A 225,858-nucleotide genomic window follows, 5' to 3' on the forward strand; every position below is an offset into this window, starting at 1 on the left:
GCGCCGAACATGCCGGCCTGGTAAGCAGCCCGCCGCTGCAGCAGCGGCGTGTTGCGCAGCAAGGGCCACAGGGAAGCTAGCAAGCGCGCATAGCGGACCGCCGGCGAGGCATCCGCCTGGCCGCCCTGTGTGCTCAGCGCCGCCCGCCGTGCCGGCAGGTACTTCAGCAGCACCAGCGCCAGCCCGCCCATCAGCACCGCCGACAGCCAGAACACCGTCTGCCAGTGGCCGGTGGTGGACAGCAGGCTGGCCAGCGGACGGGCGAGCAGGATGCCGAACAGCAGCCCGCTCATCACCTGCCCCACCGCCTTGCCGCGCTGTGCCGGCGCCGCCAGTTGGGCGGCGAAAGGCACCAGCACCTGGGCGGCGACGCTGCCGAGGCCGATGGCGAAGGCAGAGGCGAGAAACACGGTGGCGTTCTCCGCCAACGCGGCATTCACCAGCGCCAAGGTCGCCAGCCCCATCAGCGCAGCAACCAGTTTGCGCGCTTCTACCAGGTCGCCCAGCGGCACCAGCAGCAACAGGCCAAGGCCGTAGCCGATCTGGCTCAGGGTGACCAGCACGCCGGCGGCGGACAACGGCATTTGCGTATCCGCCGCGATCAGCTTGATCAGCGGCTGGCTGTAGTAGAGGTTGGCGACGATGGCGCCGCAGGCGAAAGCCAGCAGCACGGTGACCCACGCCGGCGTAGACGGCGTGGCGGGGGAGTCGGAAGGAGAAGTCATGGGGGATCCGCTTGTTGTTGTTTGGAGAGGCCGACAGCCAGGGGGCGCTGGCGTCTCATTTACGCCTTCGAGCCGGCGCGTCGGGGCGTGGGAAGCACTGCGCCAGACCACGCCGGCCGGCGGCCGGGGGTAGCATTGTAGGCAAATCGCGGCCTGGCCCCGGTCTGCTCCACCACCGGGGACACCCGCAGGCACATCGGCGGAAGCCAGAGCCCACCGCCAAACCCAACCACGCCAACCATCTTCCCATCCACCCCAGCGCCCTCCCCCACGCCATGAACAATCCATTGGACTTCCACTTCTACCGCCCCGCCGATGGCCACGGCCTCGCCCACGATCCCTTCAATGCCATCGTCGGCCCGCGCCCCATAGGCTGGATCTCCTCGCAGGACGAAGAAGGCCGCCTCAACCTCGCGCCCTACAGCTTCTTCAACGCCTTCAACTACATCCCGCCCATCGTCGGTTTCGCCAGCCTCGGCCGCAAGGACAGCCTGCGCAACATCGAACGCACCGGCCAGTTCGGCTGGAACCTGGTGACACGGCCGCTGGCGCCGGCGATGAACGAAACCTGCGCCGCGGTGGCGCCGGAGGTGGACGAATTCGCCCTCGCCGGCCTCACGCCCGCGCCCTCGCGGGAAATCGCGGTGCCGCGGGTGGCGGAAAGCCCGGTGTCCTTCGAATGCCGGCTGACGCAGATCGTTCGCCTGCAGGACACCGCCGGCGCGGAACTGGAGAGCTGGCTGGTGCTGGGCCAGGTGGTCGGCGTGCATATCGACCGCAGCCTGCTGGAAGACGGCGTCTATCGCACCGCCAAGGCCCGGCCGGTGCTGCGCGGCGGCGGTCCGGCGGACTATTTCGAGATCAGCGAGGACACGCTGTTCCATCTCTACCGGCCGCGCTGAGCGCCGCAGGGCGCCCCCCGCCACAACACACGGCGGGCGGAGATCGATGCAGCAGCACTCCAGCGCCACGCGCAACGCCGCGGCGATACCCGGCCCCGGCCATTCACCCTGAGACTGCCGAACGCCACTCGCCGCGACTCGCCCCCGGCACACCATCAGCCCCTCCACCTCAGCCGCCCAACCGCTGCAGAGCATCGCCGTACAGCGCTTCGCGCCCTACCTCCTCCTCCATCGGTCGCCCCCCCATTCCCCCTCCATCGTTTTTGCACCGCAATACATATCTAAAAAAACCGATATATACTTCGCCCCAATCCGATATGATCTGCGCCCGTGAATGAGCCAGAGCCGCTGCGGCCCGGCCTCCTACGCGCAAACCCACATCAGCAAGCATGGACATCGACGAAATCATCAAGGCGCTCGCCCACCCGGTGCGGCGCGAACTGTTGCAGTGGCTGAAGGAGCCGGAGAAGCACTTCGCCGAGCAGGAGCACCCGCTGGAAGTGGGCGTGTGCGCCGGTATGTTCGAACGCTGCGGCCTCTCCCAATCCACCGTTTCCGCCCACCTGGCGACGCTGCAGCGGGCGGAACTGGTCACCACCCGCCGCATCGGCCAGTGGGTGTTCTACAAGCGCAACGAAGACACCATCGCCGAGTTCCTGCGCCGCATCGGCCAGGAGCTCTGAGGGGTAGAGACACAAAGCCGCCCCTCGCCGCCCCCCTCCCGCCGCGGGCCACAAGCCGGCAGCGGATTCCTCCCCCGACGACAAGATCGCTCCCCATGCCCTTCCCCCTGCTCGTACTCGCCCTCTCCGCCTTCGCCATCGGCACCACCGAATTCGTCATCATGGGCCTGCTGCCCGAGGTGGCGGCCGACCTCGGCGTGAGCATTCCAGGCGCCGGCTGGCTGGTCACCGGCTACGCCCTGGGCGTCGCCATCGGCGCGCCCTTCATGGCGCTGGCCACCGCCCGGCTACCGCGCCGGCGCGCCCTCATCCTGCTGATGGGCATCTTCATCGTCGGCAACCTGATGTGCGCGCTCGCCCCCGGCTACGACCTGCTGATGGTCGCCCGGGTGGTCACCGCGCTGTGCCACGGCGCCTTCTTCGGCATCGGCTCGGTGGTGGCCGCCAGCCTGGTGCCGCCGGCGCGGCGCGCGTCCGCGGTGGCGATGATGTTCACCGGCCTGACGCTCGCCAATGTGCTCGGCGTGCCGCTGGGCACCGCCCTCGGCCAGGCCGCCGGCTGGCGCGCCACCTTCTGGGGCGTGACGCTGATCGGCGTGTTCGCCCTCATCGGCCTGGTCCGCGCCCTGCCGCGCGACCACGGCCAGGAAGCCGTCTCCATGCGGCGCGAGTTCGCCGCGCTGCGCGGCGCCGGGCTGTGGCTGGCGCTGTCCACCACGGTGACGTTCGCCGCCGCCATGTTCGCGCTGTTCACCTACATCGCCCCGCTGCTGGGCGAAGTGACCGGCGTGTCGCCCCAGGGCGTGACCTGGACGCTGCTGCTGATCGGCCTCGGCCTCACCGTCGGCAACGTCGTCGGCGGCAAGCTGGCGGACTGGAAGCTGCCCGCCACGCTGGCCGGCGCCTTCGTCGCCATGGCGCTCACCTCGCTGGCCTTCGGCTGGACCAGCCGCGCACTGATTCCGGCGGAGATCACCCTGTTCCTGTGGGCGGTGGCCTCCTTCGCCCTGGTGCCGGCGCTGCAGGTGAACGTGGTGACCTTCGGCCAGGGTGCGCCCAACCTGGTGTCCACGCTGAACATCGGCGCCTTCAACGTCGGCAACGCGCTGGGCGCCTGGGTGGGCGGCAGCGTGCTCACCCACGGCTACGGCCTCACCGAGGTGCCGCTGGCCGCCGCCGCGCTGGCGCTGGTCGGCCTTATCACCACCGGGCTCACCTTCAGCGTCGGCAGCAAGCCCGCCGTCGCGGGTTGCAACTGAAGCAAGCGAACAAGCACGTTTTCTCCCAACCAAGAAACAGGAGACCGCAGACATGGCCAATCTCTACGAAGCCGTCACCGTGGGCGACATCCGGCTCGCCAACCGCATCGTCATGGCGCCGCTGACGCGCAACCGCTCGCCCAACGCCGTGCCCAAGCCCATCACCGCCACCTACTACGCCCAGCGCGCCAGCGCCGGCCTGCTCATCACCGAAGCCACCGCCATCAGCCAGCAGGGCCAGGGCTATGCCGACGTGCCCGGCCTGTACGCGCCCGAGCAGCTGGAAGGCTGGCGCAGGGTGACCGACGCGGTACATGCCGCCGGCGGCAAGATCGTGGTGCAGATGTGGCACGTCGGCCGCATCTCCCATACCAGCCTGCAGCCCGCTGGCGGCGCGCCGGTGGCGCCCTCGGCCATCCGTGCGAAATCCAAGACCTATCTGGTGAAGGAAGACGGCAGCGGCGAGTTCGTGCCCACCTCCGAACCGCGCGCGCTGGCGCTGGAGGAGCTGCCCGGCATCGTCGCCGACTACCGCCGCGCCGCCCGCGCCGCCATCGAGGCCGGCTTCGACGGCGTCGAGATCCACGCCGCCAACGGCTACCTCATCGACCAGTTTCTGCGCGCCGGCTCCAACCAGCGCACCGACGCCTACGGCGGCAGCATCGAGAACCGCGCCCGCCTGCTGGTGGAGGTGATGGAGGCGGTGACCGCCGAGATCGGCGCCGGCCGCGTCGGCATCCGCATCTCGCCGGTGACGCCGGCCAACGATGCCTCCGATCCGGAACCGCAACCGCTGTTCGGCTATGTCGCCAAGCAGCTGGCACGCTGGCCGCTGGCCTATGTGCACGTGATCGAAGGCGCCACCGGCGGTGCCCGTGACCACCAGCAGGGCGACACGCCCTTCGACTACGCCGCGCTGCGCGCCACCTACCAGCAGGCCGGCGGCAAGGGCGCCTGGATGGTGAACAACGGCTACGACCGCGAACTGGCCGAAGCCGCCGTGGCGGAAGGCCGCGCCGACCTGGTTGCCTTCGGCAAGGCCTTCATCTCCAACCCGGACCTGGTGCGCCGCCTGCGCGAGAAAGCGCCGCTGAACCCCTTCGACACCGCCACCTTCTACGGCGGCGGCGAGAAGGGCTACACCGACTATCCGGCGCTGGCGTAAGCGGCGCAGCCGCTGCGACGGGTTGAAGCTGAACCCGTCAGGAAGAAGCCCGCTCGTGGCACGAGGTGCTTACTCGTGACCGCCGGCGGGCTTCCTTGTTTCCAACGTCGGCAATGCCCCGCAAGGACATCAAGCGCTCAACGCCGCGCCCCTATCGCCAGCCGGTTGAAGGCGTTCATCAGCGCGATGGCATAGCCCAGGTCGGAAATCTCCCCCTCGCTGAAATGCGCCTTCAGCGGCTCGTAGGCCTCGTCCGGCGCATGGGTGGCGGCGACATCGGTCAGCGCCTCCGCCCAGGCCAGCGCGGCGCGTTCCCGCTGGTCGAAACGGGCGCTTACGCGCCAGCCGGCCATCGCGTCCAGCTTGGCCGCCGGCACGCCGGCCGCCCGCAGCGCGGCAGCATGCATCTCCAGGCAGAAGGCGCAGCCGTTGATCTGCGACACCCGCAGATAGACCAGTTCCACCAGGGTCTTGCCCAGCGGGCTCTTGTTCAGTGCCTCATGCACCGCGAGCAGGCCGCGGTAGGCTTCAGGGGACAGCGTGTCGTATTCCAGGCGCTGGGCGTCCATGGTTCATCTCCTCGTTCTGGGCTTGTGCTTGCTATGGCGTTCAGGCCGCCGCCCGCAGCGCGGCGGTCCATTCCTCCGCCACCGCCGCCAATTCCTGCTGCGCCCGCTCCAGCCCGGCGGCGCGTGCTTCCGGGTCGGAGAACTGCATGGGCTGGGCATCGACGAAGCGCGGCTCGGCCACGCCGATGAAGCCGAAGGCATGGCGCAGCGCCGGCGTCAGCGCGTCCAGGTGGGCGAACGGCGTGCCGGGCCGCAGATCGGCGCCGCGGCTGGTGATGAACAGCGTCTTCTTCCCCGCCAGCTGGCCGACGTAGTTGCCCTGGGCATCGATCACGTAGGTCACGCCAGCACGCACGATGGCGTCGATGAAGGCCTTGAAGCTGGAAGGCATGCACCAGTTGTACATCGGCATGGCGAACACCAGCAGGTCCGCCGCCAGCAGGCGCTGGCACAAGCCGTCCGACTCCGCCAGCACCGCCTTCATCGCCTCGCTGCGCTCGGCCGCCGGCGTGTAGGTGGCGATGGCGAACTCGCGGCTCACATGCGCCGGCGGCCTCAGGCTCAGGTCCAGGTAATCCACCTCCAGGCCGGGCAGGCGGGTCCGCAGCAGCGCGACGAAATCGCGCGACAGCGCGCGCGAGTTGGACCACTCCAGCTTAGGGCTGGCATCCACATGCATCAGCTTCATCTTCGAATCTCCGGTTCAGGACAAATCGGGGGCTCAAGGCCGATGAGCGCATGATGGCCAAGCCATGCCATAGTCGACAGAGCCAAGAACCGAAAAAAGAACTAGGACATGGACGCCCGCGACTTCCACCTGGAGCCCGACCGCCAGCAGAGCACCCCGGTCTACCTCCAGCTCTACCGCCGCTTCCGCGACGCCATCGCCCAGGGCCGGCTGCGCCCCGGCGACCGCGTGCCGGCGGTGCGCGCGCTGGCGAGCGAACTCAACCTTGCCCGTGGCACGGTGGAGTCCGCCTACCAGATGCTGATCGGCGAGGGCTACCTGCAGGCCCGCGGGCCGGCCGGCACGGTGGTGTCGCCGCAGCTTGCCACCCACGCCTATTCAGCGGTCGCCAGCGGGCCGCCCTCGCCAGCACCGGCGGCCGCTCCCTCGCCGCTGCTCACCGCCGCCGAGCCGCTGCCTTTCCAGCTCGGCCTGCCGGCGCTGGATGTCTTCCCGCGCAAGCTATGGACGCGGCTCGCCGCCCAGCGCCTGCGAGGTCTCAATCCCACCGGCATGAACTATCCGGACAACCAGGGCCACCTGCCGCTGCGCCAGGCGCTGGCCGCTTACCTGGGCATCTCCCGCGGCATCGCCTGCTCGCCGGAGCAGATCTTCATCACCGCCGGCTACCGCAGCGCGCTCAACCTCATCGCCCGCAGCCTGATGCAGCCCGGCGACCGCTGCTGGTTCGAGGACCCCGGCTACTTCCACGCCCGCGACGCCCTGCGCGCCGCCGGCGCCGAGTTGGTGCCGGTGGCGGTGGACGAGGAAGGGCTGCGGGTGGAGGACGGCCTGCGGCAGGCGGCGGACGCCCGCTTCGCGGTGGTCACCCCCTCGCACCAGAGCCCGCTGGGCGTCTCGCTGTCGCTGGCGCGGCGGCTTGCCCTGCTCGACTGGGCCAAGGCCAGCGGCGCCTGGATCATCGAGGACGATTACGACAGCGAATACCGCTACCACGGCCGCCCGCTGCCGGCACTCAAGGGGCTGGACCGCCACGGCCGCGTGCTCTACACCGGCACCTTCAGCAAGGTGCTTTTCCCTGGCCTGCGCCTGGCCTACCTGGTGGTACCGGCCAGCGAAATCGCACGCTTCCGCCGCACCGCCGACGCCTTCGCCCAGGGCAGCCCGGAGCTGCTGCAGGCCACCGTCAGCGACTTCCTCGCCCAGGGCCACTTCGCCCGCCACCTGAAGAAGATGCGCAAGCTCTACGCCGAACGCCGCGGCGCGCTGCAGCAAGCGCTGCAGGGCCGTCTCGGCCCCCGCCTGCATATCGACCTGCAGGCCGGCGGCATCCACATCCTCGCCCGCCTGAGGAACGGATCCGGCATGGATGAGGACGACGTCGCCCTCGCCGCCCGCGCCAACGCCCAGGGCCTGGCGGTATTGCCGCTGAGCCCCTGGTACCTGGGCGCGGGCCCGACCGGCCGTGGCCTGCTGATGGGCTTCACCAACATTGCCGGTGCCGCGCAGGCGCAGATGCTGGCCGAGCGCCTGCATGCCGCCATCGCCTGATGGCTGCCCGGCTGTTCCGCCGGCGGGCAAGCCCCACGCGGGCGCGCCGCTTGCAAGCCGCAAAAAGGAAACGAGGCCGCCACCGCAGGCGCATTGCTTTGATCTCCACAGGAGCCCCACATGGAAACCCAGGCCACCTCCCCCGAACCGACCCGTGAAGAACTCGATGCCCAGGCCGGCACCACGCTGCTCGAGTTCGGCGCCGCCTGGTGCGGCTTCTGCCGGGCCGCCCAGCCCCTGATCGCCAGCGCCCTCGCCCATCATCCCGAGGTCCGCCACATCAAGGTCGAAGACGGCCCTGGCCGCCGCCTGGGCCGCAGCTACCGGGTCAAGCTGTGGCCCACGCTGGTCTTGCTGGTGGACGGACAGGAGGCGGGGCGGGTGCTGCGGCCTGCCAGTCCGGCCGAGTTGGAAGCGCTACTCGCCGTGCAGCGGTGAACGGCCTGAAACCCAGCAAATACAGGCCATTCCAGCCTCCGGGCCCTTTACTTCCGGCGCAACCCAAGAGATATTCCGTATCAGAATGTTTTCTCGGATATCTGCAGGGATCACCTCGTGCCCGCCTTCCACTTCATCTCCGGCCTGCCCCGCTCCGGTTCCACCCTGCTCTCGGCGCTGCTGCGCCAGAATCCCCGCTTCCACGCCAGCATGAGCGGCCCGGTGGCCGACCTCATCTCCTGCCTGCTGCAGGAGATGAGCGCGCGTAACGAATACTCCATGTTCATCGACGACACCCAGCGCCAACGCGTACTGCGTGGCGTGTTCGAGCAGTTCTACGGGCCGGACCATCCGGCGGAGGTGATCTTCGACACCAACCGCAGCTGGTGCGCCCGCCTGTCGCTGCTGCAGACCCTGCTGCCGCGGGCCAAGGTCATTGCCTGCGTGCGCGACATGCCCTGGGTCATCGACAGCGTGGAACGCCTGATCCAGCGCAACGCGCTATCGCCTTCCTCGATTTTCAACTACCAGGCCGGCAGCACGGTGTACTCCCGGGCCGATGCCATCGCCAACGGCGACGGCCTGGTCGGCTATGCCTACAACGCGTTGAAAGAAGCCTTCTTCGGCCCGCACGCCGCGCAGCTCATGCTGCTGCAGTACGAAACCCTGGTCAGCGACCCCCAGCGCGCGCTGGCTGCTGTATACGACTTCATCGCCGAGCCCGCCTACGCCCACGACTTCGACAATGTCGAGTTCGAGGCGGACGAATTCGACCGCCGCGCCGGTACTCCCGGCCTGCACGCGGTACGCCGCAAGGTCACCCACCAGCCCCGCGACACCGTGCTGCCGCCAGACGTGTTCCAGCGCTTCACCCAGGACGCATTCTGGCGCAATCCGGAGATCAACAAGCACCGGGTGCGGGTGATATGAGCGAGGCAGCAGACCAAGCCCTTATCCAGACAGAAGCAGCCCCTCCACCCCAAGACCTGCAGCCTCCCTTCGACACCCTGCCCCGCATCGGTGAGTTCCGTGGCCACACCCTGGTGTGGCTCCTGGACCAGCACAAGTCGCCCGCCGTGCGCGAGGCCCTCATGGCCTTCTGGTCCAGCCACGGAGCCATCGCCGATGCGGCCAGCGCGTGGCGGCGGACCTTCGAAGTCGGCGTTGTCGCCCTCGACCCCCGCGGCCAGATCGTGGGCGTCACCTCGGTGTACATCGATCACCTGGCCTTCGATGGCCAGCCGTACTGGTTCTTCCGCACCTTCGTACGCCCCCGCAGCCGTGTCATCGGCATGATGCCCGCCATGTTCCAGGGCACCTTCGCCCGGCTCGCCCTGGACTACGCCGGCGAACCAGGCGCGCCCGTAGGCATCGCAGCCGTGACGGAAAACCCCAAGCTCGACACCCCCGCCGGCAACCGGATCTACCACCGCATCGGCCTGCGCCTGCTCGGAACCAACCCCCGAGGTCTCCGGGTGTGGCGCCGACTCTTCGCAGACGCTTCGCCATGAGATCAATCCACCCGCTTACGCGCACACAAACAGCAGCTCCGCAATAACAGTCAAAACCACCGGGATGCCCTTATGAACAAACTCGCCTTCGCCCTCATCCGCAACCGCCACGGCCAGCTCCAGGCCGTGCCCGAAACCGCCCGCCTGCGCGGTATGCCGGGCGCTGCTTCGCCCACGCCAAGCGCCCTTCCGGCCCGCCTGCGCACCGCCCTCAAACCCCTGGCGACGGCCTTGTCCGCCGGCCTGCTCGCCCTCGGCGCCCACAGCGCCCTGGCCGGTACCTACGTCGTCACCAGCAACAACGACAGCGGCGCCGGCACCCTGCGTGAGGCCATCGACAACGCCAATGCGGACGACGGCAGCACGATTGCGTTCATCGCGCCGACCGACCTGGACCTGCTCTCCGGCCTGCCCACCTTCACTGCGACGACCACCCTGGGTGTGGGTGCCGCCGTCAGCATTTCCGGCGGCAGTCTGGACCTGGGCAGCAGCAGCCTCACCACCACCGGCGCCGGCAGTCTCAGCATCGGCAACGGCACCGCCGGCAACAACGGCGCCGACAACTCGAATGGCCATGCCGGGCACGGTACTTCGGGCGGCAACGCCAGCTCCGGCGTGAGCGGAACAGGTTTTTCCCTCACCAACGGCATCACGCTAAGCGGTGGCAGCGGTGGCAACGGCGGCAACGGCGGTATTGCTTCCGGATGGGGCTTGGGTGGGCGCGGTGGTGCCGGCGGCGCGGGTGGCACGGGGGTTAGCGGCACAGGCTTCGTGCTGAGCAATGGCGGCTCCTTGAGCGGCGGCGCTGGCGGCAACGGCGGCAACAGCGGCTCCTCCTACAGCAACGGTTACACGGGTGGCGTAGGGGGCTCGGGTGGCGCGGGCGTCAACGGCACAGGGTTTACGCTGACCAATAGCGGCTCCGTGACGGGCGGCAGCGGTGGCAACGGTGGCAGCGGTGGCGACTCTTCCTCTACTTCCGGCAAGTACTCCGCAGGGAATGGTGGCGCGGGTGGCGCTGGCGGTGCAGGCGTTACCGGATCGAGCTTCATCCTGAACAATACCGGCACCATCACCGGAGGAACTGGCGGTTCCGGAGGCGCCGGCGGCACCAACCAGTACTACCCGGGCTCGCCCGGCGCCAGCGGCGTCGGCGCCGCCGGCGTCGTCTCCACCGGATCCAGCACCATCACCAACGCCGGCACCATCTCCGGCGGGCTCGACGGCAGCGGCACGATCCGCGCCAATGCGGTTTCCCTGTCCGGCGGCGCAAACGAGCTGATCATCCATGACGGCGCCGTCTTCATCGGCAATGTGGTCAGCACCAGCGGCAATACCAATGGCGGCGACACCCTGACCCTGGGCGGCAGCACCGATGGCAGCTTCGCCCTCTCCAACATCGGCAGCGGCGCCCAGTTCCAGGGCTTTGCCAACTACAGCAAGGCCGGCGACAGCACCTGGACGCTCACCGGCACCACCACCGAAGTCACCAACTGGACCATCAAGCAGGGCACGCTGAGCATTGCCTCGGATGCCGCCCTGGGCTCCGCCAGCAGCGTGCTGACGCTCAATGGCGGCACGCTGCTGAGCACCAGCAGCTTCACCAACGCCCATGCCATTGCACTGGGCAGCAGCGGCGGCACGCTGAGCAGCGATGCCGCCACCAGCACGTTCTCCGGGGTCATCAGCGGCAGTGGCAACCTGACGGTCAGCGGCAGTGCCGCCACCGTGTTTACCGCCGCCAACACCTACACCGGCACCACCACCATCGCCAGCGGCAGCAGCCTGCAGATCGGCAACGGCGGCACCACCGGCCGCCTGGGCACCGGCGCAGTCACCAATAACGGCAGCCTGAGCTTCAACCGCTCCGATAACCAGACCGTCGCCAACCAGATCTCCGGCAGCGGCAGTCTCACGATCAGCGGCAGCGGTGCCACCATCCTCACCGCTGACAACAGCTACACCGGCACCACCACCATCGCCAGCGGCAGCAGCCTGCAGGTCGGCGATGGCGGCACCAGCGGCAGCCTGGGCAGCGGTGCCGTCATCAACAGTGGCGACTTGCTCTTCTACCGCTCAGACAACCATACCGTTGCCAACCAGATATCCGGCCTGGGCGCTGTTGTGCTGAGCAGCGGCACCACGCTATTCACCGCCGACAACAGCTACCAGGGCGGCACCCACATCCAGTCCGGCAGCACCCTGCAGATCGGCGATGGCGGCACCACCGGCAGCCTGGGGACGGGCAACGTAAGCAACAGCGGCAGCCTGGTGTTCAACCGCAGCAATGCCTACACCGTCGCCAACCAGATCTCCGGCAACGGCAGCCTGACGGTGGCCGCCGGCACGCTGACCCTCACCGCCGCCAACCTCTACACCGGTGCCACCACCGTCGATAGCGGCGCCGCGCTGAAGCTGACCGATGGCGCCAGCCTGGCCAGCACCACGGTCACCGTGTCCAACGGCGCCACCTTCAGCGCCCAGAACAGCAGCGTGGCGGGCAACCTCACCAATAGCGGCAGCGTTGCCGTGGCCGCCGGCAAGACGCTGGCCGTGGGCGGCAACTTCAGCTCGACCGGCAACCTCACGCTGGAAGTCGCCAGCATGAGCAGCTACGCCCAGATCGACGTGACCGGCTCCGCCAGCCTGAGCGGAACGCTCCACATCGACGCCGCTTCCGCCGTCGGCCTCACCAGCGGCTCGCTCGCCTCGGTGATCCATGCCGACGCGGGCATCAACCCCGGCAGCTTCACCAGCGTCACCGACAACAGCCTGCTGTTCGACTTTGCCGCCACCTATGGCGCAAACGATGTCGGCCTGACGATCAGTGCAGCCTCCACGCCCCCCTCCAACAACAGTTCGACCGTGTTGGGCAGCGCGCAGGCCTTCGACAACCGCGCTGGCTATGGCGCCGCTAGGGTGCTCGACCAGCTTTTCACCGCCTCGCCCACCAGCGAGCTGGCGCTGCTCTTCGTACCGCTGACCAACCAGCAGGAAGTCTCCAACGCGCTCAGCCAGGCTCTGCCGCTGCTCACCGGTGGCAACACCGCGGCGAGCCGCAATACCCTGGACAGCATCAACCGCCAGGTGCAAATCCGCATGGATGAGATGCGCGGCCAGGCGTCCGGCGATGCCGTGCTGGGCGACAAGCATTTCTGGGTGAAACCCTTCGGCACCTGGACCGACCAGGATTCCCGCCAGGGCGTGAGCGGCTACGACGCCGAAACCTACGGCCTGGCCCTGGGCGTGGATGGCGAACTGAACGGCGCGCTGCGCCTGGGCCTGGCCTTCGCCTACGCGAAGACCGACATCGACGCCAAGGGCGGCGCCAGCCAGCGCGCCGACATCGACCTCTACCAATTGAGCGCCTACGGCAGCTACAGCCTGAGCGAGGCGACCGCCATCGACTTCCACGCCGGCATCGGCCGTAACCGCAATGAGGGCCGCCGCCACATCGCCTTCGCTTCCAGCGTGGCCAAGGCGGACTTCGACAGCGATACCGCCTATGTGGGCATCGGCATCGGCCACCGCTTCGACCTCGGAGCGAAGACCCATTTCACTCCCTCGATCCGGGCCGACTACAGCTGGATACGCGATGAGTCCTACACCGAGAAGGGCGCTGGCGCGCTCAACCTGGATGTGGATAGCCGCAGCAGCGAGGCGCTGGTGATCGGGCTGGATGGCAAGCTGGTGCATCAGTTCAATGCGCAATCCTCGCTGCTCGCCAACGTGGGCGTGGGTTACGACACGCTGAACGAGCGCTCGTCCGTCACCGCCGCCTTCGCCGGCGCGCCGGGGGCAGCCTTCCGCACCGAAGGCCTCAAGCAGGAACCCTGGCTGGTGCGCGGCGGTATCGGGGCGGTGTTCAAGACCGCCGGCGGCCTGGAGATCACCGGCCGCTACGACGCCGAGTACCGCGAGGACTTCCTCAGCCAGACGGCCTCGGTGAAGCTGGACTGGGCGTTCTGAGCGCCTGCGGCAAGCTCCGCCTGCCCGGCCTGCGCCGGGCGGGCGAGGCCGGGCCGCCTCCATGCCTGGCTACTCGAAGTCCCGGCAGCACGCCGGGCGCCGGGCAGCCCCCTTTCAGCGCTTGGCCTGCTCCTTCGGCGGCTCCACCGCGGCGGCATCGCAGGCGCGCTTGGCTTCGGGGTAGACCAGGCCGCACTTGATCAGCAGCGGCCCGACCTCGTCCGTTTTCTTCATCAGCCGGTTGAGGCGGATGCGCGCCACCAGCCATTCCGGGTTGTCCTCGAAGCGCTGCTCCGCCTTGTCCACCCAGCCCAGCGCATCCTTGTACCGACGCCCTTCCTCGTTGAAAGCGATCATCTCGCTGTACAGCACCGGTACCGGGTCGGGTGACTTGAGGGCCGTCTCCAGGTAGCGCTGGGTGGCCTTGCGGTCGTTCAGCGCCGCGGCGGCCTTCGCCGCCACCCAGTTGGGGTAGGCGTGGGACGCCGCCTCGCCCTTCAGCGCCTTCTGCGCCAGGGCCAGCGCCTCCTTGTTCCTGCCCTGGCGGTGCAGCGCGGCGGCATTGAAGGCGTCGGTGTAGCTCTTCAGCATTGCGGCCACCTTGGGCTGCTTGCGGAAGCGCTCCCATTCCTGGACCCGCGGCTGGCCGATCTCGACTTCGTCGTAGTGGCGGCGCTGGTACTCGCCCAGGGCGTCGATGCGCTTGCCGGTCTCCGGGTGCTGGGCGGAAACGTCGCCGGCCACCCGTTCGAACAGCTGCCCCAGGGCCTTGGAGAGGTCGGTCTTCGCCATCTCGCCCAGGCGTTGCTGGAAATCCGTTTCCGACTCGTGGTTGTGCTTCTCCCAGGCCTCCAGCTTGGCCAGCATGTCCTGCATGGACAGCGGCACGTAGCCGGCGCTGATGAGCAGATCGAAGCCGAGCAGGTCGGCCTCGGTTTCCTGGCGGCGGTTCCAGGCCGGCATCACCACCTTCTGCGTCAGCTCGGTGAGCAGCATGAAGCTCGCCAGCTCCTTGGTATCGCCGGTGCTGGCCTGCTTCTTCTCCAGCGCGTTGCGCACCGCCACCGCCGTCAGCTGCAGGGTTTCCGCCCGCTTCTGGGTGAGGCCGACGATGTCGGAGTTGTGGTGGTGCAGCAGCACATGGGCGGTTTCATGGGCGATCAGCGCCGCCAGTTCGTCCTCGTTCTCCAGCGCGTTCAGCCAGTACATGGAGAGATAAACGTTGCCGTCCGGGCTGGAATAGGCCACCGGCCGGTCGGTCGCGATCAGGACCACCCGGCCCGGCACCTCGCTCACCCCGCTGGCGGCGAGGATGCGCTGATGCACCGCGGCGAGCTGGCGTTCGATGTCGGCCTGGCGGATGTAGCCCAGGCTCTGCCCCTTCATCCGCGACAGGTCCTTGTCGGCGCCGACGGCCAGGCCGGACTGCTCATATGCCCCGGCTGCCAGCTTCGTCTTCAGGGGAGCGCTTTCCCCCGGGCTTTCCACCCAGCCGGCCACGGTATCGGTGCCGCTCTTCACCGTGGCGCAGCCGGTGAGCAAGGCAAGGGCGATGGGCAGGACGCAGGGCAGGACTCTCATGGCTTCTTCACCCTGTCCGCATCGCCGATGGCGCGGGTGCCGCCTACCGCCACGCCCTTGTCCTCGGCGATGCCCCCTGCGGTCACCGCCTGGGAAGCCGTGCCGCCCAGGCGCACCTCGTTCTTCTTGACCCAGCCGTCGCCCACCGGCGTGCTGACGTTGAAGAAAGCGCTATCGACGAACTTCGGCTGCAGCAGCTTCCACGACAGCGTGGTGGGATAGGCGGATTTCTGCAGTTCGGCGATGACCTTGCCCCGCGGCACGTCATAAAGCCTGACGACGCTGGTGGACAGCCGCTCTACCACCTCCTGGCCGTCCGCCGCGGCGGCATGCGGCAGCTGCAGGGCCAGGGACGCCAGCAGCGCTATATGGATGAACTTTCCCGGGACAGACATGGCGATCTCCTCCTAGACGTCAATCTACAAAGCACGGCGTGGGTCACGCCGACAACCAGCCGCTCCAGCACCGGCGCCACCGCCGGCAGCCCGCGGCGCAGGCGGTGCGCCTCGCGGTGCCAGCCGTCCAGCGCGGCCTGCAGCATCACCACCACCTCGAACATCGCAATCCAGGTCAGTACATAGATGGGGCCCAGATCCAGCCAGAAATAGGCGGCCACGGAAAGCAGCCCGCCCAGCAGCAGGAAGCCCAGGTAGGCCGGGCAGAAGGTCGCGCGGATCAACAGGTAGAGGGCGGCAGCGGCCAGCACGCCGGCATAGGCGGAGGGCCAGGCCATGAGCGCGATGGCGAGCAGCGGCAGGCCGGCCGGCAGCAGGCACCAGCGCAGTCTGGCCAGCCGCGCCAGCCGCCAGACCCCGCTCCTGCGGGTGGCCGCCCGCAGCCGGCGGGCCAGCGGGGGCAGCAAGACCACCGCGATGGCGCTGAGCACCAGCATGGCATCGTAGAAGCCCACGCCCCAGGAGGCCGGCAGGGACTGGACCCAGGCGATCATCGCCCCTTGGTGCTTGACGCCGGACGGCCCGTAGGTCATCAGGTTGTCGTAGGCCATCGCATGCACGAACACGCCGGGCAGTTGGCCATGCAGGGCCACCGGCCACTGGTCGCCGCTCAACTCCAGCCTGCCGCCGTAGAAGATCGCCCGGCCCTCGACCAGCGCCCGGCGCGGCGCGTCCTCCATGTCGAGCAGCTGCGTCACCGTGAGCACGTCGATCAGGGGACAGCGCAGGCGTGCCGCCTCCAGCCCATCGGTGAACAGGCTGCCCAGGCCGCGCACGCAGTGCTTCTGTTCGGCCGCGGCGGAAGGCTCCGCTACCCAGACGATCTCCATGGTGCCCGGCGCGGCCGCGCGCTGCGCCTCGTCCAGCAGCGCGTAGGCGGGCGAGAAAGGCGCCTTCGTGCATTCGGGCCGCTCGCAGTCTGCGCCGTGGTCGCGATAGAGCACGACGCCGTCCTCGCCGGGCCAGTCGAGGCTGATATTGACCGGCAGCAGCCGCCCGCCCTCCTCCGCAGCGCGCGCGAGCCGGCATCCGCCCCCGGGCGGCTCCAGCAAGCGCTTCGCCAGCCCGGGCACGACGCCCCAGCAATCGCTGCCTTCCGACGGCGCGCCGAAAACGCCCAGCAACAACGGCAGGGGCGGCTGGCGGACGGCCAGCGCATCGATCTGCTCCTCCAGCACCGCCATGGACTCGCGGTCGCCGCGGTCGTCCTTGAAGGAGAAGTCGATGAAGATGGACTGGGCGCCATCCTCCGCCAGGCGGCGCAGCAGATCAGCATGCAGATCGTAAGGCGGCGGATAGGCGTAGCCGAGGGCGGCCAGGTCGCCTTCGCTCAGCAGGACCACCAGCGGCTTGCCCACCTGCTGGCCGGCAGGCCAGCGGGCCTCGCGGCGATGCATGTAGTCCGGCGTCACCAGATGGGCGGCGACGATCTGCGAGGCGTTGCCCAGCAGCTTGTCCAGATTGGCGACTTCCCGCACCAGGCAGGCCAGCAGGAACAGCACGCCGATGCGCAGCAGCGACCGGCCCGCAGCGCGGAGCGCGTTCGAAGCCCGGCGTGGCCCTGGGCTGGCGGCATGCATTGGCGTCGGACTCCCGCAGCCGCCCCGGCCCCGGGGATCAAGGCTCAAAGAGGCGCACTGGAAGCCAGAACGCTAATCGACGGGGCATAGCGTTGCAAGATGTATCAAGGCCTTTTGCATACCCGAAGCGGGAAATCTTCACCGGACTGAAAGACGGGGAGGCAGGCCACGGTTGCGGCCCGCCCGCCCATGCCAGGCCGGAGATGCCCGGCTCAGGCGGATGCCGTCGCCGGCATCGCCTCCTCGAAGGCCGCCACTGCGTTCGCCGCATACATCAGGGAGGGGCCCCCTCCCATGTATACCGCAATGCCCAGGGTCTCCTGCACCTCCTCCGGTGTGGCGCCCAGGCGGGCCAGGGCCTGGGTATGGAAGCCGATGCAACCGTCGCAGCGAGCGGCGACGCCGATGGCCAGCGCAATCAACTCCTTGGTCTTGGCGTCCAGCGCACCGGCGGCGAGCGCAGCCTTGCCCAAAGCGCCAAAAGCCTGCATCAGCGCGGGCTGGCCGCTTCTCATCGGAGCCAGGTTTGCGCTGATTTCACGGGTAAGTTCCTTGTAGGACTGGGCGGACATGCGAAAGACTCCTTGCGATGGGGAAAGAGAAACAAGCGGGGAAACAAGCGAGATACGAGGGAAAACGATGAAGGCACCTGAAGGGGAAACGGTGCAGGGGCAGCGCCCCGGGCACCGTCCGTCCTTCTTTCATTAGAATAATCTAAATTAGAAAATGCTAAAATATCCTCACTGCAGATTCCCTCTCCTTCCCTCTTCAACTTCCCCAACCCGCCCGCACGCATGCCGAGTGCGGCTTCAGAGCGACCGCCACCATGAGTCTGAAAACCCTTTCCCCCGCCGCCGCCCAGCGCCTGATCGCCGACGGCGCCCTGCTGATCGATATCCGCAACCCCGACGAACATGCACGCGAGCACATCCCCGGCGGCCGCCTCATTCCGCTGGGCCAGATGTCCGCGCAGCCGCCCGCCGTGCCGCCCGGCGCCACCGTCGTCTTCCACTGTCGCTCCGGCCAGCGCACGCAGATGAACGCCGCGGCGCTGGCGGCCTGCGTCAACTGCGAGGCTTATCTGCTGGAGGGCGGCCTGGATGGCTGGAAGCGCGCCGGCCTGCCGGTGGCAGCCGACCGCAGCCAGCCGCTGGAGCTGAACCGCCAGGTCCAGATCGCCGCCGGCAGCCTCGCCCTGGCCGGCGCGGTGCTGGGCGCCACCGTGTCGCCCTGGTTCCATCTGCTGTCCGGCTTTGTCGGCGCCGGCCTGGTCTTCGCTGGTCTGTCGGGCTTCTGCGGCATGGCCCACCTGCTCGCGCGCATGCCGTGGAACCGCCGGGCTCTCACGGGCCAGCGTTGAATATTGTCTCCCGGGTCCCAGGGGCCCCCACCCTCCTGCACCTTCGGTTCAAGGCCAGGTACCTACAGGAGCGGCTTCGAGTGCTCCGGGAAGAGGGAAAAACCGCAGACGGCGTCGTGCTCAGCAGGCCCGATCGACAAGCCTCAGCCAATCCTGCCTCTGCGCCGGGCTGCGCGCTGCTGCTGGGCATGGGTGCTATTTCCATGGGCCTCGCCTCACTGCGGAAGAAGGGCGATGGCGCCTGACGCCGCGTCGCTTCGCCTCAAGGCCCGGCCGGAGAAATCCGCCGGGCCTTTTCTTTGGAAAAGAACGACTTCCTGGCTACTTCTGCGAGCGCTACCCCTCGCCCTGGACGCCGCCGGCCTGCGGTTATCCCCGTAGCCGCAATTCTTATCGGATAAATTCAGTTCCCGGATATCTCTCAAAACCTATCATGCACAAATCGCATTAAATCTCCGGCTGCGCGCCGGGCTTTCCTTTCTTCGCCTGGAGTCAGCCCCATGACGCTACACCTGGATTCCGCTTCACCTGCCGACGATGAAGGCTTTCTCCCCACGCGCCGACGCCTGTTGCGCGCCGCCGGTGCGCTGACCGCCGGCGCGGCTGCTGCACCCTTCGGCGCCGGAGTGTGGGCCGCCCCCGAGCGGCGCAAGCTGACTTTCGCCTGGAATGCCAACGCCTTCTGCCTGTCGCCCATCGTGGTGGCGCAGGAGCGCGGTTACTTCGAGAAGCATGGGCTGGACGTGGAGCTGATCAACTACACCGGCTCCACCGACCAGTTGCTGGAATCCCTGGCCACCGGCAAGGCGGACGCGGCCATCGGCATGATCCACCGCTGGTTGAAGCCGCTGGAGTCCGGGCTGGACGTGAAGCTGATCGGCAGTTCCCACGGCGGCTGCGTGCGCCTGGTGGGGGTGAAGGCCGCCGGCGTGACCTCGCTGGACGCCCTGCGCGGCAAGACCATAGGCGTGAGCGACCTCGCCAGCCCAGGCAAGAACTTCTTCTCCATCCTGCTCAACAAGCACGGCATCGACGCGGACAAGGAGGTCACCTGGCGGCAGTACCCGGCGGACCTGCTGGGCATCGCGGTGGACAAGGGCGAGGTGCAGGCGATTGCCGATGGCGATCCCAACCTCTATCTGCTGGAGAAGCGCAAGCCCAACGATTACGTGCAGCTCGCCACCAACCTTTCCGGCGAGTACGCCAACAAGGTGTGCTGCGTGGTCGGCGCCGGCGGCAAGCTAGTGCGCAACGAGCGGCCGGTGGCGGCGGCGGTGGCGCGCGCCATCGTCGAGGCCTCGGATTTCGTCGCCCACAACCCGAACGAATCCGCCGCGCTGTTCGCCAGGTATTCGCCGAAGGTGGAGGTGGAAGACCTGCGCAAGCTGCTCGGCACGCTGACCCACAACCACCACCCGGTGGGCACCGACCTGCGCGACGAGATCGCCTTCTACGCCAGGGATTTCCGCTCGGTCGGCGTGCTGAAGCCTGGCACCGACCCGGAGCGGCTGGCCAACCACGTCTACGTGAACGTGCTCGGCTGAGCGCGGCGCGGAGGAAACCATCATGGCATCCGCCCCCTACGCCAGCGCGCCCTACGGCCCCCCTTACACCGGCCTGCGCCAGACTGGCGCCAGCTATTCCGACGCCGGCGTCTGCCGAGCCCCCAAGGAACCGGCACCAGCAGACACGCCCGCGCCGGCCTCCGCCCGGCCGGCCATTCCGCCATCCGCCTCTGCCCGCCAGCCGCTGTGGTGGAGCGGCGCCGCGGCCGGCCTCGCCTGGCTGGCGGTGGGCGTGCTGACCTGGCTGCTGCCGAACGCGCCGGCCGGCTTCACCGAGTGGAACTACACCGTCGAATCCGGCATCGCCACCACCGCCGGCGCCGGCCTGCTGCTGGCGCTGGCGCTGGCCGCGCCCTGGCTGGGCAGCGCGCTGGACCGGCTGCGGCCCGCCGGCCTGTGGCTGATCGCGCTGGCGCTGTTCACCGGCGCCTGGCAGCTGCTCACCGCCAAGTACGGCGTGCTGCCCACGCCCTTCTTCGCCCCACCGCAGAGCCTGGCCGAGGTCTACATCGACGACTGGGCCCGCCTCTCCGACAGCGCCTGGCATTCGCTGCGGCTGCTGGGCCACGGCTTCCTGGTCGGCGCCGGCGTGGGCTTCCTCACCGGGGTGGCCATAGGCTGGTCGCGGGCGGTGGGCTACTGGGTGCATCCGCTGATCCGCTTCATCGGCCCGATTCCGGCCTCGGCGCTGCTGCCGCTGGCCTTCTTCGTCTTCCCCTCCAGCTATGCGGCGGCGGTGTTCCTGATCGCCCTGGCGACCGGCTTCCCGGTGGCGGTGCTGACCTGGTCCGGCGTGGCCGGCGTCAATCGCAACTACTACGACGTCGCCCGCACGCTGGGTGCCTCGCAGTGGTTCGTGGTGCTGCGGGTGGCCATTCCGGCGGCGCTGCCGCAGGTCTTCGTCGGCCTGTTCATGGGCCTGGGCGGCGCCTTCTCCATCCTGGTCACCGCCGAGATGATGGGCGTGAAGGCCGGCCTGGGCTGGTACCTCACCTGGGCGCAGGGCTGGGCCGCCTACACCAATATGTACGCCGCGCTGATCGTGATGGCGCTGGTGTGCTCCGGCCTCATCACCCTGCTGTTCGCGGTGCGCGACCGGGTGCTGTCGTGGCAGAAGGGGACGGTGAAATGGTAGCCCTCGCCCAGGTCCGCCCGCCGCAGCCGGTGGCATCTGCCAGCACTGGCGCCCACATCCAGATCCACCGCGTCAGCCACCACTTCGACCTCAAGGACGGCCCGCTGCCGGTGCTGGACGAGGTGGAGCTGGACGTGGCGCCCGGCGAATTCGTCGCCCTGCTCGGCCCCAGCGGCTGCGGCAAATCCACCCTGCTGCGGCTGGTTGCCGGGCTGGAGCCGGCGGCCGCAGGCGAATTGCTGCAGGACGGCCGCCCCATCCTCAGCCCCGACCCTTCGCGCATCGTCGTCTTCCAGGATCCCACCCTCTATCCCTGGCGCACGGTGCGCGACAACGTCGCCCTCGGCCTGCAGGCGCGCGGCGTACTGCGGCGCGAAGCCCACCGGGTGGAGCAGGCGCTGGCGCTGGTCGGCCTCGGCGAATTCGCCGGGGTCCATCCCCACCAGCTCTCCGGCGGCATGGCGCAGCGGGTGGCGCTGGCGCGGGCGCTGGTGAACGATCCGGCGCTGCTGGTGCTGGACGAGCCGCTGGGCAAGCTGGATTCGCTGACCCGGCTGGCGATGCAGAGCGAGCTGGTGTCGCTGTGGCAGCGCAGCGGCTTCAGCGTGCTGCTGGTCACCCACGACGTCGAGGAGGCGCTGTTCATGGCGCAACGCGTCATCGTCTTCAGCGAACGGCCGGCGCGCATCAAGGCCGAGCTCACGGTGGACCTGGCCTATCCGCGCCACCGCGGCAGCCCCCGCCTGGCCGAGCTGCGCCACCAGGCCCTGGGCCTGCTCGGGCTGGACGCCACCTGGTAAGTCCGGTGGCAAGCGCGCCGGCCTGGCTGGAAACCCTGCTGTGGCTGGTACAGGCACTGCAGGCCGGGCTGCTCGCGCTGGCGGATGCGCTCGGCCTGCTGCCGCGCCTGGACGGCCAGCCCCTGTGGCCCTGGCGGTGGCGGCTGGCCACCGAAATGCTGCGGGTGGATCAAGGCCTCGCCCGCCAGCTCGCGCTGGCCCTGGCGGCCATCGCCTTGTGCGCGCCGGCGGTGGTGCTTGCCTGCTGGCGACGGACGCGCCGCGCCGGGCTGGCGCTCGCCGCGGCGGCGCTGCTGATCGGCCTGCTGCCCATGTCCGCGCTGCTGCAGCCCGCCGGCCGCGCCGCCTTGCTGGCGGCCGCCACGCCCACCGAGTTCCACCATTCGGCTGCGGGTTTCGACAGCGCCGCCATCGCCGCCGGCGCGCCGCTGTATGCCGCCCACTGCGCCGGCTGCCACGGCGAGAGCGGCCGCGGCGACGGCCCGCTGGCCGCCAGCCTGCCGATGTGGCCGCCCGACCTCGCCCGCGGCCTGCTGTGGCAGCGCAGCGAGGGCGCGCAGTTCTGGGCGGTGCGGCAGGGGCTGCAGGCGGCCTCGGGCAGCGGGCGAACCCGGCTGCGGCATGAACCCACCAGCGGAGCCGACGCCATCCCCACCATGCCCGCCTTCGCCGCCACGCTGTCCGACCGGGAGATCTGGGCGGTGCTCGCCTACCTGCAGGCGCTCGCCGCCGGCCAGGGGCTGCAACGCGAAGGCCGCTGGATCAGCCCGGTGCCGGTGCCTGCGCTGGAGGCCGACTGCGGCGCCGGGCCGGGCCGCTTCACCCTCACGCCGGGACAGCGCCAGCGCATCGTCGCTGGCACTGCTGCGCCACTGCCCGACCCGCGCCTGCGCACCCTGCTGCTGCTGCCGCCGGATGCGGGCGAAAGCGCCATCGAGGCCGAGAGCGCCGACTGCATCAGCCGCTCCGCCGAGGCCTGGCAAGCCTTTGCCCTCATCGCCGGCCTGAGCCCGCAAGCGCTCGCCGGCAGCCAGTTCCTCGCCGACCGCGACGGCTGGCTGCGCGCCCTGGGCAGCGCGCGGCAGGATTGGTCGGACGGCGACATGGTCTGCCGCAGCGCCGCCAGCCCGTCTGAACCCGCCATCGAAACCCCGGCCGGCGACGGCCTCGGCCGCCTCATCGCCCGCATGGATGCAGAGCCCCTGCGCCCGCTGCGCGGCGCCTATTTCCACTGATCCGGTCCGCCACCCGACGTTTCTTTTCCCTTCATCCACGAGGAAACTGCCATGCCCACAGCCCAACCCCGCCAGCTCAAACTCAACGCCTACCTGAGCGGCTCCGGCGTCCAGGGCGACAGCTGGCGCCACCCCGGCGTGGACGTGGACGCCTGGCACAACTTCGAGCGCTACCGTGACATCGCCCTCACGCTGGAGCGCGGCAAGTTCCACTCCCTGTTCTTCTACGACAACGTCTACGCCGACATCGACGCCCTCGCCTACCACACCATCTCGCCGCGCTGGGACCCGCTGGTGCTGCTGCCGGCGCTGGCTGCCATCACCCGCCACATCGGCCTCATCGGCACCGCCAGCACCACCTACAACGAGCCCTACAACATCGCCCGCCGCTTCGCCTCCCTGGACCACCTCTCCGGCGGCCGCGCCGGCTGGAACGTGGTCACCTCCACCGGCGGCGGCGAGAACTTCAACCTCGACGCCCATGCCGACCACGCCCAGCGCTACCGCCGCGCCCACGAGTTCTACCAGGTGGTCACCGGCCTGTGGGACAGCTGGGCGGACGACGCGGTGGTGGCGGACAAGGCCAGCGGCCTGTGGGTGGACCCGGCGAAGGTGAGGCCACTGGCGCACCAGGGCGAGTTCTTCCGCGTGCGCGGCCCGCTCAACGCCGCGCGGCCGCCGCAGGGCTACCCGGTGATCGCCCAGGCCGGCGCCTCCGCCGCCGGCCAGCAGCTCGCCGCCCGCATCGGCGAACTGCTGTTCACCGCCGAAACCGAGCTGGAGCACGCCCGCGGCTACTACGCCGAGGTCAAGGGCCAGGCCGCCGCGCTGGGGCGCAACCCGGACCACATCGCCATCCTGCCCGGCGTCTCCCCCATCGTCGGCCGCAGCCAGGCGGAGGCGGAAGACAAGTACGCCGAACTGCTGCGCCACCGCGACCGCGATGCCACCCTGAAGGCCCTCGCCGCCTACGCCAGCCTGGGCGTGCACCTCGCCGGCCTGCCGCCGGACGCGCCGGTGCCGCTGCCGCAGCACATCGCCGAAACCAACAGCCACAAGAGCCGCCAGCGCCTCATCCTCGACTACATCCGTCAGCACCGCCCCACCGTCGCCCAGCTCTACGCCCGCTTCACCATAGGCGGCCACCGCATCCTCGTTGGCACGCCGCAGACCATCGCCGACGATTTCGAACACTGGTTCCGCAGCGCCGCCGCCGACGGCTTCACCATCATGTTTCCCTCTGCCCCCGCCGGCGTCGGCGACTTCGTCGACCTGGTGGTGCCGGAACTGCAGCGCCGCGGCCTGTTCCGCAGCGACTACAGCGGCCGCACGCTGCGCGAGAACCTGGGGCTGCCGCGGGTGCCGAACCGCCATTTCGAATGAAGCTCGCCATCGCAGCCTTCAGCACCACTCGCCCCGCGCCGCAAACCGCTCCGCCAGGAACTCCACGAAACTCCTCACCTTGGCCGACAGATGGCGGCGGCTGGGATACATCGCATAGATGCCCACCGGCTCCATCGGGTAGTCGCTGAGTATCTCCACCAGCCGGCCGTTGCGGATCTCGTCGCCGACGAGGAAGCGCGGCTGGCACATCACGCCGTGGCCGCTGGCGACGATCTGGTTGAGCAGGTCGCCGTTGTTGGCGCGTACCCGGCCGCTTACGCGCACGGTATGCGGGCCGTCCGGGCCGGACAGATGCCATTCGTTGCCCTGGGCGGAATAGCTGTAGATGGCGCAATGGTGGGCGGCAAGATCGCGCGGGTGCTGCGGCGTGCCGTGGGCGGCGAGGTAGGCCGGCGAGGCGCAGATCACCACCCGGTCCGAGGCCAGGCGGCGGGCGATCAGGCTGGATTCGGGCGATGGGCCGACCCGCAGCGCGAGGTCGAAGCCTTCTTCGATGAGATGCACCCGGCGGTCGCTGACGTAGGCATCCACGGTCACCTCCGGGTAGCGCGCCATGTACTCGGCGATCAGCGGCCCCATGTGGCGCACGCTGAAGGACACCGGCAGCGTCACCCGCAGCACGCCGCGCGGCGCCACCGTGCCGCGCGCCGCGCCGGCTTCCGCCTCCTCGATCTCGCCCAGGATCTGCACGCAGCGCTCATGGTAAGCGGTGCCGGATTCGGTGAGCGCCAGCTTGCGGGTGGTCCGGTGCAGCAGCCGGGTGCCGAGGTGGTCTTCCAGGTGCTGCACATGCTTGGAGGCCATTGCCCGCGAAACGCCCAGGCGCTCGGCAGCGGCGGTGAAGCCGCCCAGTTCCACCACCGCGGCGAACACCCGCATGCTGCTGAGCGTATCCATGTTCCATTCCCGTTTTTATCAACAACCAGGAAACAATCTATCCGCGGCGGCCGTGTTTATCAACGTCGGGTCGGGCGCTATCGTGGAATCGCCACTCCGGTAATACCGTTGAAGAAGGAAGCGGAGAGGCAGCATCGCCCCCCCACGACATCCAAGGAGCAGAAAAATGTCTGCCAACAAGCACCGCTTCGACCTTGCCGATCCCCTGGTCGTGCTCCGCCTCGCGCTGGGGCTGCTCTACGTGCCCCACGTCTATTACAAGCTGGCCGGCTTCGAGGGGTCGCTGGGCTTTTTCACCCGCGCCGGCTTCCATCCCGCGCTGTTCTTCCTGGTGTTGTCCCTGGTACTGGAGACGGTCTGCGCCGTGGGCCTCACCTTCGGCGTCCTGGTGAAGTGGGTCGGCCTACTCTCCGGCGGCCTGATGGCGGTGGCGGCCTACGCCACCATCGTGGTCAAGGGGCCGGGCTGGCTGTGGAACCTCGGTGGCGTGGAGTACCTCGTACTGTGGGGCCTGCTCTCGGTCACTCTCGCGCTGCATGCCTGGCGCGAGGAGCGGCGCGAGTACGGCCGCTACACCCTCTTCTTCCCCCATGCGGCCTGACGTGCCCGGAGACCCGCCGATGCGGCCATTCCCCGCCCTGACCCTGCTTCCGCTGCTGGCGGTCGGCGCCCTGATGACTCCGGCCGCCCACGCGGAAACCGCCCCGGCCCAGCAGCCCGGCCACCTGCGCCTGGTCGATCCGCTGGACCGGCCGAACGACGGCTACTGCCTGGACGTGGTCGGTTCCGGCCGCTACATCCGCTTCGACCTGCCGTTGACGGCGCACAACTGCAAGCCCGGGCTGTATGCCGACGAAGCGGTGGTAATGGAAGCCAACGGCTACATCCGCTTTCCCGCCTACCACGCCTGTGCCACTGTCGCAGGCCTGGACGGCCGGGCACTGCCCGGGGCGGCGCTGGTGCCGCGGGAATGCGGCGAGCGCACGCCCTTCATGGAGGCGGACAAGCTGCAGCGCTTCACCCACAGGCCGGACGGCCGAATCGAACTGACAGGCAGCGGCCTGTGCCTGACGGTGGGCAAGGAATCCGCCACCACCTTCGAGCCGACCCACCGCTGGCGACCATTGTTCGTGGAGCGTTGCGAGGCCACCGATGCCCAGCGTTCGCGCTGGGTGTTTTCGGTGCCGGCCGGGGCTTAGCGGCGGCCGTCGTCACCCGGGCAGGAAGCAGCGCTCGCCTCCAGCCGCCGTCGGCAGCTCTCGGCGGGTCCGGGGCGGAGAGGTCGAAAAGCCTTCAGATCACCTTGAAGCCGTGCGTGCCGTCCCGGCCCAGCTGGGCGACCAGGCCGAACTCCCAGTCCAGGTAGCCCTGCATCGCTTCGCGGGGGTTGTCGGTGCCCTCGTAGGGGCGGCGGTAGCGGTCTATCACCGGCGAGGCCAGGTGCGTTTCGCCGCTCTCCTCCTCCAGCCCGGCGGCGAACCAGGCGGTGTTGCCACCGTCCAGCAGCAGCACTTCGGCATCGGTCAGCGCCTGCACTTCCGGCACCACGTACCGGGCAAGCTGGCTGCTGCCGCAGGTGAGGACGTAGCGCGCAGCCTTGGGCACGCCGGCGAAATCCTCGGCCAGGCGGGAGCGCAGCAGGAACCAGGCGCCAGGGATGTGGCGCTTGCGGTAGTTGGCGCCGGTGGTGAAGTCCAGCACCACCACGTCCTCGCCGGCGGTCCGGCAGCGCGCCAGCGTCTCCGGCAGGATGCGGCGCACCGAAGGCGGCGGGAACACCGCCGGCTGCCACGGCCCGCGCTCGCGGAATTCCGCCGCGTCCAGGCCGTCCAGCACATGCACTTCCCAGTTCATCTGCGCCAGCCAGGAGGCGGTCATGTTGGCGCGCACGCCGTCGTCGTCCGCCAGCACGATGCGGCCGCCGCGCACCGGCGCCACCATCTCGGTCTCCTGTACCAGCTGGCCGCCGGCCACCGGGCGGAAGCCGGGCAGATGGCCGGCCTCGTATTCCTCCGGCGTGCGCACGTCGAAGAAATAGCTGCTGCGGCCCTGCTGGCTGCGCCAGCGGTCCACCTCCGCCAGGGTGGCGCGCTGCACCCCGGCGCGGTCGGCCACCGCGCGGGCGGCCTGCGCCGCCTGCTCGCGCGTCTGCGCCGACACCGGGGGAAAGCCGCGGTCGGCGCCGCGCTCCAGCGCCTGCCCGGCCAGCGTCCAGCCTATGGTGCCGTTGCGCAGCGCCGCCACCGGGTTGGGAATGCCGGCATTCACCAGCGACTGGGTGCCGATGATGCTGCGGGTGCGGCCTGCGCAATTCACCACCACCCGGGTGGCCGGGTCCGGCGCGAGCTCGCGGATGCGCAGCACCAGTTCGGCGCCGGGCACGCTGGTGGAACCGGGGATGTTCATGGTCTGGTACTCGTCGAAGCGGCGGGCATCGACGACGACGACGTCGGCCTTGGCATCCAGCAGCGCCTGCACCTCCTCCGCCGCCAGCGAAGGGGTGTGGCGCTCGGCCTCAACCAGTTCGCCGAAGGCCTTGCTCGGCACGTTCACATCGCGGAACAGCTCGCCACCGGCCGCTTCCCAGCCTTGCACGCCGCCGTCGAACACCGCCACGTCGGTGTAGCCCAGCCGGATGAAGCGCCGCGCCGCCTGCTCCGCCAGCCCTTCCCCATCGTCCAGGGTGACGATGGCGACATCCCGCCGCGGCAGCTTGGCGTAGGCATCCAGTTCGATGCGCGCCAGCGGGAAGTTGGCGGCGAACAGCGGATGCGCCTGGGCGTGGGGATCTTCCTCGCGCACGTCCAACAGGGCGATCTCGCGGCCTTCCAGCAGGGCGGTGCGAACCTCGGGATAAGTGCGGCGGGGCAAGGCGGGTTCTTCAGACAGGATGGCGGTGTTTGAGCTCATGGCAGGAGGAACAAAACATGTTGATTTCGCATGATATATTCCCCTTATCATTCCTCTAATCGCCTTTTCTGCTAAGCATCCGGCCGATGAAGAATATAAAGATCGACGACGTCCAATCCTTCGTCGCCGCCGTGCGCCACCAGTCCCTCTCCCGTGCCGCGCAGGCGCTGGGGCTGACCCAGCCGGCCGTCACCCGCCGCATCCAGAGCCTGGAGGAAAGCCTGGGCGCCGATCTGCTGGACCGCAACACCAAGCCGCCGCGGCCGAACGCTATGGGCCTGCGAGTGTTGGAACAGTGCGAGAAGGTGCTGCGCGAGGTGGATGCGCTGCAGGCCCTGCTCGCCGCCAGCGAACGGCCGCAGGGCAGGCTGCGGCTTGGAGTGACGCAGTCGGTGGCGGAAAGCGGTATCTCCCGCCTGCTGGAGGAATACCGCGCCGACTACCCGGAACTGGAGGTGGATCTGCAGACACGCTGGAGCGGCGAGCTGCTGCGAGGGGTGGAGAACGGCGAGCTGGACGCGGCCGGCGTGGCCTTCCCCGCCGGCAAGGTGTTCCCCGCCGCTGTTGCAGCACAGCCGCTGGGGCGGGTGGAGATGGGCGTGGTGGTCGCCCGCCAGGCCTGGCCGGAACGGCCGCGGCCCTACCGCCTGAGCGACCTGCGCCAGTGTCGCTGGATCGTGAATCCGGATGGCTGCGGTTTCCGCGCCCGCCTGCAGCATGCGCTCCGCGAACTGGGGCTGCCCTTCCGCCTGGCGATGGATGCCTTCGGCACCACGCTGCAGCTGAAGATGGTGGCGGACGGCCTGGGCCTGGGCCTCGCCAGCCGCGCGCAGCTGGAGCGCAGCGAATACAGCGCCGAACTGCGCCTGCTGAGGCTGGAGGATTTCGATCCATCCACGGAAATGTGGCTGGTGCAGCGCCCGCACCCTGGCGCTTTCGCCGAACCGCTGGGCCGCTTCAGCCGCGCGTTGGCGGACAGCCTGGTGCCCGAATGAGGGCCGCTGTGGGCAGCCACAAAATTCCGTTACCGCATATATCAATATAATTTTTATTCTCTTACTGAATCATCAGGCGGCGATTAGCATTCCCCCACTACGCCACGGGGAATATCGATGTCCTGCATCCGCCTCCGCCTGCTTCATGCCGAAAACACCGGTTTCGACCGCCAGCGCCGCCACCTGCTCGGCCTGGGCGCGGCCAGCCTCCTGGGCGGCCTCGCCCCCGGCGCACTGATCTCGCCAGTTGCCGCCGCCCCCATCCCCGCCGGCACCCGTCTGCGCATCGCCCAGTACAAGGGCGGCGACCGCCTGCTGCTGGCCGCCGCCGGCCTGGCCGACACGCCCTACGCTATAGACTGGGCGGAATTCGCCTCCGGCAACCTGATGGTGGAGGCCATGAACGGCGGCTCGCTGGACCTGGCCTACGGCAGCGAGATTCCGCCGCTGTTCGGCCACCTGGCCGGCGCCAACATCCGCGTGGTCGCCGTCATCAAGGGCGATGTGAACGAGCAGACGGTGCTGGTGCCCAAGGACTCGGCCATCCGCGCCATCGCCGATCTCAAGGGCAAGCGCGTCGGCTATGTGCGCGCCACCACCACCCACTACTACCTCACCAAGATGCTGGCGGAAGTGGGGCTGGGCTTCGCCGACATCCAGGCCATCAACCTCAGCGTGCCCGACGGCGCCTCCGCCTTCCGCACCGGCCAGCTGGATGCCTGGGCCATCTACGGCTACTCGGTGCCGCTGGCGCAGACCTCGGTGGGCGCGCGGGTGCTGAAGCGCGCCAACGGCTATCTCTCCGGCAACTACCTCTACTTCTCGCCGCCGCAGGCCATCGCCGATCCGGCGCGCAATGCCGCGCTGGCCGACGTCTTTCTCCGCCTACAGAAGGCCTTCGCCTGGCGCCAGGCCAACCCGGAGCGCTATGCGGAAGCGATTGCGCCGGAGATCGGCGTGCCGGTGGACGCGGTGCTCACGCTGCTCAGGAACGAGAGCCAGCCGCGCCGGCTGGTGGCGGTGGACGAGGCGGCCATCCGCAGCCAGCAGGACGTGGCCGACACCTTCCTCAAGTCCGGCGTCATCAACCGCCAGGTGGATCTGCACCCGCTGTGGGACCGCAGCTTCGAGCCGGTGCTGAACGGACGGGCCGGCTGATGGGCGCACCGGAAAGCCTGCACGCCACCCGCCGCCAGCGCGCCACGCCCAGCGAGCGCGCCGCCGCGCTGGTACCGGAATTCGCCCGCCGTGCCGTCATCAACGACCGCGACAACCGCCTGCCGCTGGAGAACATCGCCGACCTGCACGCCGCCGGCCTGCTCGGCCTCACCGTGCCGGCCAGCGCCGGTGGCTTCGGCGGCGGGCTGGCCGATGCGGTGGCGGTGGTGAGCGCCGTCAGCCGTGGCGATGCTTCCACCGCGCTGCTGCTGTCGCTGCACTACCAGTGGCAGGCGGCCATCGCCCGCTCGCCGCGCTGGCCGGCCCACCTGCGCCACGCCATCGGCCACGAGGCCGCCACCGAGCCGGCGCTGATCAACGCCCTGAGGGTGGAGCCGGAGCTGGGCACGCCGGTGCGCGGCGGCCTGCCCGCCACCCGCGCCCGGCGGGTGGAAGGCGGCTGGCGCATCAGCGGCCGCAAGGTCTACTCCAGCGGCGCCGCGCTGCTGCGCCATGCGGTGGTGTGGGCGGCCGCCGAGGTGGACGGCGCCCTGCTCACCGGCTACTTCCTGCTGCCGATGAGCGCCGCCGGCATCACCCTGGTGCCCACCTGGGACCACCTGGGCATGCGCGCCACCGTCAGCGACGACGTGATCCTGGACGAGGTCTTCGTGCCCGCCGACCACGCGGTGGACCTGCGGCCGCCAGAAGCCTGGGCCGCGCCGGACGCCCTCATCGCCAGCTGGAACCCGGTGCTGATCGCCGCCGCCTACGCCGGCATCCCCGAAGCCGCGCGCGACTGGCTGGTCGGCTGGCTGAACGGCCGCACGCCCAGCAACCTCGGCGCCCCGCTCTCCAGCCTCTACCGCTTCCAGACCGTGGTGGGCGAGATCGAAGGCCTGATCGCGGTGAATCGCCGCCTGCTCGCCCACTTCGCGCTGGAATTCGACGCCGCGGACCAAGACGGCCTGGATGAGCCGGCCGAAGCGGACGGCGGCAGGCCGGATCCAGGCCTGGGCCGGAGCGGCAAGCTGCTGCCGCCCACCGACGCCGGCCTCGTCAAGCACGCCGTCACCGGCAACGCCATCCGCGCGCTGGAACTGGCGGTGGAAGCCGCCGGCAACCCGGCGCTGATGCGCGCCAATCCGCTGGAGCGGTTGCACCGCGACGTACTGTGCAGCCGCATCCACTCGCCGCAGAACGACATGATCCTGACCCAGGCCGGCCGCCTCGCCCTGGGGCTTTGCTGATTTCCTCCTGACTCGCCCAGTGCCTCGCCCCGTTTCCCCTCCGCCCTCCATCCTCCACCTCCGGGAGCCCACGATGAGCGTCGATTTCTTCGGCATGATCTACACCCAGAAGCAGTCCGAGATCCACCCCGCGGAAGGCGGCCCGATAGATCGCGACTACGTGCGCGACTTCGCCCTCGCCCACGAGAACGCCGGCTTCGACCGCATCCTCTACCCGCTGCACTCCACCACGCCGGACGGCTTCCTCACCCTGGCCTACGCCGCCTCCTTCACCAAGCGCATCCACTTCCTGCTGGCCCACCGCCCCGGCTTCATCGCCCCGACGCTGGCTGCGCGCAAGCTCGCCACGCTGGACCACTTCACCGGCGGCCGGGTGGCGGTGCACATCATCTCCGGCGGCGACGACGTCGATCAGCGCCGCGACGGCGACTTCCTCGACCATGACGAGCGCTACGCCCGCACCGACGAATACCTGGAGATCGTGCGCCGCATCTGGACCAGCGACGCGCCCTTCGACCACCAGGGCCGCTACTACCAGTTCGAAGGCGGCTACTCCGAAGTGAAGCCGGTGCAGAAACCCTACCTGCCCATCTTCTTCGGCGGTTCGTCGGCAGCCGCCATCCAGGTCGCCGGCAAGCATGCGGACGCCTTCGCCCTGTGGGGCGAGAACCTGGCACAGACGCGCGACACCATCGCCCGGGTGCGCGCCGAGGCGGCGAAGCACGGCCGCGACATCCGCTTCAGCGTCTCCTTCCGCCCCATCCTCGCCGACACCGAGGCCGCCGCCTGGGAGCGCGCCGGACACATCCTCAACGAAACCCGCCGCCTGCGCGCCGCTCAGGGCCTGGGCCAGGGCGCGCCGCTGCAGAGCGAAGGCGCCCGCCGCCTGCTCGCCGCCGCCACCGACGGCGACCGCGCCGACAAGCGCCTGTGGACCGCCATCGCCAGGGAAACCGGCGGCCGCTCCAACTCCACCGCCCTGGTCGGCACGCCGGAGCAGGTCGCAGAAGCCCTGCTGGACTACTACGAGCTCGGCGTCACCACCTTCCTCATCCGCGGCTTCGACCCGCTGGAAGACGCCATCGACTACGGCCGCAAGCTCATCCCGCTGACCCGCGAACTCGTTGCCGAGCGCGACGCCCGCGGCCTGCGCAAGGCCGGCTGAGCGGGTGTGGGGCGAGCGGCGGCGGTCACCGCAAGCCGCCGCGCCGCTCGCGTTCAGCGCGCCCCACCCAGCGGTCTTATTGATCTGGCAACCGAATGCCCGGCAGCCATCCAGGCCGCGCCCTTAGCCAGCCATGTAGGCCCCAGGGCAAGCGGCCTCTCTCGCTTGCCTGCCGGGTTCATGAACGCTGCCGCCTCGGCGCAAGGCCGTCCCACACCAGCGGCAGCCTGCACGCAGGCCGACACATTTCCCGAGCTGGAGCACAGCTCACGCTCCGTGTCTCGCCCCCTGGGTCTTGCCCCCCGTTACCCCGTACCTACCCGCCCACGAGGTTCCCATGAACGCTCCCGACCGCCGCTTCCTGCTCGAAGAGCCCGCTCCGCGCGCCTCCATCGAGGAAGAGCGCCTGTACCGCAAGCAACGCCTGGCCGCCACCTTCCGCCTGTTCGCCCGCCACGGCTACGACCACGGCCTCGCCGGCCACGTCACCGCGCGCGATCCCGAGCATCCGGACCGCTTCTGGGTCAATCCCTTCGGCAAGCACTTCAGCCGCATCCGCGTCTCCGATCTGCTGCTGGTGGATCACGAGGGCAACATCCTGGTTGGCGACCGGCCGGTGAACCGGGCCGCCTTCGCCATCCATTCCGCGCTGCACGCCGCCCGGCCGGACGTCATCGCCGCCGCCCATACCCACTCCACCTACGGCAAGGCCTGGTCCAGCCTCGGCCGCCTGCTCGACCCGCTGACCCAGGACGCCTGCGCCTTCTACGGTGACCACGTACTGTTCGACGACTACACCGGCGTGGTGTGGGACAAGTCCGAAGGCGAACGCATCGCCGCCGCGCTGGGCGGCAAGAAGGCCGCCATCCTGCGCAACCACGGCCTGCTTACCACCGGCCCCTCGGTGGAAGCCGCCGCCTGGTGGTTCATCTCCATGGACAACGCCGCCCACGCCCAGCTGCTGGCCGAAGCCGCCGGCCTGCCCAGGCCGCTCACGCACGAAGTCGCCAGCCACACCGCCGGCCAGGTCGGCGGCCACCGCAGCGCGGCGCTGGGCTTTCACAGCCTGTGGGAGATCCTCATCGAAGAAGAAGCGGATTTTCTCGAGTAGCCCATCCGCCACCTGGAAAAATCAGGCGGACGGCGGCAATTCCAGCACCCGGTTGGCCCATCCCCGCCCCAGCGCCTGAAGCCGCTCGCGGAAGGGCTGCGGGCCCGCCGCGGTACGTTCCGCGTCGAGGTAGAGCACGGTATCGCGGCCTGGCTCGAAACACGGCCACGTCGGCAGGCCTGCGCCATTGGGATCGCCGCCGCGAGCAAAATTGAGCCAGTAGCGCGACATCATTTCCGTCATCAATACCCGCCGCTCACTCATCGGCCAGGCCGCAGTCTCCGGGTTGCGCAAGGCGTAGCCGATCTCGGCGCCGTGGAAGGCGCCGAACTCGCCGCTGTCTCGGCCTTGGTGAGGGATGCCAGCCGGAAGCGTGTCGCGGAAGACGAAATGATAGAAATACACCGCTTGCCGGCGATTCAAGGCCATCGCCGTCGTCAGCGCCGATGAGTTCCAGTTGAATACGATGTCAGCCAACAGGCGCCGGCCCCGCGCCACCGCTTCAGCATCCGTCGTGGCGAGGAAATGGTGGAGGTCATCGGCTGGCAGCGCGCCGCAGTAGCGCTGCACCGCCTGCTCCAGCCCCGCTACCGTCCCGCCGCCCAGCGGCGGAAACAGGGCGCCCTCATCGGCATTGAAACCGGCCAGCAGCGCTACGTCGGCCACACGACCTGCGGCAATGGCGTCAAAGGGATGTTCGGGGATGACCACGCCATCCAGTGCTGGATGGAAGATCCAGCGCCCTGCGTCCGCCTGCACCAACTGGAACGGATCCATGCGGCGCAATTCGGCAATGCTCCGCGCGCCAAGCCGCCGGGCAAACTCGACACCGGCCTCCTCCATGCCGCGATAGCGACTGATCATGCTCATGGTATTGAGCGGCCCCAGCGGTGCTCCGCTCTGTGCCACTGCGCGCTGAAATAGCCCGCGCGAGCGCGGCATCACGAGATGGAAGGCCACGCTGAACGCGCCGGAAGACTGCCCCATCAAGGTGATCCGTTCGGGATCGCCGCCGAAAGCGGCAATGTTCTCGCGCACCCAGCGCAGCGCGGCAATCTGATCCAGCAGCGCATAGTTGCCGGAAACACCATCGGGCGACTCCGCCGCCAACTCCGGATGGGTCAGGAAACCGAGGATGCCCACGCGGTGGTTGAAAGACACGAACACCACATCCTGCGCTGCCAGGTGGGCACCGTCATAGCGCGCGTCGTCGGACGTTCCGGCGACATAGGCGCCACCGTAGATCCACACCACCACGGGGCGGGAGCGCCCGGCTCTGTCGGCCGGAGCCCATACGTTCACGCTCAGGCAGTCCTCGCTCATGACAACCGGCCGCTGCGGGAAGAGCGCCTGTGCCTGCCGCGGCATCGCCCATGGACTGGCGGAAAACCGCTCGGCCCGCCGGGTCCCCGACCACGGCGGCACCGGCTGCGGCGGCCGCCAGCGCAATGCTCCCACCGGAGCCGCCGCATACGGAATGCCCAGCCAGGCATCCACCCCCGGCACAGCCGTCGCCACGCCTTCCAGCTCGCCACCGGTGACGGAAACGACCCGTCCCTCCCCGGCCCTTCCCAGCCGCGGCAAGCACAGCATGCCGGCACCAGCGGCAAGAAAACCACGTCGATCCATTCGCACCGTCTGATCACCTCCAGGTCGCACCTCGTGCCAGGGCCAGCCCCGTCCGGCGTAAGGCCCCCAACTGTGCCCTCACCCCCCAAAGGAATTGCATAATCGGACAGGAGCAGCGAGTCCTGGCGGCAAGGCAAGAGGGTCAATCTATCCCCGGTGCAACAGCAGACGCGGTGCTTTTTCCGTATCGCGCGACAGCAGCCCCGGGTACGCCCGGAGCGCCGGGAACCCAGCTATGGCGCTCGGCAGCCAATTGCATCACGATAGCCGTGCGCCACGGCAAGCCAACGATGCGGGACATCACTGCACACGGCAGCCCCAGATTGGGGAAGCAGCGACCATTCCTGCCCTTCAGCTTCCCGCGGCGCGCCCGATAGCTGACGGATCAAGCATGCTGAGGTGGCTGGCCATGACGCGCACCCTGAGTTCCCGCTTTCTCGTCCCGCTCTTCGCGCTGCTGGCGCTGGCGACCGCGGTGGAAGCCACACTGGGCTACCTGCGCGCCAGCCGCGACGTCGCCCGCGAAGTCGACGCCCTGGTGGAACAGAAGCTCACCGGCGTGCTGGATGTGTTGCAGGTCACCAACCAGCTGATGGGCGAGCGGGTCAAATCCGCGATGCACCTGCTGGTCGAGCGCGGCGAGGGCCTGGGCGCGGCGGCGCAGGGGCCGGCGGTGGAAGTCGCCGGCCGCAGCACGCCGGACCTGCTGCTCGGTTCCCATCCGCAGGCCAACGACTTCTCCCTGGTGGACGACGTGGTGGCGGTCATGGACGGCACCGCCACCTTGTTCTCCCGCGACGGCGACGACTTCGTCCGGGTCTCCACCAACGTCAAGAAAGCCGACGGCAGCCGCGCCATCGGCACGGTGCTCGACCCCAAGGGCAAGGCCATCGCCCGCATCCGCGACGGCCAGCCCTACTTCGGCCAGGTGGACATCCTCGGCAATCCCTTCATCACCGGCTACCAGCCCATCCTCGCCGCCGGCGGCGGCGTCATCGGCATCTGGTACGTCGGCTACAAGGCCGATCTCGCCACCCTCGCCGCCACCATCGAGAAAAGCCGGGTACTGGCCCAGGGCTTCGCCGCCCTGGTGGACGACAAGGGCCGGGTGCGCTTCCATTCCAGCACCGCCAACGCGGAGCAGGTCGGCGAAGTCCTCGCCGGCAAGGCCGAGGGCTGGAGCCTGCGGCGGGAGGGCTTCGCCCCCTGGGGCTACGAGGTCGTCGTCGCGGTGGCGGACGCGGACCGCCACGCGCTGCTGCGCGAGGTCGTCACCGGCCGGCTGGTGGCGGCGCTGCTGCTGGCCGTGGTGCTGGGCGCGGTGGTGTGGTGGCTGCTGCGCAGGCTGGTGCTGCGACCGCTGGGCGGCGAGCCGGGAATCGCCATCGACGTGGCCCGTGCGGTGGCGCGCGGCGACCTCAGCCAGCCCATCCCGGCAGCACCCGAGGGCAGCCTGCTGCACGCCATTGCCGACATGCAGCGCGGCCTGCGCGCCATCGTCGGCCGCATCGACCAGCTCGCCACTGCGCTGGACCGCCGCGCCGACGGTCTGGTCGCCACTTCCAGCGAGGTCGCCGAGCGCCTCGCCCAGCAATCTTCTGCAGCTGGCCGCATTGCCGCCACCCTGGGCGAGATCGGTGCCAGCGCCAGCGAGGTGGCCGACAACGCCCGTACCGCCGACGGCAAGGCGCGGGAAGCCGGCCGCCAGACCGGCGACAGCGCGGGCGTGGTCGAACGCACGGTGGACGGCATGCAGCGCAGCGCGGAATCCGTCACCCGCTCCGCCGCCTCGCTCAACGAGCTCGCCGCCAGTTCGGAGGCCATCTCCCGCATCACCGGCGTGATCCGCGAAATCGCCGACCAGACCAATATGCTGGCCCTCAACGCCGCCATCGAAGCCGCCCGCGCCGGCGAGCAGGGCCGCGGCTTCGCCGTGGTGGCCGACGAAGTGCGCAAGCTCGCCGAGCGCACCTCCGCTTCCACTGCCGAGATCAGCGGGATGATAGAGAGCATCCAGGAACGCACCCGGCGCGCCATCGCCGAGATGGAAGAAGGCAGCCGGCAGGTGGGCGAAAGCGCGGCGCTGGCGCAAGAAGCGGGCGCCTCCATGAGCCGGGTGCGCAATGCGGCGGAAGACGTGGTGCACACCATCGGCAGCATCTCCGGCGCGCTCGCCGAGCAGCAGCGCGCCACCGGCGAGATCGCCCGCAGCGTGGACGAGATGGCCGGCATGAACGGCCATAACAGCAGCGCCATGCAGGGCTTGGCCAGCGCCGCGGGCGAACTGCGCCATCTCTCCTCGCAACTGCACGAGGCCATCGCCACCTTCCGCACCTGAGCATGCGCAAGAGCGGCTCTCGCCGGCTGCGCGGGCGGGATGCGCCCGGCCGCGCCGTCATTCACCCAGCATTCCTCCGCGCAGACGCCACGGCCCCACCCGGAAACCTAACGGTTCAGGCTGCCGCGGCGTCCGGCCCTCAGCTCCAGAGATTGGGCACCACGTCGCTGGCGTAGCCAGAGATGAAGGTCCTGGCCTCGCCGCTGGCGGCATCGAAGACGTGGCGGGAGACGCGGCCGATGTTGCCGCCGTAGACATGGATGCTGATGGACACCTGGTCGTCCAGCGCATTCTCGACGATGTGCACGTCGCCGATGCTGGGCGACACCGCGGTGACGCCGCCGGCGCCGAGCACGCCGGCCTCCACCTCGCGGTAGCTGCCGTCGGCCTGGTGGTCGAAGCGGCGTTCGCGCTCCCGGCCGCGCAGCACGCCGACCACGCCCCACACCGTGTGGTCGTGCAGCGGCGTCTTCTGGCCGGGGCCCCAGACGAAAGAGACCACCGAGAACCGCTCCTGCGGGTCGGCGTACAGCAGGTACTGCTGGTAGTACTGCGGATGCGGCTGGGCGAAGGCTTCGGGCAGCCAGTCGTCCTTGGCGACGAGCTGGCCGACCAGCTCGCGCCCCTGCTCCAGGATGCGGGGCTCTGTGGCGCCGCTTTCGACCAGCCGGGTCAGGGATACGACGAATTCGCGCAAGGGGTTCAGCGACATGATGGTTCTCCGGTGAGTTCGGAAGGAATGAAGTAGGGAGGACGCCCTGAGAGGTAACGAGGATGTCCGGGTCGCGCGGACCCGACCCCGTTCGCGCGCTCCGGCCGTGGCCGGGCTGTCGCTGGCATGGGTGCCGGCATGGGCGGCGGCGCCGGAACGATCCCTGTTGTCATGGATATCCGCCGCTTTGCCATCTGGCTTCAGCGCCCGCCGGCGAAGCGCAGCCCGGCGAGCAGGGTGCGCAGCACCGGCACCGCGATGCCGTGGGCATCGGCGATGGCGATGGGCGCCGCCAGCAGCGCGTCCGTCTCCAGCCGGCGGCCGGCGAGGCGGTCCTGCAGCATGGAGGTGCGCACCGCGCCCACCAGCTCGGCGCGCGCCACCCGCTGCTGCGGCGTGGTCGGCGAGGGGCAGCCCTCGGCGGCGGCGATGCGGGCGATCTCCGCCATGCCGGCGAGCAGCACTTCGCGCGTCTCCCGGGTGCCGGCGAGTTCGCCGACGGTGGCGCCGGTGATGGCGGAGAGCGGGTTCAGCGTGGCGTTGCCCATCAGCTTTCCCCACACCTCGGCGCGGATGTCGGCGCGCTGTTCGGCGGGGATGCCGGCGGCCTGCCAGCCGGCGACCAGCGCCGCCAGCGCCGGGTCCGCCGCGGCATCGCCGACCTGGGCGGCCTGGGCGACCTGCCCAGCAGCCGCCGGACGGCCGCACAGGTAGCGGTCGCTGCCGGTGCGGCGCACCCGGATACGGCCGGGCGCAGTGCGCTCCACCGCGTGGTGCACCACCACCGCCACCGTGCGCGCCAGCGGCGGCGCGCCGCCGTCGGCCTCCTTGTGTGTCCACCACCAGGGCACGCCGTTCTGCAGGAACACGAACTGGCTGCGTCCGTCGCCGAGCGCGGCCAGCGCCGGCAGCAGCGGCGGCAGGTCGTGGGATTTCACCGTCACCACCACCTGGGCGTAGGGGCCGCGCAGTTCGTCCACCGCCAGGAAGCGCGCCGGCACCTGCCAGGCTTCGTCGCCCTCGGCTGCCACCGCCTGCGGCAGGCCCTCGCGGCCCCGGCCGGCGATGTGCACCTCGTTGCCGGCCCGCGCCAGCCGGCCGCCGACGAACAGCCCCAGGCTGCCGCCGCCGACGATGGCGATGCGCCGCGCCTCAGTCGGCATAGCCGGGCAGCTCCCTGTCCAGCCGGCGGCGCAGCGCCGCCCACTCGCGCTTGCCCGAGGGGAAGAAGCTGGCCTTGGAACCGTAGATGGCCTGCGCCTGTTCATGGCTGCGGGCGATGACCTCGTCCGGTAGCTGGCGCAGCGGCACGCCGGCCGACTGGGCGGCGAGCTGGAAGCGGCAGGCGCGCTCCAGCCGCCAGATGCGGGCGAAGGCTTCGCCCATGTCTCGGCCCAGCGTCATCGTGCCGTGGTTGCGCAGGATGACGGTGTGCCTGTCGCCGATGTTGGCCAGCAGGTCGGCGCGCTCGCGCTCGTCCAGCACCACGCCCTGGAAGTCGTGGTAGGCGATCTGGCCATGCACCATCAGCGCCATCTGGGTGAGCGGCAGCAGGCCTTCTTCCTGCGTCGCCACCGCCACGCCGTCGCGACTGTGCAGGTGGATCACGGCGGCGGCGTCCGGCACCGAGGCATGGATGGCGCCGTGGATGACGATGCCGGCGGGATTGACGTCGCCCTCGCCGGCGGTGACGCGGCCGTCCAGGTCCACCTCCAGGATGCTGGAGGCGGTCACCTCCTCGTACAGCAGGCCCAGCGGGTTGATGAGGTAGCGGTCATGGCGGCCGGGCACCCGGTAGGTGACATGGGTGGCGAGCAGGTCGGTCCAGCCGAACAGATGGATGAGACGGCAGGCGGCGGCGAGATCCACGCGGGCGGCGTGAATGGCTGCGGCCGGGTCCAGCGGTGCGTTCATGGTGTGCTCCCTGCGGGCGTGGCGGCCCGCGGCTGAGTGGATGAGAGACAGGGAATAGGCGGATGCGGGCGGGCTGCCGAGGGTTGCGGCATGAAGGGCGGGCGATGGCGGGCCGGACGGCGGAGCCGCCCTCCCCCGCTCACCGGCCATCCGGCTTGCGCAGCGGACGAGGGCCGCAAGGCCGGGGCAGCGCCGGACGGCGCGCTCACCGCGGCGCGGGGCCGGCACGCGCCGCCCCTGCCGTTGCAGCCGGACGCTGGCAGCGCCAGCAGCACCGCCACGCCCACTCCGTCCCCCTCGTCACCCCGCGCTACCGTCCGCATCGCCCGCGCCTTCGCGGCTTACTCGATCTTGGCGCCGGAGTCGGCCACCACCTTGCCCCAGCGCGCGCTGTCTTCCTGGATCAGCCTGGCGAAGGCTTCCGGCGTGGTGCTTTCCACCTCCAGGCCGGAGGTGGCCAGGCGCGTCTTGGTCTCCGGCTCGGCGGCGATGCGTACCAGCTCCTTGTTCAGCTTCTCCACGATGGCCTTGGGCGTGGCCGCCGGCACTACGATGCCGAACCAGGACGACACCTCGTAGCCCTTCAGCCCGGCTTCGGCGGCGGTGGGCACCTCCGGCAGCACCGGAGAGCGCTTGGCACTGGTGATGGCCAGGCCCTTCACCTTGCCGGCCTTCACCTGCGGCGCCAGCACCGTCAGCGTGTCGAAGGCGGTGTTCACATCGTTGCCCAGCAAGGCGGTGACCGCCGGCGCGCTGCCCTTGTAGGGCACGTGCAGCAGCTGGGTGCCGGTGAGGCTGGCGAACAGCTCGCCGGAGAGGTGGCACAGCGTGCCGTTGCCGCAGGAGGAATAGGTGATCTTGCCCGGCTCGGCCTTGGCCAGCGCCACCAGCTCCTGCAGGGTGTTGGCCGGCGTCGCCGCGCTGGCGGCCACCACGTAGGGCACCGAGGCCACCACCGACACCGGCGCGAAATCCTTTACCGGGTCATAGCGCAGATCCTTGGCCAGGTGCGGCAGCAGCGTGAGCTGGCCGGCCGGCGCCAGCGACAGGGTGTAGCCATCCGCCGCCGACTTGGCGACGAACTCCGCCGCGATGGCGGTGCCGGCGCCCGGCTTGTTCTCCACCACCACCGGCTGGCCGAAGCTGCCGGCGAGCTTCTCGGCATAGAAGCGGGCGACGGTATCCGCCGCCCCGCCCGGCGGGAAGGGCACGACCAGCTTCAGCGGCTTGGTCGGGTAAACGGCTTCAGCCCGCGCCGCGAACGGCGTCAAGGCGACGCTGCCCAGCACGAGGCCGCACAGCGCGGCGTGGTGCAGGCGGAAGGAAGAGAAGAGGCCTTTCGACATGGATGACTCCGGAAAAACACGAGGTAGGAAAACAAGATCGTCAAAACGCGGCGAATGCCTCGGCCGGCAGGGGTTCCGCCAGCCGCGCGCGCACCCGCGGCAGCAGTTCGCGGCCGTAGGCCACCGCGTCGGCCAGCGGCTCGAAGCCGCGCACCAGGAAATGGCTGACGCCCAGGCGGTGGTAGGCCAGCAGCGCGTCGGCCACCTGCTCCGGCGTGCCCACCAGGGCGGTGGAGTTGCCGCCTATGCCGGTGCTGGCGGCCGCGCCGGAGGCGGCGCCGGTGAGCGCGGTGATACCGGTCCACAGGCAGCTGTCCAGCACCTCGCCGCGCTCGGCGTAGGCCAGCAGGCGGCGCGAGCCTTCGTTCTGCGGGCCGGCGCTCTTGGCGGCGGCCGGCTTGGCAGCCAACTTTGCCGCCGCCAGCCGCCCGCGCACGCCATCCAGGATGCGTTCGGCGCGCGCCCAGGCTTCGTCCTCGGTGGCGCCGAGGATGGGCCGCAGCGACAGCGAGAAGCGCAGCGCCTCGGCGCGGCCGTGGCGGGCGGCGGTGGCGCGCACCGCGGCGATCTGCTCGGCGATGCCGGCCAGCGGCTCGCCCCACATCATGAACACGTCGGCATGCTTGCCGGCCACCTCCAGCGCGGCGGCGGAAGAGCCGCCGAAGAAGATGGGGATGTGCGGCTGCTGCAGCGGCCGCGCCTGGGTCACATGGCCCTTGACGCGGTAGTGGCGGCCGTCGAAGTCGAAGGGCTCACTGCGCGTCCACGCCAGCTTCAGCACCTCCAGGTATTCGTCGGTGCGGGCGTAACGCTCGTCATGGCCGAGGAAATCGCCGTCGCGCTGCTGCTCGGCGTCGTTGCCGCCGCTGACGATGTTGATGGCCGCGCGGCCATCGCTGAAGTGGTCCAGCGAGGCGAACTGGCGCGCCGCCACCGTGGGCGCCACCACGCCCGGCCGGTGCGCCACCAGCAGGCCGAGGCGGCGGGTTTCGTGGGCGGCGTGGGCGGCGATCTGCAGGCCGTCCGGCGCGGCGCTGTGGTAGGCGATCAGCGCGCGGTCGAAGCCGGCGTGCTCCTGCGCCCGCGCGCAGGCGCCCAGGTAGGCCTTGTCCACCAGCGGGCCGCTGGCGGGCTGGATCTCGCTCGCTTCCTGGTGGGAGAGGAAGCCGATGAATTCGACGGCATGCGGCCTGGACATGGCGGGTTCCTGGGCTGGCGGGGGAAGGAAAGCGGAAGCGCTGCGGGGCGCCGGCCGCCGGCGTGGAGACGGCAGCCGGCGGGCGATCGCGCTCAGTCGAACTGGGTGCCGGACTCGCGCACGACCTTGCCGTACTTGTCGTAGTCGGTACGCACCTGGGCGGCGAAGGCGGCCGGGGTGCTGGGCCAGGCGTCCAGGCCCTGCGCCGCCAGCTTCTCCTTCACCGTCGGCGAGGCGGCGGCCTTGGCGATCTCGGCGTTCAGGCGCTCGACGATGGCCGGCGGCGTGGCGGCGGCCACGTTGAGGCCGAACCAGGAGGTGACTTCGAAACCCGGGTAGCCGGCCTCGGCCACGGTGGGCACGTCCGGCAGCAGCGGCGAGCGCTCGCGGGAGGCGATGGCCAGGCCCTTCAGCTTGCCGCCCTTGATCTGCGGCGCCAGGATGGTGAGCGTATCCACCGCCAGGTTCACATTGCCGCCGATGACCGCGGTGACCGCCGGCGCGCTGCCCTTGAAGGGCACGTGCAGGATGTCGGTGCCGCTGGTGAGGCGGAAGTACTCGCCAGCCAGATGGATGATGGTGCCGCTGCCGGAGGAGGAGTAGCTGAACTTACCCGGCGCCGCTTTGGCCTGCGCCACCAGCCCCTTGAGGTCGGTCACCGGCACGTCGTTGTTGGCGGCGATGACCACGCCGGTATAGGCCAGCAGCGACACCGGGGCGAAGCTCTTGAAGGGGTCGAACTTGAGGTTCTTGGCGATGTGCGGCAGCACGGTGAGCTGGCCGGTGGGCACCAGGTTCAGGGTGTAGCCGTCGGCCGGGCCATTGGCGACGAATTCGGCGGCGATGGCAGTGCCGGCGCCCGGCTTGTTCTCCACCACCACCGGCTGCTTCAGCGATTCGCTGAGGGCGTCGGCATAGATGCGGCCCACGGTGTCGGCGGCGCCGCCCGGCGGGTAAGGCACGATGAGCTTGAGCGGCTTGCTCGGCCAGTTGTCGGCGGCGGCGGCGAAGGGCAGCGCGAGGGCGACGGCGGCCAGCAGCGGCGTGGCCAGGCGGCGCAGCGAGGGGAAGGCGGTGTTCATGCGGGACGTCTCCGGGTGGGGATGCATGGGTTTGTTTCCGGCGCGGATCAGTGGCTCGGTGGATCAGCGGCTAGCGGCCGGCGAAGCGCGGCGTGCGCTTCTCGGCGAAGGCGGCGATGCCCTCGCGGAAGTCTTCGGAGGCGTTGATTTCCTCGATGCCGGCGCGGGCGTGGGCCGCCAGTTCGGTCGGCCCCTTGGGCAGCACCTGGCCGACGAAGCGCTTCAGCAGCGTGGTGACGAGCGGCGCGTTGGCGGCGATCTGGGCGGCGAGTTCGCGCGCCACCTCCAGCTGCTGGCCCACCGGCACCACCCGGTTCACCAGCCCGGCCTCGTAGGCGCGCCGGGCGTCGATGGAGCCGCCCAGCAGCAAGAGCTCCATCGCCAACTTGTGCGGGATGCGCGCCGCCAGCGAGCTGATGAGCCCGCCGGAGAAGCCGACCTTGGCTTCCGGGTAGGAGAACACCGTGTTGTCGGCGGCAACGGCGAGGTCGGCGAACTGCACCAGCACCAGCCCGCCGCCCACCACCAGCCCGGCGGTGACGGCGATGATGGGTTTCTCCACCTGCACGCCGACGCCGGGAATGGCCTTCCACAGGTCGTGCGGGATGTCGCGCAGGTCGGCGCCGGCGGTGAAGGCGCGGTCGCCGGCGGCGGCTAGGATGGCGACGCGGTCGTCGCTGGCGTCGAAGCGCCGCCAGGCGGCGTTCAGCTCGCGCACCACGTCGTGGGTGATCACGTTGTACTTGTCGGCGCGGTCGATGAGGATTTCGGCGACGCCCTTGTTCGAGGTGTAGCGGACGGTGCTCATGCTCTGTTCTCTTGTGTGCGGCCCCGCCGCCTGGGCGGCGGAGCGTTCATCGGGGGCGGATTGAGGCCGCCTGGCGGCCGGTCGGCATCGGCTCAGCGCACGCTCTCCACGTCGCGGCCCAGGGTGGCCACCCGCAGTTCGCGGGCGGTGACGCGGGCGGCCTCGGCTTCGGCGCGGCGGCGCTCCAGTTCTTCGGCGCTGAGGCGGGCGGGGTTGGAGTAGTCCAGCTTCCAGCTCGCGTCCGCTGCCCAGCGCAGCGGCGACTGCACGGTGGTGCGCGCCGCCGGGGCGCGCTCCAGCACCTTCAGCGCGAGCTCCAGCGTGGCCTCCTGCGAGGCGGCATCGCCCGGCCGGCCGGCGGCGTTGCCCAGCGGAAAGTCGGAAAACAGCAGCCGCGGCACGCCGACGTACTCGACGATGTCCCGCGCCGCGCCCAGCACCACGGTGCTGATGCCGGCGGCTTCGAGCTCGCGCGCCACCAGGCTCAGCGTCTGGTGGCAGATCGGGCAGTTGGGCACCAGCAGCGCGGCATCCACGCCATCGGCGCGGCAGGCGGCGACGATCTCCGGCGCGTCCACCTCCAGCGTGTGGCGCTGGCTGCGGTTGGTCGGCGCGCCGAAGAAGCGCGGCGCGAGTTCGCCGATGCGACCGACCGCCGCCGCACGGCGCAGCGCCGGCAGCGGGAACCAGCAGCCGCTGTCGCCCAGGTCGGCGTGCTTGCGGTCTATGCCGACGTGGGCGATGCGCAGGTCGTGGTCGATGGCGGTGTCGCCGTCATAGACGCGGTAGAACTTGGCGGCGGCGTTGTAGGGCGCGCCCGGCCCCTGCTCGCCCTTGTCCGGCTGGTAGGGCGCGGCAGTGGTGAGCAGGGCGACGCGGCTCTGCGCCAGCGGCTTCTTCAGCGGCGCGAAGGGCACGTCCAGGTAGTGCGCCCAGACGTAAGGCGTGTCGTAGCCCAGCGCCAGGTACCAGGCGCGGGTGCGCTGGATGTAGGCCACCGGCCGGTCGAACTCGGGGGCGAAGCCGAGGCTGTTGTCGTCGGCCGCGCTCATGCCGACCTCTGCCCCCTCTCCGCCGGCCCCTCGGAGGGAAGCAAGCGGCCCTGCGCCGTCGGGCGTGCTCGGTCTCATCTCAGCCCTTCCCCGCGATCTCGATCAGCTTGGCCTTGGCGCCGGTGCGCGGCAGGCTGCCGAAGGGCAGCACCTCGACCTGCGGCCGGAAGGTGAGCAGCTCGCGGATGCGCTGTTCGATGGCGGCGCCGATGGCGGCCCATTCGGATGCCGGCGTGCCCTCGCCCGCCTCCACCGCCAGCCGCAGCGGCGGTTCGACGCGCGGCGGCGGCGCGTCCAGGCGGATGCGCAGCTCGCCGGAGACCTTGGGGCGGAACTGGGCGACGACGCTCTGGATGGCGGCCGGATACACCTTCACGCCCTTGATCGCCAGCATGTCGTCCACCCGGCCGACGATTTCCATGCGGGTGCCGAAGTGGCCGCAGCCGGGGCATTCGCCGACATGGATCCTGAGGATGTCGCCGGTGGCGTTGCGGAAGGACGGCGCCGCCTCGTATTCCAGCGCGGTGTGGATGGCCTCGCCCACCGCGCCGTCCTTCAGTTCCAGCGGCGCCTTGCTGTCGGGGTCCACCAGGTCGTAGCGGAAGCAGTAGTCCTCGGCGAGGTAGTGCATGCCGTGGGAGTGCTCGCTGTCGCAGGTGATGGTGCCGTTGTGCCAGGCGCCGGCGGTGGCGTCGAACACCTTGGCGCCGTAATGCTCCTTGACGCGCTGGCGGAACAGCGGCTGGCTGGCGCCCGGCTCGCCGGAGCAGTAGATGACCTCGATGCCCAGCGCGCCGACCGGCTTGCCGATCTCCTTGGGCGCGCGCTCGATCAGCTGGTTCACCATCGACGGCGTGGCGAACAGCACCCGCGGCCGGGTCAGCTCGATGTAGCGCAGGATCTTGGGCACGCCGCCCTCGGCGCCCACCGCCACCGGCCGCGCGCCATAGGCTTCCAGCGCCTGCACATAGGTGATGCCGGCCAGCCACAGCGACAGGCCAAAGGCGTGGAAGGTGGTGTCGCCCGGGCGGATGCCAGCGACGCGGAACATGCGGCCGAGCACTTCGTAGGTGATGTCCAGGTCCTTGCGGCTGAACACATAGAACGTGGGCGTGCCGGTGGTGCCCGAGGTGGCAGCGAGGTGGATCGCGTTTTCCGGCGCGGTGGTCAGGTGCAGGCCCAGCGGATGGCCGTAGCGTTCCAGCGAAGCGTCCTGCGACTCGCGGTGGCGGGTCTTGTCCATGAAGGCCGGCAGGCGGCGGAAGTCGTCAAACGTGCGGATGTCGTCCGGCGACTGGATGCCGGCCTCGATGAAGCGCTGGCGGAAGTAGTCCTCGTTGCGCCACACGTAGCGGATCTGGCGCTGCAGCTTGTCCCAGCGGCGGGCGTTGAGAATGGCGAGGTATTCGCCGGGGTCGCGGGTGGGAACGTCGAAATCATGGAGTGCGTGGATGGCGTGCGTGCTCATGGTCGTCCTGCGTTTTTTATCGATGTGGCTGGCATTGCCGCGCCAGCGGCGGGCGCGGCAATGCGGGAGAAGGAGACGGCGGGAAGGCGGGATCGGAGGTGGCGCGCGGGGCCGGCGGCCCCGCCGTGTCAGTCCTCGGCGAAGGCCACCTCCCGGGTCGCGCGCAGCCGCGGCAGCGTCATCACCACGATCAGCGCGAGCGCGATCAGCAGCAGCGTCAGGCTCAGCGGCCGGGTGAAGAACACGCTGGCATCGCCGCGGGACAGCAGCATGGCGCGGCGCAGGTTCTCCTCCATCATCGGCCCGAGCACGAAGCCCAGCAGCAGCGGCGCCGGCTCGCAGCGCAGCTTGATGAAGAGGTAGCCGAGCAGGCCGAAGGCCACGGTGAGCAGCAGGTCGAACAGGCTGTTGTTCACGCTGAAGGCGCCGATGCAGCAGAACAGCAGGATGGCCGGATAGAGGATGCGGTACGGCACCGACAGCAGCTTCACCCACATGCCCACCAGCGGCAGGTTGAGCAACAGCAGCAGCAGGTTGCCCACCCACATGCTGGCGATGACGCCCCAGAACAGCTCCGGCCGCTCGGTCATCACCTGCGGGCCGGGCACGATGCCGTGGATCATCATCGCGCCTATCATCAGCGCCATCACCGCGTTGGACGGCAGGCCCATCACCAGCAGCGGGATGAAGGAGGTCTGCGCGCCGGCGTTGTTGGCCGACTCCGGCGCCGCCACGCCCTCGATGGCGCCCTTGCCGAAGCGCGAGGAGTCCTTCGCCAGCCGCTTCTCGATCATGTAGGCGGCGAAGGAGCTCAGCATCGCCCCGCCGCCGGGCAGCACGCCCAGCACCGCGCCCAGGCCGGAGCCGCGCAGCACCGGCTTCCACGCCTGGCGGTAGTCGTCGCGGGTGGGCAGCACGCTGCCGACCTTGGCCACCGTCACGTCGCGCTTCTGGTCGTGCTCCAGGTTGGCGATGATCTCGCCGATGCCGAAGATGCCCATGGAGATGACGACGAAGTCGATGCCGTCGGCCAGCTGCGGCAGGCCGAAGGTGAAGCGCTCCTCGCCGGAATTCACGTCGGTGCCCACCATGCCCAGCAGCAGGCCGAGCAGCGTCATGGCGATGGCCTTGACGATGTCGCCCTGGGCCAGCACCACCGCCGCCACCAGGCCCAGCACCATCAGCGAGAAGTATTCCGCCGGGCCGAACTTGAGCGCGAACGCTGCCAGCGGCGTGGCCGCGGCGGCCACCACCAGCGTCGCCACCGTGCCGGCGAAGAAGGAGCCGATGGCGGCGATGCCCAGCGCGGCGCCGGCGCGGCCCTTCTTCGCCATTGCATGGCCGTCTATGCAGGTCACCACCGAGGACGATTCGCCCGGCAGGTTCACCAGGATGGCGGTGGTGGAGCCGCCGTACTGCGCGCCGTAGTAGATGCCGGCGAGCATGATCAGCGCTGCCGCTGGCGTCAGGCCGTAGGTCACCGGCAGCAGCATGGCGATGGTCGCCACCGGGCCGAGGCCGGGCAGCACGCCCACCAGCGTGCCCAGGGTGACGCCGACGAAACAGTAGAAAACGTTGTTCCAGCTCAGCGCCGCATCGAAACCCAGCGCCAGGTGAGACAGCAGTTCCATGTCGTTCCGCCGCTCAAGCCGGCAGCACGGGCAGCGGCAGGCCCAGGCCGTAGGCGAATACCGCCGAGCCGAAGAAGGCCAGCGCAGCGCTCAGGCCCAGCAGTTCGCGGATGCGCACTTCCTGGTGGGCATAGCCGCTCAGCAGCGTCAGCGCCACCGTCGCCAGCACCAGGCCTTGGTGCGGCGCCAGCAGGGCGAAGGCGAGCACGCCAGCGCCGACGAACAGCGCCGGCCGCAGCCCCGCCAGCCGGCGCAGGCCGGCCGCGCCGCGGCCCAGCGCCTCGGCCACCTCGTGCGCTTCATTCGCCGCCACCTGCAGGCGCAGGCTGCGCAGCCCGACCACCAGCCCCAGCAGCACCAGGATGCCGCCCAGCACCAGCGGGAAATAACCCGCGCCCATGCGCATGGTGGTGCCTATGGGATAGGAGGAAGCGATATGGGCTCCAGCCAGGCCAAAAAGAACGAAAAGGCCACCGGCCAGCGCGTCCTGCCGATTGAGTATTCTGATTTTCATGTGGGAAAATACGGCTTTTTTATTTTGAAGCGGAATTGAGCGACGAATAGAAAAAAGCAGAGCTTTTGGAAAATCGGAGCTTTTCGAATCCGTCCACCGGCAATTGCGAAATACGGCGAATTGCACAAGCGTGCAAACCACCGCCTGCCGCGCATCGCCACAACCGGCGCGATGAGATGCGGCAAGTCGGGTGACGCAAAGTTATCACCGCGCGGATAGCGCCCAAATACGGATTTTGGCGTTGTAATCCACAAATTCAGAATTCATCCGCGCCGCCCCTTTCTTTTCAATCACCCATATTTCTGACCTTATCGTTATTGGTGAATAAGGGCCGGCTCTTGCTTTTCCGGAATTAAATCCGGCGCGGGCAGTGCCATGCCATTCATCGATTGGAGAAGGTTTATTTGGCGGCGGGTATTCATCGATCCATATATCGATCCCTATTTTTCTTATATCGATAAGGCAGGCGGCACCATTACTCTGGCCGGCTCCCACTTAGCCGTCGCCGCCATGCCCGCGCACCACGCGCGGCAGAAGAAGAAAGAAATGCCCGCCCAAACCCGCTACACCGCCAGCCACTGGGGCCTGTACGCCGCCAGCGCCGACGGCCGCACGCTGCAGCCGCACGCCGGCGACCCCTACCCCTCGCTGCTCGGCCAGGACATGCTCGCCGCCTACCGCTCGCCGCTGCGCATCCAGCGCCCGGCCGCCCGCGCCGGCTGGCTGGCGCGCATGCGCGGCGAGGGTGGCAGCGCCGGGGACGACCGCGAGCGCCGCGGCAGCGAGGCCTTCGTCGAACTGGAGTGGGAAGAAGCGCTGGACCTCGCCGCGCACGAGCTGCAGCGGGTGCGCAAGCACCACGGCAACGCCGCCATCTTCGGCGGCTCCTACGGCTGGGCCAGCGCCGGCCGCTTCCACCATGCGCAGAGCCAGGTGCATCGCTTCCTCAACAGCATCGGCGGCTATGTGCGCCATGTGGACAGCTACAGCCTGGGCGCCGGCCGCGCCCTGCTGCCGCACCTGGTGATGCCGATGGACGAGTTGATGGCGCAGCATCACGACTGGAACGTGCTCGCCGCCCACACCCGGCTCTTCGTCGCCTTCGGCGGCGTGCCGGCCAAGAACGCCCAGGTCGGCGCCAGCGGCGCCTTCGAGCACCGCTGCCGGCCGGGCCTGGCGGCGCTGGCGGCCAAGGGCTGCCGTTTCGTGAACTTCAGCCCGGTGGCGGACAACCTGGACGCGCCGGCGGAGGCGGTGGAATGGATCCCCATCCGCCCCAACAGCGACACCGCGGTGATGCTGGCGCTGGCTCACGGCCTGATCGCCGCCGGCCGCCACGACGCCGCCTTCCTCGCCAGCCACTGCGTCGGCTTCGAGCGCTGGCGCGACTACCTCTTCGGCGCCGACGACGGCATCGTCAAAGACGCCGACTGGGCAGCCGACCTCTCCGGCGTGCCGGCCGAACGCCTGCGCCGGCTGGCGCAGGAGATGGCGGCGCAGCGCACGCTGATCAACTGCGCCTGGGCGTTGCAGCGCGCCGAGCACGGCGAGCAGCCTTTCTGGGCGAGCATCGCGCTGGCCGCGGTGCTGGGCCAGATCGGCCTCCCCGGCGGCGGCTTCGCCCTCGCCTACGGCCCGCTGAACCTGATGGGCAGCCCGCACGCCCGCGTGCCCGGCCCCACCCTGGCGCAGGGCCGCAATGGCGTGGGCGCCTACATCCCGGTCGCCCGCCTCACCGACATGCTGGAACAGCCGGGGGAAGCCTTCGACTACAACGGCCAGCGCCTCGTCTACCCCGACATCCGCCTCGTCTACTGGGCCGGCGGCAACCCCTTCCACCATCACCAGGACCTCAACCGCCTGGTGCGCGCCTGGAAACGGCCGCAAACCATCATCGTCCACGAGCAGTTCTGGAACGCCCATGCCCGCATGGCCGACCTGGTGCTGCCGGCCACCGCCGCGCTGGAGCGCGACGACATCGGCTTCTCCACCCGGGAGCGCCATGTGGTGGCGATGAGCCGGCTGGCCGAGCCGCCCGGCGAGGCACGCGACGACTATGCCATCTTCGCCGCCCTCGCCCGCCGCCTGGGCACCGATGCCGTCTTCACCGAAGGCCGCGACGCCGCCGAATGGCTGCGCCACCTCTACACCGAGGCCGCCGCCAAGGCCGAATTGCGCGGCAGCCGCTGGCCGGACTACGACGCCTTCCGCGCCGCCGGCCTGCTGGACCTCGCCGCGCTGGAGCCGCAGGCGCCGGTGGTGATGCTGGCCGCCTTCCGCGCCGATCCGGCAGCGCACCCGCTGCCCACGCCCAGCGGCCGCATCGAGATCCACTCCGCCACCATCGCCGGCTTCGGCTATGCCGACTGCCCCGGCCACCCGGTGTGGCGCGAGCCGCGGGAATGGCTGGGCGCGCCCGCCGCCGCCGAATTCCCGCTGCATTTGATCTCCGACCAGCCCGTAGCCCGCCTGCACAGCCAGCTGGACCACGGCCCCGCCAGCCAGGCGCGCAAGCTGCACGGCCGCGAGCCGGCCCACCTCAACCCGGCGGATGCCGCCGCCCGCGGCATCGGCGATGGTGATTTGCTGCGCATCCACAACCGCCGCGGCGCCTGCCTCGCCAGCGCCCGCCTGGACCCGGCGGTGATGCCCGGCGTGCTGCGCCTGTCCACCGGCGCCTGGTACGACCCGCTGCGCCTGGGCGAGGGCGACGCCGCCAACCTGGAGAAGCACGGCAACCCCAACGTGCTGACGCGCGACATCGGCAGTTCCCGCCTCGGCCAGGGCTGCGCCGCCCACAGCTGCCTGGTGGAAGTGGAGCGCTACCTCGGCGAAGCACCGCCGCTGAGCGCCCACACGCTGCCGCGCCTGATTCCTGCGGCGGGCACAGGCTGAAGCGCGGCGGTAATCCAGTGCCCGGACGGCGAGATGAAGCGAAGGCAACAGCCGGACAGCCCATGCCGAGGCCCGCAGCCCCCTCTTCCCAGGTCCACAGCACACCAGCACAAACAGCAACGCCACCGGAGACCCTGCCGATGAACACCAACCCGCCCCCGCCGCGCGGCGGCATCGTGGATGCCAACTACCGCTTCGTCGCCGCCTACCAGGAGGTGAATGCCCGCATCGCCCAGCGCCAGCAGGCGCTGGCGCTCTATGTGTCGCTGACCCTGGGCCTGCTGGCGGTGCTGGTGGCGATGCGGCCGCCGCGCGACGGCGCCGGCCTGCCGGTGGAATGGCTGCTGCCGGGCTTCCCGGTCACCTCCGCCTGCCTGGTGTTCCTGCACTACAAGGCGGAGCGCGCGCTGACCAACCTGCGCCGCTTCCTCGCCCGGCTGGAACGCCTGGGCGACGCCCACCTCGCCCTGCCCAGCTACAACACCGACCCGCGCTGGACCACCGGCGCCAACCGTGCCCGCCGCTATCACGACTATGCCTCCGCCACCCTGGTCGCCGCCGGCAACCTGCTCGCCCTCGCCGCCGCCCGGGGCGTGCATCCGGAGCGCATCGCCCTCAACCAGCCCATCTTCTGGATCGTCGCCGTCATCGGCCTGGGCTGCACCCTGGCCCTGCTGTGGATGCCGCGGCTGAGCTATCGGCCGGAGGGCGGGGCCGAGGCTTGAGAACGCCTCTTCATTTAAAGAAGCGTTCCAGCAGTACAAGCTGCTGCTCGCTCAAGTGCTCATCCACGGTCTCGTCACAGATCCAGCGGATCAGATCGGCCTCCTTCGCCTTCAGACGGGTCGCCGCCTGCTTCACCTTGGCCCTTACGCCGAACCCAAGGGAATCCCGCGGGCGCCCGAGCCACAAGGCGGTGGTCTCCGTTCCGCTTGCCGGCACGACCCGCAGGCGTTTGCAGGCATCGCCAAAGAAGAAGACGATCTCCAGGCCGGTCTCGACAGCTGCCCACATAGAAACCCCGGCCGCGCGCGCCTACCGTGTTCAACGCGGATCAATGCCCCCGACCATCATCGATCGCGCCGACTTGATGCCGCAGCCGTGAAAACCGATGAAGTCGTAGCCCTTGCTGGCGTACGACAAAGTCATCATCTTCAGATACCCGGTACTGCCTGCCAGCGAGCGCTCCAGCATGCGGACGTCCCACCGGTCGGTCCGCGGAACGCCGGGATGGGGTAGCTGGGTCAGCGAGAAGTCCAGTCCCATCTCCATCACACCGTCGGCGCCACACGTCTGGCACGTGGGCACCCGCAGGGGCTCGCCGGGATCGAGATCGAAGACATGGCTCGCATTGCAGCTCGGACAATTCACTCGCCTACTCGGCATGGCCACCCCCTATTCCATTCGGCTGAAAGAGAGCCATATAGCCGAAATGCATTCGAAACAGAATCAAGCCCAAGCCGTGCTCATGGATGCCTTTCGAGTATTCCAACCTCATCGAGCAACATGCCTCCGGCCCATCCGGAAGCGCCGCACCTCCCCGCCGAAACCACCTCACGATGGCAAAGCCGGACGGCGGCGGACATACTGACCCCCGCCTTGTTTCCAGCGAGTCCGCCATGCCCCGTTTCGCCGCCAACCTCAGCCTGTTGTTCACCGAAGTGGATTTTCTCCAGCGCTATGCCGCCGCGGCCAAAGCCGGCTTCGACGCGGTGGAGTGCCAGTTTCCCTATGCCTGGCCAGTCGAGCAGCATGTGGAGGAATTGCAGCGCCACCGCCTGTCCCTGGTGCTCCACAACCTGCCGGCGGGAGACTGGAGCAGCGGCGAGCGCGGCATCGCCTGCCTGCCGGGGCGGGAGGAAGAGTTCCAGGAGGGCGTGGGCCAGGCCATCGAATACGCTCGCGCGCTGGGCTGCCGGCAACTGAACTGCCTCGCCGGGCTGGCGCCGGCGGATGCCGACCCGGACGAGTTGTTCGAGACCTTCACCGACAACCTGCGCTTCGCCGCCGCCGCGCTGGAGGCGGAGGGCATGAACCTGTTGATCGAACCGATCAACCAGTACGACATCCCCGGCTTCTATCTGCACACCACCCCCCAGGCGCTGGAGGTGATGGACGAAGTGGGCGCCGACAACCTCTATCTGCAATACGACGTCTATCACGCCCAGCGCAGCGAGGGCGAGCTGGCGGCAACCTTCGCCCGCCTGCAGCCCTGCATCGCCCATGTGCAGATCGCCGACAACCCGGGCCGCCACGAACCCGGCAGCGGCGAGATCAACTACCCCTTCCTGTTCCGCGAACTGGACCGGCTGGGCTACGACGGCTGGATAGGCTGCGAGTACATTCCGGCGGCAGGCACCGTTGCCGGGCTGGGCTGGCTGACGCAGGCGCGGGCAGCGGGATGAACGGGTGCGTGCTGAGCGTGAGCTGATGCGGAACGGAGCGGCTTCTGGCCGCTGAGCCGGGCGTCCGCTTGTGGCCCCCGGCGTCTTCCCTGAGCGGATATTCCGTCCAGCCACACGGTCAAGTCGCGGAACCACGGGGGTTTGCTCCCCTCTCCCCTCGCGGGAGAAGGAACGGAATTGGGGGCCATGGCGCTCGAATAACCGCAGGCGCCCTTGTGGGCGCTCCCTCTCCCCGGCCCCTCCAGGGGGAGGGAGCAAACCCCGGCGTCGAGCGCGGCTCGCGACAACAAGAGACGCCACACGGCCCCGCCCCTGAAACTGGAACCGACACCTGGGCTTTCTTCACCGCTGAGCTCGAAACCCCACTGCAGCCCGGCATCCCGCGGAACAGGCCGACGCTGCGCCCATCTCCCTGCTAAACCCGGAACCGCTCCACCTTGGTCTTCAGGCTCCCCGCCAGCCCCTGCAACTCGCTGGCAGTGCCAGCGGTGTTGCGTACCGACTGGCTGTTTTCCTCCGCCATCTGGGCAATGCGCTCGACGTTGCGGGCGATCTCGGCGCTGGCGCTGCTCTGCTCCTTCAGCGCCAGGGAAATGTCTCCGACCGCCTGCAGCACCTCGCGGGCGCGCTCGCCGATCTGGTTCATGGATGTGCCGGCACGTTCGGTGAGCGCCATGCCGTCCTGCACCTGGGCAACGCCGGCCTCCATCCGCGCCACCGCCTGCTCGGTGCCCTGCTGGATGGAGCCGGCCACCACGGTGATCTCCTGGGTCGCATGGGCGGTGCGCTCCGCCAGCTTGCGCACTTCATCCGCCACCACCGCGAAGCCGCGACCGCTCTCGCCGGCGCGGGCGGCCTCGATGGCAGCATTGAGTGCCAGCAGATTGGTCTGGTCGGCGATCTCCTTGATGGCATTCACCATGTCGCCAATGCTGCGGGCGCGCTCGCCCAGTTCGCGGATGGCCTCGGCGGAAGCGTTGGCCGCGTCGGCGATGCCGTGCATCTCGGCGGTGGAACGCGCCATCACCTCGCCGCCCTCCTCCGACAGCTTGCCGGAGAGTTCGGCCAGTTCATGCGCGGTGGCGGCGTGGCGGCTGATCTCGTCTATGCCCACCGTCATCTCCTGCACCGCGGCGGCCATGCCGGAGGCCGCCTCGCTCTGGGCGTCGGAGCCGCTGGCCACCTGCTGCGCCGACTCGGACAGGCGGGTGGAGGCCTCGCCCACCTGGCGGGCGCTGCCCTGGATCTCGCCGATCAGCGCCGCCACGTCGCGGGCCATGGCGTCGAACTGGTCGGCGACCTCATGCAGCTCGTCGCGGGCGGAGAACTCCACCCGCGAGCGGTAGTCGCCGGCGGCGAAGCGCCGGGCGCCGGCGCTCAGTTCCCGTACTGAGCGCAGGATGGAGAAGTAGATGCCGGCGAGCAGGTAGGCTGCCACCAGCAGCGCCACCGCCGACACCGCGATGCCGATGAGCAGTTGCCCCCGCAGGTGCCCCAGGCGCTCGTCCAGCAGCTCGCCCACCGCCGGCAGCATATGCTGGCGATAGCCCTTGACCACACTGTCGATGGCGGCGGTGCCCAGGGCGAAGAACTCCGCCGGCTTCATGCCGAAGCCGCCATTCACCAGCTCGCGCCGGGTGGCCTCGGCGAGGGCGCCAACGCCGCTATTCACCTCGGCCATCACGCCGGACAGGCTGGCGGCCAGGGCCGGCGAGATGCTGCCGGCGCCCGCCAGGCGGACGCGCAGCTGCGTCTGGCTCTGTTCCAGCTGGGCTAGCTGGGCGACCAGCGCATGCTCATCCTCCCGGCTGGCCTGGCCGCGGGCCATCACACCCGTGCCGCGCCCGCGCAGCCGCCCGAGGCGCTCGGTGACTTCCGGCACGGAATGCAGCATGGCGTCGATGAGATTGACGCCTTGCGGCTCGGAATGCAGCGTCAGCCCGGTGACGTCGCCCAGTTCGCCCAGCCACATCAGCACGCCTTCCACCGCCTGGGTATGGAGGCGGAAGTTCTCGGCTGCCAGCAGGTTCAGGCCGTCGGTGGCGAGGCGATCCAGCTGGCCGCGCAATGTTTGCCAGCCGGGCAGCAGCGGCTGCCAGCGCCCGTCGGCGGCAAGGCTGCGTTCGACATCGCCCAGGGCACTGCGCAAGGCCGCCGCCTTCTCCGCCTGCTGCGGCTTCAGTTCGGCGCTGCCGCCCAGCACCCCGGCGGACAGGCCGCGGTGCTGCTGGGCCAGCAGCAAGGCGGACATGGTCTGATCGAGCAGATCCAGCCCGGCCCTTTCCCGTTCGGCAACGAGGATGCTGCCGTTGAACTGGTGGTAAACCTGGTACAGCAAGGTAGCGGCGGCAAGCCCGAATGCCAGCGCGACCAGCAGGAACTTGACCGGATAGCGCAGCTTGTCGAGCAGCAGCACGGCGGGCATGAAGAAGGTGGACATGGCGTCTCCCGGAGTACCGGCCTGTCGCGCCGGCACTCGCCATCGATGAATGCTCAACCCAAGGGGATACCCGGAGCAGCCCGGCCAGTCCGTTAACGGCACTGGCCGGTTCCAGTTTAGACGCCGGCCTGAGCCGGCGCTGCCCATACGGCATTAAACCGCGAGCGCGGCGGAACGCTGAATGTCCGGGATCAATTACAGCGGGGACGGCGGATGATCAACCGTCTAACCGTGCACCAGCACGCCGTCGTCCAGCCGCAGGGTGCGCTGGGCGCGGCGGGCGAGGTTGTCGTCGTGGGTGACGATGATGAAGCTGGTGGCATGGCGCTCGTTGAGCGACAGCATGAGGTCGAACACCGATTCGGCGGTGCGGCGGTCCAGGTTGCCGGTGGGCTCGTCGGCCAGCACGCAGGCCGGCTCGGTGACCAGCGCGCGGGCGATGGCGGCACGCTGGCGCTCGCCGCCGGAAAGCTCGCCAGGAGCATGGTCCAGCCGGTGGCCGAGTCCGACCTCGCGCAGCATGGCGGCGGCGCGCTCGTTGGCTTCGGCCTTGGGCAGGCGGCGGATGTACAGCGGCATGGCCACGTTCTCCAGCGCGCTGAACTCGGCCAGCAGGTGATGGAACTGGTAGACGAAGCCCAGCTTGCGGTTGCGCACCTCGCCGCGGGCGGCGTCGGACATGCGGGAGAAGTCCTGCCCCTCCAGCGCCACCGTGCCGCCGCTGGGCACGTCCAGCCCGCCCAGCAGGTGCAGCAGCGTGCTCTTGCCGGAGCCGGAGCTGCCGACGATGGACAGGCGCTCGCCGCGCGCCACCTGCAGGCTCACGCCGCGCAGCACCTTCACCGCATCCGCGCCTTCGCGGAAGCTCTTCTCCAGGCCTTCGCAGGCCAGCACCGGGATGTCGTTCTCACTCATAGCGCAGGGCCTCCGCCGGGTTCACCCGCGATGCACGCCAGCTCGGATAGAGCGTGGCCACCAGCGTCAGCACGAAGGACACCGAGACGATGCTGATGACGTCCGCCGGCAACACCTTGGAGGGCAGTTCGTTGATGTAGTAGATCTCCTTGTTCCACAGCGTGGCGCCAGTGATGGCCTCCAGCGCCGGGATCACCACGTCCAGGTTGTGGGCGATGAGCAGGCCGCCGACCACGCCGGCGCCCAGGCCGACGAAGCCGATGATGGCGCCCTGCAGCACGAAGATGGCCATGATGGAGCCAGGGCTGGCGCCCAGGGTGCGCAGGATGGCGATGTCGGCGTACTTCTCCTGCACCGCCATCACCAGCGTGGACACGATGTTGAAGGCGGCGACGGCGACGATGAGGAAGAGGATGAGCGTCATCATGGTCTTCTCCAGCGCCACCGCGCGGAAGAAGTTGGCGTGGCTGCGCGTCCAATCCACCACCATGGCGTTGGGCGCATCCAGCGTGGCGGCCAGCTCGCGCGCCACCCGCGGCGCGGCGAAGAGGTCGTCCAGCTTCAACCGTACGCCGCTCACGCCGTCGCCCATGCGGTACAGCGCCTGGGCGTCGGCCAGGTGCATCAGGGCGAGGCCGGAATCGTACTCGTACATGCCGGCCTCGAAGATGCCGACCACCTCGAACTGCTTCACCCGCGGCAGCACGGCCGCCGGCGTCACCAGGCCCTGGGGCGCGATCAGCGTCACCTTGTCGCCCAGGCGCACCCGCAGCGCCAGGGCGAGGTCGCGGCCGAGCACGATGCCGAAGCGGCCGGGCTGTAGCGCATCCAGGCTGCCGGCCTTCATGTGGCGGCCGAAGTCAGCGACCTTGTCCTCCTCCGCCGGCAGGATGCCGCGCACCATGCTGCCGCGCACCACGTCTTCGAAGGACAGCAGGCCCTGCTCCTGCACATAGGGCGCGGCGGCCTGTACCGCCGGGTGCTGGCTGGCCTGATCGGCCACCCGCTGCCAGGCGGCGAGTTCGCCATCTAGGCTCTGCACCTGGATGTGGGAAGCGACGCCGAGGATGCGGGTGCGCAGCTCTTCCTGGAAGCCGTTCATCACCGACAGCACGACGATGAGGGCGGCGACGCCGAGCGCGATGCCCAGCATGGAGACCAGGGAGATGAAGGAAATGAAGCGGTTGCGGCCCTGCGCCCGCTTGCGCGAGCGGGTGTATCGCAGGCCGACGAGGAGTTCGTAGCGCATGGGCGTGGCGGGTTTGGTTGTACGGGCCCGCCGCGGGGGCAGAGCGGGCAAGCCCGGCATTGTGCCCGGTTCAGGCTTTTCGTGGCGGCTGGCGTGGCGGCGATGCCGCCTTCATTGCGGTGGTGGGGAGGGGCCGGCGGCGCCGGGCTCTCAGCCGGCCAGCGTTTCGCGCCAGCTCGCCCAGCTCATGCGCGGCATGTCCAGCTGGCGGTTGTAGGGCTGGTCGAACAGCACCTGGCGCCAGTCCGGCCGGCGGCTGCCACGGATGTCCGGGTTGTCGTCCACCAGGATGTCGCCATGCACCACCGTCTTGTCCTTGGTGAGGATGATGCGGTCGACAAAGTCCGCGCCCAGGTGACGCTCCACCCACTCGAACTTCTCGGTGACGCAGTTGCGGTACTGGTTGAGCGGCGCGGTGCAGATGCGCACGTCGTGGCCGGCCTCCAGCAGCCCGCGCACACCTTCGAGCGCGCCGGCGATGGGCGGCAGCTCGCGGTAGAAGCCGGGGGCGGTGTAGATGGCTTCCACCGCGCCGTACAACGCCTCCGGATAGTCGTCGCGCACATGCAGGCTGGTGCGGCACTCCAGGGCGACGGCGGGAAAATCATGGCCGGCCTGCTGCCAGGCGGCATGGAAGGCGCGCTCGAAGTCGGCGAGCACGCCGTCCTGGTCTATCAGTATCAGCATCTGAGGCGGGAGTCAGTTGGAAAGGAAATGGGGGGCGGATGCGGGCGGCCTTCAGCGGCCGCCGGCACGGTTGCGGCTGTCGCGCCGGCCGGCGTGAGCGGGTTTGCCCTGCCCGGGCCGCGGCGGCCGTCCGCCGCCAGGCTTGCCGCGCGCCGGAGCCGCATTGGGGCGCGCAGCGCCGCCTGCACGCGGGGGCGCTGCACGCTCGCCCTGGCGCGGACCGCTGCCGCGGCTGCGGTCCGCACCCGCCGGGTTCGCCGCCGCCGGCTGGCCACGCGGCACCAGGCAGTTGGGGCCATTGCCGATGAGGTCGGCGCGGCCCATGCGCAGCAGGCCCTCGCGCAGGATGGGCCAGTTCTCCGGGTCGTGCCAGCGCAGGAAGGCCTTGTGCAGCTTGCGGAGCTTGCCGGTGCGCACCGTCTCCACCGCCTCGGAATCCGCGCTCACCTTCTTCAGCGGGTTCTTGCGGCTGTGGTACATCGTGGTGGCCAGCGCCATCGGCGTCGGCAGGAAGGTCTGCACCTGGTCGAGGCGGAAATCGCGCTCCTTCAGCCACAGCGCCAGGTTGAGCATGTCTTCGTCGGTGGTGCCGGGGTGGGCGGCGATGAAGTAAGGCACCAGGTGCTGTTTCTTGCCGGCTTCCTTCGAATACTTTTCGAACAGCTTGCGGAAGGCTTCGTAGCTGCCCATGCCCGGCTTCATCATCTTCGACAGCGGGCCGTCCTCGCTATGCTCCGGGGCGATCTTGAGCAGACCGCTGACGTGGTGGGTCACCAGTTCCTTGACGTACTCCGGCGAGCGCACCGCCAAGTCGTAGCGCAGGCCGGAGCCTATGGTGATGCGCTTGATGCCGGGCAGCGCGCGGGCCTTGCGGTAGATCTGGATGAGCGGGCCGTGGTCGGTGCCCAGGTTCTCGCAGATGCCGGGATAGACGCAGGACAGGCGGCGACAGGAGCGCTCTATCTTCGGGTCCTTGCACGCCATGCGGTACATATTGGCGGTGGGGCCGCCGAGATCGGAGATGTGGCCCTTGAAGTCCGGCTGCTTGTCGCGGATCTCCTCGATCTCGCGCAGGATGGAGGCTTCCGAGCGGCTCTGGATGATGCGGCCCTCGTGCTCGGTGATGGAACAGAAGGTACAGCCGCCGAAGCAGCCGCGCATGATGTTCACCGAGAACTTGATCATGTCCCAGGCCGGGATGCGCGCACCGCCGTAGGAGGGGTGCGGCGCCCGTGCATAGGGCAGGCCATAGACGAAATCCATCTCCGGCGTGCTCAGCGGAATCGGCGGCGGGTTCAGCCACACCTCGCGCGCCCCCGGCCCGTCACCGTGGCGCTGCACCAGCGCGCGGGCGTTGCCGGGGTTGGACTCCAGGTGGAAGACGCGGGAAGCGTGGGCGTACAGCACCGGGTCGTCCTTCACCGCCTCGTAGGCCGGCAGGCGCACCACCGTGCGGCCGCGCTCGGCGCGGCGGGCGGCGACGCGCTCGGCCGCCGGCACGATGCGCACCGGCTGGGCGCCGTCGGCCGCGGGCGCGGCGGCCGGCACCGGCTCCATGGCGTAGGGGTCGGCATGCGGCTCGACGCGGCCGGGGCGGTCCAGGCTGAGGGAATCCACTTCGCTCCAGCCTTCCGGCAGCCAGCCCGGCCGCGCCATGAAGGCGGTGCCGCGCAGGTCGCGGATGGACTCGATGGGCTCGCCGCCGGCCAGCCGCAGCGTGAGGTCGATCAGCGCGCGCTCGGCATTGCCGAACAGCAGGATATCGGCCTTGGAGTCCGGCAGCACCGAGCGCCGCACCTTGTCCGACCAGTAGTCGTAATGGGCGATGCGGCGCAGCGAGGCTTCGATGCTGCCGATGACGATGTTGGCGTCCGGAAAGGCCTCGCGGGCACGCTGGGCGTAGACGGTGAGAGCGCGGTCCGGCCGCTTGTTGGCTTCGGCGTTCGGGGTGTAGGCGTCGTCGGAGCGGATCTTGCGGTCGGAGGTGTAGCGGTTGACCATGGAATCCATGTTGCCGGCGGTGATGCCGAAGTACAGCCGCGGCTTGCCCAGGGCGCGGAAGGGTTCGGCCGAGGTCCAGTCCGGCTGGCTGATGATGCCCACCCGCAGGCCGAGCGACTCCAGCAGGCGGCCGACCAGTGCCATGCCGAAGCTGGGGTGGTCGATGTAGGCGTCGCCGGTCACCAGCACCACGTCGCATTCCTTCCAGCCGAGCGCCTGCATTTCGGCGCGGGACATGGGCAGGAAGGGAGCGGGCTTGCGCGGCGGTGCGACGCGGGAAAACAGTTCTGCGGGCTGACTCATGATGGCCGCCATTGTATCGGCCGCCGCCTTGCTCAGGCGGCAGACTGCGGCTTTTTGCGTAACATGGCACGACCGCGGGCAGCCTCGCCCCTCAGGAAAATAACCATGCGAATCATGCGCCTATACTCCCGTTCCGTTTCCTTCCCCAACGGTCCCCAGCCGCGCTGGAACGGCTCCCGCAGCGCTTTCGCCTTGGCGCAGCCGAACCGTTCCGGCAGCAATCCGGCAGCCCTCTGGACCGCCCTGCTCTGCTTGCTGCTGCCGCGCAATCTCGTCCCGGCGCTGCTGGCCGTCCTCGCCCTGGCCGGCAACGGCGCCGCGCTGGCGCAGGTCAGCGAGGCGCCGATCAAGGTCGTCTATCACATCAGCGATGGCAGCGCCCAGGCGGCACGGGGGCTGGTAAACATCCAGAACCATCTGAACGCCGCGCCGGAAACCCGCATCACCGTGGTCACCCACGGGCCGGGCATCGATTTCCTGCTCGAAGGCGCCACCGACCCGCAGGGCCACGCCTTCACCGGCGCCATCGGCGCGCTGGCCGCCCGCGGCGTGGACTTCGTGGTGTGCAACAACACCCTGGTCGGCCGCGGCATTCCGGCGGACAAGGTGGTGCTGGAAGCGAAGGTGGTGCCCAGCGGCGTCGCCGAGGTGGCACGGCTGCAGGCGCGCGAAGGCTATGTCTACATCCGCCCCTGAAACCGCGCCCGCCGCCACCGCGCCGCGGCCGGGAGGCAAGGCCCCGCGTGCTAGACTCGCGCCCGCCCAAACCAGCCCCGGGCGACATCCCTAGATGCAGATCCACCTCGTTCTCCCCGGCCTGCTGTGGCCGGGCGCTCCCGCGATTTCCCCCACCGCCGGCCTCGCGCTGCCGGCGCTGTCGCGCCTGCTCGGCCGCGGCGAGCAGCAGATCGCCGATTTCGCGCCGCTGGACCGCCAGCTCGCCGCTCTGTTCGGCCTAGGCGAGGGCGAGCTGCCGCTGGCCGCGCTGCGCCGCCTGGGCGAAGCCGACGCGCCGGTGGACGTCACGACCGGCGAGCCGCCCGCCCAGTGGCTGTGCGCCGACCCGGTGCACCTGCACTTCGCCCGCGACCGCATGCTGCTCAGCGACTTCCCCGCCGAGGGCGACCCGCCGGATGCAGCGGAAACCGCCGCGCTGCTCGCCAGCCTCAACGACACCTTCGCCGACCTCGGCCGCTTCGAGGCGCCGACGCCGACGCCGGCGCGCTGGTACCTGCGCCTGGCCGCGCCCACCGAGGCCACGCTGTATCCGCTCAATGACGTCATCGGCCGGCCGATTGCGCCCTTCCTGCCCGAGGGCCGCGACGGCTTGATCTGGCAGCGGACCATGAACGAGCTGCAGATCGTGCTGCACAACCACCCGGTGAACCAGGCCCGCGAAGCCGCCGGCAGGCGCACGGTGAACAGCCTGTGGCTGTGGGGCGCAGGCGCCCTGCCCGGCACATTGAAGGCGCCGCAGCCCAGGGTGCAGGCCAGCGATCCGCTGCTGCGCGGCCTCGCCCGCGCCGCCGGCCTGACGCCCGCCGAACCCGATCCCGGCGCCGCCCTCGCCGCGCCCGCCACCGACACGCTGGTGGTGCTGGACAGCCTGCGCCGCCCGGCGCTGCAGCTGGACCTCGACGCCTGGCGCGCCGCGCTGGCCGACGTGGAGACGCGCTGGTTCGCCCCGCTCGCCGCCGCGCTGGACCAGGGCCGCCTCGCCGCCCTCACCCTCAGCGCCCCCGGCGACCGCCACACGCTGTCGCTACGGCTGGGCCGGCAGGCGCGCTGGAAGTTCTGGCGCCGGCCGCAGCCGCTGGACGCCCTCCTGAAAACCCTGGCTCCGCCGCCCGCGGCCCTGCCCACCGAGCCGCCGCCCGAGAACCCATGATCCAGATCCAGCCCCGCGCCATTTCCCAGCGCACCGTCGCCGCCCTGATGGATGCCGGCGTCCATCCCCTGCTCGCCCGCCTCTACGCCGCCCGCGGCATTCGCGCCCGCAACGAGCTGGACTACGGCCTGCGCGCCCTGCTGCCGCCGGACGCCCTCACCGGCACCCGCGAAGCGGCGGTGCTGCTGGCCGACGCCATCGAGGCCGGCGCGCGCATGGTCATCGTCGCCGACTACGACTGCGACGGCGCCACCGCCTGTGCGGTCGGCATCCGCGCGCTGCGCGCCTTCGGCGCCGATGTGCACTACCTGGTGCCGGACCGCGTCACCCTGGGCTACGGCCTCACCCCGGCCATGGTGGAGATCGCCGCCCGGCTGGAGCCGGATCTGCTCATCACGGTGGACAACGGCATCGCCAGCGTGGAAGGCATCGCCGCCGCCCGCGCCCACGGCATGGCCACGCTGATCACCGACCACCACCTGCCGGGCGACGAGCTGCCGGAGGCGGACGTCATCGTCAATCCCAACCAGCCCGGCTGCGATTTCCCCAGCAAGTGCCTGGCCGGCGTCGGCGCGATGTTCTACACCATGCTCGCGCTGCGCGCCGAGCTGCGGGAGCGCGGCGCTTTCGAGAACGGCCGCGAGCCCAACCTGGGCGACCTGCTGGACCTGGTGGCGCTGGGCACGGTGGCCGACGTGGTGAAGCTGGACCACAACAACCGCATCCTCGTCTCCCAGGGCCTGCAGCGCATGCGCGCCGGCCGCATGCAGCCCGGCATCCGCGCCCTGTTCGCCGCCGCCGGCCGCGACCCGGCGCGCGCCAGCGGCTTCGACCTCGGCTTCGCCCTCGGCCCCCGCCTGAACGCCGCCGGCCGCCTGTCGGACATGAGCCTGGGCATCGAATGCCTGATCACCGACGACCCCGGCCGCGCCCTCAACATCGCCCAGGAGCTGGACAAGCTGAACCGCGAGCGGCGCAGCATCGAGGCCGAGATGCAGGAAGAGGCCGCCGCCCGGCTGGAAGGCTTCGACGCCGAGGGCAACGCCTCCATCGCCCTGTTCGAGCCGGACTGGCACCAGGGCGTCATCGGCATCGTCGCCGGCCGCATCAAGGAAAGGCTGCACCGGCCGACGGTGGCCTTCGCGCGCGGCAACGAGGGCGAGCTGAAGGGCTCCGGCCGCTCCATTCCCGGCCTGCACCTGCGCGACGCGCTGGACTTGGTGACCAAGCGCCATCCCGACCTCATCGTGCGCTTCGGCGGCCACGCCATGGCCGCCGGCCTGACCATACGCGAGGCCGATTACCCACGCTTCCGCGAGGCCTTCGAAGAGGTCGTCTCCGGCCTGCTGGAGCCGGCCGACCTGCAGCGCCGCATCGAAACCGACGGCGCGCTGGAAACCGGCTACCTCAGCCTGGACTCCGCCCGCCTGCTGGACCAGGAAATCTGGGGCCAGGGCTTCCCTGCGCCGGTGTTCAACGACGTGTTCCGCGTCGAACGCCAGCGCCTGCTGAAGGAGCGCCACCTGAAGCTGGAGCTGGGCAAGCAGGGCAGCCGCTACGAGGCCATCCGCTTCAACCACGCCGACGGCGCGCCGGACACCATCCACGCCGCCTTCCGCCTGGCGGTGAACGAATACAACGGCGTCTCCAGCGTGCAACTGATGCTGGAACACTTCGAAGCGGCCTGAGCCGGGCCGCCGGCCAACAGCCTGCGGTTCAGGCCTCCGGCCCCACCCCAACTCCGCGCCGCTGCATGTCCTCCACCACCACCCACAAGGCATTGGTGGAGATCAACACCTCCAGCAGCGACAGCACCAGCGACACCGCCAGCGCGACGATGCTGACGCCGAACAGTACCTTGCCGGCCGTCTCGCCATGCATGAACAGCGCCAGCATGGCCAGCGCGCACAGCAGGAAGCTGAGCACGCCGAAGGACTGCATGTACTGGATCAGGTGGATGCGCCGCTTGAGGCCGGGAATCTGCCGCATCACCACCGCGCTGTCCTGCGCCGGCGCGGCATGCAGCTGGCGGATGACCTGCGCCAGCGTAAGGAAGCGGTTGGTGTAGGCGAGCAGCAGCAGCGAGATGGCGGGAAAGAGCAGCGCCGGGGTGGTGATGTCCATATGTCCTGGGCAGAAAAAAGCAGTATGAATGCTGGCCGGCCTTTCTTCCCGGCCGCTCAGCCGCTGATTGCTTGCGCCGTACCGAGAGGGCCGCCTGCGGGCCTTGCCGGTCGACGGCGGATTATCGTGTCGCCCGCCGCTGCGGGGCAATGCGCGGTTTTGCGGGGTTCCCCGGCGGCCGGCGGGCGCGGCCGGATACCGCTGCCCGGCGCATCCGCAAACAGCGTCAGGGCCGGGGAGCGCCCCCGGACGGCCGCCCACGGCGGAAAACATGGCAGCGGCGAGGGCGAGCGCGCCGCGCGCCGGTATAATGCCCGGTTTTCCGAAATCCCCCGGAGCCGCTCCATGGAAGCCGAACGCAAGAACGCCATCGCCCAGAAACTCGCCGACCTCGCGGAGCGGGGCCGGGAACTGCGGAGGTATCTTTGACTACGACGAGAAATCGTCGAAGCTCGAAGAAGTCAATCGCGCCCTGGAAGATCCGGCCGTCTGGAACGACGCCGCCCGCGCCCAGGAACTCGGCAAGGAAAAGCGCCAGCTCGAGGACGTGGTCCTCACGCTGCGGAACATCGAACAGCAATCCACCGATCTGAAGGATCTGTACGAGCTGGCCGACGCGGAAGACGACGAGGACACCTTCGTCGCCGTGGAGGCGGATCTCGGCGAGCTGGGCGCGCAGGTGGAAAAGCTGGAATTCCGCCGCATGTTCGCCAACCCGATGGACCCGAACGCCTGCTTCATCGAAATCCAGGCCGGCGCTGGCGGCACCGAGGCGCAGGACTGGGCCGGCATGCTGGAGCGGATGTACCTGCGCTACGGCGAAAAGAAGGGCTTCACCGTCGAGCTGATGGAAGAGACCGAAGGCGAAGTGGCCGGCATCAAGAACTGCACCATCAAGTTCAGCGGCGACTACGCCTACGGCTACCTGCGCACCGAAACCGGCATCCACCGCCTGGTGCGCAAGAGCCCCTTCGACTCCAACGCCCGCCGCCACACCAGCTTCACCTCGGTGTTCGTGTATCCGGAAGTGGATGACTCCATCGAGGTGGAAATCAACCCGGCGGACCTGCGCATCGACACCTACCGCGCTTCCGGCGCCGGCGGCCAGCACATCAACAAGACCGACTCCGCGGTGCGCATCACCCACGCGCCGACCGGCATCGTCGTGCAGTGCCAGAACGACCGCTCCCAGCACCGCAACAAGGACGAAGCCATGTCCATGCTGAAGGCGCGGCTGTACGAGCTGGAGCTGCGCAAGCGCCAGGCCGAGCAGCAGAAGCTGGAGGATGCCAAGAGCGACATCGGCTGGGGCCACCAGATCCGCAGCTATGTGCTGGACCAGTCGCGCATCAAGGATCTGCGCACCGGCTACGAAGTGGGCAATACCCAGGCGGTGCTGGACGGCGACCTGGACGATTTCATCGCCGCCAGCCTGAAGCAGGGCGTGTGAGCCCGGGCGCGGGGGCCGGCATGCAGCGCTCGCCGCGCTCGCGCCTCCGCCCGCCGTTCCGCGGCTGCGTCGCCGCTCATCCGGCACGCGGCACAAACCGAAGCACGAATACCCGCAACGCCGAACAACGGCCCCTGCCTCCGCCCCCGGCCCAGCCGCGGGCGGGTTTCTTCAATCCAGCCAGGCCCGGCCCTTGAACGACAACCCCACCCTGCTCTCCGACTTCCTCGCCCCCGGCGTGGACGCCGACGAAGTGCCCGAACTGGCCGCGCTGTCCGCCGCGCGGCCGATGCTGGACGCCTTCATCACCCTGTTCCGCGGCACCGAGGCGGAGGTGCTGATGCGCCTGCTGGTGCTGCGCGAAATCGGCCAGGAGGCCGAGGTGCCGCGCTGGTCGCCGGAAGCGCTGCGCGCCCGCTTCGCCTACCTCGACCCGGTGAAGCTGGAAACGGTGCTCAAGCGCCTGCGCGACAACGCCCTGCTTTCCATCGGCGAGGACGGCAACTACTTCCTCTCCGACATCGGCCGCAACGCGGTGGCGGCGCTGGTGATGCTGCTGCGCTTCGGCGAGGAAGAGGACGCGGAACTGGGCTTCCTCACCGCCCAGCTCGCCGGCCTGCAGGCGGTGGGCAGCGTGACGCCGGAAGCGCTCGGCCACCTGCTGTCCAAGCTCAACGACCTGTCCTGGCATTTCGAGGAAGCCATCGCCTCCGGCTCGGAATTCCGCATCGTCGACGCCCGCCGCCGGCTCTCTGCCAACGGCCGCTGGCTGGAGCGCGGTACCGACATCCTCAACCAGCTGCTGGCCGACCCGGAGGTGTCCTTCGACATCGCTCGCATCGCCCAGCGCATCGGCCTTGCCCAGTCGCGCCTGGCGCGGGTGGATGCCGCCTTCCAGCGCGCGCTGAACAAGATCGAATCGCAGCGGGTCACGCTGGGTGGCTCCGGCATCTCGTCGTCGGACGTCGCCGCCTGGCTGCGCAAGCAGGATGTCGCCAGCCTCGCCGGCCTGCTGGCCGACGCGGTTTCCGCCATTCCCGACCCGGCGCTGCTGGCCGGCGGCCATGAATTGCTGGACCGCGCCGAAGCAGTGCTGGACGGCCAGGCCAACGCCATCGACGCCGCCACCCCCCTGCCGCCGGCCGACCTCGCGCCGGTGGCCAGCGCGCCGCCCACCGAGGATCTCGCCCTGCTGGAACACTTCACCGGCCGGCTGGAAGGCCTGCCGGCGCCGCAGCCGCTGCATGCGGTGATCGCGGGCGGCGGCTTCGGCCCGGCCAGCTACCGCCTGTCGCTGCTCGCCCTGCTGGCCGACGGCGAGGACGCCAGCCCGGAAGAAGGCCCCGTCGGCGATTTCATGCGCCTGCCGCTGGACGTGGTTTTCAACGACACGCTGACGCCGGTGGGCGAGGACGAGATCGCCGCGATGACCCTGGGCGAAGTGCGCCCGCGCGGCGCGGCAAGCCCTGTGCCCGCCACCGACGCCGTCGATGCCGACGGCGCCCCGCTGATTTCCCCCTGAGCCGCACATGGAACACGAACTCAAGACCCTGATCGCCCGCCTGCTGGCCCTGCGCTGGCTGCCGCGCGGCGACCGCCTGGTGCGCCGCGCGCTGGTGGATGAAACCTTCCGCTTCGAGCTGGACCGCCGCCTCGGCGACATCGGCATGCAGCTGCTGGACAACCCCTACGCCGCCCACGTCGGCGTCGCCCTGCAGCCGGAACTGGCCGAGCCGGTGTTCGGCGCCGGCCGCGAGTACGCCGCCAGCAACCTCGGCCTGGAACGCAACGAAATCGCGCTGCTGGTGGTGGTGTGGGCGCTCATCGTGCTGCCCAAGCGCGAACGCCAGGTCACCCGCCGCGACCTCGCCGGTGACGGCCAGACCGACCTGTTTGGCGGCGACAAGCCGGTGGCGCACGGCGACAGCGTCTCCGCCGGCCTTACCGAGGCCTCGCTGATCGCCGACTTCGGCCCCCGCCTCGGTGGCAAGACCAAGATGAACATCGCCTTCGGCAAGCTCGCCCGCCTCGGCTTCCTCGAACGCCGCAACGGCGTCGTCAGCGAAGGCCCGCTGCTGGACGTGGCGCTGGACTACCGCACCATGGCCGACCGCATCATCCACGGCACCCTGGGCGAGATCCTGGCCGCCGCCGGCCACGAAGTACCCGAAGCCAACGCCTTCGAAATGGCCGACGTGCTGCCGGACGAAGACGCCGGCGACGAGGACGACAACGGAGAACAACGCTGATGTTCCACATCAAGACCCTGGAACTGGTGCACTGGGATTTCTGGCGCCGCTTCTCGCTGCCGCTGGACGCCCAGATCATCACCATCGTCGGCCCCAACGGCTCCGGCAAGACCACCCTGCTCGACGCCCTGCGCACCCTGTTCGCGCTGCGCTGCTCCGGCAAGCGCGACTTCCGCCGCTACGTGCGCCGCGCCGACCGCAGCTACGCCTGGATACGCGCCATCGTCGCCAACCTGCCGGGCAGCACCGGCAAGCGCCCCTTCTTCCCCTGCCTGTCGGACGAAGTCACGCTGGCCTGCCGCATCCGCAAGGCCGGCGGCGACTGGATACGCGACTACACCATCGTGGACGGCAACCAGCCCATCGAAGCGCTGGAAGAGACCAGCGACTGGATAGGCCTGCGCGACTACCAGCACCGCCTCGCCTGGGGCGGGCTGACGCCGGCCATCACCAAGGTACTGGCGCTGGAACAGGGCGACACCGACAAGCTCTGCGAATACTCGCCCAAGGCCCTGCTGGAACTGGTGTTCGACGTCTTCGGCGACAAGGAAGTGCTGGACAACTACCAGGCCGCCCGCGAGGAACAGAAGAGCGCCGAACGCGAGCTGGACGAGCTCGGGCTGGACCTGGAACGCCTCAAGACCCAGGCCGAGGAGAAGAAGGCCGAGGCCAACCGCTTCCTCGAATGGAAGCAGCTGGCAGACGAAGTGCAGGCGCTGGAGGCGGAGATCGTGCCGCGGCTGGAAACCGCCGAACTGGCGCGCGAGGTAGTGGCCGAACGCGAAGACCTGCAGCGCGTGAGCCGCGAGCGCGCCGAGAAACTGGCCGAGCAGCGCGACGCCCGCGCCCGCCTGGAAGCGGTGCAGGCCGAACAGCAGGCCGGCGCTGCCGAGCGCAAGCGCCTGAAAGAGCAGGACGGCGACGCCGAGCAGCGCCACCTCGCCGCCCACGACCGCGTGCGCGACCTGGAGAAGCTACTGGCCGAGCGCGACGCCCTGCGCGCCCAGCTCGCCGCCGAGCATGGCGCCGACGCACTGTCGCTGGAGAAGGAGCACGAAGCGGCGGACGCCGCCGTCGTCGCCCTCAAGCGCAAGGAGCGCGAGCTGGTCGCCGCCTTCGAGGACAAGACCGACACCCTGCGCGGCGAGCGCAACCGCAACGGCCCCCCCACCGACGGCGAAGTCGCCCGCTTCCGCGCCCGCCTCGCCGCCGAGGGCGTCGCCCACCAGGGGTTGGCGGAGGTGGTGGAAGTCACCGACCCCGCCTGGCAGGCGGCGCTGGAAGCCATCCTGCGCCCCTATCGCCACATGGTGCTGCTGGAGCGGGAATCCGACCGCCACCTCGCCTGGTCGCTGGGCGAGCGCGAACGCTTCCGCCACTTCATCGTGCCGGAACGCGAAGCCGCCCCGCCGCCGCGGCCGATGAGCCTGGCGGAGGTGGTGAACTTCAGCGCGCCGGTGCCGCGCTGGCTCAGCGATCTGCTGAACCGCATCCGCCGGGTGAAGGACGCCGACGACGCCCGCGACCTGCCGCGCGAGCAGGAATGGATCACCCAGGACGGCTACCACCGCGAGCGCCGCGGCGCCCGCCACCTCGGCCGGCCAAGCGAATTCCACTTCGGCGAACTCGCCCGCCAGTCGCGCCTCGCCGGCCTGCAGGACGAAATCGCCCAGCTCGACAAGCAGCTGCAAGCCCTGCGCCCCAAGCTGGACGAAGCCGAGAAGCGCCTCAGCGGCGTGCGCCAGCGCCTGCTCGGCCTGCAATCCGCCCAGCTGCTGGCCGCCAACACCGAGCGCTACAACGACGCCGAAACCGAACTGCCGCAGGCGCGCAAGGCGCTCACCGCCGCCATCGCCGAACGCGCCGAAAGCCGCGGCGCGCTGGACGAGCTGGTGGAGCGGCTGCGCGGCGTCGAGATCGAAGCCGACCGCCGCGGCCGCGAGCTCAAGGCCATCGAACTGCGGCTGGCCGACATCGCCCGCGAACACGGCCCGCGCCGCCACGCCCAGGCCCAGCGCCTGGTGAAACTGCGCCGCCGCCGCCGCGGCATGCCGGCGCACTGGCTGGAGCAGAACGAACTCGCCCTGCTGGCGGAGAAGTACGGCGACGCCCGCGGCGCCCGCCTGCAGGCCGAGCGCCTGCGCCGCCACCTGGACGAAGGCGAGTGGATCACCGACCCGGCGGTGCTGGTGGTGCGCGACCGCCTGGGCGCCGACGTCGCCCTGCGCGAACGCGACTACCTGGACCGCCAGGGCTACTGCGTCACCGCCCGCAACCACACCGACAACGCCCGCGCCGCCTACATCGCCAAGCTGCGCGCCACCGTGCGCGAATACAGCAAGAACCTGAAGGCGCTGGGCGACCTCGCCAACGTCAGCGTCGATTGCGCGATGCCCCACCTGGAGAACGACGACCTCTCCCTCGCCCAGGCCGGCCTGGAAGTGCGCTTCGACTTCGACCGCAAGGGCGCGGTCGGCCTCAACGACGGCGAAGCTTCCGGCGGCCAGCAGGTGATGAAGTCGCTGATCCTGCTGATCGCGCTGCTGATGGACGAAGCCCGCCCCGGCGGCTTCGTCTTCATCGACGAGCCCTTCGCCCACCTCGACGTCGCCAACATCGACCGGGTCGGCACCTTCCTGCGCGCCACCCGCGCGCAATACCTCATCACCACGCCGGTGACGCACAACGCCAACGTGTTCGCGCCAGCGCAGCTGACGCTGGTGACGCGGAAGAAGCCGCCCGCCGAGAACTGGGCGCCGCCGATCGGGGTGCTGCAGCGCGCGGTTTAGGGCCGGCGCGGTTCGGATGAACCGGCCCGGCCCAGGAAACGCCGCCCTACGCCCTGTTCCCTCGCGGGGGGTGGGCGGAAAAAAGAAGCGCTGCTTCGCCCACCGGAACGCCCTGTGGCTGGCGGGCCGCAGCGCGGGGAAGCCCACAAGACGCCGCCACGTTCATGTCCGCGGCGGCCTTCTCCCGCTCCACGCTTGGGCCCCCTCGGCGGCAGGCCGGAGGGGGCTGCAGGCCTGGACAAGCCGGCTGCGGCTTCCCACACAGGCTTCACTTCCGGTTGAAATTGCTCGTCCCACCGACGCCGCTCAGCCGTCCGACGAACCATCCCTCGCCAGAAAAGACTTACAGCACATGGGCACCGGCCTGCCTGCACCGCTCCTTGCGCGCGGGCGGGCCCCGGATTCACCTACGGCTGCGGAGGGAGGCCATGTCAGGAACACCGTCATCGAACGTCGGGCTGGGCGTGGTCGCTGGCGCCGCCATCGGCCTGGCGCTGGACGACATCGGCCTGGGCATAGGCATCGGGCTGGCGCTCGGCATCGCCCTGTCGCTGGCGAACAAGGGCAAATAGTCCAATATCATCGCGGCCTGCCTCTCACTCCCGATCCACTTCCGACCGGGCACTTCAACTCAAGCCCCCGCCAAGGCGAGCGCCCGAAGGCCAGCGATGAACGATGCCCTCCCCTATGGACTGCTCGCCGACCTGGTGCTGAGCGCCCATTTCACCCTGGTGCTCTTCGTCGTCGGCGGCCTGCCGCTGATCGTCGCCGGCAACCTGGCAGGCTGGCGCTGGGTGAATCGCTTCGGGTTCCGCCTCGCCCATCTCGCCACCATCGCAATCGTTGCCGCTGAAGCCTGGCTGGGCGTCACCTGTCCGCTGACCACGCTGGAAGGCTGGCTGCGGGAGCAGGCCGGCCAGAGCGGCCCAGGGCCGGGTTTCATCGAATACTGGCTGCAGCGGCTGCTATTCTTCGAAGCGCCGCCCTGGGTCTTCATCTGCGCCTACACCCTGTTTGGCCTGCTGGTCGCCGCCACCTGGTGGCGTTTCCCTCCCCAACGCACGCCCCACCCCCCACGCAGCGAGCAAAGCCGATGATCTCCGCCGATTTCCTCCTCACCGCCCTGGTCGTCGTGCTGATTCCCGGTACCGGCGTGCTGTTCACCATTTCCACCGGCCTCTTCGCCGGCCGGCTGGCAGCCTGCTATGCGGCGCTCGGTTGCACCGCCGGCATCCTGCCCCATCTGCTGGCCACCGCGGCCGGGCTCGCCGCCCTGCTCCACGCCAGCGCGCTGGCCTTCCAGGCGCTGAAATTCGCCGGCGTCGCCTACCTGCTCTTCCTCGCCTACGCCACCTGGCGCGACACCACCGCCTTCGAGCCGACACGCAATGCGGCGGCCACGCCCGGCGCAATCATGCTGCGCGCCTTCCTGCTCAACATCCTGAATCCCAAGCTGACGCTGTTTTTCCTCGCCTTCCTGCCCCAGTTCGTCGCCGCCGACTCGGCGACGCCACTGGCCGACCTCGCCCTGCTCAGCGCCGTGTTCATGGCCATGACCTTCGTCGTCTTCGTCATCTACGGCCTGCTCGCCCACGGCTTCCGCCGCCTGGTGATCAATTCCCGCCGGGTGCAGCACGCCCTGAGGCGCGGCTTTGCCGGTGCCTTCGCGGTGCTGGGGGCGAGGCTGGCCTTCTCGGAGCGCTGAGGCATCGCCGGCGCCGGCGCAGAGAAAGAGCAAACGCTCAATCCGCGCCAGTCCCCAATACCCCGGCTTCCCGCAAGCACGCCTTGTAAGCTTTCATCACCGGTCGGGAGATCGCCGTTTCCGCCAGCACCCGGTGTTCGTAGATCTCCGCCACCAGCGCGTCGCGCTCGCCGGCGCGGGCCCGCGCAATCAGCCTGTGCATGTCCTCGCCCAGCAGGCGGCCGGGGCGCCCACGCAAAGCGTCATACAACAGCGGGATCACGTCCTTGTCCCGCGGCCCCATCTTGCACTTGCCGTCGAGTATCTTGAGCATCACCGTGGTGGTGCAATCCACATCCAGCGGATCGGTAAGGTGGGCACGCGCCCAGTCGGCGATCTGTTCGGGGCTCATCCGGCACTCCAGGGTTTGGATGACGGAAAGCGATGCAAGGACCGAGCCGGAGCATGCCCGGAGCCGGTTTTCCCGCGTGGTTGCGCCCGCTTCCATGCAAGCTCGATTTGCCGCGGCGTGGCGCGCCTGCGACAATTGCGCTCTTGACCACAGTGCCGACGAATCATGTCCGACCAGAACGCCCCGCTTACCCCCCAGGACGAAAACCACATCATCGCCGAGCGCCGCGAGAAGCTGGCGCAATGGCGCCAGACCGGCCGCGCCTTCCCGAACGACTTCGCCCGCGAGAACACCGCCGGCAAACTCGACGAGCTCTACGGCGAGAAAGAAGCCGAAGTGCTGGAAGCCACCCCGGTCGAGGTGAAGGTTGCGGGGCGCGTCATGCTCAAGCGGGTGATGGGCAAGGCCAGCTTCATCACCATCCAGGACCTGTCCGGCCGCATCCAGCTTTATGTGAAGCGCGACGCGGTGGGCGAGGACGTTTATGCCGACTTCAAGCACTGGGACATCGGCGACATCGTCGGCTGCGTCGGCACCCTGTTCAAGACCAAGACCGGCGAACTCACCGTGCAGGCCTCCGAGATCCGCCTGCTGACCAAGAGCCTGCGCCCGCTGCCAGACAAGTTCCACGGCCTCACCGACGTCGAACAGAAATACCGCCAGCGCTACCTGGACCTGATCGTCAGCGAGCAGACGCGCTTCACCTTCGTCGCCCGCAGCCGCATGGTGCAGTCCATCCGCAACTACATGACCGGCCACGGCTTCCTCGAAGTCGAAACGCCGATGATGCACCCCATCCCCGGCGGCGCCGCGGCCAAGCCCTTCGTCACCCACCACAATGCGCTGGACATGGAACTCTTCCTGCGCATCGCGCCGGAGCTCTACCTGAAGCGCCTGGTGGTCGGCGGTTTCGAGAAGGTGTTCGAGGTCAACCGCAACTTCCGCAACGAAGGCCTGAGCCCGCGCCACAATCCCGAGTTCACCATGATGGAGTTCTACGAGGCCTACGCGGACTACCGCAGCCTGATGAACTTCACCGAAGGCCTGATCCGCAACGCCGCACGCGAGGCGCTGGGCACCGAGAGCTTCGTCTACCAGGGCCGCGAGCTGGACCTGTCCAAGCCCTTCGCCCGCCTCACCATCACTGAGGCCATTCACAAATACCACCCGGGATACAGCCTGGAACAGCTGAACGATGCTGACTGGATCCGCGCCAAGCTGGAAGCCCTGAAGGCGCCGGCGCGCGCCGGCATGGGCCTGGGCAGCCTGCAACTCGCCCTGTTCGAAGAGACCACCGAAGCCGAGCTGTGGGAGCCGACCTTCATCATCGACTACCCGGCCGAAGTGTCCCCGCTGGCGCGCCGCAACGATGCCAACCCGGACATTACCGAGCGCTTCGAGCTCTTCATCGTCGGCCGCGAGATCGCCAACGGCTTCTCCGAGCTGAACGATCCGGAGGACCAGGCCACCCGCTTCATGGAGCAGGTGAAGGCCAAGGAAGCCGGCGACGAGGAGGCGATGTACTTCGATGCCGATTACATCCGTGCGCTGGAATTCGGCCTGCCGCCCACCGGCGGCTGCGGCATCGGCATAGACCGCCTGGTGATGCTGCTGACCGACAGCCCCTCCATCCGCGACGTCATCCTGTTTCCGCAGATGCGACCCGAATAAGGCTGCCGCCCGCCGTCGCACCCGAAACCCGCTGCTGCTTGCGCACAGCGGGTTTTGTCCTTTTACAACCCGCCGCAGCCCAAGCTGCCGGAACCCCGAGAACACCGATCAGCCTCAAGCGATCCACCATGCCGATACAGCCAGCCCGCCTCGAATACGCCCCGGACGGCACGCCCTACTCCAGCGCCTACGGCGACGTCTATCACTCCAGCGACGGTGGCCTTGGGCAGGCTCATCACGTCTTCCTTGCCGGCAACCAACTGCCGCAACGCTGGCAGGGGCGGCGGCACTTCACCGTACTGGAGACCGGCTTCGGCCTGGGGCTCAACTTCCTCGCCACCTGGCAGGCCTGGCGGGCGGACCCTGCGCGTTGCGAGCGGCTGCATTTCGTCTCCTGCGAGTTGCATCCCTTCGAACGGCATGACCTCGTCCAGCTACACCAACGCTGGCCGGAATTCGCTGCCCTCGCCGAGGAACTGCAGCGTGCATGGCCAACCCTGGTGCCGGGACTGCATCGCCTGCATCTGGACCAGGGCCGCGTTACCCTCACGCTAGGCCTGGGCGACGCCACCCAGTTGCTCGGCCAGTTCGACCTCCAGGCCGACGCCTTCTATCTGGATGGCTTCTCCCCGGCGAAGAACCCCGAGTTGTGGTCGCCGCGCCTGTTCCATCAACTCGCCCGCCTGGCCTCGCCGCAGGCGACGCTGGCGACCTGGTCGGTAGCCGGCGAAGTCCGCGAAGGCCTGCGGCACGCGGGCTTCGAAGTTGCAAAAGCGCCCGGCTTCGGCGGCAAGCGTCAAATGCTGCTGGGCAGCTACGGCGGACGCGATTACCGCAACCCGCAAGCCGGGGGGAATGCCACGGCTCACGCCCGGCATGCGCTGATCCTGGGTGCCGGTGTGGCCGGCACCTCCCTCGCCGAACGCCTCGCCGCCCGCGGCTGGACGGTAGACATCGTGGACGCCGCCAGCGGCCCCGGCCAAGCCGCCTCCGGCAACCACGCCGGCGTGCTCCGTCCCTTGCCCAGTCTTGACGACAACCGCATGAGCCGCCTGACGCGGGCCGGTACCCTCTATGGACTGCGGCACATCGCCGCACTCGGCCAGCGCGGCCTGTCACCCCGCTGGGACGCCAGCGGCGTGCTTCACCTGGGGCGTGACGAGAAGCAAGAGCAGAAAATGGCAGCGGTCGTGGAACGCCATGCGCCACCGCCCTCCTTCCTGCGCTTCGTCAATGCGCAGGAGGCTTCCGGCATCGCCGGCTGGCCAGTGTCCAATGGTGGCTGGTGGTTCCCCTCCAGCGGCTGGGTGCAGCCGCCCTCGCTGTGCCGCGCCAATCTGGCGGCGCATCCGGAGAAGATACGTGCTCACTTCGGCGTAAAGGCAACCCGGCTGGAGCGCGGCCCGGAGGCCGAAGGCTGGCGCTTGTTGTCGGCGGATGGCGGGCTCATCGCCAGCGCGCCGGTCGCCATCCTCGCCAGCGGCGTCGGTATCACCGCTTTCCCGGAGGCGGCAGCGCTGCCTGTGGTCTCCGCCCGCGGCCAGGTGAGCCTGCTGCCAGCCTCGGCGGGGTCCCCGCCCAAGGTGGTGGTTTGCCGTGGCGGCTATGTCAGCCCGGAGGTAGACGGCCTGCGCTGCGCCGGCGCTACCTTCAGCGTGGATGACGAGGAAACCGGCCTGCGGGACGCAGACCATCTCGAAAACCTGGAAAAGCTGGAGGCGATGCTGCCCAGCTACACCAGCGCCTTCAAGGACAGTCCGCCGGCCGGACGGGTCGGCTTCCGCCCCGCCTCACCGGACCGGCTACCCATGGTCGGGGCCCTGCCCCTGCCCGGCGGCGTCTACGCGCCCGGCACAGCACTGGCGCAAATCCCGCGCTATGCGGGGCTCTACGCGGTATCGGGCTTCGGCGCCCGCGGTCTGGTGTGGGCTTCATTGATGGCGGAAGCCCTGGCAGCGCGGCTGGAGAACGAGCCCATGCCGCTGGAGAAGGACCTGTGGGAAGCGGTGGATCCCGCCCGCTACCTGCTGCGTCCCCGGCGGCATGCCTTGCGGGAGGAATGAACCTCCCGCGAGCCCGCGCGGAGTTCAGCCCAGGTAGCGCGCAAGGCGCTTCAGCACGCGTTCGCGGTCCAGCACTTCCAGCACGGCATCAATGGAGGGCGTCTGCGGCACGCCCAGCACCGCCACGCGCAGTGGAATCGCCACCTGCGGCATCTTCAGCCCATGCTCCGCCATCGTGTCCTTGATTGCCTGGTTGAGCGCGGTCTTCTCCCACTCGGCCGCAGCAAAGCGGTCATGCAGGCCTTTCAGCGCAGCAATGGCAACCGGCGTCAGGTGCTGGGCCAGCACCTCCGGCGCGGGATGCAACTCGACGCAGAACAGCTCCGCCGCATCAGCAAGCTCGTTCAGATTGGTGGCGCGATCCTTGTACAAGGCAACTACCCGCTCCAGCGCCGGCCCAGCCTCGGGATCGACCCCGCGCCGGGCCAGGCGGCTGGCAACCTGCGCCGCCAGATAGCCGTCATCCGCCTTCTTGATGTACTGGGCGTTCAGCCACTTGAGCTTCTCGGTGTTGAACTGCGCGGCCGACGGGGTGATGTGGTCGAGATCGAACCATTCGACGAACTGCTCGCGGCTGAAAATCTCGTCATCGCCGTGGCTCCAGCCCAGTCGGGCGAGATAGTTGATGACGGCATCCGGCAGATAGCCCTCCTCGTCGTACTGCATGACGCTGACCGCGCCATGACGCTTGGAGAGCTTGGTACCATCGTCGCCCAGGATCATGGACAGATGCGCATACTGCGGCACCGCAGCACCCAGCGCCTGCAGCACGTTGATCTGGCGCGGGGTGTTGTTGACATGATCATCGCCACGGATCACCTGGGTGATCCCCATGTCCCAGTCATCCACCACCACGCAGAAGTTGTAGGTCGGCGTGCCATCACCGCGGGCGATGATGAAGTCGTCCAGCTCGGCGTTGGCGATCTCGATCCGGCCCTTGACCAGGTCCTCCCAGGCGACGCTGCCCCCGACCGGATTGCGGAAGCGCACGACCGGCGTCACGCCTGCCGGCGGCTCCGGCAAGGTCTTGCCCGCCTCCGGCCGCCAGCGGCCGTCGTAGCGCGGCTTCTCTCCCCTTGCGCGCTGCTCCTCGCGGATCTGCTCCAGTTCCTCGGCCGAGGTGTAGCAGTAATACGCAGTCCCCGCAGCCAGCATCTGCTGGATCACTTCCTTGTAGCGATCCATGCGCTGCATCTGGTAGAACGGGCCCTCATCGTGCTCCAACCCGAGCCACTTCATCCCATCCAGAATGGCCTGAACCGCCTCCGGCGTTGAGCGCGCCACGTCGGTGTCCTCGATGCGCAGCACGAACTGCCCACCATGGCGACGGGCATAGGCCCAGGAGAACAATGCAGTTCTTGCTCCGCCGATGTGCAGGAAACCGGTCGGGCTAGGAGCGAAGCGGGTACGGACAGGGGAGCTGGAAGACATTTAAAAGGCGTGGCAAACGTAAAGGCGCAATTCTAGACGATGGGCCCGCGTTCAACCGCTGAAAAGCGAAAGCCCCGGAACGAAGGATTCGTTCCGGGGCTTTCATGTTCTTGGTGGGCGGTACTGGGATCGAACCAGTGACCCCTGCCGTGTGAAGGCAGTGCTCTACCGCTGAGCTAACCGCCCGATCAGCCCGCTTGAAACACGCAGCTTTTCAGGTCTTTCGTCGAGGCCCAACCTGGTGGGCGGTACTGGGATCGAACCAGTGACCCCTGCCGTGTGAAGGCAGTGCTCTACCGCTGAGCTAACCGCCCCTCGCGAAAGAGGCCGGATTGTAGGAGTTGCACGCGTACTGCGTCAAGCAGCATCTACAAGCCATCAATGAAAAAGCCGATCAGAAGGATCGGCTTTTTGAATTCTTGGTGGGTGCTGACGGGATCGAACCGCCGACATCCAGCTTGTAAGGCTAGCGCTCTACCAACTGAGCTAAGCACCCGCGCCGGAGACGATCACCCTTCCACTGGCAACCGCTTCAAGCAAGCCTCTTAGTTTACTGCATCTTTAAGGCCTTTGCCAGCGCGGAACTTTGGAACCTTGGCTGCCTTGATCTTGATGCTCTTTCCGGTCCGAGGATTACGCCCGGTCCGCGCAGCCCTATCCCCTACGTAAAAAGTGCCAAATCCGACCAGGGTCACACTATCCTTCTTCTTCAATGCCTGCTTGACTGCCGCTACGGTTGCGTCCAACGCCTTACCCGCAGAAGCCTTTGAGATTTCGGCCTGCTTGGCGATGACTTCGATCAGTTCGGATTTGTTCACGTAAACCCCCTTCTCGATGGAATTGCGACGGGACTATCTCTGCCAAACCCAGGAACGGCGCGGGATTCCGGACCATTCCAAATGCGTTGCAAGCTGCAAGGGCTTTATAGCGTGCGAAAATCGAGCATGTCAAGAAAACGCCGCACCCTTGTAATACAAGGGTGCGGCATCGTCACAGCAACAATCGAGGGGAGAATTAAGTTCAGTGCGCGCGAATATTTTGCGCGGAAGCTGCATCCTCTGAAGAAGTCACCGCGCCTTCCACCTCGGCTTCCTTCTCCGGCAAGGGCTCAGGCTTGCGCTCCAACGCCAACTCAAGCACACGGTCGATCCACTTGACCGGAACGATCTCCAATGCATTCTTGATATTGTCCGGAATATCGGCCAGATCCTTGACGTTCTCTTCAGGAATCAAGGCCGTACGTATACCGCCACGCACCGCTGCCAGCAACTTCTCCTTCAACCCGCCAATGGGAAGAACTTCGCCGCGCAAGGTGATTTCCCCCGTCATCGCAACATCGCAGCGCACAGGAATACCTGTAAGCACGGACACGAGTGCAGTCGAAATCGCAATGCCGGCAGAGGGACCGTCCTTGGGAATCGCGCCTTCCGGCAGGTGAATATGGATGTCGCTCTTCTGGTAGAAGTCCTCGTCGATGCCGAGCGAGCGCGAGCGCTTGCGCACGACGGAGAGGGCGGCCTGGATGGACTCCTGCATCACCTCCCCGAGCTTGCCAGTGGTCATCACCTTGCCCTTGCCCGGCAGCGCAACTGCCTCCACGGTAAGGAGCTCACCGCCAACCTCGGTCCAGGCCAGACCCGTCACTTGGCCGACCTGATTTTCCTTCTCAGCAATACCGAAACTGTACTTGCGGACCCCAAGATACTTATCCAGGTTCTTCGCATTGATGACGATCTTGCTGGAGCGCTTCTTCAGCACCAACGACTTCACCACCTTGCGGCACATCTTCGAGATTTCACGCTCCAGGCTGCGCACCCCTGCTTCGCGGGTGTAATAGCGGCAGACGTCCCGTAGCGCTTCCTCGGTCACGGACAGTTCGTCCCGCTTCAACCCGTTGTTTTTCATCTGCTTCGGCAACAGGTAGCGCTGGGAGATATTGACCTTCTCGTCCTCGGTGTAGCCCGAGAGACGGATGACCTCCATACGGTCCAGCAAGGCAGGCGGAATATTCAGCGTGTTCGCCGTCGCCACGAACATCACATCGGAGAGGTCGAAATCGACCTCGACATAATGATCCTGGAAGGTGTGATTCTGCTCCGGGTCAAGCACCTCGAGCAGCGCGGAAGAAGGATCGCCACGGAAATCCATTCCCAGCTTGTCCACTTCATCCAGCAGGAACAGCGGGTTCTTCACGGCAACCTTGCTCATGTTCTGCAGGATTTTGCCCGGCATGGAACCGATGTAAGTGCGGCGGTGACCGCGGATCTCGGCCTCGTCGCGTACTCCCCCCAGCGCCATGCGGACGAACTTCCGGTTGGTCGCCTTGGCGATCGACTGTCCGAGCGAAGTCTTGCCCACGCCCGGAGGGCCAACGAGGCAGAGAATGGGGGCCTTGACCTTGTCCACCCGCTGCTGCACGGCCAAGTATTCGAGGATGCGCTCCTTGACCCGCTCCAGCCCGTAGTGATCCTTGTCCAGCACCTTTTCGGCTTCCGCCAGATCCTTGCTGACGCGGGACTTCTTCTTCCACGGCAGGCCAATCAAGGTCTCGATGTAATTACGAACCACCGTCGCCTCGGCAGACATCGGCGACATCAAGCGCAGTTTCTTGAACTCCGCCTGGGCCTTGGCCATCGCGTCCTTGGGCATGCCCGAGGACTTGATCTTCTTGTCCATCTCCTCGAGGTCGGCACCTTCTTCACCTTCCCCAAGTTCCTTCTGGATCGCCTTGACCTGCTCGTTGAGGTAATACTCGCGCTGGCTCTTCTCCATCTGCCGCTTCACACGGCCACGAATGCGCTTTTCGACCTGGAGGATGTCCAGTTCGGTTTCCAGCTGCGAGAGCAGCTTCTCCAGCCGCTCACCGGTGTCGAACATTTCCAGCACTTCCTGCTTCTGCTCCAGCTTGAGCGGCAGGTGAGCTGCAATGGTGTCGGCCAGGCGCCCCGGCTCCTCGATACCCGCGAGGGAGGTCAGGATCTCGGGCGGGATCTTCTTGTTCAGCTTAACGTATTGATCGAACTGGGCAATGATGGCGCGGCGCATCGCCTCGACTTCATTGTTGTCGATCTCAGGCACGGGAACAGGCGTCACCTTGGCAACGAAGAGGTTGCGCAGGTCCTCGACCGAGTCGATGCGCGCACGCTGAACGCCCTCGACAAGCACCTTGATGGTGCCGTCCGGCAGCTTCAGCATTTGCAGAATATTGGCAACGCAGCCGATGGAATAAAGGTCCTCGACCGAGGGCTCATCCTTGGCCGCCGACTTCTGGGCGACGAGCAGGATGCTCTTGCCCGCTTCCATCGCGTTTTCCAGCGCTTTGATGGACTTGGGGCGGCCCACGAAAAGCGGAATGACCATGTGAGGAAACACCACCACATCGCGCAGCGGCAGCAGCGGCAGTTCCATCTGGTCGTTGGGGAGTTCAGGATGGCCCGACATTTTCATTTTCCTTGCGAGAAAGGTCACACCCATATGCGGGCGTGACCTGGAAATTCAAGCGGCGGGTTGAAGACAGCTCAGTTGGAGCCGGAAACCTTCTGCTGTTCAGCGTAGATGAGCAGCGGCTTGGCGGCGTCCTCGATCGTGCCCTCGTCCACCACGACTTTCTCCACCGACTCCAGCGTGGGCAGGTCATACATCACATCAAGCAACGCAGCTTCAAGGATGGAGCGCAGGCCACGCGCACCCGTCTTGCGGCGAATCGCCTTGCGCGCAACAGCATGCAACGCGCCGGGCCGGATCTCGAGTTCCACGCCCTCCATCGAGAACAGCTTCTGGTACTGCTTCACCAGCGCGTTCTTGGGCTCGATGAGGATCTTGATCAGCGCATCTTCATCGAGTTCCTGCAAGGTGGCCACCACCGGCAGACGGCCGACGAACTCGGGGATGAGACCGAACTTGATAAGGTCTTCCGGCTCGACGTTGCGGAAGGTCTCGGAGAGGTTCTTGGCCTCCCGGCTCTTCACTTCGGCGCCGAAACCGATGCCCGCCTTCTCGGTCCGATTGCGAATGACCTTGTCAAGACCGTCGAAGGCACCACCGCAGATGAACAGCACATTGGTGGTATCAACCTGGATGAAATCCTGGTTGGGATGCTTGCGCCCACCCTGAGGCGGAATGGAGGCCACTGTGCCTTCGATCAACTTCAGAAGGGCCTGCTGAACACCCTCGCCCGAGACGTCGCGGGTGATGGAGGGGTTGTCCGACTTGCGGGAAATCTTGTCGATCTCATCGATGTAGACGATGCCCTGCTGCGCCTTATCGACATCGTAATCGCACTTCTGCAGCAGCTTCTGGATGATGTTCTCGACGTCCTCGCCCACATAACCTGCTTCGGTAAGCGTAGTGGCATCAGCCATCACGAAGGGAACGTTGAGCAGGCGAGCCAAGGTCTGCGCGAGCAGCGTCTTGCCGGAACCGGTAGGGCCGATCAGCAGGATGTTGCTCTTGGACAGTTCGACTTCATCCTGCCGGCCCGTCAGGTGGCGCAGACGCTTGTAGTGGTTGTACACCGCCACGGCCAGGCTGCGCTTGGCTTGCGGCTGTCCGATCACGTACTGGTCGAGGATCTCGCAGATCTCATGCGGCGTGGGTAGCTTGCCCTTGACGCCTTCCGTCTCGACGTCGCCAGCAATCTCATCACGGATGATGTCGTTGCAGAGCTCGATGCATTCGTCGCAGATGAAGACGGACGGACCCGCGATGAGCTTGCGCACTTCATGCTGGCTCTTGCCGCAAAACGAGCAGTAAAGCAGCTTTTCGCCACCCGTCTTCTTTTCCGTCATGGTCTGATTCTCCTCAGGTATCTGCCCGGCTGGTCAGCACTTTGTCGACGAGGCCATACTCGACGGCAGCTGCGGCAGACATGAAATTATCACGGTCGGTATCTCTCTCGATCCGCTCGATGGGCTGGCCGGTGTGGGATGCCAGCATCTCGTTAAGACGGGCACGCAGGTGCAGGATTTCGCGAGCGTGGATCTCGATATCCGAGGCCTGACCCTGAAAGCCACCCAGAGGCTGATGGATCATCACCCGCGAGTTCGGCAGGCAGAAACGCTTGCCCTTCTCACCGGCCGCCAGAAGAAAAGCCCCCATGCTGGCCGCCTGGCCGATGCACAGCGTGCTGACGTTGGGCTTGATGAACTGCATGGTGTCGTAGATCGCCATGCCAGCCGTCACCGACCCGCCCGGAGAATTGATGTAGAAGTGGATGTCCTTATCGGGATTCTCCGACTCCAGAAACAGCAATTGGGCAACAATAAGGTTGGCGGTGACGTCGTTCACCGGGCCGACGAGGAACACCACTCGCTCCTTGAGAAGGCGGGAGTAGATGTCGTACGACCGTTCGCCGCGACCGCTCTGTTCTACCACCATCGGAATCAGGCCAAGGCCGACCGGATCCCAGGTGCTGTGCTGTGGTGTTCCGTTGTTCATCGTCAGTTCTTCCGCGGCTTACGCCGCATTGCCCATCAGTTCATCGAAAGCGACCGGTTTGTCGGTGGCCTTGGCCTGGTCAACCACCCAGCCCACGACATTGTCCTCGATCACCACTGCTTCAGCCTGCGCCAGCCTTTCGGGCTGAGCGTAATACCAGCGTACCAGCTCCGAGGGGTCCTCGTAGCTCTGCGCCATCTCTTCCACCAGGGCCCGGATCTGCTCCGGCTTGGCGTGCAATTCCTGTCCCTTCACCAGTTCAGCCATGATCAGGCCGAGTTTCACCCGACGTACAGCCTGCTCAGCAAACCAGGCCGGCTCAACCGGGATGTCCTGGGACTTCATGCCGCGCATTTCGAGGTCACGCCGGGCATTGTCGGCCAGTTGCCGCGACTCCGCCTCTACCAGCGCCTTCGGTACCTCGATCGGAGTGACCGCCAGCAGCGCGTCCATCACCTGCTCCTTCACCTTGGCCTGGATGCGGCGCTTCACCTCGCGCTCCAGGTTGCCCTTCACTTCCTCGCGCAGCTTGGCGACGTCACCGTCCGCCACGCCCAGCGCCTTGGCGAAATCCGCGTCGACTTCGGGCAGCACCGGCGCTTCCACCGCCTTCACCGTCACTTCGAACTGCACCGTCTGTCCCGCCAGATGCTTGGCGTGGTAATCCTCCGGGAAGGTCATGTCGAAAGTCTTGCTCTCGCCCGCCTTCAAACCCGTTACCGCCGCCTCGAAATCCTTCAGCATTGAGCCGGCACCAATCACGAAGGGGAAGTCATTCGCCTGACCACCGTCAAAGAGCTCGCCATCCTTGCGACCAGCGAAGTCGATCACGACGCGGTCCCCTTCCGCCGCAGCCCGCTCAGCAACCTGGAACGTGGTGCGCTGCTTGCGCAGCACGTCGATGGTCTTGTCCACCTCGGCGTCACCGACGTTCAGCACCGGCCGCTCGATCTGCTGCTCCGACAGATCGCCCGGCACGACTTCCGGGTAGACCTCGAACACCGCACTGAATTCCAGCGCCTCGCTGCCAGCCACTTCCTTCGGTTCGATACGCGGGTAACCAGCGACACGCAAATTCTGTTCCCGGACTGTCTCGCCGAACACCTTCTCCACTGCAGCGCCAATCGCTTCGGAACGGGCCTGAGCACCATATGTCTGGGCGACGATCTTCATCGGCACCTTACCAGGCCGGAAACCCGGCATCTTCACGGTGCGAGCCATCCGCTTCAGGCGGGATTCCACTTCCTTGTCGATTTCCGCCATGGGAACGGACATGTCGATGCGGCGCTCCAGTGCGCTCGGGGTTTCCTGGTTGGTCTGCATTAAATCGATCCTGAGTGGTCAAAAATACCGCCCGGACGCACGTCAAACCCGGTTACTTCCATTAAATCCGGGGCTTGCGAACGGCTCGAGCTTGTTTCAAGAAAACGGCGATTCTAGCACAGGGGGCGGGTCTTCCTTCCAGCGGCCATCCGGCCGGAAAATGCACGCGGGCCGGTGAAAAAATGCGCACTTGGGCGTGGAACTCGCTCTATCGCGTGGCCCTCAGAAGGGTGAGAATGCAAGGCACGGCGTCCCTTGCAGGCCAGCAGGCCAGCAGCGCCGACGCTTCGACGAACCTGCGCCGGGCACCTGGAGCCCGCTAGTTTAGGAGACGTCCCCATGAGCATCTTCAATGCCTACCAAGCCCGCTTCGAAGCCGCCCGTGAAGAGGAGATGTCGATCCAGGAATACCTGGAGCTGTGCAAGGCCGACCGCTCCGCGTACGCCACGGCAGCCGAACGGATGCTCATGGCGATCGGCGAACCGGAACTTGTCGATACCCGCCTGGACCCCCGCCTCTCCCGCATTTTTTCCAACAAGGTCCTCAAGCTCTACCCTGCCTTCCGCGATTTCTACGGCATGGAAGAAGTCATAGAGCACATCGTGTCGTACTTCCGACACGCTGCTCAGGGGCTGGAGGAAAAGAAACAGATCCTGTATTTGCTGGGCCCGGTGGGCGGCGGCAAGTCCTCGCTGGCCGAGAAGCTGAAGACCCTGATCGAGAAGGTGCCCTTCTACGCGATCAAGGGCTCGCCGGTACATGAATCGCCACTGGGCCTGTTCGACGTGACCGAGGACGGCCACATCCTGGAGGACGACTACGGCATCCACCGCCGTTACCTCAACACCATCATGAGCCCGTGGGCGGTCAAGCGTCTGCATGAATTCGGGGGCGACATCACCAGGTTCAGGGTGGTGAAGCTCACTCCCTCGGTGCTGCGGCAGGTGGCGGTGGCCAAGACCGAGCCAGGCGACGAGAACAACCAGGACATCTCCTCGCTGGTCGGCAAGATCGATATCCGCAAGCTGGAGGAATACTCCCAGGACGACCCGGACGCCTACAGCTATTCCGGCGGCCTCTGCCTGGCCAACCGCGGCCTGCTCGAGTTCGTCGAAATGTTCAAGGCGCCGATCAAGGTGCTGCACCCCTTGCTGACCGCCACCCAGGAGGGCAACTACAAGGGCACCGAAGGCTTCGGGGCGATTCCCTTCGACGGCATCATCATGGCCCACTCGAACGAGTCGGAATGGGTGTCGTTCAAGAACAACAAGAACAACGAGGCTTTCCTCGACCGTATCTACACGGTGAAGGTGCCTTACTGCCTGCGGCTGTCGGACGAGATACGCATCTATGAGAAGCTGCTCACCCACAGCTCCCTGTCCGAGGCACCCTGCGCGCCGGACACACTGAAGATGATGTCCCAGTTCGCGGTATTGTCCCGACTCAAGGAGCCGGAGAACTCCAGTATCTATTCCAAGATGCGGGTGTATGACGGCGAGAACCTGAAGGACACCGATCCCAAGGCCAAGAGCTTCCAGGAATACCGGGACTATGCCGGCGTCGACGAAGGCATGACCGGCCTCTCCACCCGCTTCGCCTTCAAGGTGCTGTCCAAGGTCTTCAACTTCGACCACCGCGAGGTCGCGGCCAACCCGGTGCACCTGATGTACGTGCTGGAGCAGCAGATCGAGCAGGAGCAGTTCCCGCCCGAGGTCGAGGCACGCTATCTCGGCTTCATCAAGGAGTATCTGGCGCCGCGCTACGCCGAGTTCATCGGCAAGGAGATCCAGACGGCCTACCTGGAGAGCTACTCCGAGTACGGTCAGAACATCTTCGACCGCTATGTGATCTACGCTGACTTCTGGATCCAGGATCAGGAGTTCCGCGACCCGAACACTGGCGAGATTCTCGACCGCTCTGCGCTCAACGACGAGTTGGAGAAGATCGAGAAGCCGGCGGGCATCAGCAATCCGAAGGACTTCCGCAACGAGGTGGTGAACTTCGTATTGCGGGCCCGGGCGAAGAACGAAGGGCGCAACCCCAGTTGGACTTCCTACGAGAAGCTGCGGGCGGTGATTGAAAAGAAGATGTTCTCCAACACCGAGGACCTGTTGCCGGTCATCAGCTTCAACGCCAAGGCCAGCGCCGACGAGCAGAAGAAGCATCAGGACTTCGTTAACCGCATGATCGAGAAGGGCTATACCGAGAAGCAGGTGCGGCTGCTGTGCGAGTGGTACCTGCGGGTGCGCAAGTCTTCTTGACGCAGTTCGGCATTGCGCGCTCCCCCGGAGAGCGGAGTGCCGCCGCCTCACGGCGTTGCCGTGGCGCCTGCGACGGCGCTGCCGTGTCTGGACCTGGCCGCGTGCAAGGAACCGCGCCGCCGTCCGGTCTACGCAGGCAACATCTTCCCCACGCATCGTGGGCCGCCACTGGAGGAAGACAAGGTGCGCATCATCGATCGGCGCTTCGACAGCAAGAACAAGAGCGCGGTTAATCGCCAGCGCTTCATGCGGCGCTTCAAGCAGCAGATCCGTCGCGCGGTTTCGGATGCAATCCAGGGACGCTCCATCCGCGACCTCGATAACGGCGAGAAGATTTCCATTCCCACACGCGACCTCTCGGAACCCCATTTCCAGCACGGGCGAGGCGGCGAGTGGGAGCAGGTCTTCCCTGGCAACGACCAGTTCTCCGGCGGCGACCTGATCAACCGCCCCATGGGTGGCGGCGCCGGAGGCTCCGGCAGCGGCAAGGCCAGTAATGAGGGCGAAGGAGAGGACGATTTCGTCTTTCAGCTCTCGCGCGAGGAATTCCTCGACGTCTTCTTCGACGATCTTGCCCTGCCCAATCTCGTCCGCACCCAACTCGCACGTATTACCGATTACAAGACGCAGCGCGCGGGTTTCACCTCGGACGGCGTGCCGGCCAATATCAACGTCGTTCGCTCCATGCGCGGAGCCCTCGGCCGGCGGCTGGCGGTCGGCTCGCCCTACAACTCGCGGCTGCGCGAGCTGCACAAGGAACTCGAAGCCCTGCTGAAGGAGCAGGACGAGGACAGCGACGAGGTGCGCGCCCTGCGGGAAGAGATGGGCAAACTGCGCGCCAAGATCGAACGCATCCCCTTCATCGACAGCTTCGACCTGCGCTACAACAACCGGATAAAGGTACCGCGCCCCACCACCCAGGCGGTCATGTTCTGCGTGATGGACGTTTCCGGCTCCATGGACGAGGAGAAAAAGGCCACCGCCAAGCGCTTCTTCATGCTGCTCTACCTCTTCCTCAACCGCAGCTACGAGCACATCGAGGTCGTCTTCATCCGCCATCACACGGTGGCTAAAGAGGTGGACGAGGACGAGTTCTTCCACTCGCGGGAATCCGGCGGCACGGTGGTGTCCAGCGCGCTCAACCTGATGCGCGATGTCATTCACCAGCGCTACGCCGGCGGCGAGTGGAACATCTATGGTGCCCAAGCCTCGGACGGCGACAACTGGGACAACGATTCGCCCATCTGCCGCGAGGTGCTGGGCGAAGGCATCCTGCCCTGGTGCCAGTACTTCGCCTACATCGAGATCACGCCCGGAGAGCCGCAGAACCTCTGGCGCGAGTACGAGAAGCTGCAGGGCGCCCACGCCAACTTTGCCCTCCAGCGGATCGAGGAACCGGCCGACATCTATCCGGTGTTCAGAGAACTCTTCAAGAAGAATCTGGCATGAAGCGGACAGAAAAGAAAAAGCCCCTGCCCGGCGGCTCGGAATGGTCCTTCGAGAGCATAGAGCGCTACCACACCGAGATCGCCCGTGTGGCCGCGCAGTACGGCCTGGACACCTATCCCGTGCAGATCGAGGTCATCACCGCCGAACAGATGATGGACGCCTACGCCTCGGTGGGCATGCCGGTGAATTATCACCACTGGTCCTTCGGCAAGCAGTTCCTCGCCACCGAGAAGGGCTACCGGCGCGGCCAGATGGGACTGGCCTACGAGATCGTCATCAACTCCAACCCCTGTATCGCCTACCTGATGGAGGAGAACACCCTGCCGATGCAGGGCCTGGTGATTGCCCACGCGGCCTACGGCCACAACAGCTTCTTCAAGGGCAATTACATGTTCCGCACCTGGACCAACGCGGACGCGATCATCGACTACCTCATCTTCGCCCGTAACTACATCGCCCATTGCGAAGAGCGCTACGGCGAAGAAGAGGTGGAGTTGCTGCTCGACTCCTGCCATGCGCTGATGAATCTGGGGGTGGACCGCTACAAGCGCCCGCCCAAGCTATCGCTGGCCAAGGAGAAGCTGCGCCAGCAGGAGCGGGAGGAATACCTGCAGACGCAGGTGAACGATCTGTGGCGCACCCTCCCCATCCACGACACCCATAGCAACGCCGCAGTGGAGCGCCGCTTCCCCGACGAGCCCGAAGAGAACCTGCTCTACTTCATCGAGAAGAACGCGCCGCTGCTGGAGCCCTGGCAGCGCGAGATCGTCCGCATCGTGCGCAAGATCGCCCAATACTTCTTCCCCCAGCGGCAGACGCAGGTCATGAACGAGGGCTGGGCCACCTACTGGCACTACACCCTGCTCAACACCCTGTACGACGAAGGCCTGCTGGCGGACAGCTTCATGCTGGAGTTCCTGCAGTCGCACACCAACGTCGTCTATCAGCCGCCCTACAACACCCGCTGGTACAACGGCATCAACCCGTATGCGCTGGGTTTTGCCATGTGGCAGGACATCCGCCGCATCTGCGAATCGCCCACCGACGAAGACCGCCGCTGGTTCCCGGAGATTGCCGGCAGCGACTGGCGCGAAACCTTCGACTTCGCGATGAAGAACTTCAAGGACGAGAGCTTCGTCGCCCAGTACCTGTCGCCGAAAGTGATGCGGGACTTCCGCATGTTCGCGGTGCTGGACGACGATCGCGAGGACAAGCTCAAGGTCTCCGCCATCCATGACGACTCCGGCTTCCGCCGGGTGCGGGAGGTGCTGTCGGAGCACTACAACCTCGGCAGCCGCGAACCCAACATCCAGGTGTGGAACGTGGATCTGCGCGGCGACCGCTCGCTCACCCTGCGCTTGCAGGAGTACCGCCGCCGGCCGCTGGGCGACAGCACCGAGGAAGTAATGAAGCACATCGCCCGCCTATGGGGCTTCACCGTGCGGCTGGAGGCGGTGGACGAAGACGGTGATGTCGATCTCATCCACGAGACCCGGCTGGAGAAGCGTCGCAACGGCGAACGCTGAGAGAAGGATGCGGAGCGGCGCCCCATCCGCCCGGCCGGAGTGACAATCTGCGCCAGCGTGGCCGCAGCAGCGAAAACCAGCGTGACATGGCGGCCCACGGCGCGGGTCCAGCGCTTAGAATCCGGGCTCTGCCCTGTCCGATAGGCCGCAAGACGCCGCCATGTTCTCGCCTGTTCTCCCCATCTATTCCGTCGCCGGCATCCGCGAGATCGAGAAGACCCTCGTACCCACCGCCCGCCCCTCCCTGATGGAACGCGCCGGGCGCGCTGCGGCGGAGGACGCGGTGCGGCTCATCATGGACCGGCCCGGCCCCATCCTCATCGCCTGTGGCCCCGGCAACAACGGCGGCGACGGCTTCGTCATGGCGCGGCAGCTGCGCCAGGCCGGCCGCGACGTCACCGTTGCCTTCGCCGGTACGCCGGAAGGTCTGCCGACTGAGGCCGCCAAGGCGCATCACGACTACCTCGCTGCCGGCGGCAGCACTGTCTGCGACCTCCCGGCCGCGCCAGCGCAGGGCTGGGCGCTGGTGGTGGATGCCCTGTTCGGCATCGGTCTCACCCGCCCCATCGAAGGCCGCCTCGCCGCCTGGATCCATACCCTCAACGCCCAGCAGGCGCCGCGCATGGCGCTGGACGTGCCCAGCGGCCTGGATGCCGACACCGGCCGCCTGCTGGGCGCCACCTTCCACGCCACCCACACTACCACCTTCATTGCCCTCAAACCCGGCCTGCTGACACTGGACGGCCCCGACCACTGCGGCGAGATCTCGGTGCAGCGGCTGGAAGTCGATGGCCCTGCCTGGGTGCCGGCGCTCGGCCGCGCCATCCGCCCCAGCCTGTTCCGCGAACACCTGGTGCCGCGCCCGCGCAACACCCACAAAGGCCTGCATGGCGACGTCGGCATCCTCGGCGGCGACACCGGCATGGTGGGCGCCGCCCTGCTGGCCGGCCGCGCCGCGCTGTGGCTGGGCACCGGCCGGGTGCTGATCGGCCTGCTGGACGCCCAGGCGCCTGCCGTCGATCCGCTGCATCCGGAACTCATGCTGCGCAGGGCGGACGCGCTTCCCCAGCGGCTCACCGCCCTGGCCGTCGGCCCCGGCCTCGGCACCCGGCCGGAAGCCGCGCCCCTGCTGGCAGCCGCCTTGGCGCGCGACATTCCGCTGGTGCTGGATGCGGATGCCCTCAACCTGCTGGGCCAGGACGCCAGCCTGCGCGACGCCCTGCTCCAGCGCAGCGCGCCCACCGTGCTCACGCCCCACCCGGCCGAGGCTGGCCGCATGCTGGGCAGCGACACCGCCAGCGTGCAGCGCGACCGCCTCGCCGCCACGCTGGAACTGGCCCGCCGCTTCCGCTCGCTGGTGGTGCTCAAGGGTTGCGGCAGCCTCATCGCCACACCCGAGGGCAAGTGGTATGTGAATGGCACCGGCCACCCGGGCATGGCCACCGCCGGCATGGGCGACGTGCTCACCGGCCTGGTCGTCAGCCTGCTGGCCCAGGGCTGGCCGGCCGAATCGGCGCTGATCGCCGCTGTCCATCTGCACGGCGCCGCCGCCGACCGCCTGGCGCGGGAAGGCATAGGTCCCATCGGCCTCACCGCCGGCGAGGTCATCGATGCCGCCCGCGGCGTCTACAACGGCTGGCTGATCGAGGCCACACGCAGCCGTTGATCAGGCACCGCGCCGCTCGCCCGGCGTCATGCCGAAGCGGCGGCGGAAGGCCCGGTTGAAGTAGGAAAGGTCGGAGAAGCCGACCGCGTAGGCGATCTCGCTCACCCGCGTCCGACCGTTGCAGGCCAGTTGCCGCTCCGCCGCCAGCAGGCGCTGCTCCGGCAGATGGCCGGTAAAGGTCCGGCCCTGCTCCTTGAACAGCGCCTGCAGCATGCGCGGCGCCAGGTTCAGGTAGCCTGCGACCGCCGCAAGGTCCACCGACGGCTCACTCAGGCAGGCACGGATATAAGCGCAGCCCCATCCGTATCGACAAAAAACCCTGAAGATGAACGCCCCGCACGATCCGCAGCTGCGGGCCTACACTCCCTAGGTCGGCTCCGCGCCTGGGAGTCCCCCGATCAGCCGGTCACCCCGGTGATCAATCCCTACACCCGCGAGCCCATCGCCCTGGTGCGGCAGGCCACCGCCGCCGACATCGCCGCTGCGCAGGAAGCCTGGGGCAAGACGCTGGCCTCCCAGCGCGAGGCCATCCTCTGCCGTGCCGCCGACCTCGTCGAAAAGCGCCGTATGGAGATCGCCAAGGTGCTGATCGAGGAAGGCGGCAATGTCTTTGGCAAGGCGATGCTCGAGTGCGACTATATGATCACCTTCCGCATCGCCGCTGGGCGCGGCCGCCGGCATCGCCCCCTTCCTGCTCACCGGCAAGAAGCTCGCGCCAGCGCTGGCGGCCGGCAGTGCCTTCGTGCTCAAGCCCTCGCCCTACGCCCCGCCGGCGGCGCTGAAGTTCGCCGAGATCCTGGAGGAAGCCGGCCTGCCGCCGGACGCATTCAACGTCATCCCGACCACCAATGAAGCGCTGGGCGACGAATTGTTCGCCGACCGGCAGGTGAAGCTGGTGACCTTCACCGGCTCGGCCAGGACCGGCCGCATCCTCGCCGAGCTCGCCGGCCGCTACATGAAGTGCATCGTGCTGGAACTGGGCGACAAGAGCCCCGTCGTCGTGCCAAGCTCAAGGCCCGCCTGCCCTGCCGGGCAAGCGGCGGCCTCGCAACGCTTGCCGGCGCGCCGACGCGGATTACAATCGCTGCAACCCCAAGCAGCCAGAGTTCATGCAGAAACTCAGCATCGACCGCCTCCAGCCCGGCATCTTCATTTCCCTCGCCTCCGTGGGCTGGCTGCGCCATCCCTTCCTGATCAACGAATTCCGTCTCTCAAGCGAGAAGCAGATCCAGGCGCTGCGCGAGATGGGCCTGACCGAGATCGCCTGGGACCCGGCGCGCAGCAGCGCCCAGCCCCTGCCTGAGCGTGCCGTCGGCGCCGCCCAGGGCGGGCCCGCCGACGAGGAAGATTTCAGCGGCGCCGCCCTGGCCGGCATGCTCGACGAGAAGCGCGGCCGCGCCGCCCAATTGCGCCAGCAGCGCGAGGGCCTCGCCCGGCGCGAACGCCAGTACGAGCAGGAAGCCATCGCCGCCGGCGAGATCCTCAAAGGCTTCGCCGCCAAGCCGGTGGAATCCCACGCCAGGGCCAGAAACCTGGTGGGTGGCGTGGTCAGCGGGCTGGTCGGCAGCGAGAGCATGGTCATCCACCTGGTGAACCAGAAAAGCCGCGAGGCCGGCATTGCCTTCCACTCGCTCAACGTGATGGTGTTGTCGCTGCTGCTGGGCCGTGCCGCCAATCTAAGCGAGGAAGAGCTGAAGCTGCTGGGCATGGGCGCGCTGATCCACGACATCGGCAAGGCGGAGATCCCCGCCCGCGTGCTGCGCAGCCCGGCCCGCACCCCGCCCGAGGAAGCTTTCTACCGCTCCCACATCGGCTACGGCGTCAAGGCGGTGGCAGCGGTGCGCGACCTGCCGGTACCGGTGCGCAACATCATCGCCTGCCACCATGAGCACTGGGATGGCAGCGGTTTCCCCAACGCCCTGGCCGGCGAGAAGATTCCACGGCTGGCGCGCTTCGCCGCCATCGGCAACCGCTACGACAATCTGTGCAACCCCTTCGACCTGCGCGAAGCCAAGACGCCGGCCGAAGCGCTGCGGCAGATGTTCCGCAGCGAGGCGGCCCACTTCGACCCCACGCTGCTGCAGCTCTTCGTCCGTACCATGGGCGTGTATCCGCCGGGCAGCTTCGTCTCCCTCTCCAACGGCGCCGTCGGCCTGGTGGTGGAGACCCACTCGGACGACCTGCTGCGGCCGCTGGTGATGCTCCACGACGCCGATGTGCCGCGCAACGAAGCCATGCTGCTGGACCTGAAGGAGGTGGACCTCAAGGTCGCCAGCGCCCTCAGCCCGGCCAAGCTGCCGGTGGAAGTGGTGGAGTACCTCGCCCCGCGCGGCCGGGTGGACTACTACGTCGAGGGCAGCAGCTGAGCACTCGCCGGCGCCGCTTTCTCCATCGCTGCACCGGCCAGGCCCGCTCCCGCCGACAACAAGAACAAGGACCATGCCCGACTCCCCCACCCACCTGCTGCGCGCCGTCCTGCTGCTGCTCGGCGCGCTCGTGCTCTTCGTGCTGCTGGACGCAACCTCCAAATACCTTGGCCGCAGCTACCCGGTGCCCATGCTGGTATGGACACGCTACGTGGTGCATTTCCTGTTGATGGTGGTGTTCCTCGCGCCGTCGATGCGGCTGAGGCTGGTGAGCACCCAGCGCCCCGCCCGCCAGGTGGTGCGCTCGCTCTGCCTGCTGGGCACCACCTTCTGTGCCATGGCGGCGCTGTCGCGCATGCCGCTGGCGGAAACCACCGCCATCGTCTTCGCCGCGCCACTCATCGTCACCCTGCTCGCCCGGCCAGTGCTGGGCGAACGCATCGGCGCGCTGCGCTGGGCGGCGGTCACCGTCGGCTTCGCCGGCGTGCTGCTCATCGCCCGCCCCGGCAGCGGCCTGGTGGCGGATGGCATCGCCTTCGCCCTCGGCGGTGCGGTCAGCTACGCCATCTACCAGATCCTCACCCGCCAGCTGTCGCCCACCGAGAACCCGGTGACCATGCTGTTCTACACCGCGCTCATCGGCAGCGCCGGCATGTCGCTGGCGCTGCCCTGGGTCTGGGGCGGGCCGGTGCCGGGGCTGGTGGACGGGCTGCTGTTCCTGTCCATGGGCGTGTATGGCGGCCTCGGCCACTTCCTGCTCATCCGCGCCTTCCGCGACGCGCCGGCTTCGGTGCTGTCGCCCATCCTCTATGTGCAGCTGGTGTGGGCCACGCTGTTCGGCTGGCTGGTGTTCGACCATGTGCCGGACGGCGCCGCGCTTGGCGGCATCCTGACCATCGCCCTGGCCGGCGCCATCATCGCGCTGGACAGCCGCCGCCCGCGGCCCGCGGTGGAGCCGGGCTGAGGCAGGCCCGGTCCGTTGCGGCCGGGGGCCGGTGCTAAAATCGCCCGGTCCACCTAGAAGCGACTCCACTCATGACTCTTTCCGAGCAGCTCCGCGTCGAGATCCAGCGCAACGTCGCCACCTCCCTGGCCGAAGACATCGGCACCGGCGATCTCACCGCCCGCCTCATTCCCGCCGGCACCGATGCCCGCGGCCGCGTCATCACCCGCGAAAACGCAGTGGTCTGCGGTACCGCCTGGTTCGACGCCACCTTCGCCGCCCTGGACCCGGCGTCCACCGTGCTCTGGCACGTGCGCGACGGCGACCGCGTCGAGGCCGGCCAGACCCTGTGCGACGTGGTCGCCAACGCCCGCACCCTGCTCACCGCCGAACGCACCGCGCTGAACTTCCTGCAGCTGCTCTCCGGCACCGCCACCGTCACCCGCCGCTTCGTGGACGCGGTGGCCGGCACCCGCGCCAGGATCATCGACACCCGCAAGACCCTGCCCGGCCTACGCCTGGCGCAGAAGTACGCGGTGGCGGTGGGCGGCGGCACCAACCACCGCATCGGCCTCTACGACGGCATCCTGATCAAGGAGAACCACATCATCGCCGCCGGCGGCATCCGCCAGGTGGTAGAGCAGGCGCGCGCCATCGCACCCTCCAACGTTTTCATCGAGGTCGAAGTGGAGAACCTGGAGGAACTGCGCGAGGCGCTGGACGCAGGCGTCACCATGGTGCTGCTGGACAACATGAGCATGGAGGAAATGGCCGAGGCGGTGCGCATCACCAATGGCCGCGCCGAGCTAGAAGCCTCCGGCGGCGTCAGCTTCGACAAGGTGCGCGCCATCGCCGAAACCGGGGTGGACCGCATCTCCATCGGCAGCCTGACCAAGGACGTCACCGCGCTGGACCTGTCGCTGCGTCACGTCGAGGAATGAGGCGGCTGTGGCCTGAACCAGCGCGTCGAAAGCAGAACGGCCCGCCAATGCGGGCCGTTCGGTTTTTCAGCGCCGGACGTACCGGCTACCGGCGCCATCGTTCAATGCCCGGCATCCATCGCCGGAGCGCCACCACCGCCCGCCGGCTGACGCTGCGGCTTGGCCAGCCAGATCAGCGCCCCCAACCCCAGCAACAGCAGGCCGGACAGCCAGAAGTACTCGTTGGCCGACAGCATGTAGGCCTGGGCGTTGAGCTGGCGCTCGATCTGCGCCAGCGCCGCGTCCTGGCTCATGCCCAGCGACATCAGGCTGTCCAGGTAGCTGCGCGCCGCCGGCTCGTAGGCATTCACATGCTCCGCCAGCTGGGCGTGGTGCATGGAAGCGCGGTTCTCCCAGGTGGTGGTGGACACCGAGGTGCCCACCGCCGCCGCCACCATGCGCAGGAAGTTGGACAGGCCGGAGGCCGCCGGAATGCGGTCCGGCGACAGGCCGGACAGGGTCAGCGAAGTCAGCGGAATGAAGAAGGCCGCCACCGCCGCGCCCTGGATCAGCTGCGGCAGCACCAGCTGCCACGGCCCCACGCCCAGGGTGAATTCAGAACGCATGAAATTCACCACCGCGAACAGGATGAAGGCGGCGCTGGCGTAGAGCCGCGGATCGGTCTTGTGCAGCGTCTTGCCCACCACTGGCGACAGGATCATGGCGAAGATGCCGATGGGCGCGGTCACCAACCCCGCCCAGGTAGCGGTGTAGCCCAGGTATTGCTGCAGCCACAGCGGCATCAGCACCACGCTGCCGAAAAACATGCCGTAGCCCAGCGCGATCGCCACCACGCCGGTGGAAAAGTTGCGCCGCTTGAACAGCGAGAGATCAACGATGGGGTGCTTCTCGCCCAGCTCCCAGATCAGGAAGAAGCAGAAGCCCACCACAGCGGTCACACCCAGGGCGACGATCTGGGCGGAGGCGAACCAGTCCAGCTCCTTGCCCTTCTCCAGCATTACCTGCAGCGCGCCCACCCACAGCACCAGCAAGCCCAGGCCGACCACGTCTATCGGCAGCTTGCGGGTGGGCGACTCGCGATGACGGAAGATGCGCCAGGTAACCAGGCCGGCGAGCAGGCCGGCGGGCACGTTGATGTAGAAGATCCACGGCCAGGACATGTTGTCCGAGATCCAGCCGCCGAGGATGGGCCCCAGCACCGGCGCGATCAGCGTGGTCATCGACCAGGCCGCCAGCGCCACGCCCGCCTTGGCGCGCGGAAAGCTCTGCAGCAGCAGCGCCTGTGACAGCGGAATCATCGGCCCGGCCACCAGGCCCTGCAGCACGCGGAAGGCGATGAGCATCTCCAGGCTGCCAGAGAGGCCGCACAGCAGCGAGGCCAGCACGAACAGCAGCACCGAGCCGACGAACAGCCGCACCTGGCCGAAACGCTGGGTGAGCCAGCCGGTGAGCGGCATGGAGATGGCGTTCGCCACCGCGAAGGAGGTGATCACCCAGGTGCCCTGGCTGGGGCTGACGCCGACGTCGCCGGAGATGGCCGGGATGGACACGTTGGCAATCGTCGTGTCCAGCACGTTCATGAAGGTGGCGAGCGACAGCGACACCGTGGCGATGGCCAGGGTGCGGCCGCTCAGCGGCGGTGGCGGCGCAGAGGTAGGCGCGGCGGCCTGCATGGCAGCGTCTCCGCTCAGCGCAGCACGGCCAGCGGCGCATGGCCGGCGGGAGTGCCGGCCACCGGGGTGCCGGCCACCGGGGTGCCGGCCACCGGACTGCCGGCCACCGGCGCGCCGCGCGACACCGCGGCGCCGAGGTTGGCGGCGACGATGGCCTCCACCCGCTGGCGCGCGCCATCGGCCAGCGAGGGCATGGCCTCGCTGCTGCGGCGCGCCGTCACCCCGGCGCTGGCCAGCGGCTGGCCGTCACCCGGATCACGCCTGTCCACATCCACCACCATGGAGAGGCCGATGCGCAGCGGATGCGCCTTCAGTTCCTCCGGGTCCAGCGCGATGCGTACCGGCACCCGCTGCACAACCTTGATCCAGTTGCCGGTGGCGTTCTGCGCCGGCAGCAGGGCGAAGGCGGAACCAGTGCCGGCGGCCAGGCCGACGACGCGGCCGTGGTACTCCACCTTGCTGCCGTAGAGGTCGGCGGTGAGCACCGCGCGCTGGCCAGGATGCATGCCGCCCAGCTGGGATTCCTTGAAATTGGCCTCCACCCACAGGCTGTCCAGCGGCACCACCGCCATCAGCGGCTGCCCCGGCGACACCCGGGTGCCCACCTGCACGCTGCGCTTCACCACCTGGCCGGCGATGGGCGCGGGCAGCCTGGCGCGCTGCAGCGCCAGCCAGGCCTCTTCCACCTTGGCGGCGGCCTGGGCCACGCTGGGGTGCTGCTCCACCGTGGTGTTGTCGATCAGTGCATGATTGGAGGCGCGCTGCTCGCGGGCATTCGCCAGCGCCGCCTCGGCCGCGTTCACCGTGCTGCGGGCGTGCTGCAGTTCTTCGCCGGACACCGCGCCAGTGCCGGTGAGCGCCTCGCGCCGGCGCAGGTCGTCGCGGGCGCGGGCAAGGTCGGACTGGCGCTGCGCCACGGTGGCGTCCAGCGAGGCGCCGGTGGCGAACAAGGTGCGCACCTCGCGCACGGTGCGCGCCAGCGCGGCCTCCGCCTGGTCCAGCGCCACCTGGGCGTCGGCCGGGTCCAGTTCCACCAGCACGGTGCCGGGTCGCACCTGGTCGGTATCGTCGGCATGGATGGCCAGCACGGTGCCGGCGATCTGCGGGGTGATCTGCACCACGTCGCCGGCCACGTAGGCATCGTCGGTATCCACATGGTGGCGCGCTTCTATCGCCCACCAGGCGCCCCAGGCGATGCCTATGGTGCCGAACACCAGCGCGGTCAGCAGCAGCATGGCGGGGCGCCGGCGCGGCGCGGAACTGGCGGGGGATCGGTTTTCGCTGTCAGACATGATGTCTCCGGGAATCAGGATCGGGCTGCGGCCGGCGTGGCCGAGAAGCCGCCGCCCAGGGCGCGGCTGAGTTCGATGGCGTTATCGCGGCTGCGGGCGGCCAGCTCCACTGCCTGGCGGCGCTGCTCCAGCACCTGGGTTTCCACGCTCAGCACGGTGAGGTAGTTGGAAAGCCCTTCGCGGTAGCGCAGCAGGGCGAGGCGATAAGCCTCCTCCGCCGCCGCCTGCGCCTGCTGCTGCTCGGCGCGCTGGCGGTCCAGCGCCTGCCAGGACACCAGCCGGTCGGCCACGTCCTGCAGCGCGCCCAGCACCGCGCCGTTGTATTGCTCCACCGCTTCGTCCTGTTCCGAGTAAGCCTGGGCGAGGCCGGCGCGCAGGCGGCCGCCGTCCAGGATAGGCAGGCTGAGTGCCGGGGTGATGCCGACAATGCGGCTGTCGCTGCGCAGGAAGTGGTCGAAGCCCACCGCCTGCAGGCCGACAAAGGCGGACAGATTCACGTTCGGGTAGAAGGCGGCCTTGGCGACATCCACTGTCGCGCCGGCAGCGCGGGCGCGGGCAAGGCGGGCCTGCAGGTCCGGCCGGCGGCCGACGAGGTCTGCCGGCACTTCCGGCGGCAGCGTGGCCACCGGCGCCAGCGCCGGGCGACTCAGCTGGCGGCCGCGCTCGGGCCCGGCGCCCACCAGCGCCGCCAGCTGGTTGCGCAGCAGGGCGATCTGCTCGTCCTCCGCCGCCAGCATGGTCCGGGCGGCGAACACCGCGGACTCGGACTGGCGCAGCTCCACCCGCGTCTCCAGCCCAGCCCCCTGGCGCGCCGCGGTCAATTCGCCGATGCGGCTGCGCTGGGCCACCGTGTCGGCCGCCAGATCGCGCAGCGCGTAATGATGATCCAGCTCGCCGTAGGTGCGCACCACCGCGGCAGCCAGCACCAGTTCGGCCTGGCTGCGCTCCAGCTGCGCCGCCTCGACGCCGCTCATTGCCGCCTGCAGGCGGGCACGGTTGCGGCCCCAGAAATCCAGCTCGAAGCTGAAGTCCAGCGTCGCTTCCGGCGTGTTGGCGTAGTTGCCGGCATAGGGCGCCGGCACCATGCCGTAGGCGCTGTAGCGCTGGCGGGTGGCCGAGGCAGTGGCGGAAACCGAGGGCTGCAGCGCCGCACCGGCCTGCGCCGCCTGGGCACGCGCCTGGGCGATGCGGGTTTCCGCCACCCGCAGGTCGGGGCTGCCCTGCAGCGCTTCCTGCACCAGGGCATCCAGCTGCGGATCGCCGTAGGCCCGCCACCAGCCCGCTTCCACCGCTGCGCCGTGGGCGCCGGTGGCAAGCTGGGCGCCGATGCCGGCGGTATCGCGCAGGCTGGCATTCGGGCCGAGGCCGCCAGGTGAAGCACACGCGGCCAGGGCGAGCGCCACTGAAACGGCCAACAGCTGCCGGCCTCTCCGGTTGCGGATGCGGGCAGAAACGGCCTCAGCCAGCCCGTTGGCCGCGGCTTGAGAGCCGCTCAGGCCAGACGGCTCTGAGCGCTCCTCTACCGACTTGATTGTAGTTTTGCTGTTTAGCACGTTACTGCCTATGCAGGTATTTGCTTAAAAAAATTCAGCTTCCAGAAAAGCTGATTTCATTATTCGCCAAGATGCGTTTGAGGAAACCGATCAGCATGTCCAGCTCTTCCTGGCTGAAGCCCTGAAGATGGACGTTGAGCAGATCGACCACCGGCGGGATCACCTGGGGATACAGCGCCTTGCCGGCCTCGGTCATCTCCAGGTGCACCACCCGGCGGTCTTCCTGGCTGCGCACCCGGCGGATGAAGCCTTTCTCCTCCAGGCGGTCGACCATCCGCGTCATCGAACCGGTGTCGGTGTTGATGCAGCGGCATAGCTCGGCGGCGGTACAGCCGGGGCGGGCCTGAACCCGCACCAGCACCAGCCATTGCGCGCTGGTCAGGCCCAGGGGCGCCAGCTTCACGTCCAGGGCGTTGATCAGGCGCGAGCGCACCGAGCCGATGTAGAAGCCCAGGCTTTCTTCGGCCCGGTAGCCTTCCACGGAGTACAAGGGCCTCGAATCGGAGGATGGGGCTTGGGAGTCCGGCACAGCGTTTGAACGGAAAACAAAGAGACGAGGCCGGACAATACCTGCCTATGCAGTGAATGGCAAGCCAGCCATTAGCTGGCTATGTGAGCCTCCTCACACATGCGCGACGATGAAGGCCTTCACCGCCTCCACGTCCGGCGCCATCACCTCCACCCGCTGCGGCAGGGTTTCGATGCCGGCGAGGTCGGCCGGGCGCTCCGGTTCCTGGTCCAGCGCTTCGCGGATGGTCTCGGCGAACTTCACCGGCAGCGCGGTTTCCAGCACCAGCAGCGGTACGTCGGCCGGCAGCGACGGCAGTTGCTCGAAGGCAACCTTGAGACCGTCGGCGGTGTGGGTATCCACCATGGTGGCGTAATCGGCGTAGACCTTGCGAATGGTGGCCAGGCGGTCGGCATGGGTGCTGCGGCCGGAGGCGAAGGCGAAGTCGCCCAGGCGGCCGAAGTGCGGCGTGCTGGTGAGATCGAAGGCGCCGCCGGCATCCACCTGCTTCCACAGCGAGGCGACGATTTCAGGATTGCGGCCGACCAGGTCGTAGACGAAGCGCTCGAAGTTGGAGGCCTTAGAGATATCCATCGACGGGCTGGAGGTGACGTAGGTTTCGGCGGTCTTGCGCGGGCGGTAGATGCCGCTGCGGAAGAACTCGTCCAGCACGTCGTTCTCGTTGGTGGCGAGGATGAGCTTTGCCACCGGCAGGCCCATCTGGCGAGCGATGTGGCCGGCGCAGATATTGCCGAAGTTGCCCGAGGGCACGCAGAAGGCGACCTGCTGGTCGTTGTTCCCGGTGGCGGCGAAGTAGCCCTTGAAGTAATAGACGATCTGCGCCGCGACCCGCGCCCAGTTGATGGAGTTGACCGCGCCGATCTTGTACTTCGCCTTGAAGGCGTGGTCGTTGGACACCGCCTTCACGATGTCCTGGGCGTCGTCGAACATGCCGGTGACGGCGATGTTGTGGATGTTGTCGTCCTGCAACGAGTACATCTGCGCACGCTGGAAGGCGCTCATCTTGCCGTGGGGTGAGAGCATGAACACCCGCACGCCGTGCTTGCCGCGCATGGCGTACTCGGCGGCGGAGCCGGTGTCGCCGGAGGTGGCGCCGAGGATGTTGATGGTCTCGCCACGCTTGTCGAGCACGTACTCGAACAGGTTGCCGAGCAGCTGCATCGCCATGTCCTTGAAGGCCAGCGTGGGGCCGTTGGACAGCTCCAGCAGGCCGAGGCGGCCCTGCTCCAGCCAGCGCACCGGGGTGATGTCGGCCGGGTCGTCGCCGGCACGGGCGTGGCGATAGGTGTCGGCGGTGTAGGTCTTGTCGCAGATGGCCTTGAGATCGGCCGCCGGGATGTCGGTGATGAACTTGGACAGGATGGCGAAGGCCAGCTCGGCGTAGGACAGCGAGCGCCAGGCGTCCAGTTCAGCCCGCGTCACCTGCGGATAGGTTTCCGGCAGGTAGAGGCCGCCGTCCGGCGCCAGGCCGCCAAGCAGGATGTCGCAGAACTGGGGGTTGGCGGGCTGGCCGGCGTGGCCGCGGGTGGAGATGTACTTCACGGAACGATCCTCGGAGTCGGAAGGAAGGGAACGCGGCCTGCGCCGGCGTCCGGGGCACCGTCGCGGTGCAAAGGCGGAATTCTAGCGGGTAGCGCCGGCGGGTAGTTGTTTGCCGTTTCGCCCGCCAGCAAGCCGCGGGTGCCGCTCCCGCGGCCAGCCAGCGTTTACACTGCGCCCTGCCCGCTTCCCGCCCATGCCATGACCCGTTACGAAAGCCTCGCCCTGGAAACCGAGCAGCGCATCCGCGACGGCCTGCTGCGCGCCGGCGAGCGCCTGCCCTCGGTGCGCAAGGCCTGCCACAGCCTGCGGCTGAGCCCGTCCACCGTGCTCAAGGCTTACTACCTGCTGGAGAGCCGCGGGCTGATCGAGGTGCGGCCGCAGTCCGGCTACTACGTGAAGGCGCGGCTCTCGCGGCCGCTGCCGGAGCCGGAGATGACGCGGCCGCCGGCCACCTCCACCGCGTTGGAGGTGAGCGACTTCATCTTCGAGATCCTGGAGTCGGTGAAGGACCCGGCGGTGGTGCCGCTGGGCTCCAGCTTCCCCAGCCCCTTCCTCTTTCCGCTGGCCCGGCTCGGCCGCTTCCTCGCTGCCGCCGCCCGGCACATGGACCCGCTGGCCACCGTCACCGACCTGCCGCCGGGCAACGAAGAGCTGCGGCGGCAGATCGCCCTGCGCTACCTCGCCCACGGCGGCGCGCTGTCGCCGGACGAGATCGTCATCACCTCCGGCGCCATGGAAGCGCTCAACCTCTGTCTGCAGGCGCTGACCCGGCCGGGCGACCTGGTGGTGGTGGAATCGCCCAGCTTCTACGCCGGCCTGCAGGCGATAGAGCGGCTGGGGCTGCGGGTGGTGGAGATCCCCACCCATCCGCGCGACGGCATCAGCCTGCCGGCGCTGGCCGAGGCTCTGCAGCGCCATCCGGTGAAGGCCTGCCTGCTGATGGCGAATTTCCAGAACCCGCTCGGCAGCCTGATGCCGGAGGCGCACCGGCGCGAACTCGTCGCCCTGCTCGCCCGCCACCAGGTGCCGCTGGTGGAAGACGACACCTATGCCGAGCTCTACTTCGGCAAGGAGGCGCCGCTGGCGCTGAAGTCGCTGGACCGCCAGGGGCTGGTGCTGCATGTCTCCAGCTTCTCCAAGAGCCTGGCGCCCGGCTACCGCATCGGCTGGGTGGCGGCCGGCCGCTACGCCCGCGCCATCCAGCGCCTCAAGCTCGCCACCAGCCTCGCAACCACGGTGCCGGTGCAGATCGCCCTGGCCGATTTCATGCGCCAGGGTGCTTTCGACACCCACCTGCGCCGGCTGCGCGGCGCGCTGGAGCTGCAGGAGGCCGACATGGCCGCCGCGGTGGAGCGCCACTTCCCGCCCGGCACCCGGATGACGCGGCCGCGCGGCGGCTACTTCAGCTGGGTGGAGCTGCCGGCTGGCAGCGACGCGTTGGCGTTGCACCGCGCCGCCCTCGCCCACGGCATCAGCATCGCCCCCGGGCCCATCTTCTCCGCCAAGCGGGAATACGGCCACTGCATCCGCCTCAACTTCGGTCACCCCTGGTCCGCCCCGCTGGAGCAGGCGATGGCCACCCTGGGCCAGCTCGCCGCGGAAGCCCCCTCCGCGCCGGCCTGACGCCTCGACGACGCCGGCCCGGCGCTTGATATTCCGCGCCGCCGCAGCCATTTAAAGGGAGACGGGAATTCCCCGGTTTGCCGCAGGGAGTCTGAACATGCAGTTCCAGGACTACTACCAGGCGCTGGGAGTGAGTCGGGAAGCCAGCGCGGAGGACATCAAGAAGGCTTTCCGCAAGCTCGCGCGCAAATACCATCCGGACGTCTCCAAGGAGCCGGATGCCGAGCAACGCATGAAAGAGGTCAACGAGGCCTATGCGGTGCTGTCCGACCCGCAGCGCCGCGCGGCCTACGACCAGCTGTCGCAGGGCCGCCGGCCGGGCGAGGATTTCCGCCCGCCGCCGGATTGGGACGCCGGCTTCGAGTTCTCCGGCGGCTCGCCCTTCGGCAACGCCGACTTCAGCGACTTCTTCGCCGAGCTGTTCGGCCGCATGAATGCCGGCGCCGCCGGCAGCCCCGGCGGGCGCCACCGCGGCGAGGACCACCACGCCCGGGTGGTGCTGGACCTGGAGGACAGCTTTACCGGCGCCACCCGGCAGATCTCGCTGCGCGTGCCGGAGCTGACCGCCGACGGCCACGTCGCCCTGCGCACCCGCACGCTGGAGGTGCGCATACCCCGCGGTGTGCGCGAAGGGCAGATCATCCGCCTCGCTGGCCAGGGCGCGCCCGCCTTTGGCAACGCGCCGGCCGGCGACCTGCTGCTGGAGGTGAGCTTCCGTCCGCATCCGCGCTTCCGTGCCGAGGGCCGCGACCTGCACCTCGGCCTGCCGGTGGCGCCCTGGGAAGCGGCGCTGGGCGCGGTAGTGGAAGTGGCGCTGCCGGAGAGCGCGCTGAAGGTGCGCATTCCCGCCGGCGCCCAGCACGGCCGCCAGCTCAGGGTGCGCGGCAAAGGCCTGCCCGGCGATCCACCCGGCGACCTGCTGCTGGATCTGCGCATCGTGCTGCCGCCGGCGGACACCCCGCAGGCGAAGGCGCTGTATGAAACCATGGCGCGGGACATGGCTTTCGACCCGCGCGCCGAAGCGAGGAGCTGACCATGCACAACGACAAGGACATCCCCACCGGCAGCCCGCTGGAGGACTGCTGGCTGCCGCTGGAACAGGTGGCGGCGGCCTGCGCGGTAGAGCCGGAATGGCTGCTGCGCCACATCGAGGACGGCCTCTTCGTCGGCATGGCCAGCGTCGGCGGCACCTGGCGCTTCTCCACCGTCGGCCTCGCCCGCGCCCGGCGCATGCGCGAACTGGAACGCAACTTCGACGCGGTGCCGGAACTCGCCGCGCTGGTGGCCGATATGCTGGAGGAGATGGACCGGTTGCGCGCCCGTTTGCGCCGCGCCGGGCTGACCTGAGCCGCGCGAGGGCGCAGGCGCCGCCGGACAGGGCAGTACGGGCGAGCACTTGGAAGATGGCCCCGTAGCCCCAATCTGCAGGCTACCGGCGTCAGCGAGCCATGACATCACCCGCCGGCCAGGAGCCCCGATGAACGACAAACTGCACCTCGCTTGCCCCCATTGCGCCGCCATCAACCGCCTACCGGCGCATCGGCTCAGCCAGCAGCCGGCCTGCGGCAGCTGCCACCAGCCGCTGTTCACCGGCCAGCCGCTGGCGCTGGAGGAGAATGACTTCGACCGCCACCTGCAACGGGAAGAGATACCGCTGCTGGTGGATTTCTGGGCCCCCTGGTGTGGCCCCTGCCGCAGCATGGCGCCGGCCTTCGCCGCCGCTGCGGCCACGCTGGAGCCCGCCTTCCGCCTCGCCAAGGTGGATACCGAGGCCGTGCCGCAGTTGGCCGCCCGCTTCGGCATCCGCAGCATTCCCACGCTGATCCTGTTCCGCCACGGCCGCGAAGTGGCACGCCAGGCCGGCGCCATGGGAACGGCGGATATCGTGCGCTGGGCGCGCAGCCAGGGCTGAAGCCGTTCGCAGAATGGTCCACTTCTCGCTGCCGCCCCGGGAGTGCAGATGAACCGTCCCCCCAGCCCCGCCGCCCGCGTCCTGCAACTGCTGGCACTGGTCGGCGTGCTCCTGCTGCTGTGGCAGGGCTATGCCCTGCTGAGCACGCCGACGGCCGAACCCCGTGCCATCACTGCTCGGGGCGACCTCGCCGCCGACGAGCAGGCCAGCATCGCCTTGTTCGAGAACAGCCGGAATTCGGTGGTCTACATCACCACCCGCAGCCAGGTGCGGGACCCGTGGACGCGCAACGTCTTCTCGGTGCCGCGCGGCACAGGCTCCGGCTTCATCTGGGACGAGGACGGCCATGTGGTGACCAATGTCCACGTCATCCAGGGCGCCAGCGAAGCCATGGTGAAACTGGCCGATGGCCGCGACTACCGGGCGGTGCTGGTCGGCGCCAGCCCGGCGCATGACATCGCGGTGCTGCGCATCGCCACCGGCTTCCAGCGCCCGCGGCCGGTGCCCATAGGCAGCAGCCATGACCTGAAGGTGGGGCAAAAGGTGTTCGCCATCGGCAACCCCTTCGGCCTGGACTGGACGCTCACCACCGGCATCGTCTCCGCGCTGGACCGCTCGCTGGACGGCGGCGACGGCAACACCATCTCCCATCTGATCCAGACCGACGCCGCCATCAACCCCGGCAACTCCGGCGGCCCGCTGCTGGATTCCGCCGGCCGGCTGATCGGCATCAACACCGCCATCTACAGCCCCAGCGGCGCCAGCGCCGGCATCGGCTTCGCGGTACCGGTGGACACGGTGAACCGGGTGGTGCCGGAGCTGATCGCCCGCGGCCGCTACAGCCGGCCAGCAGTGGGCGTGGAGATAGACGACACCCTCAACCGCCGGCTGGCCGCGGCTTTTGGCCGCGAGGGCGTGTTCGTGCTGCGGGTGGTGCCCGGCTCCGCCGCCGCCCAGGCCGGCCTCGCCGGCGTGCAGCTGACACCGGAAGGCGCGGTGCTGCCGGGCGACATCGTGGTCGCCATCGACGGCAAGAAGGTGGATTCGGTGGGCCGCTTCAGCGCCCGGCTGGACGACTACCGGGTCGGCGACACGGTGACGCTGACGCTGGAGCGCGATGGCAAGACGCGGGAAGTGCAGGTGGTGCTGCAGCCGGGCGGCGGTTGAGCGGCCTGGCAGCCGGCCGGGCTGCCTGGTCCGCCTGGATCGGGAATGCTCAGGCGCTTTGCGGAAATTCAGCGATTCACATCCACCACCAAGCGGCCGCGCACCCGCCCGGCCAGCAGTTCGCCGGCAAGCGGGATGGCCTCGCTGAGGCCAACCTCCCGCGTCATCACCTCCAGCAGCGCCGGATCCAGGTCGCGGGCCAGGCGTTCCCAGGCCTGCAGGCGGTCCGGCCGCGGACACATCACGCTGTCCACCCCGGCCAGGGTCACGCCGCGCAGGATGAAGGGCGCCACCGAGGCCGGCAGGTCCATGCCCTGCGCCAGGCCGCAGGCCGCCACCACGCCGCGGTAGCGCAGGCTGGCGCAGACGTTGGCCAGGGTGTGGCTGCCTACGGTGTCCACCGCCGCCGCCCAACGCTCCTTGCCCAGCGGCTTGCCCGGCGCGGATAGTTCGGCACGGTCGATGATGGCGGAAGCGCCCAGCTTCTTCAGGTAGTCCGCCTCCGCCGGCCGGCCGGTGGAGGCGACCACGGTGTAGCCCAGGCGGGCGAGCACCGCCACCGCCACGCTGCCGACGCCGCCGGCCGCGCCGGTCACCAGCACTTCGCCCCAGCCGGGCGTCACGCCGTGGCGCTCCAGCACCAGCACGCACAGCATCGCGGTATAGCCGGCGGTGCCTATGGCCATCGCCTGGCGCGGCGAGAAGGCTGCCGGCAACGGCACCAGCCAGTCGCCCTTCAAGCGCGCCTTCTGTGCCAGCCCGCCCCAATGCACCTCGCCCACGCCCCAGCCGTTGAGCACCACCTGGTCGCCCCGTTGGTACTCCGGGTGGCCGCTGTGCGTCACCGTGCCGGCAAGGTCGATGCCGGGCACCATCGGAAAACGCCGCACCACCGGGTTGGTGCCGGTGATGGCCAGGCCGTCCTTGTAATTGAGGGTGGAATAGGCGACGTCCACCATCACGTCGCCCTCGGGCAGCGCGCCCTCGTCCAGTTCCGTCAGCGCGGCGCGGTAGCCCGCTTCATCCTTGTCGATCCGGATTGCCTTGAACATCCTGCCTTCCTCCATGATGTCGCCCGGCGCCACCGGGCATCAGGCCGGCCGCTTCAGCGGCGCGGCAATGTGGCGATGAAGCCCTCGGCAAACAGGCGCAGCGCCCGCTCGCCGCCCTCCAGCTTGGCCCTCAGCACCGCGCCTTCCCAGCCAGTCCAGAAATAGGCGGCAAGACGGGCGCAGTCGGCACTCGCCGCCAGTTCGCCGGCCTCTTTCGCCGCCTCCAGGCAGCCGGCCAGCCGGCCTTCCCAGTCGGCCAGCACCGCGCGCAGGCTCTCCCGGTAGGCCTCCGGCAGCGCGGCGATCTCCTGCCCCAGGTTGCCGACCAGGCAGCCGCGGCGGAAGGCGTGGCGCGCCATGCCGGTGCAGGCGTCGTCCACGAAAGCTTGCAGCCGCGCCAGCGGCGACAGCGCCTCGTCGAGGAAATGGCGATCCAGCTTGCGGGCGAAGTAGGCGGCGTAGCGCTCTATCAGCGCCGCGCCGAAGGCTTCCTTGCTGTCGAAGTAGTAATAGAAGGAACCTTTGGGCACGCCGACGCGGCGCAGCAGTTCGTCCAGCCCGCTGGCGACGAAGCCCTTCTCGGTGAGCACCCCCAGCCCGGCGCGCAGCAGGGCTTCCCGCGTATCACGGGTGGCATCCACGCGCGGCGGGCGGCCAGGTTTGCGGCGCATCGGAGGGCTGGCGGCCGGGCCGGTCGCGCTACCCACGGGCATGTCGGTCGGGGCTGATGAGCTCATGCCCGGAATATTAGACCGATCGTCTACAAAATCAAGCCGAGGAGGCTTTTCCCTGCTGGCAAACTGTTACGCTCAGAAATCGAACAGGCTGACACTGTTACGAATCAGTGCCCGATGGTGTACTGCCGCTGCCGTTCCTCCGGCGCTCGACTCCGGCGTCCGGGCAGGCGGCGCGACGAGGAAAACACCACCATGTCAGCATCCACCAGCCGGGCCCACGACGCCCGCATCCTGTTCTACACCAAGACCGGCAAGGTCCATCCCCGCGAAGTGCGCGGCTACTACGACAGCCTGCGCTGGGCCATGGTCTGGCTCACCCAGATCGTGTTCTACGGTGCCTGCTGGCTCAGCTGGGACGGCCGCCAGGCGCTGCTGTTCGACATCGCCGAGCGCAAGTTCTACTTCTTCGGTCTGGTGCTGTGGCCGCAGGACGCGCTGCTGCTGGCCATCCTGCTCATCATCTCCGCCACCGCGCTGTTTCTGGCGACGGCGGTGGCTGGCAGGCTGTTCTGCGGCTTCGCCTGTCCGCAGACGGTCTATACCGCCATCTTCCGCTGGGTGGAGGCGCGCATCGAAGGCGACCACCTCGCCCGCATGCGCCTGGACCAGGCGCCAGCCGGCCCCCGCAAGCTGGCGCTGAAGACGGCCAAGCATGCGTCCTGGCTGGTGATTTCGCTGTGGACCGGCATTACCTTCGTCGGCTACTTCACCCCGCTGCAGGGGCTGCTGGCGGAGATAGCGCAGCTCTCGCTGGGCGGCTGGGCAGCTTTCTGGGTGGGCTTCTACGCTCTCTTCACCTATCTGCAGGCCGGTTTCGCGCGGGAGATGGTGTGCCAGCACATGTGCCCCTATTCCCGCTTCCAGGGGGTAATGATCGACGCCGACACTTCGACCGTGTCCTACGACGCCCGCCGCGGCGAACCGCGCAAGGCCAAGCGCACCGGCGGCGCGCATGGCGACTGTGTGGACTGCAGCCTGTGCGTGCAGGTGTGCCCCACCGGCATCGACATCCGCGAGGGCCTGCAGTACCAGTGCATCAACTGCGGCCTGTGCGTGGATGCCTGCGACAAGGTGATGGACAAGGTTGGCAGCCCCACCGGCCTGATCCGCTTCGCTTCCGAGCGGCAGTTGGCCGGCGGCCAGGCGAAGGCGGTGTGGCTGCGGCCGCGGGTGCAGATCTACGCCAGCCTGCTGGTGGTGTTCACCGCGCTTGGCGCATGGACGCTGTCGCAGCGCATCCCGCTGCTGGCCGACGTGCTGCGCGACCGCGCGGTGCTGTTGCAGGAGGCGGCGGACGGCAGCATAGAGAACAGCTACACGCTGAAGCTGATGAACCTGGTGGAAGCGCCGCGCCGCTTCGCGGTGACGGTGGATGGCCCGGCCGGCGCCCGCCTCGTCGGTAACAGCAGCTTCGACGTGCCGGCGGGCAGCGTGCTGCCGGTGTCGGTCACCGTGGCCGCCGCGCCGGATGCCTCACGCTCCGGCGCCCAGCCGGTGCGCTTCCATATCAGCGCGGTGGATGATCCGGCGGTGCGCATCGTCGAGCAGAGCTCCTTCCTGCTGCCGTGAGCGCCTGCCCCGCCTTCAGTGCCGCGCATCCAGCATCTCGCGCAGCGGCACTGGCAGGCGGGCACGCAGGCGGGCGACGATGGCTTCCTCGTTGCGCGTCCACAGGATGCCCAGCCAGATCACCAGCAGGCCGAGCGCGGTGAGCATGAAGGGGAAGAGCACGCTGTCCTTGAACACGTCGTAGGCGAGGTGGCCGAGGTAGAAAGAGGCGCCCAGGCCGCCGAAGACGACGAAGACCCGCCGCGCCAACGCCGCACCGATGCCTATCATCGCCAGGTTGATGCAGAAGTAGAGGAACTTGCCGAGCTCGTCATGGGAATCCATGGCGCTCAGCCCGCCCCAGAAGGCGACGACGCCGAAGAGATAGAGCCAGAAGGCGAAGTCGCGCTGCTGCCGGGTACGCACATCCACCCAGAAGGCGAACAGCGCCATCGCCAGCCCGAACCACAGCGAAACCAGCTTGCGCAGCTGCCAGTCGTAGTCGCCATCCAGGCTGAGGTAGGGCACCAGGTCCATGCTGATGTACCACAGCGTCACCGCCACCGGCATGACCATGAAAGGCAGGCGGTAGCGCCACAGCAGGATGGCGGCGGCGGCCAGCGTCGCCAGCTCCATCATCAGCCAGCGCCAGTCGATATGGGTATGGTAGGCGCGGAAAGGCCGGCCATCCGCCCACCAGCCCAGGCCCACCTGCAGCCCATATACCGCCAGCGGCACCAGCACCACGACGAAGGCGCCGGCGATGCCGGCCGGAATCGCCAGCCGCCTGTGCAGCAGGAATTCGACGAAGGCCAGGCCGGCAGCGCCATAGCCGAGCGCAATCGCCATCAGCCCCCAGCCGCCGAAGCGCTCCCAGCCCAGGTTCATGAACAGCGACATCGCGCCTATCGCCAGCATGCCGCCGAGGTAATAGAGGATGTGCGCCGCCTTGAAGCGCGGCACGTCCTGGTTGCGCGTTTCCAGGAAGCGCCACAGCGCCTCGGCCTGGCTCTCGCTCAGCACGCCAGCGGCACTCGCGTCCTGGAGCGCCTTGCGGTTCAGTTCCATCTCGTTGTTCCTCGATCTTGGAGCGGACGCGCAAGGGTAAGGCAGGAAAGCGCGGCCGCGGTGCAGGGGCCTGGGACGGCAGTTGGGATGGCCCGCTTTGGGCAATTGCCGCCGCAGGTGCGCCGCGCCCAGCCCCGCGGGCCAAGCGGTGGCGGCCGGCCCCGATGTTCAGACGCTCTTGTTCTTGCGCCCCAGCCAGCCCTTCACCGCGGCGCCGACGCCCAGCGCGGCCAGCGCGATCACCTTGGCGAACTTGGCCAGGAAGGCGCCCATCACCGCCAGCAGGCCCAGCTTCTTCGCCGCAGCGCCGCCCACCAGCGCGGCCAGGCCGTATTCGGCCACCTTGTCCACGCTGCTGTCGAAATCGCCGTAGCGCTTGCCCTCGTTGAAGCTGAGGCCGGCGAGCAACTGGCGGGCGATCGGCTTTTCCGCCTCGACGCTGGCGAGATCGGTCACCAGGTTCATCGAGTAGTAGCCTTCGCGGCCGAGCTGGTAGGTGTTGTAGTTCACCCCGGCGCCGCTGTCCTCGGCGGGGTGCTTGTCCCTCACCTCCGCCGACCACACCAGCCTGTGGGTGCTGGCGTCGTAGGCGGGCTTTTCCACCCAGCCGGCGACGACGAATTCGGCGATGCCGCGGGCAGCGCGCTGCTCGTTGGCCTGCTCGGTGCCGTCCTTGAGGTTCTGCAGCAGCTCGTCGGCATCCCAGTCCTTGGCGTCGTCGTCCTTCACATAGCCGGCGCGCTCGAAGCGCACGCTGACGAAGCCGTTCATCTGCTCGCCGATGACCAGGCCGAGGAAATCGCCGTCGGTGAGATTGCCCATGGCATGCATCAGCCGGGCTGCTTCCACCTTGGGGATGAAGGAGAAGCCGGCCGGCAGGTCGAGTGCGCCCTGGTCGCCCAGGGAAATCAGCGCCGGACCATGTTGCTGCGCCGCCGAAGCGGCCTCGGAAGCAGCTTCCAGCTCGCTGGCCTGGGAGGTCGCAGCCGCACCGGCGGGCGGGGTTTCGGCGAAAGCGGGAGATGCAAGCAGGAGGGCAAGGGAAGAAAGGCAGGCGGCCAGGCCGTTGCCGAACAGACGCAGGGACATGATGTGGAATCCGCGGGAAAAAGAAAGAGCGCCAAGAGAACAACAAAGGGGAACAGCAAGGGCGAGACAATACGCCGCCGCAATCACCGCGTCATCATGACTTTCGAGTGAAGGCCGGCTCCGCCCCTGCGCGGCGGGTTCACCCCGAGCGCATCCCTCGCCCAAAGCCCTTAGAATCGCCCGCCTCGACTTATCCTTTCCCTGGCGACCCCACCATGATCTCCAGCTTCACCCCGCCGCAACGCATCCTGATGGGCCCCGGCCCCTCCGACGTGCCGCAACGCATCCTGGACGCGATGGCGCGCCCCACCATAGGCCATCTGGACCCGGCCTTCGCCGAGCTGATGGAGCAGACCAAGACCCTGCTGCGCTACGCCTTCCAGACCGAGAACGCGCTGACCTTCCCGGTTTCCGCGCCCGGCTCTGCCGGCATGGAGATGTGCTTCGTGAACCTGGTCGAGCCGGGCGATACCGTCATCGTCTGCCGCAACGGCGTATTCGGCGGCCGCATGCTGGAGAACGTGAAGCGCTGCGGCGGCGTGCCGGTGGTGGTGGATGACGCCTGGGGCGCGGCGGTGGATCCCGCCAAGGTGCGCGCCGCCTTCGAAGCCAACCCGCAGGCGCGGATGCTGGCCTTCGTGCATGCCGAGACCTCCACCGGCGCCCAGTCCGACGCCGCGGCGCTGGCCGCCATCGCCCGCGAGTTCGGCGCCCTGACCATCATGGACTGCGTCACCTCGCTGGGCGGCACGCCGGTGCGGGTCGATGAATGGGGCATAGACGCCGCCTACTCCGGCAGCCAGAAATGCCTCTCCTGCACGCCGGGCCTGTCGCCGGTGACCTTCTCCGAGCGCGCGGTGGAACGGGTGCGCGCCCGCCGCATGCCGGTGCAGAGTTGGTTCCTGGATCTCAGCCTGGTGCTGGGCTACTGGCAGTCCGGCGGCCACCGCACCTACCACCACACCGCACCGGTGAATCCGATGTACGCGCTGCACGAAGCGCTGGTGATGCTGCGCGAGGAAGGCCTGGAGAACGCCTGGGCCCGCCACCGTGCGATGCACCTGCGACTGAAGGCGGAGCTGGAAGCGCTGGGGCTGAGCTTCGTCGTCGCCGAGCAGGATCGCCTGCCGCAGTTGAATGCGGTGCATGTGCCGGCCGGCGTGGACGAGGCCGCCATCCGCGCCCGTCTGCTGACGGAGTTCGACCTGGAGATCGGCGCCGGCCTGGGCGATATGGCCGGCAAGATCTGGCGCATCGGCCTGATGGGCCACTCCGCCCGCGAGGAAAACGTGCTGCACTGTGCGGATGCGCTGCGCCAGTGCCTGGGCGGCGAGCGCATGGCGGCCTGAGCTCAGCCTGTGCCCGCCGCCCTGCCCGGCTGAGGCCGGGCTGGCCCCGGGGCCAGCACGCAGAAACGACAACGCCGGCTTTACGCCGGCGTTGTTCCATCCACCTGCTGACGAAAGCCTCAGCCCGAACGGCTGCCGGCCTTCGCCCGCGCTGGCATCAGAGGTTTTCCAGCCGCAGCCGGGTCACCTTGCCCTGCACCACCGGCAGCGCCTCGATCTTGGCGATGGCGGCGTTGGCGTTCTTCTCCACCGTCTGGTGGGTCAGCATGATGATGTCGGTCTGGGCTTCGCCCTCGGCCGGCTCCTTCTGGATCATCGCATCGATGGAAATCTGGCTGTCGGCCAGGATGCGGGTGATGTCGGCGAGCACGCCCGGCTTGTCCTCCACCCGCAGGCGCAGGTAGTAGGAGGTCACGACCTCGTCGATCGGCAGCACGGCCACGTCCTGCATCTGGTCCGGCTGGAAGGCCAGGTGCGGCACGCGGTGCTCCGGGTCGGCGGTGTGCAGGCGGGTGACGTCCACCAGGTCGGCGATGACGGCGGAGGCGGTCGGCTCGGCCCCGGCGCCCTTGCCGTAGTACAGCGTGGCGCCGACGGCGTCTCCCTGCACCAGCACCGCGTTCATCGCGCCTTCGACGTTGGCGATCAGGCGCTTTTCCGGGATCAGCGTCGGATGCACCCGCAGTTCCACGCCTTCGTCGCGGCGGCGGGCGATGCCCAGCAGCTTGATGCGGTAGCCCAGCTGTTCGGCGTAGGCGATGTCCACCGCCTGCAGCTTGGTGATGCCTTCCACATAGGCCTTATCGAACTGCATCGGGATGCCGAAGGCGATGGCGCTCATGATGGTCGCCTTGTGCGCGGCGTCCACGCCCTCGATGTCGAAGGTGGGATCGGCTTCGGCATAGCCCAGCGCCTGGGCTTCCTTCAGCACTTCGGCAAAGGGCAGGCCCTTGTCGCGCATCTCCGACAGGATGAAGTTGGTGGTGCCGTTGATGATGCCGGCCAGCCACTGGATGCGGTTGGCCGACAGACCTTCGCGCAGCGCCTTGATGATGGGAATGCCGCCAGCGACCGCCGCCTCAAAGGCAACCATCACCCCCTTCTTCTGCGCCGCGGCGAAGATCTCGTTGCCATGCACCGCGAGCAGCGCCTTGTTGGCGGTGACGACATGCTTGCCGTTCTCGATCGCCTTCAGCACCAACTCGCGGGCAATGCCGTAGCCACCGATCAACTCGACGACGATGTCCACTTCCGGGTCGGCGACCACGGCGAAGGCATCATCGCTCAGCTTCACCTCGTCACCGGCCGCGACGCTGCGGGCCAGCTCGAGGTTCTTGTCGGCCACCGTGGTAATTCGGATCGGGCGCCCGGCGCGGCGGGTGATTTCCTCCGCATTGCGTTTGAGGACGGTGTAGGTGCCACCACCTACGGTTCCGATGCCCAGCAGGCCAACGTTGATCGGTTTCATTCAGTGCTTCCGTGTGTGTCGTTGAGAGTGATTCAGGTGCCGTGGCGCTTGCGGTAGCCGTCGAGGAAACGGGCAATGCGGCCGATGGCATCCCGCAGGTCATCCTCGTGCGGCAGGAAGACCAGGCGGAAGTGGTCGGGCTTGATCCAGTTGAAGCCGGTGCCCTGCACCAGCAGTACCCGCTCGGCCTCCAGCAACTCGGCGATGAAGGCCTGGTCGTCGGCGATCGGGTACATCTCGGGATCCAGCCGCGGGAACATGTACAGCGCCGCCTTGGGCTTGACGCAGCTGACGCCGGGAATGGCGGTGATCAGCTCGTGCGCCAGGTCGCGCTGGCGGCGCAGCCGGCCGCCGGGGCCGACCAGGTCGTCGATGCTCTGGTAGCCGCCCAGCGCGGTCTGGATGGCGTATTGGCCGGGCACGTTGGCGCACAGGCGCATCGAGGCCAGCATGTTCAGGCCTTCGATGTAGTCCTGGGCGTGGCGCTTGTCGCCGCACACCACCATCCAGCCGGCGCGGTAGCCGCAGGAGCGGTAGTTCTTGGACAAGCCGTTGAAGACGATGGTGAGCACTTCGTCCGACACCGCGGCCAGCGAGGTGTGGCTGGCGCCGTCGTACAGCACCTTGTCGTACACCTCGTCGGCGTACAGGATCAGGCCATGCTGGCGGGCGATGTCCACGATGCCGCGCAGCGTCTCTTCCGGGTACAGCGCGCCGGTCGGGTTGTTCGGGTTGATCAGCACCAATGCGCGCGTGTTCGGCGTGATGCGGCTGCGGATGTCGTCCAGGTCTGGCAGCCAGCCATTGGCTTCGTCGCACACGTAGTGCACCGGCGTGCCGCCGGACAGGCTGACCGCGGCGGTCCACAGCGGATAGTCCGGCGCCGGCACCAGCACCTCGTCGCCGGCATCCAGCAGCGCGTTCATCGCCATCACGATCAGCTCGGACACGCCGTTGCCGATGTAGATGTCTTCCAGCGTCACACCCTTGATGTGCTTCTGCTGGGTGTAATGCATGATCGCCTTGCGCGCGGCGAAAATACCCTTGGAATCGGAATAGCCGGCCGAATTCGGCAGGTTGCGGATCATGTCCAGCTGGATCTCTTCCGGCGCGTCGAAGCCGAAGGAGGCCAGGTTACCGATGTTCAGCTTGGTGATCTTGAGGCCTTCGTCCTCCATCTGCTTGGCGCGGACCAGCACCGGGCCGCGGATGTCGTAGCAGACGTCGGCGAGCTTGGCGGATTTCTTGACCGGACGCGGTACGGCGGCAGCGGCGGCGGCCTCGGCCTTGACCACCGGTTCCGTGGGTGCCATTGCCAGATTCAAAGTCTTCGCCGCATTCATGTCCGTAGGGTCCTGTGTCGTGGAGGTTTGGCACGCGTCGGTGCCGGGAAGCGCGGACCGCCTTCCGGCCGCTGCATCGCAGCTGCCGCCCCCGGCGGGCGCCGCGCGCCGGATCGGGGGAAAAGGGTGCTATCTTAGCCCTGCCCGCCGCAGCGCGGCAATTGACGCGGAGCCCCCTGCACTCCGCCCGGACCGCCCGCCATGAAGCTCAATCTCGATCGCAATTCCACGGCCAACGTCGTCACCGGCTACGGCCCCGGCCACCTCCTGGTCAACAAGGTCCGCCACGACGGCAACCTGCTGCTCACCGCGGACCGCATCGTCACCGGCTGGGCGCCCGGCGGCTTCGCCGGCCTCACCGCCGAGGACTTCGCCGCGGTACGCGAACTCGGCACCGAGATCGTCATCGTCGGTACCGGCGAGCGCCAGCGCTTCCCCGCGCCCGCCCTGCTGCGCCCCCTGATCGACGCCCGGGTAGGTTTCGAGATCATGGATCTGGCGGCCGCCTGCCGTACCTACAACATCCTCGTCGGTGAAAGCCGCTCGGTGGCCGCGGCGCTGATGTTCGACCCCGCCGGCTGAGCGCGGCGTCATTCCGCTTAGCCCATAGCCTCCAGTCTCCCGGGCGCGATTGTCAGCCGCGCCCTTTGTCCATTACGCTGCGGTCAGGCCAATCACAGGAGGCAACATGACCGCAACGTCCGCGCCAGATTTCGACCTGGCCGCCACCGGCGGCAACACCGTGGCGCTTTCCGCGCTGCGGGGCAGCAAGGTGGTGCTGTACTTCTACCCCAAGGACAACACCCCGGGCTGCACCAACGAAACCAAGGATTTCGGCGCGCTCCATCCCGCCTTCGCCGAGGCGGGCTGCAAGGTCTTCGGCATTTCCCGCGACAGTCTCAAGTCGCATGAAAACTTCAAGGCCAAGCTGGAACTTCCCTTCGATCTCATTTCCGATCCCGAGGAGACCGCCTGCAACGCGTTCGGCGTGATGAAGATGAAGAACATGTACGGCAAGCAGGTCCGCGGGGTGGAACGCAGCACCTTCGTGATTGCCACCGACGGCACCATCGCCCGCGAATGGCGCGGCGTGAAGGTTGCCGGCCATGCCGAGGAAGTCCTCGCCTTCGTCCGCTCGCTCTGAGTCCCCGTGGGCCGGGCGAAGCTCTCCGCCGCAACTGCACGCAACACCCCGATCGCGTACGGAGAAACGACCCGGCCAGCCCCTCACTTCCCCGCCAGCCAGAGGTCATCGATGCCAGCAGCCGCCACGTCCAAGGAAAAGAAAGCCGCCGCTCCCCGTGCCCGGCGCACGGCCAGCGCGGCGAAGACCAAGCTCTTCGTGCTAGACACCAACGTCCTGATGCACGACCCCACCAGCCTCTACCGCTTCGAGGAGCACGACATCTACGTGCCCATCATGACGCTGGAGGAGCTGGACAATAACAAGAAGGGCATGTCCGAAGTCGCCCGCAACGCCCGCCAGGCGAGCCGGATGATGGACGAGATCGTGTCCTCCTGCCTCGACAAGATGGAGGCCGGCATCCCGCTCAAGGAGCCGTCCCACGACCTCGCCACCGGCAAGCTCTTCCTGCAGACCGAGGCCATCAACGTCACCCTCCCCGCGGCGCTACCCACCGCCAAGGGCGACAACCAGATTCTCGCGGTAGTGATGTTCCTCGCCGAGCGCTTCCCCGGCCGGGCGGTCATCCTGGTGTCCAAGGACATCAACATGCGCATCAAGGCACGCGCCCTCGGCCTGGACGCGCAGGACTACTTCAACGACAAGGTGCTGGAGGACACCGACCTCCTCTACACCGGCACCCGCGAACTGCCGGCGGACTTCTGGGAGACCCACGGCAAGGGCATGGAGTCGTGGAAGACCGAGGGCCGGACCCTGTACCGGCTGAAGGGCCCGCTGGCTCCCAACCTGCTGATCAACGAGTTCCTCTACCAGGACGGTGAAACCCCGCTGGAAGCCTGGGTCAAGGAGAAGACCGGCCGCACGGTGGTCATCGAAACGCTGATCGACTACAGCCACCAGAAGAACAACGTGTGGGGCATCACCTCGCGCAACCGGGAGCAGAACTTCGCCCTCAACCTGCTGATGAACCCGGAGATCGACTTCGTCACCCTGCTCGGCCAGGCCGGCACCGGCAAGACCCTGCTGACCCTGGCGGCCGGCCTCACCCAGGTGCTGGAGACGAAGCGCTATTCCGAGATCATCATGACCCGCGTCACCGTGCCGGTGGGCGAGGACATCGGCTTCCTGCCTGGTACAGAGGAAGAGAAGATGGCGCCGTGGATGGGTGCGCTCGAGGACAACCTCGACGTGCTCAACGGAACCACAGGCGAGGGCGGCGACTGGGGCCGCGCCGCCACCCGCGACCTGATCCGCAGCCGCATCAAGATCAAGAGCCTCAACTTCATGCGCGGCCGCACTTTCATCAACAAGTTCCTCATCATCGACGAAGCGCAGAACCTCACGCCCAAGCAGATGAAGACGCTGATCACCCGCGCCGGCCCCGGCACCAAGGTGGTCTGCCTGGGCAACATCGCGCAGATCGACACGCCCTATCTCACCGAAGGCAGTTCCGGCCTCACCTTCGCGGTGGATCGTTTCAAGGGCTGGCCGCACTCCGGCCACGTCACACTGCAACGCGGCGAGCGCTCCCGCCTCGCCGACCACGCAGCGGAAGTGCTTTAAAGCAGCGCCCCCGGCGGCAGGCGAACAAGGGCCATCGGGGGCAACTGATTTATTTCTAAAATACTACGCAACAAAGCAATATCAAAAAAATTAAATAAAAATCAATAGTTTGAAAAAAAGAAAGCAGGCCTTCTGCCCTGAAACCTTCTGAAACACCTGTTTTCCCCTGCTGCACCTCGGGTTATGATCCGCGCGCATAAGTAAAACTACGATTGACGGAGCTGCCAGAACGCTGAAAGCCGCGTCTCCACTGGCTGCGCTCGCTGCTCCGCCCCCTGACTGGAGTTTGCAGCACCCCATGGACATGCGCGCAACACGTCCTCCCCCTGCCGCCCCCGAGGCGGCCTGGCCCCAGGAACGCTTCCTCGACCCGAAACGCCCCATCGTCACCAAGACCGACCTGGAAGGCCGCATCACCTACGCCAACCCGGCCTTCGTCGCCATCAGCGGCTTCTCCCGCGAGGAGCTCATCGGCGCCCATCACAACATCGTTCGCCATCCGGACATGCCGAAGGCGGCCTTCGCCGACCTGTGGCGCACCGTCCAGGCCGGGCATCCCTGGCGGGGTCTGGTGAAGAACCGCGCCAAGAATGGTGATTTCTACTGGGTGGATGCCTACGTCACCCCGCTCACGGAGAGTGGTAGAACGATCGGCTACATGTCGGTGCGAAATGCTCCCAGCGGCACGGACCGCGCGGCAGCCGAGGTCCTGTACGCAGCAGTGGCCAGGGGTACGCAACAATTGCCTCCCACCCCCCTGCAGGGTGGCATGCCGCTGGGCTGGCTGAGCGGCGGCGGCCTTGCGCTTGTCACCCTGCTGGGCTCAGGCAGCGCCTTTACCACCGGCTTCATATCCTTCAGCCTGCTGGCACTCCAGCTAGCGACGGCGCTCTGCCTCTGGCTGCTGCTGCGAGCCTCGGTGACCTCACCGCTGCAGGCTGCACTGCAACTCTTCCACCAGGTTTCGGAAGGCAATCTCAAGGCAGAGATAAGCGCCCGAGGCTGTCGTGAGCTGAGCACCCTGCTCACCTCGGTACGCTCCATGCAGGTGAGCCTGCGCGCCCTGATAGGCGACGTAGTCTCCTCCGCCGGCGACACCGCCCGCGAGGCCGGCCTGCTCTACAGCAATGCCAGACGCCTGCAGCAGGGTTCTCGGGAACAGGCAGACCAGATCTCTTCTTCGGCCGCTGCCATGCAGGAGCTGGCTGTCTCGGTCAGCGAGATCGCCGGCACCACCGACAGCAGCGCGCGTGAGGCCGGCGAAGCGCTGCGGGTCACCGAGGAGGGCCAGCGCAACATGAACCACGCGGCCGACACCACTCACAAGGTGGCAGACGCGGTGGCGGACAACGAGCGCATGCTGGATGCGCTTTCCGAGTCGGTGGAGAAAATAGGCGCCGTGGCCGCCTCCATCAGCCAGATCGCCAAGCGCACCAACCTGCTGGCGCTGAATGCCGCCATCGAGGCGGCCCGCGCGGGCGAACAGGGCCGCGGTTTCGCGGTGGTGGCCGGAGAAGTCACCGACCTGGCCGGCCAGACACAGCAGAGTACCGAAAGCATCGCCAGCCTTGTGGCGGAGATCAATGAACGCCGTGCGGACGTGATCGCCAGCATGCGCTCGCTGCGCGAAGGCGTCTCCGACAGCGTGGGCACCATACGCACCGTGGTCTCCGAGCTGGAGGTCATCTCCCGCGCCAACACCACGGTGGCCGGCAATGCGGTGGAGGTCCGGCACATGCTGCGGCAACAGGAACAGGCCTCCACCGAGGTTGCCAACATCATGGAGCGGATGAGCAGCCTGACCGACGACAACCTGGATGCGGTCGGCCGGGTGGAGCAGGCGGCCGGCGCACTGGAGACCACTTCCCGCGAGTTGCAGCTGCTGGTCGGACACTTCGAACGCCGCATGTGATGCCGGCTGACGCCGGCATTGCATCTTCATCCGGGTGAGCGGCTCCGCCACCCGGAACTTGCGCCAGATCAGTCAAGGCGGGAGCGCCAACCCTATAATCCGCCGTATTCCATTCGCGGATCGCGCCATGACCGCCACCGCCGCCGAAATGCTGGTCGGAGCCAGTTCGGACTTCCTCAAGCGCTTCTCCCCCTTCAACCGCATGGAGGCGGATGCGCTGGCCTTCCTGGCTGGGCGCGCGGTACTCGCCTTCCATCCCAAAGGCAGCGCCATCCTGACGCCCGAGATGGGCCAGGCGCGCAGTTTCTACATCGTTCAGCGCGGCAAGGTGCAGGCGCGCCAGGTGGGTGCGACCGCCGTCACCGAATACGCCAGCATGACGCTGGGGCCAGGCGAGTGTTTCCCCATCGGCGCCATCTCCGCCGCCCGCCCCTCCACCAACAGCTACCTGGCGGTGGAAGACAGCTTCTGCTTCCAGATCGGCGCCGATGATTTCCTGCAACTGATGCAGATGAGCCCGGTGTTCCATCTCTTCTGCACCCAGTACATCGCCAGCCTGCTCAACCAGTCGCGGCAGCAGTTGCAGACCACCTTCACCCAGCGCGCCGCCGAACAGCAGACGATGACCACGCCGCTGGGCCAGCTCGTCAAGCAGGCGCCCATCCACGTCGCACCGGAAACGCCCACGCGCGGCGCGCTGGAGAAGATGGCCGAGCACCGCATCGGCTGCATCGTGGTGGCGGACCGGGACAGCCGGCCAGTCGGCATCCTCACCCAGAGCGATCTGCTGCCGCGGGTGGTGCTGCCGGGCTTCGAATTGTCGCGCCCCATCAGCGAGGTCATGACGGCCAATCCGCACCAACTCCCCACCAGCGCCTCCGCCTACGACGCCGCGCTGGAGATGGCCACCCACGGCGTACGCCATCTGCTGGTGATCGACAACGACGGCAAGCTGAAGGGCGTGGTCTCGGAGCGGGATCTGTTCTCCCTGCAGCGCATCAGCTTGCGCCAGATCCGAGCCGGCATCGACAGTGCCCAGGATGTGGAGGCGCTGCAGCGGGCCAGCCGCGACATCCGCGCGCTGGCGCTCAACCTCATCGCCCAGGGTGTAGGCGCCGAACAGCTCACCCAGTTCATCTCCGCCCTCAACGACGCCCTCACCCGCCGCATCATCGCGCTCGCGCTGGAGCGGCACGACCTCTACGGCATCGACCACGCCTGGTTCGCCTTCGGTTCAGAAGGCCGCCATGAGCAGACCCTGTCCACCGACCAGGACAACGGCATCATATGGCAATGCCCGGAACTCCAGGACGTGGAGCGTATCCGCCAGCGCCTCATCGCCTTCGCCCGCGACGTCAACGAAAGCCTCGCCGCCTGCGGCTTCCCGCTATGCAAGGGCAACATCATGGCCAGCAACCCGGCGCTGTGCCTGACGCTGGACGAATGGAAGGAGCGCTTCAGCCACTGGATACGCGAGCCCGATCCGCAGGCCCTGCTCAACGCCTCCATCTTCTTCGACTTCCGCGTGCTCCATGGCAACGAACGCCTGGGCGACCAACTGCGCAACTGGCTCAATCGCAACGCCCGCAACACCCCGGCCTTCCTGCGCATGATGGCCTCCAACGCCCTGCAGGTATCGCCGCCGCTGGGCCGCATCCGCGACTTCGTGCTGGAAGACGACGGCACCATAGACCTGAAGACCTGCGGCGCCCGCCTGTTCGTCGACGCCGCCCGCATCCTCGCCCTGCGCACCGGCGTGGATTCCAGTTCCACCGCCCAGCGCCTGCGCCAGGCCGCCACCCGGCTGGGCGGACAGCAGGAGGAGGTTGCCGCCATCCTCGACGGCTTCCACTTCATCCAACTGCTGCGGCTGCGCTCCCAGCACCTGGAAACCGAGCATGGCGCACCCGGCGACAACAAGATCAATCCGGACAGCCTCAACGAACTGGACAGACGCATCCTCAAGGAAGCCTTCCGCCAGGCGCGCAAGATCCAGCTACGCCTCAAGCTGGACTACCAACTATGAGCAACTGGCTCACCCGTCTGCTGTCCGGCAGTTCCCGTCCCAACACCGAGCTGCCGCACTTTGAAACCCGCTATGTGGTAGTGAACACCGAAGCCAGCGGGCTGAATCCCGACAGCGACCGACTGCTCGCGGTGGCCGCCCTCGGGATCGAAGACGGCGTCCTTGATCCCCGGGACAGCTATTACGCGGCCATCACGCCCTCCGCCGACGACGCCCTCAGCGGCCTGCTCGACTTCATCAGCGGAAAACCGGTGGTCGCCTTCAACGCCGATCTCCAGCGCGCGCTACTGGGGCACACCCTGGGCAATCGCGCAAATGCCCTGGCGCAACCGCTCTACCTGGACCTCTATTACCTGCTGCCCGCCCTCTTCACCGAGAAACGGGAGCTGCCCGGCCGATTGGCCGACTGGATGGCGCTGTTGGACATCGAAACCTTCCAGCGCCATCACGCCCTGGGCGACGCCTGGGCCATCGCCCAGCTTTTCCTCGCCGTCCAAGGGAGGGCGCTGAGCCAGGGCCTGGCCACCGCCAGCGCCCTTGCCGAGGCGGAACACGCCTATCGACAACTACGACGGCAGGCTTAGGCGCCCCCCAACCCCGGCCGTGCCTGGTGCCACGGCCTAATCCTCGGAGGCGCCGGCTCCGGACGGGGTAAGCGTTTACACCTACGTCCTTGATGCGTATAGTCCGGCCGATGCGCTTCCGACCTACCCTCCTCGCCCTCGCCCTTTCCGCGGCACTGCTCTCACCGGCGCAAGCCCACGAAGCCGCCGTTCCGGCCCAGGAAGAGGCACACGGAACGCTGATGTCCGAGTATTCGGATGCGGTTCAGGACCTGGTCAACCAGGGTATGAGCTACCTGGGTATCCGCTATCGCTTTGGCGGTACTTCCCCCGAAACAGGCATGGACTGCAGCGGACTGGTACAGAACGTGTTCCGGAACGCAGTCGGCCTCGACCTGCCCCGCACCGCCCGCGAGATGGCGTCCCTGGGCGACAAGATCAATAGGCAGGAGTTGAAGCCGGGCGATCTCGTCTTCTTCAACACCATGCGCAAGGCCTTTTCCCACGTGGGCATCTACATGGGTGAAGGCCGCTTCCTCCACGCCCCCGCCCGCGGCGGCGGAGTCCGCATCGAAAGCATGTCCACCGCCTACTGGGCCAAGCGCTTCAACGGCGCCCGCAGGCTGGTGAACGAAGAAGAGGCGCTGCCGCTCGGCCACTGAGGCCAGCGGCAGCGCCTCTTCCGGCTGCCCGCATCCAGTTCCTTCCAGGCTTTCGCCCTATTTCTTGCGCTTGCTGCTCTTGCAGTTGCCGTTGCATGCACCGCAATCCTCGGTGATGCGCTTGCCCAGGGCCTGCTGCAGCGCACACACCGAGCGCCGACAACAAACGAACATCACCCCTTCCCGGCTGGCGGCTTCGCGAAAGCGCTGCATCACGTTGTGGCCAAGGAAATCGGTGAAGAGAATCACCATCTGAATGCCCGAGGGCAGCGGAGCAGTGCGCCGCTGATGGCTGCTGTCACGGCCGCTCACATGCGCGGCGATGCTGATACCAAACTGCTGCAGGACATCCGGGATATTGCCGAGGCGGTCGGCGCCAACGATCAGTGCGTTCATGCGATCTTCCTGTATGCGAACAATTCTCATCCGCATCATGATCGTAAAACGTGAGTTTTTCAACTGAGAATTTGTATCATTAACAATTAAAAGCGTTTCCCATCTTCCTCCGTTCCGCTCCGGAAACACCGCTGAGGAGAGAAACCATTTCCATACAATGGGATAAACCCTCCACGGGCACGGGATGCATAATCCCCAAGACGAGCATCTTCTCTCGCTGCGCCATGCCCTTCCTCTACCGCAACGCCCCGATGTTCGCCTCTCCCAACCCACCGTCGGCTCCAAAGCCATCGTTCCGGCGGGGGAGCGAGCGATGATCCCCTGGCTCACGGATCGCCCCTGTTTTCCTCCGGTCGAGCAGGCCCTGGTGGAACCCAATGGCCTGCTCGCCGCCGGCGGCCTATTGAGGCCGGAATGGCTGCTGGCCGCCTACCAGCACGGCATCTTTCCCTGGTACAGCGCCGGCGAACCCTTGCTGTGGTGGAGCCCCAACCCGCGCTTGATCCTGGAGCCTGCGGCGATCCGCATCACCCGCTCGCTTCGCAAGACGCTGCGCAGCCGGCGTTTCGAGGTACGCCTGGACACCGTCTTCGAAACGGTGCTGAAGGAATGCGCCGCGCCGCGCGAGCCGGGCGGCGGCACCTGGATCACGCCGGAGATGCAGGCGGCCTACTGCCGCATGCATGAACTTGGCTACGCCCACAGTGTGGAATGCTGGCGTGACGGCAGGCTGGTTGGCGGCCTTTACGGCATGGCGCTAGGCCGCGCCTTCTTCGGTGAATCCATGTTCTCGCGCGAAAGTGATGCCTCCAAAGTTGCGCTGGCCCACCTGGCGCGCTTCCTTGAGCGCCGGGAATATGCCGTGATAGATTGCCAGATGACCACAGCCCACCTGCTCTCCATGGGCGCGCGCGAAGTGCCGAGGCGGGAGTTCTGCGCCGGCCTCGCCCGCTGGACCCACGAGGGAGAACCGCCCGCACGCTGGAACAACGAGGCGCTGGTGGACATCGACTGGACCTGACGGAGATTGCTCGACGCTGAGCGCGAAGAACGATGCAGCAGGACTACCCTTACGCGCTGATCCAGTTCTACGCCACCGCGCCCTACGCGTGTTCCTACCTGCCAGACCGCATGGCGCGTTCCCAGGTCGCCACGCCAGGCCACCTCATTGACCCGCAGGTCTACAGCGAACTGGTGCGCCGCGGCTTCCGCCGCAGCGGCGTGTTCACCTACCGCCCGCATTGCGATCACTGCAATGCCTGCGTGCCGGTACGCATCCCCATCGCCCGCTATGAGCCAGACCGCAGCCAGCGCCGCGCCGGCAAGCGCCACGCAGACCTGGTCACCGATGAACATCCGCTGGTGTTCTCCGAGGAGCACTACATGCTGTATCAGCGCTACCAGGCCTCACGCCATGCCGGCGGCGGCATGGACCAGGACAACCGCGAGCAGTACGCCCACTTCCTGCTGCAGAGCCATGTGGACACCCGGCTGGTGGAGTTCCGCGAGGACGGCGTCCTGCGCATGGTGAGCGTGATCGACCGCCTTACCGACGGCCTCTCCAGCGTCTATACCTTCTACGACCCCGAAGTGGCAGGCAGCGCCTATGGCACCTACGGCATCCTGTGGCAGATCGATGCCTGCCGCCGGCTGCGCCTGCCCTATCTCTACCTCGGCTATTGGATAGGCGAAAGCCGCAAGATGGCCTACAAGGCACGGTTCCGGCCACTGGAAGGCTATCGCGACGGCGACTGGCGCCTGCTGGACACCTCCGCCCACGAAAGTTGAGCGCCGGTAGCGGGCGGTTCGCCGAGCAAGACGCGAATCGTTACAATCCCGCGATGCTCTACGACCTCGCCCGCCCTCTGCTGTTCTCGCTGGATGCCGAAACAGCCCACGAACTGGCCATCGCCTCCCTCAACCTCGCCGGCCGCGCCCTGCCCACCTGCAGCACCGACGCTTCCGATCCGGTCGAGGTGATGGGCCTGCGCTTTCCCAACCGTGTTGGCCTCGCCGCCGGCCTGGACAAGAACGGTGAGGCGATAGATGGCCTCGCCCGCCTCGGCTTCGGCTTCATTGAGATCGGCACGGTGACGCCGCGCCCGCAGCCCGGCAACCCGCGCCCGCGGCTGTTCCGGCTGCCGGAGGTGAAGGGCATCATCAACCGCATGGGCTTCAATAACCATGGGGTGGATGCGATGGTGGCCAACATCCGTGCCGCCAAGTTCAAGGGCGTCCTGGGCGTGAACATCGGCAAGAATCTCACCACGCCACTGGAAAACGCCTTCGATGACTACCGCCTGTGCCTGGAGAAGGTCTATCCGTTGGCGAGCTACGTCACCATCAACGTCTCGTCACCGAACACCAAGAACCTGCGCCAGTTGCAGGGCGGCAGCGAGCTGGACGACCTGCTCGGCCGGCTGAAAGCGGAGCAGCAGCGCCTGGCCGACCAGCACGGCCGCTACGTACCGCTGACGCTGAAGATCGCGCCCGATCTCGACGCTGCGCAGATCATCGAGATCGCCGACGCGCTGCGCCGCCACCGCATCGACGGCGTAATCGCCACCAACACCACCGTGTCGCGCGAGAAGGTACAGGGCCTGCGCTACGCCGAGCAGCAGGGCGGCCTGTCCGGCGCGCCGGTGTTCGAAGCCTCCACCGCGGTGGTCGCCCAACTGGCCCAGGCGCTCGCCGGGGAGCTGCCCATCATCGCCGCCGGCGGCATCACCGACGGCCGCTGCGCACGCGCCAAGCTGGAAGTTGGCGCGGCCCTGGTCCAGCTCTATAGCGGGCTGATCTACCGCGGCCCGGGCCTGATCGGCGAATGCATACGCGCCACAACCGAAGCGCCGGCCACCTGAGCCGCGCCTGAACACCGCGGCCATCGGGGGCGCAAACCAGCCCTTGGAGCGCCCGCCAGGGCTGTCGCCGGCCCCAAGCTCCAACGGTTCCCCCAAACGGCGGGCTTGAGCCGCCCGCCCCGGCGGCGCGATAATCCGCCGATTGCAGCCTGCCCCCGGGGCCATGAGCCATTACCTCTTCATCGTCATTGGCGCCGTCCTCGTCAATAACGTCGTCTTCGTCCGCATTCTCGGCTTGTGCCCCTTCATGGGCGTGTCCAAGAAGCTGGAGACCGCGGTGGGGATGGGGCTGGCGACTGCCTTCGTGCTCACGCTGGGCGCCGGCAGCAGTTACCTGATAGACCGCTACCTGCTGCAGCCGAACGATCTCGCCTACCTGCGCACGCTGTCCTTCATCGTCGTCATCGCCGCCATCGTTCAGCTCACCGAACTGGTCATCCAGAAGAGCAGCCCGCTGCTGCACCAGGTGCTGGGCATCTATCTGCCACTGATCACCACCAACTGCGCGGTGCTGGGCATCCCGCTGCTGAACGTCGGCATGGGCCACGATCTGCTGGAATCGCTGCTATTCGGCTTCGGCTCTTCCGCCGGCTTCACCCTGGCGCTGATCCTGTTCGCCGGGCTGCGCGAACGGCTGGAAGGCGCCGACGTGCCGGGGCCGTTCAAGGGCACCGCCATCGCCATGATCACCGCCGCCTTCATGAGCCTTGCCTTCATGGGCTTCGCCGGGCTGGACCGTTTCCGCTGAACGGCCCGCGCCACGAGTTCCCGCCATGCTCTCCGCCCTGCTCGTGATGACCGGTATCGCCCTGGCAATCGGCGCCGCGCTGGGCTACGCCGCCGTGCGCTTCCGCGTCGAGGGCGACCCGCTGGTGGAGAAGATAGATGCCATCCTGCCGCAGACGCAGTGCGGCCAGTGTGGCTACCCCGGCTGCAAACCCTACGCCCAGGCCATCGCTGGCGGCGAGGCGGAAATCAACCAGTGCCCGCCCGGCGGCGAGGAAGGCATACGCAAGCTGGCCGATCTGCTGGGCCGCGAGTTCAAGCCGCTGTCGGAGGCGCACGGCGTCGAGAAACCCAAGGCGGTGGCGGTGATCGACGAGCAAATCTGCATCGGCTGTACCTTGTGCATCCAGGCCTGTCCGGTGGATGCCATCGTCGGCGCGGCCAAGCAGATGCACACCGTGGTCGACAAGCTGTGTACCGGCTGCGAGCTGTGCGTGGCGCCCTGTCCGGTGGACTGCATCAGCATGGTGACGCAGGCGGAAACCGTGCAGACCTGGAAGTGGCGCTACCCGGTGGTGCCGCTGCGGGTCGAAGGGAAACGGGCGGCATGACGGCGCTGCGCAAGCTGTTCTCCTTCAATGGCGGGATCAAGCCGGAACCGCACAAGGCGGCCTCCACCGTCGAGCCCATCGCCGTCGCCCCGCTACCGGCGCGGCTGGTGGTGCCCTTGTGGCAGAGCACCGGTGCGGCGGCCTTGCCGCTGGTGCAGGCCGGTGACCGGGTACTCAAGGGCCAGCGCATCGGTGCGGCCGACGGCGGGCTGTCGGTCGCGGTGCACGCGCCCACCTCCGGCACCGTGCTGCAGATCGGCCCGCAGCCGATGGCGCATCCCTCCGGCCTGCTGGCGCCCGCCATCGTGCTGGCCGCGGACGGCGAGGAACGCTGGGCGGATCTGGAGCCGGTCAATGTCGCCGGCACGCCGCCGGACGCCCTGCGCGACCTCCTGCGCGACGCCGGCATCGTCGGCCTGGGCGGCGCCGTTTTCCCCAGCCACCAGAAGCTGCGCCCCGGCCCGCATGGCACCCGCACGTTGATCATCAACGGTGCCGAGTGCGAGCCCTTCATCACCTGTGACGACATGCTGATGCGAGAACGTGCCGCCGGCATCCTGCGCGGCGCGGCACTGATGAAGCACATCCTGCAGGCGCGGGAAATCGTCATCGGCATCGAGGACAACAAGCCGGAGGCCCTCGCCGCCATGCAGGCCGCGGCCGGCAGCGAAGCGGAGGTCGTCGCCGTGCCTACCCGCTACCCGGCCGGCGGCGCGAAGCAGTTGATCCGGGTACTCACCGGCATCGAGGTGCCGCACGGCCGGCGCTCCACCGATTACGGCGTGCAGTGCTTCAATGTCGGCACCGCCTTCGCAGTCCATCAGGCGCTGGATCTTGGCCGACCGCTGATTTCACGGGTGGTCACCATAGCCGGCAATGTGGCCCGGCCGCGCAACTACGACGTGCTGATCGGCACGGCGATGCGAGAGGTGGTGGCACTGGCAGGCCCGCAGCCGGACACCGACCGCTACATCATGGGCGGGCCGATGATGGGCCTGCCCATGCCGGACTTCGACGCGCCGGTGGTGAAGGCCACCAACGCCATCCTCGCCAGCAGCCCGGCGCTGTTCCCGCCGGCGCCGCCGGAGCAGCCCTGCATACGCTGCGGCGACTGTGCCCGCGCCTGCCCGGCCGACCTCCAGCCGCTGGAACTCTACTGGTTCAGCCGTGCCCGCAACTTCGGCAAGGCGCAGGAATACCACCTGTTCGACTGCATCGAATGCGGCTGCTGCGCCTACGTCTGTCCGGCCCACATCCCCCTGGTGGATTACTACCGCTACGCCAAGAGCGAGGTCTGGGCGCACGAACGCGAGAAGGAGGCCGCCGACGCCGCCCGCCAGCGCTTCGAATTCCGCAACTTCCGCCAGGAGCGCGAGGAAAGCGAGAAAGCGGCCAAGCTGGCTGCACGCAATGCAGCTGCAGCCGCCGCGGCCCGCGCCTCGGCAGACAAGCCGCTACCCACCGGCGAGCCGGCGGATGCAGCCCCCTCCTCCACCGAGGACAAGAAGAAGGCGCTGATCGCCGCTGCGCTGGCCCGCGCCCAGGCCCAGCCGGCCGCCGCGCCGCCACGCAATACCGACAATCTCAGCGCGGATACGCAGGCCGAAATCGCCGCCATCGAGACCCGCCGCCAGCAAGTCTCCCCCCCGGCAGGAGATGATGCCGGGGAGACTTCCGCCACGTCGGCAGCGGCCCCTGGCACCGCCGACAAGAAGGCGCTGATCGCCGCCGCCATGGCCCGCGCCCAGGCGCAGCAGGCCGCCGCGCCGCCGCGCAATACCGACAAGCTGAGCCCGGCAACACAGGCCGAGATCGCCGCCATCGAGGCCCGGCGCCAACAAGCCGCCAGCCTTCCACCAGCGCCGCCCGAACCGCCAAAATGATGTACTCCCCCTTCCTGAGGCCCGCTCCGGGCGTGCGCGGCGTGATGCTGACGGTGCTGCTGGCCTTGCTGCCGGGCATCGCCACCTATGCTTGGCAGTTCGGCGCCGGCATCCTGGTCAATCTGCTGCTCGCGAGCTGCGCGGCGATGGCGGCAGAAGCCGCGATGCTGCGGCTGCGCGGCCGCGCTGCAGGGCTGGCGCTGGGCGATCTCTCCGCCGTCGTCACCGCCTGGCTGGTCGCGCTGTCGCTGCCGCCGCTAGTGCCCTGGTGGCTGACGGTGCTGGCGGTGCTGATTGCCATCGTCGCCGCCAAACACCTCTACGGCGGCCTCGGCCAGAATCCCTTCAATCCCGCGATGGCGGCCTACTGCGCGATGATGGTGGCCTATCCGGCGCTGATGTCGCAGTGGCCGGCGCCCGGCCAGCTGGATTTCAGCGCGCAGCTGGACCTCATCCTCGGCGGCGCGCGGAACATCGACGCCATCAGCAGCGCCACCGCGCTGGACGCCCTACGCACCGGCCTGCGCGCGCCCGGCGCCACGGTGGATGCACTACGGCAGACGCCGCCCTTCGGCTTCCTCGGCGGCAGCGGCTGGGAGTGGGTGGGCGCGGCCTACCTGCTCGGGGGTCTGGCGCTGCTCGCCCGCCGCGTCATCACCTGGCACATGCCGCTGGCCTTCCTGCTCACGCTGGCGGCCGTGTCCGGCACGGCCTGGCTGATCCAGCCCGCGCAATTCGCCCCACCGTGGTTCCACATCGTCTCCGGCGGCGCGCTGCTGGCCGCCTTCTTCATTATCACCGACCCGGTCTCCGGCGCTACAACGCCGCGCGGCAAGCTCATCTTCGGCGCCGGCATCGCCCTCGTCGCCTGGCTCATCCGCAGCTTCGGCGCCTATCCGGAAGGCCTTGCCTTCGCCGTCCTGCTGCTGAACATCTGCGTGCCGCTGATCGACATGAAGACCCAGCCGCCGGTCTTCGGCCACCGCGGAGGCGAGTCGCCATGAGCAGCGAAGCCACACCAAACGCCGCCCAGACCGCGCTGCGCACCGCGGCCATCATGCTGCTGTTCACCCTGCTCTTCACCGCGGCAATGGCCTACACCTACCACGCCACCCGGCCAGCCATCGAAGCCTCTCGGGAGCAGGAACAGATGCGGTTGGTGGATGAGGTACTACCGCCCGCCAGCTACGACAACGCCCTGCTGGAGGACTACGTGCTCGTCGGCCACACGCCGCCGCCGGGCCTGGACAAGGGCGCGCGCGTCTGGCGCGCCCGCCGCGCCGGCGAACCGGTCGCACTTGTGATGGAAGCCGTGGCGCCGGATGGCTACGCCGGCCGCATCGCCCTGCTGGTCGCCCTGGGCGTCGACGGCCGGGTGAGCGGCGTGCGCGTCACCGCCCACAAGGAGACGCCCGGCCTGGGCGACTACATCGACCCGCGCAAAGACCGCGACAAGCACGCCCCCTGGATCGCCCAGTTCGCCGGCCGCAGCAACGAAGCCGCCCACTGGCTGCCGACCAAGGACGGGGGTACCCTGGCCTACCGCAGCGGCGCCACCATCAGCGCGCGCGCCGTCGGTCAGGCGGTGGGCCGCGCCGCCGGCTGGGCCCAGGCCCAGGGCCCGCAACTCTACCAAGCCCCCGCCGGCAGCCGACTACCCTGAGGAAGGCGCCATGACCCGTCAGGAATTCCGCGAACTCGCCCACAACGGACTGTGGAAGCAGAACCCCGGCCTCGCCCAGCTGCTGGGCCTGTGCCCGCTGCTGGCCATCAGCACCAATATGGTCAACGCGGTCAGCCTCGGGTTGGCGACCATCCTGGTGATGGCGCTTTCCAACCTGGCGGTGGCCTGCCTGCGCAACCTCATCCCCTACGAGATCCGCATCCCGGTCTTCATCCTCATCATCGCCGCGCTGGTCACCGTGGTGGATCTGGCCTTCAACGCTTACTTCCACAGCCTCTACCTGGTGCTTGGCATCTTCATCCCGCTGATTGTCACCAACTGCATCGTGCTCGCCCGGGTAGAAGCCTACGCTGCCAAGAACCCGGCGCTCACTTCCACGGTGGATGCCGTCATGATGGGCGCCGGGCTGCTGGGCGTGCTCGCGGTGCTCGGCGCGCTACGCGAACTGGCCGCCGGCGGCACCCTGCTGGCCGGCATCGAGATGCTGCTGCCCGGCGCCAGTGCGCTGCATCTCTTCGGCGACGCCTACCCCGGCTTCCTGCTCGCTGCGCTGCCGCCGGGCGCCTTCTTCACCCTCGGCTGCCTGATCGCCGCATACAACGCCATCAACCAGCGCCGCGCCGCTCGCCGCCTCCACCCGCCCTCCAACTCGCCCCTTCCGGCGGCAGACGGGCGGGCCGGCGCAAGCGCCCCGCTCACTTCCTGACCGCCGTCCACGATGCCCACGATGAAACGCGACGCGATACGTGAATTCTTCCGCCGCCTCGCCGAAGCCAACCCGGAACCCAAGACCGAACTCGAATACGGCAGCGCCTATCAGCTGCTGGTCGCCGTCGTCCTCTCCGCCCAGGCGACGGATAAAGGGGTGAACATCGCCACCCGCAAGCTCTTCGCCGCGGCGCCAACGCCGGAGGAAATGGTGAGCCTGGGCGAGGCCGGGGTCACCGAGTACATCAAGACCATAGGCCTGTTCCGCAACAAGGCGAAGAACGTGGTCGCGCTGTCCCGCCTGCTGCTGGAACGGCATGGCGGGGAAGTACCGCAGCAGCGCGAGGCGCTGGAAGCCCTGCCCGGCGTCGGCCGCAAGACTGCCAACGTGGTGCTCAACACCGTGTTCCGGCATCCGGTGATGGCGGTGGACACCCACATCTTCCGCGTCGCCAACCGCACCGGCCTGGCGCCAGGCAAGGATGTGGTGGCGGTGGAACAGGCGCTGCTAAAGCGCGTTCCCAAGGATTACCTGCTGGACGCCCACCACTGGCTCATCCTGCACGGACGCTACGTCTGCGTCGCCCGCAAGCCCCTGTGCGGACAATGCACCGTGCGCGACCTGTGCTGTTTCCGTGACAAGACCGCCTGAAGGCGGCCGCCCCTAGGAGAACCGCCCATGTTCAATCCCAGCCGCGACCAGGTCCGCTCCTTCTTCATCGAGGCCTGGCGCAAGCACCGCGCCCATGAAGTCCTGACTCCGCTGGAGGCCATCGCCGCCGACGTCATCGGCCTGCATCCGGAGTACCACGCCGTGGTGGAAGACCCGGACGCCATAGACCGCGACTTCAGCCCGGATGACGGACAGCTGAACCCCTTCCTGCACCTTTCGCTGCACCTCGCCATCGAGGAACAGCTCTCCATCGATCAGCCGCCGGGCATACGCGCTGCTTTCAACAGCGCCTGCGAAAAGCGCGGCAGCCGTCACGATGCGATGCACGACGCGCTGGAATGCCTGGGCGAGACGCTGTTCGACGCCCAGCGCAGGGGCGGCCAGCCGGACGGCGCCGCCTATGTCGGCTGCGTGCTGAGGCGGGCGGAGCGCCACTGAAGCCCCCTCGGATATCCGCAATTGCATATCCCAAAAGGCAGAATGAAGAATGGCCGGCCGCCCGCTCCGGGCATGAAAGCCTCTCCACCGAGGAAACGCCAATGTCTTCATTCCGCCTTCGCATCGGTGCCTGCCTGCTTGCCCTGGCCCCTGCCGCAGCTTCTCTCGCTGCCTTGCCCGCCCACGCCAGGGAAATCGTCATTGGTCAGGTCGCTCCCTTTTCCGGGTCGCAGGCGGTTACTGGCAAGGCTATCCATGCCGGCGCCAAGCTCTACATCGACCATGTGAACAGCCAGGGCGGCATCAACGGCCAGCAGATCCGGCTGGTGACCCGGGACGACGCCCAGAAACCGCAGGAAACCGTGCGGCTGGTGAAGAGCCTGGTGCAGGAAGAAGCCCCCGTGGCGCTGCTGGGCACGGTCGGAACCGACAACGTGAAGGCCTTGATCGACGATGGCGTGCTGGTGCGCAGCGCCCTGCCGCTGGTCGGAGCAGTGTCAGGCGCCAGCGCGGTCATCGGTGCGCCTTCCGTCTTCGTGGTCAAGGCCAGCTACCACGATGAGGTGAGCCGGCTGTTCGAGAAACTCTCCAACCTCACCATCACCCGGGTCGGCCTGGTTTACCAGGACGACGCGCTCGGCCAGGACGTGCTCGCCGGCGCCGACAAGGCCGCCGCCAGCCGCGGCATCCAGCTTCTGGCCAAAGTCGGATACCCGCGCAATACCACCGAAGTAAGTACCGCGGTGGCCGAGATGCTGAAAACGGAACCGCAGGCCATCTTCCTCGGCGCCACCACTGCTGCCGCCATCGAATTCGTCCGCCAGTACCGCGCGAAGGGCGGCCTGGCGACCCTCTACGGGCTTTCCATCATCGACACCCAGCAGCTGCTGACCCAACTCGGGCCGGAGACCGCCCGCGGCTTCGCCTTCTCGGTGGTACTGCCGCTGGAAAGTCAGCACACCCTGGCGGTGAACCGCGAGTACCTGAAGCTGAAGGCCGGCGCGCAAAACCCCGATCTGTCCGCCCGCTCCATCGAGGGCTTCATCGCCGCCAAGGCGCTGGTCACCGCCCTGCGCCAGAACAGCGCGGCAGGCAGCCCGCTGAAGGCGCTGCAGTCGATGCGCAACCAGGATCTGGGTGGCTATCTGCTGGACTTCGGCACGCCCGGCCGCCCAGGCTCGGCGCTGGTGGATTTTGCGATGATCGGCAGCGGCGGCCGCATCGTCCATTGAGGTCCGGGCCGGCAGGCTGCCGGCCACCGCGCTTCAGATCGCCAGCTTGATCAGTGGACGGAGCAACTCGATCTCCACCTTGTGCTCGGCCAGGCTCAGCTGATAAGCCACCGCGATCAGCCGCGCCCTCGTCGCCAAGGACAGCTGCCGCGGCAGATTGGCCACCTCCAGCTCCACAGCCTCCACGCAGGCCTCCAGCAGTTCCACTGCGATCACCGGCTCGCCGGCCGCAACCTCCACTGCCCGCCGGCCAGTCAACACATACAGCACGTCCACGCCTTCACCGGCAACCGCCGCCAGGTAGGCCGCCCCAGGCAGGCGCTCCCCTTTCTCGTATTTCAATTGCGCTTGCTTCTGCACCCCTGCAAGCGAGCCAAAGTCGGCCTGGCTCATACCCAGACGCAGCCGCTCGCTCCTGAGCCGTTCTCCGATGGAGCCCATTCACATCCTGAAAGAAGTTGACAGGTACGCATTCGCGTATCACTATCTGAATTACGTAAGCTATTTGGAATCCCCATCCGGAGTATTCCGTCCTGAACCGTCATGCCAGAGCGCACGAACCTGAGCCCGAGCAATGTCGTTCAGCACGGGCTGCAACTCATGGCGGTCTATGCGAATTCCGCGGAATCCGCTGCCGCCCGTTTTCTGGAGGGCCGGATAGCCGATCTCGAAGTTGCCGCCCAGACCATAGAACGTGACGCGGCCGCATTGAATACGACCTACACCACCATTGCGCGTCTGCTCGAGTTCGCCAATGCGCCCAATGAGCATCACATCCGCCTGACGACGGCACGTGACGCCCACCGGGATCGTATGCATGCTCTGAATATCGGCATCTTTAGGGAATACCTGAAGAGAAGATCAGGCTAAGCCTTTCCGCCCCCTTTGTCGGGGCACTGCTTCATACCCATCGATGATTTGGGCGCAGGCGCGCCGGGCCACGTGCGCATGCAGACGCGGCGGGCAAGGAACGGATTATCCGCTCCCCGGCGGGAAAAAACCCTGCTGCCGCAGGGCTTCTCGTCAACGCTTGATGAACAGCCCCTGCTGACTCGCGAACCACGCCGCGAGATCCGCCATGTCCTGCCTGGACAGGGCCTGCACCTGCGCCGCCATGATTGGGTCTTTGCGCTTGCCCGACTTGTAGTCATGCAAGGCCTGTAGCAGATAGCCTTCGTGCTGGCCGGCGATGCGGGGAAAATCCGCCGTCTGGCTGTTGCCATCAGCTCCGTGGCAGGCGGCGCATACGGCGGACTTCTCCTTGCCAGCCGCCGGATCGGCCGCCTCCGATGGCAGTACGTAAAGACAGGCCAGCAGCAACGCCGACAGCGCAAGCGCCGGCCTGGGGAGGACACTTCTGGCGAGGGCGCTCATTTCCCACCCCCGTAGTAGGCGGCGAGATCGGCCATGTCCTGATCACTGAGTCCGCCGGCGATGCCCCGCATGGTGGGATGGCTGCGTGCGCCGCTCTTGTAGGCCTGCAGCGCCCGGACGATGTATTCCGGATGCTGCCCTCCCAGCTTGGGAACCGGGTACACCTCGGGAAAGGAAGTACGGTAACCCGGTATGCCGTGACAACCGATGCACATCGAGATTTTTCCTTTTGCCGCTTCGGCATTCCCTTCGGCCGCGTTCGCGGGACTACAGGTGAGTGCCACGCCTAGGGCCAGAAGCAGATGTCGCTTGAGCATGCAGCCTCCTCCGTGTGGGTTGGATGCCGTTTCCGGCACCTTGGACGCACCCGACTTCTTCTCGAACCCCGGTCCGGCGGCGGGCAGCGTACCGTTTAAAGCTAGTCCTATAATCGGCGACTACTAATCAGAGGATTCCCCGATGTCCCGTTCCCAACCCCAACTGCGCTTCGAAGGCTCCAAGGATTACGTTGCTACTCCCGACCTCATGCTGGCGGTCAACGCCGCCATCCGCCTGCAGCGCCCCTTGCTGATCAAGGGGGAGCCTGGCACTGGCAAGACCATGCTGGCGGAGGAGGTAGCCGCCGCGTTAGGCCTGCCGCTGCTGCAGTGGCATGTGAAGTCCACCACCAAGGCCCAGCAGGGGCTTTACGAGTACGACGCGGTTTCCCGCCTGCGCGACTCGCAACTGGGCGACGACCGCGTCCGTGACATCTCCAACTACATCGTCAAGGGCGTGCTGTGGCAGGCCTTCGAAGCGGAACAGCAGACGGTGGTGCTGATCGACGAGATCGACAAGGCCGACATCGAATTCCCCAATGACCTCCTGCGCGAATTGGACCGGATGGAATTCCATGTCTATGAGACCCGCCAGCTGGTCCGCGCCCGCCATCGCCCCATCGTCTTCATCACCTCCAACAACGAAAAGGAGCTGCCGGATGCCTTCCTGCGCCGCTGCTTCTTCCACTACATCCGCTTCCCGGACAAGGAGACGATGCAGCGCATCGTGGATGTCCACTTCCCCGGCATCCGCCAGGCGCTGCTCAACGAAGCGCTGGAGGTGTTCTTCGGCCTGCGCGACGTTCCCGGCCTGAAGAAGAAGCCCTCCACCTCCGAACTGATCGACTGGCTGAAGCTGCTGGTGGCAGAAGAGATCCCGGCCGAAGCGCTGCACAGCAAGGATGGCAAGGTCGCCATGCCGCCGCTGGCGGGCGCGTTGCTTAAGAACGAGCAGGACATGCATCTGTTCGAACGCCTGGTGTTCATGGCGCGGAACAATCGCTGAGGCTGGAGGCGCGCCGTGCTGATCGACTTCTTTCTCCACCTCAAGGCCCGCAAGCTGCCCGTGTCCACCCGTGAGTACCTGAACGTGCTCGATGGCCTGCGCCAGCATGTGTGCGGCCAGTCGCTGGAGGACTTCTATTACTGGTCGCGCATCTGCCTGATCAAGGATGAATCCCTCTACGACCGCTACGACCAGGCCTTCGGCGAGTACTTCAAGGGCGTCACCGAGCTGCCCGGGCTGGCGCAGGAACTGCCGGAGGAATGGCTGAAAGCGGCCGCGCGCAGATACCTCAGCCCGGAAGAGCAGGCCCGCCTCGAGAACCTGGGCTGGGACAAGCTGATGGAGACGCTGCGCCAGCGCCTGGAAGAACAGAAGGAGCGCCACCAAGGCGGCTCCAAGTGGATAGGCACCGGCGGCAGCTCGCCCTTCGGCAACAATGGCACCCATCCGGAAGGTATCCGCATCGGCGGCGATTCCGCCGGCAACCGCAGTGCGGTCAAGGTCTGGGAGCAGCGCGAGTTCCGCAATCTGGACGACCAGGTGCAACTTGGCACCCGCAACATCAAGGTCGCACTGCGCCGCCTGCGCCGCTTTGCCCGCGACGGCGCCGCGCAGGAGCTGGACCTGGACGGCACCATCGCCGCCACCGCCCATAACGCCGGCTGGCTGGACCTGATGATGCGGCCGGAACGCCACAACTCGGTGAGGGTGCTGCTGTTCCTGGACGTCGGTGGTTCGATGGACGACCACGTCAAGGTCTGCGAGGAACTGTTCTCCGCCTGCCGCAGCGAGTTCAAGCACCTGGAGTACTTCTACTTCCACAACTGCGTATACGAAAGCGTGTGGCGAGACAGCCGCCGCCGGCACAGCGAACGCACAGCCCTTGCAGACGTGATCCACCGCTACGGGCCGGACTACAAGCTGATCTTCGTCGGCGACGCCACCATGAGCCCCTACGAGATCATGCACCCCCACGGCTCCATCGAACACATGAACGCCGAGCCCGGCGCCGCCTGGCTACGCCGTCTGCTGGACGCCTACCCCGCCGCCGCCTGGCTCAATCCGGAGCCGGAGCGCCTGTGGGAATACCGGCAGTCCATTGGACTGATCCGGCAACTGGTGGCGGAGAGGATGTATCCGATGACGCTGGAGGGGCTGACCCGCGCGATGCAGGTCCTTTCACGCAAGCACTGAAGGGCTGCCGCAGCCTTGCACCGCGGCGCCGGCGCCGTTCACGGGGCGCGGTAGCTGTCCTGCGTCATCAGGTCGATGCCGCAGGGCAGGTTCTCGATCCAGGACAGGAAGCGAGCGACCATCTCCTTGCCCTCGAAGCGTGCGCCGTGCTGCGGCACGATCATCTCCACGTCCAGCGTGCGCACCATGTTCACCCAGTAGCGGCAGATCTTGTTCGACACCATGTAGCGGCGGTGGAAGCCCATCATCGACGGGATGTGGGCATCGAAGTCCTTCACCGGCTCGCCAGCCAGCACATGGTCGATCAGGGAAGCGCCCATGTCGCCGGAGAAAAGGATCTTGGCCACCGGGTCGTAAAACTGGAAATTACCCTCCGAGTGCATGAAGTGGGCCGGCAGGGCCTTGAGCTTGCTGCCGCCCAGCGGGATCAGCATGCCCTCGTCCGGAATGCCAATGATGCGCTCGGAATAATCGCGGCCGGTGGTGAAATGCGGCAGGAAGCGGGTCCACAGCTTGGAGATGAGGACGCGGCAGCGGGTCGTCACCATCCATTTGTTCAGCGAAGCGATGATGTCCGGGTCCGGGTGCGAGGCGAGGATGTAATCCAGGTTGCGCGACGGAAAATAGCGCTGCATGCCCATCAGCAGCCCGTTGTAGGTCATGTTGCCGCCCGGGTCCACCAATGCGCCGTGGCCGCCATCCACGATCAGGAACTGGTTGCACTGCACCGCATGCTCAGCCTCTTCATCCACCAGATCGTAGAAGGCAAGGCAAATATGGGTGCCGTCGTTGTAGAGCTCGACTGCCATTTTTCTCTCTCTCTGCGGAAGGCCGGATGGGGAGGCGGGCTACTCTACAGCAGTCGTAACACCCCGTAGCGGGGCATCAGCGCGGGCTTTGATGTCGATCAAAACTCGACGCTTTTTTTCCGTGCGAACAGCTTAAGAAAACGTTCAGGCGAAAAAAAGGCGGCCCCGGGGGCCGCCTTGAAGCTGCTGTCCGCACAAGTGCGAAACGGTGACCGGTGTACCCGCCGGACCGGGCGTGCTTTCATCCAACGTCATGACCGCCGGGCGGCCATGAAAGAGCAAGACGAGGCTCACTCGGTAAAAGGCAGAGGCTGCATGCCAAAGCCCTCGTCCAAGTCCTTGATCTGCCGCAGTAGTACATCGAGCTCGCGTTGCAGGCGCAGCAGCGCCTCTTCGTCGAGCAGGCGCAGCGCTTCCGGAAGCACGCCCCTGGCCGGAGAAGGTGCCCGCCCCAGCAGGGCTTCGCCGTCGGTGGTGAGATAGAGCCGGACGACCCGCTGGTCCGCGCTGGTCCGCTCCTTCCGGAGAAGCTTGGAGGTTTCCAGGCGATCCACCATGTTGGAGGCGGTGGACTGATGCAGTGCCATGCGGTTGGCCAGTTCGCCCACCCGCAGGCCAGGAGCCTCGGCGAGCTCCTGTAGCGCCCAGAGCTGGGCTCCGGTTACACCACTTTGCCGCTCTATCCACTGGGAGTGACGCTGCGCCGTCCGGATCAGGACTCTGAATCGTTGCAGGACCGACAATGGCGTGACCTGCACCCCTTTTTCCCCGGACTTCTTCAAGGCGGTGTTCGACTGCGGCATGAAAATTGGCTCCGACTATATTTGCTCAAACCATCATTGTCAAAAAATTTACCATCCCGTCCGGGGTGGCGTATCGTGTCGATCCTGCGCGCTGAACCGGAATCAGGGCAGCGGCATGGCAGGTAAACGCAGCACCCTGCGAAAAGGTTTAGCGAAAATGTAATACCCGGCGAAAGTATTTTTCCGCCCCGATTCAGAAGAATAATCTCCGTCCCCCGACCTTCGATGCCGCCCACCGAGCCCCAGCCGGATAACGCGCCGTATTCCCGCCGAACCCTGACCCAACTTGCCCGCGGCAGCCGGCGCTACGCCCTGCCCTGGTTATCCATAGGCCGATGGCACAAGCGCCTGCTGCTGGTAGGCGCAGCACTGCTCGCCGGCCTCATCGCCATCCTCTTCGCCATCGGTGCCGAACTGGCAATCGCCTTCCACCACCGGGTGATGAACTGGGCGCCCTGGCTGACGCTGGTCGTCGCCCCCGCCGGCTTCGCGTTGATGGCCTGGCTGTCGCAGCGTTTCTTCCCCGGCACCGAGGGCAGTGGCATTCCGCAGGCGATTGCGGCCTCGCTGTCGGACGACGGCCGCATCCGGCGCCAGCTACTATCCTTCCGCATTGCCATCGCCAAGGTGCTGCTGACGCTGGGCGGGCTACTGTCGGGCGCCTCGGTCGGCCGGGAAGGTCCGTCGGTGCAGGTGGGCGCCTCGATGATGCACATGCTGGCCGGGCGCCGGCGGCACCGCATCGCCTCCAGCCACGATCTCATCGTCGCTGGCAGCGGCGCTGGCATCGCGGCGGCCTTCAACACACCGCTGGGCGGCATCATGTTCGCCATCGAGGAGATGTGCCGGCACCGCTCCTTCCGCGCCAACAGCACCACGCTGACGGCGGTGATCTTCGCCGGCCTGATGTCGCTGGCACTACTGGGCAATTACACCTATTTCGGCCGCACACCCTCTGCCATCCAGTGGCATGAGAGCATCTGGCCCATCCTGATGTGCGGGGCGGTCGGCGGCCTGCTGGGCGGCGGCTTTTCCCGCCTGCTGATCGCCTCGGCGCGCGGCCTGCCAGGGCAGATCGGCAAGTTCTCCACCGAGCGGCCAGTGGCCTTTGCCGCCGCCTGTGGCCTGGGCACCGCCCTCATCGGCCTGGCCACAGGCGGCCTCACTTACGGTACTGGCTACGAGGAGTCCAAGGCGGCGCTGGAAGGCACCTCCGCCCTGCCGATGTATTTCCTGCTCGCCAAGATGACGGTGATCTGGCTGGCCTTCGTCTCCCGCATTCCCGGCGGCATCTTCGCCCCAGCGCTGGCGGTGGGCGCCGGCCTGGGCACGGACATCGCCATGATGCTGCCCGGCGAACAGGGCTCGGCCATGCTGGTGCTGGGCATGGTGGCTTTCCTCGCCGGCATGACGCAGACGCCCATCACTTCCTTCGTGATCGTCATGGAGATGACCGCCAACCACCAGATGCTGCTGCCGCTGATGGCAACAGCGGTAGTCGCCCACGGCTTCTCCAAGTCGGTATCGCCGGTGCCGCTGTACCACGCGCTAGCGCATCTTTCTTCCCGCCGGGCGGAACGCCGCACCGTACCGATACAGGAAGAGACGACGGCGCTGCAGAAATGAGAAAAAGGGCATGTCCCTTGCAGGACATGCCCTTCCGCCCCACCAGGCCGACAGCGCCAGCCGGGGAGTCCGCAGGGATCAGTTCGTGCCGCTCATCGCCAGCATCAGCTGGTTGATCCGCTTCACGAAGGTCGCCGGATCGTCCAGCGTGCCGCCCTCGGCGAGCAGGGCCTGGTCGAACAGCACCTGGGCCCAGTCGTCGAAATTCTTGTCCTCGTACTTCAGCCGCAGCACCGCCGGATGGTTCGGGTTGATCTCCAGGATGGGCTTGGAGACGGGCGCCGACTGGCCAGCCGCCTTCAGGATACGCGCCAGGTTCATGCCCATGTCGTGCTCGTCGGCGACCAGGCAGGCGGGCGAGTCGGTGAGCCGCAGCGTCACCTTCACGTCCTTCACCCGCTCGCCCAGGCTGGCCTTCATCTTCTCCAGCAACTCCTTGTAGTCGTCGGCTGCCTTCTCGGCTTCCTTCTTCTCCGCCTCGTCTTCCAACGCGCCCAGGTCCAGGCCGCCCTTGGCGACGGAGACCAGTGGCTTGCCGTCGAACTCCGGCAGGTTGCCGATCACCCACTCGTCAACGCGGTCGGACAGCAGCAGCACCTCGATGCCCTTCTTGCGGAAGATCTCCAGGTGGGGGCTATTCTTGGCGGCGTTGAAGGTCTCGGCGGTGACGTAATAGATCTTGTCCTGACCCTCCTTCATGCGCGAGATGTAGTCGGCCAGCGACACGGTCTCTTCCGGCGTGTCCGCCTTGGTTGAGGCGAAGCGCAACAGACCGGCGACCTTGTCCTTGTTGGCGAAGTCCTCGCCCACGCCTTCCTTCAGCACCTTGCCGAATTCCTTCCAGAAGGTGGCGTACTTTTCCTTGTCGCCGGCTTCCTCGCTGGTCGCCAGGTCTTCGAGCAGGCCGAGGATCTTCTTGGTGCAGCCGGCCCGGATCGTGTCGATATCCTTGGACTCCTGCAGGATCTCGCGTGAAACATTAAGCGGCAGGTCGGCGGAATCCACCACGCCGCGCACGAAGCGCAGGTAGGCCGGCAGCAGCTTCTCGGCGTCGTCCATGATGAAGACGCGCTTCACATAGAGCTTCACGCCATGCTTGGCGTTGCGGTCCCACATGTCGAAGGGTGCGTGGGCCGGTACGTAGAGCAGCTGGGTGTATTCGTGGCGGCCCTCGACGCGCGAGTGGGTCCAGGCCAGCGGCTCGTCGTAGTCGTGGCCGACGTGCTTGTAGAAGGCCTTGTACTCGTCGTCGCTGATGTCGTTCCTGGAGCGCGTCCACAGCGCATTGGCCTGGTTGATGGTCTCGTACTCATCGCGCAGCACCTGCTCCTTCTTTTCCTCGTCCCACTCTTCCTTGCGCATCACGATGGGCTGGACGATGTGGTCGGAGTACTTGCGGATCAGGCTCTTCAGTTTCCAGCCGGACAGCAGGTCCTCCTGGCCTTCACGCAGGTGCAGGGTGATCTCGGTGCCGCGGGAGGCCTTGTCCACTGCTTGGACGGAGTACTCGCCAGCGCTTTCGCCAGTCATCGCGCACTCCCACTTCACACCCTCGGCGGCATCCAGACCGGCGCGACGGCTGAGCACGGTGACCTTGTCGGCGACGATGAAGGCGGAGTAGAAGCCGACGCCGAACTGACCGATCAGGTGGGCGTCCTTCTTCTGGTCGCCAGTGAGCTTGCCGAAGAATTCCTTGGTACCGGACTTCGCAATGGTGCCGAGGTGGGCGATCGCCTCATCCCGGCTCATGCCGATGCCGTTGTCGGCGATGGTGATGGTGCGGGCGCTGCTATCGAAGTCGATACGGATCTTCAACTCCGAGTCCGATTCATACAGCGCCGGCGTGTCCAACGCCTCGAAGCGCAGCTTGTCGCAGGCATCGGAGGCATTGGAGACGAGCTCGCGCAGGAAGATCTCGCGGTTCGAATACAGGGAGTGGATCATCAGGTGAAGCAGTTGCTTCACTTCGGCCTGGAAGTTGAGGGTCTGGGCGGACGCCGCTTTGGCTTCGGACATGGAACAACTCCGTACAGGTTTCCCGGGGCCGGCGGGCCCCGCGTGTCATTTAGATAAAGGGAAACGGTGAATCGCGCCCGCAGAGATGGGGCCGCCGAAGCGCATTTCAAGCCCCGGGGGCGAATGCAGGCCGGAATTACTCGTACTGGATGGCAGCGACTTCCAGCTCCCGCATGCCGGCAGGGCTCATGAAGCGGACAACGTCGCCCTCGCGGGCCTTGAGCAACGCCCGCGCCAGCGGCGAAATCCAGCTGATGCGGCCAGCGGAAGCGTCCGCCTCGTCCACGCCGACGATCTGCCAGCGCTGCTCATTGCCGCCGTCCAGGTCGGTGATGGTCACCGTCGCCCCGAAGAACACCTGGTCTATGCCCTGCTGCCGCTCGGGGTCGACCACGTCGGCGCTCTCGATGCGCTTGATCAGGAAGCGGATGCGGCGGTCGATCTCGCGCAGCCGCTTCTTGCCGTAGATGTAGTCGCCATTCTCGGAGCGGTCGCCGTTCGAGGCCGCCCAGGCCACCGTCTCGACCATCTTGGGCCGCTCCACCCGCACCAGATTGTCGAGTTCTTCGCGCAGCACATTGTAGCCACGCCGCGTCATGTAATTCTTGCTGCCGGGCGGCAGCCGCAGGGTGGGAGACAGTTCTTCGTCATCGTCCCCACCCTCGCTTTCCTTGACGAATGCCTTGTTCACGATGGGTGTTCCGCTTGCCGGTGAATCCCGCCGATGGTACGGCAAGCGCCACCGGCGGGCCAGGCCGCGGCGTAGGCGCGGCCTCAGTGATAGATCGCGGGTTGGGTCAGCAGCGCATCGTAGTGATCGATGAACTCGCCGAAGTCGTCCGCCTCCTCCGAGTTGGCCAGCAGGCTCAGTTCCTCGCGGAAACGGTGCGCCGCCTCGGCCCGGATGAGGGTGCCACGGCCGCTGCGCTTGTCTATGACCTCGACCGCATCCTGCGCAGGGTAATCCACCACATACAGCACGGGGTTGTTGCAGACGACGTTCATGGTTTTCGCTCCCGTCACGACAGTCCCGGTCAAAGCGCCGGGGAAACTGCGTCGACGCCTCCCACATGGGCACGCCGGCACCGCCTTTCAAGCCCCCGCGCTGAAGTTGTCATTCCGCGGGGCCCCGCATACCATTCGCCAAAGACCCTTCCACCATAGGCGCTATCCCTGCGGGGTACGCTACATCCAGGCCTTCTTCCATGACCGATGACGCGTTCGACGAGGTGACCAGCCTGCAGGCCCGTCTCGAAGCCCTGCGCGGCGAACACCGCGATCTCGATGAAGCCATCGCCAGGCTGGCCGACTCACCGTCCGACGACGAACTGCTGCTGCGCCGGCTCAAGAAGCGCAAGCTGGCGATCAAGGACCGCATCACCGTCGTCGAACGCATGCTGCAGCCGGACGATCTCGCCTGAGCAAGCACCGGTCCTGCCGCAGGCAGCGCCACGCCGGCTATCCTTCTCCCTTCAGCCGCCGACCCCAGGCGCGACCCCGGAGTTCCCGATGACCCAACCCGGCAGTTTCGGCCGGGAGACGCTGGCCCTGCATGCAGGCCAGTCTCCCGACCCTGCGCATGGCTCGCGCGCAACGCCCATCCACTTCACCACCAGCTACGTTTTTCCGGATGCGGAGTACGCCGCAGCCCTGTTCAACCAGGAGCGCCCCGGCCACGTCTATTCGCGCATTTCCAACCCCACCAACGCGGTGCTGGAAGAACGGGTGGCGGCGCTGGAAGGCGGCGTCGGGGGCCTTGCCGTAGCAAGCGGGCAGGCGGCGCTGCACCTCGCCATCGCCACGCTGACCGGCGTCGGCGGCCATGTCGTGGCTTCCCGCGCCCTTTACGGGGGCTCCCACAACCTGCTGGGCTATACCCTGCCCCGCTTCGGCATCCAGACGACCTTCGTCGATACCGCCGACATCGATGCCTGGCGTGCGGCCATCCGTCCGGAAACCGCGCTGCTGTTCGGCGAGTCGGTCGGCAATCCCGGCCTGGATGTACTCGACATCCCAGCCGTCTCCGCCCTCGCTCACGAAAACAAGCTGCCGCTGCTGGTGGATGCGACGCTGGTCAGCCCGGCGTTGCAGCAGCCGCTGGCGCTGGGAGCCGACCTGGTCATGCATTCGGCCACCAAGTATCTCGGGGGCCATGGCGTCGCCGTCGGCGGCGTGCTCGTGGATGGCGGCCGCTTCGACTGGGAAGCCGCGGGGCGCTTCCCCACCCTCACCGAGCCTTACGACGGTTTCCACGGCATGGACTTCGCCGAAGAATCGCCGGTGGCGGCCTTCCTGCTGCGCGCCCGGCGCGAAGGCCTGCGCGACTTCGGCGCTTGCCTGTCGCCGATGAACGCCTTCCAGATCCTGCAGGGCCTGGAAACGCTGCCGCTACGCATGCGCGCCCATGTCGCCAACACCCGTGCCGTTGCCGCTCACTTGGCCGCACACCCTCTCGTGGAACGTGTTGCCTATCCGGAACTAGAGAGCCACCGTGGCCACGCCCTTGCCGCCAGGCTATTGCCGGATGGCTGCGGCGGCGTCCTTTCCTTCGATCTGCGCGGGGGCCGCAACGCCGGCAGGGTTTTCATCGGCGCACTGAGGCTGTTCTCCCACCTGGCGAATGTGGGCGACGCAAAATCGCTCGTCATCCATCCTGCCAGCACCACCCATTTCCGCATGTCCGCGGCCGACCTCGCCGCCGCCGGCATCGGCGAAGGCACCATCCGGCTCTCGGTCGGGCTGGAGTCGGCGGACGATCTGCTCGCCGACCTGGAGCGCGGCTTATACGCCGTCGGCAAACTGCTGAAGAGCTGACGCATGGACATCCAGTTGCAAGGCCACGCCATCCGCCTGTACCACGGCGGCAGCGCCTTCGATAAGAACCGGCCCGCCATCCTGCTGCTGCACGGCGCCGGCCATGATCATAGCGTCTGGACTTTCCAGGCCCGCCATCTCGCCCAGCGCGGCTTCACCATCGTCGCCCCCGACCTCCCCGCCCATGGCCGCTCCGCTGGCCCGCAATTGTCTTCCATCGAAGCCCTGGCGGCATGGACCCTGGCCCTGGCGGACGCGCTGGAACTGGATCGCATCCGCCTCGCCGGCCATAGCATGGGCTCGCTGATCGCCCTGGCCGCCACCGCAGCTGCACCACAGCGCATCACCGCCCTCGCCCTGCTCGGCAGCATCGCGCCCATGCCGGTGGCGCCTGCGCTACTACTGGCCGCCCAGGAAGACCGCGCCCGCGCCCATGGCATGATCAACCAGTGGTCCTATACCCCGCGCGGTCAGTTGGGCGCCTCTCCAACGCCCGGCAGCTGGCTTACCGGGGCCAACCTGAGCCTCATGGAGCGCCAAGCGCCAGGGGTGCTGGCCACTGACCTCGCCGCTTGCAACGCCTGGCAGGACGGCCTGGCCACTGCCGGCCGGGTCGTCTGCCCCACCCTGCTGATCTGCGGCGAACGCGACCAGATGACCCCGCCGCGTGCGGTAAAACCCTTACGCGATGCCCTGGTCAACGCCCAAGGTGGTGCGCGTATGATGGAGATTCCGGGGGCCGGCCATGCACTGATGGCGGAGGCACCGGATGCGATAAGCGATGCGCTGCGGGGGTTCTTCACCGATACCTAGAACAAGAGATCACCGACCAGGCTTTCCGGCGCGCCTTCTGGCGCCGATCCACGCTTGCATCCCCCTGGTCCGCCCCCGTTCTGCTGCCTGACGACAACCTTGACAGGAGAGAGACATGTCGCAGCCGAACGATAGCCAGCTCCAGCCTGAGGCCGAGGGCCTGCCCTTCCCCAGCGTCCGCGACGTTCCGGCCACGTCCCCGCTGCGTTGGCTGGCGCGCGGCTTTTCCGATCTGCGGGCCTGCCCCATCCCCAGCCTGTTCTATGGTTTCTGCTTCGCCGGCATGGGGCTGTTGATCACCCTGGTGTTCGAGCACGCTTATGAGTACACCTCGGCCCTGACATCGGGCTTCCTGCTGCTCGGCCCTTTCCTGGCGATGGGTCTTTACGAACTCAGCCGGCGCAAAGAACTGGGCGAGCCTTGCGCGCTGCTGCCGACACTGATGGTATGGAAGCGCAACGCCGGCAACCTTGGCATCTTCGCAGTCGTGCTGGGCGTAATCTTCCTCGTCTGGGCGCGTGCATCGCTGATCGTGTTCGCGCTCTTCTATACCAGCGAGCTGCCGAACCTGAGCGGCTTCCTGGAGCAGATCCTGGCCATGGAGAACCTGGAGTTCCTGCTGGTGTATTTCGGCGTTGGCCTGTTGTTCGCCACCATCGTGTTCGCCGTCAGCGTGGTTTCCATTCCGCTGATGCTGGACCGCAACCAGGACGCCATCACCGCCATGCTCGCCAGCATTGGTGCGCTGGCCCGCAACCCCGGCGCCATGCTGGTGTGGGCGGCCTTCATCGTAGGCCTGACGGTGCTCGGTTTCCTCACCTTCCACGTCGGTCTGGTGGTGCTGATGCCATTGATCGGTCACGCAACCTGGCACGCCTACCGCGACATCGTGGCGCCAGAAGCAAGCCGCTGATCCAGCTCCGACGCGGATCAATCCTCCAGCGTCAGCAGCAGTGGCTGGTGGTCAGACGCCGCCGTCGCATCGACGATTTCCACCGCGCTCAGACGGCTCGCCAGGTCATCGGTAAGAAAGGCGAAATCGCAGCAGTAAGCGCGCTTGGGCCACTCCGCGCCATGCAGGCCGACACTGGGCGCGTGCGGACGGCTGCCGTGAAGCACAGACCAGGCATCCCGCCATGGCCTTGCTCCCATCTCGTCTGGCGCGATCATGGCAGCGTAGTCGGCCGCCCCGGGTTCACAATTGAAATCGCCGCATATCAGTGCGGATGCCGGCCGCGGCCGGGCGGCGAAAGCCGGGCTGCCCTTCTTCGCCGGAACCGGCTTGCGGGCGACCTCGGATGCCTCGGCCTGGATCTCCCGTAGTGCGGCAATCTGGGCATTGCGCTGGCGGGCAGAGTAGTACTCCAGATGCGTCGTCATGATCCGGACCGGGCCCCACGGCAACGTTATCACCGCTTCTATGCACGCCCTCTGCATGCTGGGCAACGTAGTCTCGGCCGGGGCGGGCAGCAGGCGATGGAAGACCTGCCCGACCGGCAGCCGCGACAGCAGCAGATTGCCGAAGCGCGCACGGCCGCCGTCCTCGCCCGGCACATCCACCGCCGGCCCCCAGATCGCCAGGTGATCGGGAAAGGCATCACGCAACAAAGCCACTTCGTCCTCAGCGCCACCGCCTGGCAGCCCCGGAAAGCACTGGGCGACCTCCTGCAGGCAGATCAGCTCCGGCGCGCCCATTTCGCGCAGCGCGGCGATGGTGCGCTCAGGCCGCACCGCACCGTCCGCACCCCGGCACCACTGGATGTTCCAGCTTACGATTCTCGTCATCTTCCTTGCCTAGTCGTCACCCTTGGCACGCCACGCATACTCCGCATCCGTGCGAGGCCTCATAATTCGCCACAGTCGGACTACCCCTTCCATCATGAAGCATAGTCATCACCACGCGGGCCATGGCGAACATGGCGGACACCCGCATGCGCATGAGCATGCCCACAGCCACGGCTCCCAGGGCCAAGCCGGCCATGCGCACCATCATGACCACGCGGCCAGCCGCTGGCTGCCGCTGGCACTCACGCTCACCCTGAGCTTCGCCCTGGTGGAGGCGATCGCCGGCTGGTGGTCCGGCTCACTCGCGCTGCTGGGCGATGCCGGCCACATGGCGACCGATTCAATGGCCCTCGGCCTGGCCGCCGTCGCCGCCCGCCTGGCGAAACGCCCGGCCAGCGAGCAACACTCCTTCGGCCTGCAGCGGGTAGAGAGCCTGGCGGCCCTGGCCAACAGCGTGTTCATGCTGCTGCTGGTCGCCGCGCTGGCATGGCAGGCCGTGCTGCGACTGCTCGCCCCGCGCGAAATCGCCGGCGAAGCGGTCACTCTGGTGGCCCTGGCCGGCCTGGGCATCAATCTGCTGGTAGCCTGGCTGCTGACCCGCGGCGAGGGCGACCTCAACACCCGGGGCGCATTGATCCACGTGATGGGCGACCTGCTCGGCTCGGTGGCAGCCCTCAGCTCCGGGCTGGTTATCCAGCTCACCGGCTGGACGCCTATCGACCCGTTGCTGACCATGCTCATCAGCGGCCTCATCCTCGCCTCCACGGTCAACCTGCTGCGCCGCGCGGTGCACACCCTGCTGGAGGGCGTGCCAGAAGGCATCTCATTGCAGGAGGTCGGTACCGCGATGGCCGGAGTCAAAGGCGTGGCTTCGGTGCACGACCTCCACATCTGGAGCCTGGACTCCAGGCGTTCGGCATTGTCCGCGCATGTCGTCGTCGCCGACTGGCAACGCTGGCTGCAGATCCTGCCTGCGATGCAGCAGTTGCTGGCCAGACGCTTCGGCATAGAACATGTCACCCTGCAACCGGAACTCCCGCCTGCCGAGCCTCTGGTGTTCACTCCGCTCGGTTCACGCTCAAGCGACGATCACGGATAATCCGGGCGCTCCCCGTAAGGACCGCAATCATGCATTCGGCTCAGGAACTGGTCAGCCATGTAGAAGCACTGGCGTCGCTGCCCACGGTTTACCAACGCATCCGCGAGCAGTTGGACTCCCCAGATGGCTCGGTACTGGAAGTTGCCCGCCTTGTCAGCGCAGACCCGGCACTGACGGTACGCCTGCTCCGGCTGGTAAACAGCGCGCTCTACGGCTACGGCGGCCAGGTGGATACCGTCAACCGTGCGGTACAGATCCTCGGGCTGCAGCAAGTACATGACCTGGTTCTCGCCATGTCGGTGAGCGCAGTGTTTTCGGGCATCCAGCCGGAACGCATGGAGATGGGCCGTTTCTGGCGCGGCAGCGTGATGTGCGCCCTGGCAGCCCGCACCATCGCCCAGGGCTGCGGCCTGCCCTCGGCGGAGCGCCTCTTCGTCATCGGTTTGCTGGCCGATCTCGGCCACCTTGTGATGTACCAGACCGTTCCCGCCCTGGCCGCTGAGGCGCAGGACTGCGCCGACCGCGGCGAAGAAGCACTGCATATGGCGGAACAACGCATCGTGGGCTGCGATTACGCCGAAGTGGGCGCCACCTTGATGGACCACTGGCGCCTGCCCCCCTTTTTCGCCGAAGTCGTCGGCGCCCAGATCGTGCCGCGCTTGGGTGGAGACCATTCTTTCGACGCCGCCATCCTGCACGTCGCCAGCGCCCTTGTGCAGGCGGACCGCCGCGGAGAGGCCAGCAGCGCGGCCGCAGAGCGCATCGCGCCTTCGGTCTGGTCGCAACTCAATATGTCCCCCGAAAGCCTCAGCCGCATCCGCGAGGAAGCAGAGCTGAACCTCGCCGCTTATGTCTCTCTTTTCTTCCCTAGCCTGAAGATGCGCTGAGGGAGGGGTAAAGGGCTCTGTGCCCTGGTCAGGCGGCATCACCCGCGTTCTGGCTGCAGCCAGAACGCGCCCTAAAAACCATACTAAATGTAGTGCCTGGCAACTATATGAAATACAAAGTTATTTTGTATTTCATTGATTTAAATCATTTTTTTGATTTTGCGTCTTTGGCCGACGCGCGCTATCCTTCTAGGAGTCATTCCACGAAGAGGTCGCACTAAACCATGAGCAAGACCGCCGCTGGCCAGACCCTCCGCGACGCCACAACCCTGGTAGCACAAGAGATTTCCGGCGAAGTCCTGGTCGAGAAATACGCCAAGGGCGAAGAACGCAGCGTCCTTGAAGTCCGCCAGCGGGTTGCGCGTGCCCTGGCTGCCATCGAAACGGACGACAAGCGCGCGCACTGGGAGGCCAGGTTTCTCGAGGCCCAGGAGAAGGGTTTCGTGCCTGCAGGCCGCATCAACAGCGCCGCTGGCACTACGCTGGCTGCCACCCTCATCAACTGCTTCGTGCAACCCGTTGGCGACTCGGTAACCGAGGCGGTGGATGGCCGCCCGGGAATCTATACCGCCCTCGCCCAGGCCGCCGAAACCATGCGGCGCGGCGGCGGCGTCGGCTATGACTTCTCCTCCATACGCCCGAAGGGCGCGCTGGTGCGCGGCACACTGTCCAATGCGTCCGGCCCGGTTTCCTACATGCGCGTCTTCGACCGCTCCTGCGAAACGGTGGAGTCCGCTGGCGCCCGCCGCGGCGCACAGATGGGCGTTCTGCGCTGCGATCATCCGGACATCGAGGAATTCATCCACGCCAAGGACCAGGGCGATCTCAGCAACTTCAACATTTCGGTGGGTGTCACCGACCCCTTCATGCGGGCGGTGGAAAGCGACGGCGAAGTCGAACTCGCCCACCGCGCGGAGCCTACCGAGGAGCTCAAAGCCGCCGGGGCCTACCAGCGCGAAGACGGGCTCTGGGTCTATCGCAAGGTCAAGGCGCGGGCACTGTGGGATCAGGTCATGCGCTCCACCTATGACCATGCGGAACCGGGCATCCTTTTCCTGGACCGCATGAACCAGGACAACAACCTCTACTACTGCGAGACGATAGAGGCGACCAACCCCTGCGCCGAGCAGCCGCTCCCGCCCTATGGCTGCTGCTGCCTGGGCTCGATCAATCTCACCTTGTTCATCCGGCATCCCTTCACCGAGCAGGCTGAATTCGATTACACCGCCTTCGGCAAGGTTGTCGACGTGTCCATCCGCATGCTGGACAACGTACTCGATGCCACCCACTGGCCATTGGAACAGCAGCGCCAGGAGGCGAATTCCAAACGCCGCGTAGGCTTGGGCTTCACTGGCCTGGGCGACGCGCTGATCATGCTGCAAAAGCGCTACGACACGCCTGCGGCCCAGGAAGAAGCGCGCAAGATCGCGGAGTACATGCGCAACCGCGCCTATCTGGCCTCGGTGGAACTCGCGCGCGAGCGTGGCGCCTTCCCGCTGTTCAATGCCGACCTCTATCTCTCCGGCGGCAACTTCGCCTCCCGCCTGCCGGCGGACGTGAAGGATAAGATCCGAAAGCACGGCATCCGCAATTCGCACCTGCTCTCCATTGCCCCTACCGGCACCATCTCCCTCGCCTTCGCCGACAACGCCTCGAACGGCATCGAACCGCCCTTTTCTTACACCTACACCCGTCGCAAGCGGATGGCGGACGGCACCTTCAAGGAATATGCGGTCGAGGACTACGCCTGGCGGCTGTACAAGCATGCTGGCGGAGACGTGAATACTCTGCCGCCATATTTCGTGACCGCGCTGGAGATCTCCGCCCAGGCGCACAAGGACATGGTCGCGGCCGTAGCGCCTTACGTGGACACCTCCATCTCCAAGACGGTGAACGTGCCCGAGGACTACCCCTATGCGGACTTCGAGGATCTCTACCTCACCGCCTGGAAGGCCGGTCTCAAGGGGCTCGCCACCTACCGACCCAACTCGGTACTGGGCTCGGTGTTGTCCGTCGCGCCTAGCGCCGAACAGAAACAGCCCCACGACGTAGAACTGTCCGACGCCAACAAGCGCCTGTCCATCAAGAGCCTGCCGGCCCCCGTTCTCGCCTCCCTGCGCTGGCCCGGCCGCCCTGAGCTACCGGACGGCAACCTGGCATGGACCTACATGCTGGGCACTCCTTCCGGCAACTTCGCCCTCTTCGTCGGCCAGTTCGGCACCAATGGCGGCACCTTCCCCTTTGAAGTCTGGGTCAACGGCGCCGACCAGCCGCGTGGGCTCGGCGCGGTAGCCAAGACCCTGTCCATGGACATGCGCGCCAACGACAGGGGCTGGCTCAAGCTTAAGCTGGATACCCTGGCCCGTACCGTGGGCGAGAAATCCTTCGAGATGCCCTTCCCGCCCCATGGCGAGAAGAAGCTCTTCCCAGGCGTTGTCTCCGCCTTCGCCCAGGTGGTCAACTATCGCTGCGAGAAGTTGGGCGCCTTCGACAAAGAGGGCAACAGCCCGGTGCTCGACACCCTCTTCAGTCAGGAGGAACCCAAGACCGGCACCGACGGCACCCTGTCGTGGACGGTGGACATCTACAATCCGGCCACCGGCGAAGATTTCGTCCTTGGGCTGAAGGAAATCACCCTGCCCGATGGCGTCACCCGTCCCTATTCCGTGTGGTTGTCAGGCAACTATCCCCGTGCCCTGGATGGTCTGACCCGCATCCTGTCCCTGGACATGCGAGTCATGGACCCTGCCTGGATAGGCATGAAGTTGCGCAAGCTGCTGAACTATCCGGAGCCCCTCGGGGATTTCATGGCCTTCGTCCCGGGCACCCGACGCCAGCAGAATTATCCCAGCACCGTGGCCTACATTGCCCAGTTGATGATCCACCGTTATGCAATGCTGGGCGTGCTGGATGAAAAGGGCTACCCAACGCGCGAAATGGGCATCCTGGAGACACCCCGTGACGAAAGCGAGCCAAAGCTGATGCAAGGGGCACTGTGCAACGAGTGCGGTAACCACACGGTCATCCGCAAGGACGGCTGCGACTTCTGCACCGCCTGCGGTGCGGTGGGAACCTGCGGATAAAAGCGGATGCTTTAGGAAAAAAAGGGCTCGCAATTGCGGGCCCTTTTTCTGGTGTCTGGACGGGGCGGAGAAAGCGACTTGGCTACCTGGCGCCATCGCATTCAAGCGAATGCCGGCACTTCTCCAGTATGCCCCCCGCGCAGCAGGGGTAAGGCGCGAAACAATGCGGCAATGGTCTTGCCATCAGTGATCGTACCCTGATGGACAGCCGCCTCGGCTTCATCTGCAGAGAGCGACAAGATCTCCAGGAACTCCCCTTCATCCAGCTCATGCCCCACTTGGCTGAGGCCCTGGGCAAAGAAGATCTCGATGCGTTCGTCCGAATAGCCGATGCAGGGATGCATCACGCCGAGGTACCGCCAGTTCTCCGCCTCGTAGCCCGTCTCCTCCCGCAACTCCCTGCGAGCGCAAGTCAGGATGTCTTCACCCGGATCGATCTTGCCTGCGGGCAACTCGAGGAAGGCCTTGCGCAGCGGATAGCGGAACTGGCGCTCGAACACGAGCTGACCATCCGGCAGCACCGCGACGACCACGACCGCCCCAGGATGGCGAACGTACTCGCGGTAACTCTCGCTGCCGTCCGGAAGGCGGACACGGTCCCGCCAGACCTTGAGCAGACCACCCTGGAAGACGGGCTCGCTATCGAGTTCGATCTCCTCCAGCGGATCGCGCGCCGATGCAGTCCCGCTCATATCCCCCCCCCCCCCGACTTCGCTATGTTCAGAGCGAAGCAAGGAGAGCGTAAGCACACACCGACATGAGTGCTTGTGGCGCCAAGCCCAGGGCGGCAATCGCCAAGCCGTTTGCCGACAACAGCACACGGAGTTCGGCAGGCGCGTGAATCGGCGCTGGATCCACCGGCGGGTCGAAGTACATGACCTTGACCACACGGAGGTAGTAGAACGCGCCGATCACCGACATGACCACGGCGATGATCGCAATCCACAGATAACCTGCTGCAACCACTGCCTGCAGCACCGACAGCTTGGCGAAGAAGCCAATGAAGAATGGAATGCCCGCCATCGAGAACATCACGAACATCATCATCGCCGCGAACCAGGGACTGCGCTTGTTCAAACCCTTGAAATCGTCAATCGAGTCTGCCTCGAAACCTGCCCTGGAGAGGAGGATGATCATGCCGAAGGATGCCAGGCTCATGATCACGTAGGACACGGCATAGAACATGGCGGAGCTGTAGGCATTCAAGGCGTAGTGACGATCACCCTCCACCACCCCCGAAAGCAGCCCCAGCAGCATGAAGCCCATATGGGAAATGCCGGAATAGGCGAGCATGCGCTTGAGGTTGGTCTGGGCAATGGCAGCAAGGTTACCCAGGATGATGGACAGTACCGCCACGAACATCAGCATGCTCTGCCATTGTTCGGCGACATCGAACAGGCCCCAGATGAGAAGACGAACCGCCATCGCAAAAGCAGCCAGCTTGGGCGCAGTGGCAATGATCAGCGTGACCGCCGACGGCGCGCCTTGATAGACGTCCGGCACCCACATGTGGAAGGGCACGACGCCCAGCTTGAAGGAAATACCGGCCATCAGGAACACAATGCCGAACAACAACACCGTCTTGTTCGCCGCCTGATGGTAGACGGCGTTGGCGATGCCGGAGAACTCGAGCGAACCGGTGGCTCCATAGATCATGGACATCCCATACAGCAGCAGACCTGAAGCCAGCGCGCCGAGCACGAAATACTTCATCCCCGCCTCGGTGGACCGCGCGGAATCCCGGTCGAAAGCCACCATGGCGTACAGACCGAGGGACATCATCTCCAGCCCAATGTACAGCGGCAGCATGTGGTTGGCGGTAACCATCACCATCATGCCCAGCGTCATCAACAGGGCAAGCACGTAGTACTCAGGCTTGTCGATATTGCGGTCGGCTAGATAACCACGGCCGTAGAGCAAGGCAATGGCCATGGAGAAGTAGATCAGCAGCTTCAGGAGATCACCCAACAGATCGCCAATGAAGAGATTGCTGAAGGTGTAGCTCACGTCGCCCTTCAGGGTGTAGATGGTGACGAAAGCGGCTGCGATCAGTGTGAACTGGGTTAGCGCGTAGGCCAGCCAGCGAACGCCGCGGGCAAAGGTGCTGGCGAGCATGACAACCAGCGCCATGATCGCGACGAAGATCTCCGCTGCCGCGGGGTAGAAGTCGGGGACGACAAAGTTCATCTTCTGAGCGGTCCGGTAAAGTGTCTCGCCTACGCTTACAGCTTGCTCACGGCAACGTGACGTAGAAGTTCATCGACGGAAGCGTGCATCACTTCGGTGAAGGGGAAGGGATACAGGCCCATTGCCAGCACGCAGACCGCGAGAATCGCCAAGAAGGCAAATTCGCGCGCACTGAGGTCTTCCAGTTCGGCCACATGGGAGTTAGCCACCGGGCCGAACACCACGCGCTTGTACATCCAAAGGGTGTAGGCCGCTCCCAAAATGAGCGTGATCGCCGCGCCGAAGCCGATCCAGAAGTTGAACTGTACGGCGCCGAGAATCACCATGAATTCACCAACGAAACCGCTGGTAGCAGGCAGGCCCGCGTTTGCCATCGAGAACAGCATGAAGAAGGCGGCAAACTTCGGCATGGTATGCACCACGCCACCGTAGTCGGCAATCTGACGCGAGTGCATGCGGTCGTAGAGCACGCCGATGCAAAGGAACATCGCGCCGGAGACAAAGCCGTGGGAAATCATCTGCACCAGCGCACCTTCGATCGCCAGCGGATTGAACATGAAGAAACCCAATGTCACGAAGCCCATGTGGGAGATGGACGAATACGCCACCAGCTTCTTCATGTCCGTCTGCACCAGGGCAACGAAGCCGATGTAGATCACCGCGATCAGCGACAGCGTGATGATCAGGCCGGAATACTCCTGGGCTGCATCAGGCACGATGGGCAACGAGAAGCGCAGGAAACCGTATGCGCCCAGCTTCAGCGCGATCGCCGCCAGCACAACGGACCCCCCGGTCGGCGCTTCAACGTGGGCGTCGGGCAACCAGGTGTGCACCGGCCACATCGGCACCTTCACCCCGAAAGCAACCAGGAAGGCAAAGAAGATGAGCGTCTGTTCGGCGATGTTCAAGGGCAACTGGTGCCAATCCAGGATGCTGAAACTGCCATCCGCCTGCATGAACAGGTAAAGCAGGGCGAGCAGCATCAACAGCGAGCCGCACAGGGTATAGAGGAAGAACTTGATGGCTGCATAGACGCGGTTCGGGCCGCCCCAGATGCCGATCACGAGGTAGAGCGGGATCAGCGAGGCCTCGAAGAAGACGTAGAAGAGAATCCCGTCCAGCGAGGAGAAGATGCCGTTCATCAGCCCGGACATCACCAGGAAGCAGGCCATGTACTGGGCGACCTTCTCCTCGATCACCTTCCAACCACCCAGCACCACCATGATGGTGATAAAGGCATTCAGCAGCACAAACAGCACCGAGATGCCATCCACGCCAAGGTGGTAATTGATGTTGAAGCGCGGAATCCAGGCCTGCAACTCAACGAACTGCATCGCGCTGGTGGAGGCATCGAACCCCACATAGAGCGGAATCGTGACGATGAAGCCTGCGATCGCAACCAGCAGCGCCAAGCCGCGCGCCAAGGGAGCATTGCGGTCGGAGCCGGTAGCGAGCACAAGCAGCCCGCCCAGAATCGGCACCCAGATCGCGAGACTGAGGAAGGGAATGTCCGTCATCGTTGCTTTCCGTTCTATACGTCGCTGGCGACGCGTTTGGTCTTGTTATGCATCCGTCCCCGGCGTGCTCATCCGCGGTTGAACCAGAAGGTGAGCAGGATGAACACGCCGATGATCATGGTGAAGGCGTACTGATAGATATGGCCGGTCTGGAACAGGCGCGACATCTGCGCAATCCAGCCCACCAGCTTGGCCGTGCCATTGATTGCAATGCCATCTATCAGGCCCTGGTCGCCCGCCTTCCAAAGTCCCTTACCGAGGAGGCGCGCACCGCCGGCGAAGAAGATCTCATTAAAGCGGTCAAAAAAGTACTTGTTCTCGAGCAGGGTATGGATCGGCTTGAAGGTGCGCTGGATGGCCGCCGGAATGCCTGGCTTGACCATGTAGAAGAACCAGGCAACGACGACACCGCCCATCGCCAGCCAGAACGGAGCGGTCTGAAGACCATGCAAGGCCATGGCGACCGGGCCGTGGAAATGCGCAGCAAGTTCCTCAAGCCCGACGTGGTTGTCACCGACGAAGATCACACCGTCGAACCAGGAGCCGAAAAGCATAGGTTCGATGGTGAAGAAGCCGATCAACACCGAAGGAATCGCAAGCAGCAGCAGCGGCACAGTAACGACCCAAGGCGACTCATGCGGTTTCTGCCCCGGCGCCAGACCGTGGTGATGGTCCCCGGCATGGGCATCTTCTTCCTCGTGCTCGTCATGATGATGTTCGCCGTCATGATGGTGTGCCTGACCGAAGCGCTCTTTCCCGTGAAACACCAGAAAGTACATCCGGAAAGAGTAGAAGGCGGTCACGAACACACCCAGCATTACGCAGAACAGCGCATAACCGGCACCCGGAATGTGTGAGGCATGCACCGCCTCAATGATGGAATCCTTGGAGTAAAAGCCGGAGAAGAAGGGGAACCCGATCAGCGCCAGGGAGCCCAGCAGTGAGGTAATCCAGGTGACCGGCATGTACTTCCACAGGCCGCCCATATTGCGCATGTCCTGGTCGTGGTGCATGCCCATGATCACCGAACCCGCGCCGAGGAACAGCAATGCCTTGAAGAAGGCGTGGGTCATCAGGTGGAACACGGCGGCCGAATAGGCGGAGACGCCCAGCGCGACCGTCATATAGCCCAGCTGCGACAAGGTCGAATAAGCCACCACGCGCTTGATGTCGTTCTGCACGATGCCGAGAAAGCCCATGAACAAGGCTGTCGTGGCGCCGATCACCAGGACGAAGGAAAGGGCGACATCCGAAAGCTCGAACAGCGGCGACATCCGCGCCACCATGAAGATACCCGCGGTGACCATGGTGGCCGCGTGAATCAGGGCGGAGATCGGGGTCGGGCCTTCCATCGAATCGGGCAGCCAGACGTGCAGCGGCACCTGCGCAGACTTGCCCATCGCGCCGATGAACAGACAGATGCAGATCGCAGTGATCAGCGGCCAACCGGTCACAGCCATCTCCTGCGTGGCTAGATCGCTGGCCTGGGCGAATACCTCTACGTAATTCAGCGAGCCGGCATAAGCGGCGACCAGACCGATACCCAGCAGGAAACCGAAGTCGCCGACGCGGTTGACCAGAAAGGCCTTGAGGTTGGCGTAAATGGCAGTGGGACGTTCATACCAGAAGCCGATAAGCAGGTAGGACACCAAGCCGACAGCCTCCCAGCCGAAGAACAGCTGCAGGAAGTTGTTCGACATCACCAGCATCAGCATGGAGAAGGTGAATAGCGAGATATAGCTGAAGAACCGTTGGTAGCCCGGATCCTCGTGCATGTAGCCGATGGTATAGATATGCACCATCAGGGATACGAAGGTCACAACCAGCATCATCATGACTGTGAGCTGATCGATCATGAAGCCGACCTCGAAGCTCAGCCCACCCGCTTCCATCCAGGTATATACGGTGCCGTTAAAGGTATTACCGGCCTGCACATCGCGGAAAATGTAGATTGAGGCGATGAACGCCACAGCCACCCCAAGGATGGTCGCCACATGAGCGCCAGTACGACCGATCAGTTTTCCGAAAAGGCCGGCCAGGATCGCACCGGCGAGCGGTGCCAATGGCACGACTAGATAGAGCTTCTGCATGTCCGTCATCGCGTGCGTCCCTTTAACCCTTCAGGCTGTCCAGATCATCCACATGTATCGTCCGCAGGTTGCGGAACAACACCACCAGGATCGCCAAGCCGATTGCAGACTCGGCTGCAGCCACCGTCAGGATGAAGAAAACGAAAACCTGGCCCGCGATGTCTCCCAAGTAGTGGGAAAAAGCGATGAAATTAAGATTGACCGCAAGCAACATCAGCTCGATGGCCATCAACAGCACGATGAGGTTCTTCCTGTTCAGAAAGATCCCCACAACGCTGATCGCGAACAGGATCGCGCCCAGGATGAGGTAATGGGAAAGGGATAGCATCTTCAACTCCCTGATCGCTTCGGCCGCAGCCGCCGCGGTTCTTATTCGTGACTTGTTTTAGTCCTTCTCGGCCGGCATCTTCACCAGCTCGACTCGGCCTTCCCGCTTGACTGCGACCTGCTCGGAAGGATTGATGTACTTCGTACCCTTTCGCTTGCGCAAGGTAAGCGCCACCGCCGCCACCATCGCAACCAGCAGCACCAGAGACGCCAGTTCGAAGGGATAGACGTAATCCGTATAGAGAACGCGCCCAAGCTCGCGGGTATTGCTGTAACCCGCCTGCGGATCCGGCGGCGCCGGCATCGCGTCCAGGCCGAAATAGCGGCCGCCCAGCACCATCGCCATCTCTACCGCCATCAACACACCGATCAGCGAACCGACCGGGAGGTAGCTCCAGAAGCCCTGGCGCAAGCGATCCAGGTTGATGTCCAGCATCATCACGACGAATAGGAACAACACCATCACGGCGCCGACGTAAACCATCACCAGCGTGATAGCCAAAAATTCCGCTTGCAGCAGCAACCAGATACCACTGGCATTAAAGAAGGCCAACACCAGATAAAGCGCGGCATGCACCGGATTGCGCGCGGTGATGACTCGCAACGCCGCGAACACAAGGATCACGGCGAGAAAGTAGAAGACGAAGGTCTTGAATTCCATTTTTCCGGTCGCAGCGCAGACGCGCCCTCCTTAACGGTACTTTGCGTCCTGCTCGCGGTCTGCCGCGATCTGACCCTCATAGCGGTCGCCGACCGCCAGCAGCATCTGCTTGGTGTAATACAGATCGCCGCGCTTTTCGCCGTGATACTCGAACACCCGGGTTTCCACGATGGCATCGACGGGACAGGCCTCCTCGCAGAAACCGCAGAAGATGCACTTCGTAAGATCAATGTCATAACGGGTCGTCCTGCGGGAACCATCATCCCGCTGATCCGACTCGATGGTGATCGCCAACGCTGGGCAAACTGCCTCGCAGAGCTTGCAGGCAATGCAACGCTCTTCGCCGTTCGGATAACGGCGCAACGCGTGCAGGCCACGGAAACGCGGACTCTGCGGTGTCTTCTCCTCAGGAAACTGGACGGTAATCTTGCGAGCAAAGAAATGCCGCCCGGTAAGAGCCATGCCCTTAAGCAGTTCTTTCAGGAAAAGACTGCCGATGTAATCCCTAGCACCCATCACCCTTACCTCAAGACCAGATCGAGAGCGGCGACATCATCCACACCGCGACAACGACCACCCACACCAGCGTGACCGGAATGAATACCTTCCAGCCCAATCGCATGATGTGGTCGTAGCGAAAGCGCGGGAACGTAGCACGCACCCACAGGAAGATGAAAAGGATGGCCGCAGTCTTCAACGCCAGCCAATGGAAACCATCTGGCAGGAAACCGAACGGCGACAACCAGCCGCCCAGGAACAGGACCGAGGTCAGGATGGAAACCAAGATCATGTTCGCGTATTCGGCGAGGAAGAACAGCGCAAACGTCATGCCGGAGTATTCGACCATGTGCCCGGCCACGACTTCCGCCTCGCCTTCAACGACATCGAACGGCGCGCGATTGGTTTCCGCGATACCCGAAATAAGGTAAACGACGAACATGGGCAGTAACGGCAGCCAGTTCCAGGACAGAAAGCCGAGTCCCATATCGGCAAAGCGGCCACTGCTCTGGGAAACCACGATGTCCGAAAGATTCAGGCTGGCCGAAATCAGCAGCACGCAAATCAGCGCGAACCCCATCGAAACTTCGTAGGACACCATCTGCGCTGCGGCACGCATGGAACCCAGGAAGGGGTACTTGGAGTTGGAAGCCCAACCGGCAACCACCACCCCATAGACCTCCAGCGACGTCACGGCGAGCAGAAAGAGGAGACCTGCATTGACGTCGGCGAGCACCAAACCGTCATCGAAGGGGACAACTGCCCACGCTACCAGCGACGGAGCCAGCGCCAGGATAGGACCAACAATGAAAAGCCCTTTGCTCGAACCGGAAGGGATCACTATTTCCTTCAGGAGCAACTTCACCCCATCAGCGATCGGCTGGAGCAGGCCTTTCGGACCGACCCGGTTGGGGCCTATGCGCACCTGCATGTAGCCGATGACCTTGCGTTCGGCCAGCGTCAGATAGGCAACACAAATCATCAGCGGCGCGATGATCGCGATGATCTTCACCAAGGTCCAAACCAAGGGCCAGGCGGGCCCGAACAAATCTGCAACCGGTTGCAGCATCGCTTCCATCAAGCACGCTCCACGCTGAGTCGGCCGCTGAGCGCCCCGAGCGCGGCCGTAGTCCGATGCGCTGCTGCGATCCTTACGCAGCCAGCCGCTAGAGTCTCATCCGCGGCAGCGACCAGTTCTACGGTCCCGCTGCCCTGCCCCACCCGCACCCGCTCGCCGCTTGAGACGCCCAACTGGGCAAGCGTGGCAGGACTCAGGCGTGCGACCGGAACTGCCGCATCCTTGGTCTTCTGCAATGGAGCAGAGCGCCGCACCACAGGATCTGCGAAATAGATGGGCACGTCTGCGACCCGCTCCAGACCGGCTCCGCTGTCGGTCACCGAGGCAGCCTCAGCTACATGGAATGTCTCACCCCCGGCCAATTTGCGCGTGTAGTCGGCTCCAAGCGCTGCCTTGCTCACGGCCTCGGAATCCTCATACGCAAAATCATTCAGCCCCAGCAAGGTTCCAAGGACACGCAGCACCTTCCAGCCTGGACGACATTCGCCCAATGGTTTGGCCACCGCGTTGAAGCTCTGCGCACGTCCTTCGCAGTTCACGAACGTGCCGGAGGTCTCGGAAAAAGGCGCGATGGGCAGAAGCACATCGGCCGATTCGCGCAAGGCCGGGCTGTCGAAGGCAGATAGGCTCACCACGATCTCGGCGGATTGCAAAGCAGCCTGAGTGCGAGGAGCGTCAGCAAAGTCCAGATCAGGTTCAGCCGCCAACAACACATAGCCCTTGCGCGGAGAGTCAATCATCCCTTTGGCATTCAGGCCCGTGCCGCTCGGCACAGCGCCCGCAAGGTAGCCCCCGACACTATTGGCAGCCTCACCAATCACGCCCGCGCGGCCACCGGAAAGGCGCCCGATCTCGCACGCCAGCGCTTCCAGTTCAGCAGCTTGAGAGTGCTGAACAGCCAGGTTTCCCAACCATATGGCGACTCTCTCGCCACTGCCAACGAGTCTAGCCAGCGTTGAAGCCTCCTCTGAAACCGCCGCGGGCAGCGAAGATACAAAGGCTTCCGAGACCACTACGCTTTTCTGTTCCGACAAGGCGCGCACAAGCTGACCCAATGCCGAGACCATACCGGAAGGCGGCACCACCATACGGCTACGCACCGGGAGCAGCCACTCCTCCGCTGTCGGGCCAACCACACCGACCTGCAAACCTCGTTTTGCCGCCTGGCGGACCCTTTGCGCGAGCAGCGGCGCATCCTTACGCAGGAAGCTACCGATCACCAGCAATCTGTCCAACTCGCCGACGCCGGCGATAGGCATACCCAGCCAGGGGGCACCGGAACGCCGCCCATCGGCACGGAAATCCGTTTGGCGCAGACGAAAATCCACGTTGTCCGTACCCAGGCCTCGCATCAGCTTCTGGCCGAGGTACAACTCCTCCACCGTCGCATGGGGCGACAGCAACGCACCAAGCCCCTGCCCGCCGTGCTGTTGAGCTATGCCCCGCAGTCCATTCGCCGCAAATTCCAGCGCCGTCTGCCAATCGACCTCACGCCATTCACCGCCTTGCTTGATCTGCGGCCGCTGCAGACGCTCAGCACTATTGAGCGCCTCATAAGAGAACCTGTCCTTGTCCGACAGCCAGCACTCGTTGATGGCCTCGTTCTCCAAGGGCAGCACCCGCTTCACAACGTCATGCTTGGTCTGAACGATCAGGTTCGCCCCCAATGAGTCGTGCGGACTCACCGATTTACGGCGGGAAAGCTCCCATGTACGGGCGGCAAAACGGAAGGGCTTGGAAGTCAGCGCACCAACCGGACATAGGTCGATGATGTTCCCCGAAAGCTCGGAATCAACCGTCTTCTCGACGAAAGGCATGATCTCAGCATGCTCCCCCCGAAATGCCTGGCCCAACTCCATCTCGCCGGCTATCTCGGTAGTGAAACGCACGCACCGGGTGCAGTTGATGCACCGAGTCATATCCGTCGCCACTAAAGAACCGAGATTCTTGTTCAGGACAACCCGCTTCTCTTCCTGGTAACGCGACTGGCTGCCGCCATAGCCGACCGCCAGATCCTGCAACTGGCACTCGCCGCCCTGATCGCAGATCGGGCAATCCAAGGGGTGGTTGATCAGCAGGAACTCCATCACACCCTTCTGCGCCTTGACCGCAGATTCGGAATGGGTCCATACCTTCATGCCATTCGTCACCGGCGTCGCACAGGCAGGCAAGGGCTTGGGCGCCTTTTCCACCTGTACCAAGCACATGCGGCAATTAGCAGCGATGGATAGCTTCTTGTGGTAGCAGAAATGGGGAATATAGCTGCCGATCTTGGCAGCGGCATCCATGACCGTGCTGCCATCCGGCACCTGGATCTGCTGGCCGTCGATTTCGATCTCTAGCATGAGGGGCTCACGTAGATTTGGCTGCCTTCGTACTGCACTTCAGGCGAGACGAGACATTTCTTGTTTTCGATGTGGTACTGGAACTCTCCACCGAAATGCTTGATGAAACTCTGTACCGGCATGGACGCTGCATCACCCAAGGCGCAGATGGTCCGGCCCATGATGTTGCCGGTGACCGAATTCAGCAGGTCAAGATCATCCGCGCGGCCCAAGCCGTTCTCAATGCGGTGCACCACTCGATAAAGCCAACCGGTGCCCTCACGGCAGGGAGTACATTGCCCACAGGACTCTTCGAAATAGAAGTACGACAGACGCTCGAGTGCCTTGACCATGCAGGTCGTCTCATCCATCACGATTACCGCGCCAGAGCCCAGCATCGAGCCAGCCTTGGAAATCGAGTCGTAATCCATGGTGCAACTCATCATCACGTCGGCAGGAAGGACAGGCGATGACGAACCACCAGGAATCACCGCCTTCAACTTGCGCCCCCCACGCATTCCTCCGGCCATCTCCAGCAATTCGGAAAAAGGCGTCCCGAGCGGGATCTCATAATTGCCTGGACGATTGACATGGCCAGAAACGGAGAAAAGCTTCATCCCGCCGTTATTCGGCTTGCCCAGGTTAAGAAAGGCCTCGCCCCCCATATTGATGATGAAAGGGACGGATGCAAAGGTTTCCGTATTGTTGATGGTCGTCGGCTTACCGTACAAACCATAGCTCGCCGGGAATGGCGGCTTGAAACGTGGTTGCCCTTTCTTGCCTTCAATGGACTCGAGCAGCGCAGTCTCCTCACCGCAGATATACGCGCCGTAACCATGATGAGCAAACAGATCGAAGGAAAAGCCACTGCCAAGAATGTCCGCTCCAAGCAAGTTCGCGGCCCTAGCCTCTTCCAACGCCTCCTCAAAGCGCTGGTATATCTCGAAAATCTCACCGTGGATGTAGTTGTACCCACGAGCACAACCCATTGCGTACGCCGCAATGGTCATACCCTCAATCACCGAATGAGGGTTGTAGCGGAGGATGTCTCTGTCCTTGAAGGTTCCAGGTTCGCCTTCATCGGAATTGCACGCCAGATACTTGTCGCCCGGAAAAGAGCGCGGCATGAAACTCCATTTCAAACCAGTCGGAAAGCCCGCACCGCCTCGTCCCCGCAAAACCGCAGTCTTGAGCTCCGCAATGATGGCCTCCGGGGGAATTTTCTCGGAGATAATCTTTTTCAGCGCAGAATAACCACCTCGAGCGAGATAGTCCTGCAGCCGCCAGGCCCGGTCGCCGTCTACGCCGGCGAGGATCATTCCTTGCGCACTCATTTGCTTTCCAGATCGGCCAGCAACTGGTCGATCTTCTCCTTGGTCATCCAGCTGCACATATGATGGTTGTTGACCAACAGCACGGGAGCATCGCCACAAGCCCCCATGCACTCACCTTCCTTCAAGGTGAATTTCCCATCCGCCGTCGTTTCGTTGAAATCGATCCCCAGCTTCTGCTTCACATAGTCAGCGGCGTGAACACCACCCGAGAGGGCACAGGGGAGATTGGTACAGACAGTAATCTTGTGCTTACCGACGGGCTCAAGATCGTACATGTTGTAAAAGCTGGCGACCTCATAAGCCGCAATGGCCGGCATCTCCAGATAATCGGCGATGAAAGCGATGAGCTCCTGGGGAAGCCATCCCTTCTCGACCTGGGCGATACGCAGCGCCGCCATGACTGCGGACTGCTTTTGATCCGCCGGATACTTGGCAACCTCTCGGTCAATCTGTTGCAGCGATTCTTGGCTCAGCATGTCGTGCTCATCTTCTCGTTTGCCTGCCGATTCCCTGTGTCGCGGGTTCTTCTCGACTTATCTATCGATCTCGCCGAACACCACATCCATAGTGCCGATAATCGCGACCACGTCAGCAATCATATGGCCACGGGAGATCTCGTCCATTGCAGCCAGGTGTGCAAAACCCGGGGCGCGCAACTTCAATCGATAAGGCTTGTTAGCTCCATCGGAAACCGCATAGACACCGAACTCACCCTTTGGATGCTCGACCGCCGCATAGACCTCACCCTTAGGGACATGAATTCCTTCGGTAAAGAGCTTGAAGTGGTGGATCAGCTCCTCCATATTTGCCTTCATCTGCTCACGAGGGGGAGGGGCGACCTTGTGATTGCCTGTAATAACCGGACCGGGATTCTGCCGCAGCCATTCAATACATTGACGAATGATGCGATTCGACTGGCGCATTTCTTCCATGCGGCAGAGATAGCGGTCGTAGCAATCTCCGTTCTTTCCAACCGGGATATCGAAATCCAGTCGGTCGTAAACCTCATAGGGCTGTTTCTTGCGCAGATCCCATGCAATACCCGAACCTCTGAGCATAGGACCAGAGAACCCCCAACCTAGCGCCTGTTCCGGGGTCACCACGCCGATACCAACGGTACGCTGCTTCCAGATACGGTTATCCGTCAGCAGGGTTTCGTATTCATCGCAATAGCGCGGGAAACGCTGGGTGAAGTCATCCAGAAAATCGAGCAGGGAACCTTGACGATTGCCATTCAGTTCCTCAACCGCCTTCGCATTCTTGAACTTGTTGACCTGGTATTGAGGCATCCGGTCAGGCAGATCCCGATACACGCCTCCGGGGCGATAATAAGCCGCATGCATTCGCGCCCCGGAAACCGCCTCATACACATCCATGAGGTCTTCCCGCTCACGGAAAGTATAAAGCACCATGGTCATCGCACCGATATCCAGCGCGTGAGTGCCAATATTGAGGAGGTGATTCAAAATCCGCGTAACTTCGTCAAACATGACGCGGATATATTGCGCACGCAACGGCACTTCCAACCCTAGCAGGCGCTCAATGGCCATGCAATATGCATGCTCATTGCACATCATGGACACGTAATCCAAACGGTCCATATAAGGAACAGATTGTACCCAAGTCCTAGTTTCAGCGAGCTTCTCGGTTCCGCGATGCAGCAGGCCGATGTGAGGATCTGCGCGCTCTACAACCTCACCATCCAATTCAAGAACAAGGCGCAAGACGCCATGAGCAGAGGGATGCTGCGGGCCAAAGTTGATGGTGTAATTGCGAATCTCAGCCATGACCGACATCCCCGTAATTCTCTTCACGCACGATACGCGGCGTATTTTCCCGGGGCTCAATTGTCACCGGCTGATAGACGACACGCCCCAACTCGGGGTCATAACGCATTTCAACATAACCCGAGACAGGAAAATCCTTGCGGAAGGGGTGGCCGACAAAACCGTAATCCGTCAGGATTCGACGCAGATCGGGATGTCCGGAATACATGATCCCGTAGAGATCAAAAGACTCTCGCTCATACCAATTGGCACTGGGCCACAGGTCCGCCAAGGAATCCAGAACGGGAAAGTCGTCGCTATCTGCAAAAACCCGCACTCTCAAGCGCCAGTTGTTCTTGATCGATAGTAAATGAGCTACGGAAGCGAAACGCTTCCCCTCCCAAGAACCATTGCCGTAGGCTGAATAATCTAGCCCGGAGAGATCAATCAATTGCTCGAAGCTGAACCCGGGGTCATCCCGCAGCTTGGTAGCAAGTTGCAGATAATTCGACGCGGACACTTCTATCGTCAATTCACCGCATTCAAGCACCTGCGAAACCAGGTCTTCTCCGAAAACTTCACGGAGCTTTTCATTGAGCCGTTCAAGTTTGGCACTCATTTCCGAGCCTACCTGTCAGCGCGCAATAGTATTTGTGCGCTTGATTTTGTTTTGCAGCTGAATGATTCCGTAGAGAAGCGCCTCCGCTGTCGGAGGGCATCCCGGGACGTACACATCCACGGGAACGATACGGTCGCAACCACGCACGACCGAATAGGAATAGTGATAGTAGCCGCCGCCGTTGGCACAGGACCCCATAGAGATGACCCATCGGGGCTCGGCCATTTGATCGTAGACTTTACGTAAAGCGGGAGCCATCTTGTTGCACAGGGTACCAGCAACGACCATCAAGTCGGACTGCCTGGGGCTTGGTCTGAAAACGACACCGAAACGGTCGAGGTCATAGCGAGCACAACCCGCATGAATCATCTCCACCGCACAACAGGCCAACCCGAAGGTCATCGGCCACAATGAACCGGTACGAGTCCAGTTGATAACTGCATCAAGCGAAGTAGTGACAAATCCTTCGCGAAAGACGCCTTCTATGCTCATGCCTTACTCCCAATCGAGCGCACCGTTCTTCCACTCGACGATATAACCGATAACCAGAATGGCCAGAAAAACCATTACGGATCCGAAAACGAACCAAGCGAGTTCGCCGGCGGCGATGAACTCCTGAAAGACGGTCGCCCAAGGAAAGAGGAAGGCGATCTCCAAATCAAAGAGGATAAAGAGAATAGCAATGAGGTAGTAACGGACGTCGAACTTCATACGGGCATCTTCAAATGCCTCGAATCCGCACTCATAAGGCGATAGCTTTTCGCCATCGGGGCGATAAGGAGCGAGAACACGCCCCAGGATGACAGGAGCGACACCGAAGCCCAAACCAACGAGAATGAAGACCAAAACAGGAAAATAATTTTCCAGCATGCCTATCTACTCCTATTTGAGCTTGGCGATTTGGCTACGTCGCCCTTATTTTTTTCAGTGTCCCTGTAGAAACGCCCGCTTTCGCGGGCGTTTCAGTATTCTGGTGCCGACGATGAGACTCGAACTCATACGGCTTTCGCCACCACCCCCTCAAGATGGCGTGTCTACCAATTTCACCACGTCGGCTCGCTGCTCGTTACAGCCAGATAATTATACGACCATTTGCGCGGTGCGCAAAGCCTCTTTCCACTTTTACTTCGGGATCGATTGGGCCTTGGAGTCATCAGCCGGCGGCGGCACTTCTTCCAACTTAGGCTGCTGCGAAGGAACTGGCGCCGATTGCACTGCCCCCTCCATCACGCTCGACGGGGCGCTTGGCTTGTTGCTTGCAAGATAGCTAAGACCAAGACTGGTGATGAAAAAAACGGTCGCCAGAACCGCCGTCGTCCTGCTCAAGAAGTTGGCGGAACCCGAAGAGCCGAACAGACTACCCGAGGAACCACTCCCAAAAGCCGCTCCCATATCGGCACCTTTGCCGTGCTGCACAAGCACCAATCCAATGACACCAATGCCGACCAACACATGGATGGTTAGCACCAGGGAAAAAAGTACATTGCTCATCATAAACCCTGAAAAACGAGCTGCCGCTCAATCACCGGCAGCCGCATGGCATATCGCCAAAAAATCGCGGGCAACCAAGGAGGCTCCCCCAATCAGCCCACCATCTACATTAGGCACCGCAAAAAGCTCGGCAGCGTTGCCGGGCTTGACACTTCCTCCGTACAGAATCTTCGTTGTCACCTCACTACCGAAGACACGCTGAGTCCATGTCCTTATCGAAGCATGAACCTCCCCTACCTGTTCCGCTGTCGCGGTCAAACCGCTACCAATGGCCCATATGGGCTCGTAAGCCAACACAATCTGATCGACATCCAGCCCATCAATCTCAGCCGCCACAGCATCCAGTTGACGCGTGACAACCTCCAGCGTTATTCCGTCATTGCGCTCCGCCGATGTCTCCCCGACACACACGATGGGAAGCAGACCTGCACGCAGCGCGGCCCGCGTTTTGCGCCCCACTGTGCCGTCATCCTCATGGAACAGACTGCGGCGCTCAGAGTGGCCAACGATGACGTAGCTGCATCCGAGGTCAGATAGCATCCGCGCGCTCACTTCCCCAGTATAAGCTCCGTCGTCGAACTCACTGACGTTCTGGGCACCCAAAGCTATCCCGCTCCTGGGTGGCAGTATTTGCAAGACCTGCATCAGGTAAGGGAAAGGCGCACAGACAGCCACCTCACACCCGAGGCCCGCGCTTTTCGTGACCTCACCGAGCAACTCGGCGTTACCCGCCAAGCTGCCATTCATCTTCCAGTTGCCGACAACGAGTTTCGTGCTCACATCCATAGCCCGTCTGGCAAATCATGAAATTATAGGATGGTGAGATTGAAGGCGCAAACGCCCCACCTCACGCACAAGTGCGCCAGACGGGGCGTCAACAGAGAGGGCCGGCGACAGCCGGCATGACTTCATCTCACCCAAAGCGTCCGGTGATGTAATCCTCGGTTTCCTTACGCTTCGGCTTGAGGAACAGCTCATCCGTAACACCGAACTCCACCATTTCACCAAGATACATGTAAGCGGTGTAGTCAGAGATGCGGGCGGCCTGCTGCATGTTGTGGGTCACAATGACAATGGTGAACTCTTTCTTGAGTTCATCCACCAACTCCTCGATCCGGGAGGTGGAGATCGGGTCCAACGCGGACGTCGGCTCGTCAAGAAGGAGTACCTCCGGCTTGACCGCGATGCCCCGCGCAATGCATAGCCGCTGCTGCTGGCCGCCCGATAGACTCATACCACTCTGCTTGAGCTTGTCTTTGACCTCTTCCCACAGCGCAGCTTTGCGTAGCGCCCATTCGACCCGCTCGTCCATCTCTGCCACCGAGAGCTTTTCGTGCAAACGCACGCCGAATGCGATGTTGTCGTAGATGGACATTGGGAATGGGGTAGGCTTCTGGAAGACCATGCCGATCTTGGCTCGCAGTATGCTGACGTCGATGTCGCTCGCCAGCAGATTGCGCCCGTCGAACAACAACTCTCCCTCGGCCCGCTGATCCGGATAGAGGTCGTACATGCGGTTGATCGTGCGCAGCAAGGTGGACTTGCCGCAGCCGGAAGGGCCGATGAAGGCAGTCACGGTATGACGCGCCATTCGAAAATTGATGTTCTTCAGCGCATGGAACTTGCCGTAGTAGAAGTTGAAGTTCCGGAACTCGAGTTGCGCGTTGGCGATGTCCATTTCGGTCGTCAGTCCTGTACCCATGGGTCGTCAGTTGAGCTTTTCCGCCCGCAGGAAGACACGGGCAATGATGTTGAGGGCAAGTACGCCCAGAGTGATGAGGAAGACCCCGGCCCAAGCCAGTTGCTGCCACTCCACGAAGGGACTCATTGCGAACTTGAAGATGGTGACCGGTAGGTTCGCCATCGGCTCATTCAGGTTCAAGGTCCAGAACTGATTGGACAGCGCAGTGAAAAGCAGGGGCGCCGTTTCGCCTGCGATCCGCGCAATGGCGAGGAGCACACCCGTCACGACCCCTGCTCTCGCAGCTCGCAGGGTGACTTTGGAAATCACCACCCGTTTCGGGGCTCCCAGTGCAAAAGCGGCCTCTCTCAAGGTGTTAGGCACCAACTGCAGCATGTTCTCCGTCGTTCTCACCACTACCGGCAAAACAATGAGCGCCAGCGCGACCACCCCGGACCACGCCGAGAACTTGCCCGTGTTCGCCACAATCAAGGCATACACGAAGAGACCGATGACGATGGAGGGAGCCGACAACAGCAGATCGTTGATGAAGCGCGTCGTCTGCCCCAGCACGTTGAAACGTCCATACTCCGCCAGATAGACCCCAGCAAGGATGCCGATGGGCGTTCCGAGCAGGGTAGCCAGCGTCACCATCAGGACGCTACCGGCGATGGCATTGAGCAGACCGCCATCGCTTGCCCCCGGCGGGGGAGTCATCTGGGTGAATAGGTTCAGGGAAAGGCCGGAAACCCCCAAGTCAAATACCGTCCAGAGTATCCATGTCAGCCAGAACAGCCCGAATAGCATCGCGCCCATAGACAGCGTCAACGCGATCCGGTTGATCAGTTTTCTACGCATCAACAGGTTCATGGTGCTCAGCTCCGCCCGCCTTCGCCCTTGGAGAGGCGCTGCAGCAACAATTTGGACACCACGAGCACGCAAAGCGTTATCACGAACAGGATCAAGCCCAGTTCCATCAACGCCGCGGTGTGCAAGCCCGGGTCGGCCTCCGCAAACTCATTTGCCAGTGCCGACGTTATGCTATTCCCGGGAGCAAACAGGGATGCCGTACTCAGAAAGTTTGTGTTGCCGATAACGAAAGTCACCGCCATGGTCTCACCCAGGGCGCGCCCCAACCCGAGCATTACCCCGCCGACCACGCCGGTCTTCGTGTAAGGCAGGACAACCCGCCAAACCACCTCCCAGGTGGTGCAGCCGAGTCCGTAGGCCGACTCCTTCAGCATCGCCGGCGTCACCTCGAACACGTCACGCATAACGGAGGCGATGTAAGGAATGATCATGATCGCGAGAATCACGCCTGCACAGAGCAGACCAATGCCCAGCGGAGGGCCCGCGAACAGGCGACCGATCAGAGGGAGATGGCCCAGCGTGTTCTGCAATGCCGGCTGCACGTACTGGGCAAAAATGGGAGCAAAAACCAGCAGACCCCACATGCCATAGACGATGCTGGGAATGGCGGCGAGCAACTCGATCGCCGTACCGAGCGGGCGCCGCAGCCAGCGCGGAGACAGTTCGGTCAGAAAAAGCGCGATACCGAAGGACACTGGCACCGCGATGACTAAGGCGATCAAAGCAGTAACCAGCGTGCCATACACCGGCACTAGGGCACCGAATTTCTCCATCGGCGGATTCCACTCCGGCGAAAAAAGAAAACCAATGCCATAGGCTTGGATACTGGGCCAGGACGCAACCGTCAGCGCAACGATGATTCCGGCCAGCAAAACAAGGGTAAGTACAGCGAACGAACGCGCGACCCCGGAAAACAGACGGTCGCCCAACTTTGTCATTCCGTTACTTCCTCCCTTGTCATGGGAACCTTGGCCGGTCGGGGAGGGAGAGGTGGCAGACAGCCCTCCCCCGCTGATCTTTATCTCGCCGAAGGCCTCTGGGGCCTCCGGCCGTTCATTACGTTGCATCGCGCCTGACCTTAACGGCCTGTTAGTTCTTCAATACAGCAGCGCCGCTGGCATCCTTCATCTCGCCCCAGGACGCCTTGATAAGCTTGACGGTATCGGCAGGCAGCGGCACATAGTCCAGATCAGCGGCCATCTGCGAACCGTTCGCATACGCCCAATCAAAGAACTTCAGCACTTCAACGGCCTGCCCCGGCTTCTCCTGAGTTTTGTGCATCAGGATGAAAGTCGCACCAGTGATGGGCCAGGAAGCCTTGCCGGACTGTTCGGTGAGGATTTCATAGAACGCCGACTTGCTCCAGTCGGCACCTGCTGCAGCGGCCTTGAACGCATCATCGGTGGGCGCGACAAACTGACCTTCCTTGTTCTGCAGCACAGCGTAGGTCAGCTTGTTTTGCTTGGCGTAAGCGTATTCAACATAGCCGATCGACCCAGGCAGGCGCTGCACGAAAGCTGATACCCCTTCGTTCCCCTTCCCACCCAGCCCGACCGGCCACTGGACCGCAGACCCCTCACCAATCTTCTCCTTCCATTCGGAGGAGACCTTGGATAGGTAGTTCGTGAAGATAAACGTGGTACCAGAACCATCCGCCCGACGAACGACGCCGATCGGCTGGTCAGGCAGAGCCAGACCCGGGTTCAACGCAGCAATGGCCTTGTCGTTCCACTGCACGATCTTCCCGAGGTAGATGTCGGCCAACAGCTGACCGGTCAGCTTGAGCTCGCCCGGCTTGATGCCTTGGACATTCAGGACCGGCACAACCCCGCCGATAACGGTCGGAAACTGCTGCAAGCCACTCTTGCTCAGTTCTTCCGGCTTGAGCGGCATATCGGACGCACCAAAATCCACTGTCTTGGCGTTGATCTGACGGATACCACCACCGGAGCCGATCGACTGGTAGTTTACCTTGTTGCCAGTCGCCTTCTGGTAAGCGTCGGCCCACTTGGCGTACACCGGGGCCGGGAAGGAAGCACCAGCACCGGTCAGCTCTGCAGCATGGGCGCCAGTGGCAAACAACACGGCGGAAGACGCAACCGCGGCGAATTTCTTCGACAAACGGATCATGACTACCTCTACTTGGTGACAGAGCCGCCAAAGTAACAACCGTTTGTTACGCCCATGTTTCATGTCTTCAAATTGTCAGACGACTGCCGCCTCGACCGCCTCGGCGATCTCCCGCGCCAACTGTTCCACCAGCATGCCGTCCCGCCCTTCTACCATGACTCGCAGCAGAGGCTCGGTGCCTGACGGACGGAGCAGAACCCGGCCCTGGTCCCCCAAAGCATCCTCCGCCGCCTCCTTGGCACTCCTGATTCCCATGTCAGCCTGCCAATCGAAACCTGACGGCAGGCGAATGTTGATCAGTTTCTGGGGATAGAACACCAGGTCGGAACACGCCCCGTTCAGGGTCAAGCCCCGTTGCCGCAGCGCAGCCAGCACCTGGAGCGCCGACACAATGCCATCGCCAGTGGTATGCCGGTCCAGGCAAATGATGTGGCCGGAGTTCTCTCCTCCTAGCTTCCAGCCGCGCTCATGAAGCGTCTCCAGCACATAACGGTCCCCGACCTTGGCTCGTGCGAAGCCGACCCCTAGCCGCTTCACCGCATGCTCGAAGCCCAGGTTGCTCATCAACGTCCCTACCACGCCATCCAGACGCCCCTCTTCCCGCCGCGCACTGGCGATCACATAAAGCAGTTTGTCGCCGTCGTAGATCTCGCCCCCACGATCGACCATGATCAAGCGGTCCCCGTCTCCGTCCAACGCAATGCCAATATCCGCCCCCTGGGCGAGCACTGCTTGCCGAAGGTTCTCGGGTCGAGTCGCACCCACGCCGTCATTGATGTTCAATCCGTTCGGCTCGACGCCGACCGGAAAGACTTCCGCGCCGAGTTCATGGAATACATTGGGCGCTATGTGGTAAGCCGCGCCATGCGCACAATCCAGGGCGATCTTCAAGCCACGCAGATCAAGTTCATTGGGAAAAGTACTCTTGCAGAATTCGATGTAACGCCCCGCCGCATCCCCTATCCGGCGGGCGCGTCCGAGGCGTACTGACTCCACGCACCCCATCGGCTCTTCCAGCCGGGCCTCTATTTCCTCCTCCACGGCGTCCGGCAGCTTTGCACCTTGTGCGGAAAAAAATTTGATCCCGTTATCGTAAAAGGGGTTGTGCGAGGCAGAGATCACTACCCCGGCCTGTAGGCGCAGGGCACGGGTCAAGTAGGCGACCGCCGGAGTGGGGATCGGGCCCGCCAGCATCACATCCACCCCGGCGGCAGCAAAACCCGCCTCCAGCGCTGCCTCAAGCATGTAGCCGGAAATCCGCGTGTCCTTGCCAATGAGAATGGCGGGATTCTCACCCATGGGCAGCTTTTCTCTGGCGATGAGCGTCACGCCGGCAGCGTACCCTAGCCTCATCACGAACTCGGGAGTAATCGGCGTGTCGCCAACTTTTCCTCGCACCCCATCGGTGCCGAAATACCGTCTGCCCATCGCTCACCTCGAAGGAAAGCGCGAATTATGACACCGCTTGCCACACCAGCATCGCATCTCTGGTCGCCGCAACATCATGCACACGCACAATGGCTGCACCTCGCTGAACCGCGATCAGAGCGGCAGCAATACTGGCAGCGATACGCTCCTCAACCGTCCTTCCGGTGACCGCGCCCAACATCGATTTGCGAGATAGCCCAGCCAAGACGGGAAGGCCATGAATCCGAAAACGCTCGAGTTCCTTCAGCATCGAAAAATTGTGCTCAACGCTTTTTCCGAAGCCGAAACCGGGATCCACCAAGATACGCTCAGACTCAATTCCTGCCGCCTTGAGAGCCTGGACGCGCTCGCTCAGAAAACTGCCGACCTCGGCAACAACGTCTGAATAGCACGGGCTCAGCTGCATAGAGCGGGGCTCCCCCGCCATATGCACCACGCACAAGGCCGCCTGGCTGTCCCGAACGGCCTCCACAGCCCCCTCGGCTCGGAAACCATTTACGTCATTCACCATGTCCGCCCCGGCTGTCAAAGCGGCCTTCATGACTACCGGTTTCAAGGTATCGACTGAAATCGGTACTCTCCAGGAAACCAATGCTTCCACCAGGCGGATAACGCGCTCCAACTCTTGAGCTTGCGGCACGGGATCCGCACCCGGGCGAGTAGACTCCGCGCCGAGGTCGATAATGTCTGCACCTTGCTCTAAGGCCTCCTCCGCCCTGCGCAATGCTCTGGCCAGGTCGCCATTACTACCATCGCCGGTAAAAGAGTCCGCCGTCAGGTTGACGATTGCCATGATTCGAGGCTGGCTCAAGTCAAGATCAAATCGGCCACAGCGCAATACACCCATTTCGTAACCCAAAAAAATGCGGGCCGGAATTACCCGGCCCGCAAGGCAGTAATCAAGAAAATTTATGCTGCAGGCGCAGCTGCGTTAGGAGCAGCGCCAGGCGAATCGTCTTTGGAACGGGGAACCGGCACCGCCGCAGGCTTGGGTGGGCGAGGCGGACGACCTGCCATGATGTCGTTTACCTGCTCTGCATCTATGGTCTCCCACTCCAGGAGTGCCTGCGTCATCGCTTCGACCTTGTCACTGTTCTCTTCAATCAAGCCACGCGCCAAGGCGTACTGCTGATCGATGATACGGCGGATCTCGGCATCAACCTTCTGCATGGTGGCCTCGGAGACATTGCGGTGCGTCGTCACTTGCCGACCGAGGAAGATCTCCCCCTCCTCCTCGCCATAAACCATGGGCCCCAACGTATCCGACATGCCCCACTGGGTAACCATGCGACGGGCCAGATCAGTCGCTCGCTGAAAGTCATTGGAGGCCCCGGTCGTCATCTGCTTCATGAAAATCTCTTCGGCAATCCGACCTCCGAAGAGAACCGCGATGGTCTGTAGCAGACGCTCCCTATCCTGGCTGTAGCGGTCTTCTTCAGGCAGTTGCATAGTCACACCCAGCGCCCGCCCACGCGGAATAATGGTGACCTTGTGCACGGGGTCCGTCTTGTCCAGCAAACGCGCCACGACCGCATGACCAGACTCGTGATAGGCGGTGTTCCTGCGCTCCTCTTCAGGCATGACCACGGACCGGCGCTCGGCCCCCATCATGATTTTGTCCTTTGCGCGCTCAAAATCCTCCATATCAACCAGACGCTTGTTAGCGCGCGCGGCAAAAAGAGCGGCTTCATTGACCAAGTTCGCGAGATCAGCGCCGGCAAACCCAGGCGTCCCACGAGCCAGAACCTGAGGGTCCACGTCCGGAGCAATGGGCACCTTTCGCATGTGCACCTTCAGGATCTGCTCGCGGCCGCGGATGTCAGGCAGCGCAACCACAACCTGACGATCAAAGCGCCCCGGACGCAGCAAAGCGGGATCTAGCACGTCAGGGCGGTTGGTCGCGGCAATTACGATCACGCCCGTCTGCCCCTCAAAACCATCCATCTCAACCAGTAGTTGGTTGAGGGTTTGTTCGCGCTCATCATTGCCGCCACCCAAGCCCGCGCCCCGTTGACGACCCACCGCGTCAATCTCATCGATGAAAATGATGCACGGCGCGTGCTTCTTGGCCTGCTCGAACATGTCCCGGACCCGAGCTGCACCAACGCCGACAAACATTTCCACGAAGTCGGAACCGGAGATCGAGAAAAAGGGCACTTTCGCTTCCCCCGCGATCGCCTTCGCAAGCAGCGTCTTACCCGTGCCCGGCGAGCCCACCATCAGTACTCCCTTGGGAATACGACCGCCCAGCTTCTGGAACTTGGAAGGATCACGTAGGAACTCAACCAGCTCTCCGACTTCCTCTTTGGCCTCGTCGCAGCCGGCCACATCAGCAAAGGTAATCGAGTTGGCAGACTCATCCAGCATGCGTGCCTTGCTCTTGCCGAACGAGAATGCTCCACCCTTGCCCCCACCCTGCATCTGACGCATGAAGAAGATCCACACGCCGATCAGCAGGAGCATCGGGAACCAGGAAACGAAAATACTCGTCAGGAAGGATTGCTCTTCCTCAGGCTTGGTCGCATTGACGGAGACGCCGTAACGCATCAGATCGGAGACCATCCAGATATCCTGAACGCCCGGCGTGTAAACAGTGATCTGGCGCCCCTCCTGGGTCGTCGCGCGCACTACCCGGCCGTCAATGGTCGCCTTGGAAATACGCCCGGCGCGAGCCTCCTCCATGAACTGGGAGTACTCCACGGTGTTCGGCGCCGATTGGCGAGCGTTGAACTGGTTGAACACGGTCATCAAAACGACGCCGATAACCATCCAGATCGCAAGATTCTTGAAAAGATTGTTCAACGTATTACCCCAAAAGCCCTTTACAGGCGTGCGTTGGATTGACCCATTCTAGAGGGGAACGTTCCCCCCCGCAAACCAATGAGGCCGATTGCCGTGACCTATGACTCTTTGGTTTCTAGCGAGGTCTAACACCGCTTCCCAGGAGGTAAACCTCTGCGCTCCGGTCCCGGGAGGCCTTGGGCTTACGAACTTGAACGGAGGAGAAAACGCTCTCCATTTCCTGACGGAACCCCATGAACCCCTCCCCTTGAAAGACCTTCACCAGGAAACGCCCTGTAGGCTTCAAATGGGATGCAGCAAAATCCAGGGCCAATTCGCAAAGGTGAATAGAGCGCGCCTGATCTACCGCAGCAACACCTGACAAATTGGGGGCCATGTCGGAGAAAACAAGGTCCACCTGCGAACCATCCAGTTGCGCTTCGAGAGCCTTAAGAACCGCCTCTTCGGTGAAGTCGCCCTGGAGAAAAGTAACGCCCGTTACCGGCTCCATCGTCAGAAGATCCAATGCGAACACCTTGCCGGAGCTCCCGCAACGCTGCATGGCGACCTGCGACCAGGACCCTGGCGCTGCCCCTAGGTCGACCACGACCGATCCCGGCTTGAGCAAGCGGTCCCGCTCGTCGATCTCCATGAGCTTGTAGGCAGCGCGTGCCCGGTACCCCTCTGCATTGGCCTTCAACACGTAGGGATCGTTAAGATGCTCCCGCATCCAGGCCTTACTGGTCTTGCTTCGTTTCATCGGAGTAAAATCCGTGCCCCACGAAAAGAGAATCTCAATGCTTGAACTTACCCCGGCTGAACGGCGCGACCTGCGCGCCCGGGCGCATCACCTGAGCCCGGTCGTTACTATCGCCACCAATGGCCTGACTCCCGCGGTCGCGGCCGAAATCCATCGGTCGCTGCAAGCCCATGAGCTCATCAAGATCAAGGTCCAGGGCACAGAGCGCGCTCAGCGCGAGGAGTTGATGGAACAACTCTGCAAGGAACTGGACGCGGCTCCGATCCAGCACATCGGTAACGTCCTTATCATCTGGCGCAAGCGGCTCGAAGAGGAAAAAAACAACCTTACCGAGGTCAAGGCTAAAACATCAACCCGTCCGGGAACCGCGAAGTCAGCAGCTGCATTTGCAGCGGCGGCGCGACGTGCCGCATTGATGCGAGCCTCCTCCGAGAAGCGTAAGAGCGGCCCCCGCACGCCTGCTGGCAAGCCGAAGACCAAACGTTGAACTCCCCTATGCAAGCTGACTCGGGGGCAAGGCTATAGCCTCTTTGCCCAACCTCGCATTTTCAATAAGCGATGGCCTGAAGACAACTGCCTTCAGGCCATCGTAGCGAAGCGCAAGCGGCATCACCCTAAACTCTTTCTGAACCGGTCAGACGTACCTGACTTCGATGATCTCGTACTCGCGGATACCGCCGGGAGCCTGCACCTCAGCGATGTCTCCGGCGTATTTTCCGATCAGGGCGCGGGCAATCGGAGAACTGACCGAAATCTTGTTCTCCTTGATATCCGCCTCATCCTCGCCAACGATCTGATACGACACTGTCTGGCCGGACTCCATGTCCTCCAGGTCTACCGTCGCACCGAACACGCAGCGGCCGTCGGCATCCAGCAGCTTGGGATCAATGATCTGGGCATTCGACAGCTTGCCCTCGATCTCCATGATCCGCCCTTCGATGAAACCCTGCCGCTCTTTGGCGGCATCGTATTCGGCGTTTTCCGAAAGGTCGCCGTGAGAGCGAGCCTCGGCGATGGCTGCAATCACGTTGGGCCGATCCACCGTCTTCATGCGGTGGAGTTCCACGCGGAGCTTTTCCGCGCCGGTGATGGTAAGAGGGGTCTTGTTCATGCGACTTTATTCAGTTCAGCGTGCAGCGTCTGCACGGCATAGACTTCCAGGCCCGCCAGATGGCGGATTCCCATGCAAGCAGCGCGCGCACCCTCGATCGTGGTGTAGACCGTCACCTTCGCTGCAAGCGAGCTGGTACGGATGGAGCGGGAGTCGGTGATGGCCTGACGCTTCTCTTCAACGGTATTGATCACCAGATCGATCTCGTTGTTCTTGATCATATCGACGACGTGGGGCCGTCCTTCATTAACCTTGTTCACAACCGAAACCGAGATGCCCGCTGCTTCAAGAGCAGAGGCAGTCCCACGGGTCGCCACCAGATTGAAACCCAGTTCCCGCAACTCCTTGGCCACCTCCACCGCCGCAGGCCGATCCGTCGGCTTAACGCTGATGAAGGCAGTGCCTGAAGTTGGGAGACGGACACTGGCAGCCAGCTGGCTCTTGACGAAAGCCTCCGCAAAGCTGCGGCCAACGCCCATCACCTCTCCGGTGGACTTCATTTCCGGCCCAAGGATAGTGTCCACGCCCGGGAACTTGACGAAGGGGAACACCGCTTCCTTCACCGCGTAGTAGGGCGGAACAATCTCGCCAGTAACCCCCTGATCGACGAGCAACTGCCCGGCCATGCAACGTGCAGCCACCTTGGCCAGGGGCAAGGAGCAAGCCTTGGAAACGAATGGCACCGTACGCGAAGCGCGGGGATTCACTTCCAGCACATACACCACGGCGTTGTCGCCCTCGCCCTGGATGGCGAACTGGACGTTCATCAAGCCAACCACATTCAGCGCTCGGGCCATCGCCTCAGTCTGGCGCCTCAGTTCATCCTGCAGTTTGGCCGACAAGGTATAGGGCGGCAGCGAGCAGGCGGAATCGCCGGAGTGCACGCCAGCCTGCTCAATGTGCTCCATGATGCCGCCGATGATGACCTGCTTGCCGTCGGACAGCGCATCAACGTCCACTTCGGTGGCATCGTTGAGGAAACGGTCCAGCAGAACCGGCGACTCGTTCGAAACCTTCACCGCCTCGCGCATATAGCGCTCGAGATCCTTCTGCTCATGGACGATCTCCATCGCCCGGCCACCCAACACGTAGGACGGGCGCACGACCAGCGGATAGCCGATTTCCGCTGCCAGGCGCACTGCCTCTTCCGCTGTACGAGCTGTACGGTTGGGTGGCTGCTTTAGGCCGAGGTCGTTCAACAGCTTCTGGAAACGCTCACGGTCTTCTGCGGCATCGATCATGTCCGGCGTGGTACCGATGATGGGTACGCCGTTCTCTTCCAGGGCCTTGGCCCGCTTCAGCGGCGTCTGGCCGCCGAACTGCACGATGACGCCGACTGGCTTCTCGATATGCACGATCTCCAGAATGTCTTCCAGCGTAATCGGCTCAAAGTATAGGCGATCGGAAGTGTCATAGTCGGTCGACACGGTCTCCGGGTTGCAATTGACCATGATGGTCTCGTAGCCGTCCTCGCGCAGGGCAAGAGCAGCATGGACGCAGCAGTAGTCGAACTCGATGCCCTGGCCAATACGGTTCGGACCGCCGCCCAGCACCATGATCTTCTTCTTGTCGGTGGGCCGCGCCTCGCACTCTTCCTCGTAGGAGGAGTACATGTAAGCCGTTGACGTCGCAAACTCCGCTGCGCAGGTATCCACCCGCTTGAACACTGGACGCACACCCTGCGTATGCCGATGCAGGCGAACCGCGGTCTCATCGGTGCCCAGCAGCTTTGCCAGACGACGGTCCGAGAACCCCTTCTTCTTCAGCTCCCGCAGTTCACCGGCCTGGATCGCCTTCAGCGAGCGACCAGCGAGCGCTTTTTCGGTCAGGACGATGTCCTCGATCTGCGCCAGGAACCAGGGATCGATCTTGGTCAGCGCATGTACCTGTTCCTGCGTCATCCCTTCACGGAAAGCCTGCCCCACGTACCAGATGCGCTCGGCACCAGGATTAGCCAGCTCGTGCTCCAGATCCTCCCGGTCGGCCTCGACCTCGTCCAGGCCATAAACGCCCACCTCCAGACCACGCAGTGCCTTCTGGAAGGACTCCTGGAAGGTCCTGCCCATGGCCATCACTTCGCCGACGGACTTCATCTGCGTCGTCAGGCGGGAATTGGCCTGCGGGAACTTCTCGAAGGCAAAACGCGGGATCTTGGTGACGACGTAATCAATGGACGGCTCGAAGGACGCAGGCGTCGCACCGCCGGTGATGTCATTACGCAGTTCGTCCAACGTATAACCGACTGCCAGCTTCGCGGCGACCTTCGCGATGGGGAAACCGGTCGCCTTGGACGCCAGCGCCGAGGAACGGGACACACGCGGGTTCATCTCGATCACGATCATCCGCCCATCCTTGGGGTTGATCGCGAACTGGACGTTGGAACCGCCGGTATCCACCCCGATCTCGCGCAGCACAGCAATCGAGGCATTACGCAGGATCTGGTATTCCTTATCGGTCAGTGTCTGCGCTGGCGCAACGGTAATCGAGTCGCCGGTATGCACGCCCATGGGATCCAGGTTCTCGATGGAGCAGACGATGATGCAGTTGTCGGCGCAATCGCGAACAACCTCCATCTCGTATTCCTTCCAGCCCAGCAGCGACTCTTCGATCAACAGCTCATTGGTCGGACTGGCTTCGAGACCCCGTTTGCAGATCTCATGGAACTCTTCCATGTTGTAGGCGATGCCGCCCCCGGTGCCACCCAAGGTGAAGCTGGGCCGGATGATGACCGGGAAGCCGATGCCGCCCTGCACCTGGAGCGCCTCTTCCATGCTGTGGGCGATGCCCGAACGCGCAGAGCCGAGGCCGATGCGGGTCATCGCTTCCTTGAACTTGAGGCGGTCTTCCGCCTTGTCGATTGCTTCCTGGGAGGCGCCGATCAACTCCACGCCGAACTTGTCGAGTACGCCATGGCGCGCCAGATCCAAGGCACAGTTGAGCGCAGTCTGGCCACCCATCGTCGGCAGCAGGGCATCCGGACGCTCTTTCTCGATGATCCGCTCCACCACCTGGCAGGTAATCGGCTCGATGTAGGTAACGTCCGCCGTCTCCGGGTCGGTCATGATGGTCGCCGGGTTGGAGTTGACCAAGATAACCTTGTAGCCCTCCTCCCGCAGCGCCTTGCACGCCTGGGCGCCGGAATAGTCGAATTCGCAGGCCTGACCGATGATGATCGGACCGGCGCCGATGATCAGGATGCTCTTGATGTCGTTACGTTTGGGCATTGCCTCGCCTCGATGATTCTGAAGCGGCGGACCGAAGGCCGCCGGTTGCATTCTTTACTTTGCGCCGTCTTCCATCAGGCGGATGAAGCGGTCGAACAGGTAGGAGACGTCGTGCGGCCCCGGACTCGCTTCCGGGTGACCCTGGAAGGAAAAGGCAGGCACATCAGTCCGGGCGATGCCCTGGTTGGTCCCATCGAACAGCGACACATGGGTCACCCGCAGATTGCCCGGCATGGTCGCCGCATCCACCGCAAAGCCGTGGTTCTGGCTGGTGATCAGCACCTGGCCGGTTTCCACATCCTTCACCGGATGATTGGCACCGTGGTGGCCCGCCTTCATCTTCAAGGTCTTGGCGCCGGAAGCCAGCGCCAGCAATTGATGGCCGAGGCAGATGCCAAAAGTCGGCAGGCGAGCTTCAAGGATCTCCTTGATTGCGTCGATCGCGTAATCGCAAGGCTCCGGATCCCCCGGACCGTTGGACAGGAACACGCCATCCGGCTTGAGGGCGAGCACATCCTTGGCCGGCGTCTGCGCGGGCACCACCGTCAAGCGACAGCCGCGGGAGGCCAGCATGCGCAAAATGTTGCGCTTGACGCCGAAATCGTAGGCAACCACGTGGAAACGGCTGCCGCCGGAAACGAAGCCTTTACCCAGTTCCCACTCGCCTTCCGACCAGGGATAGGAAGACTTCACGCTGACGACCTTCGCAAGGTCCATGCCCGCCAGCCCAGGGAACTCCCTCGCGGCGGCAATCGCTTGTTCGGGGCTCAGCGCGGTGCCCTCGGTGGCGGTGACGATACATCCCGCCTGAGCGCCCTTCTCCCGCAGGATGCGGGTGAGCTTGCGGGTATCCAGGCCGGCGATCGCCACGATGTTTTCATCGCGAAGATAGGCATCCAGCCTCTTCTCCATACGGAAATTCGAAGGCAGCAGCGGTAGGTCGCGGATCACCAGGCCCGCGGCATGGACCCTGTCCGCCTCGACGTCCTCCCGGTTGACACCGGTATTACCGATGTGCGGATAGGTCAGCGTCACGATCTGGCGGGAATAGCTGGGATCCGTGAGGATCTCCTGATATCCGGACATGGAGGTATTGAACACCACCTCGCCAACCGTGCTGCCGACCGCACCAATACCCCTGCCGAAAAAAACCGTCCCGTCGGCAAGCGCGAGAAGGGCGGGCGGAAAAGCGGTCACGACAAACTCCTGAGTTTCAGCCGAAAGTGAGGACAAGCCGGCCTGAGCGTCCCCATATGTGAAAAAAACGGGACGACCCACTGGGGCGATCCCGCTATCAAATCCTTGAGATTCTAACGTTTTTAGGCCCTCGAGGCAAACCCGAGGGCGGTGCGAACAGGGCCTTGGCCTTAACCCCGTGAGTCGCCTGGAGCCGGCGCACTTGCGCAGTCAGCCTCTGCTAGAGGGGCTGGCGTCACTTCAAACCCAGAACGTCCTGCATGTCGAAAAGGCCGGCAGACCTGCCCTGCAAAAAACGAGCAGCACGCAGGGAACCGGTGGCGTAAGGCATCCGGCTGGCCGACTTATGTGTGATCTCGATGCGCTCGCCTATACCGGCGAACAGCACCGTATGATCACCAACCACGTCTCCACCCCGTATTGTGGAAAAGCCAATCGTCTCGGCCTTGCGCTCACCGGTCACACCTTCCCGGCCATAGATCGCGCATTGATCCAGATCGCGCCCGAGTTGGCGCGCTACCACCTCGCCCATCCGCAGCGCGGTGCCGGAAGGTGCATCCACCTTGAAGCGGTGGTGGGCCTCGATCACCTCCACGTCGTAGCCCTCCGAAAGGATACGGGCAGCCACTTCGAGCAACTTGAATACTGCGTTTACACCCACTGCCATGTTGGGCGCGAAGACCACTGGAATTTCCTCCGCCGCCCTGGCAATAGCCGCCTTGCCCGCTGCGTCAAAACCGGTGGTACCGATGACCGCTGCCTTACCCAACTCCCTTGCCAGCGCCAGGTGCTCCAAGGTCCCCTCAGGCCGGGTGAAATCGATCAGGCAATCTGCCGACGCAATTGCCTGCCTGGCATCCCCAGTAATCAGGACGCCGGTGACGCTGCCGGCGAATTCGCCGGCATCTCGTCCCACGAAAGCTGTACCCGGGCGGTCGAATGCCGCCGCGAGAACAATTCCTTCCTCTTTCAGCGCCGCCTCGATCAGCATCCGCCCCATCCGCCCGGACGCCCCCGCGATCGCTACGCGTATTCCGCTCATCTCATCTTCCACCGAACATTCCGGATCGCGCCGATAGCCGCTCGGCGCGCCAACATTTACTTGCTATCGACCGCCGGCACGTCCACAACGCGGGAACGATGCTCTTGCTGCGCGGCCGCAGCCCCCTGGGCATCGCCAGCGGCGACATCTCCTTCGACGTGATCCAGCCTGTCGTCCACGAAATAGACAGAAATGATCCGCTGCTCGGCTTCCGCCTTCCCCGGCTTGAAGCGATAGACGTAGTCCCAGCGATCCTTGCGGAACACGTCGACAACCAACGGCGACCCAAGGACGAAGCGCACTTGATCGCGAGTCATACCTTTTTTCAGCTGGGAAACCATCGCCTGGTCCACGTAATTCCCCTGGCGAACGTCTATCTTGTAAGGATTCACCTTGTTAACGATGGTATCGACGGAACAAGCGGTGACAAGCACGGCGGCAATGAGCGCGCAGGGGAGCGAGGAACGCATGGAGTGGGTCAGGTAGGGCGCCGGCAATCGACGCACGGTTCTCAGTAAAGGGCAAAAAATATAACATAGCGCCGCTGGGCAGACCGCCCTACCTCGCTGCCCCTCCCTAGCCACCCGACAGGCAACTATGTCCGAGAACTCTAAAAGCTTAAAAAGCATCGGCCTGAAGGCGACTTATCCACGCCTCAAGATTCTGGATCTGTTCCAGAACTCCGATCTCCGCCACCTCACCGCCGAAGACGTTTACCGCCTGCTGATGAACGAAGGCATGGATATCGGCCTAGCCACGGTCTATCGCGTTCTGACGCAGTTCGAGCAGGCTGGCCTGCTGGAACGCCACTACTTCGAGTCCGGCAAGGCGGTGTTCGAGTTGAACCAGGGCGGCCACCATGACCACTTGGTGTGCCTGCAATGCGGCAAGGTCGAAGAGTTCTACGACCCCGAAATCGAGAAGCGGCAGAACGCGGTAGCGGCCGATCGTGGCTTTGCGGTCAAGGAACATGCGCTTTATCTCTACGCCGACTGCCTGCGTAAAGATTGCCCCAATCGCGGGGACGAGGGCATTTGATGGTGTTGTCCGGGCAGTCCGCCCGGGCTGGCGGCCGCAGCCGGTCCCTCTCTTATTAGCCCGAGGTCGTGGCCAGCATTTCCGCCGCGTGCTGACGAGTAGTATCTGTGATGTGCACCCCGCCCAGCATGCGGGCGATTTCCTCGATCCGTGCAGCAGCATCCAGCGGGGTCACCGCACTCAAGGTTTCCCCTCCCTTCTCCGCCTTGGCGATTTGCCATTGCCAGTCGGCACACGCTGCAACCTGCGGCAAGTGGGTAACGCATAGCACCTGCCGATCCTTCCCAAGGCGGGCGAGAAGCTTGCCGACGATCTCCGCCACCCGGCCGCCGATCCCGACGTCCACTTCGTCGAAGATCAGCGTGGGCGTGGCCGAATCCCGGCTGGTCATCACCTGGATCGCCAGACCGATCCGCGAAAGCTCGCCACCAGAGGCCACTTTCGCCATATTGCGCAGCGCCTGGCCTGGGTTGACAGCGACCCGGAACTCCACCTGTTCGAGGCCGCTCACGCTCGGCTCGCAGGGCTCCAGCGCCACCTCGAAACAGCCGCCTGCCATCGCCAGCGTCTGCATCGCTTCCGTGATTTCCGCCGACAGCCGCCCGGCAGCAGGGCGCCGGACCGCTGACAGCTTCGCAGCGAGCTCTCCGTAACGCCGGCGGGTACGGGCTTCAGCTTCCGTCAGGCGCACTGGATCCACACTGGCCTCAAGTTCCTCAAGCCGTACCTTCCAGCCTTTCAGCAAGCCAGGCAAGTCCTCGGGCGCGGATCGGTATTTTCGCGCCATATCCATGACGACAGAGATACGGCGCTCCACTTCCGCCAGACGCTCAGGATCCAGGTCCAGCCTGTCTCGGTAGCGCCTGAGCGCATGCAGCGCCTCGTCGGCCTGTACGGCTGCCGAGGACAGCAGTTCCCGCACCTCTCCCAGCCCGGCGTCGATAGCGGCCAACTCGGCCATACGGGCGTCCAGTTGGCCGAGCATGGCGCAGATGGCGAAATCGCCTTCATCCAGCGTCGCCAACGTGGCGTCAGCCCCCTCCATCAGGCTTGCTGCATGGGCCAAGCGGGCGTGCTCGGCGTTCAACTCGGACCATTCGGCCGCGTTGAAACCCAACTCATCCAGTTCCTTGATCTGCCAGCCCAGCAGCTCGCGCTCTCGCGCAGAGGCTTCAGTGTCCTGCTGAGCAGCCTTCAGCGCAGTCGCAGCCTGCTGCCATTGGCGGTAGCTGTCGGCCACCTCCCTGGCAAGTACCTGCGCCCCGGCGTGGGTGTCGAGCAGGACACGTTGCGCATCGCCACGCAACAAGGCGTGATGCGCGTGCTGGCCATGGATGTCGGCGAGGAAGTCCGCCGCCTCCCGCAATTGCGCGAGGGTAGCCGGCGTACCATTGATCCAGCCGCGGCTGCGCCCACCAGCATCGACGACACGACGAAGGATCACCATACCATCTTCGGTCGGCAGATCCTGCTCAGCCAGCCACCGCGCAAGCACGCCTCCCTCCTCCAGGTCGAATTCAGCGGCGATGTCCGCCTTCTCCCTCCCCACCCGGACCATGGAGCCCTCTCCCCGCCCGCCGAGCGCCAGCCCGAGCGCATCGAGCAGGATGGACTTGCCGGCGCCCGTCTCCCCGGTCAGCGCACCGAAGCCGGCGGCAAATTCGAGCTCCAGGCGATCGACAATCACAAAGTCGCGTATGGTCAGGCGGCGCAGCATGGTCTGGTGTGGGCTGAACGGTAGAGGGGCTGGCGGTAAACGCGAGCGGTCAGTTGTGGCGCGGGCTTGCACTCCAGTGCAATTTCTCCCGCAGCATGGCGAAATAACTGTAACCCTGCGGATGCAGGAAACGCACGGACAGGGGCGCACGCGTCAGACGGACGCAGTCGCCCGCCCGCGCATCGAAACGGGTCTGGCCATCGAAGTGCACCCTGGCATCATGCGGCGGCAGCAGGGCGATTTCCACCTTGCAGGTATCCGGCAAAGTGACCGGGCGGGCTGTAAGCGCATGCGGGCACAGAGGAACAATAGCGATGCCGCCAACGGAAGGATGCAGGATGGGCCCGTTCGCCGACAAGGCGTAGGCAGTGGACCCTGTGGGAGTCGAAACAATCATGCCGTCGGAACGCTGGGTGTAGACGAACTCGCCGTCTATCGACAGCTCGAATTCGATCATGCGCCCCAGTTCCCCCTTGTTGACAACCACGTCGTTCAAAGCCAGCGTATGGAAAACCCGCTGGCCGTTGCGCACTACCTCGGCATCCAGCATGAAACGGGATTCCTCGCTGTAGTTCCCGTCCAGAATCTCTCCCAGCTTCTGCAGCGCGTCCTTGCGCGCGATATCGGTCAGAAAACCCAGCCGGCCGAGATTGACCCCCGCCAGCGGTACCGCATGCTCGGCCAGGCGACGCGCGGTATTGAGCATGGTGCCGTCGCCTCCAACCACCACCGCCAGGTCCGCCTGGGCGCCGATCTCGTCATAGGTCGCGACCGGATATCCCCCAGCCTCACCGATGGAACTCGCCGTCCCTTGTTCAATCGATACGCTTACACCCCGTTCGCGCAGGAAAACAGCGATTTCCAGCACGGCCTCCACCACATCAGGGCTCTGGTATTTTCCGATCAGGGCAATATTGCGGAAGTGCGCACTCATGGGCGCCGATTAAACCATATTCGCGTAAGCGCATGGCGCGCCGGAATGCACTGCAGCACTTGACCCGTGCCCCTCAAAGCCGGCTATATTCAAGCCCTGACATGACACCGCTAGACCCCCGCTCCCAAATCCTGCTGAAGACCCTGATCGAACGCTATATCGCGGAAGGTCAGCCGGTCGGCTCCCGCGCACTGTCGCGCTACTCCGGGCTGGAATTGTCCCCGGCTACAGTCCGCAATGTCATGAGCGATCTAGAGGAAATGGGCTTCATCGCCAGCCCGCACACTTCCGCAGGACGCATCCCGACTGCGCTGGGTTACCGCGTTTTCGTCGATTCTCTGCTCACCGTGCAACCGCTGGAAACCGCGCGGGTGCAGGCGCTCAAGGGGCAGTTGATGCCGGACCAGCCGCAACGGCTGTTGAACTCGGCCTCGCAACTGCTCTCCGGCCTCACCCAGTTCGCAGGCGTGGTCGTCGCCCCGAGGAAAGAAGCGGTACGCATCCGCCAGCTCGAATTCATCAGCCTGTCGGAAACCCGCATCCTGCTGATCATCGTCACCACCGCCGGCGACGTCCAGAACCGCATCCTGCTCACCCGCCGCGCCTATTCCAGCAGCGAGTTGAGCAACGCTGCGGGCTACCTCAACGAGCATTTCGCCGGCCTCTCCTTCGAGGAGATCCGCCAGCGCGTGCAGGACGAGCTGAAGCAGCTTCGCAGTGACATGACCGAGCTGATGACCGCCGCGGTGGAAGCCGGTAGCGAGGCCGCCGAGGAAACCGCGACCAACTATGTCATCTCTGGCGAAACCAACCTGCTCGACGTCGAGGACCTCTCCTCCAACATGTCCCGCCTGCGGGAGTTGTTCAAACTCTTCGAACAGAAGACCGGGCTGATGCAGCTGCTGGACCTCTCCAATCGCGCCCAGGGCGTGCAGATCTTCATTGGCGGCGAGTCCGGTCTGGCGCCACTGGACGGCTGTAGCGTCGTCACTGCGCCATATGAGGCCGACGGCCAGGTGGTCGGGTCAGTCGGCGTGATCGGCCCCACCCGGATGGCCTACGACAGAGTGATCCCTATTGTGGACATTACTGCCCGCCTGCTCTCCAGCGCACTGTCGGCGAATCACTGACCCCCGGCGCCCGCCCGCCTCTTCCGCAATTCCACCCTGCAGTCAGAGCATGCCCATGGCCCGATACTGGCCCGAACCCGCCTCCCCCACGGTGCGATCGCAGTCAGCGCCCGCCCTCGTGCTGGTGAACCTCGGCACGCCCACCGCGCCGACAGCAGCGGCCCTGCGCCCCTACTTGAAGCAGTTTCTATCCGACCCCCGGGTCGTGGAAATTCCACGCGCGGTCTGGCTGCCCATTCTCAATGGCATCATCCTGAATACCCGCCCGGCCAAATCCGCAGCCAAGTACGCCAGCATCTGGATGGACGAAGGGTCGCCGCTGAAGGTCCACACAGAGCGCCAGGCCAAGCTGCTCGCCGGCTACCTCGGCGCATCCGGCCACGGCGCCCTGAGGGTGGTATGGGCAATGCGCTACGGCGCGCCATCCATCCCGGACACACTGAACGCGTTGAAGGCACAAGGCTACAGCCGCATTCTGATTGTCCCCATGTATCCACAGTACGCCGCCAGCACCACTGCCAGCGTCATGGACGAAGTCGCCCGCAGCCTGCTTCACTGGCGCAACCTGCCGGAAATCCGCTTCATCCGCGACTTTCATGCCGATCAGGCCTACATCGCGTCGCTGGCCGCCAGCGTGCGGGAGCACTGGGCGAAGAACGGTCAGGCGGACCGCCTGCTCATGAGCTTCCACGGCATTCCCAAACGCAGCATCGGCTTGGGCGATCCCTATCAGGGCGAGTGCCTAGCGACAGCCCGGCTTGTCGCCCAGGCCCTTGGGCTGGCAGAGGAACGGCTGCAGGTCACCTTCCAGTCGCGCTTCGGCAAGGCTGAATGGCTGCGGCCCTATACCCAGCCGACGCTGGAGACACTGGCGCGCGAAGGTGTGCGTTCGGTAGATGTGATGTGCCCCGGCTTCGTCGCCGACTGCCTGGAAACCCTAGAGGAGATCGCAATGGAATGCCGCGAGGCCTTCCTCTCCAACGGCGGTCAAGCGTTCAACTACATTCCCTGCCTGAACGAACGCAACGACTGGATCGCGGGGCTGAAAACCCTGGCGTTGAAGCACCTGGACGGATGGTTGCCGGCCGGTGGGGAACACAGTCACGCCCCCGCGCCCCGTACCACCGACGCCGAACGATGAACGTAAGACTGCTCATCCTGTGGGCGCTGAATGCGGTTGCCTTGCTGCTCCTGCCGGAACTCATCCCCGATCTGCGGGTGGACAGCTACGCCGCCGCGCTCGTCGGCGCCATTCTGCTCGGCCTCGCCAACGCGCTGATCCGCCCCATCCTCATCCTGATCACGCTGCCCGTCACCCTGCTCACCTTCGGCCTCTTCGCCCTGGTCATCAACGCCCTGTTGTTCTGGGCCGTCTCCAGCCTCATCGGCGGCCTGCATGTACCCAATTTCGGCACCGCCTTCTGGAGCGCCCTGCTCTATAGCCTGCTGACCTGGCTGGTGAACAAAGCGGTGGGCGGCCCGGGTCACTAGCTTCGCCGCTGAGTTCTCCCTGACTCAAGTTTTGTCGCGGATGGCCGTTATCGCCACCGGGTGTTTTCATTCGGGAGAATGGCCATGAAGATCGAGAGCGCTTCAGTGCAGCTGCAATCCAGCCACGCCGAGACACGCCGGGTGGAGTTGTCCCAGCGGCTGCAGGCCTGGGTACAACGGACAGAAGACGAAGGCGATCGGCACCCTCCTGGCAAACCTACGGTAACAATCTCCGACGCTGCCGCCAGCGCCCAACAGGCGGAAGCCGTGGCGGATGGCGACTCCGCCCCCCAGGATCCGCATGTCTCCCTGATGATCAAAATCATCGAGTACTTCACCGGCAAACCGGTGAAACTCCTGCGGTTGTCGGAACTGGGCACGACGCAATGGGCCCCTTCCACCAATAGCAACGACACCGCGCCTGATGCTGTCCGCGGTGGCTTTGCCTACGATCTCGAGGCCCGCTACAGCGAATCCGAGTCCACCTCCTTCGCCGCCGCCGGCGTCGTCCGCACCACCGACGGAAAGGAGATTGCCTTCGACCTCGCCCTGAGCATGAGCAGGAGCTATAGCGAGTCCCTATCGGTGAGCATCCGCGCTGGAGAAGCCCGCCTGAAAGACCCGCTCATCCTGGATTTCGCCGGCAGTTCCGCCCAGCTTTCCGACCTGCGCTTTTCCTTCGACCTGGACGCCGACGGCGCGCTGGACGAGGTACCGCTCACCGGCGGCAAAGGCCTGCTCGCCTTCGACCGCAATGGTAACGGTGTCATCGACGACGGCAACGAGCTGTTCGGCGCCCGCACCGGCGACGGCTTTGCCGAACTCGCTGAATTCGACGCCGACGGCAACGGCTGGATAGACGAGAACGACCCCATCTTTTCCAAGCTCCAGGTATGGACGCCGGCGGCGTCCGGTGCCGGCACCCTGCGGACACTTGCGGAAGCCAATGTTGGCGCGCTCTATCTCGGACGGGTGGACACTGCCTTCGCGCTCAAGAGCGCATCGAACGAAACTCTGGGCCAGGTGCGCAGCACCAGCGTTTATCTGCGCGAGGATGGCAGCGTGGGAACGGTCAGCCAGGTGGATCTGAGCGTCTGACTGCCAGCGGTGCTGGAGGCAGCTCAGTCTTCGACGAGTTGCAGGTCCAGCCCCCCGGTGGCGGTGAGGTCGCTGCGGACCGCAGCCGGTCCGTCCTGCGCAATCACGGAGGCAAGTTCGGCCAGCCTGCGTACTACCACGGTTGCAATCTGGCGGCGGAAAAGCTCCAGCACCTCATCGCTGGCCAGCGCCAGAGCGGCGGGGTTGATTTCCAGGTAAGTCAGCGGCGTCAGGGAAACCACCGTCGCGCCGTGACGATGCTCCACATGGTCCAGCCAGGCCTTCTCGCCGAACAGCTCGCCCGGTCCCAACTCCATCACCCGCTTGCCCTTGACTGAAATCTCCACCTTGCCTTCGAGCAGGATGCCGAAGCGCTGGTCGGCGTCGCCCTCACGCATCAGGGCCACCTTGTCGCCCACCCTGCGCCAGGTGCAGATGCGCAGCACTTCCCACAGCTCCACATCCTCGAACTCGGTGAAGAAGGCCATCTTGCGCAACATGGAGAAGCGGCTGGTGTCTGGCGCCACCTCGGAGTCGTCCACGATCTTGTAGCGCACCGCGGCCAGATCTTTCGCGAAATCGGCGCCGTTCTTGTAGCGGGAGTAGAGATCCTTTTCCAGCGCCTTGCGGATCACGGCGTCCATCTGCTCCGGCACGTCAGGATTGAGCTGCGACACCGAGGGTGGATCGGCATTGACGATCTTGTACACCAGTTGCGCCGGATTCGAAGCCCGGAAAGGCAGCCGGCCGGTCAGCAGATGGAACAGCACCACGCCGAGGGAATACAGATCCGTCTTCTGGTTCAAGGGATAGCCCTTGATCTGCTCCGGGCTCATGTAAGCCGGCGACCCGACGCCCATGATGAAGGTCGAGTCCGACTCGACCTTCTTGCTTACGTTCAGCGCCAGCCCGAAGTCGGTGATCTTGACGTTGTCCTGATCGTCTACAAGGATGTTCGCCGGCTTGATGTCGCGATGGACGATGCCCTGGCGATACGCATGATCCAAAGCCATGCAGCACTTGAACACGATACCTATCGTGCGGTGGATGGGCAGCAGGCGCTCAAAGGAGCAGAAGCGCTCCATGGATTCGCCGGGGAAATACTCCATCACCACGTAAGCCTGGTCCTGCTCTACCACCGCATCGAAGATACGGATGATGTTCGGATGGTCCAGGCGCGAGGCCACCGCCTTCTCGGCCTTCAGCAGTTTCAGCAGGCGCCGGTTCCACTTCGCCTCATCCTTCACCTTGTCGTCGAAGCGGATGTGTTTCACCGCCACCGGCTCAGGGTAATGAGGGTTCTCGGCGAGATAGACGGTCGCCGTCGCGCCGCGACCAATCTCTCGCACGATCCTGTACTTGCCGATCTTCTCCGGAATCTGGCCCATGAACACGAGAGGGCTCAAAGCCCTGCTGCTGAATGGATCGTGAATTGTGTCACGAAGCAGCAGCAATCGCCCATTCCAGCGCTGAACCGCCGCGCTGAGCCCAGCGCCTGTGCTTAAATCCAGCCCTCGCCACGCTGACATCACGCCTTTCATCACGTTCCCGGAGACCGCCTTGAGCGAACGCGCCGACCTGCTCATCCATGCCCGCTGGATAGTGCCCGTCGAACCCGCAGACCTGGTGCTGGAGCAGCACAGCATCGCCATCAACGACGGTCGCATCCTTGCGCTGCTGCCCCAGCAGCAGGCCAGGCAACGCTACCTGGCCGCCAAAGAGGTCGAATTGCCCGACCATGTGCTGATTCCCGGCCTGGTCAATCTTCACACCCACGCCGCCATGAACCTGCTGCGCGGCTATGCGGACGACCTCCCGCTGATGCGCTGGCTGCAGGAGGCGATCTGGCCGGCCGAGGGCAAGCACATCTCGCCTGGCTTCGTGCGCGACGGCACCCTGCTTGCCGCCGCCGAGATGCTCAGGGGCGGCGTCACCACCTGCAACGATATGTACTTCTACCCCGACGCAGCGGCAGAAGCATTCGACGCAATCGGGCTAAGGGCGGTCGTCGGCATGACTATCACTGAGTTCCCCACCCCCTATGCCAGTGACGCCGATGACTACCTGCGCAAGGGCCTGGCCGCGCGCGACCGCTGGCGCGGCCACCCAAGGTTAGGCTTCAGCCTCGCCCCTCACGCCCCCTACACCGTGGCGGATGCAACGCTGGAAAGGATAAGCAGCATTGCCGGCGAACTGGAGGCACCTATCCACATCCACGTTCAGGAGACCTCCGGCGAAATCAGCGATAGTCTGGCCGCCCATGGCTTGCGTCCTCTGGCCCGGCTGGAAAAACTGGGCGTCCTCGGGCCAGAGACCATCGCCGTCCACTCGGTGCATCTCGACGACAGCGATATCGACCGGCTCGCAAGACTGCATTGCAACGTTGCCCACTGCCCGACTTCCAACCTGAAGCTTGCAAGCGGCATCGCACCGGTCCCCGGACTTGTCGAAGCCGGCGTCAACGTCGGACTGGGCACCGACGGGGCTGCCAGCAACAACCGACTCGACCTCTTCCAGGAAATGCGCCTTGCCGCCCTGCTGGCCAAAGTCAGCAGCCAGGATGCTGCCGCCCTACCCGCCCACCAGGCCTTGCGCATGGCGACCTTGAATGGCGCACGGGCCCTGGGGCTGGATGACCGCATCGGCTCCCTGCTGCCAGGCAAACAGGCCGATCTATGTGCCGTGGTACTCAACGACCTCAATACCCGCCCCTGTTACGACCCGGTTTCCCACCTTGTGTATGTCGCCGGCCGGGAACAGGTTTCGCATGTATGGATCGACGGCGAAGCCCGCGTGAATCAAGGCTCTGCGCTGTTGCAAATAAGCGACATTGAATTGCTCAGGCTCTCGGCGGTATGGCAAACTAAGCTCGTTAGTTGAACTAGATAAACTGGTTCAAATCCACGCGAAGACGGCATATAAAGCTGTTTTCTTTTGTTTTTGCAGCGGCATTTCCGATCTCTCGCCCTTCAAAGAGGAAACCATGATCAGACAAACCAAGAAACAAATGCTCATGATGGCCGCCATCGCCTCGATCGGCCTGACCGCTTCTGCTGCCTTCGCCCAGACGAAGGACGTCGTCGTCGATGGCAAGGGCGAGATTCCGTACGCCATCGATGCCCGCAACACCGTTGCTCGCAGCGGCACCGGCCTCTGCTGGCGCACCGGCTACTGGAGCCCTGCGGCTGCCAGCACTGCCAAGGCCGGCGAGTTCCCGGTCGGCTGCGAATGCGACAGCGACATCGTGCCGAAGGAAAGCTGCGTTGCTCCGGTCGCCGCCGCTCCGGCCGCGGCCCCCGCCGCCGCTCCGGCTGTCCGTCCGACCGCTGACAAGGTCAAGCTGTCCGCCGACACCCTGTTCGATTTCGACAAGGCCGTCCTGAAGCCGGAAGGCCGCAGCAAGCTGGATGAACTGGCTTCGCAAGCCAAGGGCATCAAGCTGGAAGTGATCCTGGCCGTTGGCCATACCGACCGCCTGGGCTCCGACGCCTACAACCAGAAGCTGTCCGAGCGCCGCGCTGCCGCCGTGAAGACCTATCTGGTCAGCAAGGGCGTGGAAGCCAACCGCATCTACACCGAAGGCAAGGGCAAGAAGCAGCCGGTTACCGGCGCCCAGTGCAACAACGTGAAGAACCGCAAGGCCCTGATCGAGTGCCTGCAGCCGGATCGTCGCGTGGAAGTGGAAGTGATCGGCTCCAAGTAAGTCGGAGCCTTCACGGCGAAAAGCCCTGCTTCGGCGGGGCTTTTTCATTTCTGCGGCTGGAACGCCGCTGCTGGCACCTCAGTCAGAACCACCGTGCTTTTTCGAGGATGTGAGATGAACACAACCAACGCCGATCCGGCAGAACTGCAGAAATTCAGCGAGCTCGCCCATCGCTGGTGGGACCCCACTTCCGAGTTCAAGCCACTGCATGAAATCAATCCGCTGCGGCTGGATTGGATCGACAGTTGCGCCACCCTGTCCGGCAAGAAGGTACTGGATGTCGGCTGCGGAGGCGGCATCCTGTCCGAGAGCATGGCCGCGCGTGGCGCTCACGTCACCGGCCTGGATCTGTCGGAGAAGGCGCTGGGCGTTGCCAGGCTGCACCTTTTCGAAAGTGGTCGGAAAGTCGATTACCAGTTGAGCAGCGCCGAGGCCTATGCTGCGGAGCACGCAGCGACCTTCGACGTGGTGACCTGCATGGAAATGCTGGAGCACGTTCCCGACCCAGCCAGCACCATCGCCGCCTGCGCGCGCATGGTGAAACCGGGAGGCGACGTCTTCTTCTCCACGCTGAACCGCAATCTCAAGGCCTATTTGTTCGCCATTGTTGGCGCGGAGTATGTGCTGAAGTTGCTGCCGCGCGGCACGCACGAATACGCCAAGTTCATCAAGCCGTCCGAACTGGCCCGCCATTGCCGCAATGCCGGCCTGAGTACCCAGGAGCTAATCGGCATGAGCTACAACCCGCTCACCAAGGTCTATTCACTTGGCACCGATACCGATGTGAACTATCTCATCCATGCTCGCCGCCCCGCCTGACGCCGTTTTCTTCGATCTGGACGGCACGCTGGCCGATACCGCGCCCGACCTGGCCAGCGCCACCAACCGCCTGCTCGTTGAAGAGGGGCGCGAACCTTTGCCGCTGGCAAAGCTCCGCCCCCATGTCTCGCACGGTGCCACCGGCATGCTGCGCGCCGCGTTCTCGATCGAGCCCGGCACGGACGCCCATGCGCACTACTCCAGGCGCTTCCTGACTCATTACGAGCAAGCACTCTGCGTATCGACCCAGCTCTTCGACGGCATGGAGAAGGTTCTGCAGAGCCTGGAGGCCCACGGCATCAAGTGGGGAATCGTAACCAACAAGCGGCAGCGCTACACGCTTCCGCTAATGGCCGCGCTGCAGTTGGACACGCGCGCCAGTTGCATCATCAGCGGCGATTCCGCCCCCAGGCCCAAGCCGGCCCCGGACACCCTGCTGCTCGCCTGCGCTCAGGCAGGCGTCGCTCCGTCAAGCAGCGTCTATGTGGGCGACGATCTCCGGGACATCCAGGCTGCGCGGGCTGCTGGAATGCCGGCAATCGCCGCCGCCTACGGCTATCTGGGTGAGACTGTCCCCGTCGAGCAGTGGGGAGCGGACGCCATCATCGCCAACCCTCTCCAGCTCCTTCAAACCCTCGCTCTCGGCGTGATAGACTCTTCCTCTTGAAATCTGGATGCCTAACCTCATCTAGGTTCCAATGCATCACCGATCACTGGGGCCGACCTGGCTTCGACGTGGGTCGCGAAGCAGCGCAGTGCATACCGAGGACCAGTTACCTCGTAAATCCATCTGGGAAACTACAAACGCCAACGACGAGCGTTTCGCTCTCGCCGCTTAATCCCGGCGGGCGCTGCACCGACATGTCTCTGGGTCGGGTGGTTCCAGCGTAAGCTGGGCCGCTGCAGTGTCATTTACAGAGAATCGCGAGCAGGGCCGGGTTACTTGGCCCCGCAGCTAAAGGTAAGGTAACTCGCTTCTGGCCGGCCTGCTGACCGGCTAAGCCAGGAGTTAAATCCAAATAGGTCGGCTAAGTATGTAGAGCTGTCTGTAGAGGGCTTGCGGACGGGGGTTCGATTCCCCCCGGCTCCACCAGTACCACTGCCAACGCAGTCCGAGGAAGGCCGGGACACCGAGAGAAATCGAGGTTCCGGCCTTTTTCTTTGCCGGCGAGTTCCTGAATGGATGAACATGGCCTCCCTGGCCTGGCAAGCCTTCTCCGGTTCGCTAGCCCGAGCGCCCAACTGGAGTCGGCCGGACGTGCTGGTTGGCAATGAACTGCCCACCGACCGACCTTGGCAAAGAGGAACTTGGTGCCCGGCTTGGGCTCAATCAGCCATATCCGCATGGCGGCCTGCCTGCTCTCCCACAAAGAAAACAAAAGGGAAATTCCAATGCTCACACTAACCAGCCTTGGCGGCGCCGGTACGGTCACCGGCTCCAAGCACCTACTCACCTGCGGCGGCACCCGCATCCTGGTCGATTGCGGTTTGTTCCAGGGCCTGAAGAACTTGCGCGAGCTCAACTGGCAGCGCCTGCCACTGTCGCCGCGCGACATCAATGCGGTCGTACTCACCCACGCCCACCTGGACCACTGCGGCTACTTGCCCCGGCTGGTACTGGATGGCTTCCACGGCAGGATCTTTGCCACTCCGGCCACGCGCGACGTCGCCGAACTCATCCTGCTCGACAGCGCCTGGCTACAGGAGAAGGATGCCGAATTCGCCAACCGGAAGGGCTTCTCCAAGCACAAGCCGGCGCTGCCGCTATACCGCGTGCCGGACGCCGAGCAAGCGCTGGAGCGCTTCCGGCCCACTCCGCTGCATCGTGAGACCGAACTGCCCGGCGGCGCGAAGCTGTTGTTTCGCCGCGCCGGCCATATCCTGGGTGCGGCCACCGCGCAGCTCGACATCGGCGGGCAACGCATCGTCTTCTCCGGGGATCTCGGCCGCGAAGACGACGCCATCATGCATGCGCCGGAACGGGTGGCGGAGGCGGACTACGTCGTGATCGAATCCACCTACGGAAACCGCCGTCACGACGCGACCAATCCTGTGGAGGCGCTCGGCAAAGTGGTGGAGCGCACGGTGCAGCGCGGCGGCACGGTGGTGATCCCGGCGTTCGCGGTCGGCCGTGCCCAGTCGCTGATCTACGATCTTTGGCTGCTCCGCCGGCAAGGCCGCCTGCAGAACGTACCGGTCTACCTCGACAGCCCGATGGCCACTAGCGTCACCGAATTGATGCGCCGCCACCAAGGCGAGCACAAACTCGCCGCTGCAGACTACGAAGCCGCCTGCGCCGCGGTGACTTATGTGCGAGACGTGGAAGCCTCCAAGGCGCTGTCAGCCAACCGCTATCCCAAGGTGATCATCGCCGCCAGCGGCATGGCGACTGGCGGGCGGGTGCTGCATCACATCGCCGCCTTCGGCCCGGATCACCGCAGCACCTTGCTGTTCTCCGGCTTCCAGGCCGCCGGCACCCGCGGGCGCAAGCTGCTCGAAGGCGCGCGCGAGGTGAAGGCCTACGGCCAGTGGATCACGGTAAACGCCGAGGTGACCGAGTTGCCCATGCTCTCCGCCCATGCCGACAGCGACGGCCTGCTCCACTGGCTGTGCGGCTTCCAGCGACCGCCCAAGCGGGTCTTCATCGTACACGGCGAGGCCGAGGCCTCCGAGGCTCTGCGCGAACGCATCCTGCGCGAACTCGGTTGGGCGGCCACGGTGCCGCTGCAGGACCAGGTTTTCGAGCTCTGAGTATGGAGTGGGAGGGATCTTGCCGAAACACGGCCCCTCACGGTAGGACTCAAGGGCATCCCGCCCCACCCGCCGCGGCAGGACCACGTGCCTGAGGGCGACTAACCAAGGCCGCATGGATACCCACCCCGGAAGCGGCTCCCGCCACACCTGGCCATGCAGCGCCTCCACCGCCGGCGAACCCCTGGATCAGACGCGCAGCCGGAACCACTACCGACCCACCCTACGGGCAAGCAGTACCGCCCCAGGTTGACGTTAACGTCAACGGAATGCAAAAATCGGTCTCAAGTCCCCGTGCTTGCCGCACCTGCAGCACGAAGGAGCCGCCCCTTCCTGCCCAAGAAAAGGCTGGATATATGAGCGGGGTTGGGCCTCACCCGACGCAAAGAGCAATCAAGACCGGCTTCGGAAACCGGCAGACGCCCCCACTTCAGAGAACTGGAGATGACGTACAGAGACACCTGGATCGAAGGCCCCAAGGGCCGCCTTTTCGTCCGTACCTGGTCGCCCCAGGCGCTCACCCGCCAGGCGCCCATCATCCTGCTGCACGACTCCCTGGGCTGCGTGCAGTTGTGGCGCGGCTTGCCGGAGGCCCTCGCACGGGCGACCGGCCGGCAGGTGGTGGCGTACGACCGGCTGGGCTTCGGCGAATCGGCGGCGCATCCAGGCAAGCTGGGCCTGGACTTCATCAACGCCGAGGCCGAGGGCGATTTCGACGCCCTCAGGTCGCAGTTGGACCTGGAGCACTTCGTCCTGCTCGGCCACAGCGTCGGCGGATGCGTGGCGATCAACTGCGCCGCCCGCTTCGGCACGCAGTGCGTCGCCCTGCTCACGCTGGCGGCCCAGGTCTTCGTCGAGGACGTCACCCTGCAGGGAATCCGCGCCGCCAAGACGCTGTTCGAGGATCCGAAGCAGTTGGAGCGCCTGCGCAAGTACCACGGCGACAAGGCGCAGTGGGTCCTGGACGCCTGGACCGGCTCCTGGCTCCACCCCGCCTTCTCGGCCTGGTCGCACGAAGCGGTGCTGCCGCAGGTGAAGTGCCCGACGCTGGTCATCCATGGCGTGGAGGACGAATACGGCTCCGCCGCGCACGCCCGCCTGATCGCGGAACGGGTGGCTGGGCCGGTGCAGCTGGAAATCCAGCCCGGCACCGGCCATTTCCCCCACCGCGAGAACGAGGCGGCGGTGGTGGAGACGCTGGCCCGCTTCATCCAGCCGCTGGCCTGATTTCCGCTCGGCAGGGGCCATTGGCGACGCTGCCCGCCCTGGCGCCTCCTGCGCCCCTCAAAAACGGCGAAGCGGTGCGATAAACCGGCGCCCTGCCCCGCCGGGCGAGTCCGGCGCAAGCGCCCTGTTCCCGCCGCAGCGCCACCAGTGAAAGCAGCCGGTGCGCGGATTTTTCACGCCTCGTTCCAGCTTGCCTCTGGCGCCGTGAGAAGCTGTGATATACCTAGCGTTCTCCCACAACCATGGCATGGCGGAACAATGAGCACGCAGGAATATCCGGTGGTTTTCGGCACGGACGACATCCTTCGCAGCCTGTGCGATTCGGTGACCAAGGTGCTGACGGTGGCGACGGAAAGCCAGGTCCGCTACGCCAACATGGTCCAGCGCATCAGCAAGACCTGCCTGAAGCCGGACATCGGCTGCTTCGTGCTGTTCGATGGCGGCTTCTCCGGCCTGGTGGTCATCAATTTCTCCGCCCATGCGGCAATGGAGTTGTACGAGCGCTACATGCTCAACATGGGGATGGCGAAGGAGGAGCTGGCCAGCGCCTTCACCTCGGACGAGGTCGGCAATGTGATGGGCGAGCTGATGAACCAGATCGTCGGCGACTTCACCGGCAAGGTGTCGCGCGAGTTGCAGACCCACATCACCCAGAACCAGCCCAAGATGCTGGCGCTGACCAAGCAGGTGATCCTCAGCGTGGATACCCACCTGGATCAGCCGGAAGCGCGCCGGGTCACCTTCTACACCGGCCGCAACAACATCTTTTACCTGGAGCTGGCGATAGACCGTACCGAGTTCATCCAGCTGAATGAATTCGCCGCCGCAGAAGAGCCGGACCCGGACGCACTGCTGGCGTCCGCCGGCCAGGAAACCGCGCCTTCCGGCCCGGCGACCAGCGCCATCAGCCAGGATGAACAGGACGAATTGCTGAAGTCGCTGGGCATGTGAGGCCCGGAAAGAAGAAAGGCCCACCGTCACGAATGGCGGTGGGCCTTTCTTCTTTCCGGCTGGAGGAAGCATCGGTCTGGCGTAAGCCCGGCAGGCCTGGCGGGCGGACGGATTCCGCCGCCTCGCTTGGCCGTTTGCCGCCGCCTTCGGGCGCGGCCCCTCATCCCGGCTCCGGCTGCAACTTGCTCCGCGCTGGAAATCAAGCGGCCTTTCCAAGCCAGCGCGACATCTCGCGGCAGCAAGCCTTCAGGCGGCCATCCCGAGCAGGGCCATCACCCGGTTGCGGCTCACCGCCGTCAAGGCCGGCGCTACCGCGGCGAAGACGTTGAAATCCGGCTTCTCCGCCATCGCCTCGAAACGCTGGACGAAGGACGCCGCCCAGTCGGACTCGTCTGCCGCAGCAGCCGCGCCTGTCGCCCCCTTCTGCTGCGGCTGCATGCGCGCGTCGGCCTCGGCCAGGCTGCGGCTGATGGTATTCCTGGCCTGGCGGATCAAGTCCAGCGCGGTCAGCACTTCCTGCAAGGTCTGGCGGGCGGCCTGGGTGTCGTCGGCGCGCCAGGACTGCGGCTGGATGGCGTCCGCCTCGGCTTCGGTGCGCACCCGGTTGAACTGGCCGGTGGGGAAGCGCTGGCCACCGCCCTTCACCGCCAGGGAGTCCCTTACCGCCGGCCAGTCGCCCTCGGCAACCGAGAACATCAGGCTGCCGCCGCTGCGCTCCACGCCCATGCCGATGGGTGCCAGCGCGTTCTGCAAGCGGCGCAACACAGCGGCTTCCCCGGCTGCCGGGTCCAGCGCCACGCTCACCTGCTTGCCGGCGGCGGAGAAGGACAGCGTTTCCTTGTCGCCGCTGCCCAGGCTGGCCGCGTCCAGCCCGCGGATGCGGAAGCGCTGCTGGGCGCTGCCGGCCTGCACCCCCCTGAGCTGGCCATCCAGCGTGCCGGCGGTAGCGGCATCGCGCTGGCGCCACAGGGCGTTGAACTGGCGCAGTTGTTCATTGAGCTTCGCATCGCTGCCCGAGGCAGTGCCGCTGTCGGCCTTCTTCTCCGCCAGCTTGCCGCTCAGGATGCCTTTCAGGCTCTGCAGGCGGCTGCCGGCCTGATCGAGGAAGTTCAGCGCCTGCTGGGCGCCGGCCACCTGCCGGTTCAGTTCGAAATCCAGGTTGCGCAGGCCGCCGCGGGTGGACGGCAGCCTGGCCGCCTTCTGGCCGGCGGAAGTTGCCTGCACGGTGCTGCGGCCGACGCCGCCGTCACCGAAGGCGAGGCGGCGGCCGGAAGTGCTGGTGCCGGAGCCTAGCGCGGGAATCTGCATCGTCTATCCGCCCCTCGCCTCAGAGGACGTCGAACAGGGACAGCTGGCTGACCGCGCCATAGGCTTTCTGCGTGGCCTGCAGGGCGACGGTGTAGCCGTTGAGCTTGACCGCCGCATCGCCGTAGTCCAGCTGGCCGAGGTCCAGCGCCGCCTGCTGGTTGGAGAGGCTGACGTTGGCGTGGTTGTTCTCCAGCGTGGCGAGGATGTTCTGCTGGCCGCCGAGGCGGGAGATGGTGGCGGAGACGATGTCCAGCGTGTCGTCCAGCAGGTCCAGCGTGCCGGTGACCTGCGCCCGCACCGCCGGGTCGTTCACGCTGGTGCCGGCGGTGCCCAGCACCTCCACCGTGCCTTCCATCGAGTTCAGCAGGCCGGCCAGCTCGGCGACGGTGACGTTGGCCGCCTGGGTGACACCGTTGCCCACCACCACCCGCTGTTCGGCAGTGTTGCCGGTGAAGCTGTAGCGGGAGCCGACCGGCGCGGTGTCGTCGTAGGTGATGGTGGGCGTGTCGGTGAGCGTGCCGGAGAAGAGGTAACGGCCTTCCTGGTCCTTGGTGTTGGCGGTGTAGAAGATGCTCTCCGCCAGCGACTTCAGCGAGCTGGCCATGGCGGCGACGTCGTCCGGCGTGTTGGCGCCATCGGCCGCCCACACCATCAGGTCGTGGGCCTGCAGGATGTCGTTGGAGATGGCGTCCAGGTGAGTCTCGTTCAGCGTCAGCCGGGACGACAGGGCGCCGATGTTGTCGCGGTACTGGTCCAGCGCCGCCTCTTCGCGGCTGAGGCGGGACAGGCGGACATTGGCGATCGGGTCGTCCGAGGGCTTGAGCAGGCGCTGGCCGGTGGCCATCTTCTGCATGATCTCGCCCAGCCGCACATTGGCGAGCTGCAGCGCGGTGTTCATCGTCGAGTGGTACTGGGTGCTGGCGATGCGCATCATCCTTCTCCTCAGCCCATGGCCGCCAGGGTGTTGTCGAACAACTCGTTGGCGACGGCGATGACTTTCATGTTGGCCTGGTACATCTGCTGGAACTGGATGAGGCTGATGGCTTCTTCGTCCTCGTTCACCCCGCTGGTGGATTTCCAGCTTTCTTCCGCCTGGTTGCGCACGGTTTCGGCGGTGCTCATGGAGGTCTGGTTCTGCTGGCTGTCCATCGCCAGCTTGCCGACCAGCTGGGTGGCGGCGTCGGAGAAGGACACGGTACCGATGGAACTCAGCGTGACCTGGCTGGACTGGATGCCGATGAGGTTCAGCAGGTTGCCGCTGTCGCCCGGCAGCGCCGGGTCGGAGGAGAAGGCCAGGTCGGCGGCGAGGAAGCCGTCGCTCACCTTGAGGATGGACGAAGTGCTGGTGGCGTCGAACTCGAACAGCGGGCCGCCGGCGGCGCCGGCCGGCGTGTAGCCGTCGGCCAGCAGATCGTTCACCCGGGTGCTGAACTGGTTCGCCATTTCGGTGACGGACTCCATCAGCGGCACCAGCACCGTGTTCTCGAAATCGTTCAGGCCGCCCAACTCGCCGCTGAGTTTGTCGCCCTTCACCACGAAGGACTCCTGGGCGAAGCTGAGCTTCAGCGTCTGCGAGCCATCGAGGTTGCCCTCCAGGCCGAGGGTGCCGGCCAGCGAACCCACCACCAGCGGCTGGCCGCTGCGCAGGGAGACGCTGCGGGTGCCGTCGGCCTGGTCCACCACCTGCACGCCGACCAGCTTGGAGAGCTCGTCTATCTTCAGGTCGCGCGCATCCACCAGGCCGGAGGTGTTGCCACCGGTGGCCTGGGCGGCGGCGATCTGCTTATTCAGATCGGCAATGCCGGCGCTGAGGCCGTTGATCAGCGACACCGTGGTGGCGCGCTGCTGGAACACCGCCTGGCGCTGGTTCACCAGCACCTGGTTGATGCTGTTGAAGCGCTGCGCCGCGGCGTCGGCGGCGCTGATGACCTGCTGACGCAGCGGGCTGGAGGACGGATCCACGCTGGCGGCGTTGAGCGCGGCGAAGAAGGCGTCCAGGCCGCTGTTGAGGTTGGAGGTGTCGTCGCCCATGACCTGCTCCAGCTGGGTCAGATAGGGCTGGGTGGTGCTGTACTGGCCGAGCGAGGAATTCGCCTGCCACATCTGCACGCTCTTGTAGCCGTCGCTGAACCGCAGCAGCGAGGAAACGGTGACGCCGTTGCCAGCCGCCAGCACGCCGCCGGCCAGCGGTTGCACCGAGGACAGCAGCACGCCCTGGCGGGTGTAGCCGGGCGTCATCATGTTGGCGACGTTCTGGCTGGTCATGTTGAGCCCGACCTGGGCGGCGAGCGCGCCGGACAGCGCGTTGTTGATCATGCTCATGGCGGTCTTCCTGTTCAGGGCGCGGGCGCCGTGCGGGCGTTCGCGGGCGCTTCCTGCTCATTCAGGGCGACCGCCGGGGCCGCCGGGTTAAATGCCGGAGCGGCGGCGAGCGGCGCGGTCATCGCCATGGCCGCCCGCTGCGGCTCCGCCGGCAGGATCTGACGCAGGATGGCATCGGCAACGCCGAAGGCGCGCTGGCCGGCGAGCACGTCCGCCACCACGCCGTCGGCCATGTCCAGCATGTCCTGGTTGATGCGGTTGTTGAACACGCTGTCCTCGCCCGCCATCTCGCGGGTCACCTTGCGCATCTGGCGCATCATCTCGGCGATGAAGAAGCCCTCGAAACGCTCGGCGGCGTGTTCCGCCTTGGCGCGGTAGGCCGGGTCCAGCACCGGAGCTTCGGCGGCGGTGGCGGTGGCAAGCAGGCCGGCGCCGCTGCTGTTCAGGGTGTCGAGTTCCATGTGCTGTCCTCAGATGACGATGAGTTCGCCGTCTATCGCGCCGGCCTGGTCCAGCGCCTGCAGGATGGCCATGACGTCGTCCGGCGTGGCGCCGGTGCTGTTCACCGTGTCGATGATGCTCTGCAGGCTGGCGCCGGCCGGCCACTTGAACATGCGCGGCGCATCCTGCTCCACCGAGATCTGCGATTGCGGCGTGACCACCGTGTCGCCGCGGCCGAAGGGCGCCGGCTGGCTCACCTGCGGCGTCTCCGAGATCACCACCTTGAGCGCGCCGTGGGAGATGGCGGCCGCCCTCACCCGCACGCCCTCGGCGATCACCACCGTGCCGGTCCGGGAGTTGAAGATGACCTTGGGCGTGGCTTCGCCCACGTCGACCATCAGCCCTTCCAGCGAGGCGACGAAGGCCACCCGCTGGGTGGGGTTCTCCGGCGCCATCACGTCCACGCTGGTGGCGTCGCGGGTGGAGGCGATCTCGCCGTAGCGGCGGTTGATGGTCTGCACGATGTTGGTGGCGGTCTGGAAGTGCGGCCGCTTGAGGCTGAGGCGCACCGTGGGCCGGGTGTCGAAATCGCTCTCGATCTCGCGCTCCACGGTGGCGCCGTTGGGCACGCGGCCGGCGGTAGGCGTGTTCACCGTGACGTTGGAACCGCTGGCGCCCTGGGCGGACAGACCGGCGACCACCAGGTTGCCCTGCGCCAGCGCATACACCTCGCCATCGGCACCGCGCAGCGGCGTCAGCAGCAGGGTGCCGCCGCGCAGGCTCTTGGCGTCGCCCAGCGAGGACACGGCGATGTCTATGGTCTGGCCCTTGCGGTAGCCGGGCGGGAACACCGCGCTGACCATCACCGTGGCGACGTTCTTCAGCCGGGTGCTGCTGCCGGTGGGCAGCTTCACGCCGAACTGCTTGAGCATGTTGTCCACCGACTGGCCGGCGAACTTCACCTGGGTGCTGTCGCCGGAGCCGTGCAGGCCGACCACCAGGCCGTAGCCGATGAGCTGGTTCTCGCGCACGCCTTCCACGTTGACCAGGCTGCGCAGCGCCTGCGCGGCCTCTGCGGCGGTCGGCACCAGCAAGGGCGCGGCGGCGAGCAGGAGGCCGGCGGCGAGTTGGATGAAGCGTTGCTTGCGCATGGAAACCTCGGGGTTCAGAAGGGCATCCAGGGGCTGTTGAAGAGCCGCGTCAGCCAGCCGGCGGAGTTGGCGTCCGCCAGCGCGCCGCGGCCGGAATAGGCGATGCGGGCGTTGGCCACCCGCTGGGAGGAGACGCTGTTGTCGCTGTCGATGTCGCTGGCGCGCACATAGCCGCTGAGGCGGATGAATTCCTCGCCCTGGTTGAGGTAGAGGGTCTTCTCGCCCTCGACCCGTAGCAGGCCGTTGGGCAGCACCTCGTGCACCACCACGGTGATGGCGCCCTGCAGGGTGTTCTGCTGCGAGCTGGTGGCCGAGCCGTCGAACTCGCGCTCGGCGCTGGCGGAGGCATCGGTGCGCAGCGTGCGGTTGCCCAGGCTCAGCGGCGAGAGGGAGAAGCTGCTGTCCTTGCCGTAGCTGGTGTTGGCGCGTTTGCTCGCCTGGGTGGTCTCGCGCAGCACCACGGTGAGCACGTCGCCGGGGCGGAAGGCGCGGCTGTCCGAGGTCATGGACCAGGGCGAATCGGAGATGAACACGCCGCCCGCCTGCCCCTTGCGCACCGGCGGCTGCAGCAGCGCCATGCGCAGGTCCTCGTCCGCCGCGGTGGGTGGCATGGGCTGCAGCGCGGTGCAGGCGGACAGCAGCGGCGACAGCAGGCAGCAGGCGAGCTGGCGGGTGTTCATGTCAGCGCACCGCCTGGGCGAGGTACTGCATCATGTTGTCGGCGGCGGAGAGCACCTTGGTGTTCATCTCGTAGGTGCGCTGGGCGGCGATCATGTCCACCATTTCCTCCACCACCTGCACGTTGGAGCCTTCGAGCGCGCCCTGCTTCAGCTTGCCCATGCCCTCCTCGCCCGGCACGCCTTCATTGGGCACGCCGCTGGCCACCGTCTCGCGGTAGAGGTTGTCGCCCAGCGCCAGCAGCCCGGCCGGGTTCACGAAGCTCACCAGGGTGAGCTGGCCCAGTTGCTCCGGCGCGGCGGCGTTGGCGATGGTGGCGGAGACCACGCCGTTCTCGCCGATGGTGACGCCGGAGGCATTGGCCGGGATGACGATCTCCGGCACCAGCGGCAGGCCCTGGGCGGTGACCAGGCGGCCGTCCGCATCCACCTGCAACTGGCCGGCGCGGGTGTAGGCGATGTCGCCGTTGGGCTGCTGCACCTGCAGGAAGCCCTGGCCGACGATGGCCACGTCCAGCGCCTGTTCGGTGGTCTGCAGGTTGCCGGTGGTGAACACCTTCTGCGTGCCGACCAGGCGGGTGCCGTTGCCCAGCTGCACGCCGGAGGGTGCGGTGGTGTTGTCGTCGCGCTGGGCGCCGGGCTGTACTTCCACCTGGTAGAACAGGTCTTCGAACACCACCCGGTCGCGCTTGAAGCCGACGGTGTTCACGTTGGCGATGTTGTTGGCGATGGCCTGCAGCTTGGCGTCCTGGGCCTGCACGCCGGTCTTGCTGATCCACAGTGCGGGATTCATGGTCTTGCTCCGTATGCCTGGTGATTAATCGCGCATCAGGCGGTTGCCCGCCTCGGCCATGTCGTCGGCGGCCTTGTAGAGCCGCATCTGGATCTCGAAGTCGCGGTTGAGGTTCATGGTGGCCACCATCTCACCGATGGCGGAGACGTTGCTGCCTTCCAGGTGGCCGCTACGCAGGGTGACGGTGTCATCCACCGCCAGCTCGGCGCCATCGCGGGCGACGATGAGGCCGGCCTCGTTCTTGGTCAGCTCCGCCGCCTCGCCGCGCACCAGCCGCAGGCGGTCCACCGGCTGCATGTCGTTCTGCCCCGGCGGCAGGATGGAAATGGTTCCATCCACACCTATGCTCAGGCTGGTGTAGGGCGGCAGCACGATGGGGCCACCGTCGCCCAGCACCGGCCGGCCATTCACCGTCAGTGCGCCTTCGCCATCCACCGAGAAGTTGCCGCTGCGGGTGTAGGCCTCGCCGCCCTGCCACTCCACCGCGAACAGGCCGTCGCCGACGATGGCGACGTCCAGGTCGCGGCCGGTCTGGCGCATCACGCCCTCGCCGCCGGACACCGCGTTGGCCTGCAGCCGGCTCATGTGGCGGGAGTCGTAGCCGTAGCCGCCCACCGCCTGGCTGGTGGCCAGTTCCAGGTCGGCGCGGAAGCCGCCGGTGTCGAGGTTGGCGAGGTTGTTGGCATGCACCTGCTGCGCCTTGAGGGCGCGTTCGGCGCTGCTCATCACCGTGTAGATCAAGGCATCCATGTGGGCGCTCCGGCGGGCTGGCTTACAGCGCCTGCATCAGGGTCTGCATCATCTCGTTCTCGGTCGAGATGACTTTGGTGTTGGCCTGGTAGTTGCGCTGGGCGGACATCAGGGTGACCAGCTCGGAGGTCATGTCCACGTTGGACTGCTCCAGCGCGCCGGCGGTGAGGCTGCCGGCGAGGCCGACGCCCGGCGTCGAGTACAACGGCAGGCCGGAGGCGTTGGAGGTGGTCCAGCTGGTGTCGCTGATGGGCACCAGCGCGTCCTGGTTGGGGAAGGTGGCGAGGACGAGGGTGCCCACCTTCAGCTTCTCGCCGTTGCTGTAGGTGGCGAACACGCTGCCGTCGGCGTCGATCTGCACGCCGCTCTGGGTGCCGGCGGCGTAGCCGTTGGCGGCGTTGGTGGTGGTGGTGGCGTCGCCGCCATACTGGGTGGTGCCGGTGTAATCCAGCGCCAGCGTCATCGGCTCGGCGCCGGTGGGCGTGCCGAGGTTCACCGTGACCGCGGCGGTGGGGCTCTGCAGCCGGCCTTCGGTGTCGAAGCTGAGCACCTGGGAGCCGACCGGGGCGCCGCCGTCGAAGGTGTAGTAGGCGGTGATCTCGTTGGTGTCGGTCTTGACGAAGTACTGCGTCACCGTGTGCTTCACGCCCAGCGAGTCGTGCACCACCGACAGCACCGAGCTGTTGAAGGACTGCGGATCGGCCGGGTCGAAGGTGGCGACGGTGGGCACCGTCCAGTCCACCGACAGGTTGCCGACGTAGTTCAGCGTGGTGCTGGCCTGGGCCGGGATCTGGCCGGTGGGGATCTGCAGGTTGCCCATGGCGCCCAGCGCATCGCTGCCTTCCACCGCGGCGTAGCCCTGCACCTTGCGGCCAAAGCTGTCCACCAGGTAGCCGTCCTTGTCCTTGGAGAACACGCCGACGCGGGTATAGACCTCGGTGCCGTCGGTATCGCGGGTGACGAAGAAGCCGCCGCCGCTAATGGAGACGTCCAGGTCGCGGCCGGTGTTGAGCACGCCGCCGCCTATGCCCAGCGTCTGCGTCAGCGAGGACACCTCGGTGCCGGTGGGCTGGGTACCGGCGTACATGGAGGCGAAGTTGGCGCGGCTGGACTTGAAGCCGTAGGTGCCGGAGTTGGCGATGTTGTTGCTGATGGTATCCAGCTGGGTGTTGATGGCGTTGATGCCGGACAGGGCGATTTCGAAGCTCATGGTTGCATCCTCTCGAACCTGGGGTTGTTCAGTTGACGCTGCTGCCGTTGAAGGCGGTGATCGCGGTGCTGGAGATTTCGCCGAGGTTGGCGACGGTGAGCATCACCCCGGTGGTGGGCGACAGCCGCACCTTCTGCACCTGGCCGGTGATGCCGATGGCCGGCGTCTCCCCGCTGTCGGCGACCACGCTCATGGTGTAGCTGCCGGCCGGCAGGCCCAGCGCTTCCGGATCGATGGTGAAGGCCACCTCGCCCGGCGCGTGGGTACCCAGCTGCAGCTTGTAGGTGCTGCCGCCTTCGCCGGTGAGCACCAGCGTGGTCGCGGCGCTGGCATTGCCCAGGGTGAAGCTGCCGCTCACCGGCTCGCTGGACAGGTTGACCGTGTCGGTGGTGACGGTGACCTGGGAGCCGACCTGGCCACCCAGCGTCAGCACCTGCAGACTCTCCAGCATGGAGGCGGTGACGCCGCTCTGGCTCACCAGGTTCTGCAGCGCCTCCATCTGGCTCAGCTGGGTGAGCTGGCCGACGAACTCGCTCGGGTCGGTCGGCTCCAGCGGGTTCTGGTTCTTGATCTGCGCCACCAGCAGGGTGGTGAACAGCTCGGACGGGCTGTCGTCCGTCGAGCTCATGGTGATGGCAGACGACGAACTGCTGCCGGTGGTATTGCTGCCGTTGTTGCTTACCGCTGCGGTCATGATCAGTTCTCTCCCAGCCTGAGCAGCGACTGCTGCATGGATTTCACCCGGCCCAGCACCTCGACGCTGGATTCGAAGGCACGCGAGGCGGCCATCATGTCGGTCATCTCCGCCACCGAATTGACGTTGGGGTAGAACACCATGCCGTCCTCGTTCGCCAGCGGGTTGTCCGGCTCGTAGGCCTGGCGCAGCGGCTCGGTGCTCTCCACCACGTCCAGCACCTGCACGCGGGCGCCGGCCACCTGTTCGCCGCTGCGCTCGTAGATGGAGGCGAACACCGGCTTGCGCGCGCGGTAGGTCTCGTTCTCGGTGGCGGAGGCGGTCTGGGCGTTGGCGAGGTTGCTTGCCACCGTGTTCAGCCGCAGCGACTGGGCGGTCATCGCCGAGCCGGCAATCTGCGCGATATTCCTGAATGACATGTTTATTGCCCCTCTATGGCCTTGGCCAGGCCCTTGAGCTTCATGTTGAGAAAGGTCAGACTTGTCTGGAAATCCGAGGCGTTCTGCGAGAACTGCGCCTGTTCCGTCCCCAGCTCCACCGTGTTGCCGTCCTGCGTCGGGTTGTTCGGCAGGCGATACAGCAGTTCGGTGTCGGCGGTGCCCAGCGACAGCCCTTCCCCACCGGCCACCTGCCGCAGCGTTGCGGCGAAGTCGATGTCCCGCGCCTGGTAGCCGGGCGTGCTGTCGTTGGCGATGTTGGATGCCAGGATCTTCGTCCGCTCCGCACGCAGCCGCAGCGCATCCGGATGCAGCCCCAAGGCCTTGTCGAAATTTATGCCCATGCGTTTACCTCATTCATCCCGCTTGTTCGAAGTCCTGCTCGGCCTGGCCTGCGCCAGCGCCCTGCCCGCCCTCGCCGCCAGCGAGGAACCAGTGGCTCGCGCCGCGCGCGAATTCCTGCTCGACCGCGCCGCGCAGGCCGGGCTGGTGCAGCCGGAGGTGAGCCTCAAGCTCATCGCCGGCGACGGCGCGCCGCTTGCCTGCGCCACCGCGCCGCGGGTGGAAGCGCTGGACACCCGCCACCCCAGCCGCATGCGGTACGCGGCGGTGTGCCCGGCCAGCGGCGCGCGGGCGGAGTACGTGGTGCGCGCCGAGCTGTCGGCGCAGGTGGTGGTGGCGCCCGGCGGTATCGCCGCGCGCCGGCCCATCGCCGGGCACGAAGTGACGCTGGAGCGGCGCCCGCTGGCGGGCAGCGCCGAGGTCACCTCCGACCCGGAGGACGTCATCGGCCAGTCCGCCCGCCGCGCCATCCGCGCCGGGCAGGTGGTGGACCGCAAGCTGCTGGTCGAGCCGGTGCTGGTACGGCGCGGCGCGGCGGTGCGCATCGTGGCGCGCAACGGCCCGGTGCTGGTGACCGCCGCCGGCGAGGCGATGGAAGTGGGCCACGCCGGCGACATCGTGAACGTGCGCAACACCACCACCGGCAACGTGATCCGCGCCCGGGTGATCGGCAGCAACGAGGTGGAACCGGCGGACATGCCCATCGCGCCCTCCGCTCCTCAATCCGCCCGCTGAAGCCGGCGGGCGATGCTCACCAGCTTGTCGGCATAGTCGGGATCGGTGGCGTAGCCGCCCTGCGCCAGGCCTTCGGCGTAGGCGCGGGCATCGCCACCGGCGTTGAGCGCGCCGCGGTAGCGCGGGTTGTCCGCCAGCAGCGCGGCGAAGTCGCGGAAGGCGCTGGCCGGCGTCGGGTAGCTGCGGAAACGCTCGGCGCGGCGCACCGCCACGCCCTCTTCGAATTCGGTGGTCTGCGCCTCCACGGTGGCGCCCTGCCAGTTGCCGCCGGCCTTGATGCCGAACAGGTTGTGGGTGTCGCGGCCATCGTCGCCGCGCAGCGGCCGCTGGCCCCAGCCGGACTCCAGCGCCGCCTGGGCGGCGACGATCTCCGGCGCCACGCCCAGCCGCCGGCCGGCCTCCCGCGCCCACGGCGCAATGCGGCCGAGGAAGGCCTGCTGGTGCTCGGCCATGCCTTCCACCGCCAGCCCGGAAGACGTGGCCCGCTCCACCGCGCGCAGCGCCGCCGTTTTCAGCGTGGCGGCGCGCTCACCTTCTTCGTCTGCCGCGGCCTGCTGCAGGCGGGCGCGCCATACTTGGCCGGCGGCGTTCAGGTCCAGCTCCTGCGAGCCCTTAGCGATGAAGTGCTGCACCTCGTCGCGCACGCTGCCCATCATGCTGGCGAAGCCGGCGCGGCTCATTTGCGTGCCCGGTGGCATGCTCAGCGGCAGCGCGATCTCGTCGCGGGCGGCGGCGATGCCGGCGGCGTAGGTGGAAACGGCGGGGTCAGCGCGGAACATAGGTGTCGGCCTCGGTGTTCAGCACCCGCTGCATGATCTCGTGCTGTTCCATCAACAGATTGCAGTTGCGCTGGTTCATCGCCTTGCATTCGCGCACCAGCCGCTCCAGCCCCTGCCAGCTGGCCTGCAGCCGTTCACGCGGGTTGGGCGGCAACATGGCGAAGATGCGCTGCATGGCCTCGGCGCCCTTCTCCAGCGACAGCCGCCCGGCCAGGGCGACACGCTCCTGCCGCCGGGCTTCCAGCGTGCCGGCGAGGGCGACGATGGCCTCGCCCACCGCGGCGATGGCCTCGCTGCGGTGGCATACCGCGGCCTCGAACTGCTCCTGCAGCAGGCCGCGCAGCCGGTTGTAGTCGGCGACGTCGGCACCGATGCCGGCAGCAAGGCGCAGCAGCAGATCCTTGCGCTTCACCCGCGGCCTCCGTGGAAGCGCGCTATCAGCCCGGCCAGCTTGCCGGCGTCGAAGGGCACCTCGCCGCGCGCCAGCGCCTCGCGCAGGGCGGCGACCTTGGCCTGGTCGATGTCGGGCATGTCGCGCAGCGCCTGCAGCGCCGGTTGCAGCACGGCGGACTGCAGCTCGCCGGTGGCATTGGCCTGCGGCGTTGCGGCCTTGGCGGTGTCGCTGGCGGCGGCTTCGCTCACCGGCGCGATGGCCGCTGCCTGGGGGCCTGCGGAACCGGAAATCTTCATGGAATGGCCTCTTGCTCTGGTACGCATGTCATGTCCGCTCGTTCGCTGCTCAGCGCGCGCCCGCGCCGGCGCGGAACTGGCGGCGCAGCTGGTCTATCTGTGCGGCATCCGGCAGCGCCGAATCCACGCCCTCGATCAGCGGCGCGACCTTGTCCGGCACGCCGAACATGGAGGCCACCATCTGCGCCTGGCCGGTGGTGAGGATGAGGAGCTCGATGCGGCGGTTGATGCCGGCGGTGGAATCCTGGGTGTCCAGCGGCGCGCGCTCGGCCATGCCCACCACCTGCAGCACGCTGTGCGGGTTCATGCCGCCTTCGAGCAGCTGCACCCGCGCCGCCATCGCCCGGTTGCTGGACAGCGACCAGTTGGACGGCGCGCCGAAAGCGCGCGACAGGAAGGGCTTGGAGTCGGTATGGCCGACGATGAGCATCTGGTTGTCGATCTGGGCGAACAGCGGCCCCATCTTGCGCAGCAGCTGCTTGAACTTCTCGCTGGGCACCGCGCTGCCGCGCTCGAACATGCCTTCGCGGTCGGTGTCGTGCAGCATCACCCGCAGGCCGTAGGGCGTCACCACCGTCTGCAGGTTGCCGGCGAGGCCGCTCTGCTCGCTCAGGCGGGCAAGGATGAGGGCCAGCTCCTGCAGGTCGGAGGCAGAATCGTAGTGGCTCTTCAAGCGCATGCGCGCCGGGTCGGGGTCGATGTCGGTGTTACCGATGTGCTTGCTGTTGCTGGTGGTCTCGCCGCGGCTGGGGATGGGCTCGCGCGGGATCAGGCTGCCGCTGGGCGCGCCTATCGGGTCGGGGATGCGGCGCTCGCCGCCCTCCAGCATGCTGGCGCTGGATTCGCGCAGGCTCTCCTCCAGCTGTTCCTTGTCCCGCGCCGCCAGCACCCACAGCACCAGGAAGAGGCACATCAGCGCCAGGCAGAAGTCGGCGAAAGCCACCTTCCAGCTGCCGCCGTGGCCGCCATCATCGTGCTTGCGCGAGACGCGCTTGACGACGGCTTCGCTGTGCTGCTTGTTGTTGTTCGCCATGGTCGCCGGGGCCTCAGCTGCGCGCGTCCTGCAGCGCGTCTATCCAGGATTCGAGCTGGGCGAAGCTCGGCTTGATGTTGAGCTGCACCAGCCGGCGGCCGGCGTCGATAGCGAGCAGCGGCGGCTTGCCGGAGACGTGGGTGACCAGCACCACCTTGACGCATTCCATGTTGGACATCTCCTGCGTCACCAGCTGCTTCATGACGTTGCTGAGCGGGTCGAGCACGCCGTAGCAGAAGAAGATGCCGATGAAGGTGCCGACCATGGCGGCCGCCACCTTGGCAGCGATCTCCGCCGCGCCCAGGCCGTCGCCCACCGAGTTCATCGCCATCACGATGCCCAACACCGCGGCCAGGATGCCGAAGCCCGGCATGGCCTCGCCGATCTTGTGCAGCGACTTGGAGGGCTGCTCCAGCTCGTCGTGGATGGCCTCCAGTTCCTGCTCCAGCACGCCCTCCAGCTCGTGGCCGCTGATCTTGCCCATGGCCATCAGGCGGAAGTTGTCCACGATGAAGGCGAGCAGCTTGGGCTCTTCCAGGATCAGCGGATAGCGGCGGAACAGCGGGCTGTCGTGCGGCGCCTCGACGTGGGCGTCCAGCGCCTTGAGGCCGCCGGCGGCGGTCTGCAGCAGCTCGTACATCAGCAGCAGCAGCTGGCGCTGGAAGTCCGGACCCTGCTTGCGGCGCGACACCACCTTGCGCAGCTGGATGAGCATCTCCGACAGCACATGGCGCGGGTTGCCGAGCACGATGGCACCCAGGCCGGCGCCGGCGATGATCATCAGCTCCACCGGCTCCCAGATGACGTGCAGCGCACCGCCGCCGAGCATGAAGCCGCCGAAGACGCATCCCAGCACGATGGCGATACCCAGGATCTGCTGCATGAATTGCTCCCGTTTCCTTTCAGTGTTGCGTCTTCATTCCAGGCAGGCCTTCATCTTGCGCAAGGCCCCCTTGTTGATCTGGCACACGCGCGCTTCGGTGAGGCCGAGCACGGCGGCGATTTCCTTCAGGCTGAGGTCGAACTCGTAGTACAGCTGGATGACGCGCTGCTCGCGCCCGTCCAGCGCCAGCAGCGCCTGCTCGATGCTGCGCCGGCGCACCAGCAGGGTTTCCGGCGAGGGGCGGTCGGAGGGCAGCTTGCCCATCTCGTTCATCATCTCGTCGAAACTGGCCAGCATCTCGGCGCTCTCGGCCAGCTGGTATTCCTGGTAGGCCTCCACGCTGAGTCCCAGCGCCTTCATGATCTCGGCCTCGCTCGGCTCGCGCCCCAGGCGGCGGGTGAGCTCGCGCACCGCGTCGCGGTTGCGGTGGCTCTCCTGCCGCACCGAGCGCGGCCGCCAGTCCTGCCGGCGCAGCTCGTCCAGGATGGCGCCGCGCACCCGCATCGCCGCGTAGGCGCCGAACTTCTCGTCCGGCGTGCCGTAGCGGCGCAGGGCGTCAAGCAGGCCCAGCAGACCGATCTGCTCCATGTCCTCGCGGTCTATCGCGCCGCCGCTCTGGGAATTGAGCTGGCGCACGATGCGCTTGACCAGCGGCGCGTAGGCGAGCAGCTGCGTCTGCTCGTCGGCGACGTCCTGGACTTCCGCGTAGCCGGTCTGCATGTCCATGGTCACTCGATGATGAGCTTGCCGATCATGGCTTCGACGAAGGGCTTGCCGCCCGGCTCGCGGGCGTAGCCTTCGTCATAGGCCTGGTTGATGCCGGCGGCGAACTGGTCCACCGTCATCTGCCCGGCCTGCTCGAAGGTGTAGGCAGACATGGCCTTCACCGCGATGCTGCGCATCAGCGGCAGGTGGGCCTTGGCGGTCTTCTCGCTCTCCAGCGGCGTCTTGAACACCAGGTCCAGCGCCAGGTAGTGGGACAGCGGCTCGCCCTCGCGGCCGCGCAGCATGACGATGACCTTGTCGAGGCTGACGTAGCGGTACTCGCGGGTATCCACCTGCGGCTTCTGCTCCGCCACCTGCGGGGTGGCGCCGCGCGAGTTCAGCCACCACCAGGCGGCACCGCCACCGGCCGCCGCCATCAGGCCGCCGACGAGGATGAAGACGATGAGGAGCTGGGTTTTCTTCATCGCCGCTTACCCCTGCTCGCCGCTCAGGGAGAAGCCCTGCGGCGCATGGCCGGCCTCGGCTTCGGCCAGGGCGCGGCCCGGCTCGTCCGCCTGGGCTTCGGCCTGGCGCTGGCGCTGGCGGCCATCGCCGTCGCGGCCGGCGTCGGACACCTGCACGCTGACGTCGCTGAACTGGCGCAGCGCCGGGTCCTGCCGCAGGCTGTCGCTCAGTGCATGCAGCTGGCGCAGCACGTCGCCGTGGGTGGCGCTCAGATGCACCTGCAGCGCGCCGCCTTCATGGCGGACGACGATTTCCACCGTGCCCATCATCGGCGGATCGAGGCGGATCACCGCCCGCTCGCTGCCGCGCGCCAGTTGCACTTCCAGCCGCTCGCCCAGCGCCTGGGCCAGCGGCTGGCGCCACTGGCTGGCTTCGCCATTGGGCAGCTTGAGGGTGGCGCTTTCGCCGGCAGCGCTGCCGCTGGCCGACGCAAGCGCGGCGGATACGGCGGGGGCGCTCGCCGCTGGCAGGCGCTCGACCGCGCTACCGTCCTGCGCGGCGGCCAGCACGGTGTCGCGTTGCGGCAGGCGCACCGCCGTGGTGGGCTGCAGCAGATCGGCTGCAGTGGAATTGCGATTCGCGGCGGCCATGTCAGTGCGCGCCTGGGTGGCGGTGGCATCCTGCGCCAAGGCCGCGGCGGCGGGCCGGGCGAGCGCGGCCACCGCGCTATCGCCATTGCCGGCGGCCACGGTGGCTTCGCCTGTGGGCGCCGCCTGGGCCTTGCCGGTGGCGGCCGCGACCAGGGCGGCGACGATGGCGGCCACCGAGCCGTTGGCGTCCATCGCCGGCGTGGCCGGCGTCTGCGCCTGCAGCGCGCCGTCGGCCGGGGCTTCGGCCTGCTTGCCCGCTTCATCCTCCAGACCGGCGCCCTGCTCCAGCGCCGGATCGTCGCCGGCCGCCAGCGGGTCGGCCGCGCCCTGCAGCGCGGCGATGAAATCGCCGGGGGGGGTTGCGGCTTCATTCGCCGCCGTGTCGGGGACGGTGGATCTGCCGGCGGCCGGCGTGGTCGCCAGCACCGCGCCGATGCTGGGCGCGGCCGGGGCCGCGGGGCCCTGGGCAGGCGACTTCGCCGGCGCGGATACCAGGCTCAACAAGGCATTCATGTGCGGCTCTCCTGCCATTCTTCGTTCATCGCGTAGGCCATCCAGCCTTCCTTGCTTTCCCGCATCTGCCCCAGGCGGCGGCCGGCTTCGGCGGTTTCCCGCAGGCAGTCGGCCTGGGCGGCGGCATGGGCGCGCTGCAGTTCGTCCAGCGCGCGCTGCTCGGCGGGGCTCCAGGCGCCGTGCGCGGCCAGTTGCGGCAGCGTGGCGGCCAGTTCGCGGTCCACCCGGCCCAGGGTTTCCCAGTCCTTGTCGGCGGCGGCGGCGGCCAGGCGGCGCGCCAGGCGCAGCAGCGCTACCTGCCTATCCATGGTTGGCCTGCATGCCTTGCCAGCCGTGGCGCAAGGTGGTGATGAGGCCGATGACTTCGTCCACCGCCGCCACGTCCAGCGCGTAGCCGGCGTGGTAGAGGCGCTGGGCGCAGTAGTCGTAGAGGCGGCCGAGATTGACGACGAGCTCGCTGCCGGCGTCGAAGTCCAGCGCGCTGGAGAGGCCGTTGAGGATGTTCACGCACTTGTCCAGGCTGATCGCCTTGGCCTCGTAGCGCTTGCTCTCGATGTGGGCGCGGGTGCGCGCCAGCTCTTCGAGCAGGCCGTCGGTGAGGATCAGCACCAGTTGTACCGGCGAGGCCTGGGCGGCCCGGGCGCCCAGATTGACCTCGTGGTAGCTGCGATAGGCTTCGTGGTTCAAGCTCTTACCCCTCGTTGGATGTCTACGCCGGCCAGCCTCAGCTGCTGCTGGTCGACAGGCTGCTGAACAGGCCGGATGTCTCGCTCATCTGCGCCGTCAGCGTCTGCAATTGGGTGAATTGGGCGAGGTAGCGCGCGTAGGCGCTGTCGTACTTGCGGTCCAGCTGTTCCTGGCGCGCGGTGTATTGCGCCTGCAGCTTGGTCACCGTTTCCTGGCGGCGGGCGATCTGGCCGGAGGCGCTGTTGAGCCAGCTGTCCAGGTAGATGTCGAAGTTGCCGAGCACGCCGGTCTGGTTGCCGGCGCGGGGGCTGCCGAAGAAGCTGTCCAGCTTGCCCGGGTCGGCTTCCAGCGCGGCTTCCAGCTTGTCGGTATCCAGCGCCATGGTGCCGTCGCGGCCGATGCTGATGCCGAGCTCGCGCATGCTGACGCCATCGGCGCCGTCGCGGACGATGCCGGCCAGCCGGGTCTTGAGGTTGCGGATGCCGGTGTCGGAAGCAAAGATGGCCGAGGAGGAACCGGCGTCCGGGTCGCCATAGGCGGTGAGGTCGCCCAGCACCTTCATCAGCGCGTTGTAGGCGCTGACAAAGCTCTGCACCTTGGAGGTGGTGGCGCTGGTGTCGGTGCCCACCGTCAGCGTGGCCGGCGCGCTGCCCTCGCTCATCGCCTGGGTGAAGGTGACGCTGACGCCTTCGATGGCGGTGAAGGTGTTGGAGCTTTGCTCCATGCGCAGGCCGGAATCCTTGTTGCCCAGCCACACCACCGCGTCTTCCGCCTTCACCAGTTCCACCCCGCCGCCACCGAGCGCGGTCTTGAGGTCGCTGGCCGGCAGGCCGCTGGTGTCCAGCGTGATGGCGCCGTCGCTGCCGGTGGTGGCCGAGGTGAGCACCAGCTGGCTCTTGCCGCCGCTGGTGACGACCATGGCGGAGACCTTGCCGCCGTTGTCCTCGGCGAGGTTGATGGCGCGCGCCACTTCGCTGGGCGAGAGCTTGCCGTCGCCGTCGCGGTCGGAGGCGGCGAGATCCACGGTGAAGCTGCTGCCGTCGCCCAGCTGGATGATGAGCGGGCCGCCGTTGATGACGTCGATGTCCGGCGGAATGTCTTCGAAGGCGAGCTGGTGCGCGGTGGCGACCTTCTCGACGAAGAAGGCGTAGCTGCCGGCCGCCGCGGTGGACGAGGCGGTGGCGGTGCCGACCGCGGACGAGAAGGTGGCCGAGTACTGGGCGACGCCGGTCTTGACCGAGGTGAGGCCGGCCAGCGCGGTGTCGAAGGTGCTCAGCGCGCTTCTGAGCTTGGTCAGCGCGGTGGTGGTGCTGGTCGCCTTTGCCGTCTGGGTATCCAGGCGGGATTGGGCGTTCTGGGTGTAGTAGGTCGCCAGCGAGGCGGCCGTCGAGGTCGGGTCGATGTCAGCCATGGAACGCTCCTGCCGAGGGGGAAATGGGGTCTGCCTTGGATAAGGCGACCACTTGCCCTTGCGACTGAAATCGGCGATATGCGCGGCTCATGGCTGGCCCCGCAGCCACACCTGGGCGGCCAGGTCGTCCTGCTGCTTCTGTTCGCCGGCACGCGCCTGGCGCTGCGCCTCGCCATGCTTGCGCGCATGCACCTGGTCCAGCACCTCGTGGCGGCGGGCGGCGGCGATCAGCG

At 66.3% G+C, this 225,858-nt stretch carries 212 protein-coding genes, 4 tRNA genes, 1 other RNA gene and 1 pseudogene (2 of these 218 running past the window's edge); 98 read left to right on the plus strand and 120 right to left on the minus strand.

What is annotated here, in order from left to right; translation table 11 throughout:
* Window positions 1-725: the 5' portion of an MFS transporter gene (locus C7389_RS01320; protein WP_133587582.1), read on the minus strand. Its footprint begins 535 nt before the window's first position; 725 of the gene's 1,260 nt are visible here — the first part of the coding sequence; the start codon lies at window positions 723-725; its stop codon lies beyond the left edge, outside the window.
* A gap of 275 nt (window positions 726-1,000) precedes the next feature.
* Between C7389_RS01320 and C7389_RS01325 the strand changes: the two genes are divergently transcribed.
* From C7389_RS01325 to C7389_RS01340, 4 genes are all read left to right on the plus strand, one after another.
* Complete coding sequence (locus tag C7389_RS01325) at window positions 1,001-1,627, plus strand: flavin reductase family protein (RefSeq protein ID WP_133587584.1); 627 nt, start codon at window positions 1,001-1,003, stop codon at window positions 1,625-1,627.
* Window positions 1,628-2,016: 389 nt separating this feature from the next.
* Entirely contained in the window at window positions 2,017-2,310 is a 294-nt protein-coding gene (locus C7389_RS01330; RefSeq protein ID WP_133587586.1) for an ArsR/SmtB family transcription factor, read from the plus strand.
* Window positions 2,311-2,405: 95 nt separating this feature from the next.
* Window positions 2,406-3,569, plus strand: a complete 1,164-nt coding sequence (locus C7389_RS01335) for an MFS transporter (RefSeq protein ID WP_133587588.1) — start codon at window positions 2,406-2,408, stop codon at window positions 3,567-3,569.
* Between the two features lie 52 nt (window positions 3,570-3,621).
* Window positions 3,622-4,734 carry an alkene reductase gene (locus C7389_RS01340; RefSeq protein WP_133587590.1) on the plus strand — a complete coding sequence of 371 codons (1,113 nt, stop codon included), beginning with the start codon at window positions 3,622-3,624 and terminating at the stop codon, window positions 4,732-4,734.
* A 137-nt stretch (window positions 4,735-4,871) separates the two neighbouring features.
* On the opposite strand, the gene C7389_RS01345 is transcribed toward C7389_RS01340, so the two are convergent.
* Entirely contained in the window at window positions 4,872-5,303 is a 432-nt protein-coding gene (locus C7389_RS01345; protein WP_133587592.1) for a carboxymuconolactone decarboxylase family protein, read from the minus strand.
* Window positions 5,304-5,343: 40 nt separating this feature from the next.
* A complete protein-coding gene (locus C7389_RS01350) occupies window positions 5,344-5,991 on the minus strand; it encodes an FMN-dependent NADH-azoreductase (RefSeq protein WP_133587594.1) in 648 nt (215 codons plus the stop codon).
* Between the two features lie 108 nt (window positions 5,992-6,099).
* On the opposite strand from C7389_RS01350, the gene pdxR reads away from it, so the two are divergent.
* The 5 genes from pdxR to C7389_RS01375 all read left to right on the plus strand — a co-directional run bounded on the left by pdxR (window position 6,100) and on the right by C7389_RS01375 (window position 13,460).
* On the plus strand, window positions 6,100-7,542 hold the full coding sequence (pdxR, locus tag C7389_RS01355) for a MocR-like pyridoxine biosynthesis transcription factor PdxR (RefSeq protein ID WP_133587596.1): 1,443 nt from the start codon (window positions 6,100-6,102) through the stop codon (window positions 7,540-7,542).
* A gap of 120 nt (window positions 7,543-7,662) precedes the next feature.
* Window positions 7,663-7,980 (plus strand): thioredoxin family protein, encoded by a 318-nt coding sequence (locus C7389_RS01360; protein ID WP_133587598.1) that lies wholly within the window; start codon window positions 7,663-7,665, stop codon window positions 7,978-7,980.
* A gap of 117 nt (window positions 7,981-8,097) precedes the next feature.
* A complete protein-coding gene (locus C7389_RS01365; RefSeq protein ID WP_133587600.1) occupies window positions 8,098-8,910 on the plus strand; it encodes a sulfotransferase family protein in 813 nt (270 codons plus the stop codon).
* Complete coding sequence (locus tag C7389_RS01370) at window positions 8,907-9,491, plus strand: hypothetical protein (protein WP_133587602.1); 585 nt, start codon at window positions 8,907-8,909, stop codon at window positions 9,489-9,491. Before C7389_RS01365 ends, C7389_RS01370 begins: the two co-directional genes overlap by 4 nt.
* Window positions 9,492-9,563: 72 nt before the next feature.
* Window positions 9,564-13,460 carry an autotransporter outer membrane beta-barrel domain-containing protein gene (locus C7389_RS01375; protein WP_133587604.1) on the plus strand — a complete coding sequence of 1,299 codons (3,897 nt, stop codon included), beginning with the start codon at window positions 9,564-9,566 and terminating at the stop codon, window positions 13,458-13,460.
* 114 nt (window positions 13,461-13,574) lie between these two features.
* Here C7389_RS01375 and C7389_RS01380 read toward each other — a convergent pair whose 3' ends face one another.
* From C7389_RS01380 to C7389_RS01395, 4 genes are all read right to left on the minus strand, one after another.
* Window positions 13,575-15,041, minus strand: a complete 1,467-nt coding sequence (locus C7389_RS01380; protein WP_133587605.1) for a M48 family metallopeptidase — start codon at window positions 15,039-15,041, stop codon at window positions 13,575-13,577.
* The gene (locus tag C7389_RS01385; RefSeq protein WP_133587607.1) at window positions 15,038-15,436 is read right to left on the minus strand and encodes a hypothetical protein; all 399 of its coding nucleotides are present in this window, start codon (window positions 15,434-15,436) and stop codon (window positions 15,038-15,040) included. Before C7389_RS01385 ends, C7389_RS01380 begins: the two co-directional genes overlap by 4 nt.
* Window positions 15,406-17,076 carry a CHASE2 domain-containing protein gene (locus C7389_RS01390; protein ID WP_133587609.1) on the minus strand — a complete coding sequence of 557 codons (1,671 nt, stop codon included), beginning with the start codon at window positions 17,074-17,076 and terminating at the stop codon, window positions 15,406-15,408. Before C7389_RS01390 ends, C7389_RS01385 begins: the two co-directional genes overlap by 31 nt.
* A gap of 212 nt (window positions 17,077-17,288) precedes the next feature.
* Window positions 17,289-17,648: a carboxymuconolactone decarboxylase family protein gene (locus tag C7389_RS01395; RefSeq protein WP_133587611.1), complete on the minus strand. Its 360-nt coding sequence runs from the start codon at window positions 17,646-17,648 to the stop codon at window positions 17,289-17,291.
* Window positions 17,649-17,902: 254 nt separating this feature from the next.
* Between C7389_RS01395 and C7389_RS01400 the strand changes: the two genes are divergently transcribed.
* From C7389_RS01400 to C7389_RS01425, 6 genes are all read left to right on the plus strand, one after another.
* On the plus strand, window positions 17,903-18,436 hold the full coding sequence (locus C7389_RS01400) for a rhodanese family protein (RefSeq protein WP_133587612.1): 534 nt from the start codon (window positions 17,903-17,905) through the stop codon (window positions 18,434-18,436).
* A 500-nt stretch (window positions 18,437-18,936) separates the two neighbouring features.
* The gene (locus C7389_RS01405; RefSeq protein WP_133587614.1) at window positions 18,937-19,980 is read left to right on the plus strand and encodes an ABC transporter substrate-binding protein; all 1,044 of its coding nucleotides are present in this window, start codon (window positions 18,937-18,939) and stop codon (window positions 19,978-19,980) included.
* A 22-nt stretch (window positions 19,981-20,002) separates the two neighbouring features.
* Entirely contained in the window at window positions 20,003-21,136 is a 1,134-nt protein-coding gene (locus C7389_RS01410) for an ABC transporter permease (protein WP_133587616.1), read from the plus strand.
* The gene (locus C7389_RS01415; RefSeq protein WP_133587618.1) at window positions 21,130-21,936 is read left to right on the plus strand and encodes an ABC transporter ATP-binding protein; all 807 of its coding nucleotides are present in this window, start codon (window positions 21,130-21,132) and stop codon (window positions 21,934-21,936) included. Before C7389_RS01410 ends, C7389_RS01415 begins: the two co-directional genes overlap by 7 nt.
* A gap of 5 nt (window positions 21,937-21,941) precedes the next feature.
* A complete protein-coding gene (locus C7389_RS01420) occupies window positions 21,942-23,171 on the plus strand; it encodes a c-type cytochrome (RefSeq protein WP_133587620.1) in 1,230 nt (409 codons plus the stop codon).
* A gap of 51 nt (window positions 23,172-23,222) precedes the next feature.
* Window positions 23,223-24,554, plus strand: coding sequence for an LLM class flavin-dependent oxidoreductase (locus C7389_RS01425; RefSeq protein ID WP_133587622.1), 1,332 nt, complete (start codon window positions 23,223-23,225; stop codon window positions 24,552-24,554).
* A gap of 18 nt (window positions 24,555-24,572) precedes the next feature.
* Here the strand turns inward: C7389_RS01425 and C7389_RS01430 are convergent, their stop codons facing one another.
* Window positions 24,573-25,472, minus strand: coding sequence for a LysR family transcriptional regulator (locus C7389_RS01430; RefSeq protein WP_162851632.1), 900 nt, complete (start codon window positions 25,470-25,472; stop codon window positions 24,573-24,575).
* 166 nt (window positions 25,473-25,638) lie between these two features.
* Between C7389_RS01430 and C7389_RS01435 the strand changes: the two genes are divergently transcribed.
* Window positions 25,639-26,073 carry a DoxX family protein gene (locus C7389_RS01435; protein ID WP_133587624.1) on the plus strand — a complete coding sequence of 145 codons (435 nt, stop codon included), beginning with the start codon at window positions 25,639-25,641 and terminating at the stop codon, window positions 26,071-26,073.
* Between the two features lie 19 nt (window positions 26,074-26,092).
* The gene (locus C7389_RS01440) at window positions 26,093-26,671 is read left to right on the plus strand and encodes an RICIN domain-containing protein (protein WP_211168148.1); all 579 of its coding nucleotides are present in this window, start codon (window positions 26,093-26,095) and stop codon (window positions 26,669-26,671) included.
* A 94-nt stretch (window positions 26,672-26,765) separates the two neighbouring features.
* On the opposite strand, the gene C7389_RS01445 is transcribed toward C7389_RS01440, so the two are convergent.
* Complete coding sequence (locus C7389_RS01445; protein ID WP_133587626.1) at window positions 26,766-28,382, minus strand: rhodanese-related sulfurtransferase; 1,617 nt, start codon at window positions 28,380-28,382, stop codon at window positions 26,766-26,768.
* 86 nt (window positions 28,383-28,468) lie between these two features.
* On the opposite strand from C7389_RS01445, the gene C7389_RS01450 reads away from it, so the two are divergent.
* From C7389_RS01450 to C7389_RS01470, 5 genes are all read left to right on the plus strand, one after another.
* Entirely contained in the window at window positions 28,469-29,377 is a 909-nt protein-coding gene (locus C7389_RS01450; protein ID WP_133587628.1) for a LysR family transcriptional regulator, read from the plus strand.
* 117 nt (window positions 29,378-29,494) lie between these two features.
* Entirely contained in the window at window positions 29,495-30,535 is a 1,041-nt protein-coding gene (locus C7389_RS01455; protein WP_133587630.1) for an ABC transporter substrate-binding protein, read from the plus strand.
* Window positions 30,535-31,785: an acyl-CoA dehydrogenase family protein gene (locus C7389_RS01460; protein ID WP_133587632.1), complete on the plus strand. Its 1,251-nt coding sequence runs from the start codon at window positions 30,535-30,537 to the stop codon at window positions 31,783-31,785. Before C7389_RS01455 ends, C7389_RS01460 begins: the two co-directional genes overlap by 1 nt.
* A gap of 73 nt (window positions 31,786-31,858) precedes the next feature.
* A complete protein-coding gene (locus C7389_RS01465) occupies window positions 31,859-32,950 on the plus strand; it encodes an LLM class flavin-dependent oxidoreductase (RefSeq protein WP_133587634.1) in 1,092 nt (363 codons plus the stop codon).
* Window positions 32,951-33,287: 337 nt separating this feature from the next.
* On the plus strand, window positions 33,288-34,061 hold the full coding sequence (locus tag C7389_RS01470) for a class II aldolase/adducin family protein (RefSeq protein WP_133587636.1): 774 nt from the start codon (window positions 33,288-33,290) through the stop codon (window positions 34,059-34,061).
* A gap of 21 nt (window positions 34,062-34,082) precedes the next feature.
* On the opposite strand, the gene C7389_RS01475 is transcribed toward C7389_RS01470, so the two are convergent.
* Entirely contained in the window at window positions 34,083-35,690 is a 1,608-nt protein-coding gene (locus C7389_RS01475; protein WP_133587638.1) for a carboxylesterase/lipase family protein, read from the minus strand.
* Between the two features lie 409 nt (window positions 35,691-36,099).
* On the opposite strand from C7389_RS01475, the gene C7389_RS01480 reads away from it, so the two are divergent.
* Complete coding sequence (locus C7389_RS01480; RefSeq protein ID WP_162851633.1) at window positions 36,100-38,028, plus strand: methyl-accepting chemotaxis protein; 1,929 nt, start codon at window positions 36,100-36,102, stop codon at window positions 38,026-38,028.
* 139 nt (window positions 38,029-38,167) lie between these two features.
* Here C7389_RS01480 and C7389_RS01485 read toward each other — a convergent pair whose 3' ends face one another.
* The 12 genes from C7389_RS01485 to C7389_RS01540 all read right to left on the minus strand — a co-directional run bounded on the left by C7389_RS01485 (window position 38,168) and on the right by C7389_RS01540 (window position 50,248).
* Window positions 38,168-38,740, minus strand: a complete 573-nt coding sequence (locus C7389_RS01485; RefSeq protein WP_133587642.1) for a cysteine dioxygenase family protein — start codon at window positions 38,738-38,740, stop codon at window positions 38,168-38,170.
* A gap of 200 nt (window positions 38,741-38,940) precedes the next feature.
* Window positions 38,941-39,903, minus strand: a complete 963-nt coding sequence (locus tag C7389_RS01490) for a ketopantoate reductase family protein (RefSeq protein WP_133587644.1) — start codon at window positions 39,901-39,903, stop codon at window positions 38,941-38,943.
* Window positions 39,893-40,654: a class II aldolase/adducin family protein gene (locus tag C7389_RS01495; RefSeq protein ID WP_162851634.1), complete on the minus strand. Its 762-nt coding sequence runs from the start codon at window positions 40,652-40,654 to the stop codon at window positions 39,893-39,895. The genes C7389_RS01490 and C7389_RS01495 overlap by 11 nt, the downstream gene beginning before the upstream one ends.
* Before the next feature lie 341 nt (window positions 40,655-40,995).
* Window positions 40,996-42,000 (minus strand): Bug family tripartite tricarboxylate transporter substrate binding protein, encoded by a 1,005-nt coding sequence (locus C7389_RS01500; RefSeq protein WP_133587647.1) that lies wholly within the window; start codon window positions 41,998-42,000, stop codon window positions 40,996-40,998.
* A 40-nt stretch (window positions 42,001-42,040) separates the two neighbouring features.
* Window positions 42,041-43,198: an LLM class flavin-dependent oxidoreductase gene (locus C7389_RS01505; protein ID WP_133587649.1), complete on the minus strand. Its 1,158-nt coding sequence runs from the start codon at window positions 43,196-43,198 to the stop codon at window positions 42,041-42,043.
* 92 nt (window positions 43,199-43,290) lie between these two features.
* Entirely contained in the window at window positions 43,291-44,280 is a 990-nt protein-coding gene (locus C7389_RS01510; RefSeq protein WP_133587651.1) for a tripartite tricarboxylate transporter substrate binding protein, read from the minus strand.
* Between the two features lie 70 nt (window positions 44,281-44,350).
* Window positions 44,351-45,088 (minus strand): enoyl-CoA hydratase/isomerase family protein, encoded by a 738-nt coding sequence (locus C7389_RS01515; RefSeq protein WP_133587653.1) that lies wholly within the window; start codon window positions 45,086-45,088, stop codon window positions 44,351-44,353.
* A 92-nt stretch (window positions 45,089-45,180) separates the two neighbouring features.
* Window positions 45,181-46,140 carry a glycine/sarcosine/betaine reductase selenoprotein B family protein gene (locus C7389_RS01520; RefSeq protein WP_133587655.1) on the minus strand — a complete coding sequence of 320 codons (960 nt, stop codon included), beginning with the start codon at window positions 46,138-46,140 and terminating at the stop codon, window positions 45,181-45,183.
* 79 nt (window positions 46,141-46,219) lie between these two features.
* Entirely contained in the window at window positions 46,220-47,608 is a 1,389-nt protein-coding gene (locus C7389_RS01525; RefSeq protein ID WP_133587657.1) for a phenylacetate--CoA ligase family protein, read from the minus strand.
* A gap of 128 nt (window positions 47,609-47,736) precedes the next feature.
* On the minus strand, window positions 47,737-49,239 hold the full coding sequence (locus C7389_RS01530; protein WP_133587659.1) for a tripartite tricarboxylate transporter permease: 1,503 nt from the start codon (window positions 49,237-49,239) through the stop codon (window positions 47,737-47,739).
* A gap of 13 nt (window positions 49,240-49,252) precedes the next feature.
* Window positions 49,253-49,753, minus strand: coding sequence for a tripartite tricarboxylate transporter TctB family protein (locus C7389_RS01535; RefSeq protein ID WP_133587661.1), 501 nt, complete (start codon window positions 49,751-49,753; stop codon window positions 49,253-49,255).
* Between the two features lie 204 nt (window positions 49,754-49,957).
* Window positions 49,958-50,248: a hypothetical protein gene (locus C7389_RS01540; RefSeq protein WP_133587663.1), complete on the minus strand. Its 291-nt coding sequence runs from the start codon at window positions 50,246-50,248 to the stop codon at window positions 49,958-49,960.
* Between the two features lie 51 nt (window positions 50,249-50,299).
* Here C7389_RS01540 and C7389_RS01545 point away from each other — a divergent pair, with 51 nt between their 5' ends.
* Both C7389_RS01545 and C7389_RS01550 read left to right on the plus strand, forming a co-directional pair.
* On the plus strand, window positions 50,300-52,648 hold the full coding sequence (locus C7389_RS01545; protein WP_133587665.1) for a molybdopterin-dependent oxidoreductase: 2,349 nt from the start codon (window positions 50,300-50,302) through the stop codon (window positions 52,646-52,648).
* A 140-nt stretch (window positions 52,649-52,788) separates the two neighbouring features.
* Window positions 52,789-53,373, plus strand: a complete 585-nt coding sequence (locus C7389_RS01550; protein WP_133587667.1) for a hypothetical protein — start codon at window positions 52,789-52,791, stop codon at window positions 53,371-53,373.
* Window positions 53,374-53,383: 10 nt separating this feature from the next.
* Here C7389_RS01550 and C7389_RS01555 read toward each other — a convergent pair whose 3' ends face one another.
* Entirely contained in the window at window positions 53,384-53,662 is a 279-nt protein-coding gene (locus C7389_RS01555) for a hypothetical protein (protein ID WP_133587669.1), read from the minus strand.
* Window positions 53,663-53,692: 30 nt separating this feature from the next.
* The gene (locus C7389_RS01560) at window positions 53,693-53,914 is read right to left on the minus strand and encodes a hypothetical protein (RefSeq protein ID WP_133587671.1); all 222 of its coding nucleotides are present in this window, start codon (window positions 53,912-53,914) and stop codon (window positions 53,693-53,695) included.
* Between the two features lie 353 nt (window positions 53,915-54,267).
* On the opposite strand from C7389_RS01560, the gene hyi reads away from it, so the two are divergent.
* Window positions 54,268-55,053, plus strand: a complete 786-nt coding sequence (hyi, locus tag C7389_RS01565) for a hydroxypyruvate isomerase (protein WP_133587673.1) — start codon at window positions 54,268-54,270, stop codon at window positions 55,051-55,053.
* Between the two features lie 415 nt (window positions 55,054-55,468).
* Here hyi and C7389_RS01570 read toward each other — a convergent pair whose 3' ends face one another.
* The 5 genes from C7389_RS01570 to C7389_RS01590 all read right to left on the minus strand — a co-directional run bounded on the left by C7389_RS01570 (window position 55,469) and on the right by C7389_RS01590 (window position 62,582).
* Window positions 55,469-57,493, minus strand: coding sequence for a methyl-accepting chemotaxis protein (locus C7389_RS01570; RefSeq protein ID WP_133587675.1), 2,025 nt, complete (start codon window positions 57,491-57,493; stop codon window positions 55,469-55,471).
* 225 nt (window positions 57,494-57,718) lie between these two features.
* A complete protein-coding gene (lolD, locus tag C7389_RS01575) occupies window positions 57,719-58,408 on the minus strand; it encodes a lipoprotein-releasing ABC transporter ATP-binding protein LolD (protein WP_133587677.1) in 690 nt (229 codons plus the stop codon).
* A complete protein-coding gene (locus C7389_RS01580; RefSeq protein ID WP_133587679.1) occupies window positions 58,401-59,657 on the minus strand; it encodes a lipoprotein-releasing ABC transporter permease subunit in 1,257 nt (418 codons plus the stop codon). Before C7389_RS01580 ends, lolD begins: the two co-directional genes overlap by 8 nt.
* Before the next feature lie 150 nt (window positions 59,658-59,807).
* Entirely contained in the window at window positions 59,808-60,344 is a 537-nt protein-coding gene (locus C7389_RS01585) for a 5' nucleotidase, NT5C type (protein WP_133587681.1), read from the minus strand.
* Window positions 60,345-60,395: 51 nt separating this feature from the next.
* The gene (locus tag C7389_RS01590; RefSeq protein ID WP_246034599.1) at window positions 60,396-62,582 is read right to left on the minus strand and encodes a YgiQ family radical SAM protein; all 2,187 of its coding nucleotides are present in this window, start codon (window positions 62,580-62,582) and stop codon (window positions 60,396-60,398) included.
* A gap of 171 nt (window positions 62,583-62,753) precedes the next feature.
* Here C7389_RS01590 and C7389_RS01595 point away from each other — a divergent pair, with 171 nt between their 5' ends.
* From C7389_RS01595 to recJ, 3 genes are all read left to right on the plus strand, one after another.
* Window positions 62,754-63,344 carry a DsrE family protein gene (locus C7389_RS01595; RefSeq protein WP_211168149.1) on the plus strand — a complete coding sequence of 197 codons (591 nt, stop codon included), beginning with the start codon at window positions 62,754-62,756 and terminating at the stop codon, window positions 63,342-63,344.
* 94 nt (window positions 63,345-63,438) lie between these two features.
* Window positions 63,439-64,536, plus strand: coding sequence for a hypothetical protein (locus C7389_RS01600; protein WP_133587685.1), 1,098 nt, complete (start codon window positions 63,439-63,441; stop codon window positions 64,534-64,536).
* Window positions 64,533-66,224 carry a single-stranded-DNA-specific exonuclease RecJ gene (recJ, locus tag C7389_RS01605; RefSeq protein ID WP_133587687.1) on the plus strand — a complete coding sequence of 564 codons (1,692 nt, stop codon included), beginning with the start codon at window positions 64,533-64,535 and terminating at the stop codon, window positions 66,222-66,224. The genes C7389_RS01600 and recJ overlap by 4 nt, the downstream gene beginning before the upstream one ends.
* Before the next feature lie 28 nt (window positions 66,225-66,252).
* Here recJ and C7389_RS01610 read toward each other — a convergent pair whose 3' ends face one another.
* Window positions 66,253-66,660: a DUF2721 domain-containing protein gene (locus C7389_RS01610; RefSeq protein WP_133587689.1), complete on the minus strand. Its 408-nt coding sequence runs from the start codon at window positions 66,658-66,660 to the stop codon at window positions 66,253-66,255.
* A 345-nt stretch (window positions 66,661-67,005) separates the two neighbouring features.
* Between C7389_RS01610 and prfB the strand changes: the two genes are divergently transcribed.
* From prfB to C7389_RS01640, 7 genes are all read left to right on the plus strand, one after another.
* Window positions 67,006-68,110 (plus strand): peptide chain release factor 2 gene (gene prfB, locus C7389_RS01615; RefSeq protein WP_133587691.1). Its coding sequence is split into 2 segments (ribosomal slippage): window positions 67,006-67,086 and window positions 67,088-68,110, totalling 1,104 coding nucleotides; the frame shifts between segments, so codons are not numbered across the junction.
* Window positions 68,111-68,303: 193 nt separating this feature from the next.
* A complete protein-coding gene (locus tag C7389_RS01620) occupies window positions 68,304-69,632 on the plus strand; it encodes a hypothetical protein (RefSeq protein WP_246034588.1) in 1,329 nt (442 codons plus the stop codon).
* A gap of 7 nt (window positions 69,633-69,639) precedes the next feature.
* The gene (locus C7389_RS01625) at window positions 69,640-70,359 is read left to right on the plus strand and encodes a hypothetical protein (RefSeq protein ID WP_133587693.1); all 720 of its coding nucleotides are present in this window, start codon (window positions 69,640-69,642) and stop codon (window positions 70,357-70,359) included.
* Complete coding sequence (locus C7389_RS01630; protein WP_133587695.1) at window positions 70,359-73,148, plus strand: AAA family ATPase; 2,790 nt, start codon at window positions 70,359-70,361, stop codon at window positions 73,146-73,148. Before C7389_RS01625 ends, C7389_RS01630 begins: the two co-directional genes overlap by 1 nt.
* Window positions 73,149-73,576: 428 nt before the next feature.
* Window positions 73,577-73,720, plus strand: a complete 144-nt coding sequence (locus C7389_RS24780; protein ID WP_162851636.1) for a glycine zipper domain-containing protein — start codon at window positions 73,577-73,579, stop codon at window positions 73,718-73,720.
* 96 nt (window positions 73,721-73,816) lie between these two features.
* The gene (locus C7389_RS01635) at window positions 73,817-74,245 is read left to right on the plus strand and encodes a DUF2784 domain-containing protein (RefSeq protein ID WP_133587697.1); all 429 of its coding nucleotides are present in this window, start codon (window positions 73,817-73,819) and stop codon (window positions 74,243-74,245) included.
* Window positions 74,242-74,853 (plus strand): LysE family translocator, encoded by a 612-nt coding sequence (locus tag C7389_RS01640; protein WP_133587699.1) that lies wholly within the window; start codon window positions 74,242-74,244, stop codon window positions 74,851-74,853. The genes C7389_RS01635 and C7389_RS01640 overlap by 4 nt, the downstream gene beginning before the upstream one ends.
* Before the next feature lie 37 nt (window positions 74,854-74,890).
* On the opposite strand, the gene C7389_RS01645 is transcribed toward C7389_RS01640, so the two are convergent.
* Entirely contained in the window at window positions 74,891-75,244 is a 354-nt protein-coding gene (locus tag C7389_RS01645; protein WP_133587701.1) for a hypothetical protein, read from the minus strand.
* A gap of 165 nt (window positions 75,245-75,409) precedes the next feature.
* Between C7389_RS01645 and lysS the strand changes: the two genes are divergently transcribed.
* Both lysS and mnmC read left to right on the plus strand, forming a co-directional pair.
* Window positions 75,410-76,915, plus strand: a complete 1,506-nt coding sequence (gene lysS, locus C7389_RS01650) for a lysine--tRNA ligase (protein ID WP_133587703.1) — start codon at window positions 75,410-75,412, stop codon at window positions 76,913-76,915.
* A 128-nt stretch (window positions 76,916-77,043) separates the two neighbouring features.
* Window positions 77,044-78,978, plus strand: coding sequence for a bifunctional tRNA (5-methylaminomethyl-2-thiouridine)(34)-methyltransferase MnmC2/FAD-dependent 5-carboxymethylaminomethyl-2-thiouridine(34) oxidoreductase MnmC1 (gene mnmC, locus C7389_RS01655; RefSeq protein ID WP_133587705.1), 1,935 nt, complete (start codon window positions 77,044-77,046; stop codon window positions 78,976-78,978).
* Between the two features lie 24 nt (window positions 78,979-79,002).
* Here mnmC and gltX read toward each other — a convergent pair whose 3' ends face one another.
* From gltX to tig, 9 genes are all read right to left on the minus strand, one after another.
* Complete coding sequence (gene gltX / locus C7389_RS01660; RefSeq protein ID WP_133587707.1) at window positions 79,003-80,409, minus strand: glutamate--tRNA ligase; 1,407 nt, start codon at window positions 80,407-80,409, stop codon at window positions 79,003-79,005.
* A 111-nt stretch (window positions 80,410-80,520) separates the two neighbouring features.
* Window positions 80,521-80,595: transfer RNA gene (locus C7389_RS01665), tRNA-Val, on the minus strand.
* A gap of 53 nt (window positions 80,596-80,648) precedes the next feature.
* Window positions 80,649-80,723: transfer RNA gene (locus tag C7389_RS01670), tRNA-Val, on the minus strand.
* Window positions 80,724-80,829: 106 nt separating this feature from the next.
* Window positions 80,830-80,905 (minus strand) — tRNA-Val (locus tag C7389_RS01675).
* A gap of 49 nt (window positions 80,906-80,954) precedes the next feature.
* Complete coding sequence (locus C7389_RS01680; RefSeq protein ID WP_133587709.1) at window positions 80,955-81,227, minus strand: HU family DNA-binding protein; 273 nt, start codon at window positions 81,225-81,227, stop codon at window positions 80,955-80,957.
* Window positions 81,228-81,429: 202 nt separating this feature from the next.
* The gene (gene lon, locus C7389_RS01685; protein ID WP_168977651.1) at window positions 81,430-83,850 is read right to left on the minus strand and encodes an endopeptidase La; all 2,421 of its coding nucleotides are present in this window, start codon (window positions 83,848-83,850) and stop codon (window positions 81,430-81,432) included.
* Between the two features lie 77 nt (window positions 83,851-83,927).
* A complete protein-coding gene (gene clpX / locus C7389_RS01690; protein WP_133587711.1) occupies window positions 83,928-85,196 on the minus strand; it encodes an ATP-dependent Clp protease ATP-binding subunit ClpX in 1,269 nt (422 codons plus the stop codon).
* A gap of 13 nt (window positions 85,197-85,209) precedes the next feature.
* Entirely contained in the window at window positions 85,210-85,845 is a 636-nt protein-coding gene (gene clpP / locus C7389_RS01695) for an ATP-dependent Clp endopeptidase proteolytic subunit ClpP (RefSeq protein ID WP_133587713.1), read from the minus strand.
* Window positions 85,846-85,863: 18 nt separating this feature from the next.
* On the minus strand, window positions 85,864-87,168 hold the full coding sequence (gene tig, locus C7389_RS01700) for a trigger factor (protein ID WP_133587715.1): 1,305 nt from the start codon (window positions 87,166-87,168) through the stop codon (window positions 85,864-85,866).
* A gap of 339 nt (window positions 87,169-87,507) precedes the next feature.
* Here tig and C7389_RS01705 point away from each other — a divergent pair, with 339 nt between their 5' ends.
* From C7389_RS01705 to C7389_RS01720, 4 genes are all read left to right on the plus strand, one after another.
* A complete protein-coding gene (locus C7389_RS01705; protein WP_133587717.1) occupies window positions 87,508-89,430 on the plus strand; it encodes a PrkA family serine protein kinase in 1,923 nt (640 codons plus the stop codon).
* A 183-nt stretch (window positions 89,431-89,613) separates the two neighbouring features.
* Window positions 89,614-90,879, plus strand: coding sequence for a YeaH/YhbH family protein (locus C7389_RS01710; RefSeq protein WP_133588187.1), 1,266 nt, complete (start codon window positions 89,614-89,616; stop codon window positions 90,877-90,879).
* On the plus strand, window positions 90,876-92,405 hold the full coding sequence (locus C7389_RS01715) for a SpoVR family protein (RefSeq protein ID WP_133587719.1): 1,530 nt from the start codon (window positions 90,876-90,878) through the stop codon (window positions 92,403-92,405). The genes C7389_RS01710 and C7389_RS01715 overlap by 4 nt, the downstream gene beginning before the upstream one ends.
* 160 nt (window positions 92,406-92,565) lie before the next feature.
* Entirely contained in the window at window positions 92,566-94,071 is a 1,506-nt protein-coding gene (locus tag C7389_RS01720) for an NAD(P)H-hydrate dehydratase (protein WP_133587721.1), read from the plus strand.
* On the opposite strand, the gene C7389_RS01725 is transcribed toward C7389_RS01720, so the two are convergent.
* The gene (locus C7389_RS01725) at window positions 94,072-94,329 is read right to left on the minus strand and encodes a helix-turn-helix transcriptional regulator (protein ID WP_281275333.1); all 258 of its coding nucleotides are present in this window, start codon (window positions 94,327-94,329) and stop codon (window positions 94,072-94,074) included.
* On the opposite strand from C7389_RS01725, the pseudogene C7389_RS25830 reads away from it, so the two are divergent.
* From C7389_RS25830 to nadC, 4 genes and pseudogenes are all read left to right on the plus strand, one after another.
* Window positions 94,237-95,014: pseudogene (locus C7389_RS25830) on the plus strand (aldehyde dehydrogenase family protein); the annotation flags it as partial. The gene C7389_RS01725 and the pseudogene C7389_RS25830 overlap by 93 nt on opposite strands.
* Before the next feature lie 166 nt (window positions 95,015-95,180).
* Complete coding sequence (locus tag C7389_RS01735; protein WP_133587725.1) at window positions 95,181-96,437, plus strand: cyclic di-GMP phosphodiesterase; 1,257 nt, start codon at window positions 95,181-95,183, stop codon at window positions 96,435-96,437.
* 73 nt (window positions 96,438-96,510) lie between these two features.
* Window positions 96,511-97,401, plus strand: coding sequence for a DMT family transporter (locus tag C7389_RS01740; protein WP_211168151.1), 891 nt, complete (start codon window positions 96,511-96,513; stop codon window positions 97,399-97,401).
* Window positions 97,402-97,472: 71 nt separating this feature from the next.
* Window positions 97,473-98,321: a carboxylating nicotinate-nucleotide diphosphorylase gene (gene nadC / locus C7389_RS01745; RefSeq protein ID WP_133587726.1), complete on the plus strand. Its 849-nt coding sequence runs from the start codon at window positions 97,473-97,475 to the stop codon at window positions 98,319-98,321.
* A gap of 101 nt (window positions 98,322-98,422) precedes the next feature.
* Here the strand turns inward: nadC and C7389_RS01750 are convergent, their stop codons facing one another.
* The 5 genes from C7389_RS01750 to thrC all read right to left on the minus strand — a co-directional run bounded on the left by C7389_RS01750 (window position 98,423) and on the right by thrC (window position 104,910).
* The gene (locus tag C7389_RS01750) at window positions 98,423-99,994 is read right to left on the minus strand and encodes a DHA2 family efflux MFS transporter permease subunit (protein ID WP_133587728.1); all 1,572 of its coding nucleotides are present in this window, start codon (window positions 99,992-99,994) and stop codon (window positions 98,423-98,425) included.
* 14 nt (window positions 99,995-100,008) lie between these two features.
* On the minus strand, window positions 100,009-101,286 hold the full coding sequence (locus tag C7389_RS01755) for an HlyD/EmrA/EmrK family protein (RefSeq protein WP_133587730.1): 1,278 nt from the start codon (window positions 101,284-101,286) through the stop codon (window positions 100,009-100,011).
* Window positions 101,287-101,300: 14 nt separating this feature from the next.
* Window positions 101,301-102,701 (minus strand): efflux transporter outer membrane subunit, encoded by a 1,401-nt coding sequence (locus C7389_RS01760; protein ID WP_246034589.1) that lies wholly within the window; start codon window positions 102,699-102,701, stop codon window positions 101,301-101,303.
* Between the two features lie 172 nt (window positions 102,702-102,873).
* Window positions 102,874-103,320 carry a MarR family winged helix-turn-helix transcriptional regulator gene (locus C7389_RS01765; RefSeq protein WP_246034600.1) on the minus strand — a complete coding sequence of 149 codons (447 nt, stop codon included), beginning with the start codon at window positions 103,318-103,320 and terminating at the stop codon, window positions 102,874-102,876.
* 141 nt (window positions 103,321-103,461) lie between these two features.
* On the minus strand, window positions 103,462-104,910 hold the full coding sequence (gene thrC / locus C7389_RS01770; protein ID WP_133587733.1) for a threonine synthase: 1,449 nt from the start codon (window positions 104,908-104,910) through the stop codon (window positions 103,462-103,464).
* Window positions 104,911-105,108: 198 nt separating this feature from the next.
* Here thrC and C7389_RS01775 point away from each other — a divergent pair, with 198 nt between their 5' ends.
* The 5 genes from C7389_RS01775 to C7389_RS01795 all read left to right on the plus strand — a co-directional run bounded on the left by C7389_RS01775 (window position 105,109) and on the right by C7389_RS01795 (window position 109,612).
* Window positions 105,109-106,533, plus strand: coding sequence for an aminotransferase-like domain-containing protein (locus C7389_RS01775; RefSeq protein WP_133587735.1), 1,425 nt, complete (start codon window positions 105,109-105,111; stop codon window positions 106,531-106,533).
* A 97-nt stretch (window positions 106,534-106,630) separates the two neighbouring features.
* Window positions 106,631-107,566, plus strand: a complete 936-nt coding sequence (locus tag C7389_RS01780) for a DnaJ C-terminal domain-containing protein (RefSeq protein ID WP_133587737.1) — start codon at window positions 106,631-106,633, stop codon at window positions 107,564-107,566.
* Window positions 107,567-107,568: 2 nt separating this feature from the next.
* Window positions 107,569-107,880 (plus strand): chaperone modulator CbpM, encoded by a 312-nt coding sequence (locus tag C7389_RS01785; protein WP_133587738.1) that lies wholly within the window; start codon window positions 107,569-107,571, stop codon window positions 107,878-107,880.
* A gap of 130 nt (window positions 107,881-108,010) precedes the next feature.
* Window positions 108,011-108,445 carry a thioredoxin TrxC gene (gene trxC / locus C7389_RS01790; RefSeq protein ID WP_133587739.1) on the plus strand — a complete coding sequence of 145 codons (435 nt, stop codon included), beginning with the start codon at window positions 108,011-108,013 and terminating at the stop codon, window positions 108,443-108,445.
* Between the two features lie 48 nt (window positions 108,446-108,493).
* Window positions 108,494-109,612 (plus strand): S1C family serine protease, encoded by a 1,119-nt coding sequence (locus tag C7389_RS01795; RefSeq protein WP_133587740.1) that lies wholly within the window; start codon window positions 108,494-108,496, stop codon window positions 109,610-109,612.
* 68 nt (window positions 109,613-109,680) lie between these two features.
* Here C7389_RS01795 and acuI read toward each other — a convergent pair whose 3' ends face one another.
* On the minus strand, window positions 109,681-110,664 hold the full coding sequence (acuI, locus tag C7389_RS01800; RefSeq protein WP_133587741.1) for an acrylyl-CoA reductase (NADPH): 984 nt from the start codon (window positions 110,662-110,664) through the stop codon (window positions 109,681-109,683).
* Between the two features lie 53 nt (window positions 110,665-110,717).
* Window positions 110,718-111,335, minus strand: coding sequence for an acrylate utilization transcriptional regulator AcuR (gene acuR / locus C7389_RS01805; protein ID WP_246034590.1), 618 nt, complete (start codon window positions 111,333-111,335; stop codon window positions 110,718-110,720).
* Window positions 111,336-111,593: 258 nt separating this feature from the next.
* Here acuR and ccoG point away from each other — a divergent pair, with 258 nt between their 5' ends.
* Window positions 111,594-112,970 (plus strand): cytochrome c oxidase accessory protein CcoG, encoded by a 1,377-nt coding sequence (ccoG, locus tag C7389_RS01810; protein WP_133587743.1) that lies wholly within the window; start codon window positions 111,594-111,596, stop codon window positions 112,968-112,970.
* A 15-nt stretch (window positions 112,971-112,985) separates the two neighbouring features.
* Here ccoG and C7389_RS01815 read toward each other — a convergent pair whose 3' ends face one another.
* Together C7389_RS01815 and C7389_RS01820 are read right to left on the minus strand one after the other, a co-directional pair.
* Complete coding sequence (locus C7389_RS01815; protein ID WP_133587744.1) at window positions 112,986-114,017, minus strand: DUF2157 domain-containing protein; 1,032 nt, start codon at window positions 114,015-114,017, stop codon at window positions 112,986-112,988.
* A 168-nt stretch (window positions 114,018-114,185) separates the two neighbouring features.
* Complete coding sequence (locus tag C7389_RS01820; RefSeq protein WP_133587746.1) at window positions 114,186-115,106, minus strand: DUF2167 domain-containing protein; 921 nt, start codon at window positions 115,104-115,106, stop codon at window positions 114,186-114,188.
* Window positions 115,107-115,321: 215 nt separating this feature from the next.
* On the opposite strand from C7389_RS01820, the gene C7389_RS01825 reads away from it, so the two are divergent.
* On the plus strand, window positions 115,322-116,455 hold the full coding sequence (locus C7389_RS01825; protein ID WP_133587749.1) for a pyridoxal-phosphate-dependent aminotransferase family protein: 1,134 nt from the start codon (window positions 115,322-115,324) through the stop codon (window positions 116,453-116,455).
* Between the two features lie 157 nt (window positions 116,456-116,612).
* On the opposite strand, the gene C7389_RS01830 is transcribed toward C7389_RS01825, so the two are convergent.
* Together C7389_RS01830 and C7389_RS01835 are read right to left on the minus strand one after the other, a co-directional pair.
* Window positions 116,613-117,923 (minus strand): homoserine dehydrogenase, encoded by a 1,311-nt coding sequence (locus C7389_RS01830; protein WP_133587751.1) that lies wholly within the window; start codon window positions 117,921-117,923, stop codon window positions 116,613-116,615.
* 32 nt (window positions 117,924-117,955) lie between these two features.
* Complete coding sequence (locus C7389_RS01835; RefSeq protein ID WP_133587753.1) at window positions 117,956-119,266, minus strand: pyridoxal phosphate-dependent aminotransferase; 1,311 nt, start codon at window positions 119,264-119,266, stop codon at window positions 117,956-117,958.
* A gap of 201 nt (window positions 119,267-119,467) precedes the next feature.
* Here C7389_RS01835 and C7389_RS01840 point away from each other — a divergent pair, with 201 nt between their 5' ends.
* The 7 genes from C7389_RS01840 (at window position 119,468) to C7389_RS01870 (ending at window position 127,136) form a co-directional block, all read left to right on the plus strand.
* Window positions 119,468-119,848 carry an Mth938-like domain-containing protein gene (locus C7389_RS01840; protein ID WP_133587755.1) on the plus strand — a complete coding sequence of 127 codons (381 nt, stop codon included), beginning with the start codon at window positions 119,468-119,470 and terminating at the stop codon, window positions 119,846-119,848.
* Window positions 119,849-119,954: 106 nt separating this feature from the next.
* Window positions 119,955-120,410, plus strand: a complete 456-nt coding sequence (locus C7389_RS01845; RefSeq protein ID WP_133587757.1) for a peroxiredoxin — start codon at window positions 119,955-119,957, stop codon at window positions 120,408-120,410.
* Between the two features lie 111 nt (window positions 120,411-120,521).
* Complete coding sequence (locus C7389_RS01850; protein ID WP_211168152.1) at window positions 120,522-121,973, plus strand: PhoH family protein; 1,452 nt, start codon at window positions 120,522-120,524, stop codon at window positions 121,971-121,973.
* A 298-nt stretch (window positions 121,974-122,271) separates the two neighbouring features.
* The gene (locus C7389_RS01855; RefSeq protein ID WP_133587759.1) at window positions 122,272-123,885 is read left to right on the plus strand and encodes a methyl-accepting chemotaxis protein; all 1,614 of its coding nucleotides are present in this window, start codon (window positions 122,272-122,274) and stop codon (window positions 123,883-123,885) included.
* Window positions 123,886-124,012: 127 nt separating this feature from the next.
* Window positions 124,013-125,911 carry a DUF294 nucleotidyltransferase-like domain-containing protein gene (locus C7389_RS01860; protein ID WP_133587761.1) on the plus strand — a complete coding sequence of 633 codons (1,899 nt, stop codon included), beginning with the start codon at window positions 124,013-124,015 and terminating at the stop codon, window positions 125,909-125,911.
* Window positions 125,908-126,495 carry a 3'-5' exonuclease gene (locus C7389_RS01865; RefSeq protein WP_133587763.1) on the plus strand — a complete coding sequence of 196 codons (588 nt, stop codon included), beginning with the start codon at window positions 125,908-125,910 and terminating at the stop codon, window positions 126,493-126,495. The genes C7389_RS01860 and C7389_RS01865 overlap by 4 nt, the downstream gene beginning before the upstream one ends.
* A 110-nt stretch (window positions 126,496-126,605) precedes the next feature.
* Entirely contained in the window at window positions 126,606-127,136 is a 531-nt protein-coding gene (locus C7389_RS01870; RefSeq protein WP_133587765.1) for a C40 family peptidase, read from the plus strand.
* A gap of 57 nt (window positions 127,137-127,193) precedes the next feature.
* On the opposite strand, the gene C7389_RS01875 is transcribed toward C7389_RS01870, so the two are convergent.
* Complete coding sequence (locus C7389_RS01875; RefSeq protein ID WP_133587767.1) at window positions 127,194-127,532, minus strand: DUF2325 domain-containing protein; 339 nt, start codon at window positions 127,530-127,532, stop codon at window positions 127,194-127,196.
* A gap of 313 nt (window positions 127,533-127,845) precedes the next feature.
* Between C7389_RS01875 and aat the strand changes: the two genes are divergently transcribed.
* From aat to C7389_RS01935, 12 genes are all read left to right on the plus strand, one after another.
* Window positions 127,846-128,553, plus strand: coding sequence for a leucyl/phenylalanyl-tRNA--protein transferase (aat, locus tag C7389_RS01880; protein ID WP_133587769.1), 708 nt, complete (start codon window positions 127,846-127,848; stop codon window positions 128,551-128,553).
* 32 nt (window positions 128,554-128,585) lie between these two features.
* Complete coding sequence (locus C7389_RS01885; RefSeq protein ID WP_133587771.1) at window positions 128,586-129,320, plus strand: arginyltransferase; 735 nt, start codon at window positions 128,586-128,588, stop codon at window positions 129,318-129,320.
* Window positions 129,321-129,373: 53 nt separating this feature from the next.
* The gene (locus tag C7389_RS01890; protein WP_133587773.1) at window positions 129,374-130,393 is read left to right on the plus strand and encodes a quinone-dependent dihydroorotate dehydrogenase; all 1,020 of its coding nucleotides are present in this window, start codon (window positions 129,374-129,376) and stop codon (window positions 130,391-130,393) included.
* Between the two features lie 163 nt (window positions 130,394-130,556).
* Complete coding sequence (gene rsxA / locus C7389_RS01895) at window positions 130,557-131,141, plus strand: electron transport complex subunit RsxA (protein ID WP_133587775.1); 585 nt, start codon at window positions 130,557-130,559, stop codon at window positions 131,139-131,141.
* Window positions 131,142-131,166: 25 nt separating this feature from the next.
* Window positions 131,167-131,730, plus strand: coding sequence for an electron transport complex subunit RsxB (gene rsxB, locus C7389_RS01900; RefSeq protein ID WP_133587777.1), 564 nt, complete (start codon window positions 131,167-131,169; stop codon window positions 131,728-131,730).
* Window positions 131,727-133,613, plus strand: a complete 1,887-nt coding sequence (gene rsxC / locus C7389_RS01905) for an electron transport complex subunit RsxC (RefSeq protein WP_133587779.1) — start codon at window positions 131,727-131,729, stop codon at window positions 133,611-133,613. Before rsxB ends, rsxC begins: the two co-directional genes overlap by 4 nt.
* Window positions 133,610-134,617, plus strand: a complete 1,008-nt coding sequence (locus tag C7389_RS01910; protein ID WP_133587781.1) for an RnfABCDGE type electron transport complex subunit D — start codon at window positions 133,610-133,612, stop codon at window positions 134,615-134,617. The genes rsxC and C7389_RS01910 overlap by 4 nt, the downstream gene beginning before the upstream one ends.
* On the plus strand, window positions 134,614-135,276 hold the full coding sequence (locus tag C7389_RS01915; protein ID WP_133587784.1) for an RnfABCDGE type electron transport complex subunit G: 663 nt from the start codon (window positions 134,614-134,616) through the stop codon (window positions 135,274-135,276). The genes C7389_RS01910 and C7389_RS01915 overlap by 4 nt, the downstream gene beginning before the upstream one ends.
* A gap of 10 nt (window positions 135,277-135,286) precedes the next feature.
* Window positions 135,287-136,003, plus strand: coding sequence for an electron transport complex subunit E (locus C7389_RS01920; RefSeq protein WP_133587786.1), 717 nt, complete (start codon window positions 135,287-135,289; stop codon window positions 136,001-136,003).
* A gap of 21 nt (window positions 136,004-136,024) precedes the next feature.
* Window positions 136,025-136,657, plus strand: coding sequence for an endonuclease III (gene nth, locus C7389_RS01925; protein WP_133587788.1), 633 nt, complete (start codon window positions 136,025-136,027; stop codon window positions 136,655-136,657).
* A gap of 27 nt (window positions 136,658-136,684) precedes the next feature.
* Window positions 136,685-137,116 carry a DUF1841 family protein gene (locus C7389_RS01930; RefSeq protein WP_133587790.1) on the plus strand — a complete coding sequence of 144 codons (432 nt, stop codon included), beginning with the start codon at window positions 136,685-136,687 and terminating at the stop codon, window positions 137,114-137,116.
* A 101-nt stretch (window positions 137,117-137,217) separates the two neighbouring features.
* Window positions 137,218-138,348 (plus strand): ABC transporter substrate-binding protein, encoded by a 1,131-nt coding sequence (locus C7389_RS01935; RefSeq protein ID WP_133587792.1) that lies wholly within the window; start codon window positions 137,218-137,220, stop codon window positions 138,346-138,348.
* A 33-nt stretch (window positions 138,349-138,381) separates the two neighbouring features.
* Here C7389_RS01935 and C7389_RS01940 read toward each other — a convergent pair whose 3' ends face one another.
* On the minus strand, window positions 138,382-138,789 hold the full coding sequence (locus C7389_RS01940; RefSeq protein ID WP_133587794.1) for a helix-turn-helix domain-containing protein: 408 nt from the start codon (window positions 138,787-138,789) through the stop codon (window positions 138,382-138,384).
* A gap of 102 nt (window positions 138,790-138,891) precedes the next feature.
* Here C7389_RS01940 and C7389_RS01945 point away from each other — a divergent pair, with 102 nt between their 5' ends.
* On the plus strand, window positions 138,892-139,218 hold the full coding sequence (locus C7389_RS01945) for a hypothetical protein (protein ID WP_133587796.1): 327 nt from the start codon (window positions 138,892-138,894) through the stop codon (window positions 139,216-139,218).
* 153 nt (window positions 139,219-139,371) lie between these two features.
* On the opposite strand, the gene C7389_RS01950 is transcribed toward C7389_RS01945, so the two are convergent.
* Together C7389_RS01950 and C7389_RS01955 are read right to left on the minus strand one after the other, a co-directional pair.
* Window positions 139,372-139,722, minus strand: coding sequence for a c-type cytochrome (locus C7389_RS01950; RefSeq protein WP_133587797.1), 351 nt, complete (start codon window positions 139,720-139,722; stop codon window positions 139,372-139,374).
* The gene (locus tag C7389_RS01955; protein WP_133587799.1) at window positions 139,719-140,039 is read right to left on the minus strand and encodes a c-type cytochrome; all 321 of its coding nucleotides are present in this window, start codon (window positions 140,037-140,039) and stop codon (window positions 139,719-139,721) included. The genes C7389_RS01950 and C7389_RS01955 overlap by 4 nt, the downstream gene beginning before the upstream one ends.
* A 142-nt stretch (window positions 140,040-140,181) precedes the next feature.
* Here C7389_RS01955 and C7389_RS01960 point away from each other — a divergent pair, with 142 nt between their 5' ends.
* Window positions 140,182-141,045 (plus strand): AAA family ATPase, encoded by an 864-nt coding sequence (locus C7389_RS01960; RefSeq protein ID WP_133587801.1) that lies wholly within the window; start codon window positions 140,182-140,184, stop codon window positions 141,043-141,045.
* A gap of 15 nt (window positions 141,046-141,060) precedes the next feature.
* Entirely contained in the window at window positions 141,061-142,239 is a 1,179-nt protein-coding gene (locus C7389_RS01965) for a vWA domain-containing protein (protein ID WP_133587803.1), read from the plus strand.
* 38 nt (window positions 142,240-142,277) lie between these two features.
* On the opposite strand, the gene C7389_RS01970 is transcribed toward C7389_RS01965, so the two are convergent.
* Window positions 142,278-143,048, minus strand: coding sequence for an oxygen-binding di-iron domain-containing protein (locus tag C7389_RS01970; RefSeq protein ID WP_133587805.1), 771 nt, complete (start codon window positions 143,046-143,048; stop codon window positions 142,278-142,280).
* A 290-nt stretch (window positions 143,049-143,338) separates the two neighbouring features.
* On the minus strand, window positions 143,339-143,851 hold the full coding sequence (locus C7389_RS01975) for a MarR family winged helix-turn-helix transcriptional regulator (protein ID WP_133587807.1): 513 nt from the start codon (window positions 143,849-143,851) through the stop codon (window positions 143,339-143,341).
* Window positions 143,852-144,076: 225 nt separating this feature from the next.
* Here C7389_RS01975 and C7389_RS01980 point away from each other — a divergent pair, with 225 nt between their 5' ends.
* Window positions 144,077-145,477, plus strand: a complete 1,401-nt coding sequence (locus tag C7389_RS01980; RefSeq protein ID WP_133587809.1) for a chloride channel protein — start codon at window positions 144,077-144,079, stop codon at window positions 145,475-145,477.
* 78 nt (window positions 145,478-145,555) lie between these two features.
* On the opposite strand, the gene htpG is transcribed toward C7389_RS01980, so the two are convergent.
* The 3 genes from htpG to C7389_RS01995 all read right to left on the minus strand — a co-directional run bounded on the left by htpG (window position 145,556) and on the right by C7389_RS01995 (window position 148,498).
* The gene (htpG, locus tag C7389_RS01985; RefSeq protein WP_133587811.1) at window positions 145,556-147,493 is read right to left on the minus strand and encodes a molecular chaperone HtpG; all 1,938 of its coding nucleotides are present in this window, start codon (window positions 147,491-147,493) and stop codon (window positions 145,556-145,558) included.
* A gap of 136 nt (window positions 147,494-147,629) precedes the next feature.
* Complete coding sequence (gene greB, locus C7389_RS01990; protein WP_133587813.1) at window positions 147,630-148,184, minus strand: transcription elongation factor GreB; 555 nt, start codon at window positions 148,182-148,184, stop codon at window positions 147,630-147,632.
* A gap of 83 nt (window positions 148,185-148,267) precedes the next feature.
* A complete protein-coding gene (locus C7389_RS01995; RefSeq protein ID WP_133587815.1) occupies window positions 148,268-148,498 on the minus strand; it encodes a DUF3567 family protein in 231 nt (76 codons plus the stop codon).
* A 200-nt stretch (window positions 148,499-148,698) separates the two neighbouring features.
* On the opposite strand from C7389_RS01995, the gene C7389_RS02000 reads away from it, so the two are divergent.
* The 4 genes from C7389_RS02000 to C7389_RS02015 all read left to right on the plus strand — a co-directional run bounded on the left by C7389_RS02000 (window position 148,699) and on the right by C7389_RS02015 (window position 152,033).
* Complete coding sequence (locus C7389_RS02000) at window positions 148,699-148,914, plus strand: YdcH family protein (RefSeq protein WP_133587817.1); 216 nt, start codon at window positions 148,699-148,701, stop codon at window positions 148,912-148,914.
* A gap of 88 nt (window positions 148,915-149,002) precedes the next feature.
* Window positions 149,003-150,307 (plus strand): O-acetylhomoserine aminocarboxypropyltransferase, encoded by a 1,305-nt coding sequence (locus C7389_RS02005; RefSeq protein WP_133587819.1) that lies wholly within the window; start codon window positions 149,003-149,005, stop codon window positions 150,305-150,307.
* A gap of 3 nt (window positions 150,308-150,310) precedes the next feature.
* On the plus strand, window positions 150,311-151,120 hold the full coding sequence (locus C7389_RS02010) for an alpha/beta fold hydrolase (protein WP_133587821.1): 810 nt from the start codon (window positions 150,311-150,313) through the stop codon (window positions 151,118-151,120).
* A 115-nt stretch (window positions 151,121-151,235) separates the two neighbouring features.
* Window positions 151,236-152,033 carry a DUF2189 domain-containing protein gene (locus tag C7389_RS02015; RefSeq protein ID WP_133587823.1) on the plus strand — a complete coding sequence of 266 codons (798 nt, stop codon included), beginning with the start codon at window positions 151,236-151,238 and terminating at the stop codon, window positions 152,031-152,033.
* 17 nt (window positions 152,034-152,050) lie between these two features.
* Here C7389_RS02015 and C7389_RS02020 read toward each other — a convergent pair whose 3' ends face one another.
* Window positions 152,051-152,905, minus strand: a complete 855-nt coding sequence (locus C7389_RS02020) for an endonuclease/exonuclease/phosphatase family protein (RefSeq protein ID WP_133587825.1) — start codon at window positions 152,903-152,905, stop codon at window positions 152,051-152,053.
* A gap of 94 nt (window positions 152,906-152,999) precedes the next feature.
* Here C7389_RS02020 and C7389_RS02025 point away from each other — a divergent pair, with 94 nt between their 5' ends.
* The 3 genes from C7389_RS02025 (at window position 153,000) to C7389_RS02035 (ending at window position 157,974) form a co-directional block, all read left to right on the plus strand.
* The gene (locus tag C7389_RS02025; RefSeq protein WP_133587827.1) at window positions 153,000-154,004 is read left to right on the plus strand and encodes a cation diffusion facilitator family transporter; all 1,005 of its coding nucleotides are present in this window, start codon (window positions 153,000-153,002) and stop codon (window positions 154,002-154,004) included.
* A 29-nt stretch (window positions 154,005-154,033) separates the two neighbouring features.
* Window positions 154,034-154,891 carry an HDOD domain-containing protein gene (locus tag C7389_RS02030; protein WP_133587829.1) on the plus strand — a complete coding sequence of 286 codons (858 nt, stop codon included), beginning with the start codon at window positions 154,034-154,036 and terminating at the stop codon, window positions 154,889-154,891.
* A gap of 224 nt (window positions 154,892-155,115) precedes the next feature.
* Window positions 155,116-157,974: an adenosylcobalamin-dependent ribonucleoside-diphosphate reductase gene (locus tag C7389_RS02035; protein ID WP_133587831.1), complete on the plus strand. Its 2,859-nt coding sequence runs from the start codon at window positions 155,116-155,118 to the stop codon at window positions 157,972-157,974.
* A gap of 101 nt (window positions 157,975-158,075) precedes the next feature.
* Here the strand turns inward: C7389_RS02035 and C7389_RS02040 are convergent, their stop codons facing one another.
* From C7389_RS02040 to C7389_RS02165, 26 genes are all read right to left on the minus strand, one after another.
* Entirely contained in the window at window positions 158,076-158,666 is a 591-nt protein-coding gene (locus C7389_RS02040) for an NUDIX domain-containing protein (protein ID WP_133587833.1), read from the minus strand.
* A gap of 28 nt (window positions 158,667-158,694) precedes the next feature.
* The gene (gene nuoN, locus C7389_RS02045; protein WP_133587835.1) at window positions 158,695-160,161 is read right to left on the minus strand and encodes an NADH-quinone oxidoreductase subunit NuoN; all 1,467 of its coding nucleotides are present in this window, start codon (window positions 160,159-160,161) and stop codon (window positions 158,695-158,697) included.
* A 35-nt stretch (window positions 160,162-160,196) separates the two neighbouring features.
* Entirely contained in the window at window positions 160,197-161,678 is a 1,482-nt protein-coding gene (locus tag C7389_RS02050) for an NADH-quinone oxidoreductase subunit M (RefSeq protein ID WP_133587837.1), read from the minus strand.
* 68 nt (window positions 161,679-161,746) lie between these two features.
* On the minus strand, window positions 161,747-163,777 hold the full coding sequence (gene nuoL, locus C7389_RS02055; RefSeq protein WP_133587838.1) for an NADH-quinone oxidoreductase subunit L: 2,031 nt from the start codon (window positions 163,775-163,777) through the stop codon (window positions 161,747-161,749).
* Between the two features lie 13 nt (window positions 163,778-163,790).
* Window positions 163,791-164,096: an NADH-quinone oxidoreductase subunit NuoK gene (gene nuoK, locus C7389_RS02060; protein ID WP_133587840.1), complete on the minus strand. Its 306-nt coding sequence runs from the start codon at window positions 164,094-164,096 to the stop codon at window positions 163,791-163,793.
* Between the two features lie 57 nt (window positions 164,097-164,153).
* Window positions 164,154-164,756 carry an NADH-quinone oxidoreductase subunit J gene (locus C7389_RS02065; RefSeq protein ID WP_133587842.1) on the minus strand — a complete coding sequence of 201 codons (603 nt, stop codon included), beginning with the start codon at window positions 164,754-164,756 and terminating at the stop codon, window positions 164,154-164,156.
* A gap of 30 nt (window positions 164,757-164,786) precedes the next feature.
* Window positions 164,787-165,272, minus strand: a complete 486-nt coding sequence (gene nuoI, locus C7389_RS02070) for an NADH-quinone oxidoreductase subunit NuoI (protein ID WP_133587844.1) — start codon at window positions 165,270-165,272, stop codon at window positions 164,787-164,789.
* A gap of 10 nt (window positions 165,273-165,282) precedes the next feature.
* Complete coding sequence (gene nuoH / locus C7389_RS02075) at window positions 165,283-166,332, minus strand: NADH-quinone oxidoreductase subunit NuoH (RefSeq protein WP_133587846.1); 1,050 nt, start codon at window positions 166,330-166,332, stop codon at window positions 165,283-165,285.
* Window positions 166,332-168,677, minus strand: a complete 2,346-nt coding sequence (gene nuoG, locus C7389_RS02080; protein ID WP_133587848.1) for an NADH-quinone oxidoreductase subunit NuoG — start codon at window positions 168,675-168,677, stop codon at window positions 166,332-166,334. The genes nuoH and nuoG overlap by 1 nt, the downstream gene beginning before the upstream one ends.
* Complete coding sequence (gene nuoF, locus C7389_RS02085; RefSeq protein ID WP_133588196.1) at window positions 168,671-169,975, minus strand: NADH-quinone oxidoreductase subunit NuoF; 1,305 nt, start codon at window positions 169,973-169,975, stop codon at window positions 168,671-168,673. The genes nuoG and nuoF overlap by 7 nt, the downstream gene beginning before the upstream one ends.
* An 11-nt stretch (window positions 169,976-169,986) precedes the next feature.
* Complete coding sequence (gene nuoE / locus C7389_RS02090; protein ID WP_133587850.1) at window positions 169,987-170,466, minus strand: NADH-quinone oxidoreductase subunit NuoE; 480 nt, start codon at window positions 170,464-170,466, stop codon at window positions 169,987-169,989.
* Window positions 170,467-170,523: 57 nt separating this feature from the next.
* Window positions 170,524-171,777, minus strand: coding sequence for an NADH-quinone oxidoreductase subunit D (locus C7389_RS02095; protein WP_133587852.1), 1,254 nt, complete (start codon window positions 171,775-171,777; stop codon window positions 170,524-170,526).
* Window positions 171,770-172,375 (minus strand): NADH-quinone oxidoreductase subunit C, encoded by a 606-nt coding sequence (locus C7389_RS02100; RefSeq protein WP_133587854.1) that lies wholly within the window; start codon window positions 172,373-172,375, stop codon window positions 171,770-171,772. Before C7389_RS02100 ends, C7389_RS02095 begins: the two co-directional genes overlap by 8 nt.
* Window positions 172,376-172,390: 15 nt before the next feature.
* Window positions 172,391-172,867 (minus strand): NuoB/complex I 20 kDa subunit family protein, encoded by a 477-nt coding sequence (locus C7389_RS02105; protein ID WP_133587856.1) that lies wholly within the window; start codon window positions 172,865-172,867, stop codon window positions 172,391-172,393.
* 3 nt (window positions 172,868-172,870) lie between these two features.
* On the minus strand, window positions 172,871-173,245 hold the full coding sequence (ndhC, locus tag C7389_RS02110) for an NADH-quinone oxidoreductase subunit A (protein WP_133587858.1): 375 nt from the start codon (window positions 173,243-173,245) through the stop codon (window positions 172,871-172,873).
* A 101-nt stretch (window positions 173,246-173,346) separates the two neighbouring features.
* Window positions 173,347-173,431 (minus strand) — tRNA-Leu (locus C7389_RS02115).
* A gap of 66 nt (window positions 173,432-173,497) precedes the next feature.
* Window positions 173,498-173,866: a preprotein translocase subunit SecG gene (secG, locus tag C7389_RS02120; RefSeq protein ID WP_133588198.1), complete on the minus strand. Its 369-nt coding sequence runs from the start codon at window positions 173,864-173,866 to the stop codon at window positions 173,498-173,500.
* A 27-nt stretch (window positions 173,867-173,893) separates the two neighbouring features.
* The gene (gene tpiA, locus C7389_RS02125; RefSeq protein WP_281275335.1) at window positions 173,894-174,646 is read right to left on the minus strand and encodes a triose-phosphate isomerase; all 753 of its coding nucleotides are present in this window, start codon (window positions 174,644-174,646) and stop codon (window positions 173,894-173,896) included.
* A 133-nt stretch (window positions 174,647-174,779) separates the two neighbouring features.
* Window positions 174,780-175,544 carry a phosphate ABC transporter ATP-binding protein PstB gene (gene pstB / locus C7389_RS02130; RefSeq protein ID WP_133587862.1) on the minus strand — a complete coding sequence of 255 codons (765 nt, stop codon included), beginning with the start codon at window positions 175,542-175,544 and terminating at the stop codon, window positions 174,780-174,782.
* Between the two features lie 30 nt (window positions 175,545-175,574).
* On the minus strand, window positions 175,575-176,417 hold the full coding sequence (pstA, locus tag C7389_RS02135; RefSeq protein ID WP_133587864.1) for a phosphate ABC transporter permease PstA: 843 nt from the start codon (window positions 176,415-176,417) through the stop codon (window positions 175,575-175,577).
* A gap of 5 nt (window positions 176,418-176,422) precedes the next feature.
* Window positions 176,423-177,355, minus strand: a complete 933-nt coding sequence (gene pstC, locus C7389_RS02140) for a phosphate ABC transporter permease PstC (RefSeq protein ID WP_133587866.1) — start codon at window positions 177,353-177,355, stop codon at window positions 176,423-176,425.
* Window positions 177,356-177,506: 151 nt separating this feature from the next.
* A complete protein-coding gene (gene pstS, locus C7389_RS02145; protein WP_133587868.1) occupies window positions 177,507-178,547 on the minus strand; it encodes a phosphate ABC transporter substrate-binding protein PstS in 1,041 nt (346 codons plus the stop codon).
* Between the two features lie 75 nt (window positions 178,548-178,622).
* Window positions 178,623-179,975 carry a phosphoglucosamine mutase gene (glmM, locus tag C7389_RS02150; protein ID WP_133587870.1) on the minus strand — a complete coding sequence of 451 codons (1,353 nt, stop codon included), beginning with the start codon at window positions 179,973-179,975 and terminating at the stop codon, window positions 178,623-178,625.
* A 25-nt stretch (window positions 179,976-180,000) separates the two neighbouring features.
* Window positions 180,001-180,822: a dihydropteroate synthase gene (gene folP, locus C7389_RS02155; RefSeq protein WP_133587872.1), complete on the minus strand. Its 822-nt coding sequence runs from the start codon at window positions 180,820-180,822 to the stop codon at window positions 180,001-180,003.
* A gap of 62 nt (window positions 180,823-180,884) precedes the next feature.
* A complete protein-coding gene (gene ftsH / locus C7389_RS02160; protein ID WP_133587874.1) occupies window positions 180,885-182,777 on the minus strand; it encodes an ATP-dependent zinc metalloprotease FtsH in 1,893 nt (630 codons plus the stop codon).
* A 115-nt stretch (window positions 182,778-182,892) separates the two neighbouring features.
* Complete coding sequence (locus tag C7389_RS02165; RefSeq protein ID WP_133587876.1) at window positions 182,893-183,516, minus strand: RlmE family RNA methyltransferase; 624 nt, start codon at window positions 183,514-183,516, stop codon at window positions 182,893-182,895.
* 37 nt (window positions 183,517-183,553) lie between these two features.
* On the opposite strand from C7389_RS02165, the gene C7389_RS02170 reads away from it, so the two are divergent.
* Window positions 183,554-184,003 (plus strand): YhbY family RNA-binding protein, encoded by a 450-nt coding sequence (locus tag C7389_RS02170; RefSeq protein ID WP_133587878.1) that lies wholly within the window; start codon window positions 183,554-183,556, stop codon window positions 184,001-184,003.
* Window positions 184,004-184,150: 147 nt separating this feature from the next.
* Here the strand turns inward: C7389_RS02170 and greA are convergent, their stop codons facing one another.
* The 5 genes from greA to C7389_RS02195 form a co-directional block, all read right to left on the minus strand.
* A complete protein-coding gene (greA, locus tag C7389_RS02175; protein ID WP_133587880.1) occupies window positions 184,151-184,627 on the minus strand; it encodes a transcription elongation factor GreA in 477 nt (158 codons plus the stop codon).
* Window positions 184,624-187,851 carry a carbamoyl-phosphate synthase large subunit gene (gene carB / locus C7389_RS02180; protein WP_133587882.1) on the minus strand — a complete coding sequence of 1,076 codons (3,228 nt, stop codon included), beginning with the start codon at window positions 187,849-187,851 and terminating at the stop codon, window positions 184,624-184,626. The genes greA and carB overlap by 4 nt, the downstream gene beginning before the upstream one ends.
* A gap of 54 nt (window positions 187,852-187,905) precedes the next feature.
* Complete coding sequence (gene carA / locus C7389_RS02185) at window positions 187,906-189,048, minus strand: glutamine-hydrolyzing carbamoyl-phosphate synthase small subunit (RefSeq protein ID WP_133588200.1); 1,143 nt, start codon at window positions 189,046-189,048, stop codon at window positions 187,906-187,908.
* A 235-nt stretch (window positions 189,049-189,283) separates the two neighbouring features.
* The gene (dapB, locus tag C7389_RS02190) at window positions 189,284-190,090 is read right to left on the minus strand and encodes a 4-hydroxy-tetrahydrodipicolinate reductase (protein ID WP_133587884.1); all 807 of its coding nucleotides are present in this window, start codon (window positions 190,088-190,090) and stop codon (window positions 189,284-189,286) included.
* 56 nt (window positions 190,091-190,146) lie between these two features.
* On the minus strand, window positions 190,147-190,560 hold the full coding sequence (locus C7389_RS02195) for an outer membrane protein assembly factor BamE (RefSeq protein ID WP_133587886.1): 414 nt from the start codon (window positions 190,558-190,560) through the stop codon (window positions 190,147-190,149).
* 127 nt (window positions 190,561-190,687) lie between these two features.
* On the opposite strand from C7389_RS02195, the gene fur reads away from it, so the two are divergent.
* Window positions 190,688-191,128: a ferric iron uptake transcriptional regulator gene (gene fur / locus C7389_RS02200; protein WP_133587888.1), complete on the plus strand. Its 441-nt coding sequence runs from the start codon at window positions 190,688-190,690 to the stop codon at window positions 191,126-191,128.
* Window positions 191,129-191,183: 55 nt separating this feature from the next.
* On the opposite strand, the gene recN is transcribed toward fur, so the two are convergent.
* Together recN and C7389_RS02210 are read right to left on the minus strand one after the other, a co-directional pair.
* Window positions 191,184-192,845, minus strand: coding sequence for a DNA repair protein RecN (gene recN / locus C7389_RS02205; protein WP_133587890.1), 1,662 nt, complete (start codon window positions 192,843-192,845; stop codon window positions 191,184-191,186).
* A gap of 49 nt (window positions 192,846-192,894) precedes the next feature.
* On the minus strand, window positions 192,895-193,779 hold the full coding sequence (locus tag C7389_RS02210) for an NAD kinase (RefSeq protein WP_133587892.1): 885 nt from the start codon (window positions 193,777-193,779) through the stop codon (window positions 192,895-192,897).
* Between the two features lie 101 nt (window positions 193,780-193,880).
* Here C7389_RS02210 and hrcA point away from each other — a divergent pair, with 101 nt between their 5' ends.
* The 4 genes from hrcA (at window position 193,881) to C7389_RS02230 (ending at window position 197,498) form a co-directional block, all read left to right on the plus strand.
* A complete protein-coding gene (gene hrcA, locus C7389_RS02215; RefSeq protein ID WP_133587894.1) occupies window positions 193,881-194,909 on the plus strand; it encodes a heat-inducible transcriptional repressor HrcA in 1,029 nt (342 codons plus the stop codon).
* Between the two features lie 55 nt (window positions 194,910-194,964).
* Window positions 194,965-196,050, plus strand: a complete 1,086-nt coding sequence (gene hemH / locus C7389_RS02220; protein ID WP_133587896.1) for a ferrochelatase — start codon at window positions 194,965-194,967, stop codon at window positions 196,048-196,050.
* Window positions 196,047-196,400, plus strand: a complete 354-nt coding sequence (locus tag C7389_RS02225) for a phage holin family protein (RefSeq protein WP_133587898.1) — start codon at window positions 196,047-196,049, stop codon at window positions 196,398-196,400. Before hemH ends, C7389_RS02225 begins: the two co-directional genes overlap by 4 nt.
* 84 nt (window positions 196,401-196,484) lie before the next feature.
* On the plus strand, window positions 196,485-197,498 hold the full coding sequence (locus C7389_RS02230; RefSeq protein WP_133587900.1) for a hypothetical protein: 1,014 nt from the start codon (window positions 196,485-196,487) through the stop codon (window positions 197,496-197,498).
* A 23-nt stretch (window positions 197,499-197,521) separates the two neighbouring features.
* Here the strand turns inward: C7389_RS02230 and C7389_RS02235 are convergent, their stop codons facing one another.
* The gene (locus tag C7389_RS02235) at window positions 197,522-198,886 is read right to left on the minus strand and encodes a serine/threonine-protein kinase (RefSeq protein ID WP_133588202.1); all 1,365 of its coding nucleotides are present in this window, start codon (window positions 198,884-198,886) and stop codon (window positions 197,522-197,524) included.
* A 172-nt stretch (window positions 198,887-199,058) separates the two neighbouring features.
* Between C7389_RS02235 and C7389_RS02240 the strand changes: the two genes are divergently transcribed.
* From C7389_RS02240 to C7389_RS02275, 8 genes are all read left to right on the plus strand, one after another.
* Entirely contained in the window at window positions 199,059-200,378 is a 1,320-nt protein-coding gene (locus tag C7389_RS02240; RefSeq protein WP_133587902.1) for a TRZ/ATZ family hydrolase, read from the plus strand.
* Between the two features lie 103 nt (window positions 200,379-200,481).
* Window positions 200,482-201,201 carry an OmpA family protein gene (locus C7389_RS02245; RefSeq protein WP_133587904.1) on the plus strand — a complete coding sequence of 240 codons (720 nt, stop codon included), beginning with the start codon at window positions 200,482-200,484 and terminating at the stop codon, window positions 201,199-201,201.
* 114 nt (window positions 201,202-201,315) lie between these two features.
* A complete protein-coding gene (ubiG, locus tag C7389_RS02250) occupies window positions 201,316-202,020 on the plus strand; it encodes a bifunctional 2-polyprenyl-6-hydroxyphenol methylase/3-demethylubiquinol 3-O-methyltransferase UbiG (protein WP_133587906.1) in 705 nt (234 codons plus the stop codon).
* Entirely contained in the window at window positions 202,001-202,687 is a 687-nt protein-coding gene (gene gph, locus C7389_RS02255) for a phosphoglycolate phosphatase (protein WP_133587908.1), read from the plus strand. Before ubiG ends, gph begins: the two co-directional genes overlap by 20 nt.
* 48 nt (window positions 202,688-202,735) lie before the next feature.
* Window positions 202,736-203,113: a transfer-messenger RNA gene (gene ssrA / locus C7389_RS02260) on the plus strand.
* 299 nt (window positions 203,114-203,412) lie between these two features.
* Entirely contained in the window at window positions 203,413-204,771 is a 1,359-nt protein-coding gene (locus C7389_RS02265; protein ID WP_133587910.1) for an MBL fold metallo-hydrolase RNA specificity domain-containing protein, read from the plus strand.
* A 444-nt stretch (window positions 204,772-205,215) separates the two neighbouring features.
* Window positions 205,216-205,998, plus strand: coding sequence for an alpha/beta fold hydrolase (locus tag C7389_RS02270; RefSeq protein WP_133587912.1), 783 nt, complete (start codon window positions 205,216-205,218; stop codon window positions 205,996-205,998).
* Window positions 205,999-206,256: 258 nt separating this feature from the next.
* Window positions 206,257-206,949 (plus strand): DUF3334 family protein, encoded by a 693-nt coding sequence (locus C7389_RS02275; protein WP_133587914.1) that lies wholly within the window; start codon window positions 206,257-206,259, stop codon window positions 206,947-206,949.
* Window positions 206,950-207,195: 246 nt separating this feature from the next.
* On the opposite strand, the gene C7389_RS02280 is transcribed toward C7389_RS02275, so the two are convergent.
* The 12 genes from C7389_RS02280 to flgB are packed head-to-tail and all read right to left on the minus strand — an operon-like array spanning window position 207,196 to window position 217,076.
* Window positions 207,196-208,257, minus strand: coding sequence for a hypothetical protein (locus tag C7389_RS02280; RefSeq protein ID WP_133587916.1), 1,062 nt, complete (start codon window positions 208,255-208,257; stop codon window positions 207,196-207,198).
* Window positions 208,258-208,276: 19 nt separating this feature from the next.
* Window positions 208,277-209,191: a flagellar hook-associated protein FlgL gene (gene flgL, locus C7389_RS02285; protein WP_211168155.1), complete on the minus strand. Its 915-nt coding sequence runs from the start codon at window positions 209,189-209,191 to the stop codon at window positions 208,277-208,279.
* A gap of 8 nt (window positions 209,192-209,199) precedes the next feature.
* Complete coding sequence (gene flgK, locus C7389_RS02290) at window positions 209,200-210,579, minus strand: flagellar hook-associated protein FlgK (protein WP_133587918.1); 1,380 nt, start codon at window positions 210,577-210,579, stop codon at window positions 209,200-209,202.
* 14 nt (window positions 210,580-210,593) lie between these two features.
* Window positions 210,594-211,040 carry a rod-binding protein gene (locus C7389_RS02295; RefSeq protein ID WP_133587920.1) on the minus strand — a complete coding sequence of 149 codons (447 nt, stop codon included), beginning with the start codon at window positions 211,038-211,040 and terminating at the stop codon, window positions 210,594-210,596.
* Window positions 211,041-211,049: 9 nt separating this feature from the next.
* Window positions 211,050-212,171, minus strand: coding sequence for a flagellar basal body P-ring protein FlgI (locus C7389_RS02300; RefSeq protein WP_133587922.1), 1,122 nt, complete (start codon window positions 212,169-212,171; stop codon window positions 211,050-211,052).
* A 14-nt stretch (window positions 212,172-212,185) separates the two neighbouring features.
* On the minus strand, window positions 212,186-212,851 hold the full coding sequence (gene flgH, locus C7389_RS02305; RefSeq protein ID WP_133587924.1) for a flagellar basal body L-ring protein FlgH: 666 nt from the start codon (window positions 212,849-212,851) through the stop codon (window positions 212,186-212,188).
* Between the two features lies 1 nt (window position 212,852).
* Window positions 212,853-213,641: a flagellar basal-body rod protein FlgG gene (gene flgG, locus C7389_RS02310; RefSeq protein WP_162851639.1), complete on the minus strand. Its 789-nt coding sequence runs from the start codon at window positions 213,639-213,641 to the stop codon at window positions 212,853-212,855.
* 24 nt (window positions 213,642-213,665) lie between these two features.
* Entirely contained in the window at window positions 213,666-214,391 is a 726-nt protein-coding gene (locus C7389_RS02315) for a flagellar basal body rod protein FlgF (RefSeq protein ID WP_133587926.1), read from the minus strand.
* Between the two features lie 22 nt (window positions 214,392-214,413).
* Window positions 214,414-215,601 (minus strand): flagellar hook protein FlgE, encoded by a 1,188-nt coding sequence (gene flgE / locus C7389_RS02320; RefSeq protein WP_133587928.1) that lies wholly within the window; start codon window positions 215,599-215,601, stop codon window positions 214,414-214,416.
* A gap of 28 nt (window positions 215,602-215,629) precedes the next feature.
* Entirely contained in the window at window positions 215,630-216,295 is a 666-nt protein-coding gene (locus tag C7389_RS02325) for a flagellar hook capping FlgD N-terminal domain-containing protein (RefSeq protein WP_133587930.1), read from the minus strand.
* A 2-nt stretch (window positions 216,296-216,297) separates the two neighbouring features.
* Entirely contained in the window at window positions 216,298-216,714 is a 417-nt protein-coding gene (gene flgC, locus C7389_RS02330) for a flagellar basal body rod protein FlgC (RefSeq protein WP_133587932.1), read from the minus strand.
* 2 nt (window positions 216,715-216,716) lie between these two features.
* A complete protein-coding gene (gene flgB / locus C7389_RS02335; protein WP_133587934.1) occupies window positions 216,717-217,076 on the minus strand; it encodes a flagellar basal body rod protein FlgB in 360 nt (119 codons plus the stop codon).
* On the opposite strand from flgB, the gene flgA reads away from it, so the two are divergent.
* Window positions 217,075-217,809 (plus strand): flagellar basal body P-ring formation chaperone FlgA, encoded by a 735-nt coding sequence (gene flgA, locus C7389_RS02340; protein ID WP_162851640.1) that lies wholly within the window; start codon window positions 217,075-217,077, stop codon window positions 217,807-217,809. The two genes, flgB and flgA, sit on opposite strands and share 2 nt — an antisense overlap.
* On the opposite strand, the gene flgJ is transcribed toward flgA, so the two are convergent.
* From flgJ to C7389_RS02400, 12 genes are all read right to left on the minus strand, one after another.
* Window positions 217,794-218,588, minus strand: coding sequence for a flagellar assembly peptidoglycan hydrolase FlgJ (gene flgJ, locus C7389_RS02345; protein WP_133587938.1), 795 nt, complete (start codon window positions 218,586-218,588; stop codon window positions 217,794-217,796). The genes flgA and flgJ overlap by 16 nt on opposite strands.
* Window positions 218,575-219,000 (minus strand): flagellar export chaperone FlgN, encoded by a 426-nt coding sequence (gene flgN / locus C7389_RS02350; protein WP_133587940.1) that lies wholly within the window; start codon window positions 218,998-219,000, stop codon window positions 218,575-218,577. Before flgN ends, flgJ begins: the two co-directional genes overlap by 14 nt.
* Complete coding sequence (gene flgM, locus C7389_RS02355) at window positions 218,997-219,278, minus strand: flagellar biosynthesis anti-sigma factor FlgM (RefSeq protein ID WP_133587942.1); 282 nt, start codon at window positions 219,276-219,278, stop codon at window positions 218,997-218,999. Before flgM ends, flgN begins: the two co-directional genes overlap by 4 nt.
* 49 nt (window positions 219,279-219,327) lie before the next feature.
* Window positions 219,328-220,311 (minus strand): flagellar motor protein MotB, encoded by a 984-nt coding sequence (locus tag C7389_RS02360; protein WP_133587944.1) that lies wholly within the window; start codon window positions 220,309-220,311, stop codon window positions 219,328-219,330.
* Window positions 220,312-220,324: 13 nt separating this feature from the next.
* The gene (motA, locus tag C7389_RS02365; protein ID WP_133587946.1) at window positions 220,325-221,194 is read right to left on the minus strand and encodes a flagellar motor stator protein MotA; all 870 of its coding nucleotides are present in this window, start codon (window positions 221,192-221,194) and stop codon (window positions 220,325-220,327) included.
* 33 nt (window positions 221,195-221,227) lie between these two features.
* On the minus strand, window positions 221,228-221,920 hold the full coding sequence (locus C7389_RS02370; RefSeq protein WP_133587948.1) for a FliA/WhiG family RNA polymerase sigma factor: 693 nt from the start codon (window positions 221,918-221,920) through the stop codon (window positions 221,228-221,230).
* A 2-nt stretch (window positions 221,921-221,922) separates the two neighbouring features.
* Complete coding sequence (locus tag C7389_RS02375; protein ID WP_133587950.1) at window positions 221,923-222,384, minus strand: flagellar basal body protein; 462 nt, start codon at window positions 222,382-222,384, stop codon at window positions 221,923-221,925.
* A gap of 6 nt (window positions 222,385-222,390) precedes the next feature.
* Window positions 222,391-223,527, minus strand: a complete 1,137-nt coding sequence (locus C7389_RS02380; protein WP_133587952.1) for a flagellar hook-length control protein FliK — start codon at window positions 223,525-223,527, stop codon at window positions 222,391-222,393.
* Window positions 223,524-223,835 (minus strand): hypothetical protein, encoded by a 312-nt coding sequence (locus tag C7389_RS02385; RefSeq protein WP_133587954.1) that lies wholly within the window; start codon window positions 223,833-223,835, stop codon window positions 223,524-223,526. The genes C7389_RS02380 and C7389_RS02385 overlap by 4 nt, the downstream gene beginning before the upstream one ends.
* Entirely contained in the window at window positions 223,828-224,214 is a 387-nt protein-coding gene (gene fliS, locus C7389_RS02390) for a flagellar export chaperone FliS (RefSeq protein WP_133587956.1), read from the minus strand. Before fliS ends, C7389_RS02385 begins: the two co-directional genes overlap by 8 nt.
* Before the next feature lie 37 nt (window positions 224,215-224,251).
* Window positions 224,252-225,625, minus strand: a complete 1,374-nt coding sequence (gene fliD, locus C7389_RS02395; protein ID WP_133587958.1) for a flagellar filament capping protein FliD — start codon at window positions 225,623-225,625, stop codon at window positions 224,252-224,254.
* A gap of 87 nt (window positions 225,626-225,712) precedes the next feature.
* A protein-coding gene (locus tag C7389_RS02400; protein ID WP_133587960.1) for a flagellar FliJ family protein crosses the window boundary here: on the minus strand, window positions 225,713-225,858 show its end. 289 nt of this gene lie beyond the right edge of the window; 146 of the gene's 435 nt are visible here — the last part of the coding sequence; the start codon falls outside the window, past its right edge — the gene reads right to left on this strand; the stop codon is at window positions 225,713-225,715.

Origin of the sequence: Azoarcus indigens (genome assembly GCF_004361735.1) — a bacterium.
Lineage (GTDB): Bacteria > Pseudomonadota > Gammaproteobacteria > Burkholderiales > Rhodocyclaceae > Azoarcus > Azoarcus indigens.

Excerpts from the sequence above, each read along its gene's own strand:
- C7389_RS01775 (WP_133587735.1), top strand. The coding sequence starts at position 105,109 with ATGACCCGTTACGAAAGCCTCGCCCTGGAAACCGAGCAGCGCATCCGC.
- C7389_RS02230 (WP_133587900.1), top strand. The coding sequence starts at position 196,485 with ATGAAGATCGAGAGCGCTTCAGTGCAGCTGCAATCCAGCCACGCCGAG.
- flgC (WP_133587932.1), bottom strand. The coding sequence starts at position 216,714 with ATGTCATTCAGGAATATCGCGCAGATTGCCGGCTCGGCGATGACCGCC.
- C7389_RS01875 (WP_133587767.1), bottom strand. The coding sequence starts at position 127,532 with ATGAACGCACTGATCGTTGGCGCCGACCGCCTCGGCAATATCCCGGAT.
- C7389_RS01785 (WP_133587738.1), top strand. The coding sequence starts at position 107,569 with ATGCACAACGACAAGGACATCCCCACCGGCAGCCCGCTGGAGGACTGC.
- C7389_RS01980 (WP_133587809.1), top strand. The coding sequence starts at position 144,077 with ATGCCGCCCACCGAGCCCCAGCCGGATAACGCGCCGTATTCCCGCCGA.
- C7389_RS01865 (WP_133587763.1), top strand. The coding sequence starts at position 125,908 with ATGAGCAACTGGCTCACCCGTCTGCTGTCCGGCAGTTCCCGTCCCAAC.
- C7389_RS01750 (WP_133587728.1), bottom strand. The coding sequence starts at position 99,994 with ATGCAGGCCGCCGCGCCTACCTCTGCGCCGCCACCGCCGCTGAGCGGC.
- hemH (WP_133587896.1), top strand. The coding sequence starts at position 194,965 with ATGGCCCGATACTGGCCCGAACCCGCCTCCCCCACGGTGCGATCGCAG.
- flgB (WP_133587934.1), bottom strand. The coding sequence starts at position 217,076 with ATGGGCATAAATTTCGACAAGGCCTTGGGGCTGCATCCGGATGCGCTG.
- C7389_RS01640 (WP_133587699.1), top strand. The coding sequence starts at position 74,242 with ATGATCTCCGCCGATTTCCTCCTCACCGCCCTGGTCGTCGTGCTGATT.
- flgM (WP_133587942.1), bottom strand. The coding sequence starts at position 219,278 with ATGAAGATTTCCGGTTCCGCAGGCCCCCAGGCAGCGGCCATCGCGCCG.
- C7389_RS01435 (WP_133587624.1), top strand. The coding sequence starts at position 25,639 with ATGTCTGCCAACAAGCACCGCTTCGACCTTGCCGATCCCCTGGTCGTG.
- C7389_RS02035 (WP_133587831.1), top strand. The coding sequence starts at position 155,116 with ATGAGCAAGACCGCCGCTGGCCAGACCCTCCGCGACGCCACAACCCTG.
- C7389_RS01630 (WP_133587695.1), top strand. The coding sequence starts at position 70,359 with ATGTTCCACATCAAGACCCTGGAACTGGTGCACTGGGATTTCTGGCGC.
- C7389_RS02295 (WP_133587920.1), bottom strand. The coding sequence starts at position 211,040 with ATGGAACTCGACACCCTGAACAGCAGCGGCGCCGGCCTGCTTGCCACC.
- C7389_RS01405 (WP_133587614.1), top strand. The coding sequence starts at position 18,937 with ATGACGCTACACCTGGATTCCGCTTCACCTGCCGACGATGAAGGCTTT.
- C7389_RS01930 (WP_133587790.1), top strand. The coding sequence starts at position 136,685 with ATGTTCAATCCCAGCCGCGACCAGGTCCGCTCCTTCTTCATCGAGGCC.
- C7389_RS01855 (WP_133587759.1), top strand. The coding sequence starts at position 122,272 with ATGGACATGCGCGCAACACGTCCTCCCCCTGCCGCCCCCGAGGCGGCC.
- C7389_RS01820 (WP_133587746.1), bottom strand. The coding sequence starts at position 115,106 with ATGTCCCTGCGTCTGTTCGGCAACGGCCTGGCCGCCTGCCTTTCTTCC.
- flgK (WP_133587918.1), bottom strand. The coding sequence starts at position 210,579 with ATGAGCATGATCAACAACGCGCTGTCCGGCGCGCTCGCCGCCCAGGTC.
- C7389_RS01625 (WP_133587693.1), top strand. The coding sequence starts at position 69,640 with ATGGAACACGAACTCAAGACCCTGATCGCCCGCCTGCTGGCCCTGCGC.
- glmM (WP_133587870.1), bottom strand. The coding sequence starts at position 179,975 with ATGGGCAGACGGTATTTCGGCACCGATGGGGTGCGAGGAAAAGTTGGC.
- C7389_RS02235 (WP_133588202.1), bottom strand. The coding sequence starts at position 198,886 with ATGGGCCAGATTCCGGAGAAGATCGGCAAGTACAGGATCGTGCGAGAG.
- rsxB (WP_133587777.1), top strand. The coding sequence starts at position 131,167 with ATGCTCTCCGCCCTGCTCGTGATGACCGGTATCGCCCTGGCAATCGGC.
- pstC (WP_133587866.1), bottom strand. The coding sequence starts at position 177,355 with ATGACAAAGTTGGGCGACCGTCTGTTTTCCGGGGTCGCGCGTTCGTTC.
- pstB (WP_133587862.1), bottom strand. The coding sequence starts at position 175,544 with ATGGACATCGCCAACGCGCAACTCGAGTTCCGGAACTTCAACTTCTAC.
- motA (WP_133587946.1), bottom strand. The coding sequence starts at position 221,194 with ATGCAGCAGATCCTGGGTATCGCCATCGTGCTGGGATGCGTCTTCGGC.
- C7389_RS02270 (WP_133587912.1), top strand. The coding sequence starts at position 205,216 with ATGACGTACAGAGACACCTGGATCGAAGGCCCCAAGGGCCGCCTTTTC.
- nuoI (WP_133587844.1), bottom strand. The coding sequence starts at position 165,272 with ATGGGTGCTAGGGATTACATCGGCAGTCTTTTCCTGAAAGAACTGCTT.
- C7389_RS02280 (WP_133587916.1), bottom strand. The coding sequence starts at position 208,257 with ATGCAGATTCCCGCGCTAGGCTCCGGCACCAGCACTTCCGGCCGCCGC.
- nuoN (WP_133587835.1), bottom strand. The coding sequence starts at position 160,161 with ATGAACTTTGTCGTCCCCGACTTCTACCCCGCGGCAGCGGAGATCTTC.
- C7389_RS01840 (WP_133587755.1), top strand. The coding sequence starts at position 119,468 with ATGAAGCTCAATCTCGATCGCAATTCCACGGCCAACGTCGTCACCGGC.
- C7389_RS02105 (WP_133587856.1), bottom strand. The coding sequence starts at position 172,867 with ATGAGCATAGAAGGCGTCTTTCGCGAAGGATTTGTCACTACTTCGCTT.
- C7389_RS01850 (WP_211168152.1), top strand. The coding sequence starts at position 120,522 with ATGCCAGCAGCCGCCACGTCCAAGGAAAAGAAAGCCGCCGCTCCCCGT.
- C7389_RS02040 (WP_133587833.1), bottom strand. The coding sequence starts at position 158,666 with ATGAGCGGGACTGCATCGGCGCGCGATCCGCTGGAGGAGATCGAACTC.
- C7389_RS01970 (WP_133587805.1), bottom strand. The coding sequence starts at position 143,048 with ATGGCAGTCGAGCTCTACAACGACGGCACCCATATTTGCCTTGCCTTC.
- C7389_RS01780 (WP_133587737.1), top strand. The coding sequence starts at position 106,631 with ATGCAGTTCCAGGACTACTACCAGGCGCTGGGAGTGAGTCGGGAAGCC.
- C7389_RS01490 (WP_133587644.1), bottom strand. The coding sequence starts at position 39,903 with ATGCCGACTGAGGCGCGGCGCATCGCCATCGTCGGCGGCGGCAGCCTG.
- lolD (WP_133587677.1), bottom strand. The coding sequence starts at position 58,408 with ATGAGTGAGAACGACATCCCGGTGCTGGCCTGCGAAGGCCTGGAGAAG.
- nuoE (WP_133587850.1), bottom strand. The coding sequence starts at position 170,466 with ATGCTGAGCCAAGAATCGCTGCAACAGATTGACCGAGAGGTTGCCAAG.
- C7389_RS01500 (WP_133587647.1), bottom strand. The coding sequence starts at position 42,000 with ATGTCGAAAGGCCTCTTCTCTTCCTTCCGCCTGCACCACGCCGCGCTG.
- C7389_RS01975 (WP_133587807.1), bottom strand. The coding sequence starts at position 143,851 with ATGCCGCAGTCGAACACCGCCTTGAAGAAGTCCGGGGAAAAAGGGGTG.
- C7389_RS01735 (WP_133587725.1), top strand. The coding sequence starts at position 95,181 with ATGCAGAAACTCAGCATCGACCGCCTCCAGCCCGGCATCTTCATTTCC.
- C7389_RS01755 (WP_133587730.1), bottom strand. The coding sequence starts at position 101,286 with ATGTCTGACAGCGAAAACCGATCCCCCGCCAGTTCCGCGCCGCGCCGG.
- C7389_RS02325 (WP_133587930.1), bottom strand. The coding sequence starts at position 216,295 with ATGACCGCAGCGGTAAGCAACAACGGCAGCAATACCACCGGCAGCAGT.
- C7389_RS01600 (WP_133587685.1), top strand. The coding sequence starts at position 63,439 with ATGCAGATCCACCTCGTTCTCCCCGGCCTGCTGTGGCCGGGCGCTCCC.
- C7389_RS01595 (WP_211168149.1), top strand. The coding sequence starts at position 62,754 with ATGCGAATCATGCGCCTATACTCCCGTTCCGTTTCCTTCCCCAACGGT.
- C7389_RS01465 (WP_133587634.1), top strand. The coding sequence starts at position 31,859 with ATGAGCGTCGATTTCTTCGGCATGATCTACACCCAGAAGCAGTCCGAG.
- ccoG (WP_133587743.1), top strand. The coding sequence starts at position 111,594 with ATGTCAGCATCCACCAGCCGGGCCCACGACGCCCGCATCCTGTTCTAC.
- C7389_RS01960 (WP_133587801.1), top strand. The coding sequence starts at position 140,182 with ATGTCCCGTTCCCAACCCCAACTGCGCTTCGAAGGCTCCAAGGATTAC.
- tig (WP_133587715.1), bottom strand. The coding sequence starts at position 87,168 with ATGCAGACCAACCAGGAAACCCCGAGCGCACTGGAGCGCCGCATCGAC.
- C7389_RS01940 (WP_133587794.1), bottom strand. The coding sequence starts at position 138,789 with ATGGGCTCCATCGGAGAACGGCTCAGGAGCGAGCGGCTGCGTCTGGGT.
- flgE (WP_133587928.1), bottom strand. The coding sequence starts at position 215,601 with ATGAGCTTCGAAATCGCCCTGTCCGGCATCAACGCCATCAACACCCAG.
- nuoF (WP_133588196.1), bottom strand. The coding sequence starts at position 169,975 with ATGATCCTCGCCGGCGTAGACGGCGACCGGGCCTGGCGGCTGCAGGAC.
- hrcA (WP_133587894.1), top strand. The coding sequence starts at position 193,881 with ATGACACCGCTAGACCCCCGCTCCCAAATCCTGCTGAAGACCCTGATC.
- C7389_RS01570 (WP_133587675.1), bottom strand. The coding sequence starts at position 57,493 with ATGTCCACCTTCTTCATGCCCGCCGTGCTGCTGCTCGACAAGCTGCGC.
- C7389_RS01795 (WP_133587740.1), top strand. The coding sequence starts at position 108,494 with ATGAACCGTCCCCCCAGCCCCGCCGCCCGCGTCCTGCAACTGCTGGCA.
- C7389_RS01555 (WP_133587669.1), bottom strand. The coding sequence starts at position 53,662 with ATGTGGGCAGCTGTCGAGACCGGCCTGGAGATCGTCTTCTTCTTTGGC.
- nuoK (WP_133587840.1), bottom strand. The coding sequence starts at position 164,096 with ATGCTATCCCTTTCCCATTACCTCATCCTGGGCGCGATCCTGTTCGCG.
- C7389_RS01590 (WP_246034599.1), bottom strand. The coding sequence starts at position 62,582 with ATGTCCCGCGCCGAAATGCAGGCGCTCGGCTGGAAGGAATGCGACGTG.
- C7389_RS01510 (WP_133587651.1), bottom strand. The coding sequence starts at position 44,280 with ATGAACACCGCCTTCCCCTCGCTGCGCCGCCTGGCCACGCCGCTGCTG.
- C7389_RS01815 (WP_133587744.1), bottom strand. The coding sequence starts at position 114,017 with ATGGAACTGAACCGCAAGGCGCTCCAGGACGCGAGTGCCGCTGGCGTG.
- C7389_RS01560 (WP_133587671.1), bottom strand. The coding sequence starts at position 53,914 with ATGGGACTGGACTTCTCGCTGACCCAGCTACCCCATCCCGGCGTTCCG.
- fur (WP_133587888.1), top strand. The coding sequence starts at position 190,688 with ATGTCCGAGAACTCTAAAAGCTTAAAAAGCATCGGCCTGAAGGCGACT.
- flgH (WP_133587924.1), bottom strand. The coding sequence starts at position 212,851 with ATGAACACCCGCCAGCTCGCCTGCTGCCTGCTGTCGCCGCTGCTGTCC.
- C7389_RS02315 (WP_133587926.1), bottom strand. The coding sequence starts at position 214,391 with ATGGATGCCTTGATCTACACGGTGATGAGCAGCGCCGAACGCGCCCTC.
- C7389_RS02010 (WP_133587821.1), top strand. The coding sequence starts at position 150,311 with ATGGACATCCAGTTGCAAGGCCACGCCATCCGCCTGTACCACGGCGGC.
- fliD (WP_133587958.1), bottom strand. The coding sequence starts at position 225,625 with ATGGCTGACATCGACCCGACCTCGACGGCCGCCTCGCTGGCGACCTAC.
- C7389_RS02000 (WP_133587817.1), top strand. The coding sequence starts at position 148,699 with ATGACCGATGACGCGTTCGACGAGGTGACCAGCCTGCAGGCCCGTCTC.
- nuoH (WP_133587846.1), bottom strand. The coding sequence starts at position 166,332 with ATGGAAGCGATGCTGCAACCGGTTGCAGATTTGTTCGGGCCCGCCTGG.
- C7389_RS01370 (WP_133587602.1), top strand. The coding sequence starts at position 8,907 with ATGAGCGAGGCAGCAGACCAAGCCCTTATCCAGACAGAAGCAGCCCCT.
- C7389_RS01345 (WP_133587592.1), bottom strand. The coding sequence starts at position 5,303 with ATGGACGCCCAGCGCCTGGAATACGACACGCTGTCCCCTGAAGCCTAC.
- recN (WP_133587890.1), bottom strand. The coding sequence starts at position 192,845 with ATGCTGCGCCGCCTGACCATACGCGACTTTGTGATTGTCGATCGCCTG.
- C7389_RS01705 (WP_133587717.1), top strand. The coding sequence starts at position 87,508 with ATGAGCATCTTCAATGCCTACCAAGCCCGCTTCGAAGCCGCCCGTGAA.
- rsxA (WP_133587775.1), top strand. The coding sequence starts at position 130,557 with ATGAGCCATTACCTCTTCATCGTCATTGGCGCCGTCCTCGTCAATAAC.
- C7389_RS02030 (WP_133587829.1), top strand. The coding sequence starts at position 154,034 with ATGCATTCGGCTCAGGAACTGGTCAGCCATGTAGAAGCACTGGCGTCG.
- C7389_RS02275 (WP_133587914.1), top strand. The coding sequence starts at position 206,257 with ATGAGCACGCAGGAATATCCGGTGGTTTTCGGCACGGACGACATCCTT.
- C7389_RS01480 (WP_162851633.1), top strand. The coding sequence starts at position 36,100 with ATGACGCGCACCCTGAGTTCCCGCTTTCTCGTCCCGCTCTTCGCGCTG.
- C7389_RS02065 (WP_133587842.1), bottom strand. The coding sequence starts at position 164,756 with ATGGAATTCAAGACCTTCGTCTTCTACTTTCTCGCCGTGATCCTTGTG.
- C7389_RS01385 (WP_133587607.1), bottom strand. The coding sequence starts at position 15,436 with ATGTCTGTCCCGGGAAAGTTCATCCATATAGCGCTGCTGGCGTCCCTG.
- C7389_RS02015 (WP_133587823.1), top strand. The coding sequence starts at position 151,236 with ATGTCGCAGCCGAACGATAGCCAGCTCCAGCCTGAGGCCGAGGGCCTG.
- C7389_RS02050 (WP_133587837.1), bottom strand. The coding sequence starts at position 161,678 with ATGACGGACATTCCCTTCCTCAGTCTCGCGATCTGGGTGCCGATTCTG.
- C7389_RS01645 (WP_133587701.1), bottom strand. The coding sequence starts at position 75,244 with ATGAGCCCCGAACAGATCGCCGACTGGGCGCGTGCCCACCTTACCGAT.
- lysS (WP_133587703.1), top strand. The coding sequence starts at position 75,410 with ATGTCCGACCAGAACGCCCCGCTTACCCCCCAGGACGAAAACCACATC.
- C7389_RS02375 (WP_133587950.1), bottom strand. The coding sequence starts at position 222,384 with ATGAAGAAAACCCAGCTCCTCATCGTCTTCATCCTCGTCGGCGGCCTG.
- C7389_RS01450 (WP_133587628.1), top strand. The coding sequence starts at position 28,469 with ATGAAGAATATAAAGATCGACGACGTCCAATCCTTCGTCGCCGCCGTG.
- lon (WP_168977651.1), bottom strand. The coding sequence starts at position 83,850 with ATGTCGGGCCATCCTGAACTCCCCAACGACCAGATGGAACTGCCGCTG.
- C7389_RS02385 (WP_133587954.1), bottom strand. The coding sequence starts at position 223,835 with ATGGATAGGCAGGTAGCGCTGCTGCGCCTGGCGCGCCGCCTGGCCGCC.
- nth (WP_133587788.1), top strand. The coding sequence starts at position 136,025 with ATGAAACGCGACGCGATACGTGAATTCTTCCGCCGCCTCGCCGAAGCC.
- C7389_RS01920 (WP_133587786.1), top strand. The coding sequence starts at position 135,287 with ATGACCCGTCAGGAATTCCGCGAACTCGCCCACAACGGACTGTGGAAG.
- C7389_RS01585 (WP_133587681.1), bottom strand. The coding sequence starts at position 60,344 with ATGCTGATACTGATAGACCAGGACGGCGTGCTCGCCGACTTCGAGCGC.
- clpX (WP_133587711.1), bottom strand. The coding sequence starts at position 85,196 with ATGACGGAAAAGAAGACGGGTGGCGAAAAGCTGCTTTACTGCTCGTTT.
- C7389_RS01995 (WP_133587815.1), bottom strand. The coding sequence starts at position 148,498 with ATGAACGTCGTCTGCAACAACCCCGTGCTGTATGTGGTGGATTACCCT.
- C7389_RS01485 (WP_133587642.1), bottom strand. The coding sequence starts at position 38,740 with ATGTCGCTGAACCCCTTGCGCGAATTCGTCGTATCCCTGACCCGGCTG.
- C7389_RS01835 (WP_133587753.1), bottom strand. The coding sequence starts at position 119,266 with ATGAATGCGGCGAAGACTTTGAATCTGGCAATGGCACCCACGGAACCG.
- C7389_RS02360 (WP_133587944.1), bottom strand. The coding sequence starts at position 220,311 with ATGGCGAACAACAACAAGCAGCACAGCGAAGCCGTCGTCAAGCGCGTC.
- C7389_RS02210 (WP_133587892.1), bottom strand. The coding sequence starts at position 193,779 with ATGAGTGCGCACTTCCGCAATATTGCCCTGATCGGAAAATACCAGAGC.
- C7389_RS02195 (WP_133587886.1), bottom strand. The coding sequence starts at position 190,560 with ATGCGTTCCTCGCTCCCCTGCGCGCTCATTGCCGCCGTGCTTGTCACC.
- C7389_RS01495 (WP_162851634.1), bottom strand. The coding sequence starts at position 40,654 with ATGAACGCACCGCTGGACCCGGCCGCAGCCATTCACGCCGCCCGCGTG.
- C7389_RS01885 (WP_133587771.1), top strand. The coding sequence starts at position 128,586 with ATGCAGCAGGACTACCCTTACGCGCTGATCCAGTTCTACGCCACCGCG.
- C7389_RS02100 (WP_133587854.1), bottom strand. The coding sequence starts at position 172,375 with ATGAGTGCCAAACTTGAACGGCTCAATGAAAAGCTCCGTGAAGTTTTC.
- C7389_RS01360 (WP_133587598.1), top strand. The coding sequence starts at position 7,663 with ATGGAAACCCAGGCCACCTCCCCCGAACCGACCCGTGAAGAACTCGAT.
- C7389_RS01415 (WP_133587618.1), top strand. The coding sequence starts at position 21,130 with ATGGTAGCCCTCGCCCAGGTCCGCCCGCCGCAGCCGGTGGCATCTGCC.
- dapB (WP_133587884.1), bottom strand. The coding sequence starts at position 190,090 with ATGAGCGGAATACGCGTAGCGATCGCGGGGGCGTCCGGGCGGATGGGG.
- C7389_RS01525 (WP_133587657.1), bottom strand. The coding sequence starts at position 47,608 with ATGAGCACGCACGCCATCCACGCACTCCATGATTTCGACGTTCCCACC.
- C7389_RS01580 (WP_133587679.1), bottom strand. The coding sequence starts at position 59,657 with ATGCGCTACGAACTCCTCGTCGGCCTGCGATACACCCGCTCGCGCAAG.
- C7389_RS01520 (WP_133587655.1), bottom strand. The coding sequence starts at position 46,140 with ATGAGCGCGGCCGACGACAACAGCCTCGGCTTCGCCCCCGAGTTCGAC.
- C7389_RS01740 (WP_211168151.1), top strand. The coding sequence starts at position 96,511 with ATGCCCGACTCCCCCACCCACCTGCTGCGCGCCGTCCTGCTGCTGCTC.
- gltX (WP_133587707.1), bottom strand. The coding sequence starts at position 80,409 with ATGTCTTCCAGCTCCCCTGTCCGTACCCGCTTCGCTCCTAGCCCGACC.
- greA (WP_133587880.1), bottom strand. The coding sequence starts at position 184,627 with ATGAACAAGACCCCTCTTACCATCACCGGCGCGGAAAAGCTCCGCGTG.
- flgA (WP_162851640.1), top strand. The coding sequence starts at position 217,075 with ATGCGTTTACCTCATTCATCCCGCTTGTTCGAAGTCCTGCTCGGCCTG.
- C7389_RS01635 (WP_133587697.1), top strand. The coding sequence starts at position 73,817 with ATGAACGATGCCCTCCCCTATGGACTGCTCGCCGACCTGGTGCTGAGC.
- C7389_RS02380 (WP_133587952.1), bottom strand. The coding sequence starts at position 223,527 with ATGAATGCCTTGTTGAGCCTGGTATCCGCGCCGGCGAAGTCGCCTGCC.
- C7389_RS01475 (WP_133587638.1), bottom strand. The coding sequence starts at position 35,690 with ATGGATCGACGTGGTTTTCTTGCCGCTGGTGCCGGCATGCTGTGCTTG.
- C7389_RS01425 (WP_133587622.1), top strand. The coding sequence starts at position 23,223 with ATGCCCACAGCCCAACCCCGCCAGCTCAAACTCAACGCCTACCTGAGC.
- C7389_RS02170 (WP_133587878.1), top strand. The coding sequence starts at position 183,554 with ATGCTTGAACTTACCCCGGCTGAACGGCGCGACCTGCGCGCCCGGGCG.
- C7389_RS01390 (WP_133587609.1), bottom strand. The coding sequence starts at position 17,076 with ATGCATGCCGCCAGCCCAGGGCCACGCCGGGCTTCGAACGCGCTCCGC.
- C7389_RS01910 (WP_133587781.1), top strand. The coding sequence starts at position 133,610 with ATGATGTACTCCCCCTTCCTGAGGCCCGCTCCGGGCGTGCGCGGCGTG.
- C7389_RS01550 (WP_133587667.1), top strand. The coding sequence starts at position 52,789 with ATGAACACCAACCCGCCCCCGCCGCGCGGCGGCATCGTGGATGCCAAC.
- C7389_RS24780 (WP_162851636.1), top strand. The coding sequence starts at position 73,577 with ATGTCAGGAACACCGTCATCGAACGTCGGGCTGGGCGTGGTCGCTGGC.
- C7389_RS02020 (WP_133587825.1), bottom strand. The coding sequence starts at position 152,905 with ATGACGAGAATCGTAAGCTGGAACATCCAGTGGTGCCGGGGTGCGGAC.
- C7389_RS01330 (WP_133587586.1), top strand. The coding sequence starts at position 2,017 with ATGGACATCGACGAAATCATCAAGGCGCTCGCCCACCCGGTGCGGCGC.
- C7389_RS02245 (WP_133587904.1), top strand. The coding sequence starts at position 200,482 with ATGATCAGACAAACCAAGAAACAAATGCTCATGATGGCCGCCATCGCC.
- nuoL (WP_133587838.1), bottom strand. The coding sequence starts at position 163,777 with ATGACGGACATGCAGAAGCTCTATCTAGTCGTGCCATTGGCACCGCTC.
- rsxC (WP_133587779.1), top strand. The coding sequence starts at position 131,727 with ATGACGGCGCTGCGCAAGCTGTTCTCCTTCAATGGCGGGATCAAGCCG.
- C7389_RS01340 (WP_133587590.1), top strand. The coding sequence starts at position 3,622 with ATGGCCAATCTCTACGAAGCCGTCACCGTGGGCGACATCCGGCTCGCC.
- carB (WP_133587882.1), bottom strand. The coding sequence starts at position 187,851 with ATGCCCAAACGTAACGACATCAAGAGCATCCTGATCATCGGCGCCGGT.
- C7389_RS01515 (WP_133587653.1), bottom strand. The coding sequence starts at position 45,088 with ATGAGCACCGTCCGCTACACCTCGAACAAGGGCGTCGCCGAAATCCTC.
- C7389_RS02095 (WP_133587852.1), bottom strand. The coding sequence starts at position 171,777 with ATGGCTGAGATTCGCAATTACACCATCAACTTTGGCCCGCAGCATCCC.
- hyi (WP_133587673.1), top strand. The coding sequence starts at position 54,268 with ATGCCCCGTTTCGCCGCCAACCTCAGCCTGTTGTTCACCGAAGTGGAT.
- pstS (WP_133587868.1), bottom strand. The coding sequence starts at position 178,547 with ATGATCCGTTTGTCGAAGAAATTCGCCGCGGTTGCGTCTTCCGCCGTG.
- C7389_RS01830 (WP_133587751.1), bottom strand. The coding sequence starts at position 117,923 with ATGAAACCGATCAACGTTGGCCTGCTGGGCATCGGAACCGTAGGTGGT.
- C7389_RS01505 (WP_133587649.1), bottom strand. The coding sequence starts at position 43,198 with ATGTCCAGGCCGCATGCCGTCGAATTCATCGGCTTCCTCTCCCACCAG.
- C7389_RS01870 (WP_133587765.1), top strand. The coding sequence starts at position 126,606 with ATGCGCTTCCGACCTACCCTCCTCGCCCTCGCCCTTTCCGCGGCACTG.
- C7389_RS01825 (WP_133587749.1), top strand. The coding sequence starts at position 115,322 with ATGATCTCCAGCTTCACCCCGCCGCAACGCATCCTGATGGGCCCCGGC.
- C7389_RS01610 (WP_133587689.1), bottom strand. The coding sequence starts at position 66,660 with ATGGACATCACCACCCCGGCGCTGCTCTTTCCCGCCATCTCGCTGCTG.
- C7389_RS02370 (WP_133587948.1), bottom strand. The coding sequence starts at position 221,920 with ATGGACATGCAGACCGGCTACGCGGAAGTCCAGGACGTCGCCGACGAG.
- flgL (WP_211168155.1), bottom strand. The coding sequence starts at position 209,191 with ATGATGCGCATCGCCAGCACCCAGTACCACTCGACGATGAACACCGCG.
- ubiG (WP_133587906.1), top strand. The coding sequence starts at position 201,316 with ATGAACACAACCAACGCCGATCCGGCAGAACTGCAGAAATTCAGCGAG.
- C7389_RS01715 (WP_133587719.1), top strand. The coding sequence starts at position 90,876 with ATGAAGCGGACAGAAAAGAAAAAGCCCCTGCCCGGCGGCTCGGAATGG.
- C7389_RS01430 (WP_162851632.1), bottom strand. The coding sequence starts at position 25,472 with ATGGATACGCTCAGCAGCATGCGGGTGTTCGCCGCGGTGGTGGAACTG.
- clpP (WP_133587713.1), bottom strand. The coding sequence starts at position 85,845 with ATGAACAACGGAACACCACAGCACAGCACCTGGGATCCGGTCGGCCTT.
- aat (WP_133587769.1), top strand. The coding sequence starts at position 127,846 with ATGATCCCCTGGCTCACGGATCGCCCCTGTTTTCCTCCGGTCGAGCAG.
- C7389_RS01860 (WP_133587761.1), top strand. The coding sequence starts at position 124,013 with ATGACCGCCACCGCCGCCGAAATGCTGGTCGGAGCCAGTTCGGACTTC.
- C7389_RS02005 (WP_133587819.1), top strand. The coding sequence starts at position 149,003 with ATGACCCAACCCGGCAGTTTCGGCCGGGAGACGCTGGCCCTGCATGCA.
- C7389_RS01530 (WP_133587659.1), bottom strand. The coding sequence starts at position 49,239 with ATGGAACTGCTGTCTCACCTGGCGCTGGGTTTCGATGCGGCGCTGAGC.
- mnmC (WP_133587705.1), top strand. The coding sequence starts at position 77,044 with ATGCCGATACAGCCAGCCCGCCTCGAATACGCCCCGGACGGCACGCCC.
- secG (WP_133588198.1), bottom strand. The coding sequence starts at position 173,866 with ATGAGCAATGTACTTTTTTCCCTGGTGCTAACCATCCATGTGTTGGTC.
- C7389_RS02025 (WP_133587827.1), top strand. The coding sequence starts at position 153,000 with ATGAAGCATAGTCATCACCACGCGGGCCATGGCGAACATGGCGGACAC.
- C7389_RS01325 (WP_133587584.1), top strand. The coding sequence starts at position 1,001 with ATGAACAATCCATTGGACTTCCACTTCTACCGCCCCGCCGATGGCCAC.
- C7389_RS02165 (WP_133587876.1), bottom strand. The coding sequence starts at position 183,516 with ATGAAACGAAGCAAGACCAGTAAGGCCTGGATGCGGGAGCATCTTAAC.
- pstA (WP_133587864.1), bottom strand. The coding sequence starts at position 176,417 with ATGAACCTGTTGATGCGTAGAAAACTGATCAACCGGATCGCGTTGACG.
- C7389_RS01950 (WP_133587797.1), bottom strand. The coding sequence starts at position 139,722 with ATGAGCGCCCTCGCCAGAAGTGTCCTCCCCAGGCCGGCGCTTGCGCTG.
- C7389_RS01845 (WP_133587757.1), top strand. The coding sequence starts at position 119,955 with ATGACCGCAACGTCCGCGCCAGATTTCGACCTGGCCGCCACCGGCGGC.
- recJ (WP_133587687.1), top strand. The coding sequence starts at position 64,533 with ATGATCCAGATCCAGCCCCGCGCCATTTCCCAGCGCACCGTCGCCGCC.
- acuI (WP_133587741.1), bottom strand. The coding sequence starts at position 110,664 with ATGTTCAAGGCAATCCGGATCGACAAGGATGAAGCGGGCTACCGCGCC.
- C7389_RS01460 (WP_133587632.1), top strand. The coding sequence starts at position 30,535 with ATGGGCGCACCGGAAAGCCTGCACGCCACCCGCCGCCAGCGCGCCACG.
- C7389_RS01350 (WP_133587594.1), bottom strand. The coding sequence starts at position 5,991 with ATGAAGCTGATGCATGTGGATGCCAGCCCTAAGCTGGAGTGGTCCAAC.
- C7389_RS01935 (WP_133587792.1), top strand. The coding sequence starts at position 137,218 with ATGTCTTCATTCCGCCTTCGCATCGGTGCCTGCCTGCTTGCCCTGGCC.
- pdxR (WP_133587596.1), top strand. The coding sequence starts at position 6,100 with ATGGACGCCCGCGACTTCCACCTGGAGCCCGACCGCCAGCAGAGCACC.
- C7389_RS01915 (WP_133587784.1), top strand. The coding sequence starts at position 134,614 with ATGAGCAGCGAAGCCACACCAAACGCCGCCCAGACCGCGCTGCGCACC.
- htpG (WP_133587811.1), bottom strand. The coding sequence starts at position 147,493 with ATGTCCGAAGCCAAAGCGGCGTCCGCCCAGACCCTCAACTTCCAGGCC.
- C7389_RS01455 (WP_133587630.1), top strand. The coding sequence starts at position 29,495 with ATGTCCTGCATCCGCCTCCGCCTGCTTCATGCCGAAAACACCGGTTTC.
- C7389_RS01375 (WP_133587604.1), top strand. The coding sequence starts at position 9,564 with ATGAACAAACTCGCCTTCGCCCTCATCCGCAACCGCCACGGCCAGCTC.
- nadC (WP_133587726.1), top strand. The coding sequence starts at position 97,473 with ATGACTCTTTCCGAGCAGCTCCGCGTCGAGATCCAGCGCAACGTCGCC.
- C7389_RS01545 (WP_133587665.1), top strand. The coding sequence starts at position 50,300 with ATGCCCGCCCAAACCCGCTACACCGCCAGCCACTGGGGCCTGTACGCC.
- C7389_RS01445 (WP_133587626.1), bottom strand. The coding sequence starts at position 28,382 with ATGAGCTCAAACACCGCCATCCTGTCTGAAGAACCCGCCTTGCCCCGC.
- C7389_RS02265 (WP_133587910.1), top strand. The coding sequence starts at position 203,413 with ATGCTCACACTAACCAGCCTTGGCGGCGCCGGTACGGTCACCGGCTCC.
- flgJ (WP_133587938.1), bottom strand. The coding sequence starts at position 218,588 with ATGTTCCGCGCTGACCCCGCCGTTTCCACCTACGCCGCCGGCATCGCC.
- flgG (WP_162851639.1), bottom strand. The coding sequence starts at position 213,641 with ATGAATCCCGCACTGTGGATCAGCAAGACCGGCGTGCAGGCCCAGGAC.
- folP (WP_133587872.1), bottom strand. The coding sequence starts at position 180,822 with ATGGGTGTATTGCGCTGTGGCCGATTTGATCTTGACTTGAGCCAGCCT.
- C7389_RS01395 (WP_133587611.1), bottom strand. The coding sequence starts at position 17,648 with ATGTCCGCCCAGTCCTACAAGGAACTTACCCGTGAAATCAGCGCAAAC.
- C7389_RS01945 (WP_133587796.1), top strand. The coding sequence starts at position 138,892 with ATGCCAGAGCGCACGAACCTGAGCCCGAGCAATGTCGTTCAGCACGGG.
- trxC (WP_133587739.1), top strand. The coding sequence starts at position 108,011 with ATGAACGACAAACTGCACCTCGCTTGCCCCCATTGCGCCGCCATCAAC.
- C7389_RS01955 (WP_133587799.1), bottom strand. The coding sequence starts at position 140,039 with ATGCTCAAGCGACATCTGCTTCTGGCCCTAGGCGTGGCACTCACCTGT.
- C7389_RS01440 (WP_211168148.1), top strand. The coding sequence starts at position 26,093 with ATGCGGCCATTCCCCGCCCTGACCCTGCTTCCGCTGCTGGCGGTCGGC.
- C7389_RS01335 (WP_133587588.1), top strand. The coding sequence starts at position 2,406 with ATGCCCTTCCCCCTGCTCGTACTCGCCCTCTCCGCCTTCGCCATCGGC.
- C7389_RS01720 (WP_133587721.1), top strand. The coding sequence starts at position 92,566 with ATGTTCTCGCCTGTTCTCCCCATCTATTCCGTCGCCGGCATCCGCGAG.
- gph (WP_133587908.1), top strand. The coding sequence starts at position 202,001 with ATGCTCGCCGCCCCGCCTGACGCCGTTTTCTTCGATCTGGACGGCACG.
- C7389_RS01535 (WP_133587661.1), bottom strand. The coding sequence starts at position 49,753 with ATGAAAATCAGAATACTCAATCGGCAGGACGCGCTGGCCGGTGGCCTT.
- C7389_RS01380 (WP_133587605.1), bottom strand. The coding sequence starts at position 15,041 with ATGAGAGTCCTGCCCTGCGTCCTGCCCATCGCCCTTGCCTTGCTCACC.
- C7389_RS01470 (WP_133587636.1), top strand. The coding sequence starts at position 33,288 with ATGAACGCTCCCGACCGCCGCTTCCTGCTCGAAGAGCCCGCTCCGCGC.
- C7389_RS01400 (WP_133587612.1), top strand. The coding sequence starts at position 17,903 with ATGAGTCTGAAAACCCTTTCCCCCGCCGCCGCCCAGCGCCTGATCGCC.
- C7389_RS02300 (WP_133587922.1), bottom strand. The coding sequence starts at position 212,171 with ATGCGCAAGCAACGCTTCATCCAACTCGCCGCCGGCCTCCTGCTCGCC.
- C7389_RS02225 (WP_133587898.1), top strand. The coding sequence starts at position 196,047 with ATGAACGTAAGACTGCTCATCCTGTGGGCGCTGAATGCGGTTGCCTTG.
- nuoG (WP_133587848.1), bottom strand. The coding sequence starts at position 168,677 with ATGCTAGAGATCGAAATCGACGGCCAGCAGATCCAGGTGCCGGATGGC.
- acuR (WP_246034590.1), bottom strand. The coding sequence starts at position 111,335 with ATGCGCCGCAAACCTGGCCGCCCGCCGCGCGTGGATGCCACCCGTGAT.
- C7389_RS01410 (WP_133587616.1), top strand. The coding sequence starts at position 20,003 with ATGGCATCCGCCCCCTACGCCAGCGCGCCCTACGGCCCCCCTTACACC.
- ndhC (WP_133587858.1), bottom strand. The coding sequence starts at position 173,245 with ATGCTGGAAAATTATTTTCCTGTTTTGGTCTTCATTCTCGTTGGTTTG.
- C7389_RS01890 (WP_133587773.1), top strand. The coding sequence starts at position 129,374 with ATGCTCTACGACCTCGCCCGCCCTCTGCTGTTCTCGCTGGATGCCGAA.